The sequence below is a fragment of the Flavobacterium sp. ZE23DGlu08 genome, assembly GCF_030505335.1.
Lineage (GTDB): Bacteria > Bacteroidota > Bacteroidia > Flavobacteriales > Flavobacteriaceae > Flavobacterium > Flavobacterium algoritolerans.
Genome location: NZ_CP130045.1, coordinates 2883026 through 3113711 on the forward strand (window position 1 = coordinate 2883026; position 230686 = coordinate 3113711).

Below are 230686 nucleotides of genomic sequence, written 5' to 3' on the forward strand. Positions count from 1 at the left end.
CGAGTGCCTAGCCCAGATAGCAGTGAAAATCCTTTCTAGTCCTGAACTTGTTTCAGGATCCTGAAACAAGTTCAGGACTAGAAAGATTGCAACGAATAGCTGGAAAATGCTCCTTATAATTTGTTATATTTGAGTTTACAAAGATAAAATATTTCTTATGAAGTCTATAAATCCCGATGATTTTAAAGTGATTGGCAAAATTGATTTGTCAAAAATCCCTACGAACTTGTTTAATGGAGCCAGTGAGGATGATAAAGAGGAAAAACTGGATAAAGTTCAGACGAAATTGAGCGAGTTGCAGGATGTAATGTATGCGCATAATCGATACGGCGTTTTGATTTGTTTACAGGGCATGGATACATCTGGGAAGGATAGTCTGATTCGGGAAGTTTTTAAGGAATTTAATCCGCGTGGGGTTGTGGTGCATAGTTTTAAAACACCTAATTCAACAGAGTTAGAGCACGATTATTTGTGGCGCCATTATTTGGCTTTGCCAGAAAAAGGGAAGTTTGCGGTTTTTAATAGAACGCATTATGAGAATGTCTTGGTTACCCGTGTGCATCCGGAATATATTATGAATGAAAATTTGCCGGGAATTGAAAAAGTGGCTGATATAACACCACAGTTTTGGGAAAATAGGATGGAGCAAATCAATAATTTTGAAAAACACATTACGCAAAACGGTACGATAGTTTTGAAGTTTTACTTTCACATGAGTAAAGAAGAGCAACGCAAACGCTTGTTAAGAAGATTGGAAGAAGTGGAGCACCACTGGAAATTTTCGCCCGGAGATTTGAAAGAACGCGAGCATTGGGAGGAATACATGCAGTATTACGAAGAGGCAATTAATAAAACCGCTACAGAAAATGCACCTTGGTATATTATTCCTGCTGATGATAAAGAAATGGCACGTTATATTGTTGCCAAAATTATCTGGGAAGAAATGCAAAAACGTACTGATATTAAAGAACCGCAATTAGACGAAAAAGTTAAAGCTAATTTTGAAATGTATAAAGAGATGTTGAAGAAAGAGAATTAATGTAATAGATTTTCTTGCGAAAGTTACTTGAAGTTTATCATTGCATTACGGTACTGTTAGTATGTAAAATTATTGTTTTTCTCGCCTTTAAAATAAAGCCAACTCTTGGCTTTTTGTTAATATTCAATTCATTCAGAGTTTAAATTCACGGCATTACTTTGCTTGAAATTTAAACAATCAACCAAGATGAAAAGAATTATTTTACCAATGTTATTTTTAGTATCCTTAATCTCATGTGAGAATGATGCTAAATCTTCTAATGAAACAACGAGTGTTGTTTTAGTGAATCAATCAGCGACTCCAGTGTTATTGAAAAAGCAAGCTGGTTTTGAAAGCTTAGAGCTTTTTTCATTGATTGGTTCTGACGATGTTTTGGCAGGAAGCCCAAATTTTGTTTTTGGAGGATCTGCAGATGGATCAGGATTATTGAAAAATGCTGATGGTACTTTTACTTTTTTGGTGAATCACGAAGATAATTTTGCGGTATCAAGAGTAACTTTTGACAAAACATTCAAACCTACAAAAGGAGAATATTTATTGAATTCTAATGGTGGAACTTGGAGGTTATGTGGTGCTACAATGGCAACAGTTGCCGAAAATGGTTTTGGTCCATTGTATTTGACTTGTGGAGAATCTGGTGAAGAATCGCGTACTCATGCCATAAATCCTTTTGGAGATGTTGCTTCTGCTTCAGTTTCTAAAGAATTACCTGCTTTAGGAAGAATAAGTGCTGAAAATGCTTTACCGTTAAAAGCGTCTGCATTTGCAGGAAAAACGGTGGTTGTGATTGGAGATGATGATTCAGGAACGTATGGTGGCCAAGTGTTTATGTATGTTTCAAACACTGTTGGTGATTTAACGAACGGTTCTTTATACATGATGAAAAGAACGGATAACAATCAGAGAGAGAAAGATATGGTTGTCAATCAATCGTACGGTGTTTCTTTTGTGAAAATTGAGAACCATACTACAATGACAGGAGCCGCTATAAATGCATCTGTGAATACATTGAAAGGAATCAAATTTGGAAGAGTAGAGGATTTGGATTATAAAAAAGGTACAGATGCCGGAGCAAGAGAAATTTATTTTAATGTTACAGGACAAAATACTTCTGGTGCAAATGCAGATGCTTCAAGAACAAAATACGGTAGAGTTTACAAATTGAACTTAGATGCAAATAATCCTTTGGCTGGTACTCTTGAAGTAATTCTTGACGGAGATGACCGTACCGGAATTGCAGGGAAATTCCAAAATCCGGATAACATCTGTGTGACAAAAAACTACGTTTATGTTCAGGAAGATGCGAATGGATATGGTGATGAAACGCATGATGCTTACATCTACCAATATAATATAGCGACAAAACAATTGAAAGTGGTTGTTGAGTTAGACCATCGTCGTACGGCTACAGATGCTACTAAATATAATGTAGGAGGAACAAGTAAATTAGGGGATTGGGAATACGGAGCCATGATTGATGTTTCAGAGCAATTAGGGATTGATGATACCTTTTTACTAAGTGTTCAACCTCATACTTGGAGAGGAACAAAATACAAAGGAGTGGATGGAGGAACAAATTGTCCAAATGAAGACCAAGCAAGCCAAATTGTTTTAATCAAAGGATTAGCACGATAATAAACCCAATCAAATAGTTACAAATATCCACGGTTTCTTACTAGGAACCGTGGTTTTTGTTTTTTACAATTTTTTAAAGTTACTCGCATTTATCATGAAAAACAGTTTCATTTTATTGGTTCTAATTGTATTGTTCTCTTGCCAAAATGCTATTCCTAAGCATGAAACGGTAAATAATGTATTCAAATCAGATATTCTAAAAGTCATAGATGAGGTTTCTAAACTGGAGCATTTAATAAAGTTAAATTCCTCAACAGTTCAGCTCCAGAAACAATTTTTACTGGCGCATGGTAGTTACAAACAAGTGGAAACGATGAGTGAATATTATTTTCCGGCTGTTTCTAAAGCTATAAATGGTCCAGCCTTAGCAGAATTTGAAGAAAATGATGGAAAGACTTTGTCTCCCGAAGGATTTCAAGTGATTGAAGAATTTATTTTTCCGGCATATAATCCAAAATCAAAAGCGGAATTGCTGAAAGAAATGGGTATTCTATCGGCAAATTTAAAGCGTTTGGACAAAGTGTCACAGACAAATGAATTCACAGATTCCCATGTTTTTGATGCGATGCGTTTGGAAGTTTTTAGAATCATAACCTTGGGAATAACCGGATTTGATTCCCCGATTGCTCAAAAATCTATTCCGGAAGCAGCATCAGCATTAGAAAGTATCGAGAAATATTATAAAATCTATGCGGATAATTCAACCGATGAATCTTTTCAGAATGTTTTAAAAACGATTAAAAAAGGCAAGGAATATTTAAAAACAAATACCAACTTTAATGCATTTGATCGCGCTTTTTTTATTCGAGAAATCGCCAATCCGTTAAGTATCGGTTTGCATAAAACGCAAGTCAGCTTGAAAATTCCTTTTATAAAAGAAACAAGAGGACTGAAAACAACTGCACAGACACTTTTTGATGCAACTGCTTTTGATGCCGAAGCTTTCTCCGCATTTCCAGATTATGAAACAACGCCTGAAAAAATAGAATTGGGAAAGTTATTATTTAATGATCCTGTTTTATCGGGAAATAATGCTCGTTCTTGTGCTTCTTGTCACCATTCAGATAAAGCATTTACGGATGGTTTGGAGAAATCAGTTTCATTAGATGGTAAATCTTTGGTAAAAAGAAATACGCCTACGCTTACTCACATTGCATTTCAGCGTGCTTTCTTCTCAGATTCCAGAGTCAATTATCTAGAAGATCAGGCTGTAGCGGTAATTATCAATGAAAATGAAATGCACGGTTCTTTAGCAAAATCAGTTGCAGCTTTAAAAAAAGAAGCGAGTTATGTTGCCAAGTTCAAAAAGGCGTTTCCTAAAACAGCAATAGATGAATTTGGAATAAAAAATGCATTAGCATCCTATATAAGATCATTGAGTAATTATGATTCAAAGTTTGATGGATTTATGCAAGGTGAGGAAAAATTTGATTTAGATGAAATTGCAGGGTTTAATTTATTCACCGGAAAAGCAAAATGTGCTACCTGTCATTTTATTCCATTAACAAATGGAACTGTACCACCAAGTTTTATGAGATCAGAAAGTGAAGTGCTGGGCGTTCCTGATAAACATAAAAAATTAGATGCTGATTTGGGTAAATTTGAATTAACGAAAGCCGAAATTCATCGTAATTCTTTCAAAACACCAACCATAAGAAATGTAGAATTGACGGCGCCTTACATGCACAATGGTGTTTTTAAAACACTGGAAGAAGTGATTGATTTTTACAATGACGGCGGTGGAAACGGATTGGGGTTTAATTTACAAAATCAAACGTTACCCGAAGACAAACTGAACCTTACTGACTTGGAAAAAAAACAGCTTATCGCCTTTATGAAAACGTTGACAGATAAAAAGTACTCCCGATAGTAAACAAAAAATGCGCTGAATTTCAGCGCATTTTTATAACTAATTCAAAAAAGTTTTATAGTTCAAAACCGTAAGCCAAACGAACACCTACTTGTCCAACACCTTTTCCGAGAGAACCGTTGTTGTTTAAACGATCAAAATGATTGTAGTGTGTATAGTTCAAAGAAATATCTATGTATTTAGTAGCATAACCTATACTTGGAGATAACAATAAAGAAGTTTTATCTCTGGTATTGTCTACATTACTTACTGCAAATGCTGCACCAGCTTCTCCCATTACATAAAATTGGTCATTCCATACGAAAGCTTTAAAACCTGCTTTAGCTGGGATGATACCTAAATCTTTTCCTTCTGTTTGACCAGGAAACGTATCAGCTTTGCTTACAAATAAATTAGTGTAACCAGTTGTTAAAGTTAAAGAGTATCTTTTTGATAAATCATATTGTCCTCTTACATCAGCTCCTAGTGCTAATTTGTATGGGTCGCTAGTTGAATATCCTGCATTTGCACCAAATCCTAAACGGAATCCTTGATCGTAATTTGTAGCTGTAGTTGTTGTTTCTTGTGCTTGTACATTGTTAGCAAACATCATTGCTATTGCGAATACAAATAACATTTTGATTTTTCCTGTCGTTTTCATAATTGTAATATTTTTTATTAATAATTTTTTTTGGTGTTGTCTTGATTTTATTTAATTCTAAACAACGTTACAAATGTATAGCCCTCATAAGCCTGTTTTGTTATAGAATTACTTGGTTTTGTTATAGAATTCCTTGTTGGGTGAAATTATGCACTAAAAAAGAAGTGTTATATATGTAATAGTATTGATGCAATTGAAAGCTTCTAATTATCTTTGCCATCAAAAAAAAGCAAAAGTGAATTTATCTCAATACTTCAAAGAGTTTTCTTATAATATTAAATTAGCTTATCCTGTAGTTCTGGGAATGCTAGGACATACATTAATAGGAATCGTTGATAATTTCATGGTTGGAAAATTAGGTTCAACTGAATTGGCGGCAGTTTCATTGGGTAATAGCTTTATATTCATTGCTTTGTCTTTAGGGATAGGTTTTTCTACTGCAATAACTCCATTAGTGGCTGAGGCTGATGCCGAAAAAAATGATCAAAAAATCCGTACTACTTTTCATCACGGATTACTTTTATGTACGATTTTAGGAGTTGCATTATTTATTTTGACCGTATTGTCTAAACAAATTATGTATTTCATGCACCAACCCAAGGAAGTGGCTGAAATGGCTGCTCCTTATATTGATTGGGTTGCTTTTTCTTTAATTCCGGTGATTATGTATCAAGGGTACAAACAATTTGCCGATGGATTGTCTAAAACAAAATACTCCATGTACGCCATATTTATGGCTAACGTAGTGCATGTCTTTTTTAATTATGTACTGATTTACGGAATTTGGTTTTTTCCAAAATTAGGAATTCTGGGAGCTGCATTGGGAACGGTCTTATCAAGGATAATGATGGTGGTTTTCATGCATTACCTGATGAAAAAGAATTCTGCATTGAAAAAATATTTTAAGAATTTCAGTTTTAAAGAAATCAGAAAATCAATTTTGAAAAAGATTATCAATCTGGGTATGCCTTCAGCTATGCAAATGTTGTTTGAAGTAACTTTGTTTACCGCTGCAATTTGGCTTTCTGGTTCTTTGGGTAAAAATAGTCAGGCTGCCAATCAGATTGCACTTATTTTGGCATCCTCTACTTTTATGGTTGCAATGGGTTTAAGTGTTACGGCAATGATTCGAGTGAGTCATACTAAAGGAATGAATGATTTTAAAAAGTTGATTGTTGTTGCACGATCTATTTTTCTATTGGCGATTATACTTGAAACTTTTTTTGCGATAATCTTTGTGGTATTCCATAATTTTTTACCGCATTTATTCTTGAATATGACCGATTCAGCTCAGATGCTGGACAACGAAGAAATCATCATAATCACTTCAAAATTACTATTGATTGCAGCTATTTTCCAAATCTCGGATGGAATTCAAGTCGTTGTTTTGGGAGCATTACGTGGTTTGCAAGATGTAAAAATCCCTATGTACATTACCTTTGTGGCGTATTGGGTTATTGGTTTTCCTATTTCCTATTATTTAGGAAAATATACGGAACTTAAAGCCGTTGGAATCTGGATAGGACTTCTGGCGGGATTAACTGCTGCCGCTTTATTTTTGTATATTCGCTTTGCGAGATTAACAAGAAAGTTGGTGTTGCAAAATCATAACAAATAAAATAATAAATACTTAAATATTAAATTCATGGAATTACCAAAATTTTTACTAGGCGACAATACTGATTTCCCTGAGGATATTTTCATCATACACCTTGATTACCCTAGATTTATAATCAATCTGAAAGATGATGAGGTAGAGTTTATGGAAGAAGCAGAGGATCTTGACGAAGCAGAATTAAATGCAGAAATGGAAGGATTAATAGTTCTTGCCAATGAGTTTTATGATAGAGAAATTAAACTTTACGAGGAGTAGTTAACTTTTTGTCTTACCTAATCTATATCCAAATGAAAAATTTATTTATGTATTTCATGTTTATTTTTGGCACAATACTCATAATTAAAGGGGTTTTTAACTTTTTTCCGTTTGAAATTAAATCAAATATAAACGAAAGTGAAGCCTATAATTCTGGACATATTGTAGGATATGTTATTGGTAAATTTGGTAAGATTGCTCTTGGTGTTTTAATGTTAAAGTATGGATACCAAACTTATTTAGAAGGGAAAAGAAGAACAGAATAGATTAGTCTTTTTTAAAATACTTTTCCAATAATTTTTGAGCGGCTGCAAAGGGTGAAATTTCATCATTTTGCACCGCTTTTTTAGTTGAATCCAATGATTTTTGAATTTCAGCATTGCTGTAAAAATTGGTTTTCAATTGCTCGTTGATGGTCTCCAGCATCCAATATTGATTTTGTTCTTTTCGTTTTTCAAAAAAGTAATTATTGCCTTTAGTCAGTTCCATAAATTTTTGAATGGTTTCCCAAACATCAGGTATTCCTTCATGGGTAATAGCGCTGCAGGCAGCAGTTGTAGGAGTCCAACCTGATTTTTTGGCAGGGAAAAGATGCAATGCTCTATTGAATTCCAGTTTAGCAAGATGAGCTCTTTTGATATTGTCACCATCCGCTTTATTGATGACAATAGCATCGGCCATTTCCATAATGCCGCGTTTGATGCCTTGCAATTCATCGCCGGCACCAGAAATTTTTAATAGAAGAAAAAAATCAACCATGCTGTGAACAGCGGTTTCACTTTGGCCTACGCCAACCGTTTCTATAATGATAGTGTCAAAACCGGCAGCCTCACAAAGTGTAATGGTTTCACGGGTTTTTCGAGCGACACCACCTAATGTTTCACCTGAAGCTGAAGGTCGTATAAAAGCATTTTCATCTTTAACGAGTTCTTCCATTCGGGTTTTATCACCCAAAATACTTCCATGCGAAATCGTACTGCTGGGATCAACGGCAAGCACCGCTACTTTTTTTCCTAAACCAGTCAAATATTTTCCAAAAGCTTCAATGAAGGTACTTTTTCCAACGCCGGGAACTCCTGTAATGCCAATTCTAACTGATTTGTTGGCATATGGCAAACAGGCATTTATCACTTCATTGGCTTTCGCCAAATGACTTACATTCGTACTTTCCACTAAAGTAATCGCACGACTCAGCGCAGTTATATTTTCTTCTAAAATCCCTTTAACGAGTTCTTTTGCCGAAGGTTGTATCTTTCTAAATTGCTGAATATGTTCAACAGCAACAGTGCTGATAATTTCTGGAGCAGAAATTCCGGGTTTTTCGTTTAACGCGCTTGGATGGTGTTTTTTATTTGGCAAAACTATTTTTTAGAATAGTAAAAGTAGTGAAAACAAAAACAGTTTCAAAAAGCAACTGCCTTATGAAACTGTTTTATTTTAGAAAACATGCGGAATTAATAGGCTGCTGTAAAACGCACTTGATGGTGTTTTGGAGTTTCAATTTCATCAGCTATAACAACTGCTAAATCTTCAACGGATAAAATACTTCTTTGATTTTCATCAAAAACTGGGTTTTCTAACCCTAGACGGTATTTACCTGTTCTTCCTGTTGTGATGCCTTGATGCATTTCAAAAGCCGGACTGAAAAATGCCCAATCCAATTCTTTTTCTTCTCTAATAATATTCAAATAATCTCTTGCTGCAGTTGCTCCTGCGTAATATTCCTTTGGAAAATCCGGAGTGTCTACTGCTTGTAGATTTGGAGCTACAAACAAACTTCCTCCGCCACCAATGGTGATGAATCGTTTTACACCGGATTTTTTAACAGCTTCTTGAATCCCTTTTGAACCTTCAAGGAAATCGGTATATAAATTTGGATTAGTCCAACCTGCGCTGAAAGCATTTACAATCACATCATTTCCTGCAATAATTTTAGACAGTTCATCAACGTTATTAATATCTGCTTTTTCCCATTTGATATTCGAGTTTTCATCATTTTTTGGATTTCTGGCTATTGCTGTAATTTGGTGATTGCGATTTGCCAATTCATTTAAAATTGCTGAACCTACAAATCCTGTGGCTCCGATAATTGCGATTTTCATAATTATATGTATTTAAAAGTAATAAAAAATGTTACAGTTTAGTTTAAAAAAATAGTTTTAAAATTGATTAGAAAAATTTTCCAATGTAATACCGCTTAATTGTAAGCTGATTTTTTCATTGATATTTTCATATAAATTTTCTAAATTTTCATTTATTTTTTTTCCGACAGGGCAATTTGGATTGGGTGTGTTTTTTGAAAATCCCAAAGTAACAGTGTCAAAAGTCATTTTGAAAATGGTGTCTAACGAAATGTTTGATGCCGATTTTAATAATTTTGTACCGCCGTTTTTGCCTTCTTTACTTTCTACAATATTATTTTTCTTCAGGTTTGCAATTTCTTTTCTTACCAAAACGGGATGTAAGTTCATGCTTCCTGCTATAAATTCTGAAGATAAATATTCATCTGGGAATTTAGTGAGTAAGGTGAGGATATGTATTGTTATTGCAAATTTACCTGAAATCATACTGTAATAAAATATATTACAAATATACGTCTAAAATTGTAATTTCCAATTATTGTTGCTTTTTTAACATATTGTAGCATCTAAAGCAGTTTTTTCTACTTCTCAAAATAAATTTAAATGGTATTTTTGTAATCAAATTAAGCTATGACTAATTTCATCCTAATCTTTGTTTTTTTATTTCTAGGCATTGTATTCCAAAATATAAAAGGGTTTCCTGTAACTGTTTACAAGCTATTAAACAAGATTGTTATTTATATCTGTCTCCCAGCGCTGGCCTTGTATTATATTCCAAAAATAAAATGGAGTAATGAATTGTTATTCCCAATTGGAGTTGCTTGGATTGGATTTGTTGTATCCTATTTATTTTTTAGTTTTTTAGGCAGCAAATTTGGCTGGTCTAAAAAACTCATTGGATGTTTGATTTTAACGGCAGGTTTGGGCAATACTTCCTTTTTAGGTTACCCAATAATTGAAGCATTATATGGAGAAGAAGGTTTGAAAACGGCTATTTTAGTCGATCAACCCGGTTCTTTTGTGGTGCTTTCTACCTTAGGAATTCTGGTAGCAACTTTATATTCCAGTGGCAACCCTAGCGGTTTTCAAATCGCCAAAAAAATTCTTTTTTTTCCTCCATTTATAACTTTTTTAATTGCCTGTTTGATGAATGTTTTTAATTTCGATTTTCAGGATTACGTTCAGCTTTTATTGCTAAAACTGGGAAGTGGAGTGACACCTTTGGCTTTGCTTTCTGTTGGTTTGCAACTGCGTTTTGACCGGAAAAGCCAGCATTGGAAGTTTTTAGGACTGGGACTTTTGTATAAATTAATATTGACTCCGGCTCTCATTTACGTGTTGTATGTCGTAATTTTGCAACAGCATTCTAAAATTATTCAGGTTGCCATATTAGAGTCAGCGATGGCACCCATGATTACCGCTTGTATTTTAGCTTCTACTCACGGTTTAAAACCTCGTTTAAGCAGTATGATGATAGGTTTTGGAATCCCGTTGTCGTTTATCACCTTGTTATTTTGGTATTTTGTAGTTCAGTTTGTTTAATTTTTTTTAATCTAATATGGATCAATAATTAGTAATATAGTTTTTTTAAAAATATGAATTCATCTCTTGATACTGTATCAAAAATAGATACAACTCCTATTGCTCAGCAAACCGTTTATTCTATATTATTTTCTATTGCATTCGCCCATTTATTGAATGATTTATTACAAGCCGTAATTCCGGCAGCGTATCCTATTTTAAAAGAAAATTTCAATTTAACCTTCACACAAATCGGGTTAATCACCTTGGCCTATCAATTGGCGGCTTCTATATTACAGCCTTTGGTTGGTTTGTATACGGACAAACGACCAAAGCCTTTTTCTCAAATTTTCGGAATGCTGTTTACCTTATCCGGAATCGTATGTTTATCGTATGCTTCCAGTTTTTCAATGATTATAATTTCGGTTGTTTTGGTTGGTATTGGTTCTTCGATTTTTCATCCTGAAGCTTCCCGAATCTCCTTTTTGGCATCTGGAGGAAAGCGTGGTTTGGCACAATCCATTTTCCAGTTGGGAGGCAATGCTGGAACAGCTATCGGTCCTTTATTAGTAGCCTTAATTGTGGTTCCTAATTCACAATATTACATCATTTGGTTTGTGGTTGTTGCCATTATCGGATTGATAGTTTTGAGTAGAATTGCACTTTGGTACCAAAACCATTTAAGTTTAAGAAGTACCAAGAAAGCCGTAATCGATTTGCCTAATTTATCCCAAAAAAAGATTGTAATCTCAGTGGGAATTTTGTTGGTTCTGATATTTTCAAAATTCTTTTACATGGCCAGTATGTCCAGCTATTTTACGTTTTATTTAATCGAAAAATTTGGATTATCGGTTCAGGAAGCGCAATTTCATTTGGTTTTATTTTTGGCTTCTTGTGCCATTGGAACCTTAATCGGAGGGCCGTTAGGCGATAAATTCGGAAGAAAATATGTGATTTGGTTTTCAGTTTTGGGAGCCGCACCTTTTACTTTATTGTTGCCGTATGTCGATTTGTTTTGGACAGGCGTTTTATCAGTCTTAATAGGAATCATAATCTCCTCTGCATTTCCGGCAATCTTAGTTTATGCACAAGAATTATTGCCTAAAAAACTCGGAATGGTTTCCGGTCTTTTCTATGGTTTTGCTTTTGGAATGGGTGGTTTGGGTTCCGCTTTATTGGGGAATCTTGCAGATCACACCAGCATAACGTACGTGTATTATCTTTGTGCCTACTTGCCTTTGATAGGGATTATAGCGCTCTTTTTACCAAATTTAAAGAAAAAATAAGACGTCTTTTCAGGAGCTTTTTACTTGGTCAGTTCGCTTCGTTCGTGTCCTGCTTTACACTATATCTTTTGTTTTTAAAAAAAAACAAAAGGATTGCTCCCGAAACTTCGGGACGATCAGGGCTAAGGCATTTGGTTTCCTAATGATATTTTTTGTAAGTATTGCTTTCTGGGTTTTACAAAAATTAGTACAATTTTAAGATTAGTTTCATCCTTTGTTGCTTTTATTTCAATAACTTACAGTGTTACTAATTAATAAAATAAACTACTATGGCAACATTACGATTAGGCGATATTGCTCCTGATTTTGAAGCAGAAACGTCACAAGGAAAAATAAAATTTCATGATTGGTTAGGAGATTCTTGGGGTATTTTGTTCTCTCATCCAGCTGATTTCACACCTGTTTGTACCACGGAGTTAGGAACAGTTGCAAATTATTATCCTGAATTTGAAAAACGAAATGTAAAAGTAATCGCATTGAGTGTTGATGGAATAGATTCGCACATGGAGTGGATCAAAGACATCAACGAAACTCAAAATACAACTGTAAATTTCCCTATAATTGCCGATGAAGACAAGCGTATTGCTGAATTATACGATATGATTCATCCCAACGCAAGTGAGAGTTTTACGGTTCGTTCGGTTTTTATAATTGGACCAGACAAGAAAATAAAATTAATGATGACCTATCCTGCGTCAACCGGTAGAAATTTTGATGAACTTTTGCGTGTAGTTGATAGTTTGCAATTGACAGCTAATTATAGCGTTGCAACGCCGGCCAACTGGAAAGATGGTGATAAAGTAGTAATCTCGACTGCAGTTAAAGACGAAGATATTGCGGCTAAATTTCCAAAAGGCTACGAGAGGGTAAAACCGTATTTAAGAATGACCCCGCAGCCTAATAAATAGTAATTTTCACTATATCTTTTAAATAGAAAAGCAGAATAAATTTATTTTTATTCTGCTTTTCTATTTTGTCAAAAGTTTAATTTTTTACTTCTTATTGGTAATTAATAACCCGGAAATAATGATTCCCATACTTATGATTTGGGTTAGCAAAATAGCTTGATTTAGAAAAAAATACGCCAGAATCCCACTGAAAACGGGAATCAAATAATAAATCAATGCTGTTTTTGAGGTTCCAATTAATCGAATGGCTTCGTTCCATAAATAAAAAGAAATTAAGGAAGCGCAAACGCCAACGTATGTGGTTACCGAGACTGTTTTAGTGTCAAAAATCACTTTTTTATAATAGATATGTTCATACAGATAAAAAGGGAACAGTAAAATTGTACCAATTACGAAAACACTAAACAAAAATACTTTTGGGCTTAATTCGTCTGGTTTTTTACGTACTAAAATAGTGTAGTAAGCAAAAAAGAAGCAAGCCACTAGCATCAATACATCTCCAATGGTGAAGTTGATATGGAGTAATGCTTGTAAGGAACCTTTGGAAATAAGCACTAAAACTCCTGTGATTATGGTTGCAATTCCCACTATTTTTACATTGGAAACTTTCTCTTTAAAAATAATTCTGGAAAGGACAACAATAAACAAGGGAATCGAAATGGCGATTAATGATAAATTAACTGCACTTGTTGTTTTTCCTGCAAAATAAATCAGCGTGTTAAAAATAGTGATGCCTAATACTGCTGTAAGCGTAAGATACCGAATGTGTTTCTTTACAATTTTGAAATTTTCAAGAGTGCTTTTTATGGCAAACGGAGCCAAAACAATACAAGCAACTGTCCAGCGCCAAAAAGCCAATCCAACAGGAGGAATATGACCTTTTATCCCACTGGCGATTACCATATTTACGGACCAAAGAAAGGTAGCTAACAGTGCAAATAAAATCCCTTTAGTTGTGTTGTTCATTAAATAAGACTGTTTATTTTGGCATATTGTAACAACATAATGGTCTTTGCATCTTGCATTTGACCGGATTCAATCATAGCATAGGCTTCGTCAAAAGACATTTCCATTACATCTATATTTTCTTCTTCATGTGCTACTCCACCACCGTCACTCACTTTCATGGATTCATCGTATTCACCTATAAATAAATATAAAATTTCTGTTACTGCACCCGGAGACATATACGTTTCCATTACCTTTTTTACTTTAGAAATGCGGTATCCTGTTTCTTCTTCGGTTTCTCGAATGATGCATTGCTCAGGATTGTCTGCGTCCAAAAGTCCAGCACAAACCTCAATCATCATTCCGGTTTCATTTCCGTTAAGATAGGTTGGGAGGCGAAACTGTCGTGTTAGAATAACTGTTTTTTGTAGTGTGTTATAAAGCAAAATAGCGGCGCCATTTCCTCTATCATAAACTTCTCTTCTTTGGGTAATCCAGGACTCGTCTTTTTTTTGATAGTCAAAAGTTACTTTGTTTAAGATGTACCAATTGTCTGATAGCAATTCGGTTTTTTGGATTTTAATAGCTGGATTTTTCATTCGGTTGTATTGATTTTTAAACTAAAAAAAACGCTCTGAATTTCAGAGCGTTTAGTAATCTTATTTTAGAATAGTTTGCTTTCTGTCTGGACCTACAGAAACTATTTTGATAGGAACTTCCACTTCTTTTTCAATGAATTGAATGTATTCTTTCAACTCTGTCGGTAATTCATCATACGTAGTCATACCCGTTAAATCTTGTTTCCAACCTTTGAAATCTTGATAAACCGGAGTTACATTTTCTGGTTCGATGTTATAAGGGAAATGAGAAATTTTCTCTCCTTTATAATTGTATTCCGTACATACTTTCAACGTTTCAAATCCTGAAAGTACATCGCCTTTCATCATCATCAGTTGCGTTACACCATTAACCTGAACAGCATATTTAAGTGCTACTAAGTCTAACCAGCCACAACGTCTTTGTCTTCCGGTTACTGATCCAAATTCATTTCCTACACGTGCCATAGTTGCACCATCTTCGTCAAAAAGTTCAGTAGGGAAAGGACCACTTCCTACGCGTGTTACGTAAGCTTTGAAAATTCCGTATACTTCCTTGATTTTATTTGGAGCAATCCCTAAACCGGTACAAGCACCTGCAGCAGTTGTGTTAGATGAAGTTACAAATGGATACGTTCCAAAATCAACATCCAATAATGAACCTTGAGCACCTTCACATAGTATTGATTTACCTGCTTTTTGAGCTTGGTGTAAATATTCTTCACTATCGATGAAATCTAATTTTTTTAGTTCTTCGATGGCTTCAAAAAATTCTTTTTCTAATTCCTCTAAATTGTATTGGATAGCAACATCGTAGAATTTAATCATTGCTTCATGCTTGTCAGCCAAAGCTCTGTAACGATCTGCAAAATCTTCTAATTCGATATCACCTACACGAAGACCATTTCTTCCTGTTTTGTCCATATAAGTAGGGCCAATTCCTTTTAATGTAGAACCAATTTTTGCTTTTCCTTTAGAAGCCTCAGAAGCAGCGTCTAATAAACGGTGTGTTGGTAAAATTAAATGTGCTTTTCTTGAAATGATTAATTTGCTTTTGATGTCTAAATTAAATTTTTCAAGACCTTCAATTTCTTTTTGAAAAACAACAGGATCAATTACTACTCCATTTCCAATGATGTTTACAGCAGTTTTATGAAAAATACCAGAAGGAATAGTTCTAAGAACATGTTTTATTCCGTCAAATTCCAAAGTGTGTCCTGCATTTGGACCTCCTTGAAAACGAGCAATAATATCATAATTTGAAGTTAGAACATCAACAATTTTTCCTTTTCCTTCATCTCCCCATTGTAATCCTAGTAATAAATCTACGGTCATTCTATCTGTTATTTTGTAGTTAGTGATATATTGAAGGGACAACTAGTAAGTTATCCGTACTATTTTTGTTTTTTTATTCCATATAAATATAAGGAATGGTTGGTAATCTCTATGTCGAATATTTCTTCGATTGTTTTTTTGATACTTTGAATTCTTGGATCACAAAACTCAATTACTTCACCAGTATCCGTCATTATAATATGATCGTGCTGTTTGTCAAAATATGATTTTTCATAATGTGCTTGATTTTGTCCAAATTGGTGTTTACGCACTAAAGCACAATCCAATAGCAATTCAATCGTATTGTAAAGAGTTGCTCTACTCACACGATAGTTTTTATTTTTCATTTTGATATAAAGGTTCTCTACATCAAAATGTTCTTCGCTATCGTAAATTTCCTGAAGGATAGCATAACGTTCAGGAGTTTTGCGATGTCCTTTTTTTTCAAGATACATTGTAAAAACATTTTTTACAATTTCTTGGTTTTTGGTGTTATCTGTGGAAATGAGTGTCATATGCGGGCAAAGATAAATTTTTTAGTTTAAAGTATAAAGTTTAAGGTTTGTTTAGTTTCAAGTTTTTTAGTTTCACGTAGAACAAATTGAGATTTGAAACTAAAAACTGGATTTTTTTCTATGTTTTATAAACCCTTGTTACTTTATCGATTCCGTCAATTTTTTTGATGTTGTTGATCATTTTTTTCAAAATGGTGTTGTTTTGAACAATTACCGCAACTTGACCATGAAAAATCCCTGCATCGGTACTCAAAGAAATACTCTGAATATTAACATGCATATTGTTGGAAATTACCTTTGTTAGCTGGTTTGTGAGTCCTAAAACATCCATTCCGGTTATGTTTATGATGGCTTTGAATTCTTCTTGTGAAGAGTCAATCCATTTAGCTGTCATTATTCGGTAGGCATAGTTGGATTGCATCCCAATGGCGTTCGGGCAATCTTTTTTATGCACTTTTATTCCTTCGTTGATGGTTACAAATCCAAATACATCATCACCAGGTATTGGGTTGCAACAAGGTGATAATTTGTAATCCAGTTTGTCGTGTTCTTTACCAAAAACAAGCATGTCGTAACTGCTGCTAATGATTGGTTTATGGATGTCTTCGTCAGCGGTGCTTGGCGAACGTTTCATTTTATTTTTGAAAAAATTAATGAAAGTATTGCTTTTTTGTGCTGCGTAATCTTTGAGTTGTTGGTTTTCAATGGCACCAATTCCCACTCTATAAAATAAATCTAAACTGGTTTTTAGTTTGAAAAAGTTAACCAATTCGTTTACCACTGATTCGTTCAATGTTATTTTTAAATGCTTTAGTTTTCGAGTTAGGAGTTCTTTTCCTTCTTCGCCAATTTTCTTGGTGTTTTCGTTTAAAACATTTTTTATTTTCGTTTTGGCTCTGGATGTAGTTACGTAATCCAGCCAGTTGACAGTAGGTTTTTGATGTTGTGAGGTAATGACTTCAATTTGGTCACCACTTTTTAATTCGAAATTCAAAGGAACTAATTTCCCATTAACACGTGTTCCTCTGGTTCTAATTCCTATTTCGGAATGAATGCTGAAAGCAAAATCAAGTGAAGTAGCGCCTTTTGGCAATGATTTTATTTCTCCTTTTGGGGTAAATACAAAGATTTCTTTAGAATATAAATTCATTTTGAAATCTTCCACAAAATCTACTGCATTCGTTTCTGAATTTTCTAGAGCTTCTTTTAGTAAATTTAACCAAACATCCAAACCGCTTTCTTCAGTAGCGCCATTTTTATATTTGTAGTGAGCTGCATATCCTTTTTCTGCAATTTCGTCCATGCGTTCACTTCGAACCTGAACTTCAACCCAGCGTCCTTTTGGTCCCATTACTGTAATATGTAACGCTTCGTAGCCAGTAGATTTTGGTGACGAAATCCAGTCGCGTAAACGACTTGGGCTTGGTCTGTAATGATCCGTTACGATAGAATAAATCTTCCAGGCGAGAAATTTTTCGTCGTGGGGATTTGATTTGTAAACGATTCGCAAGGCAAACTTATCATACACTTCATCGAAGCTTACGTTTTGCGCTTTCATTTTTCGACGAATAGAATAGATAGATTTTGGACGACCTTTTATAATGTACTCAATTCCTTCCTCATCCAAAGCGGTTTTTAGAACAGCAGTAATATCAGCGATGTAAGCATCTTGCTCTTCTTTGGTTTCTTTTATTTTGCTTACAATGTCATTGTAAACGGCAGGTTCAGTGTACTTTAACCCTAAATCTTCTAGCTTCGTTTTTATGTTGTATAACCCCAGTCGATGCGCTAATGGTGCGTATATGTATAAAGTTTCCGATGCAATTTTAGTTTGTTTGTCTTCCTGCATCGATTCCATAGTCTGCATATTGTGCAAACGATCGGCTAGTTTAATCAAAATCACTCGAACATCATCATTCAGTGTAAGAATCATTTTCCTGAAATTCTCGGCTTGTAATGATGCATTCAAATCTTTTTGAACCATGGATATTTTGGTTAATCCCTCAACGATTTGAGCCACTTTAGGATTAAACAAACGTTCGATATCTTGAATAGTAGTTGGTGTGTCTTCAACCACATCATGCAATAATGCAGCAGCGATGGATGTGGCTCCCAAACCTATTTCGGAAGCAACAATTTTTGCCACAGCAATTGGGTGGAAGATATAGGCTTCACCTGATTTTCTGCGTTGCTCTTTATGAGCTTCTACGGAAACATCAAATGCTTTTCGGATTAATTTTTTGTCTTCAGGTGTTAAAGTTTGGTAACTTATGCGAAGCAATTCTTTATATTCTTGGGCAATTGCCTTGTTTTCTTTTTCTAAATCTATTTCTGTCATAACGGCATTGTTCATTTCCTAAAAATAAGAATAAGTTGGGAGATATGCAAATGTATATTTGAATTTTAAACTAAAAATACTTGGGTTTATCTTGAAATTTGCAATCAAAAAATCTAAAACCCTCTCTGTCTTTTTGCTTCAAAAATCAAGATGGCTGCTGCAACCGAAACATTCATGGAATCGATCTCGCCTTGCATTGGAATAATAATATTTTGGGTTGCTTCTTTTCGCCATTCCTCCGTCAATCCGGTGGCTTCTGTTCCTACAACCAGTGCTGTTGACGTAGTATAATCCTGTGTGTGATACGAAGTCGAGTTTTGTAATGTCGCACAATAAAAATTGATTTTCCGTTCTTTCAAAAACGCAATAATTTCGGATGTTGTTCCGGTTGCAATTTGGTTGGTAAACAAACAACCCACGCTGGAACGCACAATATTTGGATTGTATAAATCGCTTTTTGGATTGGCAATGATCACCGCATCAAGATTAGCAGCATCGGCAGTACGAAGCAAAGCTCCAATATTCCCTGGTTTTTCCGGCGCTTCGGCAATAAGAATCAATGGGTTTTCAGATAATTTCAAATCAGATAATTGCATCGATTTGGTTTTGGCTACAGCCAAAATGCCTTCAGTGGTATCTCTGTAAGCGAGTTTTTGATACACTTCTTTATTGATTTCTATCAATTCGGCATTTTTAGATAATTGACGGGCTTCGTTTTCTGAACAAATTTCAGGTAAAAATAACAGCGTTTCCATTTCGTAACCGCCCTTGATGGCAATAGAAATTTCGCGTTTTCCCTCAATTAAAAAGGTTCCAGATTGTTTACGTGCTTTTGCTTTTTCCTGCAATTGCACTAAAGATTTTATGTATGGATTTTGTATCGAAGTGATTTGTTTCAAGAGGTACAACTATTTAATTTATAGAAAACAAAGATACATAGAGAAAATTCAGTTTTCTATATTTGGATTCGAATATTTATCTGCTGTAATACACGTTGATTAAATGTAGCCAATAGGAGTTGGTTACACGAGTATTTTCTTTAATTTTGCCTGAATTAGATTCAATTAAAAGCATTCTTTTTATCCATTTTTAAATCCAAAAAAACAGTATGTTCCATTTATTAGACATCATCGGTACGATGGCTTTTGCCATGTCTGGCGCTTTGACGGCAATGAATAAAAAAATGGATCCTTTTGGGGTATTTATTATTGCTTTTGTAACTGCCGTGGGTGGCGGAACCTTGCGAGACATCATGATTGGCAGAACGCCGGTGGGATGGATGCTGGACTTAAAATACGTTTATGTTATAATCATCGGATTCATATTGGCCATTATTTTTAGAAAAAAATTCGACAGATTGCGAACTTCTTTGTTTTTATTTGATACTATTGGGTTGGGCGTTTTTACTTTGATAGGTCTCGAAAAAGGAATAAATATTGGACTTCATCCTGTTATTTGTGTAGCTTTAGGGACCATGACAGCTTGTTTTGGAGGCGTTATTCGGGATATTTTGTGTACTGAAATCCCCGTTATTTTCAGAAGGGAAATTTATGCTACGATTTGTATTTTGGGTGGAATTGTTTTCTTTATCCTTCGGGAATTTAATTTAGAAAATGATGTTTTATACCTAACAACTTCTTTAGTTATCATTTCGGTTCGTTTGATGGCGGTGAAATTTAAATGGTATTTGCCCACTTTAGAACATAAATAAAAAATGCTTAATTTCACGAAGTCTAAAATCAAATAGTGAAAAATTATTCCGTCAAACAATACCAGGAAAGCGATTATACAAATTGGAATGCCTTTATTGGTCAAGCCAAAAACGCTACCTTTTTATTTCACCGTGATTTTATGGAATACCACAAAGAGCGATTTGAGGATTTCTCCTTGATGGTTTTTGAGGATGAAAAACTGATAGCTGTTTTGCCGGCAAATAAAGCTGGAGCAAAAGTTTTTTCTCATCAAGGTTTGACGTACGGCGGATTGGTTTACTCCCCTAAAATAAATGGAGAAAAAGTAGAAATAATTTTAGATTCTCTTTTGTCTTTTTTTAAAGAAAATGGGATACATTTTTTTTATTGTAAACCAATTCCTTTTTTCTATTCTTCTGATGGGAATCATGAAACCGACTTCTTTTTACTTAAAAGAGGTGCTTTTTTAGATAAAAAAGAAATGAATCTCGCAATAAATTTGGCAATGCCTTTGACGATTTCAAAAAGTAAATTAAAGCATTTCAGAAAAACTGAAACGCTCGATTTAGAATTGGTGGAAGAACATCGATTTGAATCTTTTTGGGAATTGGTTTTAGTGCCAAGACTATTCGAGAAACATAATGCAAAACCTGTTCATACCCTAGAGGAAATCAAAAAGTTAAAGGAAATGTTCCCCAATAACATCAAACAGTTTTCAGTGTATTATGAGGGCGTTATTATTGCTGGTATTACGTTATTCGAAACAGAAACTGTTGTAAAATCGCAATATGGAGCTACCACCAAGAAAGGCGAGGAGCTGCGCGCATTGGATTTTTTATTCATTCGTTTGATACAAAAATACAAGAGCGAAGGGAAGCTTTTTTTTGATATGGGTGTCGTTACTGATGACAATGAAAAAGGGTATAATGCAGGACTTTTGAAACAAAAAGAAGAATTAGGATGCTCTGTTTACAGTCAGGATTTTTATAAAATGAATCTCATATGATACCATTTCTTGATTTGAAAAAAATTAACGAACCGTATGAAACTGCATTTCAGGAAAAAATGAAAGCGGTTTTAGACAATGGCTGGTATATTTTAGGGAATGAAGTCAAGGAATTTGAAACCAGTTTTGCCAATTATTGCGGTACAAAGCATTGCATCGGTACGGGAAATGGTTTTGACGCTTTAGTTTTAATTTTTAAAGGGTATATTCAATTAAGGAAATTACAAAAAGGAGACGAAGTTATTGTTCCTGCAAACACCTATATTGCGAGTATTCTGGCTATTTTGCAAGCAGATTTAATTCCTATTTTGGTTGAGCCAAAGTTGGAAACTTACAACATCAATCCCGATTTAATTTCAGATAAAATCACTTCAAAAACCAAAGCAATTTTAGTAGTTCATCTTTATGGACAATTGGCAGAAATGGATGCGATACATGAAATTGCTGTCGCAAACGATTTGCTAGTTATTGAAGATGCGGCTCAGGCTCATGGTGCAATCAGAAATCAGAAATCAAGAATCAGCAATCAAAAATCAAGCGTAGCGTATAGTTTTTATCCTGGGAAAAATCTGGGAACATTAGGAGATGCCGGTGCCGTTATCACAAATGATTCGGACTTAGCAGAAGTCATTCGATCACTTCGTAATTATGGTTCGGAAACAAAATATTATAATGATTATATTGGAGTAAATTCAAGATTAGATGAATTGCAAGCGGCTTTCCTTAACGTGAAATTACCCAATTTAGACACTGAAAATGAATGGCGAAGAACTATTGCCAGACGTTATTTGTCTGAAATTAAAAACGATAAAATAATAGTGCCAAATTGGGATTTGTCAAATAATCATGTTTTTCATTTGTTTGTCATTCGAACACAAAACAGAATCGATTTACAAGACTATTTGCATCAAAATGGTATTCAAACGGTCATACATTATCCAGTTCCGCCACACAAACAAAAAGCATTTTCTTCCGAAGCTTCGGGATGGAATCCTTTATCTTTTCCAATCACCGAAAAAATTCATAATGAAGTGTTGAGTTTGCCTATAAGCCCAGTTTTGACGATGGATGAAGTGAGTTATATTGTTTCAGTTTTAAATAAATATTAGATGGGATTATTTAGTAGAATTAAACAATTGTGTTTTGTTACTTTTCGAATCAAAAAGTATGAATTTCTTTCAGATTGTAAAAGAGTTTTTGGTAAACCAAATCTTTTCTATCCATTATTGTTGAAAGGAAATGGGAAGATTCATTTTGGGAACAATGTTCAAATTGGTGTAGTTTCCTCTCCTTACTTTTTTTCAGGCTATACCTATTTAGAAGCCAGAAATGAAAATAGCGAAATTAACATTGGAAACAATGTTGCTATCAATAATGCTTTTTCTATTGTTTGTTTTTCTAAAGTTACCATCAAAGACAATGTTTTAATAGGCGGTAATTGCACTATTATTGATAATGATGGACATGATTTGAATATTGATAAAAGGAATGAGGGAAATCCAGATTCCTTTCCAGTGTACATTGGTGAAAATGTTTTCATTGGTTCCAATGTGTCTATTTTAAAAGGTGTTGAAATAGGGGATAACTCGGTTATAGGAAATGGGTCTGTAGTGACTAAAAATATTCCCAAAAATGTTGTTGCAGCAGGGAATCCAGCTAAAGTAATAAGGAATTTATAATGTTGAAATTCATAAAACAAAATACACTTCTAAAAGTAGTATCACTTAATTCTATTTCCGTAGTGGTGAGTTTTGTTTTGGGAATTATTTCTACAAAGATTGTGTCCGTTTATTTAGGAACTTCAGGAATGGCATTATTGGGGAGTTTCAGGAATTTTACAGGAATGATGAAGTCTGTAACTACATTAGGTATAAACAATTCATTTATAAAGTTATTTGTTGAGAATAAAGAGGATAAGAAAGAAATAGGCATTATTTATTCTACTTTTTTTTGGTTTTTCCTCCTGGTTTCATCAGTCATGGGGTTGCTTATTTTACTCTTTGCCAATAATATTTCCGAATTTTTATTTTTCACCAATTCGTTTACCAATCCCATTCGTTTTTTTGGATTGCTGCTCCCTTTAATTGTTATCAATATATTTTGGATGGCAATCTACAACGCCTTAGAAAAGTATAAAAGGATTGTTATTCTACAGATTGTTTCCAATGTGCTGATTTTTGTTTTTACAGCTTTTTTAATTGTGAACCATGCTGTAAATGGTGGATTACTTGCTGTCGCTTTGGGCGAATTAATAATGGTATTAGTGACGTTTGGATTTGTTATAAAAGACAAAAGCTATTTTCAATTCAATCTCCAAAAAATTTTAGAAAAAAAATACCTGGATGTCATCAAGCGATTTTCTTCCATGGCATTATTGAGTGCTATAATTGCTCCCGCAACATTAATGCTGATACGGAATTTCATTATTGAAACACATTCCATTCAAGAAGCTGGAATCTGGGATGCAACGAATAAATTTTCCAGTTTTTATATGTTAGTTTTTAGTTCTGGATTATCATTGTACTACATGCCTAAATTAGCTTCTTTGACAACAGATGCAGCTTTTAAAACGGAATTGAAATCCTATTTTAAAGTTTTTGTTCCGTTATGTTTATTGGCATTAGTAGCTGTTTTTTTGTTGAAAGGAACTATATTGAATATAGCTTTTACTTCAGCGTTTTTAAAAGTGAATGATGTGTTGATTTGGCAGCTTTTAGGTGATTTTTTAAGGATAATGACATTAGCTTTTGGGTATCAAATCGTTGTTAAAGCAAGTATTAAAAAATATTTTATTCTTGAAATAGTGTTTAATGTAGCGTATCTTTTATTGTCTTTTTATTTAGTACCACTTTTTTCTTTTAAAGGAGCTTTACAAGCGTATTTTTTTGCTAATTTAATAGTGTTTGTCCTGATTCTATTTATGTTTAGGAAATTGTTTTTGAATTCCAAGACGCCAAGTACTGATTCGCTATACTAATGTAATCATGCTCTTTTTCGATAAATGCTCTGGCACGTTTTCCAATAGTAATAATGGCTTCGGGATTTTCAATCAAAAAGGAAAGTTCATTTATCAAATAATCTACATCAGGTAATGCATTTATATTGATTCGTTCCTTTAAATTATAATGATCCGTAAATTCTTTTCCACCGCCCGTAAAAACTACTTTTCCTTTTGCCATAGCTTCCAGGGCGTTGTACCCTTGGTCGTTAGCATAGATTTGATCTAAAACGATTTGTGCGCTATTGTATAAATGTATATAATCTTCATAAGGAAGGTTTTCGGTGATAATTACAGCTACTTTTTCAGCATATTTTTCCTGAATAATTTGCAACGCTTTTTCAAAATAAGCAACTCCTTTTTTGATGTAGCTGGAACGATTTATACCAAGAAAAACAACAATTGTATCATTAATTTCTTGTTCTTGAAACTCAATTTTTAGGGTGTTAACCGGATTCGGAATGAAATGAACGGAATATCCCATTTTCTCCATCGGAATCTTATAATCTAAATCGGAGGCAACTAGATTTTGGCAGTTTTCGACCAACCAATCAAAGGTTTTTCGATAGTTTTTTGTGGAGTACTTTAATGGATATTCAAAATGTTCTTTTAACGAATTATCCTCGAAATAAGGAGTCAGAATACTGTAAGCAGATTCTTTTTTGAGTAAATAATCAATAACCGGGGTTTCGTCACCACAGATTAATAAGCTTCTGTTTTTGATTTTTTTGAATATCTTTTTATAAAGTATTAGGGACAAAAAAGGGAACGTTTCAATTGCGTCCGAATTAATGAGCTGTACGTGATCAAAGTTTTTTAATTGTGGTAATAAAAGGAAAAATCGAAGACCTCTTTCAGCTTTCTCTAAATTGATACCCGTGAGTTTATAAAGGATATTTTTGATTTTTCGAGGCAGCCAACAACCCGATAAAAATGCTGGGTGGAACGAATAATCACTATCGAATTTTTTGAAATGATCTCCTGATGACAACAAAATAACTTCATGTCCCAGCATTATCAATCCTTCTTTTAAAGAATTATGCAATCGACTGTATTCGCCAATCAAAAGTATTTTCATTTACAAAGCTGAATTATTTATATTTGTGTAAATATAGTAACAAATTGATAAAAGAATTTAAAAAAGGAGATCTTGAAATAGTAATGGCTACGATGAATAGGGATTCTTTGGATTTTTTGATTCCTATGTTTCCTTTCTGTCATTTTTCAGAATTTTCAATTTTAATTATCAATCAAACCTCTGAAAATAAACTGTTGGTTTCAGATTTTCCTTCCGTTAGAGTTGTAAATTCATTTGAAAAAGGGTTGTCGAAAAGCAGGAATTTAGGCTTACAAAATACTCATGGAAAAATTGTTTTATTAGCCGATGACGATGAAGTTTTCAAGGAAGATTTTGAAATGAATATTCTTGAAGCCCACAACAATTATCCTGAGGCAGTCAGCATTTGTTTTGCAATTGAAGGTTCAAATGGTTTGTTATTTAAAAAATATCCTTCTCAAACAAAATTGCAACTAAATAATCTAGATATTTTTAATATTTTGTCCATTGAAATAAGTTTAAAAAAAGCGGTATTCGATCAACTAAAGATTAATTTTGATACTAATTTCGGACTTGGAAGTTCATTTATGATGGGAGAAGAAGCTATTTTTTTGTCGGATTTGAAAAATCAAAAACAAAACATAATCATTGTTCCTAAGGTTATAGCAGTTCATCCGGCGGTTTCAACAGATGATAAATTAAATTTGGAACAAAGGTATTATGTACTCGGTGCTTTCTTGACCAGAGTTTCAAATTATAATTATCTTAAAGGGGTTTTTTTGAAGTTGTTCTTTGATATTAAACAAAGCAAGATTAAAATAAACCAAGTTTTTGCAGCACTAAAAAGCGCAAACAAAGGAAAAGAAGATTTTTTACAAATTACTAAATGAAAACAACTCTTAACGCCATACAATTATTAAAAATCCCTGTTGTGGAAGATATACGTGGGAATCTGGCATTTATTCAAGAGGATGTTTTGCCATTTGAATTCAAACGTGTGTATTATCTTTTTGATGTACCGAGTAATGCATACAGAGGTGGGCATTCGCACATTGCGCAGCAAGAAACGCTGATTGCTTTGAGCGGAAGTTTTGAGGTTGTTCTTCAGGATGGATTAGAAAAAAAATCATTTATATTGAACAAACCAAATGTTGGATTGCTTATACCAACAGGCATTTGGAGAGAATTGCAAAATTTTTCTTCTGGAGCCGTTTGTTTGGTTTTGGCATCTGGTGTTTTCAAAGAAGAAGATTATATTAGGGATTTTGATGAATTTTTGGAATCAAAAAAATGAAGCTTCTTTATATAGTTCCCAACATAAATAACGAAGGCGGTGTAGCCAGAGTCCTTTCGATAAAAGCTAATTATTTGGTTGAAAAATTGGGATATGAAGTTCATATTCTGACTCAAAACGAGGGTTTCTATCCTTTGTTTTATTCTTTTAATTCCAATATTATTTTTCACGATTTACCATTGAAAGGCAATTTTTTTCAGTTTTTTAATTCTTTTGCGAAAGGGTTAAAAAGTAAAATTAAAGCAATTCAACCCGATATTGTTGTTGTTTGTGATAATGGTTTAAAGGCATATTCAATTCCTTTTATTTTAAAAAATAAAGTTCCTCTTATTCTAGAAATGCACAGTTCTAAGTTTGTTGAAGAAAGAGAATTAAAGGATGATTTCTTGACGAAAATGGTGTCTAATGGTATTCATGCTTTAAAAAAAATCGGGATAAAGAAATACGATCGATTTGTTGTTGTAACGAGCGAAAGCACTGCAGAATGGAATATAGATGATACAATTGTTATTCCAAATCCCTTGTGGTTTACTTCAGAAAAATCGAGTGCTTTAGAAAGTAAAAAAGTCATAGCTGTTGGCCGTCATACGTATGAAAAAGGATTTGACAGAATGTTGCAAATCTGGAAAAAAGTTGTTGTAAAACACCCGGATTGGACTTTGGAAATTTACGGAAAATCAGTTAAAAATATCGATTTAAAATTGTTGGCTGAAAACCTAAATGTTTCAGACAATGTTGTTTTTTATGAACCGGTTCAGGATATTGATAAGAAATATTTAGAAGCTTCATTTTATCTGATGTCGTCTCGATTTGAAGGTTTTGGGATGGTTTTAATTGAGGCTATGGCTTCCGGATTGCCTTGTGTTGCTTATGATTGTCCGTGTGGGCCAAGAGGAATTTTGTCTCATGGTGAAGACGGTTTTTTGATTGAAAACGGCAACGAATCAGATTATGTAAAGGGTGTTGAGACTTTAATCGAAAATGCGACATTAAGAAGAGAAATGGGGAAAAAGGCAAAAATATCCAGCGAAAAATACAATATAGATGCTATTATGCAAACTTGGAATCAATTATTCATTGGACTCAAAAAGCGTTAATTTTTATCATTTATCGAACATAAATAGCCAACTCGAAACCAATTAAAAAGGAATAAATTAGGATTCTTTCCAGTCAAATTTTGCAATAATAGATGTTTCTCAAAAATGGAATGTATTTTTGAAATGATAAAAGTGGATTTTGTTCTTTTTAAAAAATGATACAATTGAATCAGTCTTACAAATTCAATATCAATTTTTTCTTCTTCGTACAGCGAAATCAAATTTTCTAAAGACTCTTTGGTCTTGTTCAGATAAGCCAAATTGGTATCAATATCTCCATGTTCAACAGGATTTTCAATATGATTTACTTTAGATTTTAATAAACTCAATTGATATGAAAGTTGGGTGTCATCATGACCGTATTTCTTTCTGTTTTTGTCAAATTTCACTTTTTTGAAACAGTCTTTTTTGATTACGGTATTATTAAAAAGTAACGATTGATACGGTTTTTTCTTTCGGTTTATTGCAGATTTATCCTCAATAAACCTTCCGTATTTCCAACGTAGTTTTTGGTTGTCAGAAGGACATTTTTCAGGATGTAACCTACCGCCATATACAACATCAAAATCATGAAGGTTGTCAATGTGTTTTTTTATGTAATGGTCATGAATAATAATTGAATCTCCGTCAATGAAAAGCAAATAATCAAATTTTGCTTGTTCGGCAAGGGAATTTCTGTTTTCACGATGTGCCAGATTTTCTTTTAAGGAGACAAAACTGCAATTTGATAATGCATTCACATTTTCATTGAGTACATTCAAACCTGATTTTGAAGCATCGTCTTGACATAGAATTTCAAAATCTATTCCGCAATCCATACATTGTTTGTGCAACTCTAAAACAAGAGGATAAACATTGTAATTGTATATTGGAACAAGAATGGAAAGCATTATGCCGTTCTCTGAACCACTTCAAAGATTTTTGCATCTTCACATTTCAATGTTTTAGATGGGAATTTCATCAATAATGCATAATCGTGTGTGGCCATAATGATGGTTTTTCCGTTAGCATTGATGCTTTTTAATACTTCTAAAACTTCGGCACTGGTTTGTGGGTCAAGGTTTCCTGTTGGTTCGTCAGCAAGGATTAATTCAGGGTCGTTCAGTAAAGCTCTGGCAATGGCAACACGTTGTTGTTCTCCTCCAGAAAGTTGATGCGGCATTTTATTGCCAAATTCTCTCATCCCTACTTTATTTAAAACCTCGTCAATCTTGTTTTGCATTTCTACGTTGTCAATCCAGCCGGTAGCTTTTAGAACAAATAACATATTGTCTTTTACAGTTCTATCCGGTAATAATTTGAAATCTTGAAAAACGATTCCAATCTTTCTTCTCAAAAACGGAATGTCATCTTCTTTTAAAGTGGCTAAATCAAAATCTACAATATTTCCTTCTCCTTCTGTTAAAGGTAAATCAGCATATAAAGTTTTCATTAAACTACTTTTTCCAGAGCCTGTTTTTCCAATAATATAAAGGAATTCACCATGTTTTACCTCCAAGTTTACTTGGGATAAAATAGATTTACCTTCTTGATAAATATTTACATTTTTTAGAGACAGTACGGATTGTGACATAGTTTGCATTTGTTTATTGGGTAAAAGTAATAAGATAACGGTTCTATTCAAAATAAATTCTATTCAATTAGATAGAATTCTGATAATTATAAATAATAAGTGAAAGTAGCGGAGTTTAAAGGGATGAATAAAGTTAAATTCTTCAGTGTTAAAAAAAATGTTCATAATAAAAGCCGATAACGATTCGTTATAGACTTCAGAATATGATACATTTGAATTATTAAAATAAAATCACAATGCGTAAAATTTCTTGGCTCTTCTTTATTCCAATTTTCATTATAACTGCCTCTGTTTCGGCACAAAAATCAACAATTTACACTCACGATTCAAAAGATTTCAATAAAGCGGTTTCTTTATTTAAAGATGCGCAATATGCATCGGCGCAACTAATTTTTAATAAAGTAAAGGAAACAGCGACTACTGAAGAACTAAAATCAGATTGTGCCTATTATGCCGCTAATTGCGCCATTCGAACCAATCAATCCAATGCGGATGAATTGATGGAGCAATTTGTTTCGGATTATCCTACGAGTGTAAAACAAAATCAGGCGTACATTGAAGTGGCACATTATCATTTTAATCAAGGGAATTATCCGCAAGCATTGCAATGGTTTGATAAAGTAGACGAAAGCAGTTTAAGCAGAAACGACCAAGATAAATTCAATTTTCAGAAAGGGTATAGTTTTTTTAATGCCAAAAAGAAAAAAGAAGCTACAGTGTATTTGAATAAAGTCGTAAACTCTGCCGAATATGGTTCTCAAGCCAAATATTATTTGGGGTTTATGGCGTATGAAGGTGATGATTACAAGCAGGCAACAAAGTATTTTGACGAAGTTTCAGGCGAAGAAAAGTACAAAGAAAAGCTTTCGTATTATCAGGCTGACATGAATTTTAAGTTGGGGAATTTCCAAAAAGCAATTGATTTAGGACAGAAAGCAATGGCTAAATCAACTCCTTTGGAAAAATCTGAACTGAGTAAAATCATTGGCGAAAGCTACTTCAATTTGAAACAATATGATAAAGCAATTCCATATTTAGTAGATTATAAAGGAAAAAAAGGAAAATGGAATAATACGGATTTTTACCAATTAGGATATGCGTATTACAAACAAAAAGACTACGAAAACGCGATTTCTCAGTTCAATAAAATCATTGGAGGGAAAGATTTTGTAGCGCAAAATGCCTATTATCATTTGGGAGAAAGTTACCTGAATACCGATAAAAAACAGCAGGCTTTGAATGCTTTCAAAAACGCTTCTGAAATGGATTTTGATTTAGCAATTCAAGAAGATGCGAGCCTGAATTATGCAAAATTAAGTTATGAATTAGGAAATTCGTATCAAAGTGTACCTGCAGTTTTGCAAGCTTTTTTGAAAAAATATCCAGATAATGCAAGCCGTTCAGAGGTGGAGAAATTATTGATAGATTCTTATATTTCGTCTAAAAACTACAAAGAAGCCTTAGTTTTATTGGAGAAAAATAAATCGCCAGAAAACAAATTAGCGTACCAAAAAGTACTTTTTTACAGAGGTTTAGAATTATACACCGATGGGAATTATCCGGAAGCCTTGAAGATGTTCACAAAATCTGTGAGCGAACAAAAAGATGCCGTTTTTACGGCTCGTGCTACTTTCTGGCAAGGTGAAACGGAATATGTTTTGAATGATTTCAAAGACGCATTATTAAGTTTCAAGCAATTCATTGGTGCAAACCAAGCGGCTACAACACCAGAATTTAAAAACAGCAATTACAATATTGCTTACACGTATTTTAAATTGAAAGAATACGATCAAGCGGGTAATTATTTCCAAAATCAAATAGAAAAAGCACCTTCGGATAAAGTACGTTTGAATGATTCGTATTTGCGTTTGGCGGATTGCCGTTTTGTAACTTCAAAATACGGTCCGGCTATGGATGCGTACAGTAAAGTGATAGAATCTAAAAGTGTAGATGCAGATTATGCGTATTTTCAAAAAGCGATTTGCTATGGATTTATAGCAAAAAATGACAAGAAAATAGATGAGCTAAATGCTTTTTTACAATTATATCCAAAATCAGAATACAGAGACGATGCGCTTTTTGAACTTGCTAATACTTATGTTGCCGAGAATAAAAATGACCTTGCCGTTAAAACTTATGACCGTTTAAATACGGAATTTAAAAAAGGATCTTTCACTTCCAGATCTATTTTGCGTCAGGGATTAGTGTATTATAACACGGATAAAGATGAGCAGGCATTGTTGAAATTTAAGAAAGTAGCTGCTGATTTTCCTAGAACTCCTGAGGCTTTAGAAGCGGTAGCAACCGCTCGATTGATTTATGTGGACAATGGCAGAGTTGATGAATATGCAACTTGGGTTCGTACGTTGGATTTTGTTGCTGTAACAGATGCAGAGCTTGATAATGACACGTATGAAGCTGCTGAAAAACAATTTCAACAAAATAATGTTAAGCAAGCAATAGCAGGATTTAGTGGTTATATAAACCAATTTCCTCGTGGGATTCATGCTTTGCAGGCTAATTATTATTTGGCTCAATTGTATTATTCTGAAGGTTCGGAGAGTAAATCTATTGCTAATTATGAATATGTAATTGCGCAATCTAGAAGTGAATTTACAGAACAATCGTTATCAAGATTAGCTCAAATTTTCCTTAAAAATAAAGAGTATGAGAAAGCAATTCCGGTTTTATCCCGTTTAGAAAACGAAGCGGATATTTCTCAGAATAAAACTTTTGCACAATCTAATTTGATGAAATCGTATTATGACAAAAAGGATTATCCAAATTCAGTTATTTATGCAGAGAAAGTATTGATGAATCCTAAAACGGATGATAATGTAAAAAGTGATGCGCAAATTATTATAGCGCGTGCGGCAATTGAAACAGGTGATGAAGCGAAAGCGAAAGTTGCCTACGCAAAATTGATGACGATTGCTAAAGGAGAATTAGCTGCCGAAGCCTTGTATTATGATGCTTATTTTAAAAATAAAGACGAAAAGTTTGAAGCTTCTAATACTGCTGTTCAAAAATTAGCGAAGAATTATTCCAGCTATAAATATTTTGGTGCGAAAGGATTAGTATTAATGGCGAAAAACTTTTACGGACTAAAAGACAGTTATCAGGCAACATACATTTTAGAAAATGTAATCCAAAATTTTACTGATTTTACGGATGTAGTTTCAGATGCACAAAGAGAATTGGATACTATAAAAGCTGAGGAATCTAAAACAAATTCATCGATAACTAAATAAAGAAGGCTGTGATTGTATGTTGGAAAACAACAAAAATCGGCATGAAATTTTTAGAATAATGGAAAGTCAAAAAACAAATAGAATGAATTTACCTTTTTACATCGTTGATGTTTTTACAAAGCAAAAATATGCAGGCAATCAATTGGCTGTTTTTTTAGAGGCTGAAGCCTTAAGTGACGAACAGATGCAAAAAATTGCCCGTGAAATCAACTTTGCGGAAAGCACTTTTATAACAAAGCTTGACCCTGAAAATAAAGCAGCAACAATTAGAATTTTTACTCCAGAGCACGAAATGAAGTTTGCTGGACATCCAATAATAGGAACATCGTGGGTTTTGATGAATACCATATTTGAAGGCCAACCAGAAAAGATTACGTTATCGGTTCCAATTGGTGAAATTCCAGTGCGTCAATCGGGAGATTTGGTTTGGTTGCAGGCGGCTCAACCTCAGTTTTTGGATACTTTTTCAGCAGAAGGTTTTTTATCCTTCAGCAATTTAAGCAGTGCTGATTTTGATGATAAATTTTCCATTCAGGAAGTAAGCACAGGAAGCGCTTTTGTAATTGTTCCTCTGAAAAATAAAAAAGCATTGGAGAATTTAATTCTTGACAAGGATAAAATGAACGAATGGTTGCATGCACACTGTAAAACCAATCATAGAGCGTTATATTTTTATTGTTTAGAAGATGGAAAACTCATTAGCAGAATGCTATGTGTTGAAAACAATCAACTTATTGAAGATGCTGCAACGGGAAGTGCCAGCACTTGTTTACAGGCTTTTCTTTTGAAATATTATTCACCAGAAATTAAAATAGTCAATCATCAGGGAGATTTTATAAACAGGGCTTCCCAAATTTATTTTGATGGAAAATTAAGTGAAAATCATTTTGATATAAAAATAGGCGGAGAAACGCAATTCATTGCAAAAGGCGAATGGGAAGTTTAAAGATTAAGATTATTAGCGTTAGAAATAAGAAGTAAAAAAAATAAAACATGACATTTAAACAATTGAACATAAAATCATTCACAAATAAGGCAGCAACGTTTTCGGTTCCCTTTCCTTCAGTGAGAATTGGGTTGGGGATTTTATTCTTCTTCGTATTCCAATTTTCGTTTGCACAAAAGAAAGAGCAAATAGGAACAGAGACCGTAAATGTTGTAAAACCGTATACGCCAAAAATTTCGGACGCTTTCAAGGTAAAAGAAATTCCTGAACTGGATGAAGACGCAAATGCCAAAAAAGAAAAGATAAAGTACACGATTTTCTCTTTTCCGGTAGCTTCAACTTTTACACCATCCAAAGGGAAAGCAGAAGGGGTAGAAAAAGAAAAACAAGCCCATTTGTTTAAAAATTACGCCACTTTTGGAGTGGGTAATTACGGAACCTTTATTGGGGAATTATTCGTGAATCATGATCTTAATGACACGGATTATGTTGGTGGAATGTTTCGTCATCATTCGTCTGAGGGTGGAATCCAAAATATAGCATTAGAGGATGGTTTTTACGATACATCGCTGGACTTGATGTATGGTTCCAATCAAAAAGACGTGTCCTGGAATTTGGATTTGGGGTATCAAAACCAAATTTATAATTGGTACGGATTACCTGCAAATTTTGGCAGCACTTTGACTCCTCAAGACAGAATGGTTTTGATTAACGGAATTAATCCTCAGCAAACTTACGGTACGATATCGTTAGGCGGAAATGTAGCCTTTAACGAAAGTATTTTGAACAAAGCAAGTCTGAAATACAATCATTTTTCGGATGCTTCAGGATCTTCTGAAAATCGTTTTTATGCAAAACCAACAGTAGAATTTGATGTAATGGAAAGCGCGGTAAAAACAAATATAATTGTAGATTATGTTAGCGGTAGTTTCAAGAAAAATTATTTAAATACCAATACAGAGCGTGTAAAATATGGTTTTACAAATTTTGGAATTGTTCCCAGTTTTGTAATGCAGGAAGATGATTGGACGCTGAATATTGGAGCTGGTTTGTTTTATAGTATGGATAATGAAAACAGCAACAATACCTTTTTAGTGTATCCACAATTCAATGCTTCTTACAAAGTTGTTGGTGATTTGATGATTTTCTATGCAGGAGCCGAAGGGGATTTAGAGCAAAACTCCTATATGGATTTTGTCAACGAAAATCCGTTTTTATCACCAACATTGAATATTGCGCCAACAGATAAGCAGTATGATATTTTTGCCGGATTAAAAGGAAAATTAACCAATACAGTAAGTTATAATATAAAAGCTTCGTATGCAAACGAGAGAAATAAAGCTTTATTTAGAAGCAATGATTATACTGAAAATGCGGGTAACGAGGATTATGCTTTTGGAAATTCCTTTCAAGTGGTGTATGACGATATGAAAACATTGCGTTTTTACGGAGAACTAAAAGCTGATTTTTCTTCAGCTGTATCTTTTGGAATCAATGGAACTTTCAGTAGTTACACCAATGATTTTCAGCAAGAAGCTTGGAATATGCCAACAATTAAAATAAATTCAAATCTTGATTTCAATATAACTGAGAAATGGTTCGCTGGTGCAAATGTGTTTTATGTAGGCGAGCGTAAAGATATCCAGATAAATACTGATTTTTCAGCGAATGCTGCTCCTGTAACTTTAAAATCTTATTTTGATGTAAATGCAAATGTAGGATTCAAATACAGCGATCGATTGACTGCTTTTGCAAGAGCCAATAATATCACTAATAATGCCTACCAAAAATGGCAGAATTATCCAGTTCAAGGTTTTCAGGTAATTTTAGGAGTGAACTATAAATTTGATTTTTAATTTTTTACTTAACTACAAAGTTCACAAAGAAGATACAAAGACTACAGAAAGTTTAATCATAAAGAAGTCAGCCTTTTGTCTTCTTTATGATTAAACTTTTTTTAAATACAGAAACTATAATAAAAAAACTTCGTGAACATTGTGCTTTCTTTGTGAACTTTGTGGTTAAACTTTAAATTATGACTTTCAAGCAAAAAATACATACGCATTATTTACAATTAGTTCAGGATAGAATCGATGTTTTCAAAGACATGATTGTAGCGCTTACCGAAGATTCTAAGAACGATGCCAAAGGTTCTGCCGGAGACAAACACGAAACCGCTTTGTCAATGATGCATATTGAACAGGAAAAACTCAATCGTAAATTGAGAGAAGTACTGGATCAAAAAACAGTTTTAGATAAAATTGATGCCACTACAATTGCCGAAACCATCATTGTGGGCAGCTTGGTAAAAGCAAACGGAATCTATTTGTACCTGAGTGTGGCGCTTCCAAAAATTAATGTCGAAGGAATCAATATTATCGCATTATCACCGCAATCGCCTTTGGGAAATAAACTCATGGGAAATCAAGAAGGTTTTACTTTTGAGATTAACGGTACGAAGTATTTGGTGGAGAATATTGAATAAAATCTGTTATAATCCGTCCCGAAACTTCGGGAGTTGCATCTGCCTTATCCGCGTCCTATTTTACAATCCACAACTTCAATTCTGTTTTTATTCTTTTTTAATTACATTTTAAATACAAATAATTATTTTTAGTTGTTGTTTGTAATTAAAAAAGGCATTTGTGTTTTTCAATTAGAACTATAACTCCATCTTTGCCCTATCAAAATAAACAAAAACATTAAAAATATATAGTTATGTGCGGAATAGTATGTGCCTTTGATTTAAAACAAAAAGCGGAAGTTTTAAGACCACAAGTATTAGAAATGTCTAAAATTATCCGTCATCGTGGACCGGACTGGAGTGGAATTTTTAGTAATGAAAAAGCTATTTTGTCTCACGAGCGTTTGGCAATTGTTGATCCTGCGTCAGGGAAACAACCTTTATTTAGTGAAGACAAACAACTTGTTTTAGCTGCAAATGGTGAAATCTATAACCACCGAGAATTGCGTAAACAATTTGAGGGGAAATACAACTTTCAAACAGAAAGTGACTGTGAAGTTATTTTAGCACTTTACAAAGAAAAAGGACCTCATTTTATAGATGAAATGAACGGAATTTTTGGATTTGCCATTTATGATGTAGAAAAAGATGAGTATTTTGTTGCTCGTGATCACATGGGAATTATTCCATTATACATAGGTTGGGATGAGCACGGAACTTTTTATGTGGCTTCAGAATTGAAAGCATTAGAAGGATATTGTACTAAAATCCAATTGTTTCCTCCGGGACATTATATGTCAAGTAAAGATGGCGAATTTGTACAATGGTATAAAAGAGAATGGACAGATTACGATGCCGTAAAAGACAACGTAACCAGCATTGACGAAATTAAAGTCGCTTTAGAAGCAGCAGTTCACAGACAATTGATGAGTGATGTGCCTTATGGAGTATTACTTTCAGGAGGATTAGATTCTTCTATTACTTCGGCTGTAGCCAAAAAATATGCGCAAAAACGTATTGAATCTGGTGATGTTGCTGATGCTTGGTACCCACAATTACACTCTTTCTCAGTAGGATTAGAAGGTTCTCCAGATTTAGCGGCTGCACAAGTAGTGGCAGATCATATTGGAACTATTCACCACGAAATAAAATTCACTATTCAGGAAGGTTTAGATGCAGTTAAAGATGTGATTTACAACCTGGAAACGTATGATGTGACTACGATTAGAGCATCAACACCAATGTGGTTAATGGCGAGAGTCATCAAATCAATGGGAATTAAAATGGTATTATCGGGTGAAGGAGCAGATGAACTTTTTGGAGGATACTTGTATTTCCACAAAGCGCCAAACGCAAGAGAATTCCACGAAGAAAACGTACGTAAATTAGGTAAATTACACATGTATGACTGTTTGCGTGCCAACAAAAGTTTAGCAGCATGGGGAATTGAAGGACGTGTGCCGTTTTTAGATAAAGAATTTATGGATGTGGCGATGAGAGTTAATCCACAAGATAAAATGATCAACAAGGAACATCCTATGGAAAAATGGGTAGTTCGTAAAGCTTTTGAAGAAATGCTTCCGCCAAGTGTTGCTTGGAGACAAAAAGAACAATTTAGTGATGGTGTAGGATACGGTTGGATTGATACTTTGAAAGAGGTTGTAGCTGTTGAAATTTCGGATGAACAATTAGCAAATGCCAAATACAAGTTCCCTCTACAAACGCCAACTTCAAAAGAGGAATATTATTATCGTTCTATTTTCCATGAGCATTTTCCAAGTGATGCCGCAGCTTTGTGTGTTCCGCAAGAAGCAAGTGTGGCGTGTAGTACAAAAATTGCATTGGAATGGGATGAAGCATTCAAGAACATGAATGATCCTTCAGGAAGAGCAGTAGCTAGTGTGCATGATGATGCATATGCAAAAGCCTAAACAGTATTGAAATAAGATTTTATAAATAGATAAAAACGCTCTCCATTTCGAGAGCGTTTTTTTATGGGAACTATTTTTATGGAGAAGGTTACAATTTGAAAAAAATATAATTACGGCATTGTCTAAAATAATTAGGTGGAGTTTTTTTATATTAGCATAACTAAATTGTTTATTATGAGATTTATTACATCATTCCTTGCTTTATTTTTATTGATTTCCTGTGATCAAAAGGATAAGATTTCCGTTGATACCATTATTACAGATGCAACGATTTATTCCATCAATAATTCTTTTGAAAAGGCTTCGGCTATGGCAATTGATGAGGGAAAAATTGTAGCTATTGGTACAAATCGTGAAATTGCAAAACAATATGAATCTAAGAATACGATAGAAGCCGAAGGGAAATTTATTTATCCAGGCTTGATTGATGCGCATTGTCATTTTTACAGCTATGGATTAAGTTTACAGGAAGCTGATTTGCGCGGTACTAAAAGTATGGACGAAATAATTACTCGTTTAAAGGCTTTTCAAAAAGATAAAAATCCAACGTTTATTGTAGGTAACGGTTGGGATCAAAACGATTGGAAAGTAAAAAAATATCCTACAAAAGCAGAATTGGATACTGCCTTTCCTGATATTCCTGTAGTATTGAATAGAGTTGACGGGCATGCAATTATAGTGAATAGTAAGGCATTGAAATTGGCCGGAATTACAAAAAATACGAAAGCTGCTGGTGGTCAAATTGAAATTGTAAACGGGGAACCAACAGGAATTTTAGTTGATAATCCGATGGAATTGGTTTTTAAAATAATTCCGAAACCAACTCGTAAAATACAAATAGCCGCTTTATTGGATGCTGAAAAAGTGATGTTTGATTATGGATTGACAACTGTAAATGATGCAGGATTAGATCCGGATATTATTCATTTGATGGATAGTTTGCAAAAAGCAAAATTGATGAAGCTTAATGTTTATGCTATGATTACAGCAAATCAAAAAAATATCGACTTGTATCTAAAAAAAGGAATTTATAAAACCGATAATCTAAATGTCCGTTCTTTTAAAATGTATGGTGATGGCGCTTTGGGTTCTCGTGGCGCTTGCATGCACAAACCGTATTCTGACAAGCCAGACCAATATGGCGCTTTGTTGGCACCGGTTACAGAATTAAAAGAAGTGGCAAGGCAAATTGCGGTTTCGGATTTTCAACTCAACACACATGCCATTGGAGACTCTGCAAATACGGTGATTTTAAAAATATACAGACAAGTTTTAGAAGGTACTAAAGACCGAAGATGGAAAATTGAGCATGCCCAAGTTTTGCGTGAAGCTGATTTTGACTATTTTAAATTCGGGATTATCCCTTCGGTTCAACCTACGCATGCGACATCCGATATGTATTGGGCTGGTGATAGATTGGGGAAAGAAAGGCTGAAAAATGCGTATGCTTATAAAAAATTACTCCAAAAAGCTGGAATGGTAGCTTTAGGAACCGATTTTCCTGTAGAGGAAGTGAACCCGATGCTGACTTTTCATGCTGCAGTTGCAAGAAAAGACAGTAAGGAATACCCAAAAGGTGGTTTCCAGATGGAAAATGCTTTGACTAGAGCCGAAACTTTAAGAGGAATGACCATTTGGGCAGCTTATTCTAATTTCGAAGAAAAAGAAAAAGGAAGTCTGGAAGTGGGTAAATGGGCTGATTTTGTAATGTATGATCAGGATTTAATGAAAGTAGAAGAGCATAAAATAGTAAAAATGAAGCCAACAAGTACGTATTTAAAAGGCAAGAAAGTGAAATAAATAAGAGGATACTTTTTGAGGATTTACAATTGTAATGGAATAATTTTATTAATTGAGTATTTTAATTACACTTTAAATGTAAAATTATTTTTTTTGTTTCAAATTTAAACTAAATAGTGTGTTTGTGTTTTGTATTTGTAACTACTATCGCATATTTGTTGAGTTAGAATTGGTAAAAAATAAAAATATAATGTTATGTGCGGAATATTAGCCATTATTGGAAGAGCAAAAGATGAACAGCTAGTTGGGGAACTTTCGAAAAGAATGTCGCATCGTGGCCCGGATGAAAGTGATTTGCATGTTACCGAAAAAGGACATATTTTGAGTCATGAACGGTTGTCTATAATCGATTTGCATTCCGGAAAACAACCGATACAAGGCACAAAAACGGCCTATATGGTTCATAATGGCGAAATATACAATCATCAGGAATTAAGAGATGGTGTTTTGAAAGAACATACTTTTAGAACTAAATCAGATTCAGAGGTTATTGTGCATTTGTACGAAGAGTTTGGATACGATTTTTGCAATATGTTGGATGGAGATTGGGCTTTTGTAGTCGTTGATGGTGATGATTTTATTGCGGGTAGAGACCCAATGGGAGTAAAGCCGTTGTATTATGGTTTGGACGAAAGAGGAAGAATCTATTTTTCATCGGAAATGAAACCTATTGCAGATCAATGTAAAACATTTTCTACTTTTCCTCCAGGACATTTTTATACTCAAAAAACGGGTTTTGTAAAATATTACAAGCCGGAATATGAAGATTATTTAAAAGCAGACCAAGAATTAGATTTAGAATTAATCAGAGAAACTTTGACCGAAGCAACTCGTAAACGATTGATGAGTGATGTGCCAATTGGGGTGTTGCTTTCTGGAGGATTGGATTCTTCATTGACTTCGGCAATTGCTTCCAGACTCTTGGCGGAAAACGGTAAAAAATTACATTCATTCTCGATTGGTTTAGATGCTGATGCTCCGGATGCTGCTGCTGCCAGAAAAGTAGCGGAATATTTAGGAACGGAACACCACGAAATTCACTTCACTATCGAAGAAGGAATTAAAATATTGGACAAACTAATCTGGCATTTAGAAACCTATGATGTGACTTCGGTAAGAGCAAGTACGCCAATGTATTTCTTATCTAAAGCGATTACGGATATGGGAATAAAAGTGGTGCTTTCGGGCGAAGGAGCAGATGAGATTTTTGGAGGATATTTGTATTTTAGAAATGCGCCTTCAACAGAAGATTTTCAAAAGGAAACAATCGAAAGAGTGCAGAAATTATTTACTGCCGATTTATTAAGGGCAGATAAATCAACGATGGCTCACGGATTAGAGGCTAGAGTTCCGTTTTTAGACAAAGCTTTCTTGGAGATGGCAGTTCGTATCAAAGCAGAAGAAAAGATGCCTAAAACGTACGATGGAAAGGAAAAATACATTCTGAGAAAAGCATTTGACACACCGGATAATCCATATCTTCCAGAAGAGGTTTTATGGAGACAAAAAGAACAGTTTTCAGATGGAGTAGGATACGACTGGATTGATCAATTGATTGAATACTGTTCCTCTCAAGTTACTGATGAGCAATTAGCCGGAGCTGCAGCTGAATTTCCATACAATTCCCCTGCGACTAAAGAAGCGTATTTTTACAGATCTATATTTAACAAATATTATCCGCAAGTTAGTGCGGCACAAACGGTTAGAAAGTGGATTCCGAAATGGCAAGAAAATCAGGATCCAAGCGGAAGAGCCAATGCAGCGCACGTTCAGGCAGATACCGAAATTGCTAAAACAGGAGTTACGGTTTAAAATATTAAATTGATTTTGCAGGAATAGAAAACGCTCTCGATTTTGAGAGCGTTTTTTTTGTGGTTATATGAACAAATGTTAATAACTTAAGAGCTTAAAAAGGGATTTTAACGGTTATATAATTTGCGTTTTTATATATTTGCGTGTTAGACAAAAATTACATTTTTTTAGAATAAAATATATGAGCGAAGAAATCAAGAAGGACAATTATTCAGCGGATAGTATTCAGGCATTAGAGGGAATGGAGCACGTAAGAATGCGTCCATCAATGTATATTGGAGATGTAGGTGTTCGAGGACTACACCATTTAGTTTATGAGGTTGTAGATAACTCTATTGATGAGGCAATGGGAGGTCATTGTGATACCATCAGAGTCGATATAAATGAAGATGGGTCTATTTCTGTTGAAGATAATGGACGTGGTATCCCGGTTGGTATTCATAAAAAAGAAGGTGTTTCGGCATTGGAGGTTGTAATGACTAAAATTGGTGCCGGAGGTAAATTTGATAAAGATTCGTATAAAGTTTCCGGAGGACTTCACGGTGTTGGGGTTTCTGTTGTAAATGCTTTGTCCAATCATTTGAGAGCTACCGTTCACAGTAGTGATGGAAAAGTATACGAACAAGAATACGAAAAAGGAAAAGCGTTGTATCCGGTTAAACAAATTGGGGAAACGTCTAAAAGAGGTACAATCGTAACTTTTTATCCTGATCCAAGTATTTTTACCCAAACGATAGAGTATTCATATGATACTTTGTCAGCTCGTATGCGTGAATTGTCTTTTTTGAATAAAGGAATTACAATCACTTTTACAGATAAAAGAGAATTAGATAAAGACGGAAATTTTGTTTCTGAAATTTTTCATTCTGATGAAGGTTTAAAAGAATACATCCGTTATTTAGATGGAAATCGTGAGCCAATTATTGCACACGTTATTTCTATGGACCATGAAAAAGGAGAGATTCCGGTTGAAGTTGCGTTAATTTATAACACAAGTTATACCGAAAATATTTTCTCTTATGTGAATAATATCAATACACATGAAGGAGGAACGCACTTGCAAGGTTTCAGAACTGGTTTGACCAGATCATTAAAGAAATATGCAGATGCTTCTGGAATGTTAGATAAGTTGAAGTTTGATATTTCAGGTGATGACTTCCGTGAAGGATTGACAGCTATTATTTCGGTAAAAGTTGCTGAACCACAATTTGAAGGACAAACTAAAACAAAACTGGGGAACAGAGAAGTTGTTTCTCCGGTGAGTCAGGCAGTGAGTGAAATGATTGAGAATTATTTGGAAGAAAATCCAAATGATGCCCGTATCATCGTTCAAAAAGTAATTCTTGCAGCACAAGCACGTCACGCAGCCAAAAAAGCGCGTGAAATGGTACAACGCAAAACCGTAATGGGTGGCGGTGGATTGCCAGGAAAACTTTCTGATTGTTCGGAACAAGATCCTGCAAAATGTGAAGTATATCTTGTCGAGGGAGATTCGGCAGGTGGAACAGCAAAACAAGGTCGTGATCGTGCGTTTCAAGCAATTTTGCCATTACGTGGTAAGATTTTGAACGTAGAAAAAGCAATGCATCACAAAGTTTTTGAAAACGAAGAGATTCGAAATATATTTACTGCTCTTGGTGTTACAATTGGAACTGCCGAAGATAGTAAAGCGTTGAATATTGAAAAATTGCGTTACCATAAAGTAATTATTATGTGTGATGCCGATGTCGATGGTAGCCACATTTCTACTTTAATCTTGACATTCTTCTTTAGATTCATGAAAGAATTAATCGAAGAAGGTCACGTATATATTGCAGCACCACCTTTATATTTAGTTAAAAAAGGGAACAAGAAAGAATACGCTTGGAATGACGTACAACGTGATCAAGCGAATGAAAGAATGGGTGGAAGCGCAGGAATTCAACGCTATAAAGGTCTTGGGGAGATGAACGCGGAGCAATTGTGGGAAACTACCATGGATCCAAGTTTCAGAACTTTACGTCAGGTAACTATTGACAGTTTGGCGGAAGCCGATAGAGTTTTCTCTATGTTAATGGGTGATGAGGTACCACCAAGAAGAGAATTTATTGAGAAGAATGCAGTTTATGCTAATATTGATGCATAACGTAGTTTAATCGTTTGCTTTTTGTTAGAATAAATTACGATTGACACCATAGAGATTAACCAAATTAACTAATAACCGAATAAACTTTAAAATATGAAAGTTACCATTGTAGGAGCAGGAAATGTAGGTGCTACCTGTGCAGATGTAATTTCTTATAGAGGAATTGCCAGCGAAGTAGTGTTGTTAGATATCAGAGAAGGTTTTGCTGAAGGAAAAGCTTTAGATATTATGCAGTGTGCTACTAATACGGGTTTTAATACCAAAGTATCAGGTGTTACTAATGATTATTCTAAAACCGCTGGAAGTGATGTAGTTGTGATTACATCAGGAATTCCAAGAAAACCAGGGATGACTCGTGAAGAATTAATAGGTATTAATGCAGGAATCGTGAAAACGGTTGCTGAAAACGTATTGAAACATTCACCGGATACTATAATAGTTGTAGTTTCTAATCCTATGGATACCATGACTTATTTAGCATTGAAATCTACTGGATTGCCAAAAAATAGAATAATAGGCATGGGAGGAGCATTAGACAGCTCTCGTTTCAGAACGTATTTGTCTTTGGCTTTAGATAAACCTGCAAATGATATTTCAGCAATGGTTATTGGTGGACATGGTGATACTACTATGATTCCTTTGACAAGATTGGCTTCTTATAATGGAATTCCGGTTTCTCAATTTTTATCAGAAGAACAATTACAAAAAGTAGCTGCAGATACAATGGTAGGTGGAGCTACACTTACGGGGCTTTTAGGAACATCAGCTTGGTATGCTCCGGGTGCTTCAGTTGCTTTCTTAGTTGACAGTATTTTGAATGACCAAAAGAAAATGATAGCTTGTTCCGTTTTTGTTGAAGGAGAATACGGTCAAGATGATATCTGTATAGGTGTTCCTTGTATTATTGGTAAAAATGGAGTGGAAGAAATTCTTGATATTAAGCTCAATGAACAAGAAAAAGCCTTATTTGCTAAAAGTGCTGATGCCGTTAGACAAATGAATGATGCCTTAAAATCGATTTTAGCATAAAAAAATACATATATAATAAGGAAGACTGCTAATATGCAGTCTTTTTCTTGAGATTAATTAATAAATAAATTGGTTAATCTTAACGTTAATTATATATTTGCTCGGTTTAAAAAAATGATGTAGTTCGAGATATTCTTTTTTGAATTTAAAAAATCGATGTCAAGTCTTATTCTATAAGGTTTAAAGCAAAAATAAATAAATAAAAAATAATTAATTTTTAGTAATAATGCAGAATAAAGGACTTATTAAATTTTTCGCAATTCTATTTGCATTGGTAAGTATTTACCAACTTTCTTTCACTTTTGTCGCGAGCAAAGTAAAAAGTGATGCAAAATCTTTTGCAGGTGGAAATCCTGAAAAAGAAGTAAAATATTTAGATTCTATTGGTAAAGAAAAAGTATTTAATCTTGGTTTTACCGATTTTACGTTCAATGAAGTTAGTGACAAACAAATCAATAAAGGTCTTGACTTAGAAGGTGGTATCAATGTTATACTTCAAATATCAGTAAAAGATATTTTAAAAGGATTATCGAATAATTCTAAAAACCCAATTTTCAATAAGTCTTTGGCTGATGCTACTGCAAATCAAAAAGGAAATCAATCGTATCTAGATGCTTTTTATGATGCTTTTGATGAAAATTCAAAAGGAACTGTAAAATTAGCATCTCCTGATATTTTCGCAAACAGAAGTTTGCAAGGTGAAGGTGGAGTTGATTTTCAAATGACAGATGCACAAGTAAAAAAGGTTATCTCCAGAAAAGTAGATGAGTCTGTAGAAAGTGCTTTTGGTGTTTTAAGAAAACGTATCGATAAATTTGGTGTAACACAACCTAATATTCAAAAATTAGGAGAATCTGGAAGAATCCTTGTAGAACTTCCTGGTGCAAAAGATGTAGACAGAATTAAAAAATTATTACAAAGTACAGCTCAATTAGAGTTTTGGGAAACGTATAAAATTGAAGAAATTGGTAATTTCTTAATGGCTGCTAATGAGTCATTGAAAAAAACTGAAATTAAAACTACTGAAGTAAAACCAGTTGTAAAAGATTCTTTAAGTGCATTACTTACAGATGAAAAAGATTCAACTGCTACTAAAAAAGGAGAAAATCCTTTATTTGATAAAATAATTGGTCAAGGTGGAGGTCCAGTTTTAGGGCTTTTCTCTCCAAAAGATACTGCCGTAGTAAACGGATATTTGAAAAGAGCAGATATAAGAGTTTTATTAGCAGGTGACCAACGTTATGCAAAATTTGTTTGGGGTAAACCAATGACTATTAAAGATGCTAAAGCAAAAAGTGTTGATGCTGTAGAATTATACGCTTTAAAAGGGAACAGAGACAATGTTCCTTCTATGAGTGGTGGTGTTGTTACTGATGCAAAAGATACATTTGACCAAATGGGTAAACCAGCGGTTTCAATGCAAATGAATGGTCAAGGAGCAAAATCTTGGGAAGAATTAACAGGTAGAGCATATACTCAAAAAAGCAATATTGCTATTGTTTTGGATGATGTGGTTTATTCTGCACCGGGAGTATCTACAGGTCCAATTTCTGGTGGTAGATCTGAAATTTCAGGAGCTTTTGATGTTACAGAAACTAAAGATTTAGCGAATGTTTTAAGAGCAGGTAAACTTCCTGCTGCTGCAGATATTGTTCAATCAGAAGTGGTAGGACCATCCCTAGGGCAAGAAGCTATTGATAATGGTACTAATTCTGCTTTGATAGGATTGCTTTTAGTATCACTTTGGATGATGATATATTATGGTAAAGCAGGTTGGTATGCTAATGTAGCGTTAGCGGTTAACTTACTTTTCTTATTCGGAATTTTAGCAAGTATTGGGGCAGTTCTTACATTGCCAGGTATTGCAGGTATCGTTTTAACAATGGGAACAGCAGTTGATGCGAATATCATTATTTACGAAAGAGCAAAAGAAGAATTACGTTCAGGTAAAACATTAGAGGAAGCCATTAAAACTTCTTACAGTTGGAGAGGTGCAATGTCATCAATTACTGATGCTAACGTAACGCATATTTTAACAGGAGCGGTATTGTTTATTTTTGGTTCAGGACCAATTAAAGGTTTTGCTACTACATTATTGATTGGTATTGTAACTTCATTATTTACCTCTATTTTCATTGCAAGAATCTTCATTGATTGGAACATAAGTAGAAAGAATAATTTGACGTTTGTTACAAACTTCTCTAAGAATATGTTTAATAACTTTCACTTTGATTTCTTAGGAGTAAAAAAATGGACGTATTTGTTCTCTAGTGTTGTAGTTGTTATAAGTATTATTTCATTGGCAACAAATGGTTTAGATCAAGGGGTTGATTTTGTAGGAGGAAGAACATTCCAAGTGCGTTTTGAAAAACCAATTGAAACTGAAGCTGTAAAAGCGGAGTTAGCTAAAGTTTTTGATGGTAGCGCTGAAGTAAAAGTTTTTGGTAGTGATAATCAATTAAAAATCACAACAAAATATAAAGTTCAGGAGCCAGGAATTAAAGCTGATGAAGAAGTGAATAAATTGTTGTTTGCTACTTTAAAACAACATTTTTCAGCAGATATGACGTATGAGAAATTTGTAAATGCTTATGATGGTAAAAAATCAGGTATTTTACTAGCATCTAAAGTTGGTCCAACAGTAGCAGAAGACATTAAAACAAACGCATACTGGGCAGTACTTGGAGCAATGGCTATCGTATTTTTATACTTAATGATCAGTTACAGAAAATGGCAATATAGTTTAGGTGCAATTGCAGCTATTGCGCATGATGTTGTTTTTGTATTAGGGATTTACTCTTTGTGTTATAAATTTATGCCTTTTGGTATGGAAATCGATCAGCACTTTATCGCTGCGATTCTAACGGTTATTGGGTATTCTATGAATGATACTGTTATTGTATTTGATAGAGTTAGAGAGTATTTAGCAGGTAAAACTAAAGGTACTTTTGCTGAGATTGTAAATCAATCTATTAATACAACAATGTCTAGAACAATCAATACTTCATTAACAATGATTGTGGTTTTATTAATCATGTTTGTTTTTGGAGGGGAATCTATCAGAGGATTTATATTCGCTATGTTAGTGGGTATTATCGTAGGAACATATTCTTCATTGTTTATTGCTACTCCGGTACTTGTGGATACAATATCTAAAGAGGATAAAAGCAAGGTAGAAAAAGCACATCAAGAAAGCTAAATGAGCTTTTTATATAAATTTTTAAAAGAGATTCAGCGAAAGTTGAATCTCTTTTTTTTGATTCATAATGGCAATTTTAAGTTTTTATTTGTAATTTAATGGTAAAGAAATATATTGGCTATAAACTAAATTTCATGTGTAAAAAAATAATTTTTATTTTAATTATAGTCTTTAGTTATCAAACATTTTATGCTCAAGATACATTGAGTAAAGTAAAGTTAGGTTTTGGTTATGGTTTTGGAACTGAATTAAAAAATAGCGATTATACGTATACAAACAGTTACTATAAACTACAAGTATACTATACCGTAAAACAAACAAAACATTTTCAATATGAAATCTTGTTGCAACCAGAACTAAACTTTGCGAAACATCAACTATTGAATTTATATTTTGTTAAGCCTGATGACCCCAATTATATTGAAAAAAGAGAAAGATATACCAAGTTAAAAGATATAAAAGAATATGTTTTAAATATTGGTTTTTTGATGCGTAAACCAGTTTTTAAAACAGCTAGTATTTATATTCTTGGTAGTGTTGGACCTATGTTTACTGACACAGAGACAGAGCGATTGTCAAAAGGTTTTGCTTTTTCAGATGTACTAGCTTTAGGTTTTACTTTTAAAATAAATAAAATAACAGTTGACATAAGACCGAATTTTCGTCATGTGTCCAATGCTGGATTGCAAGGTTCAAATTCAGGTTATAATACTAAAAATATTGATTTTGCTTTTTCATTTCCTTTATAGAATTACTTCTGAATTTTCTATGTTATGTATAATCTATTAATATCTATGAACTTATAGATTATGAAAGTATAAAATTTATATATTTACTAAATATTTGTTAACCCAACTTGCAGACTTTAGCTTGTAAACCTTTGTTTAAAAAGGAAATCTTGTTTTAGGATTTCAGATTTGGGGACTACAAATTTTTTCCTGGTAAAGGGACATTTTTTATAGTTTAGGGCTAAGTAAATTTCCTTTAGTTTAGGGCTTGGCTCTGAACATTTCTTAATTTCGATTGTGTTTTCAAGTACATCTTTTATCTCTGTTGTAACTAACTTTTGAGTATTTGCAATTCTCATAATTTCTTGCCAATCGTGATTTATTTTTTTTACTTTTAGTTGATATCTAATCGTATTTACGATCCAATAGGCTAACAATCCAAGGTTTAAATGTGCCATAGTTGACTCATCGTTCTGATGATAAATAGGTCGTAAATCCAAGTCTGTTTTTAACGTTCTAAAAGTACTTTCAATTTCTCGTATGCAATTGTATATTCTCCAAATTGTTTGCTCATCCCTTTCTTTTAGAGACGTTTTTATAAAATAAACGCCATGTTCTTTTTTCTGATTTATTTGACTTTCTTTGACCTCCCATTTCATAGAAGTTACCTTGCTCGTTTTTTGGTCAACCAATAAATCAATTTGGTAATGCTTGGCTATTGAGGGATATTTTTGTTGCAATCGCCCTATTTTTTGATTTATAATTTCTTGCTTTTTTATCCCCGATTTTTTGGCTAATCCATTGGCAAGTTTGGTTAATGTGTCTTCATAAAGGGTTTTAAATTTGCGATTCATTGAACGTTCTTTCATTGCTTTCATGTCGCTTTTCACCTTGAAAACACACTGATTTTGTTCTTCACCTTCAATTTCATTCAGCTCTATTTTCTGATTTTTTTTGTCATAAACTATTGTAGGGATTTCATTTTTTAAGGCATATTTTTTGGGTTTAGTACGGCTTACACATAAATAATCATATCCTTTTTCTGTCACCAATTTCAAGTTTTCGTCAGTGGCAATACCAGCATCCATAATCACCAAAGCCTTTTTTGTGGACTCACTCGTAGCCTCACGAAGGCTATCAATCATATCGGACAAGGTCTTGCAATCGGCCATATTCCCTTGGTAGATATTGGAATATTTCAAAAAGCCTTCTACATTTACAACAGCTGCCAAAACAACTAGTTTGGCATCGGTTCGCTTTTCCTTGCTACGTCCGTACTGAGCTAAATCACTGTTCTTTTTCTGACCTTCAAAATAGGTATTGGTTAGGTCATACAAATAAAATTTATCTTCAATATCAAATAATTCATTGGTCTTTTGAGACAAATATTTTTCCATCTCATCTTTAACTTGATACAAATTTAAGGCAGATTGATATAATTTATCCTTTGTTATTTTTTTGATAGGATAAGCGGTTAATTCACAAATAGCCGAATTTTCTTTTATCCATTTACTGGTTCTGTTTTCGCTCGCGGGATAAACGGCTCTGCTTATAATTTGAGTGAGTGCCAATTGAACTTGTTCTTCCGGCCAATTTTTATCCAATAAAAACTGGTCTATTTTTAGTTGCTTCAATGTTTGCAAACTCATCCATTCACCTCCTAGTTCACGTGCTTCAGTGTGTTTTAGTGTGTTCAAATCTACACTGTGAATGTCTTTTTGGGAAGAATGAGAATTATCTATTTTGTTTGATTTTAGTATTTTGGAATACAATTCATCAATATACTCCCAAAGATGTTCTTGAAAATCATCTTCAAACAAGCTGTTTTTTCCATTGAGTTTTTCAGTCAATTTTTTCTGGATATAATTCAATTCCTCAGCCGTTAAATGGTCTATAAATCCAGCAGTTACAATAGTTCTGTTTCTAACAATATCGTTTTGATCACGAAAACTCTCTACCAATCGGTAGTAGGATTCCATTTTGCCTGTTTCAGGATTTCGACGAAAAGTAGATTTGAAATACATTTAGTAAAAATCGGAAATATCCCCATTAAAGACAAGATTTGCTGGGGACTACAAAACGGAATTTACCTAAAAAACACCTGTTTTGAATACAAAAAATACCAATTTTTAAATAAAAACTTACAGAAATGATTGTTAAAATGATGTAATTAACAATTAATTAACTTTTATCGTCATTCAACCCTGCAAGTTGGGTTAAAGCTCGCTGTTTTTTTGATGAAATTAAAATCTAACTAATAATGGAAAAATTTATTAAGTCTTTCGTTTTTATTTTTTTAATTACAATTTTGTCTAATTCAATTCTTCATGCTAAAAATAGCAGCATTGGTCTTGAAAACAAGAGCCTTGGATTAGTTAAGAGTGGCTCGATTTTTACTTTAAAAACAAGTTCTAATTCTAAGGATGCTTTACTATTTCTTATATCTAGAAATGAAAATTCAGATATTTTAGCTTCGCCACCAACAGTTACTACTCCTGTTTATTATTGTCAAAATGCTGTAGCAACTGCATTGACGGCCACAGCATCTTCCGGAGGAACATTAAATTGGTATGGTACAAACGCAACTGGGGGAACGGCATCAGCTACCGCGCCAATTCCTTCAACAGCTACCGTAGGAACTACTTCTTATTATGTTAGTGAAACTGTAGGAGGTGTTGAAAGTACTCGTTCAAAAATTGATGTTATAGTAGTTGCTAATAATGGCGCCACTATTCTTAATTTCAGATGTGACGCTTCGCAGATTTTACCAGCTGATAGAGCTTCTTCCGTATTTTTTGATTGGTCAAATAATCCTCTGATTTCTAATTCGTATAATTACACCTATACAATTCAAGGTGGTTCTCCTGTAAACGGAAGTACAGGTGTTTCTCATTTTCAAGTCTTTAATATGTTACCAGGGCAATCAGCAACATTAACATTGTCTTCAGCTACACATCCTTGTGTGCCTCCACAAACTATCACTTGTAGTGTACCTTGCGGAACTTCAACAGTAACTCCTAATTTTCCTGCTATTGCTCCTTTTTGCACTGGAACTCCAGCACCGTTACTAGGTCCTACATCTCCAAATGGAATCACAGGAACTTGGTTGCCAGCAATAATAAGTAATACGACTAGCGGAAGTTATGTATTTACTCCAAATTCAACTTTGTTTCCATGTGCTACCACACAAACTTTGAATGTAATCGTTACCCCATTGGTAACACCAACTTTTACGGGTATTCCAACTACAGTTTGCCAAAATGCGACTGCACCAATCTTGCCAACAACTTCAAATAATACACCGGCTATTTCAGGTTCTTGGAGTCCAGCTACAGTTAATACGGCAGTTTTAGGTCCAGTTACTTATACTTTTACACCTAATACAGGACAATGTACTTCAGTAACACCTACAAGAGTCACAATAGATATTGTACCGGTTGTTACGCCAAATTTTGCAAGTATTCCACCGTTTTGTTCTGGAACTACCGCACCACTTTTGGCAAATACATCTCCAAATGGTATTGTTGGTACATGGGCTCCATCAACGATTAGTAATACTGTTAGCAGGAACTATGTTTTTACACCAAATCCAAATCAATGTGCGACTACACAAACATTAAGTGTGACGATTATACCAAAAGGAACACCTAATTTTCCCGCAATAGCCCCATTTTGTTCAGGGTCTACTGCGCCAATATTAGCAACAACTTCTCCTAATGGAATCACAGGAACTTGGTCGCCATCAACAGTTAGTAATACAACTAGCGGAAGTTATGTTTTTACGCCAAATGCATCTGAATGTGCCAATAGCCAAACATTAGCAGTTACTGTTACTCCTCTTGTTCAGCCTAATTTTTCTAATTTGTCAATCTGTATGGGAGGTATACCGCCTATTTTGAATACTACTTCTCCAAATGGAATTTCAGGAACTTGGTCACCCGCAATTGTTAACAATATGGCAAGTGGTGCTTATGTTTTTTCTCCAAATTCAAATCAATGTGCCACTTCACAAACAATTAATGTTACTGTGACTCCCTCAAATACCCTTTTAGATGTAGATTGGACAGTTTCTGAGGCTTTTGCGAAAAATCAAATAGTGACAGTTATCGCTACAGGAACTGGCGATTATTTGTATCAATTAGATGATGGACCATTTCAGGAAAGCCCCGTTTTTGAATATGTTTCTTTAGGAACTCATTCCGTTACTGTTATAGACAAAAATGGCTGTAGTCCGCCAATAACTAGAACTAATGTTTTAGTAATCAATTATCCTAAGTTTTTCACACCAAATGCTGATGGGTATAATGATACTTGGAATGTTTTTGCTTTGCAAGACCAATTAAATTCAAAAATTCTAATATTTGATCGTCATGGTAAATTTTTAAAAGAAATTTTTCCAAATGGCACGGGATGGGATGGAACGTACATTGGACAGCCAATGCCAGCGAATGATTATTGGTTCAGTATTGAGTACACTGAACAAGATATTCCTAAGAAATTCAAATCCCATTTTTCATTAAAAAGATAATAAAACAAAAAAGCTCCCATTGCGACGGGAGCTTTTTCGTTTTGTTAAGTAAATATGATGTTATACTTTAAGAGGTTTTTCAGCAGTAAAAATAAAATACAGTCCTATAAGTATAAAAGGAATACTTAGCCATTGTCCTGTAGAGAATAATCCCAAAGCGCTTTCGAATCCACCTTGGCTTTCCTTAACGGATTCCACTACAAAACGAACAGAAAATAAAAGGACTAGAAACATACCAAATAGGTATCCTGTTTTATTTCTTTTTTCGGTTTTCCAATACAAGAAAAATAAAATAGCAAAAACAAAAACGTAACAAAATGCTTCGTACAATTGCGTAGGATGTCTTACTGGAACCTGCTCCAGTAATGATGCAAATTTTGGATCGGTTGCTATTGCTGTATAGGCATCTTTAGGATTGGCTATTTGAGTAGCATTGACCGCATCCATCGGACTGAAATGATCTTTGATGAATTTTATTCCAAATGGCGATGTGGTTTCATGACCTATAATTTCTGAATTGAAAAAATTTCCTAATCTCACAAAAATGGCTCCACTGGCAACCGGAATTACCACTCGGTCTAAAATCCACATTTGTGGTTTTTTAAGCACATTTTTGCTGTAAAAATACATCGCAATTATGATAGAAATGGCAGCGCCATGACTTGCTAAACCTTGGTAACCGGTAAATTCAAAATTTGGAGAAAAACGGAAAGGTAAAATGATTTCCAATAAATGATTGCGGTAATACTCCCAATCATAAAAGAAAACGTGTCCTAAACGTGCGCCAATCAAAGTGGCAAGTACAGTCCAGATAAACAATGAATCTAATTTTTCTATAGATTCTCCTTCACGTTCAAATATATGTTTCATTATGTACCAGCCTAAACCAAAAGCAATTACAAACATTAAGCTGTAATATCGAATGATAAAAAAGCCTAAATCGATCCCTTCTGATGGATTCCAAACGATGTTTAAAGCGTGTGTCATTTAGTGTTAAATTTGTTTATTAGTCGTAAAAATAAAGATTTAAAGTAAAATTTCGTATTTAAAAAAAGTTAATGTTTATGATGACATGCTTTTTTGGGAACAGGGTCATAACCTGTTTTGCCCCAAGGATGGCAACTCAAAATACGTTTCATTCCTAAAAATCCACCATAAAATAAGCCATGGGTTTGTAATGCTTCAATCATATAGGAAGAGCAGGTAGGCTCAAATCTACAAGCTGCTGGAGTAAAAGGGGAAATGGCAACTTGATAAAATCGAACCAATAGCAAAAATGGGTAAACAACTATTTTTGACAACATGACTTTAGTATTAGAATTTAAAACTTCACTTTTGTTAATCAAAATTATTTTACGGTATTAGTCTGCGACTTGATATAGAAAACTAAATGCTAAAAGTAGTTCCTTCTTTTCCGTCTTTCAACTGGATTCCCAATGCAATCAATTGATCTCTAATTTGGTCTGATAAAGCAAAATTCTTATTGTCACGAGCTTGTTTTCTCATTTCAATAAGCATGTTTACCGTTCCTTCTAATTTGTCATTACTGCTATCCGAAACTTTTTCATCTTCCAGTCCCAGGACTTCAAAAACAAAACTGTTCATTGCTTTTTCGAAAGATTTTAAATCCTCGTTATTCAACGTTTCTTTTCCATCTTTCAACAAATTGATAAAACGAACGCCTTCAAATAACTGCGCAATTAAAATTGGCGTATTAAAATCGTCATTCATGGCATCATAACACAATTGTTTCCAAGCTGGAATATCAATCGTACTTTTTGTGTCAGCAGTGATATCTTTTAACGAATTCATGGCTTCCATCAATCGTTTGTATCCTTTTTCGGCAGCGACAATGGCATCATCAGAAAAATCAAGAATACTTCTGTAATGCGCTTGTAACATAAAAAATCGTGCTACCGATGCTGAAAAGGCTTTGCTTAGAATAGTATTTTCTCCGGTTAATATTTCTCTTGGTAAAATATTATTACCAGTAGATTTGGCCATTTTTTTACCGTTTAACGTAAGCATATTGGCGTGCATCCAGTAATTGACTGGAGTTTGTCCAGTACATGCTTCATTTTGAGCAATTTCACATTCATGATGCGGGAATTTCAAATCCATTCCACCTCCGTGAATGTCAAAATGATTACCTAAATATTTTGTGCTCATTGCAGTACATTCAAGATGCCAACCCGGAAATCCATCGCTCCATGGCGAAGGCCATCTCATGATATGTTGTGGCTCGGCTTTTTTCCAAAGCGCAAAATCCTGTGAATTTCTTTTGTCACTTTGACCATCTAGATCACGGGTATTAGCCAGCATATCCTCAATATTTCTACCACTTAATCTTCCGTAATGATTGGTTTCATTGAATTTCACTACATCAAAATAAACCGACCCATTGGCTTCGTAACCAATTCCTTTGTCGATTATGGTTTTAATAATTTCAATTTGCTCAATAATATGACCTGTAGCTGTTGGCTCAATACTTGGCGGTAAAAAATTAAATTCATTCAAAATATCATGAAAATCTACCGTATAGCGTTGCACCACTTCCATAGGTTCCAGTTGCTCTAAACGGGCTTTTTTTGCAATTTTATCTTCACCTTCATCCACATCATCCACAATGTGACCCACATCCGTAATGTTTCGAACGTAGCGCACTTTGTAATCCAAATGCAAAAAATACCTGAAAATCACGTCAAAAGACATGAATGTTCGCACATTTCCAAGATGCACATTACTGTAAACCGTAGGTCCACAAACGTACATTCCTACATTTCCTTCATGTATTGGTGTGAAAATTTCTTTTTCTCCCGAAAGAGAATTGTATATTTTTAGAGTTTGGCTACTATATAATGGCATAAGAGGTTAATCGTTTAATCGGTTATTTGTTTATTTGGTTAACTGTTTATTTGTTGAACAGTTATCCGATTCAATCATTAGATAAGTAATATTTTTTTAAGCTATTAATTTGATTGCAAATTTTTTCTAACTTTTCCCTAGTCGATAAATATTCTTCGTTTGAAATGAAATTCAAATCATAGGATATAATTAAATGACTTAATGTTTCCATTGCAGATGAATAAGACATTGTTAAAAAATGAGCTTTGTCTTTATTAGTGTTTCTGGAAGTTCCTTCAGCAATGTTTGTCGCTATAGAGGAAGCACTTCTCTTTAATTGAGATGTCATTCCATATATTTCGTTTGTAGGATAGTTATTTGTTAATTTATAAATGTCCAAAATGAAAAGCCTTGAATTTTGCCAAACTTCCAGTTTCTCAAATGAAAAAATATACATAGCAAAGTGGTTTATTTAATAATTTATTGTTGTTTGAATGGTTTACATATTTTCGATTGAACGATTCATCGAATAAACGATTAACCAAATCAACGATTAACCAAATTTAGAACTTTGTTTCTAATTTAATATAATCCAAAAACTCTCTGCGAGTTACATTGTCTTTAAATTTTCCACCAAATTCTGATGTCACAGTGCTACTCTCGATATCACTGATTCCTCTTGAATTAACGCAAAGGTGTTTCGCATCAATCACACAAGCGACATCTTCAGTACCCAAAGCGATTTGTAATTCCTGAACAATTTGCATAGTCAAACGCTCTTGAACCTGAGGTCTTTTGGCATAATATTCTACAATACGATTCATTTTGGATAAACCAATTACGCTTCCATTAGAAATGTAAGCCACATGAGCTCTTCCTATGATTGGTAATAAATGATGCTCGCAAGTTGAGTAAACGATAATGTTTTTTTCAACCAACATTTCGCCATATTTGTAATTATTGTCAAATGTAGATGCTTTTGGTTTTTTTGCAGGATTTAAACCTCCAAAAATTTCTTTTACAAACATTTTTGCAACACGATTGGGCGTGCCTTTTAAACTATCGTCAGTCAAGTCCATTCCAAGTGTCAGTAGAATGCTCTCAACGTCTTTTTTTATTTTTTCAATTTTTTCATCATCAGTAATATCAAAAGCATCATCTCTTACTGGATTTTTTGCGGATAAACTAACATGATTATCTCCTATTTCGTCTTGAAATTCTTCGTTTTTTATCATTAAAAGCAACTATTATTGTGGGTGTAAATATTTAAGCCGTAAAGATAAATAATAAAAATTAAAGAATTTCTAAAGCTCATACTATTTAATGATGACTTTATAGGCTATAAAGTCAATGACTTCTTTCTATTGGTTATAAAAAGCAAAAGGCAATAACTCAATAGTTACTGCCTTTTGATGTAATAGGAATGTTTTATAGCGTGAGTTTAGCACTAAAAAAGCAAAGCTTATATTAGCTTTTTGATTGAGTTGCATTATAAACTGGAATCGCTGCTTTCAAAATTGATACAGCACTAATTAAATCTTCTTTCTTTAGCACATAAGCTATTCGAACCTGATTCAATCCCATTCCTGGAGTCGAATAAAACCCTGCAGCTGGAGCTACCATAACGGTTTCACCATTCAAATCATAGGTTTCTAAAAGCCATTGTGCAAAATCATCAGCATTATCAACTGGAAGTTGTGCAATGCAATAAAAAGCACCTTTTGGTTTAGACACTATAACACCTTCAATTTTATTCAACTCATTTATTAAAGTGTCTCTACGCTCTCTATATTCTGAAATTACTTCATCAAAATAACTTTTTGGAGTATCAAGGGCAGCTTCACTTGCAATTTGTTCAATAGTAGGAGGGCTTAATCTTGCTTGTGCAAATTTCATAGCGGTCGCCATGACTTCTTTATTTTTAGAAACAATACATCCTATTCTTGCACCGCACATACTATATCTCTTAGAAACCGAATCAATCATAATAGCGTGTTCCTCAAGTCCGGTAACATTCATTACTGAATAATGGATGTCACCATCATAGGTAAACTCACGATATACTTCGTCAGAAATCAAGAATAAATCATGTTTTTTGACCAAAGCTGCCAATTTCATAATTTCTTCTTTCGAATATAAATATCCCGTTGGGTTTCCTGGGTTACAAATCAGGATGGCTTTAGTTTTTGGAGTAATCAGTTTTTCAAAATCTTCTATAGCCGGTAAAGCAAAACCTGTTTCAATAGTCGAAATTACTGGAACAACAGTAACGCCTGAAGCTGTTGAAAATCCATTGTAATTAGCATAAAATGGTTCTGGGATAATGATTTCATCTCCTTGATCCATAGTGCTTCCCATAGCAAACATAAGTGCTTCTGATCCACCAGTAGTGATAATAATATCTTCAATATTTACCGAAATGCCTTGATTGATATAATAGGCAGATAATTTTTTTCTGTAGCTTTCATTTCCAGCAGAATGGCTGTATTCCAGAATAGTTAAATCAATATTTTTAACGGCGTTCATGGCAACTTCAGGAGTTTTGATATCTGGTTGGCCAATGTTTAAATGGTATACTTTATGTCCTTTTTTCTTCGCTATTTCTGAGTATGGAACTAATTTTCGTATTGGCGATTCAGGCATTTGTTTGCCTTTGTTTGATATTTTTGGCATAGTCTTGATTATTGAATTGCAAATTTGCAATTTTTTTTTCGAATTTATTATAATCAATATGCGTATATATTGTTAAATCTGCATTTTTGATATGATTTATTTAGTATTTTTATGTAAAAGATTAATAATGAAAAAAAGAATAGTAATAATTCTCATTTACCTGTTTGCTTGCCCTGTTTTTGCACAACAAGGATTTCAGTTTAAAAAAGACATGAATAAAATTAGTGTCCCTTTTAAATTGATTAATAATTTAGTCTTTGTACCTATAAAAGTAAATGGAGTAGAATTAAATTTTTTATTGGATACCGGTGTTTCCGAAACGATATTATTTAGTTTAGAAGATAAAAAAGAAGTTCGTTTTTTCAATGCCGAGAAAATATTGCTGAAAGGATTAGGAAGCCAAGAGGCTGTTGAAGGATTGAAATCCACTAATAATGTCTTAGAGTTTAATGATATGAAGTATAGTAATCATATGCTCTATATTATTTTGGACCCTGAATTTAATTTATCGTCACATGTAGGGATTCCGGTCAATGGAATTATTGGGTATCATTTTTTTCAAAATAATTTAATAGAAGTCAATTACAGGAAAAAGAGAGTTATAGTTTATAAGGACAATGATAAAAACAGAAAAAAAATTGAAAAAAGTTACAAAACAATTCCTATCACTGTTGAAAAATCCAAACCCTATTTAAAAAGCACAATAATTCAGGATAATAAAGAAATTCCTGTAAAGTTATTGATAGATATAGGGAACAGCGATGCAATATGGTTGTTTCAAGATCGTTCAGAATTGATTAAAGTTCCTGCAAAAAATTTCGAAGATTTCTTGGGTAGGGGTTTTAGTGGTGATGTAAAAGGTAAAAGAGCCATAATTAAAAAATTTGAGATGGGTGATTTTGAATTTAATAATCCTGTGGTTGCCTTTCCAGATTCGGTATCAATTAGGAATGTAAATATGGTGCCAGATCGAAAAGGCTCAGTAGGAGGAGAAATTATGAAGCGGTTTACAGTTGTTTTTGATTATAGAAATAACCAAATGTATTTAAAAAAGAATAGTGATTACAGTGCGCCTTTCAGCTACAATAAAAGTGGAGTTGAAATACAACAAAATGGATTACAGTGGGTTCAAGAGACCGTACGAATGGAAACGGTTCCGTTGTCTACAAAATATAATGAGTCCGGTGGTGTAAGAGTATTTATGGATGACTTTAAATACAAATTCCAATTAAAACCTATTTATGAGATTGCCTATGTAAGGCAAAATTCTCCGGCAGCTAACGCAGGATTACAAAAAGGAGATGTCATCATTTTGATTAATAATAATCCCATTCATAAACTTTCATTGCAAGAAATCAATGCTCTTTTTAAAGAGGAAGAAGAAAAATGGATTACTTTAGAAATAGAACGTAAAAGCGAAATCTTAAAATTCAGGTTTCAATTGTATAATATTTTATAGACAAAAAACGCTTTTGTAAATAATATCCAAAAGCGTTTTTAATTTATTTTTGATTCTGAAATTAATTAGAAATAACTTCACCTTTAATTTTTAGAGCAACTCTTCCACCTTCATAGTTTACTGCATTTGACTCAACAGTTATCGTTTTTCTGATTGGTCCTGGAGCCATATTGTATTTCACAGTTATTTTTCCTGTTTTCCCTGGCATGATTGGTTCATCTGGTTTTGTAGGAACCGTGCAGCCACAAGTAGACAGTACATTAGTGATAATTAATGGAGCATTACCTGTATTTGTAAAGATAAAATCACGAGAGCCATTTTCATTCTTAGTAACCTTTCCATAATCAATTGTATTGTCTTTGGCTGCAAATTCAATTTTTGGGCCATTCTGAGCAAAACCGATACTGCTGATTAATGCGAATGCGAATAAAGCTATTGTTTTTTTCATTTTCTTATATTTAAATTCATTTAGTAAATTTACTTTCTTTTAATTAACGTACAAATTTTTATTTCTCTTTTTATAGTGTACTTAATTATTTACTTTTGTTCCCAATTAGAATTACAAATATCAGACCAAAGTTTTAAAGTTTATTTGTTGATTTGGTTATTTGTTTAACTGAACTAACAAACAATCGAATTTAACGATTAAACGAATCCACAATAAAATGACAATTCCTGCACAATTTGACGCTAAAACCATTGAAAATAAGTGGTATGACTACTGGATGAAAAACAATTATTTTCACTCAGAACCAGACCATAGAACACCATATACCATAGTAATTCCTCCGCCTAATGTTACGGGAGTTTTGCATATGGGACACATGTTGAATAATACCATTCAAGATGTATTAATTAGAAGAGCGCGTCTTAAAGGATTCAACGCTTGCTGGGTTCCGGGAACGGATCATGCCTCGATAGCTACTGAAGCTAAGGTAGTTGCAAAATTAAAGGCCGAGGGAATCAATAAAAATGATTTAACACGCGAAGAATTTTTGGCTCATGCTTGGGAATGGACTGATAAATACGGAGGTGTAATTCTTGATCAATTGAAAAAATTAGGGGCTTCTTGCGATTGGGAACGAACCAAGTTTACGATGGACCCTGATATGTCAGCCTCAGTAATTCGTTCTTTTGTGGATTTATACAACAAAGGCTTGATTTATAGAGGATACCGAATGGTAAACTGGGATCCCGAAGCAAAAACCACTTTGTCTGACGAAGAAGTAATTTATGAAGAACAACAAGGAAAATTATATTTCTTAAAATATAAAATCGAAGGAAGTGAAGATTTCCTGACTATTGCAACCACACGTCCGGAAACTATTTTTGGAGATACCGCGATTTGTATCAATCCAAATGACGAACGTTTTGCTCATTTGAAAGGTAAAAAAGCGATTGTGCCTATTTGCGGAAGAGTAATTCCAATTATCGAAGATGAATATGTTGATATCGAGTTTGGAACTGGCTGTTTGAAAGTGACTCCGGCGCACGATATAAATGACAAAGCATTAGGGGAGAAGCACAATCTGGAGATTATTGATATTTTCAATGACGATGCTACTTTGAATAGTTTTGGATTACAGTATCAAGGACAAGATCGTTTTGTGGTTCGTGAGGCAATTGCCAAAGAATTAGAAACAATCGGCGCTTTGGCAAAAACAGAAACACACTTGAATAAAGTGGGAACTTCTGAAAGAACTAAAGCTGTTATTGAGCCTCGTTTATCAGACCAATGGTTCTTGAAAATGGAAGATTTGGTTAAACCTGCGATTAAATCTGTTTTAGAAGATGGCGAAATCAAATTGCATCCAGCTCGTTTTAATAATACGTATGCACATTGGTTAAATAATATTCGTGATTGGAATATCTCTCGTCAATTATGGTGGGGACAACAAATTCCAGCTTATTTCTACGGGGACGGAAAAGAAGATTTCGTGGTTGCTGAATCTATCGAAGAAGCTTTAGTTTTGGCTAAAGAAAGAACCAACAACTTACAACTTACAACTTCTGACTTGAAACAAGACGTTGATGCATTAGATACTTGGTTTTCTTCTTGGCTGTGGCCAATGTCCGTTTTTGGAGGAATTATGGATTCCGAAAGCGAAGATTTCAAATACTATTATCCTACGAATGATTTAGTTACCGGTCCGGATATTTTGTTTTTCTGGGTGGCGAGAATGATCATTGCAGGTTATGAATACACAGGAAAAAAACCATTTACAAATGTATATTTGACTGGTTTAGTTCGTGACAAACAAAGACGCAAAATGTCTAAATCATTAGGGAATTCACCTGATCCTTTAGATTTGATTGAAAAATTTGGAGCTGATGGAGTTCGTGTAGGATTGCTTTTGAGCGCTTCTGCAGGGAATGACATTATGTTTGATGAGGAATTGTGTAACCAAGGAAAAGCGTTTACCAACAAAATTTGGAATGCGTTCAAACTGATAAAAGGTTGGGAAGTTTCGGATACAATTCCGCAACCGGAATCATCCAAAGTGGCGATTGAATGGTATGAAGCCAAATTGCAACAAACACTTTTGGAAATCGAAGACAATTTTGAAAAATACAGAATTTCCGATGCTTTAATGGCCATTTACAAACTAGTTTGGGACGATTTCTGTTCTTGGTTCCTCGAAATGATAAAACCGGCGTACCAACAGCCAATTGACAGCGTAACTTTGGCGAAAGCCATCGAAATGCTTGAAAATAATTTGAAATTATTACATCCTTTTATGCCGTTCTTGACCGAGGAAATTTGGCAAATTCTTGCCGAAAGAACTACTGAAGAAGCGTTGATTGTTTCGACTTGGCCGGAAATGAAACCTTTTGATGCGGGTCTAATTACTGATTTCGAAAATACAATTGAAGTGATTTCTGGAATTAGAACGATTCGTAAAGACAAGAATATTCCGTTTAAAGATACAATCGAATTGAAAGCGGTAAACAATGATAAAGTGTCTACTTATTTTGATACTGTTATAACTAAATTAGGAAACATTACTTCATTAGAATATGTTTCGGATAAAGTAGAAGGAGCGTTATCTTTTCGTGTAAAATCGAATGAGTATTTCATTCCGATTACAGGAAATATAAACGTTGAAGAGGAAATTGCAAAACTGACTGCTGAGTTAGTTTATACGCAAGGTTTCTTGAAATCAGTTCAAAATAAACTGGCAAATGAGAAATTTGTGGCTGGTGCGCCAGAGAAAGTTTTGGCAAACGAAAGACAAAAAGAAGCGGATGCCTTATCTAAAATTGAGACTATCGAACATAGTTTGGCAGGATTGAAATAAGGGTTAGTTTATTTATAAAATTTAAAATCCCATTCGTCTCGGCGAATGGGATTTTTTTGTTGAAAATTAGATAAATAATTCCGATTTCGGAAAAAGCAGAATTCTTGTGATTTGTTGTGATTTGACAATATTTTGTCGATAAACGGCTATTCTATTGTGATTTAAAGAGTATTTTGTCCTTTAAACGATTTTTATGTACTAAGTAAAATATTGTTAATATGTTTGTAGTGAGATTTTCAATTAATACTTTAGTATAGAAATGAAAAAAATATATAGTCCAGCTTACAGACAACATTATTTTGAAGGATATTCAATTGGTTTGAATCCATTTTTGGAATTTAATTATGCAAAAAGGAATGAAGCTTTTATTGCTGGATTTGATTCTGGGAGATCAGATTATGAACGGATGAACGGATGCGTTAGTGATGGAATTCCGGAATGTATTGTAACTAATAAAATTTTGGAAGATTTTCTTCTGTCAGGTTTGCTTGGCTTAAGCATTGATACAGATGGTTATACTTCACATCAGATGAATTTAATTGCAAAATGGTATCAAAGTGGTGTAGAAAAATACGAGCCAAATCAAAGTATCGCTCTTTTTGAATTACTTGAAAAAAATGGAATTCAAATAAATTAAGCTTTTTATGAAATTGCTCGCCGCTTAAATTGGTTGCAATTCACAAAATTTCCCTTAGATATAAGTATTGAACTAATAATGATAGACTCAGAAGGTTTACATTAAAAAAATCCATCTCATTTATAACGAGATGGATTTTTTTTGAACATACTTAATTATTTCTATTTCTTAGATTTTAGGTATTTATCCAAGAAGAGTAATGTGGTTTTTGTTGTCGCAATTTGGTTTTCCTTTTTTTGAAATCCATGCCCTTCATCTGGATATACTACATATTGAACCGGCACTCCATTTTTCTTTACTCCTTCTACAATTTCATCACTTTCTACAGGCAATACTCTTACATCATTAGCCCCTTGGAAAACAAGTAATGGTTTGTTTATTTTATCGTAATTGTATAATGGTGATATTTTTTTCAATCGAATACTATCAGCAGTATACGGATCTCCCATTTCGTCATAGAGCGCTTTGCGGAATGATTCCCAATAAGGAGGAATACTTTTTAATGTTCTGGGCCAATTTGCAACGCCAAATAAATCGATACCTACTTTAAATTCTTCGGGATGAAATGCTAATGCGCCTAAAACCATGCATCCGCCATAACTTCCGCCGTAAATACCAATAGCATTCGGGTCAATATAATCCTGTTCTGTTAGCCATTTTTTGCCCCAAATACAGTCTTTTAAATCTCCGTTACTATGATCTTTATTATCCATTTTGTAAAATGTTTTTCCATAGCCACTGCTGCCGCGATTGTTTACGGCCAAAACCGCATATCCTTTATTAACCAGATATTGTATGGTGTTAGAATATCCAATGCGACTTTGCCCGCCGGGTCCGCCGTGTACCCAGATTAATGCTGGAACTTTATTGTTTTTAGAAGCTTGTAAAGGCTTATAATAAATAGCTGGTATTTCTTTGCCATCAAAAGATTTAAAACGAATCACTTCGGCTTTTGCAAGGTCGTCTTGATTGATTTTTTTACTTAGAGTGGAAGTCAGTTGTTTTAGTTTTTTGGAAGGAATATCATAAAGATATAAGTTTGGAGAGCTGGTACTGCTTCCTACAGTCAGCAATAATTTATTTTCACTATTGGAAATGATTACATTTATTACATCACCATCATCAAAGTCAGGTAGCTTTAGCGGTTTTCCGGTTGCATGTTCAAAAAGGAGTACTTTGTTTTTTCCGTCATTGTTGACAAAAACAATATGGTATTTTTCTTTTTCGCTTAAAGACATATACATTACATCCCATTTATCTTTGAAAATTTCTTCTGATTTTCCGGTATTGATATTGTATTTGAGTAACGAACTGAATTCTTTATCTTCATTACTGGTATAATAAAAAATGCTGTCATTTTTTTCAAAAGCCATCGGACTCCAATTTGCTTCTTTGTCGTTACTGAGACGTTTAGTTGTTTTGGTTTTACTATCGTATAAATACATTTCGTTTTTATCCGTAGTGATTTCTTTGGTAAGTGCTATATAACGTTCCGTTTTACTAATTACTGATGGGGTTAAACCGGATTCATTTTGGTATAAAATGGTTGGTTTCCAAGTTAGAGTGTCTAATTTTAAAATATCAAAATACTTTACATCTCGCTTGTTACTGTTTATGTACATACTTTTTTTGTCTTGGCTCCAGCCATTGAAACTATTGGCGCTATTTGCCCAAGGAGTGATGTCTTTTGGAGTACTACTTTTACGATCCATTAGGAATAAATGAGAATTTTCATTTCCTCCTTCATCAGCCGAGTAAATGAATTTAGAACTTCCCGGTAAATAATCTACAGTATAAATACTTTCTTTAGTAGATTTTGTCAATGCTATAGCGGTAGTATCTGCGAGGGATAACTCATACGCATTGTAGATTCCGGTTGTGTTATTGTTTATTAGAATTTTTGTTTCATCGTTATTGAACCCTGAAGCACTTATCGATTTGGTATTGTAAAAATCTTCCAAGTCATATTGTTCAGGCAAACGTGCTTCTTCCTTTTTTTTCTCATCCTTACATGATGAAAGTATCATGATTAATAAAGCCCCAAATAAAATAGATGTTTTTTTCATAATTTAAAATTTGTTAAGTCATTATATATCAATTGTTACCATCAAATATATGAAAAAAATAACGCTTTGGTGAAAAATAGAAAACCCCGTCTATTTCTAAACGAGGTTTTTGAATTTCTGGCCTTAAATTTGAATTTTACCCCAATAAAAACAGAAAAATCAATGGAAAAATAACTCCGGCTACTGCGAGTTTCCAACCTCTGTTTTTCCAACTGAATTTTCCGGCTTTGATCATTATTGTTCCTGTCATAGCGATGATGATTAAACTGATGGCAAAAATATCAGAATAGTAAATCCAAAAATTAGATGTGTTTTTATGCAATTTCATCGCCTGACTGATGATTGGTGTTTTTACAAAAGATATGATTTCTCCTTTTCCGGTTTTCATATCAATTTCGACATCGTGGTTTTCAAAAGAAATTTTAAATTCTCCTTTTTTCACTGTGTGACGTCTCATTTTGTCATCGATGCCCAGTTGTTTACCTAAATCTTCAGAAAATTTTTCGTTGATTTCACTTTCCTCCGGCAATTTCACTTCGATTGCTTTTGTTTCAGTAGTATATTTTTCTGGATGCCAAGCATCTCTGTGGTTCATCAAAAGTCCAGAGAAGGCAAATGATACAATAAGTCCAATATAAAAATAGCCTAAATCACGGTGCAAATTTCTGAATTTTATTTTTTTCATAATTTTTAATTTAATGAGGGAATCGTATTTTTATTCTTTTGCAAATACAATTTTTTAGTTCGTTAAAATAACAAAAACTTTTTCTGCTTTTCAAAAAAATGAAATTGGCAGAAAAAGTTTTGGATGAAATAAAACCAAAGTTTGGTTTTAGAATTTATATTTTAAACTTGTCAATATTTGACGCGGTGCAATTGGATTGATACTGTAGTTTTCGTGTACCGTATAATTCAACTCATTTGTAATGTTTGACAACCTACATAAGATTGAGATTTTTTTCCAAGTATAACCTGCAGAAACATCGATTGTAGTATAACCACTCATTGGAATTTCTCTGTCATTGATTGTTTGAGCTCCAGTATTAGGATTAATTACAACTAGATTATTCCAACCTCCAAGACGGTCACCAATGTAGTTCCCGATTGCTCCAAAAGAAACACCTTTTAATGCTCCGGCTGGCAAAGTATAGAAAAAGCTTAAATTAGCGGTATTAGTTGGAGTTCTTACCACACGATCTCCTTCAATAGTACTTCCGTTTAATCCGGATGTTTTGGTATAACGCATATCGTTGTAGCTGTAACCGGCAATAATGTTTAAGCCTTCAGTAGGTCTGGCTGTAATATCAATTTCAATTCCTTTGCTAGTAGTTTCTCCGTTCAAGACTTTTATAGTCGTATCAGTATTGTTTGATCCATCAGCTTTAAATTCTGCTGTTTGTGCCAAATTGCTGTTTGTGATTTGGTACGCAGTAATATTTGTACTCAAAATACCTCTCCAGAAATCTTTTTTAATACCTGCCTCATATTGGTCTATGATTGAAGGTTTTATTGGTTTTAAATCAACTGTAGTTCCAGTATTTGGTGTAAATGAGTTAGAGTAGCTGGCAAACAAAGACATCTCTTTTGTTGGTTGATACACTAATCCAAATTTTGGAGAGAATGCCTCATCTTTACGTATTGGAGCTTGAGTTGTCAAGCTGTTGTTGATTACTTCTGCTTCTTGCCAAGACCAACGAATACCTGCTAAAAGCTTAATTTTTTCTGTAAATGAAATCAAATCTTGTGCATAAACCCCAAAACGGTTTGTATCAGTGCTTACTATTCGGGTAAGCGTAGAGTTTGGTTCATCCATTCGCTGTGTTGCAGGGTCGAAAGTAAAGATATTTACAGTATCATAATTGGCAGTACTAAAAGCAAACGTATATGCTTGTGCAAAAGAGTTTTCAAAATCTACACCTGTAAACAATTGATGTTTTATTTTTCCGGTGTTGAAGTTTCCTTGTATGCTTAATTGATCTCCAAAAATTTGTTCAGTACCTTTATTCTGTCCTAATGGTCTATTGAAATTTCCATAAGGATTGGCTGTAGGAGATATTACAATACGTTCTGTAGCTTTTGATTCTCTGTCGAAATTTTGAAAAGAAGCATTGAAATTTAATTTCCAGTTGTCATTAAAACTGTGGTTAAGTAATGCGGAAGCACTTGCTGATTTTGTTTTTCCATTTGACCAAAGCGCACCATAATAGTTACTGCGTGGCACATCAACAATTTCTTTTCCTATTACTCCAGTTCCAAAATCTGGTGTCCAATTGCTTTTCAAGTAATCTCCTTGTACTGTAATTTGAGTTTTATCAGTTACATTAAACAGAAAAGACGGGTTGATGTATAGACGTTCGTTTTTCACAACATCTCTAAAGCTTTCTGAATTTTCGTAAGAACCAGTAAAACGATATGCAATATGTTTATTTAATGGTCCGTAAAAATCTACAGCTGGTTTATAGTAAGCAAAACTTCCTGCTTGCATAGAAATTTCTCCACCGCTTTTGAAAGATGGTGTTTTCGTAACTAAATTTAAGATTCCTCCCGGAGCAACGTTACCAAATAATAAAGCCGCACTACCTTTTAAAAATTCTACTTTTTCCAAAGAAGAAACCTCTGGAATGGACCCAGCATTATAGCGAAAACCATTTTTAAACATATTGTTGGCTGACATATCATAACCTCTAGAGTAAAATGATTCTTGAGCGCCACCACGTGCAGAACCTACATATACACCATTGGCATTTTTCAGTACCTCACTCAAACGAATGCTTTGTTGTTGTGCTATAATTTCAGATCCAATAACTTGTACACTTTGTGGAGTGTCCATTGGTTTTAAACCTGATCTCAATGCTGAAACTGGTTTTTTCTCCTTGTTGGCTGTGATAATAACTTCTTTTAGTATCCCTCCTTTTTTGTTTTTTATAGTGTCAAATTCTGAAGAAGTAGTTTCATCATAATTTTTATCACCAGAAGCATTTGCTGATTCTTGTGCTAGACAGGATAAACTGAATAAAAGTGTTAAAGTTGGAAGTAAAATATATTTCATGATTGTTTATTTGGAATAATTAAAAATAACGATGCAAATATAAAACCCAAGTATGGATTTGCAAAACTTATTTAGATTAAATATTAATAAAAATTAAAAATATATTTAATGTATTGTTTTTTAGTGTTTTATGTTTTTATTGAAACAACCATTTTTACCTGAAGCTTCCTTTTTGATGGTCTTTGTCTTGTTAATATTACTTTTTTGACCCTGTGAATTCTAAAATTCATCCCTTGAAAAGTGTTTGAAGATCTTTTATGTTAAATTTTGTTAAAGCAATTTGCAAATACCATCGTTGAGGAGGACATTTTCGGTGCTGCAAATTTTAAGGATTAGCACCTTTTTTTAAAGGGAATGCTTGATTTGTGGAATTGGTGTCAAAACAGAATATTGGAATTAACCATTCCAAACTACAAATACGAAGCCTGTCTTTGTAGCAATAGTATTTAATTTCGGTGTGTTTTAATTCTTAGAGTAAATTAAAGCTTTGCCTTAAATTTCTTGATTCGGAAGTTTTTTGATTTCACAACTTTTCCATCATCAGTAATTATGATGCAGCTGTAATCAGGATATTTGTTGAGTAAAAGCAGTCCTGCTGTTTTTCCTAAAACCATTAGCGAAGTACTCAAGCCGTTAGCCGTTTCAGCATTTGGTCCAAAAACAGTCACACTACACAAGCCCGTTGCTGGATAACCCGTTGCCGGATTGATGATATGCGAATAGCGTTTGCCGTCAAAAACAACAAATTTCTCATAGCTCCCTGAAGTGGTTACTGCATCTTGTTTTAATGGAACAACAGCCAGAAGTTTTTCGGGATGAAAGGGGTTGGTAATTCCTATATTCCAAGGTTTCCCGTTAGGTTGCTTTCCCCAAGTACTCATATCACCTGATCCGTTTATAATTCCGGCTTTGATGCCTTTTGCAAGCATCATATCTCGGCATTTATCGGTGGCATATCCTTCTCCTAATGCTCCAAATCCAATCTTCATTCCTTTTGTTTTTAGGAAAATAGTAGATTGAACACCATCCAAAACAATATTTTTATAGCCCACTTTTTCAACCGATTTTTTAATGGCTTCCGCCGAAGGCATCGCAGTCATGGAACCGTCAAATTTCCAGATTTTATCCATCGCTGCAAAACTGATGTCAAAACCGCCATGAGTTACTTCAGAAAATTGAATCGCTCTTTGTGTTAATTCAAAAACTTCTCTATCCACTTTTACTGGTCGAATACCCGCATTTTGGTTTACTTCCGATACTTGTGAGTCCGATTTCCAATCAGAAATTAAATTTTCGATTCGGGTAATTTCTGCAATAACGGAGTCTATGTTTTGTTCTGCCGATACTGAATCTTTGGCAACAATGCTAATATCAAAACGACCGCCCATAAGTAAAGTGGTTCTTTTGCGTAAGACCTGGCTGTGGCTTGTGAAAGCGCAAATTAGTAAAAGGAGAAAGAGGAATTGGAATTTCATAATAAAAGTATCAGTAGTTATTGCGAGGAACGAAGCAATCGCACTAGCATAAGCATATAAGTTGAGCAACTAATGTGATTGCTTCGTTCCTCGCAATGACAAAGTAACATAATTCCACTAATAACAATCCGTCAACACTTGTCCATTCGCTTTATAAGCTGCAATTTCCATACTTGTTCTGGAAAGACATAATTCATCAAGAACAGCTTCTACATCTTTTTGCATAGCAAGCGAACCGCAAATCATTACAACGCCTCCTTGTTCTAACAAATCCATGAAAAAATCAGCGTCACGTTTGATTAAATCCATCACATAATTATGGTCTGCTTCACGGGATAAAGCCAAATGAAAACTTTGGAGTTGTTGTTTCTCCATCATTTCATCGGCGAATTTTTTATATCCTAAAACAGTTTCGGTTTCCTTTCGAAAGCCGGAATACAAGTGAATTTCGGTTTTTTTCTTGTTTTGTTCTATCATTCCCAGAAAGGGAGCGATACCGGTTCCATTTGAAATTAGTGCCACTTTGGGTGCTTTTTTCGGAAAGTGAAAAGCAGCATTCTTGAGGATTCTGGCTTTTATAATCGAACCAGGTTCCACACCATATAAAAAACCGGATCCCAAACCAGAAGGATGTAGTTTTACCACTAATAATATGTTGCCGTTATGGTTTCCGATAGAGTATAGGCGTTCTCGGGTATCATTTTTGGGATAAATAGCCAAGAGGTCGCCCGACGTAAATTTAGCACTCCTACTCGTGCGTAATGTGAGTAAAAAAGTATGTTCCGTATTAGAAATGGCAGTCTTGTCCAGTACCACCAGTTTCTCCAAACCTTTTGGAACCTCATTGTATATTGATGGAGTGGAGGAAAGAGAAATTCCTGTTTTGGTACTCCATAATTTTACCCAACCTACAAATTCTTCAGCTGATTTGTCATTTACAGTTTGTAATTCTAAAAAGTGCTCCGCCCAATTTTGTTTCGCCAATAAAGTGTCAATGTCACGTGCATAACCACAAAAATCAGGATACGCTTTTGAACCAAATCCGACTACCGAAACATTGATTTTGTGTTGTTGTTCGGTTTTGTTAATGAGCGAAATAAATTTACTCGCATTAGATGGAGCATCTCCTAATCCATGGGTTGAAGTAAATACGATAAGATGTTCTGCTTTTGGGTAAACCGAATAATTATTCAATTCAGTAAGGAAAGCTTTTTCTCCGTGAGCAAGTAATTGTTTGTGAATAGCATTAGCAAATCGCAATGAACTTCCATTTTCAGAACCTACCAGAAAAATAAATCTACTGTCTTCGGGTTTGAATTTGTTTTTAATGCGACTCGATCTTCGTTTCAAAGTCATTGCAAATCCCGAGTAGATAAAAAAGAGAATATTTAAACTCGCTATTCCTAAAATTATCGCCCATAAAATACTGGTTCGACCGGTATGTAAGTTAAGACTCAAATCCGATATTAAAGTTCTCATCGGAAAAGGAGTTTCATTTACAATTGCCCCGGAAACCTGATTGACTTCTATTTCTCGGTCTTTTAATGTAATGATATAATATTCTTCGGGATCATCCGAAAAAGGGAATTCAATTTTTTGAACATCAGCCAGAAGTGTATTTTTAAAAACGGAAGTAGCTGCACTTTTTTCTGCAATAGGCGTAGTTACAGTCGTTTCAGTTTTTTCTTCTGAATCTGTTTTTTCAAGGAAAAAATTAAACTTTTCCAAGGTTAAATAGGTTCCTGAAAGTGCGATAATCAGAATCGGAATCAGCGATAATCGTCCTAGAAAAATATGGTAATATTGGGCAAAATTTTCTTTTACAATTTTAGAAAACAAACTGCGAAGACTTCTTTGTCGGTTGAGTATCAAAGCAAAACCCGAAATGGAAATCAATACTAACAAAAAGGAAATAAAACCAACAAAAAAACGCCCCGTTTCTTTAAGAAATAAAGAACGATGGAGCGCTGTTGTCCATTGGATAAACTCACTTTTTTTGATGGGATCTCCTAGTATTTTTCCAGTTCTTGGATCAACATAAGCATTGACATCATTATCTTCCTGGTCGATACCTTGCAGGGTTACAAATTGATTGTGGTTTACACTCAATTCGGTTATTTCAGGATAGGTTTTGCGCAATATTGGCAAAGTTTCTCCAAGTGTTATTTTGTCGAAATTTTCTACTTTGTATGGCGGTGTTTTCTCTTGTATGGCATCGACTGCGAGTATGACACCAGTTACAGATGCCAATATCAAAAATGCAGCAGAAAATACAGCCAAAGCCAAGTGTGAGTAACGCCAAAAAGAAAGAGTCATTGATAATAAATTTTAACATATAAGTCATATAAGTTTTACGTTTTGTAAAAGCTTATATGACTTAATATGGTTTAATGTAAAAGCTGTTTATTTTATATTTTGTTTAATCTTACGTAACGAATATAACCTTTACCTTCAGTTTTTGCAGCAATTCCTTCTGTTGTTAGCGGAATTTCTAAATCGGCGGTATAATATTTATGATCTTCTACAGCTGTTTCAAAGCGTAATTTAAATCCTTTGTTGATTTTAGCATCTTCAATTTCTAGTGTAGTGATGCTACGGTCTCCACCAGTTACTGAAGCTCCCGTTTTGGCGCTGATGTTTTCTGGTTTTTTAGAATAGAATTTATGCCACTCTTTTAGGGTTTTGTACCATTTTTTATCGTCACCCATTACATATAATGTTTTCACATATTCGCCTTTAGCGTTTACAAGTGAAACTACAATATAAGCGCCTTCTCCCATGTAGTTGGACATTTGGAGCATGCATTTGTATTTACTGGTTTGTGCGGCAGCTTGAAAGGACAAAAGGACTAGAAACGCTATAGATAAACTAATTTTTAGTATTGATTTCATATGTAGATAATATTTGTTTTAAAGGAATATGGTATCGCCATTCTTCATTATTGTTTGTGATTTTGTATCACGGCAATTTCATACTGTTATTTTAAAAATTCTAGAGATACGTTGTTTTTTGTTAAAGACTCATTTTCTTTTGCCAAGGCATAGGCGCTTTCGTCAAAATCAGTGGTGATTTCTTTTTTGGCACCAATAGAGATCAGGTATTTTAAGATAGTATCGTCTTTAGAGATCATAGCTGCTTTGTGCAATGCTGTTAAACCATCTTTGTTTTTTGCGTTTACATCGACGTTTAAATCAGTAATTTTCTTTAGCAAAGTTAAATCGTTTTTTGCGATAGCAAAGTGATAAAGCGTGCTTCCGTCTTTTTGAGGAGTGACTACGTTTAATCCTTTATCCTGAAGTAGTTTTATTTTAGCTTCAAAAGGATCTTGTTTTGGTCCATTAGCAGCTTCCGGTCCACGACCTATTGGTCTGTAGGATTGAATCAGGTAATATCCTAAATTGTTTCCGTCTTTGTCTTGAACGTTTGCAGCGGCACCTTTACTCAATAGTAGTGCAACTGCTTCTGACGTCCCAGATTTCACAGCCATCGTTAATGCCGACTCACCTTTACCATTTTGTATATTGATGTTTTTTACAATTGGCAATAACAGTTCTAGTGCGGCAATTTCTCTTGACCCGGCTGCTGCCATTAATGCAGTATTCCCTTCATTATCGGCTTTGTTGGCATCTACTCCTTTTGCTAAAAAGTAATTGATGATTTCAGTTTGGTTGGATTTACTTACCAGAAAGTGAAGTACAGTCTCTCCTGTTTTACTGGTTACTGTTGGTTTTAGTTTTAATTCCTCTACCAAGTATTTATAGGTTTCAATAGTGTTTGCGTCTCTACGAGAACCTTGTGCAGCAATAATTAGTGCATTATCAGTGTATTTCACTCCTTTTTCTAACAGTGTTTTTAAAAGGGTTACATTTCCAGTTCTGGCTGCATAATTAAAGGCAGTATTTCCATCATTATCAATGTCTTTAAGAGACAATCCTTTAGAAACAAAATAGGTAGTAAGTGTCAGGTTTTTGTCTGACGGTATTGCCATAAACAATAGGTTTAGACCGTCTTTATATTTTTTCTTTGGGTCTATTCCAGCTTTAAAAAGCGCATCATAAACAGCAGTATTATTTTGACCGTTATTGGCTGCAAATGTAATTGGAGTAAAGCCTTGGCTATCTTCTAGGTTAATGTCTGATCCTTTTGCTATAAGATATTCTACAATTGCTGTATTTCCTTTATTAGCTGCCCAATGTAAATAAATACGATTGTCATGAGTAGATTTAGTGACTTCATTTCCGGGTTGTTCCAATAAGAATTTTATTGTAGCCTCAGGTGCATCATTATTAATAGCCATAACGGTTACATCAAAAGCATTTGGTGTTGATGCTGATGGGCTGTTCCCTTTTGCTATTTCTGCTTTAACTGCGTTTACATCTGGTGTTGTTTTCCAGAAAGACTGCTCCAAAAGTGTATTTTTTTGCTGCGCACTCACAAATAAAGTAGCGACTAAGGCAAATGAAATAAAAAGATTCTTTTTCATAAATGTATTGTCAAGGTTCTTATTAATAGGGAAAGTTTGTTTATTTAATAGTTTAGTTATTTAGAATAAATAAAAATAACGCAAATGTAAAAATAAATAGTATAATAGCAATTATTATTTACCCTATAAAGAGAAATTTTTTATTGTTTTTTTTTATACTTGTTTGCACTATATCTAATTCAAAAAGCATAAGAATTTTTTCAATTATATATTTAGATATAAAATGAATTGAAAGGTTTAATGCAATTGCTTTAAATAGTTCAATTATGTTTTTTTATTTTGATTTACACTGAAACTGTTGTTGTGTTTTTATTTTTTTTATTTCGTCCCCACCAAATATAGCATCCGGATATTGGCAGACTTGCAATGAGTAAGCTAAATAAGAATGCGAATATTTTTCCCGGTAATCCTAATATTGCTCCAGTGTGAATATCATAATTCATTTTCATGAGGTTATCAGCAACTTTATCAGCTGTTTTTCTGCCCCAAAGATGGGAAACAGTCATTTCTTCCAAGTTGTATTGATCAAAATAGCGGTAGTCAATTTTCCAATACGTTCCTTTGTCACTATTCGCATTGGCGGCTATTGGTGAAAGATTCGTTTCCGGCGGATGAATTTCAATGGATTTAGCTTGCGGATATTCTTTCTGCATTTTAAGCCAAACGGCATCTAATGGTTTTACGATTGTAGTAGTTGCAGTTTTCTGATTTTTTTTCGAAAGCGGTTCTTCATATAACAATGATTTTTCACCGCCGGACACTTTATAATACGAGTACGCAAACCATTGAAATCCCCATACTAATCCCGTAATGGCGAAAATAATTCCGATTATCAAGATGTAAAAACCAGTGACATTATGTAAATCATAATTTTTTCTTTTCCATTTCGTACCTTTTTTCCATTTGAACCAAAAGCGTTGTTTTGCGGCACTTTTATTTTTTGGATACCAAAGAATTAAACCCGAAACGAGCAGTATCAGAAATAGTAATGTTGCCGATGCCACAATAGTTTGCCCAATTTCATGAGGCAGCCAAAGATAGAAATGTCCGTCTAGTATAAAAGGGAAAAAACCGTCCTCATTATTGATCGTTTTCAGCACTTTTCCTGTATAAGGATTCATGTAAGTTGTATAATGATAACTGGGTTCGTAATGAAAAAATATAGCTTCTACAGAATTATTTTTTTCATTGTATTTGATGGCGTGAAGCACTTTATTAGGAACTTCTTTTCGTGCGATGATTTCCAGCTGAGATGGAGGTAGAAAGGATTTATTTTGCGTTTCCACAAAACGATATTCTTCTGTGATGTCCTGTATTTCCTCTTGAAAGGCATACAAACATCCTGTTATGGCGATTATAAAAACAATTAAACCAGAGGACAAACCAAGCCAAAGATGGATTTTTCGAATTGCTTTTTTGAAGTTGTTATTTTTCATTTAAAAAGGATAAAACTCCCCACCGAAATGAGGAGTTTAGTGAAACAAAACCAATTATGAAACTTAAAATTTATAGGTTAAACCTGCTGTTACACTTCTCAAACGCTGAGGAGTTACGGTGGACCAACCGGAATAGTATTTTTCGTTTAATGCATTATTCAATTTTAATGCGATATTAAATTTATCACTCGTATAAGATAAAGCCGAATTTAAAACGGTATAACTTGGCAACTCAAATGTTCCAATATTAGCTCTGTTTAAGGTTTTGTACTCGCTGGCATAGTTTCCACCAAATCCAATTCCGAAACCTTTTAATTTTCCTGAAGTCAACGTGTAATTAGCCCAGAAATTAACTAGGGTTTCCGGTCCTGCTTCTTCGGGTCTTTGTCCTAAATAACCATCTCCGGGATTGTCTTTAGTAACTTCACTGTTATTATTACTGAATCCGGCAATAATGTTAAATCCTTTGACAGGATTTGCCGTAAAACTCACCTCAACACCTTTACTGTTTACTTCGCCGCCTTGAATGGAATTGTTGATATTATTGGGATCAGTCATTATTCTATTTTTCACATCAATGTTGTAATAACTAATCGATGCCGAAATAATATCCTTGTACAAGTTTGTTTTTAGTCCAAACTCATATTGATTGGCTTGTTCTGGGTCAAAAGATTCCATTCTCGGATTAGAACCATCCACTTCAGAAACTTCTCGTGGCGTTACATTTACAAAGCCATTCATATAATTGGAGAAAACAGAAACTTTATCTTTAATCAGCATGTAAACCAAACCGAATTTTGGAGAAACGGCTGCTTGACTATTTTCTTCGGTTGCTGTTTTAGATTTGAAGTTGTCAATTCTCAAACTCGCCATGGCAGATAATTTATCCGTAATATTCAACACATTCGAAGCATAAGCACTAATAACTTCCGTTTCTGCAGTTGAGTTTCCTTCAAATGAACCTACTAAAAGGTTGTCAACTCCTGCTTGGGTCAAATCTCCCGTATCTGATCCATCGATTAAGGAAACAGTTCCGTTTCCTAACCAACCGGTGCTTCCGTTTATAATATTTGATTTATAATAATCAATACCTGCGACCAATCTATTTCTTAAACTTCCAATTTTAAAGTCGCCAATGAAATTCTGCTGAATATCTGTTGCCAAAGTTTCTCCGTTTCTTTTAGAAATATATCTTGAAAAATCATTTCCGTTTGACGCATCAAATAAATACGAATAATACCCGCTTGTTTTACTGTTACTTCTGGATAATACCGTTTGGGAAGTCCATTGGTCAGACAACTTGTAAAACATTTGAGCTTGTAAACTATACGTTGGATTACTGATTGATAATTCGTTTGAAGTAAACGATTTTTTATAATTTCTTTCGAATAATTCGATTGAATTAAAAGATAAAGGAGAATATCTGCTCAAGAAAATCATGGGCGCATTAGCAGAATTTCTGTTGGTGAATTCTGTATTTATTAAGAATGAAAGTTTATCATTCACTTTATAACTTAGCGAAGGCGCAAAGAAAAATGATTTGCCAAAACCTGCATCTTGAAACGAATTTTCTTTTTGATACGCTGTATTTATTCGAACGGCAACATCTGAATTTAAAGGGACGTTTACATCGGCAGTGATTCGGTCCAATCCATACGATCCTGAAATATAACTTATTTCTCCACCAAAAGTTGAGTATGGCTTTTTAGTGACAGTGTTTATTAAACCTCCGTAAGAAATTAAGCTGCTTCCAAATAATGTTCCCGACGGTCCTTTTATAACTTCAATGTTATCCACATTTGCAGGATCGATACTTCCGTTATTGATTCCTGGAAGACCATTAATCATGGTAGGCTGAACAGCAAATCCTCTCATAGAAAAATATTCTGCTCCATCACCGCCACGTCCTGTTGATTCCCAAAGACGCGTTATACCAGTTGCATTTTTCAAAGCATCATTAAAATTAGTCACCACTTGCTCTTTCAATAATTCGCTGGTAACGGTATTGTACACTTGAGGATTTTCGATATTGTTCAAAGGCATTTTTGAAACCGTAGTGCTTTTTTCTCTTTTGTACTTGTATTTGTTGGTGTTTACAATAACTTCCTTTAAGGTTTTAAGAGAATCTTTTTCTTGCTCTTTTTTTTCTTGAGCACTAACTGTTATGCCAATTAATAAAACAGACAGGTAAAATGTATTTATCGTTTTCATTTATTTAGATTAATTAAAAATAATACCGCAAATATAATAGTGCTTTTTGTTTTAGCAAAACTTATTTAGACTAAATATAAATAATATTGAAAAATAATTTTCAGTGATTTGAAAGTCAGTATTTTACGGCATAAAAAAACCTTGCTTATTTAGAGCAAGGTTTTGATTGAAACTTAAATGTTAAAGTTTTATTTGATTTTTTTCATCGAAAACTGTTCAGAACTTGGTTTTCCTTGTTGGATTCCCGAAATTTTAGCGACTAAACTGTCTGGAGTAATTTGGCTGTAACTGATTTTTTGAGGATAATCGTGTTTCAAATTTTCAAATGATACTTGTTTGTCGGTTGCAGTTGTCAATTTGAAAACAACGGGTTTGTCGTTATTCTGTCCCTTTACTGTTGCAGTATACGTTAAGTTTTCTCCTTTTTGTTGTAAGATGATAGATTCAAAATGCACTGTATCTTTCTCTTTTATGTAATAGGATTGTGCTTGAAAGGTGCTATCGTTCAATTTCTCCCAATTTTCCGTTAGATTACCATCGGCTGATTTGTTTTCCCAATTCCCCAAAAGCCAACTTGCCGCTTTGATTTTTTCGTTTTTATTGGAATCAGAATTTTTGCAGGAAACAATAACTAGCAAAAGCAGTATAAGAGTTGTTTTTTGAAACATATGTGTAAGTATTTGGTGTTATTTTGAAACGCTAAAATATAAAAAAATAGAATAGTGTGCTTTTTTAGTTTAGGAATATCCGAAGGAATAAACTTTTGGATATTTTGAAAATCTTACGGTTTAGTTCTGTAAAGCATAGTAATTCTAACTTATATTATTTTTTTAAACAAATAATTAAATACCATATTTGTCAAAAGGTTTACCATATAAGAAATGTAAGGACATTTAAGTTCTTGATTTTTATAGCTTTCTTAAATGATCTTACATTTCTTATATGGTTAGAATTTAATGCTATTTATTTTTATTTAATAGTCTTATATATTTTCTTTCAAAATAGTATAAACCAATTCTTTGGTCGGTTTTTGATCTTTTAAATTCGTTCTGACTACATCGAAAGTCACTTTGAAATCACAGCCCAATTTATAATCACTGCAACCATAAGCGGTTTTCCCTTTAAGAACTGTTCCTTTTTCACATTTCGGACAGGCTAATTCGTCCGGTATGGTTTTCATCAAAGTTTTCTTCGGTTCTAATTTGAGTTGGAAATTTTCGTCAAAGCGAAGCAAACCTTCCACAGCGCCGGCATCGGTTTTGAAATCTTTCAAGTTTACGGTAGATCCTTTTTGAAGCAAGCGCAAATATTGGTTCTCGGATATTTTTTTCTCCGCAAAGGTATAGGGTAATAGGAACGTGCAACCTGCTTTGTATTCGCCACAGCCATAAGCTGATTTTCCTTTGATGAGCGTTGCTTTTTTACATTTCGGACAGGCTTCCGCCAAAATTCCTGCGGCTTTCTTTTTCTCCACTTTAGCCTCTTCCTTTTGGACATTTCCTGCATGCGAAATATTAGCGCGTCTGGTTTCGCTGCGTACTTCATACACCAAAACCTCAACCATGCGCTTCATATTTTTGATAAAGGAACCGGCGGTAAAGGTTCCTTTTTCAATATCTTTCAACTGTTTTTCCCAAGAACCAGTCAGTTCTGCCGACTTGACCAACTCATTTTGAATAGTGTCAATCAGTTGAATTCCTGTTGGCGTTGGCAATACTTGTTTTTTGTTTCTAACGATGTATTGGCGTCTGAAAAGCGTTTCAATAATATTGGCTCGTGTTGACGGACGACCGATACCATTTTCTTTCATCAATTCGCGTAAATCTTCATCGTCAACTTGTTTGCCGGCGGTTTCCATGGCGCGCAATAAGGTAGCTTCGGTAAACTGATTGGGTGGTTTGGTTTCCTTTTCTAAAAAGGAAGGTTCGTGTGGGCCTTTTTCACCTACAACAAAACTCGGCAGGATATCGGCTTCTTTTTCTTTGGCGTTCGGATCTTCAAAAACAATGCGAAAGCCCTTTTTCAAGATTTCTTTTCCGGTGGTTTTGAAAGCTACATCGGCGGCTTTCCCTATTACTGTCGTATTAGCAACCAAACAATCGTCATAAAACACCGCAATAAAACGCTTAGTAATTATGTCATACACTTGTTGCTGATTGTATTCCAAGTTGCTTTGAATCCCCGTTGGAATAATCGCGTGGTGATCGGTAACTTTTTTATCGTTGAAAACTTTAGGCGATTTTTTTATCTTTTTTTCCAAAAGCGGTTGCGTCAACGCCGCATAATTCGTCAAGTTTTTCAGAATTCCGGGTACTTTTGGATAAATATCGCTTGGTAAAAACGTGGTGTCAACTCTGGGGTAGGTGACTACTTTTTGTTCATACAAAGTTTGGACAATTTTAAGCGTTTCATCTGCCGAGAATCCAAACTTTGTATTGCAATACACTTGCAAACCTGTTAAATCAAAGAGTTTTGGTGCAAACTCATTGCCATTCTTTTTTTCGACAGAAACAATTTCGAACTCACTTTCTTTGACTTTATTGGCCAAAAGTTCTCCATCTTCTTTTTTTAAAAAGCGTCCATCTTCATAGCTGAAAAGCGTTTCTCGATATAAAGTTTGCAACTCCCAATACGGTTGCGGTTTGAAATTCTCGATTTCTTTGAATCGGTCTACAACCATGGCTAGAGTAGGGGTTTGTACCCTTCCAATAGACAATACTTGCTTGTACCCGCCATGTTTTACAGTGTACAAACGCGTGGCATTCATGCCAAGTAACCAGTCGCCAATGGCTCTGGAAAATCCGGCGTAGTATAAATTATCGTAGTTGGCAGATGGTTTTAGGTTTTCAAAACCTTCTTTGATGGCTTCGGTGGTCAGGGACGAAATCCACAAGCGTTTTACCTCGCCTTTATAATTGGCTTCATTCATGACCCAGCGCTGAATGAGTTCTCCTTCTTGCCCTGCATCCCCGCAGTTGATGACCAACTCGGCTTTGTCAAACAAACTTTTTATAATTTTGAATTGCTTTTGGATTCCCGAATTTTCGACCACTTTGGTTTCAAATTTGTCGGGAAGCATGGGCAGGTTGTTCAAATCCCAACTTTTCCAATGGGGTTTGTAATCGTTTGGTTCTTTTAAGGTACATAAATGCCCAAAAGTGTACGTTACGGCATAACCGTTGCCTTCGTAATACCCGTCGCGTTTGGTATTGGCTCCTAAAACGGATGCGATTTCGCGTGCTACACTAGGTTTCTCGGCAATACAGACCTTCATTTTCTCTTTCTGATTTAAGGGCGCAAATTAGGAATTTAGAAATTGGTATTAAAAAGAAATCGGTAGGAGTTATGAACGGGTATTTCCAAAAAATGAATTGGAGAATCTTAAAAAGAGCGTGTCTTGTTATTATGGAATTGAAGATTAATTATCCCTATTGGGAACCGGATTACGCTGATTTGAGAGAGGGTTTAATAGTGTAAATTTATCTCGTTGTTTTTGGGTCGCTTTATGCGTCTCGCAAAATTTTCTCCATTTTGCGTCCTTTAGCCAATTCATCGACCAGTTTGTCTAAATATCGTACTTGTTGCGTTAACGGATTTTCGATTTCTTCTATCCGATACCCACAAATTACACCCGTAATCAAGTGCGCATTAGGGTTTAATATAGCATTCTGAAAGAATTTCTCGAAAGTTACTTTTTCTTTCACCAGTTCTTGCAGTTTTTTTTCATCATAACCCGTTAGCCATTCAATTACTTGAAATAATTCTTCTTTTGTTCTGTTTTTCTTCTCGACTTTTGCGATATAATGTGGATATACCGATGCGAATGTCATTTTTGCAATACGCTCATCGTGATTGTTTGTCTTGTTCATGCTTTAGATTTTAAGGTTAATCTCCATTTATTTCAACCTCTCTAATTGTCCTTTTCTTTTTACTATGTTTTTGTAATCCCACTGAATATCTCTTGATTTGTTCAGCCAACGTTTAAGGTCTTTTGTATTGATTTGTTCAACTGTAGTGAAGAAAATAGAAGCATCTTTAAATTTATTTCCTTTTATGTTTAAATCGTCTTCTTCAAAGTCAGCACCACTCCAAAACATCAAACGCCATCCTGCTTTTTGTTTGCTGTAACCAACAATTGGATTACCGTCTAAAAACCAAACAGGGTGGGCGTGCCAAATTTTGCTCTCAGCTTCGGTCAATTCGTTGTCAATAGTCTGGGCAAGCACGTTGCAAATTGCTTTGTCGTCTGAGGTCTGTATGTCGTTATATGTTTGAATTTCCTCTTTCATTGTGGTCAAATGGTGTAATCGTTAATTCAATTGATATTCGATTGGTAAATTAAAAGTTACTCTTATTGCTTCTTCGTCAGTCTGTTAATGTAAAATTGTATACAGGCGTTGTAATGTGGATTTATATCTTAAAAACATCTAGTTTTTGCATCCAGGAGATTTCTGATTCAACAAACGTAAGTCTGGTTTTGATTATTCGGTCCGATTTATCTCTAGGATTCTTAGTTACAAATCTCGCCTTGGAATTATTAAAATCCAACGTGTATTTTTCATCAAAGTCTTCTTGTTTGTTGGAAGAAAAAGTAATCACATTGTCTTTTGCACTCCATTTCCCTTTTCCGTATTTATTTACTTCAGGAGGAATTCCCTGTTTAATTTTCGAATAATAATGAAATAGGAATGTTCCATCTTGATGTAAGGTCAATTTATAATCAAATAAATGACTTTCATCTTTACCATTTAAAATACGATTATAATCACCGGCGAAGTCATTCGATTGTGCGAATGCCGTCAAGTTGAAAACTAAAAGGAATGTGGCAAGTAGTAATTTCATAGGTATGTTTTTTAAATGTGTTAGTGTTTTTTTACTGTTTGTTTAGCTGTTCTGGTTTGTGGGCATAGCCTGTAATGCTGCGCTAATGGTTGGATCGGGTAATGAACTAATAAAGATACCATTCAATTATTTAATTGTGTGTGCTTTTACTCCTTCGTTTGTAATCGTAATGGGTTTGATAAAACCTTGTTCGTCAAAAAACATTTCTTCTATGCACGTTTCTCTTGAATTGGCATGTGTTTCTGTAAGCGGTCTTCTGTGGTAAACAATGTAATATTGGTTGGAATCAGGTGCTTTCATAACCGAATGATGCCCTGCTCCGGTAGCGATTTTAGGATCTTGTTGCAAGACTTTACCAATGCGCTTGAATGGTCCCATTGGAGAATCGGCAATCGCATACGCTACGCAATAATTGGGTCCGCCCCAGCCGCCTTCGGACCACATAAAATAATATTTGTTATTTCGGATAAACATAAAAGGTCCTTCAACATAATTTTCCGGAGTAACCTCTTTAAATACTGTTTTGTCTTTGAAAGGGATGAAACCCGTAAAATCTGGTTTCAATTTAGCAATATTGCAATGTTTCCATCCTCCATAAATTAAATAATGTTGACCATCTTTATCTCTAAAAACAAATTGGTCAATAGGTTGTGCGCCATTATAAAATTTTTCAACTAATGGCTTTCCTAAATAATCTTTATAAGGACCTTCAGGTTTAGATGCAACCGCTACACCTATTCCTCCTGATTCAGTATCACTTTGAATATCGTTAGCTCCAAAAAACAGAAAATATTTATTCTTGTTTTTAATGATTGACGGTGCCCACATCGCTTTTTTTGCCCATTTTACGGCAGTTGTATCTAAAATTTTAGCATGTTTTGTCCAATTGGTTAAATCAGAAGACGAAAAAGCATCCAAAAAAACTTGCTTTTCATAAGGAGCTGAAAAAGTGGGATATATCCAGTATGTTTTATCAAAAATGATTCCTTCAGGATCAGCATACCAACCTTTGAAAATAGGATTGTTATTCTTTATTTTATCTGAAACGGCATTTTGTGCACTGGCTTTTGAGAATGAAATAATAAATAGTAAGAATAAAACTCTATTCATGTTTTTTATTTTAAAAGTAAAAAAAAATTGCTGTGAAAAATATTTTTACGGTAAATAATTTCACCCATGCTTCACGAAGTCAGGAGACTTTGCACAGCAATCCAGACTTTAAGAAAATGTTTTTATAAAGAACACTTTGCATTGCTGGAGCAGAACGAATGGTGTTTTCAATTAAGAACCGTCCTGCTGTCCGCTGTATTCCCGATAAATAAAAACTACGGCCGAAAAGCCTTGTTTTTCTAAATCGGGAGATGCCGCTTCCATCAGGGCTATCGATTCCGTTTCGTTTTCATAATAACCAAAGCAAAAGATGCTGTGAATTGTCATTTATTTTCTGCTCGAATGTACTTGTGTGAGCCGTCACAGTTGGGCATTTTTTTAGACAATCCACAAGTACAATCGTTGATTCCTTTTCCGTCAAGAATACGCTGCGTGTATTTTTCAATTCGGGTTTCGCGGGTTTTGGATTGCTTGGAACCAGAAAAGTATAGGTTGTAAGCGCGCTGTCGCCCGGGAGTTAAGGCCTGAAAAGCAACTTTTAAGTCTGGATTTTTGTCTAAGGTATTTTGTAATTCTACTACTAATTCAAGTTCGGTATTGCTTTTGAAATTTACTTTCAAGCCTGCTTTTTCAATTTCAATAGCTTCATAAATATAGGCTTTGATTATCGATTGCTGTTCTATGATTTCTTCCAGATTGGTAAACTTAAAAAAACGTACAGCCTGACTGTTTTCTCCGGGTTTGCATAGAATTCCATCGGTGTCTTGAAGTAAAGTTCCTTTAAAAAAACTAAGCGCACAGTATTCTTTAAAACTGCCTATAAGTACCACATTGTTTCCCTGAAAACTGTAACAAGGCGTACGCCACTTGAACTCTTCGCTTAGTCCGCAATCGAGCAGCAATAGTCGCAATTGCTCCATTTCGGGCTGCCATTTTTTGGCATTGCTTATAAAGTCATCAACTTTGGGATTCATTTTATTAAAATAAGGTTTTAGTTCAATAAAAGTATAAAAAACCGCGTTGCAAACGCTACGATTGTGCTACAAATTAAAATTGGTATTCGTTGCAAACAAGCATCAGTGGGATATGCTGTCTTCTCAAAAATGAAAATAGTATTAATAGCATGCTGTGCGAAGTCTCCTGAGTTCTTACCCATTGCGATATACCGTTCTAACTTTAGCAACCTTTATTTTTCTGTGTTTGTTGATTATTGGAATTGCTACGAAGTCGCGAGACTTCGTAGAGTAATCACGAATATATTCTTCTATTACGATTTATTCATATTTTGCAGAGCGGGTGAATTTGTAATCCATGTTATATTTCAAACCATTTTGAGTAATGTTTCTTTCCATGTGTATCTCTAATTATGGCTTTAATTTTTGAAACACCTTTTTCTTTTAAATCTTCTAATGCGTTATAAGGAACTTCATGTTCAAATTTTTCACCAGAGTCCAGAGTAATTGGATATTTAATAATATTCTTGAAATCTAAAAAATTGAAATGTTCTTTATTATTAATTTTTGTATTACCAACAAATGTAGGTTGCTCTATTAAACGTTTAGTCTTTCCAATATTTATTATCGTAGTAGTTAAATACATTTGAGAATCACCGAATTTATAATTTGCATTAATTTCGTATTTTGTGTTGCATTTAATATTGATAGCAAATTTTCCTCTTCGATCATAATAAAATTCATATAATCGCCATATAAAAACAATAGTTGAAATTATTGCAGCATAAATCGAAACCAATAGTTTAAAGTCCATTATAAAATTTTAAAGATTAATAGTCTTTTTGTTATAATCAAATATATAAAATTAACAGCTCAAAACTGATTAAAAATAGTATTCAAAACTACTTCCTTTTAATTCAGCAATGTTACGGGAAACCTAAAAGCTATTTATTTAACACAAATGCTCTAGCCTCAGTAGTAATGGAAAGGCTTTGAAAGCGAAAACCCGCTTTTTTATATTGGTTGCAAAGCTACCAAAAGTAACCGTGTTATTAGTTATAGTTCTTTAAATCATCCAATGTAGAATCAATTAATATAGAGATTTTACCATTTTGAATTTCCGTGTAATTTACTTCTTGCCCATTATATAGGTCAACTGCAATACAATATTCTGGATTGACGTAAAAATCTTTTGAGTGATGTTTATCTAAGTATCTGTAAAGTATATCGGTAAACATTCCCAATTCACTTTTTGGGAAACCTTTTAATTGTGCTACAAACCAAATCCCTCCTATTTCCTCACTATTATTGCTTGAAAATGTAAAAATATGACATGGTTTTGCTTCAATGGGAAGGCCTTTAATGTCAAGTATCGCTTGATGCTTTTGTTGTGTTATAAAAGTCAAATTAGCATTTGGTTTTAAATGCTGAAAATCGTAATCCTTAAAATTACTTATAATGTCAATGTTTCTTTGAAATTGATCTTTTATTCTGTTAATTTCTGAAAATTTAATTTTATCTCGTAAAAAAGTAATTTTTTCATCCAATAAATCTGCATTGCCAAATTTGAAAGTATTTCTAACTGCACTTAAACAACTAATCCAATAATCACCACCGCCAGAATTATCATCTGACTTAATTTTCTCTTTTTTAAGATTATTCACGAATGTGATTTTCGTTCGGTTATTTTTTCCTCGAAATTCAATCAGATTTTTTACAGTTAGTTTTTTCATAGTTTTGTGAAATTTGGTGATTTTATAGTTATTTCTGTTTAAGAATAAAGTAAGTTCTTTATTCTGATTTTAGATATTTTCAAAACTAACTCCTTTTATTTCAAGAACTTTACGGGAAACCGTAATCGCTATCTTTTTTAGCACAATGCCCTAGCCCTGATAGAAGCGGCATCCTTTTTCTGGTCTCGTTTTTTCTAAGGAGACCAGAAAAAGATACAGCGAATAGCGGGAAATAGCTCCTGATTGTCACACAATTCGTTCCTTATTGTTCGCAATTACAATCTCAATTGGGAGCCTTGCAAACTGAATAGTTTTTTCGTATTTTTGCACTCCAATAAAAGGAATAAGAAAATGTTAGATAGACTTCAAATAGTAAAACAACGTTTCGATGAGATATCGGATTTAATCATTCAGCCGGATGTTATCTCTGATCAGAAGCGTTATGTGCAATTGAATCAAGAGTACAAAAGTTTAAAAGCTTTGGCTGAAAAGCGCGATGAATACGTGCTGATTATGGCAAATATTGAAGAAGCAAACGAAATTATAGCCGATAACAGTGATGCAGATATGACCGAAATGGCCAAAATGCAACTGGAAGAAGCAAAGGAAAGATTACCGGAACTGGAGGATGAAATCAAATTTATGTTGATTCCTAAAGATCCCGAAGATGCCAAAAATGTTATGGTAGAGATTCGTGCCGGAACGGGTGGGGATGAAGCGAGTATTTTTGCAGGGGATTTATTCCGTATGTACACAAAATATTGTGAAAACAGAGGTTGGAGAACATCTGTGGTGGATATGAATGAAGGAACTTCAGGTGGTTTTAAAGAGGTGATTTTTGAAGTTACCGGTGAAGATGTTTACGGAACCTTGAAGTTTGAAGCGGGTGTTCACCGTGTGCAACGTGTACCGCAAACGGAAACGCAAGGACGTGTTCACACATCAGCAGCGACTGTTATGGTATTGCCGGAAGCAGAGGAATTTGATGTGCAAATTGATATGAATGATGTTCGTGTGGATTTCTTCTGTTCGTCAGGACCTGGTGGACAATCCGTAAATACAACCAAATCAGCGGTTCGTTTGACGCACATTCCAACAGGATTAGTGGCGCAATGTCAGGATCAAAAATCACAACATAAAAATAAAGATAAGGCTTTTGGTGTATTGCGTTCCCGTTTATACGAACAGGAATTAGCCAAAAAACAAGCGGAAGATGCTACCAAACGTACGTCTCAAGTAAGTTCTGGTGACCGTTCTGCCAAAATTCGTACCTACAATTATGCACAAGGTCGTGTAACGGATCACCGTGTAGGATTGACTTTGTACGATTTAGGAAATATCATGAATGGTGACATTCAGAAAATTGTTGACGAGCTAGCGTTAGTCAACAACATGGAAAAATTGAAAGAAGCCAGCGAGGTATTCTAAATAAAAAAAAGTGAAATTCGTTTCACTTTTTTTTGTGTTCTTCGGGACCTTAAAAGGGAAATAATTTTTATAAAAATAAGCTATTGAAGCCTATATTTAGTTTTAAAAACTATTTATAGGCTTCAACGATTCTATACGTTACGATGTCGTTTGTAGCCATCAATTTTATTGTTTTTAATGCTTTGGCTTCCGAAAGCGTATAACCACTTGCATAACCTGTTGGCGTGTTTACTTCCCAGAAATAGACCGTTTTATCTGTTGTTTTGCTAATTGCAACTTTTTGTTTTTTTGAAATTGTAGTTTGATCAATTTTTTCTGTAGTGTTTGCAAACAATATTGTTGTTGCAAGTAAAGATGCTGATAAGATAAAGTTTTTCATGTTTTTTGTTTTTACAATGTTAGATTAACACTGCAAAGATGAGGTTGCTATGGATTTCATTTGTTATACAAATTTTTATTTTTCTTATATAATTAACTCTTATTGGTTTGAAAATCAATTTCTTTTAAAATAAAAATATAGTTTTAGTGCAGTCCTGACAATCTATTATACTGACAATTTTAAAAAAAAGATCAGCATTAAAATAGACCGTATTCATTGAATTTTTAAGTTATAAAACGGCCAATCCTTTTGCGGTTTTTTTCATAAATTTGCAGCACACAATTTAAACAATGACTACACAACAACTTATTGACCAAATCAGAATCAAGAAATCATTCCTAGCTGTAGGATTAGATGTTGATTTAAATAAAATTCCACAACATTTATTAGCACTAGAAGATCCTATTTTCGAATTCAATAAAGCCATAATCGATGCGACGCATGATTTAGCGGTGGCGTATAAACCCAATACCGCTTTTTATGAAGCTTACGGAATAAAAGGTTGGATGTCGTTACAAAAAACAATTCATTACATCAACTCAACTTATCCGGATATCTTCACGATTGCAGATGCAAAACGTGGTGATATTGGAAATACGTCTTCGATGTATGCCAAAGCTTTTTTTGAGGATTTGAATTTTGACAGCGTTACCGTTGCTCCTTATATGGGGAAAGATTCGGTGGAGCCTTTTCTTGCTTTCGAAAATAAACATACGATTATGCTGGCTTTGACTTCCAATGAAGGTGCGTTCGATTTTCAGACTTTAAATGTGGAAGGAACCCGAGGCGGAGCCGAACGGAGCGGAGCTAAAGAACTGTATAAGCAAGTATTAGAAACGTCTAAAACGTGGAAAAACAGTGAAAACCTGATGTATGTTGTAGGTGCTACCAAAGCCGAATATTTTACTGAAATTCGTAAAATTGTCCCTGACAGTTTCTTGCTGGTTCCTGGAGTGGGAGCACAAGGAGGAAGCCTATCCGAAGTTTGTAAATACGGTATGAATGCGAATGTTGGGTTGCTTATTAATTCTTCCAGAGCGATTATTTATGCGTCAAACGGAACTGATTTTGTTGACAAAGCAAGAGAAGAAGCGTTGAAAATGCAACAGGAAATGGAAGGAATTATGAGTTTGAAGTTTGAAAAGGTTTAAGGTTTAAAGTGGAATAATTTTAAACAGGGACTTTTTTTAAACCATTAAGAAATACTTTAAAGCTTGTTTGTCACAACTATTAAGAAATACTTTTAAAGCTTAATTTTCTTAATTTCTTAATGGTTAAAAAGCTGCCAATTTATGTTTTAATACTATGAACTTTAAACTTTAAACTTGAAACAAAAAAATATAATCGATCAAATAGGAACTTCCCATTCTTTTGAAACGTCACCCAAGCGCATTATTTCACTGGTTCCTTCTCAAACGGAATTACTGTATGATTTGGGCTTGGAAGACCGAATTGTTGGGATTACCAAATTCTGTGTGCATCCGTATCATTTTAAGTCTGTTAAGAAAATAGTTGGTGGAACCAAGAAAGTACATTATGAGAAAATCAGGTTGTTGCAACCGGATATCATCATTTGTAATAAAGAAGAAAATACGGAAGAAATCGTAACAGAATTGCGTAAAATTTGTCCGGTTTGGGTGACGAATATCATCACGATTGATGACAATTTTCAAATGATTACCGACTTTGGTCAGCTCTTCAATTGCAGAACCGAAGCCCAGAAATGGAACGACAAATTGGCTTTTGCCTTGAGCGATTTTAAAAACTTCATCAAAGATAAACCGGTTAAAAAAGCAGCGTATTTCATTTGGAAAAATCCGTTTATGGTCGCTGGTTCGGATAATTTTATAAATGAATTACTGAAACTGAACCACTTTCAGAATATTTATGATAACAAATCACGTTATCCGGAAATCGAACTCAAAAAAATGCGATTGGAAGGAGATCCGGATTTGGTTTTTCTATCTTCAGAGCCGTATCCTTTTAAGGAGGAAGATGCATTCGAAATAGGAAGGCACACGCATCATGCAAAAACGGTGTTTGTTGATGGCGAAATGTTTTCTTGGTATGGAAGCAGGCTGCTAAAAGCGTTTGACTATTTTAAAAAAATGCATCAAAAATTATAATTCGCATTCCTCTAAAATTAATTCTTCTGTTGTTACGGTAGACTTAACAGTGGTCTTGTCGAAGTTGAAATTTAGTTCTGAGAGCATTTGGTATTCTCTTTTAAGCTTTTCTATTTCACTTTTCTCTTTCAATAATCCTTTCATGGGTGTAAATTTTTTGCAAATTTACGGTATACAATTATAAAACCAGCATTATTTTTTGTTAAGATTGGGATTTAAAATTAAAGTCCTATTTTTACAAAAAAAACCAAGTGATTAATTATACCATTTACGAAAATAAAAACACCGATCAGTGGGTAACTTTTGTTCATGGCGCCGGTGGGAGTTCTTCTATCTGGTTTAAGCAAATACGTGATTTTAAAAAACAGTATAATGTATTGTTATTGGATTTGCGGGGTCATGGGGAATCAAAACCTACTTTAAAGACGGCTTTCAAACAGAAATATACCTTTTCGGCTTTGGCTAATGATATTCTGGAAGTCTTAGATTTTCTTAAAATTAAAAAATCACATTTCGTTGGCATTTCTTTGGGTACCATACTCATCAGACAATTGGCTGAAATGTATCCGGAACGCGTGCAAAGCATGATTCTTGGCGGCGCAATCCTGAAAATGAATTTCCGTTCTCAAGTATTAATGCGATTGGGAAATATGTTTAAATATGTATTGCCGTATTTGGTTTTATACAAGTTTTTTGCCTTTGTCATTATGCCTAAAAAAAGTCACAAGCAATCTCGTGTTCTTTTTATCAATGAAGCTAAAAAATTATATCAAAAAGAATTCATCAAATGGTTTAAACTCACTGCCGAAATAAATCCGGTGCTGAAATGGTTCCGCCAGGTCGAATTGAATATTCCTACGCTTTATGTTATGGGCGAAGAGGATTATATGTTTTTGCCATCGGTTAGGAAAGTGGTCGAAAATCATTATAAATCGTCAAAACTTTTTGTAATAGAAAAATGTGGACATGTAGTAAATGTGGAGCAACCTAATGCTTTCAATGATGCAGTTCTTTCTTTTATAAATACCGCTAAATAAAAAAATGCCTGCATTATAAATGCAGGCAATTCTTTAACTAACCAAAACCAAAATAATAAATAACCAGTTTATTACTCTGCAAAGATCACACATAAGCAGGCGTTTTGCTGTTAAGATTTTGTTATTACTTTGTTGTACATAAGTTAAGTTTTTTAACTTTATTTCCAGAGCACTTCTTTAAGGATTTTGACATCATCTGAGGCTATATAATTTCAGTAGGTTTAGACTATCATTAGCAATTCATAGTGGTTTAGTTGCTGGGCGTTTAGGTGTATTTGTTAAAAAGATAAATTACTTTATTTAAACACGATGAATATTCTCGAACTCGAATTATTGACGGATAGCATTACTGAAACGGAGTTGTTTTATACTGGCGTTATCGGGTTGAAAACTATTTCGAAAACCAATTCGAGTGTTTCATTTGCCGCTGGTTCCACAAAACTAACTTTCCGTTCATCTGAGAATTTAAAACCGGTATATCATTTTGCTTTTGATATACCCAATAATAAATTGTTGGAAGCCTTTGCTTGGATAGAAAAGAAAACTGAAATTATGGAGGTTGTTCCACCGGAAAAAATTGCCGATTTCTATAACTGGAATGCAAAGTCTTTTTATTTCTATGACAATAATGGAAATATTTTAGAATTTATTGCCCGTTTCAGCCTTGATAATACTTCAGAAAAACCATTTGATGGATTGTCAATTCTTTCTGTGAGCGAAATAGGTTTTGTGACCAAAAATGTTTCAAAGCTCAGTGATGAAATGTTTAATAAATACGGTCTTTCGGTATTTTCAAAACAACCAAAACTAGAAAAATTTATCGTTTTGGGAACCGATACTGGACTTTTTATCCTTGTGGAAGAAAACCGGGATTGGTATCCAACGCATCAAAAAGCAAAATCGGTTTGGACCAAAGTAGTATTTGACAATAATGGAAAAACGAGGGAAATTGAAATTTCAGGTTAAAAAAAATGCTCACCAATAAGTGAGCATTTATATATAATAGACAATATTCTTTAATTCTATGGATTTCGGTTTCCTTTCCTTTGGAGAGTTCCGTCCCGACCCTGAAGGGTCGGGACGGGTGAGGATTTATAAAAACACCACCGTTTTATTGTCATAAACCATTGTTTTTCTTTCGGCATGCAGTTTTATGGCTCTGGCCAAAACCATGCGTTCCAGATCGCGCCCTTTCATAATAAAATCTTCTATAGAATGACTGTGTGAAACTCGGGCAATATCCTGCTCGATAATCGGACCTTCATCTAATCCTTCGGTAACATAATGACTGGTGGCACCAATGATTTTTACACCGCGTTTAAAAGCAGAATGATACGGTTTTGCTCCGGGAAATGCCGGAAGAAAGGAATGATGAATATTGATAATTTGATTTTTGTATTGCGCAATCAAATTAGGTGTGATAATTTGCATATAGCGTGCCAAAACAATGAAGTCAATATTGTATTCTTTTAGTAAATCCAACTGTTTTTGTTCGCCTTCGCTTTTAATGTCTTTTGTGAAAGGAACATAATGAAACGGAATAGCAAAACGTTCTGCCACAGCTTTCAAATCCTCATGATTGCTTATAATCAAAGGGATTTCAAGAGGCAATTCGCCAGCGCTGTAGCGTCCTAAAATATCATACAAACAATGGTCGTATTTAGAAACAAACAAAGCCATTTTTGGTTTTTCATTTTGGGTATACATTTCCCACGACATATTGAAAGGAGAAGCTAACTTAGCTTGGAAATCAGTTTTAATAGCTTCAATATTCCAATTTTTGGCACTGAATTCACATTCTAAACGCATGAAAAATACATTTTCATCAGCATCGACATGTTGATCTAAATAAATAATATTACCATCAATAGAGGAAATATAATTCGTAACGGAAGCAATAATTGCTTTTTGATCTTCGCAATGGATTAGGATTGTAATTTTCTGCATTAGGGTTCTGTTTTCAGCTTTGTTCTTAGTAATGAATAGTATTTTTCAAAACTAAACGTATTTGTTTTTATAAAAAAGTTGGATTTGGCTGTTTTATGTTTGAAAAAAAACAGCCAAATTTCAATCTATTTGTTATCCTGCAAGGCAAAAACCTTTTGCAATAAAACAGAAGTTCTGGAACTCAAATTCGTTCTGATGTTTTTTTCTTCAACAGCAACCATTTTGAAAACGCCATTCAACGCTTGGTTCGTAACATAATCAGTCAAATCAGGATTCACTTTATTTACAAGAGGAATGCTGTTGTATTTAGTAATAATGTTGGCCCATACTTTATCGGCACCAACTTTTGTAAACGAACTTTTAATCACCGGATTAAATTTTCCGTACAAAGCTGTCGAAGTACTGTTTTGCAAATAAGTGGTAGCCGAACTTTCATTTCCCATCAAAATCGTTTTGGCATCCATAAAAGTCATGTTTCTTACGGCATCAACAAATATTGGAGTCGCTTCTTTCACCGCGTCTTCGGCAGCACGATTCAATACTTTCAAACCTTCGTCAGCCAAAGAACTCAATCCAATTCTTCTCAAACCAGTATCTACTTTTCTCAATTCTTCCGGCAATAAAATTTTCACGGCTTCATTTCTGTAAAAACCATCGGTAGCAGTCAGTTTTGTTACCTGTTTCGAAATCCCATTGTTCAATGCTTCCTTCAATCCACCGGCAATATCTACGCCGCCAATTCCTTGCGTTTGTGGAAATTGATTCATCACCTGTTGCATTTCGGCACAACTCGAAAGCGAAACCGCCATCATAACCATTAAAATTTTCTTCATCGTAATTAGAGTATTAGTTTACTTCGTCTGTTTGCCATTTGGCTTTTGTAAAAATACTACTTATTCAAAAACAAAGCCAACTATTCTTTAGGAGCACAAATTTTAGTTTTATTAATCAGGATTTGTCCCGCTTTCCGCTGTATTCCCGATAAATAAAAACTACGGCTGATAAAAGCCTTGTTTTTCTAAATCGGGAGATGCCGCTTCAATCGGGGCTAAATAACAAAATTCTGTGTTATTTATTAACAACGAGCCACAACATCAAATAATTTTTAAAATAAAATCGTAAATTGCAGGCTTAAATTATCATATTCATAAAATGGAACAACAAAAACCATATATCCCTAACAATAAAGTAAGAATTGTTACCGCAGCAGCTCTTTTTGACGGTCACGATGCCGCAATCAACATCATGCGTAGGATTATTCAGTCTACAGGTGTTGAGGTAATCCATTTGGGCCATGACCGTAGTGTGGAAGAAGTTGTCAATACAGCGATTCAAGAAGATGCCAATGCGATTGCAATAACTTCCTACCAAGGAGGGCATAACGAATATTTCAAATACATGTATGACTTGCTTCAAGAAAAAGGAGCAGGGCAAATCAAGATATTTGGCGGTGGCGGAGGTGTAATTCTGCCTTCTGAAATTGCCGAGTTACAAGCGTACGGAATTACGAGAATTTATTCTCCTGATGACGGACGTGCTTTGGGTTTACAAGGAATGATAAATGATTTAGTACAACGTGCAGATTATGCTATTGGAGATCAACTAAGTGATGAAATAAATCATTTAGAGGAAAAAAATCCAAAAGCAATTGCCAGAATTATTTCATCAGCAGAGAATTTTCCTGATGTTGCGGCCAAAACTTTGGAAGCCATCCAAAAAAAGAATGAGAATTGCACGATTCCGGTTCTTGGGATTACAGGAACGGGTGGAGCAGGAAAATCATCGTTGGTAGATGAGCTGGTGCGTCGTTTTCTAATCGATTTCCCGGAAAAAACAATCGGATTAATATCTGTAGATCCATCAAAACGTAAAACAGGCGGTGCATTACTTGGAGATAGAATTCGAATGAATGCTATCAATAGTCCTAGAGTTTACATGCGTTCATTGGCTACACGCCAATCGAATTTGGCTTTGTCAAAATATGTTGCCGATGCGATTCAAGTGATTAAAGCGGCAAATTATGATATCATCATTTTGGAGACTTCTGGAATCGGGCAATCTGATACGGAAATCATGGACCATTCGGATGTATCTTTATATGTAATGACACCTGAATTTGGTGCTGCAACCCAATTGGAAAAAATCGACATGCTTGATTTTGCTGATTTGGTAGCAATAAACAAATTCGACAAACGCGGTTCTCTGGATGCGTTAAGAGACGTGAAAAAACAATACCAACGCAACCATAATCTTTGGGATGCGGATTTAGATACACTTCCAGTTTTCGGGACAATTGCTTCGCAGTTTAACGACCCGGGAATGAATACGCTGTACAAAGCGATTATGGATAAAATCCATGAGAAAACGAATTCTGATTTGAAATCAACGTTCCAAATCACTCGTGAAATGAGCGAGAAGATTTTCGTTATTCCACCACACAGAACGCGTTATTTATCTGAAATTGCCGAAAGTAACAGAAAATATGATGTTACTGCGGTTAGTCAGGAGCAAGTTGCCCAGAAATTATACGGAATTTTTAAAACGATTGAAACGGTTGCCAAGAAAATACCTGAAATAAACAAAGCAGGAATTAATGACGATTCGGTTTTGCCAACTGCTTTGGAATCTGAAAAACCAGGCGCCGCTGAGGACAAAATCTTTTTAAACCTTTTACTGAATCAATTTGATAAAGTAAAAATGGATTTGGATCCGTACAATTGGGAAATCATTTTGACTTGGAGCGAAAAAGTAAATAAGTACAAGAATCCAGTTTATACGTTCAAAGTTCGTGACAGGGAAATAAAAATGGCTACGCATACGGAGTCACTTTCACATTCTCAAATTCCGAAAATAGCTTTGCCAAAGTATCAAGCTTGGGGCGATATTTTACGTTGGTGTTTGCAGGAAAATGTTCCTGGAGAATTCCCTTTTACTGCTGGATTGTATCCTTTCAAACGCGAAGGAGAAGATCCTTCCCGAATGTTTGCAGGAGAAGGCGGACCGGAAAGAACCAACAAACGTTTTCATTATGTGAGTGCAGGATTACCGGCAAAACGATTATCAACTGCTTTTGACAGTGTGACTTTATACGGAAACGATCCACATGTACGTCCTGATATTTATGGAAAAATCGGGAATGCCGGAGTTTCTATTTGTTGTTTGGACGATGCTAAAAAGCTATATTCTGGTTTCGATTTGGTTCACGCGATGACTTCGGTGAGTATGACGATTAATGGGCCGGCACCTATGTTATTAGGCTTTTTCATGAATGCGGCTATTGACCAACAATGTGAGTTTTACATCAAAGAAAATAATCTTGAAAAAGAAGTTGAAGCAAAAATTAAACAAATTTATACCAAAAAAGGTGTCGAAAGACCACATTATCAAGGTGATTTACCTGAAGGAAATAACGGTTTAGGGTTGATGCTTTTGGGCGTAACCGGAGATGAGGTTTTACCTTTGGAAGTGTATAACGACATAAAAGCAAGAACGTTGTCACAAGTTCGTGGAACGGTTCAGGCAGATATTCTTAAAGAAGATCAAGCACAAAATACGTGTATTTTCTCTACTGAATTTGCCCTCCGATTGATGGGTGACGTACAGGAATATTTCATTACCAAGAATGTTAGAAACTTCTATTCGGTTTCTATTTCAGGGTATCACATTGCTGAGGCTGGAGCAAATCCTATCACGCAATTGGCTTTCACACTTTCTAATGGCTTCACTTATGTGGAATATTATTTGAGTCGTGGCATGAACATCAATGATTTTGGACCGAATTTATCATTCTTCTTTTCGAATGGAGTAGATCCTGAATATGCAGTTATCGGTCGTGTGGCACGTAAAATTTGGGCGAAAGCCATGAAAAATAAATACGGTGCTAACGAGCGAGCGCAAATGTTGAAATACCATATTCAAACTTCGGGTCGTTCTTTACACGCTCAGGAAATAGATTTCAATGATATTCGTACCACTTTGCAAGCGTTGTATGCCATTTACGACAACTGTAATTCATTGCATACCAATGCCTATGATGAAGCAATTACAACGCCTACGGAAGAATCAGTGCGTCGTGCGATGGCAATTCAGTTGATTATCAACAAAGAATTAGGTTTGGCTAAAAATGAAAATCCAATTCAAGGTGCTTTTATTATCGAAGAATTGACAGATCTAGTAGAAGCTGCGGTTTTACAGGAATTCGACCGAATTACAGAACGTGGTGGTGTTCTTGGTGCTATGGAAACGATGTACCAACGAAGTAAAATTCAGGAAGAAAGTTTGTATTATGAGACCTTGAAACATACCGGTGAATTTCCAATTATTGGTGTTAATACGTTCTTGAGTTCTAAAGGTTCTCCAACAGTGATTCCAGCTGAAGTAATTCGTGCCACCGAAGAAGAAAAACAATACCAAATAGATATGTTGAACCATTTACACCAATCCAATCAGGATTTAGTAAATACACATTTGAATACGCTTCAGGAAGCTGCCATTAAAAACGAAAACTTATTCGAACATTTAATGGAAGCAACGAAGGTTTGTTCTTTGGGACAAATTACTTCAGCTTTGTTTGAAGTAGGCGGGCAATATAGAAGAAATATGTAACATGTAATTCATATTTATGATAAAAGAAAAAGGCTGTCCCAAAAGACAGCCTTTATTAATACTATTCGGCAGGACACTAATTGATAGTTGCCAAATTTCTATTTTTCATCGTTGGTTTGTAAACTTCCGAGATTGCTTTTGTTGTTAAAAATGTTTTTTGTTCCGAGATAATAATTTCGTGTTTTACTTTTTTCAGGTTGTTTTCGACAACCAAATAATACGTTCCCACGGGAAATTCGTCTAAATTATAGGTCTTTGAAATTCCTTTTTCACCTTTTGCTTTTTCGGTGTAGATTAAATTATTCTGATCATCATAAATAGATACATTAGCTTGTTTAATTTGGTTTAGAGTAAAGCTAATTTCATTTCCTTTTCCTTTTTTTACGTTAAGTAAAAAATTGTCGTCAATTGCATACATACTCATACTAGTCATTGTTACTATCAACAATAAACTCAATTTTAAAATGTTTTTCATAATTCTAGTTTTTAAATTAATAGTTAAAATTTCTATTGTAAAATTAGGATAAGAATCGTTTACGGAATAGAACTATATTTTCTAATTTAGGTGCTATTTTATCATCATAATGCCGATTATGGTTAAAATTCAATAATTTATAAATTCATTTGTGTTAAAAAAGTATATATTGTTTAATTTCGAAATAAAAAAAGTAAGAGGTTTTTGTTTAATGTGGAGTTAATTATTTATTGAATTGTTTTTACAAAAACACATCAATATTGAATTAAGCTGTTCTAAATGAATCAATTGTTTTTGTAAAGTGTATTCGATTTTTAAACGATAAAGCAAGTTTTTCTGGAAAAGTGTATATTTACTTTTCAATCACCAAAAAAACTATCAAATGAAGAAACTTCAGATTCTATTTTTATTTTTCCTTCTTGGACACACTGCATCATCTTATGGTGCAAAAGCCGATACGTTGCAAATCCCGAGTTTAGCTATGAATAAAACCTATAAAGCTGCGGTAGTATTGCCCAGTTCTTATGCTAAAAGCAAGGTTAACTATCCTGTTCTTTATCTGCTGCACGGTGCTTATGGTCATTTTAATGATTGGTTGTCTAAAACCCCGGATAAGAATTTATTGCACAATTTAGCGGATCAGTATAATATTATAATTGTAATGCCGGAAGGAGAAACTTTCAGTTTTTATCTTGATAGTCCTGTTAATAAAGGAAGTCAGTTTGAAACATACATCACAAAAGAAGTAATTCAGAAAGTAGATAATACCTATCGAACAATAAATGACAGAAAAGGACGTGTAATTACAGGACTTTCTATGGGAGGTCATGGGGCATTGTATCTTTCGACAAAACACCCGGAACTATTTTGTGCCGCAGGAAGTATGAGTGGAGCTGTTGATATGGGGAGCATGATTAATCCAGAATCTAAGGAAAGAGTGACTAAATTAATGGAACCTGTTTTTGGAATTGAAGGAGTACCACAAGAAGTATATGCCTCAAATGCTGTTTTAAATATGGTTGATAAAATAAAAAGTAACAAACTGGAATTGATTATAGATTGCGGAGTAGATGATTTTTTGATAGAATCTAACAGGGAATTACACCGAAGACTCGTTTATAATAAAGTTTCTCATGATTATACGGAACGTCCAGGAGCTCACACTTGGGAATATTGGGAAAATGCATTGCCTTCTCATGTATTATTTTTTAGCAAAATTTTAAGAAACAACACTGTTGCCGTGAAATAGAAATTAGAATTGGATTATAATTTTTAACACAAAAGACCTTTCAGCAATGAAGGGTCTTTTTTTTGACGTTTTTTAGAAGGCTATATTGTTTTCATGAATAAAAAGCAATGTTTTTATAGCCTCCTGAGGTTTTTTTAACCTTAAAAAAGGATTCATTTTCAGTATTTTAAGAGAAATAATTTTTTAAATAAATGATGGATAAAGAATCGATACTACTAATTCATATGTTAAAGGATATTACTGTTTTTTAACATTGTTTTTTTATTAACAAAATTTAAATAATACAATACTTAATTAATTGATTATCAATAAGTTAACAAGTTTTTAAGTATTAATATTTTGCAGCTGTAAACCTTTTCTTAGCGAATAGTGTCTCTTGTCGGGAATAACAGAATTTTATCTTGTTTAGCGCTCTTTCTTTTTCTTTTTTTGATGTTATAGCTAACTTTGATTCAACAAAAGTTAATTATTTAAGTTTTTTTTATAACGTAACTATTTGGTTATCAGATGTATTTTTACTCTTTACAATAAAGTGGACTTTTTTAGATGGAGTGCTTCATAAAATTATTTTTGAAGATATTTCGTTTGTTGCAAGTTTTTCCTTTGAGTTGAAAATCTTTTGTTTGAACCAGTTATTAATTTCAATACTGATTGTTTTAGATTAAAGTTTAAAGATTGCTTTGTAAAGCAATTGTCTGGTAGATAAAAGAATTTAGTTATTGTTCCCCACAATAAAAATCTTTTGAATGATGGATTACTTCATAAATGTGTTTATGAAGGTTGATTTGTAGCTCAGTAATTTTTAGCCTCAGTCTGTAACTTCCTTTTTTTTCTAATTTATGGTATTAAACTACACTCTATCTATGGAACAGGACCTTTTCAACTCTTCGAAAACCCCACTTCTACATGTGCTTTCTTATTAATAATATGGTCTTAAAACCAAATTATTATGAAAAAATTTATATTTTATACGATAAAAAGTGTACAAGATTATTGTTGCACTTTTTCCTGGCGCTTCAACGCAGGTTTTTCGAGCTTTTTTTGGACGAGTGCGTTTGCTAAAAAGCTCTTTTTTTATGCCACTTTACTGCTTTTAGTGTTTGGCCAAGCTCCTATTTATGGTCAACTTGTTGGAGGTGCTGCTGTCAAAGCCAATTTTGGTATTGAAGCTGATGCTTATGCCAACCTGTTGCAGTTTGGGAGTCTTCCCAATCAGGCTGGTACAGATGACTGGTTTAATACTACCTACCCAGGCAGTGGCAAAGGAGTCATAGATGTAACTGGTGCTGCTGCATTGAAGACTTCTATTCTGGCTAACAATAATTATTCCTTTACAAAAGGGCAGTCAGTAACGACTCCTGCTCCAGGTTTTCCATATCCTATTGTTGATGGGTTTTTATGGATAGATTCTGTATATGGCAGGGATACTAATTCTGCTCAAGGGAATAGTGATTCGAGTATTTTTGCCGGTACAGCAGATAAAAATGCTGATAATCCAATTACTTGGAGTCTAGGCGCTGGAAGTATTCCTCAAAAAGATGATATCATCGATGTAATGGCACATTTACGAGGAACAAATCCGCATGATCCCTCTACAAATCCAGGTTTTCCTGTAGACGACAGACCTTTTGATGTACTTTGGGCTTATGCTGCTGCAACATTGCGATCTACTGATGGTAGCAAGCATATTGATTTTGAATTCTTCCGTACCTTAGTTAGCTACTCTCCAGGAGATTTAGTTTTTGGGAATACAGGCAGCGATGGAGGTCGTACCGCATTTACTTTTAATGCTGACGGAAGTGTTAATGTTCCTGGAACTATAATCGTTTCGATTGATTATGAAGGAGGAGGATCTAAACCTGAAGTTAGAATCAGAGTATGGATGGATGAAACTGTTTTTAATACATATAATAATTCAGCGGCCTTAAGACCATTTAGCGTAGTTCCCGGAACTTTTGAAAAAGGGGAGCAAAGCGGTAATTTTGGTTATGGGCGTATTGTTTCCAATGACCCAGCCGATGTTGAAAATATTTTTGGAAGGGTAAATGCTGAAGATACTACTTTAGGTCCGCCTTGGGGAACTATTGAAGGTCCAAACGCAGCATTTTTTGATCACTACCAAATCCTTCAACATGTAGAAATTGGTATTAATCTTACTGCTTTTGGTTTGGACAGAAAAGGACAAGGTTCTGGGCCATGTGCCAATGTATTGGGGAGTTTATTGGTTAAGACCCGTAGTTCCGCAGGTGGACAGTCTGATTCTTTTACCAGTGAGCAAAAAGATTTTGCAGGACCATTCCCATTTGGTGATACAGTAACTCCAACGGTAGCTGCTAATGTTAATCAAGTGATTACTTGTATTAATACCAATGCCACTATTACTGCTACAGGCATAGCCCCAACGGGAGCAACTATAGAATGGTATAATCCTTCTAATGTACTTATTCCAGGCGATAATCCACTGGATCCTGACAGAGTGGTAACAGACTCTGGTACCTATACTGTCAAAGTCTATGCGCCAGGTTTTACAGGGTGCTTTGCTCAAGCGACAGTAGTTGTAGAAAAAAATAATACACCGCCAATAGCGGTAGCAGGACCTGATTTTACTAAAAACTGTATATCAAATCCTGATGGCGGTTCTATTGGAGAAGCAGCTGAAGCCGGATTTACTTATTCTTGGACTTCATCTCCAGCCGGATTTACTTCGACTGCCGCAAATCCAACAGTTAATCCAATTGTAACTACTACGTATACCGTTACTAAAACGAATACGGCTAATGGTTGTAGCGATACTGATGAAGTGACTGTAACGGTGAATAAACCAACGGTAGTTGCGAATGCAGGATCTGATTTTACTAAAAATTGCTTGATTAACATATCAGGTGGCTCTATTGGAGAAGTTGCAGAAGCCGGATTTACTTATTCTTGGACTTCATCTCCAGCCGGATTTACTTCGACTGCTGCAAATCCAACAGTTAATCCAAGTGTGACTACTACGTATACCGTTACCAAAACGCACACCGCTTCTGGTTGTAGCGATACTGATGAGGTTACTGTAACGGTGAATAAACCAACAGTAGTTGCGGTAGCAGGACCTGATTTTACTAAAACCTGTATATCGAATCCTGATGGCGGTTCTATTGGAGAAGTGGCAGAAGCTGGATTTACTTATTCTTGGACTTCATCTCCAGCCGGATTTACTTCGACTGCCGCAAATCCAACAGTTAATCCAAGTGTGACTACTACGTATACCGTTACCAAAACGCATACCGCTTCTGGTTGTAGCGATACTGATGAGGTGACTGTAACTGTGAATAAACCAACAGTAGTTGCTAATGCAGGATCTGATTTTACTAAAAATTGCTTGATTAATATATCAGGTGGTTCTATTGGAGAAGTGGCAGAAGCTGGATTTACTTATTCTTGGACTTCATCTCCAGCCGGATTTACTTCGACTGCCGCAAATCCATTCGTTAATCCAAGTGTGACTACTACGTATACCGTTACCAAAACGCATACCGCTTCAGGTTGTAGCGATACTGATGAGGTTACTGTAACAGTTAATCAACCAACAGTAGTTGCGGTAGCAGGATCTGATTTCACTAAAACCTGTACATTAAACCCTGATGGCGGTTCTATTGGAGAAGTGGCTCAAGCCGGATTTACTTATTCTTGGATTTCATCTCCAGCCGGATTTACTTCGACTGCCGCAAATCCAACAGTTAATCCAAGTGTAACTACTACGTATACCGTAACTAAAACGCATACCGCTTCTGGTTGTAGCGATACCGATGAGGTTACTGTAACGGTGAATAAACCAACGATAGTGGTAAATGCAGGATCTGATTTCACTAAAAATTGCTTGATTAATATATCAGGTGGTTCTATTGGAGAAGTTGCAGAAGCCGGATTTACTTATTCTTGGACATCATCTCCAGCCGGATTTACTTCGACTGCTGCAAATCCATTTGTTAATCCAAGTGTGACTACTACGTATACCGTTACTAAAACACAGACAGCTTCTGGTTGCAGCGATACCGATGAGGTTACTGTAACGGTTAATCAACCAACAGTAGTTGCGGTAGCAGGATCTGATTTCACTAAAACCTGTATATCAAATCCTGATGGCGGTTCTATTGGAGAAGCGGCTCAAGCTGGATTTACTTATTCTTGGACATCATCTCCAGCCGGATTTACTTCGACTGCTGCAAATCCAACAGTTAATCCAAGTGTGACTACTACTTATACTGTTACTAAAACGCATACCGCTTCTGGTTGTAGCGATACTGATGATGTGACTGTAACGGTGAATAAACCAACAGTAGTTGCGGTAGCAGGACCTGATTTCACTAAAACCTGTATATCAAATCCTGATGGCGGTTCTATTGGAGAAGCGGCTCAAGCTGGATTTACTTATTCTTGGACATCATCTCCAGCCGGATTTACTTCGACTGCTGCAAATCCATTTGTTAATCCAAGTGTGACTACTACGTATACTGTTACCAAAACGCATACCGCTTCTGGCTGTAGCGATACCGATGAGGTTACTGTAACAGTTAATAAACCAACAGTAGTTGCTAATGCAGGATCTGATTTCACTAAAAATTGCTTGATTAATATATCAGGTGGTTCTATTGGAGAAGTTGCAGAAGCCGGATTTACTTATTCTTGGACTTCATCTCCAGCCGGATTTACTTCGACTGCTGCAAATCCAACAGTTAATCCAAGTGTGACTACTACGTATACCGTTACCAAAACGCATACCGCTTCAGGTTGTAGCGATACCGATGAGGTTACCGTTACGGTTAATAAACCAACAGTAGTTGCGGTAGCAGGACCTGATTTTACTAAAACCTGTATATCAAATCCTGATGGCGGTTCTATTGGAGAAGTGGCTCAAGCCGGATTTACTTATTCTTGGATTTCATCTCCAGCCGGATTTACTTCGACTGCAGCAAATCCAACAGTTAATCCAAGTGTAACTACTACGTATACCGTAACTAAAACGCATACCGCTTCTGGTTGTAGCGATACCGATGAGGTTACTGTAACGGTGAATAAACCAACGATAGTGGTAAATGCAGGATCTGATTTCACTAAAAATTGCTTGATTAATATATCAGGTGGTTCTATTGGAGAAGTTGCAGAAGCCGGATTTACTTATTCTTGGACATCATCTCCAGCCGGATTTACTTCGACTGCTGCAAATCCAACAGTTAATCCAAGTGTGACTACTACGTATACCGTTACTAAAACACAGACAGCTTCTGGTTGCAGCGATACCGATGAGGTTACTGTAACGGTTAATCAACCAACAGTAGTTGCGGTAGCAGGATCTGATTTCACTAAAACCTGTATATCAAATCCTGATGGCGGTTCTATTGGAGAAGCGGCTCAAGCTGGATTTACTTATTCTTGGACATCATCTCCAGCCGGATTTACTTCGACTGCTGCAAATCCAACAGTTAATCCAAGTGTGACTACTACTTATACTGTTACTAAAACTCATACCGCTTCTGGTTGTAGCGATACTGATGAAGTGACTGTAACGGTGAATAAACCAACAGTAGTTGCGAATGCAGGATCTGATTTTACTAAAAATTGCTTGATTAACATATCAGGTGGTTCTATTGGAGAAGTGGCAGAAGCCGGATTTACTTATTCCTGGACTTCATCTCCAGCCGGATTTACTTCGACTGCTGCAAATCCAACAGCTAATCCAAGTGTGACTACTACGTATACCGTTACCAAAACGCACACAGCTTCTGGTTGTAGCGATACTGATGAGGTTACTGTAACGGTGAATAAACCAACAGTAGTTGCGGTAGCAGGACCTGATTTTACTAAAACCTGTATATCAAATCCTGATGGCGGTTCTATTGGAGAAGCAGCTGAAGCCGGATTTACTTATTCTTGGACTTCATCTCCAGCCGGATTTACTTCGACTGCCGCAAATCCAACAGTTAATCCAAGTGTGACTACTACTTATACTGTTACTAAAACGCATACCGCTTCTGGTTGTAGCGATACTGATGAAGTGACTGTAACGGTGAATAAACCAACAGTAGTTGCTAATGCAGGATCTGATTTCACTAAAAATTGCTTGATTAATATATCAGGTGGTTCTATTGGAGAAGTTGCAGAAGCCGGATTTACTTATTCTTGGACTTCATCTCCAGCCGGATTTACTTCGACTGCTGCAAATCCATTCGTTAATCCAAGTGTGACTACTACTTATACCGTAACTAAAACGCATACCGCTTCTGGTTGTAGCGATACTGATGAGGTTATTGTAACAGTTAATCAACCAACAGTAGTTGCGGTAGCAGGACCTGATTTCACTAAAACCTGTATATCAAATCCTGATGGCGGTTCTATTGGAGAAGTAGCAGAAGCTGGATTTACTTATTCTTGGATTTCATCTCCAGCCGGATTTACTTCGACTGCTGCAAATCCATTCGTTAATCCAAGTGTGACTACTACGTATACCGTTACTAAAACACATACCGCTTCTGGTTGTAGTGATAGTGATGAGGTGACTGTAACGGTTAATATAGCACTACCAAATGCAGTTGCAGGTGACGATGTTCTGATATTATGTGGTGAAACTACTGTACTATTATCAGGAACTTCAACTACTCAAAATGCAATCTACTCTTGGGTTGCCAGTAATGGTGGTAACATTGTCTCTGGGGCAGATACAGCTACACCAACTGTGAATGCAGCTGGAACGTACACATTAACTGTTACAGATCCAATAAATGGATGTACTGCTTCTGATTTAGTTCTCGTTACTAATCAAATTTGTATCGTTGAAGGTTGTACATTAGGATACTGGAAAAACCATACTGATAGATGGTGTTCAAGCTATACTCCTACAATGTTGTTCGGCGATGTGTTTGTAAATGCACCGTCCAATCTTGCTAATTTAACTTTATTGCAAGCGCTTAATTTAGGTGGTGGAGGTATTTTTAATTTAGCTCGTCAAGGAGTAGCCGCTTTATTGAATGCTTGCAGCGATGAAGTTGATTATCCTGCACCATATTCTGATAGTCCACAATCGGTAATAGATGCCGTTAATGCAGCCTATTCATCAGGAGGAAATGCACCTGGAAAATTAGCCACTCAATTGGATATTCTTAATAATTCAGGATGTCCATTAGGAGGAACTCCTGCTACAAAAGAAGGAGATGGTTTGGGCGATAAAGCAGGTTTTGAAGCCTATCCAGTTCCTTTCAAAGATCAACTTACCATTAGATATAATTTTGATTATGTATCTGATGTGAAAATCGATGTACTTAATTCACAAGGAGTTTCAATACTTTCAAAAATGGATAATAATAGTTACATGAACAAAGAAGTTACACTAAATCTTAATTCTTATGTAGATAGATCAGAAGTGTATGTTGTAAAAGTAACAACCAATAGAGGAAGTAGTGTGAAAAAAATAATTTCTTCAAAATAGGTTATGAATAATCATCTGATCCTATAAAATATTGAGAAGGATTAGAGTATGAAATTAAACCTCGAAAGTTTTGCTTTCGAGGTTTTTTTATTTATAACTAATTGATTAATAGTGTTTTGAATAAAAAATAATTTGTTTTAAAACATACTATTTTTCTGAATCAATAGGTTTTTTATCGAATATATTTGCTCTTTATCAGATTTGCTTTTCGCTTTTTAATAGGGCTTTAATGCATTGATTAACTTTGATATAGCAAAAAAATAATTCATTTTTTCGAGCTGTTTTCCAAAATAGTTTACTGGTAAAAAAGGATTTTTAGGATTGTTCCCCGCAATAAAATATCCTTTTGATGAAGGAGTTCTTCAATTTTTTTGAAGGTGTTTTTTTATTCAGAAAGTTGTATCGCTTAGATAGAAAGCTTTCTATTTTTTCTTTTTTTGAACTTATTTATTAATTTGAAATTAAGGTTTTTAAGTTTCTTTTAAAGCCCCAATTTGGTTAATAAAAGGTAGTTTATTACCCCAAAATAAAGTATTCTTTTGATGATGGCGTACTTCATAAATGAGTTTGTGAGGGTGATTTGTTTTTATATGATTGTTTCTATCCCGAGTCTACTGTTTTCCTATTTTTTAACAACTATGGAGTAAAATTACAATATCATGAAAAATAATACACTTCAGCAGTTTTTCGGAGCTTTATCTAGCAAAAACATATTTTGCTTTTTATCGGAAAACAAAATATCATCATTAGGCTTTTTAATTCCTAATGCATCGGATTTTTATCCAAAATCACTAAATAGCAATCATGTCCGTGGTTTTGTTCATGACAGCTTATTAAAATTATTTGGTGAGCGCACTTTATTTTCTTTCAGGAATGTATTTGTATTTTTAATAGTTAGTTACTTGAGTTCTTCTGCTGCATTTGCGCAAGTTAATCTTCCCGATGCAAAGAGATGTACATCCAAAGATTTGCAATTAGTTGAAGCAAGACTGACAGGTGGAGACCCATGTAATTCATGCGAAGCCAATACTACAGTAACCAGAACTTTGACATTGTCGATTAACAATACCACAGGGTCAAACAGAACATCCTTTGCTTTCTGGGGAACTTTAGAGCGATATAATGGCACTACTCTTGCTTCTTCAGAGCCAATCAGTGGATGTAATAGTACTCCTGTTCCGCCAAATACATCCGCAGTTCCTCCTAATACCATAACATCTTTAAATTTTGGAAATGTCACCTATACATGTGGACAAAGATTGATTATTACTAATTTATTTTTGGCATGGACTTCAGCTGCAGATAATGCATCATGTCCCTTGGAATCTAGTAAAATTGCTCCAAAATGCGGGACCTTACCTTTCATAGAAATTAATGCCGGAGTTAATGGGACTGTAACTGCAATCAGTGCAACTTGTACTGCAGGAGGTTCTATTACTGTAGCACCATTTGGTGGTTTACCACCTTATAGTGTCAAATTAGGAAATGGTACCCCAGTTCCCGTTGTTGCTGGTGCTACAACAACTTTTAGCAATCTTACTGCAGGTAATTACAATGTTACTATAACAGATTCTACTCTTCCTAATAATTGTAGTATTGTTATTCCTAAAACTGTTGGAGGACCAACTCCAATAGGTGCGCCAGCAGCTACAGTAATTGACCCTACCTGCAGTACTGCTACTGGAACTGTTACCGTAACATCGCCAACAGCTGGCATCACTTATACACTTAAGCAGGGCGGGGTTATAATATATACAGCTAATTCCAGTGGTGTGTTCAGTCCAGTAGCCTCAGGAACATATCAATTTTTTGCTTCTCTTGGCTCCTGTAGTACACAAGGTGACAATGTAATTGTAAATCCACAACCAGGAACACCAAGTACCCCACAATTAAAAATAACCCAGCCAACAGCATCACTTTGTGCAGCAACAACAACTGGAAGCATCGAGGTGTGTAATCCTATTATTGGATACACTTATAAATTAAATGGCGCTAATCCGGGTATTACGGCTGTGGCAAATGTACCAGTTGTATTTGGCAATCTTGCAGCAGGTTCTAGTCCAAGTGTTACAGCTACTAGTCCAGCTAATTGTACTTCTGATCCAGCTAATTGCAGCAGTGCAACTGCTACTTGTTCAGCTCCAGCACAACAAGCTGCTAAAACTGCCGATGTGGTTGCGCCTATAGAAGCAAAAACTGAAGCCGCAGGGTTTACTACTTATCCTGTTCCTTTCAAAGACCAACTCACTGTAAGATACAATTTTGATTACGTTTCTGATGTGAAAATAGAGGTGTTTGATTCACAAGGTATTTCAGTGCTTTCTAAAGCCGATGCTAATGGTTATTTGAATAAAGAAGTAACGCTTGATCTTAAATTGAATAGAGGAAGAGACCAAGTGTATGTTGTAAAAGTAACTACTAATCGTGGAAGCAGTATTAAAAAAGTAATTTCTGCCAGATAGTTTTAAAACTAATTTTAACTAAAAAGCATCTGTTTTTGCAGATGCTTTTTTTATTTAATTACTCAACAGCTTGCCCTGTTATTTGAACATCTTGCTGAACATGTATAAATTGATTATAGAAGCGTGACTGGTTTTTTAATTCCTTAGATCCTAATTCCTTAGATCCTATCTGATTATACAGCGTAAAATATGTTCAATCTGAAGGCCAGAATAACTACAAAATTCCTCTATAGAAATTAATTGATGTGATTCTTTATTCAAGTTGTCTTTAATCGTATTTAAATATAACCTTGCCTGTCTGTTTTACCGGTAATACGCTGTACATCTTTTGGATAAATACATACCCTTATGTTTCCTGATATCACACTTTTGTTTTTAATACATTATCCAGTCAGACAAAGCCACCCAAATAAGGGTAGATTGTTATGATTTTGTCAGACCTTATACAAGTTAGCGAAACCCCTACCAAACAGGCCGCAAAACCATCAATCAAACCCTACTTCACAAGATTTCTATACTCACTTGGACTTACACCCAAGACTTTTTTTACATACCTCGTAAAAAACGAATGACTGGAAAAGCCCATTTCATCTGATATTTCTGAAATATTTAGTTTTTTGTTTTCTAGCAGCAAAACAATTCGGTCTTTGGCATATCGTTGTATCCATTGTGATGCTGTGATTCCTGTATTGGCTTTGCAAATTTGATTGAGATATTTTGCTGTGATGTGTAGTTGATCACTGTAAAATTGCACTTCTCGATTTTTCATACAATGGAGTTCCAATAGATGAACAAAGCGTTCGTACAAGGTACCACTTTGCAAAGTTCGGTTGCGTCTTTCCAATTGATCCATGAAAATATCCCACATTTCTAAAATAAAAAGTTGCATTTGCAATTTCAAAATTTCATTATAAAAACGATTATTTGCTTCCAATGATTTTGAGTAAAGCGATTGAAAATTCTTTAAAATCCGCTCCTTATTAATTTTATCAGGATGCAAAATCGGATTTACTCTATGATGAAGAATGGCATCTGTAGCCGTATTCAGGTTAGGATAATTATCCGAAAGCAATTGTTTATCGACAAATAAAATGGTTGCCTTAAAATTTTTGGAAAAGTTAAGTTCAGAAATAGCATTATCTGCAAGCCAGAAAATAAATTCGCCTTGTTTGCAATCAAATGTGCGGTTGTTAAAAATAAATCGGGTGCTTCCTCGCTGACAAAAAATATGTGTATGGTATTTTTTTTGAAAATCTTTTGGAAATTCTTCACTTCCCGAAGCTTTTAATAATATGATTTTTGGCTTTTCCATCGCTTCCATTTTAGGACAAATTAATTCATCGGCTAAAATAGGTACTATTTGACATTATTGCTGTACTATTTGTAACAAAAGTAAGGTGGCTTATTTTTAATTTTGTATCGTAAAAAATGCAAAAAATGGAAACACAAGATATTTTTGAAAGATTACGAAACGGAGAAACCATAATTCCAGACGATGCTCAAGCATACAAAATGCGTGAAGCTTCTTTTGCTACAAAAGCATTGTTGCTAAAGATGAACAACACAGCAAACCCAAGTGAAATTAGAGAATTATTGAGTGAGATTACATCTTCAGAAATTCACGAAAGTGTAACAGTATTTACTCCTTTGCACATCAATTATGGTAAGCATACCAAAATAGGTAAAAATGTGTTCATCAATTTTGATTGTGTGTTTTTGGATTTAGGCGGAATTATCATCGAAGACAACGTGCTGCTTGCTCCAAAAGTAAGTTTGCTCACCGAAAGTCATCCTCTTAATCCTAAAGAAAGACAATCGTTAATTCCGAAACCTATTCACATCAAAAAAAATGCGTGGATTGGTGCCAATGCAACCATTTTACAAGGTGTCACCATTGGCGAAAACGCTGTTGTGGCGGCTGGCTCAGTGGTTTCTAAAGATGTTCCAGACAATGTCGTTGTTGGTGGAATTCCTGCAAAAATTATTAAAGAAATTAAAATATAAAATGAAAATAGTTCAAATCACACTTGCAATCATCCTATCAACAATGATACTGTCTTGCAATCAAAACAAATCAACAATGGAAAATACAACACAAGAATTGACCTCCATTTTTCCAAAAGGCGAAAAGGGTTCAAACGATTTATTCACTGGAAACGCTTATCCAACGGCTTTGGTAGATGCCGATAGTATTTACAACACTTTAGTTGGCAACGTTTATTTCGAACCTGGAGCAAGAAGCAATTGGCACAGTCATCCTGCTGGTCAAATTTTAATTATTATCGATGGAATTGGCTATCACCAAATTGAAGGAAAACCAATTGAAATTATTAAAAAAGGTGATGTCGTCAAATGTCCGCCAAATGTAAAACATTGGCACGGAGCAAGTGCAGATGTGGGTTTGCAACAATTGTATATAATTCCAAATACCGATAAAGGCATTGTGGAATGGAACGAAGCGGTAACGGACGAACAATATTTAATTAAAAATTCAAATCAATAACAAGATGAAAAATATAGCAATCATTGTAATCGCATTTCTGATGACTTTCGGACAAGCATTTGCACAAAACAAAAAAGAAAATTCAAAAAAAATGGAAACAACAGAACAATATACATTTCAGTTGAGCGAAAAGGTTACAAGACAAAAAGTATCTTTCAAAAACCGTTATGGTATCAGGCTTTCAGGCGATTTGTATCTTCCAAAAAATGTAGGAAACGAAAAATTATCGGCTTTGGCAATCAGCGGACCTTTTGGTGCTGTGAAAGAACAATCGTCTGGTTTGTATGCCAATCAAATGGCAGAAAGAGGTTTTGCTGTTGTGGCATTCGACCCATCGTACACTGGAGAAAGTGGTGGCGAACCGAGAAATTTGGCTTCACCAGAAATTAACACAGAAGATTTTAGTGCGGCAGTAGATTTTTTAGGAATTCAAAAAAATGTGGATAGAGAAAAAATTGGGATTATCGGGATCTGTGGTTTTGGAGGTTTTGCCCTAAACGCTACCGCTATCGACAAACGTATAAAAGCTGTTGCTACTTCAACAATGTACGATATGACGAGAGTGATGTCAAAAGGATATAATGATGCCGTAACTTTAGAACAACGCACAAAAATGCTGGAACAATTAGGGCAACAACGTTGGAAAGATGCAGAAAATGGCACATTTACTTATGGACCAGAAGGCAATAAAGCGTTGAAAGGAGATGAGCCACAATTTTTAAAAGAATATTACGATTATTACCGAACTAAAAGAGGATTTCATAAGCGCTCCGTAAATTCGGGAAATTCTTGGACTGCAACTACGCCTTTATCGTTTATGAATATGCCCATCTTAACGTACATCAAAGAAATATCGCCAAGACCAGTTTTAATTATTGCAGGCGAAAAAGCACATTCAAAATATTTCAGTGAAACTGCATTTCAAAACGCCAATGAACCGAAGGAATTAGTAATCGTTCCTAATGCTGTTCACGTAGATTTGTATGACAAAGTAGATGTTATTCCGTTTGATAAATTGGAAACTTTTTTCAAAGGGTATTTAAAATAAATGCAATATTATGAATCATTCATTTTTAATTCTCATAACCTTTATGTCTGTTCTAATCAGTAGTGCGTCTTCTTGTAATAAAGTAGACGACAATATCAATTCAGAAAACAGCCATACGATGATAAATGGTAAAATCAAAATAACGGTTAATTCACAAACCTTTACAGCTACACTTTTTAACAATAATTCAGCAAAGGCCTTTAAGGAAATGTTACCTCTAACTATTAATATGATTGAACTGAACAGCAACGAGAAATATTATGATTTGCCAGACGATCTTCCAACAAATTCGTCCAACCCTGAAACTATAAAAAATGGCGACTTAATGTTGTATACTTCAAAAACTTTGGTGTTGTTTTACAAAACTTTTTCAACATCATACAGTTACACAAAATTGGGAACAATAGATGATGTTGCAGGTTTTGCATCTGCATTAGGTTCGGGAAACATAATCGTTACTTTTGAATTGCTGTGACGAGAAAAACTAAATCTACAAGAACTACAGCCTCCTATAACAGCTGTTTTTGCAATAGTGGGGTTTAAGTGCTTAATTGAGTATTTGTACTTCTAATTTCTCACCATCGCAGAGTAGTAAACGTTACCCCATTTTGCCAAACCGACCGTAACGACAAGAAAGATACCACTGAGATGAAACATTTAACAGATTTTGTAATTTTTAACGAATATCCTTCTTTAAACGGGTTGTTCAGCATTTAAGAACATAGATGTGAAATTTTCCTTTGGCTTCTCGCCAAAAATCTTTCCTATGTGGAATCAAATCTTTCGAAAAATTACTATTCTGAAAAAAAATCGTATTGTTTTTTAAACCATTATTTTGTTGTGGAGCCTAGTATTATCAGGTATAATTTAAGTTTTTTTTTTCGTTTTTAAAAAGCGCATTATTTTTTAAAATAAACTTTGGCACAATTAATGGATACAGTTTTTCAATATAAATTATAAAGCTATAACTAATGAAAAAAATTACCTTATTTTTAGTTTTCATCGGGATGATGACACTACAAAGTTGCGAAGTAACAGAAATAACCGATACTGTGGATAATGATACCATTAGTGAAGTGTTTGAAGTTACAACTTCATTTAATTCCAATAATAACTACAGTAGATTGGTTACTTTTAATCCGCCAATTTATTCATCGGATGTAGTTTTAGTGTACCACCTGTATGATACGGTAAATGGTGAAGACATTTGGAAACTAATGCCTCAAACGTATTATTTTAGTGATGGTGGAGAATTAGATTTCAATTTTGATTACACCAGATATAATGTTAATATTTTTCTTTCGGCTAATTTTAGTCTTACTACTTTACCTTCAAGTTGGACACAAGACCAAACTTTTAGAATTGTAATTATACCGGCTAGTTTTGCTACTTCAGTAAATAAAAACAGTATAGACGCAGTAATGTCAGCATTAAAAGTGGAGAAGACTGAGATTCAAAAAATCAATTTGTAGTTTACAATATTCAATAAAATAAAAAAAGGAAATCGTGAGATTTCCTTTTTTTTATGCGTTTATTTTTTTGAATTAATTAGACGAATTCTTTATTGCTTTTTCTTAAAGATGCAATAATTCCAGCTATAAGTGAAACTGCTATAAAAGCCAGCGACACCCATTCCGGTAATTTAATATAATCATGAAGCAACATTTTGATACCTACAAAAGTCAAGATTGCAATAAGACTGTATTCTAAATGAGCAAATTTATCAAGCATATGGGCAAGAAAGAAATACATAGAACGTAATCCTAAAATGGCAAAGATATTCGAACTAAAAACCAAAAAAGGATCACTTGTTATGGCTAAAATTGCAGGAACACTGTCTATAGCAAATACGACATCCATTACTTCAATTACTATAAGCGCTACAAAAAGAGGTGTTGCAGCTGTAATATGTCTTCTTTTTACAAAGAAATGCTCTCCGTCGATGTGATTCGAGATAGGTATAACTTTTTTAAGAGTCTTATAGATGAATGATTTTTTGGGTTCAAATTTTTCATCTTCACCACTAAACAACATTTTCATAGCAGTGTATATTAGAAAACCTCCAAAAATATAGGTCATCCATGAAAATTTGTTAATAAGCAAAACACCAAAATAGATCATTAAACCTCTAAAAACGATGGCGCCTAGTATTCCCCAAAATAAAACTCGATGTTGGTATTTTTGTGGAATTTTAAAGGCAGAGAAAATAATAGCGATAACAAAAATATTATCTATACTCAGGGATAATTCTATTAAATAGCCTGTTATGAATTTTATTGATGCATCTGCAGGTTTCAAAATATCTGGATTTGCAATATAATCCGTGGTGTAAAGCCAATAGACCACTCCTGAAAACATAAATGATAATGTAACCCATATTGCTGTCCATTTACCAGCCTCTTTTGAACTTATAATGTGTGGTGTTTTATTGAAGACTCCTAAATCGAGTGCAAGAAAAATTAAAACAGCTGTTAAAAAAGAAATCCAGACAATCATATCAGTTTATTTTTTTGAGATTAGCAAAGATACTTTTTGATTTTTTAAGATTAAAATTTATTCTGAACAAAAGTTAATGTTTAAAAATGTCTAACAATAAAAAAGGTGTCATCAGAATTGATGACACCTTTTTTTATAAACAAAATCAAATTTTATATAAACTTATTTTTATACTAAAGCTGGTTCTTCTATTAAAGCAGATTTTACAGTTTTAACAATTCTTGCAGCGATTTTGTATGGATCTCCGTTTGAAGCTGGTCTTCTGTCTTCCAACCATCCTTTCCATCCTTTTTGAACAGTGATTAATGGGATTCTTATAGAAGCTCCTCTGTCAGAAACACCATAAGAGAAATCATTGATAGAAGCAGTTTCATGTTTACCAGTTAAACGTTGGTCATTGTATGCTCCATAAACAGCAATGTGCTCTTTAGTTACAGGTCTGAAAGCTTCACATATTTTTTCGTATACTTCTTGAGAACCACATGTTCTTAAAACTTCATTAGAGAAGTTAGCATGCATACCTGAACCATTCCAGTCTGTATCTCCAAGAGGTTTTGGGTGATATTCAATAAAACAATTAAATTTTTCAGACAAACGATCTAGTAAGTATCTTGCAATCCAGATTTCGTCACCTGCTTTTTTAGCTCCTTTTGCAAATAATTGGAATTCCCATTGTCCGCAAGCAACCTCTTGGTTAATACCTTCAAAGTTGATACCTGCAGCAATACATAAATCTGCATGCTCTTCAACGATATCTCTACCGTGAGTATTTTTTCCACCTACTGAACAGTAATACATACCTTGTGGGGCTGGGTAACCACCAATTGGGAAACCTAAAGGTAATAAAGTATGATTATCCATGATGAAATATTCTTGTTCGAATCCAAACCAGAAGTCTCCATCATCATCAATTGTAGCTCTACCGTTTGAAGGGTGAGGGGTACCGTCTGCATGCATAACTTCGGTCATTACTAAGTATCCGTTTTTACGTGTTGGATCTGGATAAATAGCAACTGGTACTAATAAACAATCTGATGAACCACCTTCTGCTTGTCTAGTTGATGAACCATCAAATGACCAGTTTCCGATTTCTTCCAAAGTTCCTTGGAAATTTTCATGCTCTTCAACTTTAGTTTTACTTCTAAGATTTTGTGTTGGTTCATAACCATCTAACCAAATGTACTCTAATTTTATTTTCGCCATAACAATATAAATTTATTCGTAACTTTTATTTAACGCAAAATTAAATTAAATTTTAACTCCAATAAAAATAAGGGGGTATTTTTATTTGTAAGCCTGTTATTTTTCCCATAACTGCATTTTGAGTGGGGTATATTTTAAAAATGATAATTTAAAAGGGAAATATAAATTAATTTCATAATCTACGATTCTGTTTTTTCTACGTTTTATTCCTTATATTTGCTATTTCCTAATAAAAATATTAATAATTTAATTTTTTTCACATGTCTACATTACGTTTTCAAGCTTTGAGAGAAGCTTCCACTAGAAAGCCGGTTCATTTTGAAGAATCCGATAGAAAATCAGTTATTTTTGGTTCGAATGTATTTAATGATAAAGCGATGAAGCAGTATTTGACTTCAGATGCTTATAAGGGAGTCCAGGGTGCTGTTCAGCATGGAACTAAAATAGATAGAAAATTAGCTGATTATATTGCCATGGGTATGAAAGAATGGGCTCTGTCAAAAGGAGTTACCCATTACACGCACTGGTTTCAACCGTTAACAGGAACAACTGCTGAAAAACATGATGCTTTTTTCGAAACTTCATATGATGGAAGCGATCCAGTAGAGAAGTTTGGTGGTGCTCAATTAGTACAACAAGAACCAGATGCATCCAGTTTCCCAAATGGTGGAATCAGAAACACATTTGAAGCAAGAGGATATACTGCTTGGGATCCAACTTCTCCAGCATTTATTTTTGGAACTACATTATGTATTCCAACAGTTTTTATTTCGTACACAGGAGAAGCTTTAGATAATAAAATTCCTTTATTAAGAGCATTATCTGCAATGGATGACGCTGCAACTGAAGTATGTAAATATTTTGATAAAAATGTAAAGAAAGTTACTGCAACCTTAGGATGGGAGCAAGAATATTTCTTAATTGATAAATCATTGGCTGATTCTCGTCCGGATCTTGTGATGACTGGAAGAACTTTGCTAGGACATACTTCTGCAAAAGGACAACAATTAGACGACCATTATTTTGGTTCTATTCCAACTCGTGCTTTGACGTACATGAGAGATTTAGAGCAAGAATGTATGTTGTTAGGAATTCCGGTTAAAACACGTCACAATGAAGTAGCTCCAAATCAATTTGAATTGGCACCTATTTTTGAAGAGACAAACTTAGCGGTTGACCACAACTGTTTGTTAATGGATGTAATGCAAAAAGTGGCAGAACGTCATGATTTGAAAGTATTATTCCATGAAAAACCGTTCAAAGGAGTTAATGGTTCAGGAAAACACAATAACTGGTCATTAGCAACAGATACTGGAGTAAACTTGTTGAGTCCAAGTAAAACGCCTATGAGTAATTTACAGTTCTTGACATTCTTTATCAATACAATCAAAGCGGTAAATGATTATGAAGCATTATTAAGAGGAGCTATCGCTTCTGCAAGTAATGACCATAGATTGGGTGCAAATGAGGCGCCACCGGCAATTATCTCGGTATTTATTGGTGAGCAATTAACTAAAGTTTTAGCTGAATTAGAAGGCGTAACTGCAGGGAAATTATCTCCGGAAGAAAAAACAGATTTAAAATTAAATGTAGTAGGTAAAATTCCAGATGTCCTTTTGGATAATACAGACAGAAACAGAACTTCACCATTTGCTTTTACAGGAAATAAATTTGAGTTCAGAGCTGTAGGTTCTACCGCAAACTGTTCTAATGCAATGACTACTTTGAATGCCATTGTTGCTAAACAATTGAAAGATTTCAAAAAAGAAGTGGATAGCTTGATTGAATCTAAAGACATGAAGAAAGATGATGCTATCTTCAATGTATTGAGAGAATATATCAAAGTTTCTAAAAATATCCTTTTCGAAGGAGACGGTTACAGCGATGCTTGGGAAATCGAAGCAGCGAAAAGAGGTTTAAGCAACTTCAAAACAACTCCTGAAGCATTAAAAGCAAGAGCTTCAAAACAAGCTTTGGATTTGTTTTCTGAGTTGAATATCATGAATCACATCGAGGTTGAAGCGCGTTACGAAATTGAATTGGAAGAGTACACTAAGAAAATTCAAATTGAAGGTAGAGTTTTAGGTGATATTTCTAAAAATCACGTAATTCCTACTGCTATTCGTTACCAAAATACTTTAATTGAGAATGTTAAAGGATTGAAAGATATTTTTGGAGCTGAATTTGAATCGATTGCTAAAGAACAAATCATCTTAATCAGAGAAATTTCCAGTCATATCGAAGGAATCAACTCTAAAGTGGAAGCGATGACAAACGAAAGAAAGAAAGCTAACAATTTGACTGATGCGCAAGCAATGGCTGAGGCATATTGCAATAATGTAAAACCATATTTTGAAATCATCAGAAACCACTGTGATAAACTGGAGTTACTGGTAGATAATGAACTTTGGACATTGACTAAATACAGAGAATTGTTGTTTACAAAATAAACTAAAAGCTCTAAAATAGTAGACCCGATAGGTTTCAAAACCTATCGGGTTTTTTTATACTATTTTTTTTATTTATGCGTTATTTTAAAATAATAGTCAATTGTTTTACATGAAAATAAGACTTTTTTTTATTTTGTTTTTTTATATAATTACTTTGTCTGCACAAGATAAATTGGTATTGTTTTTTGATTTTAATCAAGATATAATTAATGAAAAATCACAACAAGATTTTTGCAAATGGTTAGAGCATTCAAAAGGTAAAGAGATTTTAAAAATTCAAGGATATTGTGATAGTATAGATTCCAATTCTTACAACAAGGAACTGTCTTTTCGAAGAGCTAATAATGTACTCGCACTTTTAGAATTTAATAAAGTTCATCTGAGCGAAAAACTTGAATTATACGGTTTAGGAGAAGACTTTGAGCAATTAAAAAATCAAAGCGATAACCGAAAAGTTTTAGTTTATTATCAAGATAAGATTTCCATTAACAAAAAAACAGATAATGAGAATTTGGTTTTTGAAAATACCCCAGAGAAAGAAGTTCCTGTTAATGAAACAAAAAATAATATTTCTCTGATTGAAAAAGTAAATAATGCTAAAATAGGAGATTTGATAAAACTCGAAAATCTAAATTTCTATTTTAATTCAGAAAGAATAATTACAGAATCGGAACCAATTCTTTCTGATCTTCTTCAGGTTTTAAAAATGAATCCTCAATTGAAAATTTATGTTTATGGGCATATTTGTTGTAACAACAATCCAAATGACGTAAAACTTTCCTATCGAAGATCAAAGTTTGTATTTGATTATTTAATAAGAAACGGAATCGCCACTTCAAGATTAGGGCACAGAGGATTCGGAAGCAGCAGACCTATATATGCGTTGCCGGAGAAAAATGAAGCAGAACGAATTGCCAATAGGAGAGTCGAAATATTGGTTGTGAAAAAATAGTGTAATACTGTAAAATAATAACAAACGTGTTATTATAAAAAATGCCTTTCCGTTTCGGAAAGGCATTTTTAAGTTTAATACATTTAATTTCATCTTGCTAAACGGTTTCTTCTGCGGTTGTCGGGTCAATGGTTGTCGATATTCGACTTATGGAATTTGCAGGAAACCCGCCTTGTTTCGCATGTTCGCGAATCATTTCTTCGTTGGGAGCAATATAAGTACAATAAATTTTGTCAGCGGTTACCTGACTGTTAACCCATTGGATTTGCGGTCCCATTTTACCCAATACTCCGCAAGATGTTTGCGAAATAGCTTTCAGTTGATCGGCATTTAATTTACCGGCACCAGGAATTTCTCTTTCAATTACATATTTAGGCATGATATTGTTGTTTTAATTTCCTACTCGTATGGCTTTTCGGCATGGCCCCGTTTTTTATAGTGGTTGCTGGTTTCCACTTCTCTAAGTTTCATTCAGTGTTTAAATTTTGTTGAACTTTTAAAGGTAGTTTATTGGATAAACTCAATTAAAATCAATATTAATTTAGGATAATCGCGATTAATATAAACGGCATTTTAGTATTGATTTTTAAATGTAATAATCTAACAGTTAAAATGTTATGACAAATTTAATGAAATAAAACTACACTTTATGGAAGGAATGTAGATTTAACGAAACACTTGAAAACCCCATAGGCAAAACCCAAAAAAATAATTATCTTTGCCGCACAACTACCTGCCATAATGCAGGCTTCACAACTATACTACATGAGTTCAGATACTTCAAAAAGATATGCGCTTCGCGGTGTTTCGGCATCCAAAGAAGATGTTCATAATGCCATAAAAAACATTGATAAAGGATTATTTCCACAAGCTTTCTGTAAAATAGTCCCTGATTATTTAACTCAAGACGAAGACTATTGTCTTATCATGCATGCGGATGGAGCAGGAACTAAATCTTCTTTGGCATACATGTATTGGAGAGAAACAGGAGATATTTCCGTTTGGAAAGGCATTTCGCAAGATGCTTTAATCATGAATATTGATGATTTATTGTGCGTAGGAGCAACTGATAATATTTTGCTTTCTTCAACTATTGGAAGAAACAAAAACCTAATCCCAGCCGAAGTTATTTCAGCAATTATCAATGGAACTGAGGAGTTAATTAAAGAACTGGATTCTTTTGGCGTGACCATCCATTCAACAGGCGGTGAAACGGCAGATGTAGGCGATATTGTTCGAACTATAATTGTAGATTCAACTGTAACAGCTCGCATGAAACGTTCTAAAGTAATTGACAATGCTAATATTAAAGCGGGTGACGTAATTGTAGGATTGGCTTCTTTTGGTCAGGCTACTTACGAGAAAAGCTATAATGGCGGAATGGGAAGCAACGGATTGACATCGGCGCGTCATGATGTTTTCGGGAAATATTTGGCAACTAAATATCCAGAGAGTTTTGATGCTGCAGTTCCTGAAGAATTAATCTATTCCGGGCAAGTAAAATTGACGGATGCAGTTGAAAATTCACCAATTGATGCTGGACAATTAGTGCTTTCGCCAACCAGAACCTATGCGCCAATTATCAAGAAAATTTTAGATAAATATTCTTCTGATAAAATTCATGGAATGGTACATTGTAGTGGTGGAGCACAAACTAAAATTTTACATTTCGTAGAAAAGCTACACATTATAAAAGACAATTTATTTCCGGTTCCGCCATTGTTCCAGTTAATTCAAGAACAATCTAAAACGGATTGGAAAGAAATGTACCAAGTTTTCAATTGCGGTCACCGTATGGAAATTTACGTTCCGGAAGCTGTTGCACAAGACATTATCGCGATTTCAAAATCATTCAATGTTGATGCTCAAATCGTGGGTAGAGTAGAAGCTGCCGATACAAAAAAACTTACTATTACCAGCGAATACGGTACTTTTGAATATTAAGATTGTTTAACCGTTGAATTGATTAATCGTTGATTGATTTAAACAATTAAACTTTGGTTTTTTGCCTAAACTTTTAAACGATTAAACCTTTAAACTTTTTTCCAATGTACGAATTACTTTTTTGGAGATATCAGGACGGAATTTATCTCAACCATCACTTGGTGTATGAAGCTCTTGTTGAGCAAGAAATCGTCGAAGGATTAGAGGAACTGCCTGTGACGGTTATCATCAATAGAATCAATTCGGTATTTTCAAACTGGGAAAAAGTAGACGAATTTAGTTGGAAAAACACGACTGGAAAAGGTGCTTTTCACATCAAAACGACACCGCAAAGCATACAAATCGATTGCTACGGAACCGAAGGTAAAACCATGAACCTTCTAGCGGATACTATGGAAGAATTCAAATGTCCGTTGTACGATCCGCAAATTCCGGTGCGTTACGACGAAATGAACGAGTAGTTTTTTTGGAGCTATCCCCAAAAATCGCTACAGCACTTCGTTACATCCCGATATTTCGGGACTCCCTTAAAAAAAAATATTTTTCTAAATCCTGAAAGGAGCTTCCGTTGGTCGCTCTTTCAGGACAAGAAAAATTATTTTTTTTGCAGTTCGGGATTTTACTTCAATCCGGACTAATACAATCAGTTATTTTATCGCCGTTTTATTTAAAAGAATTGGCGCTCCAAAACCAATTTGCTCCAGCTTTTTCAATTGCGTTTCAGCATCGCCTACCACTAAATAAATCATTTTATCAGCATTCAAATACGTATCCGAGAGCTTTTTTAGTTCTCCAATAGTAATCTTCTTTACAATGTTTTCCTGTTGTTTTGCATAGTCATCAGAGTATTTGTAATTGCTGATGTCGTAAAGCATTTCCAGTTTGGATGACAGTGTTTCAAATGCTCTGGCATTACTTTTTATTAAATATCCTTTTGTAACCTCAAGATCATTCTCGTTGAAATTTTTTCCATATTGCGCTACAATTTCTTTGATTAAACTAACGGATTCAAATGTTACATTAGAGCGAACGCCACTGGAAATAGTAAACGGACCTTTATTGACAGAACCATTAAAGGAAGAATTGATACCATACGTATATCCTTTTCCTTCACGTAATTCTTGCGTTAATTGGGAGGCAAAGCCACCACCACCCAAACGGTAATTCAGGATTTGAGCGGGATAAAAATCAGCATCCGTTGCGGCAAGTGCAGGATATCCTATTCGGATAACCGATTGTTTTGCACCGGGAACATCATAAAAATAAATTTTGGATGATGCTACGGTATTCTTAGTTGTTATTTTAGGAACCGTAACTTTTTTAGCTTCCCAGTTTTTATTTAAAGTCGCTAATGAATTAGTCACATCCGTTTTTGAAATGGAACCCACAATTTGAAAATCAGCAACAGACGGAGCCATGTTTTTAGTGTAATAATTTTTCAAATCATCAATCGTAATGCTGTTTACAGAATTTTCGTTACCGATGCGGTTGTTGGATAAAATAGATTCTGTTCCATAAATTAACTTCTTAAATTCATTTCTGGCAATACTATTTGGATCCGCTTTTTGTTGTATAATTTGGCTTAAAGTACTTTGTTTAATCAAATCAAATTCTTTGGCATCCCAGCGAGGTTGCAGGATTATTTCTTGAACTAACGCCATAGTTTCATTGTAATTCTTTGCTAAGGTATTTCCTGAGATAAAAATAGATTCGTCAGTTGCGTATGCTCTAATGGTTGCTCCCAGACTCTCAATAGCATTTTCCAATTGTTCTGGAGTTTTGTTTTTGGTACCTTTTGTCATCAGTTCGGCCAGCATGGTTGAAACACCTATTTTATCGGTATTTTCAAGTAACATTCCGCCTTTAATCTGCAACTGAAATTGAACAAGAGGCACTTCGTGGTTTTCAATACCTAAAACGTTTAGACCGGATGACAATTTGCTTTTCCACACCGATGGTAATTTTATATCAGGGCTTTCTCCATACGCTGGCTCTACGCTTCGGTCAAATTTAGAAGGCGTTTTTTCATACGTTGCAGCAATGCTGGCATCAAATGAATCTTCTTTTCCTTCGATGATTTTTTCCTCAACTACGGCTGCTAATTCTGAACCGTCCAAGATTAAATTGGCTTCACCTTTTGGGACAAAACTTGTGGCCACAAAATGTTTTCCTTTAATGTATTTTTGATACACGCGCATCACATCTTCAGTAGTTACGGCTAGAATATTTTTCACATCTTGATTAATATAATCTGGAGTTCCTGCAAAAATTTCATATTGCGCCAGTTGAAATCCTTTTCCTAATACGCTGGATAGATTTGTGTAAAAAGCGGTTTCCTGTCCGGCTTTAATCCGATTTAAATCCTGTTGAGAAATTCCTTCGGCTTCAAAGTTTTTAAAAGCTTCGTTTACGCCACTCATTACTTCATTCAAATTTGTTTTTTCAAAAGCAGTAACACTCAACATGTACTGACCCGCTATTTCTGAATTGTATTGGAAAACGTCAGTGGCATCGGTTAATTTTTTGTCTTCGACAAGGGTTTTGTACAAAGGTGCCTTTTTACCTTTTGAAAGATAACTGGCCAAAACTTCCAAAGCATAACTGTCAGGATGGTATTCGTAAACCGAAGGCCAAGTCAGTGTGAGTTGCGGTAATTTGGCAAAATTATCTTCATAATACAGTTTTTTTGTTGCTGTCAATGTTACAGATTGTTTCTCCATTTTAGGAATTGCTTCCCCACGTTTTATTTCTCCAAAGTATTTTTCGACCCAAGCTTTGGTTTGTTTGACATCGAAATCTCCGGCAATAGTCAGGGTGACATTATTAGGTACATACCAGCGGTTGTAGAAACTTTTTACATCTTCCAGTGTGGCATTCTGTAAATCTTCCAAGGAACCAATCACATCCCAGCTGTACGGATGCGTTGCCGGGTATAAACTTTTAGATATTACAGAAAAATTGTGTCCATAAGGTCTGTTGTCATAACTCTGTCTTTTTTCATTTTTAACGACCTGTTTTTCTTTGGCTAAAACGGGTTCTGTTACAGTATTGATGAAATAACCTAATTTATCGGCTTCGGCCCAAATCATTTTTTCTAATGCGTCTTTAGGAACAGTCTGAAAATAATTAGTACGATCTCTGCTGGTAGAACCATTGGCACCAGCCCCACCAATACGGGCACTCATTTTATCAAGACCTCCTTTACCCAAGTTTTCAGATTCCAAGAAAAGTAAATGTTCAAATAAATGCGCAAATCCGGTACGACCTGCTTTTTCTCTCGCAGATCCCACGTGGCTTGTCAAAGCAACAGCGACTACTGGGTCAGATCGATCAATATGCAGGATTACATGCAGTCCGTTTTCTAGTGTGAACTGTTCGAATGCTACTTTAAATTCTTTTGATTTATCCGTTTTACTTTGATTTTGGGAATAAGAACTGAATGCAGTAAAAAAAACGAAAGGAAGGATTAAAAACTGGATTGATTTCATGGATTAATTTTTAAAATTGGATTTCGTAGTTATTTATTTAGTGAAACTAATTTTTTGCTACCGATAACGAAATTAAGAAAATAAAAATAATAAATCTCTAAATCGTAAGAAGTTAAATTTCAATTTTTATATTAAATTTACGACTTGATTTAATGTAGTCCATCTTCATAAAATTCGATTTTAATACTTGAATTAAGTGATTCAAAATAGATTGTTTTTTATACCCATAACTGAATATAAATATGAGCTTAGTTTTATTCCAAAATACTATCCTAGAAGACGAAACTGTTTTATTGCGCCCATTATTGGAGTCGGATGTTGAGAATCTAATGGAAATTTCTATTAATGAACCTGAAACTTGGAAGTATTCCCTTGTTCAGGCAAATGGGAAGGAAAATCTAGAAAAATACATTCAAATTGCTCTAAAAGCCAAAGAAAACGGAGTAGAATTTCCCTTTATAGTTTTTGATAAAAAATCAGGAAAATATGCTGGAAGTACTCGTTTTTACGATATCAATTTAGAATTCAAAACACTTCAACTGGGATATACTTGGTATGGAGGAGCTTTTCGTGGAACTGGGTTAAACAAGCATTGTAAATTTTTACTGTTGCAATTCGCATTCGAAACATTAGGAGTCGAACGTGTTGAGTTTCGCGCTGATAATAACAATGAACGAAGCATTGCTGCCATGAAAAGTATCGGTTGTAAAGTTGAAGGAGTGTTGCGCAATCACATGCCAACTCTGGGGAGTGATGTTCGACGTGACAGTATTATATTAAGTATTTTAAGAAATGAATGGTTTGATGACGTTAAAGAGAATCTAAAAAGGAAATTATAGCGCATAGTTTCAGGCTTATATCAGCGTATCAGTATTGCCTTTTCGGAATCCGATTAATTGTCTGTATTTAGATTCTGATTCTTTCAAATCTTCCTCCATTTGTTTGTATTTACTGATGTCTTTTATCGTTACAACAGCTGCAACCACATTGTTGTTTTGATCGACTAATGGCCTGCCGCTAATCAGCACTCTTTTCTTTTCCTGTGCCATTGGATTCCAAAGAACTATTTCAACATCAGTAGTCACTTCGCCACTCAGCGCGCGTTCCATAGGTAAGTTTTGCGAAGGAAAAATGGTTTTTTCATCAGGGAAATAGAGTTCGAAATGATTGCTTAAATTAGTGGAAATTTTATCGTCTTCTTCGATTCCAAAAATCTCATTGGCCATATTATTAGCCATAATTATTTTTTTATCAGCGTTTGCAACAATAATTCCCTCACTTATATTTTCGACTATTAATCGTAATTTTTCTTCATTTTCATAAAGATTGTCTATGGCTTGTTGCTGTTCATTTTCGAGTTCTACAAGTTCTGTAACGTTTCGTCCAACTGAATAAAAAATGCCGTTCTGAAGATCCATATTGCTATTCCAATCGAGCCATTTATAAGAACCGTCTTTACACAAAAACCGTGTTCTAAAATTAACAACAGATTCTCCTTTTAGATGTTTTTCCAATACTTCTCCAGCAGTTTCCTTGTCGTCAGGGTGTATTAAATCCATGAATTTAATTCGATCCATGTCTTCCTGATTATACCCGAGAGTTTTTGTGAACGCATGATTGATTTTGATAAAATGATTGTCTTTGGCAACGGTTAAAATATCAAATGCCATATCAAAAAACATATTTGCTATCTTCAAGGATTCTTCATTTTTAATCAATTCAGAAACATCTCTTGCCACGGCATAAATTATTCCTGTTTGAATGTCAATTGTGCTTGTCCAGTCAAACCATTTATAGGAGCCGTCTTTTAGTCTTTCTCGAACTCTGTGACTGATAACGGAGTCGCTGATTTGTAGTTTTTTAATTCCATCCATAAAGACTTTAGCATCTTCAGGATGAATAAAATCTAAAAATGGCTTGTTGATTATTTCTCTTTGATCGTATCCAAGTATTCTTGTGAAAGCAGGATTTACTTTTACAAATTTTTCGTTTTTAATGACAACAAACATATCAAAGGACATGTAGAAAAATGTATTAGCGACATTTAATGCGGTTTCAATTTCTTTTTGAGCGGTAATATCACTGGCTACAGCATACAATAATCCAGTTGTGACATCAGGAAATACGGACCAAATGAGCCATTTTATTGAACCATCTTTACAAATGTATCTGTTTTCGAATTTTATTGAGGGAGCTCCCGTTTGAAGTTTAGAAACTTCTTTTTGTGTGATTTCAATATCCTCCGGATGAGTAAATTCCAAAAAGCTTTTGCTTAGCAGTTCTTCCTCAGAATATCCTAAAATTTTACTGACTGCCGGATTCACTTTTACGAATTTATTCATTGAGGAAATAATCATCATATCTACTGACATGTTGAAGAATGTATCGGCGGCTTTGGAAGATTCTTCCAGTTTTTTTCTTTCGGAGATATCTGTGAAAATGCCACCAATAGCATAAATCCTTTTTGTGGCGTCATAGATTGGAAATTTCACAGCGATATACGTGTGCATTCCGTCAGATTGTTGAATTGTTTCTTCGGTTTTTAATTCTTTTAATGCTTTTACAACCTCAAAATCGGAGTTTCGGTAGACATCAGCTATTGATGCGGGTAAAAAATCATGATCGGTTTTGCCTATTATGTCTTCATTTGTGATTTTATATAAAGATTCAAATTGTTTATTAATCAACAGATATTCGCCATTTATTTTTTTTATAAACATGGGGCTCAAAGTATTGTCGATAATCGATTGTAGTAATTGTTTGTTTTCTAAAAGTAAATCTTGGGAAACGTTTTTAGCCCGAAGTTGGGACCGAATGATAAAATAAACAACGGTCAGTAATATAACAGAAAGAATGATTAATGCAATTTCTATCCAATTCAAAGACTTGTCTAAAGTTTGGTCTCTTTGTTTGTCAATCCTTAGAATAAAAATCCAAGCAATAGCAAAAACAACGAATAAATTGAGGATGAATCCAATGATTATTTTTTTTTCTAAAGAAATTTTCATAGTCGTACGGTATAAAAATTAAATAGTAGTAAGCTCATTATCTAGAATTGATAATTTAAGTATAAGTATATGAAAGTTAGTTAATTAAATTGAATTAACAAGTGGTTTTTTCATATTTGTTGCCAAGTATGGAGCTAATCTATTTTAGGATTAAGAGTAAATAGGTACGCTTTTTTTGAATGAAATAGAGGATTTAAAACAGCAAAAAGCCATGAATTAATCATGGCTTTTTGTATTATGGGTTCGCTATTGTGGACACAGTTTGCAAAACTACACGAACAATTGTGCGATATCAATGCGTTCTGGTTAACGTTTTTAATGCTTTCATATTGAAACATCTACTCGCAGGAAAGTTGCAGTTATATCAGTAGTATTTTTATCGAGACTTTTATTTTGGCTGATAAACAATGTTTCCAGTTCATTCTGAAGATCTAGAGCTTTACCATTCTTTTCAGCCGCTTCAAAAGCATTCATAGTTGGTCCATAATAGTTCTTGAAATTGTTCAAGAATTCGGTTGGAGAATATGGAGCCTTAAATGTAAAAGTATCTCTGGCAAATGCTATATTTTCTTTTGGTACTCCTGCATCTACAAAACGCTCTGTAACGTTTTCTTCAATACCCCAAAGCATTGGGCTGATAAAACCTTCTGGCGGTGGCGGTGTATAGGAAGAACTGATTTTTAATATTTGTGCCACTAATGTTGGGTCTCCTGGTATCCAGTTACCCATTACGATTCTTCCTCCAGGTTTGGTAACACGAACCATTTCCTTAGCCACATCAAAAGGTTTTGGTGCGAACATAGCTCCAAAGATGCTCACCACAAGATCAAAACTCTCGTCTTTTTGTCCATTCAAATCCGTTGCATCGCCTTCCTGAAAGGTACAATTGGTAAGTCCTTCCGCATTTGCCCTGATGTTTCCTGCTGCAACAAGATTACTCGCAATATCAACACCTAAAACATTGGCGCCAAGTTTAGCTTCAGGTATTGCCGTAGTACCATCACCACAACCTAAATCAAGAACGTTAAGATTTTTAGTAATATCCAGTTTGGCAACCAAAGTTGCTCCGCTTTCACGCATACTTTCTGCTATTCGCGTGAAATCGCCTTTTTCCCAAAGTAATTTGTTTGCATTCATGGCTTTTAATTTTTAGTTAATCAAAACTAAAAAACCTTTCGATAAACTGCTTTACTGCAAAGTTCATTTACTTGACTGTTCAGCTCAAAATATTTATAGCTCTCTTTATAGTTGAGGGAGATGTTCCGAACTTTTTGCTGAAAACCCTGCTAAAATGGGAGATGCTTTCAAAGCCACTTTCAAAAGCCGCATCACTGACTGATTGGACTCCACTGGTAAGCAGGTGTTTGGCATGTTGCAATCTTTTCTCCATTAACCATTTGCCGGGAGAAGTATTATAAACCTTTACAAAATCTCTTTTAAAAGCAGATAAACTGCGATAACTTAATTTGGCAAAATCTTCCATTTTTAAATTAAAGCAAAAATTATCTTCCATAACCGATTGTAATGCTACTGTTTGTGGTGCATGGAGTAAGGAGCAGAAATAACATAATAAAGCTTCGTTTGTTTTGTTGTCTGCTAGTGTAAGAATTAGTTCTTTGAATTTAAGCTGCAATAGCGACTGGTCTGGAGGAACAACTGCATTGAAATAAGGAAGCATCGATTTAAAAAAAGAATGCACTGCTTCTGAGCTTTCAATGGGTATGATGGGATCATATTTTTTGTCAGATTGATGAAGTGCTGTTGATTTTGTTTTCAATACGTCACAAATGAATGTATCGGAAACGAAAAAAAGATAAAAGCAAAATTCTGTATCCAGAAACTGTTCTACAATTGCGGCTCCGCGTCTTATGAATACACAACTTCCGGCTTGCAAATCATAGGAACCATGGGGAGTGTGCCAAATCTTTTTCCCCTCTGCAACATATACAATGTAATTATTATGACTCCACAGGTCCGCAAATTTATCATCAAGCCTACAGTTATAAACCGTAAAAAGAGAATCACCACAACTGAGTCTGTGGCAACGGCTGGGAGTATCTACGATATATTGGTTTAAATTATACATCTGTATAAAATTAAAAAAAAATAATGACATTTTTAATATCAAATGCAGTTCTCACAAAAAAATGTTGCGTGCCAAGTATGAACCACCGCTAAGGGTTTTTTGCTTATACTTTCCCGTTAAATTTTGGATCAAAATCCACCATCCATTCAATACCGAATTTGTCTCTAAACATCCCAAAATAGGAACCCCAAGGACTGTCGCTAATAGGCACTTCAATATTTCCACCTACTGAAAGTCCGTTAAATAATTTATCAGCTTCTTCACGACTTTCTGCACTAATAGATATTTTTGATCTGTTTTCATTTTCATTTACTCGACCCATGCTTTCTGGAACGTCATTGGCCATTAAAATGTTTTTGCCAATGGGCAAGGCAATGAGCATGATTTTATTTGCATCATTTTCTGCTACTGGATATTCAGGACTCGATATGTCTTTTAAACGAATAATTTTGGCGAATTCTCCACCAAATACTGATTTGTAAAAAAGGAATGCTTCCTCGGCATTGCCATTGTAGTTTACATAAGGATTAATAAGTGCCATAATTTTTATTTTTAATTGGTTCTCTTATCTAAAATCTTTTACTCGAAATCTCTAAGGCTAGGGTGTTACGATGTAATGATGCCTAGCGTTGTATTACTACAGCGGGCTTGACAAATCATCCCAAATACAAAACCAACTTTCTATTAAGCCAAATACCCAAATCCGTTGTAGTGGCTGTTAGTGGTAGTGCTTTAATTTAGTATTTTGTCTAAGTTATGCCATTCGTGATTACATCCATCTTTACACCAAGTATTTCTTCGTACTATATCGGCAACTTTAAAAACTGAAATTAAAGTTATAAATACTTTCTTATTCTCATTTTCTGGAAGCAAAACAATTTTTTGTAAAGCAATTTTAAACCCTTTAGTTTTTAATAATACAATTGGAGTTGCAGTTGGTTTTAGTGGAATCAATTCAACGGCTTTTTCAATTGTTTCTGTATTCGGATGCGATTGATCTAAACACAATCTCGCTCTAGAAATTGTTTCGCTTTGTTCTTCTAGATTTAGATTTTCAAACCAAACTAAAATCTGTTCGAGACTAATTCTCTCTTGAGCAAAACTGTTTATCATTATTTCATCTTGATATAGCAAATCGTATGTTTTTAAGTTCTTTTTCTCCGGAGTTTTGTCGCATTACCACTAACGTCTTGGCACTACAGCGGGTTTGGGACTAAATTAAGCCCATTCTTCGGATTTGGCAAATCTTCCAAATACAAAACCAATTTCAAATTAAGCCTAATACCCAAATTGCTTGTAGTGTGTGTTAGGCGTTTGTGCTTTTATCAGTACCGTTAATAATCGTTTCTATTCTGTCAAATATTTTCATTTCGTAATTGTCGAAATTTGATTTAATATCTTTTGATTTATTCGTGTTCTCGTAATATTCTACAACACTTGAGGGTACACCATAATCACTAGCAATTTGTCCGTTTTCTGTTAATGCATTATATTCAAGTTTTACTAAAAGTCTGTCAATACCCGCAATATCGTCAAATGCTTTGGCATTTTCTTGAGCTTGTATGAACCGATACATAATATTGAAAACTCCAAGATATTTTACAACCTGATATTTCAAAGTGTTATAAACAAATTCGGCTGTGTCGGAAATTGCTTTATCAATTTTTACATTTTGAGAAATTTTATACTTAATAGAGCCAATAAAACCTCCAGTCAAATAGAAATGTAATAAATGAGTGATTGTCGAAAACTCTCCATTCAAGCCTTTATAGTCGATTAAAAATATTAGTTTTGGATTTTTTACTATTGGACGAATTACTTTTAATATAACTTGAAAGCCATCGTAGTCAATGTCCATTTTGTAATTAACAACTCTGATAAGAGTTTTTATTGATTCTATTTCTGAAGCCGATAATTTTTTAATTTCATCGTAAAGTATAATCTTATCAAGCCTACTTACAACTTTGTATAAGTTGAATATTTCGTCAGGAATACCTCTTTTTTCTTGTTCTTCTTTGATATCAGTTTTTCTGTCTTGGTCAGCTTGTGAAAGAAATTCGTCTTTGGAATAGAACAGATCAATTTCATCTTTTGGTGCTTGTAAATCATAGTTTTTATGCTTGATTCCTTCGGGTTCGGATTCAATTGCCTTCATAAAATCGTTTTTAAGTACTATAACTCTTCCAGAATAATGATACAAAAACCTTCCAGCTCTTCCTGCAATATTTTTGGCATCAAATTTCTTTAATTCTTTATCTCCTTTTTTACTATGTAATACAATTAAATTTTTAGCAGAAGTATTTACGCCTTCTGTAATAGTTGTTGTAGATATTAATACTTTTAATTTACCTGAATTAAATAACGAGATAATTTCTTTTTGAATATACTTTGGTATTAAACCGTGGTGAACACCAATTCCCTTTTGCAATGCTTTTACTATTGTCCAATCTCGGCTGAAATTTTTAGATATATGTTTAATGAAATCTGAATAATCATTATCTGAATGATTGTTGAAAACATCTGATTCTAAAAGTGTCGTTGCATAGGACTCTGTGTAATTTCTTGTTGAACAATAAACGATTGTATTTTCATTTATTTCATTTATTTTTTTGACAATTTCAATTAGTCTGTCTGTCTTGTTATTTGTTTCAAAATCAAATTCTAAATATTTATCGACATCAATATGCTTTTTAGACTTGATGTCTTCATATGTTTTACTAACAATTTCATACTGATTGTAGTTGATTAGTTCAATTTCGTTATGGATAAGGAATTTATCAAATGAACCATTATATCCTGTTTTATGAGAATCATAAAAGTCTATATATGGACCCGCTAATAATACATCAACATTATTTTCCAAAGCATAAAATACGGATAAACGATATGCGACATCTCTTTCATTTTCTTTTACTTCTTCATCAAGTAAATATTCGTTATCAATTTTATAAATCTCATCAATAAAAGCGAAATTAAAGATTATGCTTGTTGGATTTTTTTCTTTAAAAGACAAGAACCGCTCGGGGGTGTAAATAAATAAATTATTTTCTTCAAATTCAGTCACTTCACTTAAAGTATGTATTTTGTATTTGCCTGTAAAATATTCATAGTTATTATCGGATATTAATTTTTCCAAATTTTCAGAAAGCAAGGCAATAGTAGGAAAAATTAAAACTACGTTTCCATAGTTCATCTTTTTAATTATTTCAAAAACAATATGTGTTTTCCCAAATGAAGTGCTTGCTGATAAAAAATACCTATTCAATTTTCCAGTTTGAAACAAATCCATAATCTTCATTTGATATTTATGGACTTTTAAATTCTCATTAGTGTGTAAAGTACTTTCGTAAAGTAATGAGGAAAAGGTATTTAAATTATATTCTTCTATTCCTATCTCTTGATTGAATTGAGTTTTAAGAGTGTCGAAGTAATGTGGTATTCCTGCAATATTTGAAATATATTTTAGAAATTTTAAATCAGATTGATTTAATGAATCATTTTTTATTTCGTTGAAATAATCGCACACTGATTTAATAAGAATATCATCAGATATTTCTTTTGAATTGAATCTGTTAATTTGTTTTAGGACATTAATGGTTTCCTTAATTCTATCCATTTGATTACTTCTTCTTTAATTGTTTTAACATCTTTCATTGGAACCAAAATAAAAAAGATTGAGTAATCAACAGAAATATTAAAAGTACTTGTTGCGAATTCTTCTTGGATATATTTTGGAATATTTTTTATGCTCTCATCAAAACCGAGATCATCTTCTTCATATAATAGCATTACAGGATAAACTAATTTCATATTATGCTGTTTCATCTCATCAATTATTGATAAGTATGGATTTTCTTCCCAGTCTTTTATGACTTTTTCAATTTTAGAACCTTTGCAGTGAAGATTATTGATTTGGTTTGAAATGGCAAATACATTTGTTTGTAAATAGTTGTCTGATATAGCTTTATCAATATTTTTGAATATACTTTTTATTCCCGTTTTATAGTTTTTATGGAATTTCACTTCTCCAAACCAAAGTTCAGTTTGATTTTTGTTTTCAATTAAGTGATAAGAATCATATCCTTTTGTTTCTGAATTTTCTAAAGGATTATAAAAGTATCCTCTTGCAATTAATGGTTGCGATTTAAATAAAACATATAAAACACTAAACAAAATAACTTCTCCTAAAAAGCCATATTTTATTTTTTGGTCAAGGTCTAAATCTGGATTGAATTTTAATCTGTTTTGTAAAGCTATGTAATGTAATTTATCATAGTCTTTATTTTCAATATCAAATTCATTAAACGAGTATTCTAATATGGAATTGTAAATAATTTCGGTGAAGTCATTTTTATCAATTGATTTAAAACATTGGTCATTATCGACTGAAACAATTGTTTTTGCAATACCAATACTTGAATTTGGCAAGTCATATTGGTAAACGATTGTCTTCTCTATAAGGTCAAGTAATGATTGTCTCATTCGTTTGTTTGTTGTTGGTTTTCGGTGTCGCGAGGTAGCATAACGCCTAACTAGTATATAGGTCTGATAAAATCAGACCTATCACCCCAAATTTAGAGAGATAGGTCTGACGAACATAATACATTATTTCTTATCAAATATATTAAAATTTTCTTACAAATCATCAAATGAGCTTTTCATTTGATGGGTACTTTTTGAATTTAAATGAGACTAATTTAGTTGTTGTTGTCACTTATTTGCGTGAGGGATAAAAGTGGAAATCCTCTCGATTTTTCTTCGGGAGATTGCAGCGGATAGCCCGACTCGATTTTTTAGCGGGTCACGCCCAAATTGTGAATTTCAGAATCAATAGCAGTATTTGTTTGTCACTAATTTTAAATAAAAAAGGTAGTGGACTTTGCGAAAAACTTTGCGAACTTTGCGGTCAAATAAAACAATATGAAAGTAGCATAACGCAAACTCGAAATAAACACCGAAAGCGTTGTCCGAATTGCATATTGCTTTAAAAAATAAATATAAACTACGTATGAAAATAAATCCAAAAAACGGAATTGATAAGCTCATTTTCGGAATGAAACAAAATGATGTTACCGCTATTTACGGGAAACCAGACAGGAATTACAAGGACGAGGATGATAATGTGATTTTTGCTTACAACAAACTAAAAATGCGTTTGACTTTCTATGTCGAGGAAGAATTCAAATTGGGTTATATCGTAGCATCTAGCCCGGAACTGGATTTGTTTGGGAATAAAATAATCAATAGAAAAATTAGCGAAGTCAAAAAAGATTTGGCTGCCAAAGGAATCACTAAATTTACTCAGGAAGAGTTTGATACGTTTGAAAACTATTTCAATGAGGAAAACTGGATCATTTTTCAAACGGAATTTGATGAGGTCGTAAAATTTGAGATTGGTGCAATTATCAATCAAAAAGATGAATTTGATTGGAAATTTGGAAAAAAATAACAGAAAAATGGAATGCTGATGATGAGGTTAATCACCGATTCCCATTGGTCTAATCTGTACTTTTTAGCAAATAAATTATAAAAAGAAACCCGATAGATTTTGAAGTCTGTCGGGTTTTTTATTTGTGTTTTTGAAATTTATTGTTTTGGAGTTACTTGTTTTTCCAGCATTTCCAATTCAAAAACAAGTGTTGTATTAGGCGGAATAACGCTGCCGGCGCCTCTTTCTCCATACGCCAGATTTGACGGGATGAAAACGACTGCTTTGTCTCCAAAGGACATGTTCTCTAAACCTTCAATAAATCCCGGAATCATACCGTCTTTTTTTCCGGCTTCAAAAGGGAATGCTTGGTATCCGTTTTGTGCGGCACGGTTTGCATCATATTTTCCGTAGTTTTTACAAACGTCTTCATAACTGCTGTCAAAAAGGGTTCCATCCTCAAAATAACCGGCATAATGAAAATAAAATGTAGTTCCGTTAGCAGGTTTTACACCTGTTCCTTTTTGTGTTATCTTGTATGCTAGTCCTGATGGAGTAGTGGTTGCTGTTGCTTTTGTAGCGGCTAAATACGCTTTTTTTGCAGCTACTACTGGACCGTATTTTTCAGTATATGCTTTTTTGGCTTCGGCTTCAATTGCAGCTTGTTTTGCTTTGTTTTCAGCGTTGATTATATCTTGTTTCTTTTGATCTTCAGATTTATTGTTGAAATAATCCGAGAACACTTTTGGGGCATCAAATTTTTTGGCTAAAACTCCTTTTCTAACGATAGTAACTTTAGTAATCACATCATTTGCTGTAATGGAGTTCACCACATTCATTCCCTCAGTAACATGACCAAAAACAGTATGTTTGCCGTCTAACCAAGGCGTTTCTTTATGGGTAATGAAAAACTGGCTTCCATTGGTAGTAGGTCCAGAATTAGCCATAGAAAGTATACCTGGTTTGTTGTGTTTTAAGTCGGTAATTTCATCCTTGAACGCGTAACCCGGTCCACCAGACCCATTTCCAGAAGGATCTCCTCCTTGAATCATGAAGTCTTTAATCACACGGTGAAATTTTAAACCATCAAAGAAAGGTTTTCCTTTTAGTTTTTCATTGGTTACAAAAGTATTTTTACCTTCAGCAAGCGCAATAAAGTTAGCTACGGTAACCGGAGTTTTTTTGTATTCTAATTCAAGCACAATATCTCCTTTGTTAGTGGAAATTGTTGCAAAAATTCCTTCGATTACTGCTGGTGCTTTTACTACTGGTTTCACTGCTGGTTTTACAGCAGCTTTTACTGTTGTCACAGGTTTTTTTACCGGAACAGTTTTCTTTGTAGTTTGAGAATGCAGGTTTAACATTCCCACAAATAATAAAAACAGAATTTTAAATTTCATTTTTTAAGTATTTTAAGGTCTAACTTTTTTAATCGGTTATTGTTGAGGCATTGTTTCCAATAATTCAATTTCGAAAATGATATTAGCACCTGGAGGAATTACTCCACCAGCTCCCGCTTCACCATATCCTAATCGAGATGGGATAAAAAGTATCGCTTTATCTCCAAAAGATAATTGCTCCAATCCTTCAATGAAACCAGGAATCATGCCATCTTTTCTTCCGAATTGAAAAGGGATAGGTTGGTACCCATTTTGAGCCGCTCTGTTTTCGTCGTATTTACCAAAAGTTTTAGAAACACTTTCTACACTGGCATCAAATAATTCTCCGTCTTCCAGAAAACCAGCATAGTGTATGAAAACATTAGTGCCATTAGTAGGTTTTTTGCCGCCGCCTTTCTTAGTGATTACGTATTGCAATCCAGTAGGTGTTTTTGTTGCTTTTGCTTTTAAAGTAGCAAAATAAGCAATTTTTTGCTCACGAACTTCTTTGTATTTAGCGTCGTAGATTTTTTTGTTTTCAGCATCAATCGCTGCTTTTTTCTTTTGATTTTCAGATTCTACTGAAAAATAATCATTGAATGTTTTTACGGCATTAAACTTTTTAGCCGCTTCACCGTTTCTGATGATGGTAACTTTAGTAATGTAATCATTTTGTACAATCTTGTTCACAACATCCATTCCTTTGTCTACCACATGACCAAAAATAGTATGCTTTCCGTCTAACCAAGGTGTTGCAAGATGCGTGATGAAAAACTGACTGCTATTAGTTGTAGGTCCGTTATTGGCCATAGCCAAAACACCGCCTTTGTCAAATCTTAAATCTGAAAACTCGTCTTTAAATTTATAACCGGTATCTCCTGATCCTGTTCCTAAAGGATCTCCCGTTTGAATCATGAATTCCGGAATTACTCGGTGAAATTTTAATCCGTCAAAAAATGGTTTGCCTTTAAGTTTTTCATTGGTGACAAATTCATTTTTTCCTTCGGCTAAAGCCACATAGTTGGCAACGGTTATAGGTGCTTTTTCGAAATCTAATTGTACAATTATTTCCCCTTTATTGGTTTCTATTTTTGCATATAAACCATCAGGAAGATTGTTGTGCTCTTCTTTACAAGAGTAAATTGAAGCAATAACTAGGAATGCGAATAGGATCTTTTTTTTCATTTCTAAATTTAATTTTTATTGGGTTATAGTGTCTTTGGGTTTTATTACGGGTTTGGTTTCCTGCTTGGCAGGAGCAGGGATTGCTTTTAGTTGGACTTCACTTTCTTTCTTATACACTGCTTCCGATTTGAAATCTCGTAAAGTTACCGTGCAAATCAAAGGTTGATTGGTGCCAATTTTTTTGTCGTCACCATGATAGCCATATCCCATATTTGACGGAAAAAGGAAACTCACTTTTTCGTTTTTTCGCATTAATTTGATACCGTCACGCAATCCCATCATGATGTTTTGTTTGTCTACATAATAGATTTGAGGCCTTAATTCCAATTCAGAATAGATAACGGCACCTTTTAAATCTTTTATTTCGTAGTCAAAAAAAGCGACATCACCTTTTTTGGGAGTAAGGGAATCAATCTCATTTTTCGTCACATAAGTATACCAATATCCTTTTTTGGAAGCGATGTATTTTACTTTGGGATTGCTTTTGATCAAAGCTTCAATTTGAGTTTCTTCGTTGGCAACCAGTTTTTTATTGCGCGCGATTGATTTCTTCATAAAGCTTCCCGAAGTCTGTGAAATAGGCTTTCTGGCATCCTGATGCTGCTTACAGCTTGAAGCAATTATGGATAAAAAGAATCCAAATACGATTAACGTACTAAATTTTGACATCTATTATATTTTTAGCTTTGTTACTAAATCTTCAAATTTTCGAATCGTTTCTTCCATCGATACTTCTGATTTTCCACCGGCAGCATTACGATGTCCACCACCATTGAAGTGATCTCTGGCAAATTGATTGACATCAAAATCACCTTGTGAGCGGAAAGAAATCTTGATGATTTTTTCTTCTTTATTTTCGATAAATATAGCAGTAAAAACGATTCCTTTTATACTTAATCCGTAGTTTACAATTCCTTCTGTATCGCCTTTTACATAATCAAAGGCATTTAACTCGTCTTGAGTAAGCGTAGTGTATGCGGTTTGATGTTCTGTTAAGACTTTCATGTTTTGAAGCGCTCTGCCCAATAACTGTAATCTTCCAAAAGAACTGTTGTCAAATAATAAGGTTGGAATCTCCGTATTTTGAACACCTAAATCAATTAATTCAGCGATAATTCTATGGGTTGTTCCAGTTGTTTTTGGAAAACGAAAAGAACCTGAATCAGTAAGAATTCCGGTATAAATACAAGTTCCTATAGTTTTATCGATATCCTCTTTTTTTCCAAGAAATAAAATGAAGTTATAAATCATTTCACAAGTAGATCCAAACGAGGTGTCAGAATAGGTAAATGTGGCATAATCATCTGGTTTTTGATGATGATCAATCATGATAAATGGCGCTTTTAGCTTGGCTAAAACATGCTCCATTTCACCGGTTCGGTGCAAAGCATTGAAATCTAAAGTGAAAATAAGTTCCGCTTCTTCCAGTATTTTAGTACAGTTTTCTTTGTCTTTTTCGTATATTTTTACGGTTTCTGAGCCGGGCATCCACGCCAGAAAATCAGGAAATTCATTGGGAGAAACCACCACAGGATGGTGATTGTTTTTTAATAAAAAATGATATAATCCTAAGGTAGAGCCCATAGCATCTCCATCAGGACCTCGGTGCGGGATTATTGCAATTTTTTTTGGAGTTGATAATAACAACTGAATCGCTTGAATGTCTTGTATTTTCATAGATTGCGAAATTACATTTTTTTAATGTAATGTTGAAATCATTTCTGTAATTAACAAACTTTTACAATGTTACAAAAGTTCCATATTTTTTCTTCTTACTTTTTGATACAGATTGTATTTTGCTCCTTTTACTATTTGAGCATTATAAATCCCCACTGACCCCGAAGAAAAATATGCGATAATACAAGCAATCCCAATAAAAACACCACTTTCTATCCCAAAAAGTTCTATTCCCATGACCGTACAAGCAATAGGAGTGTGGGTTGCTCCCGAAAAAACGGCTACAAATCCCATTCCTGCTAAAAGTGCAATAGGTAAAGGGACTACAACCGATAAAGCGCTTCCCAGTGTAGCACCAACGAAAAATAGCGGAGTCACTTCGCCACCTTTGAATCCTGCTCCGAGTGTAAAACCTGTGAATAATATTTTTAAAATAAAATCATACGAAGCATTTGGATTAGTAAACGAATCAATAATCTCCGGAATTCCTAAGCCGATGTATTTTGTGGTTCCAATGCAGTAAATGGTAACCGCAAGAATTATTCCTCCAATGAAAGGTCGAAGCGGAGGAAAGGATATGTTTTTTGAAAATAAATGACCCCAAAAATGGGTGCTTCGAGAAAATAACATGGCTGCTAAACCAAAAAGAATACTGACTGGAATTATCCAAAATAAGGTGGTAAAACTCATTTCGGGAATAATTGGAATACTATAATGGGTATGTTTTATGTGCCAAAACTCAACAGTGAAATAAGCGATGTATGCTGTCAAAAAGGACAATGGAATGCTTTTGTAACTGATTTTACTAAAATAAAGGACCTCCAACGCAAACAAGGCTCCAGCCAAAGGTGTTCCAAAAACGGAAGCAAAACCTGCACTTATTCCCAGAATGATTAATGTCTTTCTGTCTGCAGTATCAAGTTTGAAGATGCTTGTAAATTGATCGGCGATGGCGCCACCCATTTGTACTGCGGTTCCTTCACGACCCGCTGAGCCTCCAAAAAGATGCGTGATTAAGGTCCCAAAAAGTACTAAGGGAGCCATTTTTAAAGGAATTATTTTTTGAGGATTCTCGTATTCTTCCAGCAATAAATTATTGCCTTTAACTACAGATTTACCCCAATAATAATAGAGCAATCCTATTATGAGTCCGCCTATTGGCAAAAGCCAAATCAGCCAGTTGTTGTGTTCCCTATATTGTGTAACCCAATCCAGTGCCACTAAAAAAAATGCTGATGCCGATCCAGAAAAAATGCCTGTCAATACACAAATGAGAATCCATTTGAGTGTGACAAGCATTATTTTTTTAGTATTTTCTAAATTCATTACCTTAATTAAAGAAGTATTTTTTACAAAAGTATTATAATCCTTCCTGAATTAATGGTTTTTCAGAAGCTATAGCTGTAAATTCGATTTCAACTAAATATTCAGGTGCTACGAGTTGATTAATTCCGTAGAAACCAGTGGTAGGTTTTATGTCTTTAAAAAACTTGGCATGAGCAGTTGCAACAGCTTCAAATGTAGAAACGTCAGTAGTAAATATGCGGGTACGAATGACATCTTTCATGCTTACATTCAGGTCTTCCAAAACTTTTTCTACGCGCTCTAAAATGTTTAGTGTTTGGGCATGAGCATCGTCAGCTTTTACTTTTTCACCATCAACAATCGCTACCGTTCCTGATACTTCAATGATGTTTCCAATGCGTACAGCACGGCAATATCCCATTTTGTCTTCCCAAGGTGAACCTGTCAATATGTTTTCTCTTTTCATTTTAATTGTGTTTAGGTATTATTTGCATTGTTTAAATGCAATTTTTGGTGTGGCATAATATTTGCAATTTATAAAAAATACTGAAATGAAAAACAGTAATTTTTAATTAAAAACTTCAATTTTTGTTGAGAATTGTTAGAATATTTTAGGTTCTAAAAGGCAATAAATTTAAAAATTGAATGTTATAAATGAAAGTTAAATTATGCCATAATTAGTCATTTTATATGATTAGTTTTTTATTTTTAAAATTTTACAAGCACTGATAAATTAATTTAAAAAAGTTATGAAAAGGATTTTATTTTTAATGATTGCAATAAGTATGTCTTTAAGTGGATATGCTCAGAATGAATTTAGTTCAAAATTTACGCCTATTCCACTCAAAAATAATGCCCCTAAAATTAAAAAAGTAACTCCGCCAAAAGCAGAGATTCCTCCTATAAAGACTCCGAATGTATTTAAAAACCCAGAACTTTTAAACCCGAATCCGAGTCCTTCACTTTCAATTACTCCGACCACTAATTTTTCAATGACTCCGAAAAATGAATTTATTAATCCGGGAGATGTTTACAGAGATAAATTAAACAAAAAGGAAGACAATTCTGAAGGTATCGTTTACAGAAAAAATCAAAATTTAGGAAATTTTACAACAAGTTCGCTTACCGCCAAAGTAAGATACAGAGATGCAGCTTATGTCGATGGGGATAAGATTCGTGTGTACTTGAATGATAAAGTCGTTGAATATCAAGTGAATTTAGATAGTAATTTCCAGGGTTTTGAAATAGTTCTGGAAAAAGGATTCAACAAGATAGACTTTGAAGCCTTAAATCAAGGAAGTTCAGGTCCAAATACTGCTGAATTTCAGATTTATGATGACAATGGCGGTTTGATTTCGGCCAGTCAATGGAATCTTGGAACTGGTTTTAAAGCAACTATTATTGTTACAAAAGAATAATTTAGCACCGCTGATTTCTTAAAATGGATCAGCGGTAACTCTGAATTTCATATCAGATTTTACACTGATGTCTTGTGTTAAACTTTCTTTGATAACAGCTTTAGTTCTTATTTTGTAAGAAGATGCTTTGATGTATTTGTCTAATTTTTGAGAAGTACACGTTAGATTTATAGTATTTGAAGTCGAATTGATTTCATCTAAATAAGCCAATTCTATTTCGTCATTTGCATCTGTTGAAATGTATAAATGAATCGATTTTAGAAAACTGAATGACTTATTGCTTGGATCTGTGATGGTCAATTTTAACTCACTCAATTTTACATCTTTTACTAATTCAGCTTTGGTATTATTGTTTTCAAAAGTGGAACTTGAGTTTGTCGTGACATCTGGAGTAACCACATTAAAAGCAGTACCAAGAGGGAATCCACTTTCAATTTTAAAAGTTGTTTGATTGTCTATTGAAAAAGTCAATAAATCATCAATCACATTACATGAAGTTATTAAAAGCAGTACAGTTACTATTGATACATAAATTTTTGTTCTCATTGAAATGTTGTTTTGTCTTAAATTATTTTTTTAGAATGTATAAGTTCACTTACGAAAATTATAGGATTCGGGTTTTTTTAGGATTATTTTAATTTGATTTTAGCGGAATAATCCAAGTGAGACAAATAAAAAGAATATTTTTCAAAAATCAATTTTTCAATTCAAAATATAAAAAGTATTTTTGCGCATGCAACACAACGTACTTATTTTAGATTTCGGATCGCAATATACACAGCTTATTGCGCGTAGAGTTCGCGAATTAAATATATTCTGCGAAATTTTCCCTTACAATCATTTTCCGAGTGATTTATCATCTTATAAAGCAGTAATTCTTGGAGGAAGCCCTTTTTCTGTTAGAGGAGAAGATGCACCACATCCTGATTTATCTCAAATTAGAGGAAAACTACCTTTGTTAGCCGTTTGTTACGGAGCACAATATTTATCTCATTTTAGTGGAGGTGAAGTAGCAGCTTCAAACACTAGGGAATATGGTAGAGCTAATTTGTCTTTCATAAAAGAGAATGAAGTTTTCTTTGAAGGTGTTTCTGAGAACAGCCAAGTTTGGATGAGCCATAGTGATAGTATTAAGGCTTTGCCAACTGATGGTGTGAAAATTGCAAGCACACATGATGTGGAATTTGCAGCGTATAGAATTGAAGGAGAAACCACTTATGCAATTCAATACCACCCTGAAGTTTTCCATTCTACAGATGGATCAAAAATGCTGGAGAACTTTTTAGTGAAAATTGCAGAAGTTCCTCAAAATTTTACACCAAATGCTTTTGTTGAAGAAATGGTAGCGGAATTAAAAGAAAAATTACAAGACGATAAAGTAGTTCTTGGTCTTTCTGGAGGAGTAGATTCTACTGTAGCGGCAGTTTTATTAAATCAAGCTATTGGGAAAAACTTATACTGCATTTTTGTAAATAATGGTTTGCTTCGTAAAAACGAATTCCAAAACGTATTAGATCAATACAAAGGAATGGGTTTAAACGTAAAAGGAGTAGATGCCGGAGATCGTTTCTTATCTGAATTAGCAGGTGTAAGTGACCCGGAAACCAAACGTAAAATTATTGGACGTGTATTTATCGAGGTTTTCGATGATGAATCACACCTTATAGAAGATGTAAAATGGTTAGCACAAGGAACAATTTATCCTGACGTTATTGAATCAGTTTCGGTAAAAGGACCTTCGGCGACTATAAAATCGCACCATAATGTAGGAGGTTTACCTGATTACATGAAATTAAAAATTGTGGAGCCTTTGCGTATGCTTTTCAAAGATGAAGTGCGTAGAGTAGGAGCTTCATTAGGAATTGACCCAGAATTATTAGGAAGACACCCTTTCCCAGGACCAGGATTGTCCATTAGAATTTTAGGAGATATCACGCCGGAGAAAGTTAGAATTTTACAAGAAGTAGATTCTGTTTTTATCGAAGGATTGAAATCTTGGGGATTATACGACAAAGTTTGGCAGGCAGGAGCAATTTTGCTTCCGGTTAATAGTGTAGGTGTAATGGGCGATGAGCGTACGTATGAAAAAGTGATTGCGCTTCGTGCAGTAGAATCTACGGATGGTATGACTGCTGACTGGGTACATTTACCGTATGATTTCTTGATGAAAGTTTCTAATGATATCATCAATAAAGTAAAAGGAGTCAATAGAGTGGTCTATGACATTAGTTCAAAACCGCCAGCAACTATTGAGTGGGAATAATAATTTAGATTGTAATCTAATCTTTTGAACATCATTGTTTTTAATGTTCTCTATAAAACGGTATCAGATTTTTGGAATAAAATTTGATACCGTTCCGTTATTAATAATTGAATAATTTTATAAATAAAAATGATGAAATATTTTTTTGCTATTTGTATAACGGCTTTGTTTTTTAATTACAGTGTTTTTTCACAAGAAAAAACGACTACACATAAAGTAGAGAAAGGAGAGACAATCAGTCAGATTGCAATAAAGTACAACGTTACTCCGTATGATATTTACCAATTAAATCCAGATGCACAAAGTGGATTGAAACCCAATAGTGTTTTGCTGATTCCAAAAAACAACGGAAAACAAAAAGTAGCGGTTCAAACTAAGTCAGTTGCGAAAACGGTAACTCATGAAGTAGCACCAAAAGAAACTTTGTATGGAATCGAAAAAAAATATGGTGTTTCTGACGAAGCGTTAAAACAAGCAAATCCCTTTTTGGAAAAAGATGGATTACAAATTGGTCAAACCCTTACTATTCCCTCTGGCATTGGACAAAAAAATACTACTCCAGTGCAAACAAAAGTAGTGTATCATGATGTTCTTCCAAAAGAAACCAAATATTCTATTGCCAAGAAATATGGCATTACCATTGAAGAACTAGAGAAAAAAAATCCTGAAATAGTTTCGAATTTGCCTGTTGGGTATAAATTAATTATCAAAGGAAATGCTCCAAAAGTGGATAAAACTGCACCGGCGGTTGAAGCTAAAAAAGAAATTGTAAAAACAAGTCCTGAAAAAGTTTCTACTGCAGTCAATTATTTGAATTATACGGTAAAACCAAAAGAAACCTTGTATAGTTTATCAAAAATGGCAGGAATGAGTCAGGAAGGATTAATAGCTCTTAATCCTGCTTTATCTCAAGGTGTTGTGGAAGGTATGATTTTGAAATTTCCGGCAACGATTAGTATCCCACAAGAAACTAAAAAAGAATACGCTGTAATCTCAAAGAAAAGTAACGGTAGAAAGAAATTAGTGTTGCTTCTGCCTTTCAATATTTCAAAAATTGAAGGAGATACGGTCAATTCGACTGCAATGCGCTTGAAAAAAGACAAGTTCTTGAACATGACTTTGGATTTTTATGCAGGAGCTTTGGTGGCGATTGATTCTGCTAAACAACTAGGACTTGCTATAGATGTGAGTGTTTTTGATTCTCAAGAAACTAAAAATACCTCTAATGTTGCTGGAATAATCAAAGAAAATAATCTCGAAAATTCAGATGCTATCATTGGACCTTTCTATCAAAATAATGTGGAGAGAACAGCTGAACTATTAAATGCAAATCAAGTGCCGGTGATTTCTCCTTTATCAAAAGATACAGGTAATTCGTTTAGCAATATGCTTCAAACCATTCCTACTGCCACAGCAGTTAAAAATGCGATGTTCGATTTCATGAGAGCAAAAAACGGGAATATTATAGCGGTAGTGGATAAGAAAAAAGAATCGGTTATACAGTATATTAAAGAGAATCATAAAGATGTAAAATTTTCAACGCTTACTGCAAATGGTGGTGTATCTGCTGAAAATTTGAAAAGTTTATTTGTAAAAGACAGAATAAACTATGTGGTGATGGAAACTGGAAACACCGGAATGATTAAATCAACAATGGCGACTATGTTAGGTGCTATGGCTGCTTATAAAGTGCAATTGGTTATTTTGGAACCAAATGAAACATTAGATACTGATGAGATTAGTTTTGTGAATTTAACAAAATTGAAATTAATGTATCCTTCTGTTACTCGTGAAAACGAATCTCCTGAAGCTTTAGTTTTCGAAAAAGAATTTAAAAAGAAAAACAAAATTTATCCTAGTGCATTTGCAACTCGAGGTTTTGATATTACTTTTGATACCATGATGCGATTGTCACAAGACAAGAAATATCAAGAAACGATTGAAACTACAGCTACGGAGCAAGTAGATAATAAGTTCGAATTTTACAAAAAAGAAGACGGTGGCTACATTAATAAAGGAGTGTATATCTTATATTATGACACTGATTTAACTATAAAACAAGCAAACTAATGACATCAAAAGTGACATATTTAGGGGATTTAAGAACCTCCTCCATTCATTTACAATCAGGAAATGAAATTATTTCAGATGCTCCAGTAGACAATAATGGAAAAGGCGAGGCTTTTTCTCCAACGGATACCGTAGCCAATGCTTTGGCAAGTTGTATGATGACAGTTATGGGAATAAAAGCACGTGATTTAGAAGTTGATTTGAAAGGCTCCACCGCTGAAGTTACTAAAATCATGAATGCCGAACCAAGACGCATTGGTGCAATCGAAATTACATTTGAAATGTATGGAGAAGCGGATCAAAAGAATAAAACTATTCTGGAAAGAGTTGCCATGACTTGTCCTGTTTTTATGAGTTTAAATAGTGAAATCGAAAAGCGTATTATTTTTAACTGGAAATAAAGAGATTTGAGAAGCAAGAGATAAGAAACAAGAAGTATTAATAGTTCTTGTTTCTTATCTCTTGCTTCTTTTTTATTAAAAAAATGGATCAAAATCAAAAACAACTCATCAAACTTGCTCATACTAAAATGCCTTTTGGTAAATACGAAGGAAAGTATCTTATTGACTTGCCTGAATATTATGTGGTTTGGTACAGCAATAAAGGATTTCCGAAAGGCGAGTTAGGGCAGCAGCTTCAACTGATTTATGAACTAAAATTGAACGGATTAGAGGAATTGATACGAAATATTAAAAAAAGATACCCGAAACCACTTTAATTTATGAATTCAATAATGTTCTGAATTTTAAATTAGAACGTTTACCAATTCTTAAATTTCCAAATTATCTCATTTTCAAATTAGCTTTTTCTCAATTTATAATTGTATTTTTGCCAAGTTTTTTACACAACTACAACACAAACAACAACAGAATGAATCAAACGAAATATATTTTTGTCACTGGCGGTGTGACTTCTTCTCTGGGGAAAGGAATCATAGCAGCATCTTTGGCAAAATTGTTACAAGCCAGAGGGTATCGTACAACTATCCAAAAGTTTGACCCTTATATTAATGTAGATCCAGGAACATTAAATCCTTATGAACATGGGGAATGTTATGTTACTGATGATGGAGCAGAAACAGATTTAGATTTAGGACATTACGAGCGTTTCTTGAATGTTCCTACTTCTCAGGCGAATAATGTTACTACTGGAAGAATTTATCTTTCGGTTATTGAAAAAGAAAGAAGAGGAGAATTTCTTGGTAAAACGGTACAAGTAGTACCTCATATTACCAATGAAATTAAAGATAGAATGCAATTGCTTGGTAAATCAGGTGATTATGATATTGTAATTACGGAGATTGGTGGAACGGTAGGAGATATTGAATCTTTGCCTTACATAGAATCCGTTCGTCAATTGGTTTGGGAATTAGGGGAACACAACGGAATTGTGATTCATCTTACTTTGGTACCTTATTTGGCTGCTGCAGGAGAATTAAAGACAAAACCAACACAGCATTCCGTTAAAACTTTGATGGAAAGCGGTATTAAAGCGGACATTTTAGTTTGTAGAACAGAGCATGAAATTTCTGAAGAATTAAGAAATAAATTGGCCTTATTCTGTAATGTAAAAAGAGAAGCTGTTATTCAGTCTATTGATGCTTCGACTATTTATGAAGTACCAAATTTAATGTTGGAAGAAGGACTTGATGTAGTTGCATTAAAGAAATTAGATTTACCTAAAAAAGCGGCTCCAGATTTGAAGAACTGGAATACTTTTTTACGCAGATTGAAACATCCAAAGCATGTTGTAAACATCGGTTTGATTGGTAAATATGTAGAAATGCAAGATTGTTACAAATCTATTTTGGAAGCATTCATTCACTCAGGTGCAGCAAATGAAACCAAAGTTAATGTGATTTCTATTCATTCAGAACATATTGACGCAACAAACATAAACGAGAAATTAGCCGGTTTAGACGGAATTCTTGTTGCTCCTGGTTTTGGAGAAAGAGGAATTGAAGGGAAAATCGAAGCTGTTCGTTATGCCCGTGAAAATAAAGTGCCGTTTTTCGGAATTTGTTTGGGTATGCAAATGGCAATTATCGAATATTCAAGAAATATTGTAGGCTATGCTGATGCAAATTCTACTGAAATGAACGAGCATACTTCCCATCCGGTTGTAAACCTTATGGAAGAGCAAAAAACGATTACAGATAAAGGCGGAACAATGCGTCTTGGTGCATGGAAATGTGATATCAAACAAGATTCATTGGCATATAAAATTTACGGAAAAGAGACTATTTCGGAACGTCACCGTCACCGTTATGAGTACAACAGTAATTATGTAGCGCAATTGCAAAATGCAGGATTAATAGCTTCGGGTGTGAATCCAGATACAGGATTGGTTGAGATTATAGAAATAGAAAATCATCCATTTTTCATTGGGGTACAATACCATCCGGAATACAAAAGTACGGTAGCGAATCCGCATCCTATTTTTGTGAATTTTGTAGCAGCAGCGGTTCAGGCAAAGAAAAAATAACTGGAAATGATTTGGTTCCAATAAACGGTACACTTTAAACTTTTAAACTTTTTTTAATTATAATGGAACAAAAAAAATTTGATCTCAATTCGATTATAGGTTTTGCATTAATTTTTGGTATTTTGGTTTGGATTATGTATCAAAATCAACCAGATCCTAAAGTGGTTGCCGCTGAGAAAGCCCAAAAAGAGCTTGCAATTAAACAGGCTAAAGCCAAAGAATTAGAGGCGAAAACTGTTGCAAAAGCTACTATTGCCGTTGCAGCAACCGGAGATTCTACACAATTGGCCCAATTGCAAAAGACATTAGGAAATTTTGCTTATTCTGCAACACTTCCTTCCGCTACAGCTGGTTTTACAACTATTGAAAACGAATTGGTTAAATTAAAAATTGCCAATAAAGGGGGGTATATTGTTGAAGCCACTTTGAAAAAGTTTGAAAAATTCAAAAAAGGTTCCGGGCAATTAGTTGAATTGATAAAAGACAATAATGCTAATTTAAATGTACAATTGCTAACCAGCGATAACCGTACTTTAAATTCTAAAGACTTGTATTTTGAGCCTACTTTGACAAAAGTTGGAGCAGATCAAGTGTTGTCCATGAAATTAAAAGCGGGAGCTAATGAATTCTTGGAATACAAATACATATTAAAACCAAACGATTACATGATTGGTTTTGATATTCGTTCTCAAGGATTGAACAAAGTTTTAAACACAGCTAAACCATTGGATTTAGAATGGAACTTGAAAACCTTTAGAAATGAGAAAAGTGTATCTTACGAAAACCGTTATACTGAAATTTATTTTGAGCATAAAGAAGGAAAAGTTGATTACGCTGGTTTAGGTCAATCAGAAGAATCAGATCTTGAAAAAGCAACTTTTGTAGCTTTCAAACAGCACTTTTTCTCAACGATACTATTGTCAAAAACTCCTTTCGAAACAGCTAAAGTGAAGTCTGATAATTTGGTAAAAGATGATAAAATCGATACCACTTTTACGAAACAATTTAAAGCAAATATCCCATTAGCTTTTGAAAATGGAGAATTAGATCATAAAATGAGTTGGTACTTTGGTCCAACAGATTACAAGACTTTAAGTCATTATGATAAAAATTTAGAAAAAATCATCTCATTAGGTTGGGGAATTTTCGGATGGATCAATAAAATTATTTTTATTCCATTATTCGGATTTTTAAGTACTTATATAGCTTACGGAATTGCTATTATTATTTTTACAATAATTATAAAATTAGCAATGTCGCCTATTACATTCAAATCATTCTTGTCACAAGCCAAGATGAAAGTATTGCGACCTGAGATTACAGAATTGGGAGAAAAATTCAAAAAAGACCCAATGAAGAAACAACAGGAAACTATGAAATTGTACAATAAAGCAGGAGTAAATCCTATGGCAGGATGTATTCCAGCCTTGATTCAGCTTCCTTTTATGTATGCTTCGTTTCAGTTTTTTCCATCAGCTTTTGAGTTAAGACAAAAAAGCTTCCTTTGGGCAGATGATTTATCTTCTTTTGATGAAATAATACGTTTGCCTTTCTATATTCCTTTTTACGGAAATCACATCAGTTTGTTTCCAGTGCTTGCCTCGATTGCTATTTTCTTCTATATGAAAATGACTTCTGGTGACCAACAAATGGCGGCTCCACAACAAGAAGGAATGCCGGATATGGCGAAGATGATGAAAATCATGATTTATGTATCGCCAATCATGATGTTGTTTTTTTTCAACAGTTATGGTGCGGGATTGAGTTTATATAACTTTATTTCGAATCTAATTACTATTGGGATTATGATTGTCATTAAAAGATACTTTATCGATAGTGATAAGATTCATGCTCAAATTCAAGAAAACAAATTGAAAGAGCCGAAAAAACAAGGTAAATTCCAGAAAAAACTGCAAGAAGTTATGGAACAAGCCGAAGCTCAAAAAGCACAACAAAAGAAAAAGTAATAAATAAAAAAATCTCGATATATTTCGGGATTTTTTTTATTTACATATAATTTAAGCGATCCAAATTCGTTATTATAAAAAAGTAATTATGAAGACATTTTGTAAAAAAGGACTGTTAGTTTTAATGTTTTTGAATGTGTTCTCTTTTTATGCACAAACAGATTTCAATAAGCTAGATGATAAAGGGAAAAAGCACGGAGTATGGAAAGGGTTTTATGAGGAATCGAAAAGACCCAGATATGAAGGGACTTTTGATCACGGAAAAGAAATTGGAGTTTTTAATTTTTACGATGATACCAAAGCTAAATCCATAATTGCCACAAGGGAATTTAATGCAAAAGACAATTCAGCATATACCATTTTCTATGACCAGAATAAGAATAAAGTAAGTGAGGGTAAAGTGGTCAATAAATTATTTGAAGGACAATGGAAGTACTACCATCAAGCTTCAAAAAATATTATGACTACAGAAAATTACGTAAATGGTAAGCTGGAAGGTTTGCGTACGGTTTTTTATCTTAGTGGTAAAATTGCAGAAGAAATCAGTTATAAAAACAATTTGAAAAACGGTTTTTATAAAAAATATACTGAAAAAGGAATTGTATTGGAAGAGTCAATTTTTAAGAATAACATCTATAGCGGTTTAGCAATTTTTAGTGATACAAATGGCAATGTAGTTTCTAAAGGGCAGTTTGTAAATGGTAAAAAATCCGGAATTTGGCAGTTTTTTGAAAAAGGGAAATTGGTAAAAGAAACGAATATGAGTTTTCCGGAGAATGCAACAAAATCCAAAAATAATTAACTTTATAGTTAACAAATACTGTTGTAAATCTTTTGTAACTTTGCATCCTTGTAAAATTATAATTTTTTGAAGATGAAGCGTGTTGTTGTAGGACTTTCTGGAGGTGTAGATTCAAGTGTTGCTGCTTATTTATTGCAACAACAAGGGTATGAAGTCATAGGTCTTTTTATGAAAAATTGGCATGATGATTCGGTTACTATTTCTAATGAATGTCCGTGGCTTGAAGACAGTAATGATGCTTTATTAGTTGCTGAAAAGTTAGGAATTCCTTTCCAAACAGTTGATTTGAGTGAAGAATACAAAGAGAAAATCGTGGACTATATGTTCAACGAATATGAAAAAGGACGCACTCCAAATCCTGATGTGCTTTGTAACCGCGAAATAAAATTTGATGTTTTCATGAAAATCGCTTTAAGTCTTGGTGCCGATTATGTGGCTACCGGACATTATTGCCAAAAAAGTGAAATCGAAGTAAACGGAAAAACGGTTTATCAACTGAAAGCCGGTGCTGATACTAATAAAGATCAATCGTATTTTTTGTGTCAATTATCTCAAGAGCAATTGGCAAAATCATTATTTCCTATTGGCGAATTGACAAAACCGGAAGTTCGTGAAATAGCGGCTCAAATGGATTTGATTACTGCCGAAAAGAAAGATTCGCAAGGATTATGCTTTATTGGAAAAGTACGTTTGCCAGAGTTTTTACAGCAAAAATTGCAACCAAAAGACGGAATTATAATTCAAATTGATAAAAACGATCCTGTTTACAATTTTGAAAAAGACACTGAATTAGCCTTGGAAGATAGTTTGATGTCTGATGCACGAAAGATTCCGTACACTCCAGACATGGGTAAAGTAGTGGGAAAACATCAAGGTGCTCATTATTTCACTATTGGACAACGTAAAGGACTAAATGTTGGAGGAACAACTGATCCGTTGTTTATTATTGCCACTAATGTGGAAACCAATACTATTTATACTGGATTGACCAGCCAACATCCTGGATTATTCATGAGCGCCTTATTTATAGAAAAAAATGAAGTGCATTGGATTCGTGAAGATTTGTCTTTGGCCAATGGAGCAACTATGCAAGTAATGGCTAGAATCCGATACAGACAACCTTTGCAGAGTGCTACCTTGCATCAATTTGAAAACGGAATGTACGTTGCCTTTGACGAACCACAATCTGCAATAACAGAAGGGCAATTTGTGGCCTGGTATTTAGGGGAAGAATTAGTTGGTTCGGGAGTAATTTCTTAGTTTAGTACTTTATTTATAAAAAGCTCTAAAAACAAATGTTTTTCTGGGATTAAAACATCCTGAAAATCAATAATAATGATTCAATCCTAGCGATAGTTGAAGTTTTTAGGACTAAAAAAAATAAAGTTACTATGAAAAAAACCTACATATTTCTTTTTTTACTGATTACTTCAGCTGCTTTTTCCCAACAAGATGCTTGGGTATATTTTAATGCAAAACCCAATTCCCAATTTTATTTAGATACACCTTTGGAAATGCTAACCCAAAGAGCATTAGATAGAAGAACCAATCAAAATATTGCTTTAGACTTTAAAGATGTTCCAGTAGAGGAATCCTTTATTGATCAAGTAAAATCAGCAACGGGAATTACTGTCATGGCAAAGTCCAAATGGATGAACGCGGTCCATGTACGTGGATCACAATCAAATATAAATGGATTGGCAATGCTTTCTTTTGTCAGTAAAGTTGATTTTGCAAATAAAACACTGAATCAAACTGCAAAAATAGCGAAGCTGTCAAAAATAAAGAGGGTAAATAAAACCAAGAAAACCAAAATTGACTATGCTTATGGTTCTTCATCGAATCAAATCCAAATGCTTAACGGGCATCAGTTGCACCAACAAAATTATACGGGTTCCGGTAAAATAATAGCGGTTTTGGATGCTGGATTTCCGGGAGTGAATACCGTTCAGCCTTTTCAAAGATTAAGAACAAATAACCAGATTTTAGGAGGTTATAATTTTGTATTAAGAAATCCTGATTTTTATACTGGAGTTTCACACGGGACTTCGGTACTTTCTTCAATGGGTGGTTACAAAGAAAATTCGTTAGTGGGAACAGCACCAGATGCATCTTATTATTTATTCATCACCGAAGATGATACCTCAGAAAATCCTGTTGAAGAATCGCTTTGGGTCGAAGCAGCAGAAACAGCCGATAGTTTAGGAGTGGATATTATCAATACTTCTTTGGGGTATTTTGATTACGATAATGATGCGTATAGTCATACATATAGTGAAATAAATGGTACAACTGCATTCATATCCCGTGGGGCTGAAATTGCATTTAGCAGAGGTATGATTATAGTGACATCGGCCGGTAATTCAGGTGGTACATCAGATCCATATATTGCTGTTCCTGCAGATGCTGCTTCAGTAATTGCTGTAGGTGCAGTAAATTCTTCAGAAGTATTAACTTCGTTCAGTTCAGTAGGTCCTTCATTTGACGGAAGAATAAAACCAGAAGTCATGGCACAAGGTCAAGCGGCAATAGTGTCAGATGCTGCGGGAAATATCGTGACTGCTAATGGAACATCTTTTTCAAGTCCTATAATGGCAGGAATGATTGCTTGTTTATGGCAGGCATTTCCCCAAAAAACAAATCGGGAAATTAGAGAATTAGTATTAAAATCAGCAGATAAATTTTCCACTCCCAATAATCAATATGGATTTGGAATTCCTGATTTTGCATTGGCCTTAAATAACCAGTTGGCTTTAGAATCCTTTTCTAAAGATGATTTTATACTTTATCCCAATCCAGCAAGTGATACCGTTTCAGTTTCTTTACCTGCAAAATTTGATATGGGTACAGTATTTATTTATTCCATTTTAGGGCAAAAAGTTTTAGAACAAGAAATAACGCCACAGGCATCTATTATTTCATTGAAATCTCTGAATGAAGGAGTGTATCTTTATAAAATGGAATCAGATGGTTTTTCTAAAACGGGAAAAATAATTAAAAAATTATAGCAGCAATAGTACATGAATAAAATCACAGAACTTTTTAAAATTAAATATCCAATTATTCAAGGAGGAATGATTTGGAATAGTGGTTATAAATTAGCAAGTGCAGTGAGTAATGCCGGAGGTTTAGGATTGATTGGAGCAGGCTCGATGTACCCTGAAGTTTTACGGGAACACATTCAAAAATGTAAAAAGTCTACTTCAAAACCTTTTGGAGTAAACGTCCCGATGTTGTATCCCAATATCGAAGAAATCATGAAAATTATCGTTGATGAAGGTGTGAAAATCGTTTTCACTTCGGCTGGGAATCCAAAAACATGGACTTCTTATTTGAAAGAAAATGGCATAACTGTTGTTCATGTAGTCAGCAGTTCTGTTTTTGCATTAAAAGCACAAGACGCAGGTGTTGATGCAGTTGTTGCCGAAGGTTTCGAAGCCGGCGGACATAATGGTAGAGAAGAAACTACTACGCTTACGCTGATTCCGATGGTAAAAGAAAAAATTACCATTCCGTTGATTGCTGCTGGAGGTATTGCAACCGGTCGTGGTATGCTAGCAACGATGGTACTGGGAGCAGATGGAGTTCAGGTAGGAAGTAGATTTGCAGCATCATTAGAATCATCGGCACATGATAATTTTAAAGAAACGATTATAAATCTTAAAGAGGGCGATACACAACTGACTTTGAAAGAACTCGCTCCTGTTCGGTTGATTAAAAATAAATTTTATCAGGATGTTCAGGAATTGTATGAAAAATGTCCAACCAAAGAAGAATTAATAGATTTGCTGGGAAGAGCAAGGGCAAAACGTGGTATGTTTGAAGGCGATTTAATCGAAGGAGAATTAGAGATTGGACAAATAGCAGGATTGATCCACGATATAAAACCAGCCGCAACAATCATTCAGGAAATGATAGCCGATTTTGAAACAGCCAGAAAAGAAATAGTTAATTTTGATTTTTAATTTATTAGGAATGACAAAGACAAAAATATATATAGTATTGCTTTTTTTAGTAATGGGATTACAGCATTCTTTTGGTCAAAATTATAAGTTTAAAACTTCGGGTTTTAGCGTTTTAGAAAAAACAGAAAAAGGAAAATGGGGGAAGTGGTCTGATCTAGATTTAGTCAATATTTTAGTCACATTGGATACCGATAAAAATAGAATAGTAGTCTATTCTCAAATCATTCAACTGTTTGAAATCATAGATTATCAACCTATTGAAGAGAATGATACTGATATTGTTTACTCTTTTACCTGTAAGGATAATGAAGGATTAGATTGTACCGTTTCTATCATCACCAGAAAAAAACAGGATAATAGGAAGCAATTGTATATCAATTATGAAGATCGGATTATTGTGTATAATATTTTCAATATGTGATGAATTGGATAAAAAAATGCTTGAATTTGAACAGATAATCCGTTCGAATTGAAGCATTTTTTTTAAATAGAAAATTCTATTTGAGTTTCTAATTTAAAGTTTCTCAATATCCTTTATAAAATCATCATACTCTGAATAAAATAATTCCAGAGCATTCATTTTTTCATTGTAAAAGTCAAATATTTCATCCCAATAGTTGCGATTACTCACACCGACTCCTAGTTTTTCAACCCAAATTCTACTGATGGTTTTGCCACTTTCCAGTGTGTATTCTTTTTCGAAAACCAAGTCTTTGATGAAGTCCTCGTCAAGAATAGTTCTTAGCGCTTCCAGTTTTTCAAAATAAGCAATTCTTTTTTCATCACTTCGATGTTCAATATCTATTAAAACTTGAGCTTTTTTATTGTCTACATAAAATTTAAAAGAAAAATCCTTGATTTTAGTATCGTATAATACCCATTTTCTAGGATATTTCTCTGCGAATGCAACCCAGAATTCTCGTTTTAACCTTTGTGTTTCTTCTTTGCTGTACATTTGTAATGACTTTTTGGTTATAGAAAAACTTGTGCAATTGTATTTTCTAAACTATATTTATATGCTGTTTTATATGCAAAAATAGACTTTGATTATGGATTTTCAAGAATTTTTACAGTATGTTCCTAAATTAATTGAAGCAAGGCTTCCAGCTTTTGATGCACATGTAAAAATGGCGCCTTTAGAACGATTGGAAAGCTTAAAGAATATCAATATTGAAGATAAAAAGCCAAGAATTGCAGCAGTAATGATGCTTTTTTATCCTAAAAATGATACGACACATTTAGTGTTAATCGTACGAAATTCCTATAAAGGAGTTCATTCTGCTCAAATTGCATTTCCGGGAGGTAAGTACGAATTCGAAGATGAGAATTTTGCTCAAACGGCACTTCGGGAAACGCATGAAGAGGTAGGAATTCATCCGGATAAAATTGAAATTCTTAAACCGTTTACAGAATTATATATTCCGCCAAGTAACTTTATGGTACATCCTTTTTTGGGTATCAGTAAAGAAGAATTGGTGTTTATACCGCAACCTTCGGAAGTGGCAAATATTATCGAATTGCCCTTGTCAGTTTTTTTAGACGATGCACTTGTAGTAGATACAAATTTGACAACTTCCTACGCTGACAACATCAGTATTCCGGCTTTTAAAATTGAGGAGCATATTGTTTGGGGTGCTACAGCAATGATGTTGAGTGAGTTAAAAGAGGTTTTGAAAGAGGTTCTTGGAGAGTAAATTTTAATATTCTGCGTTAGAAAATAGCGAATTAATTGGTTGGGTTTTTCAAATTGTTCTGTTGAATTCAAAGACCAACTTCAAATATAAATTTCGTAAGTTTGTAATCCAAATTCACAAAAAAATACACAATTTTATGGGATTGTTGAAGAGAAATCCTTTCGGACACATATTATTTATAAAAAAATGGCTAATCCGAATCTTTGGAGCCATGACGCATAGACGGTATAGAGGATTTAATGAATTACAAATTGAAGGTTCGGAAATTATCAGGAATTTACCGGACAATAACGTACTTTTTATTTCCAATCACCAAACCTATTTTGCTGATGTTGTTGCTATGTTTCATGTTTTTAATGCAAGTTTGAGTGGACGCGATGATACGATTAAGAATGTTTGCTATTTGTGGCAACCTAAAATGAATATCTATTATGTTGCTGCCAAAGAAACTATGCAGGCGGGATTATTGCCAAGAATCATGGCGTATGCCGGAGCAATTTCTGTAGAGCGTACTTGGCGTGCTAAAGGAGTTGATGTCCAGGAGAAAAAAGATATTAACCCTAACGATACTGAGAATATTAAAATTGCTCTAGCTGATGGTTGGGTAATCACTTTCCCGCAAGGGACAACAAAATCCTTTAAACCGGTTCGTAAAGGAACTGCTCATATTATCAAACAACACAGGCCTATTGTGGTGCCTATCGTTATTGACGGTTTCCGTCGTTCGTTTGACAAAAAAGGAATTCGAATGAAGAAAAAAGGAATCCTGCAGTCCTTTATCATCAAAGAACCTCTGGATATTGATTATGATAATGATACAATCGAGGAAATTGTAGAAAAAGTAGAATATGCAATTGAGCAACATCCTTCATTCCTAAAAGTTATTCCTGCTGAAGAAATTAAAGAACAGGAAGAGTTGAATCGATTACGAAAATGGGAGTATTAAAATAAAAAAAAGAGTTCGCTACGGCGAACTCTTTTTTTTATAAATCTATCTTTTTTAATTCTTTATAATTAGCATACAATCTTCGAAGCAGTATGCCATATACAACTCTGTAAAACAGCCAGAATGCTCCAAAGAATACTAAAGTAGTCAGTGTTATGACTCCTATTGTTATTGCCATCACTTTTCCGTTAGTGGCAATTTGATCTTTCAAAGCACTCATTTCCGGATTATATGCAAAAGTTATATAGAAGGCGATGATTGAACTCAGAACAATCATTCCCAGATTATACCAAACATAGTATTGAACCGTTTTTCGGGTTTTTAAAATGTCAGACATTAATTGTTTTGTAGAAGCGGTGGTCGAGATAATTTTGTAATTTTTATAAAATAAATAGATAAAAAACAGTATCACACCATAATTAAAATAAGTAAACACTTCAAAGTATTGAATTAACTCAGGATGTTTCATTTTAATTAAATAATCATCACTGTTAAAACAGAGACTTAAACACGTCCACAATAAAACTTCCAAAATACTAATAATCAAAATCCACTTCACAATCGAAGATGATTTTTTATGTATCATTTTGTAAATCTCGATTTCCGATACTTGCTCAAAAGAATTAGTATTCTTCTGCCAGTCTTTTTTTAATAAATCCAACTCTTTCATACGCCTAATGGATTTAATATTTTTTTTAATTTCCCTTTAATTCTATTCATTTTCACCCTTGCATTTACTTCACTAATTCCCAATGTTTCTGATATTTCCTGATAATCTTTATCTTCCAGATACATAAATATCAACGCCTTTTCAATATCATTCAGCTGGTAAACTGCTTTATACATTAATTTTAATTGTTCTTCCTCCTCATAATCGTATTCCACATCATTCAGGAAATGTTGTCGCCCTTCAAATTCAATAGTATTTATGGATCGTTTTGTTTTTCGGTACAAAGTAATCGCTGTATTCAGCGCGACTCGATAGGCCCAAGTAGAAAATTTACTGTCGCCCCTGAATTTTGGAAAAGCCTTCCATAACTGAATCGTAATTTCCTGAAACAAATCCTTATGAGCATCATCGCCATTAGTATACAACCTACAAATCTTGTGGATTATATTCTGATTTTCCTGCAACTGCTTTACAAAAGAATGTTCTAGATTATCACTCATATATACGTTAGTAAGCCAATACTGGTTTTTGTTACAAAGTTGCACTTTTTTTTGAGGAGCACACCACTATTCATTTCATAATTAATACTCGTCCCGCTGTACCTTGCAATCTTTATTTTCTGAAAAAACCAGAAAAATAAAGGATTTCCATTACCATCGGGGCTAATTTACATGTTTATTTTTTCTAAGGAACTTTTGCAAAAACAAAAATTTCGATACTATTTGATGAAATTCAAAAGTAGAAAACATTGTATCTTTGAGTATCAACAATTCAGAACTTTTTTAAATATGAACATCCCAAATTCAACTTTACCCAGAATAGTAATCATTGGCGGAGGTTTCGCAGGAATCGCATTAGCGAAAAAGCTAAAAAATAAAAAAGTACAGGTTGTTCTTTTAGACAAACACAATTACCATACTTTTCAGCCTCTATTATATCAAGTTGCCACAGGCGGGCTCGAAGCAGGTTCTATAGCGTACCCAATCCGAAAAGTATTTCAAGAATACGATGACGTTTATTTTAGACTCACCAATGTCCAAGAAATCGATACTAAAAATCAAAAAATAATCACCGAAATTGGCGAATTAAAGTATGATTATTTAGTCATTGCCACTGGTTCTAAAACTAATTATTTTGGCAACAAAGAAATTGAGCGCAACAGTATGGCCATGAAAACCATACCGCAATCGCTCAATATTCGAAGTCTGATTCTTGAAAATTTTGAACAAGCTGTTTTAACCACCGATGTAGCCGAACAAAATAGCCTGATTAATTTTGTACTTGTAGGTGGCGGACCAACAGGAGTAGAGCTTTCCGGCGCTTTGGCCGAAATGAAAAAAGCCATTCTGCAAAAAGATTATCCAGATCTTGATATTACCAAAATGGAAATCAATCTGATTCAAAGTGGTGACAGAATTCTAAATACGATGAGTGAAGAATCCTCTCAAGCTGCCGAAAAATTTCTAATCAGTTTAGGTGTGAAAATTTGGAAAAACGTTCGCGTCACTAATTATGATGGACGTACCATAACCACAAATTCCGATTTATCTTTTGAAACCGCCACAGTAATCTGGACTGCGGGTGTTCAAGGAGCTCTTGTAGCTGGTTTAGATGCAGAATCTTTGGTTGAAAAAGTAGAGCGCATTCGGGTAAATGAATACAATCAGGTCGCAGGATATAGTAATATTTTTGCCGTAGGTGATATTGCTTCTATGGAATCTGAAATGTATCCACAAGGGCATCCCATGATGGCGCAACCAGCAATGCAACAAGGGGAATTATTAGGAGAGAATTTAATAAAATTAATTGAAAACAAACCCATGGAAGCTTTTGAATACAATGACAAAGGTTCTATGGCAACCATAGGAAGGAATAAAGCGGTAGTCGATTTGCCTAAATACCATTTCAACGGCGTTTTCGCATGGTTTGTGTGGATGTTTGTACACTTGTTTTCACTTATTGGATTCAAAAATAAAGCTGTAGTTTTCTTAAATTGGGTCTATAATTACATTCGTTTTGATCGTGAAGGGCGTTTGATTATCAGGCCTTATAAAAAGAAAAGTTTCACCACATTTACAAGTGATGAAGTTTAATTAATTTTTTAAAATCAGGAAAATTTTTACTTTAAAAACAACAGCTTTAGCGTTGTATTTTTATTCTTACATACTTGATAATCAGTGATTAATGATTGTGTAGAGTAATTCTTATAACTATCTGGTATTCAGTTTTTTAACAAAATTATAATATTCATAAGCAATTGAAAATCAATTACTTATGTATTTTAAAAATTACGTTTTTATTAATTTGATTTTTTTGAATGATTTTTGATTTAATTTTATATTTCAATTAAAATTCAAAAGTTAATGAAAAGCGTTATACTTTCCAATTTTCATCCAATTTTAGTGGGTAAATTGATTGATCAAAAAAAGCTAAATCAGTACACAAAATTTCTGTATTATCATTTTCAAAATCTTCCAAAATCAGGTGTAACTGGAAATGGAGCTTTTGATAATGAACCTATTACTTTTGAGCTTATTTCTGACCAAGTAGATAAGTATGCTGTTTCTTCTGAAAACATTAATAGCAGACAAAGTATTATTTTTGAAGAAGTAGAGGATTTTATTGAACATATTATGGAAATTACTTCGCCTTCAGGATATCATTTTCCTTCAGGTTTCGAAGTCAAATCCGGAAATCTTTATGGGCCAAAAATTGAGGTTCGAATGGAATGGTTCAAAAGGAAAATGGGATACGTTTTTGATCAATTTTATTTAAAAACAAATACTAGTCCGGAAAATCTCATACATGTCACTTGTTCAGGATATTCTTCGCCAAGTGTAGCTCAAGAAGCCGTTATAGAAAGAGATTGGGAAACAGTACAAGTCACACATTCCTATCACATGGGGTGCTATGGAGCTTTTCCAGCAATTCGTACAGGAAGAAGTTTACTATGCGCCAGTACAACTAAAGGCAGAGTAGATGTAGTTCATACAGAATTATTATCAGCACACTTAAATCTGACCGAATTTTCGAATTCAAATATTATGATTTGCTCTCTTTTTGCAGATGGATTTATTGGTTATTCCCTATTTGATGAAGAATCTTTCCTGAATGATGATTCGTTTCCTGAGAAAAAAGGACTGCGAATTATTGCCTCTCATGAAGTTATTATACCGGATTCATTAGAGGATATGTCTTGGGATTTAGGAGAATATAATTTTTTGATGACCTTGTCTAAGCGAGTACCTGTTTTTATACGTAAAAATATCAAACCTTTTTTGACTACACTTTGTAAAAAAGGGAATGTTGATCTTGAACAGCAAAAAGGGAATATGCATTTTGCGATACATCCGGGCGGACCAAAAATCATTGATTATGTTATAGATGCAATTGGATTGGCTAAAGAACAAGCGAATTGGTCTTATGAGATTTTACGCCGTCAAGGGAACATGTCTTCGGCCACGATTCCTCATATTTTTAACGAAATTGTAAACGATCCAAACATTGAATCAGGTAAGAAAATTGTAGCGATGGCATTTGGACCTGGACTTACAGCTACGGGATTGTTGCTGGAAAAAATATAATTTTTAAGTACCAAGTTAGACGTTAAGAGCTATAGGTCATTAAAATTCTTAACTTAAAACTTTCTTTCCTTGTAATAATTCACCATCAAATTTACAAATTTACTATAGCCTTCTAAACCGTCTTTTTGCTGGTTTATTTTAAGAAATCTATCGTAAAAAGCATGAAAACCTTTATCAATTATAGTGTCATACTGTTTCCAAAAATACTCACTTTCTTTATAGTTTTTCAAAATTCCAGGATGAATTGTTTTTAGTAGTTCTTTGAAAATTTTTTCATCTCGAACTTGCCAATTACCCAAACAATAACGCAAAGCCATGCTGTAGCCTGAATATTGAATGTAAGCATTTTCATTTTTTATGGAAGCTAAAAAACCAATAAAGTTGCATTCACTTTCGCTGGCAAAACCCATTTGATGCGCCATTTCATGATTGGTAGTCATGGGGAAACTGTACATTGGACCCAGATAATTAACTTGTGCTTCATTGGTAAACGGATTCAGATAACCACCAAAACCCATGTAGGTCAAAGGTAAACTGATAAGTGATTTCTTGGTGCTTAAATGATTATAAGTGAAATACGAATATTCTTCAGCTAGTTTTTTGTAACCATTCAAATTCATCTTAAAAACCTGATCTTGTGTGTACGGGAATACTACTTTTAAACTATCATTTTTTGTAATCTGTTTTTGAATAGCGTTTGTTTTAGCGATTAACTTTTTGGTGAAAACCAATAAATCAGCATCTGAATAGTCTTTTTTAATCTCCATTTTTTCAAAAAGCGGTTGGCGGTAATAATTAAACGCCCAAAGAGAATGAAACAAGAAATAGAACACTGAAACAAAACTTAATATGGATAATATATTGCTTTTCCATTTTAACTTCCAAGATTTTCGTTGGTTCCAAAACCATTTTAAGACAAAAGCAATAACAATAATATACATTACATCTCCCAAAGAAAATGGAATGCTTCCCAATGCTAATCTTGAGAATTTTGAAAGTATCGGATAAAAACCATTGCTGTAAAACTGTTCCACTTGTAGCGGAAAATAAGGGAGTACCTGCAAAATTAATATTTGGACAAAAAGAAAGAAAGAAAGGAAATATTTTGTTCGCACAGGATGAATTTTAATGCTGTAAATATAATTACAATATCAATTAGTATCGATAAAGAATTTAAACTTTGTAACTTTGGGCTTTGTAAATGTTAAACCTCAAACAAAAATAAATGAGTCAAGAAATAAGAAATCTGGAACCAAAAGTACTTTGGAATAAGTTTGCCGATTTAAACGCTGTACCGCGTCCTTCTAAAAAAGAAGAGCGTGTGATTGAGTTTATGAAAAACTTCGGAAATAACCTTGGATTAGAGACTTTTGAAGATGAAATTCGCAACGTAATTATCCGTAAACCGGCAACTGCAGGAATGGAAAACCGAAAAGCAATTGTACTTCAAGGACATTTGGATATGGTGCATCAAAAAAATTCGGATACCGTTTTTGATTTTGATACACAAGGAATCGATATGTATGTAGATGGAGATTGGGTTCGTGCTCGCGGAACAACTCTTGGTGCAGATAACGGTCTTGGAGTTGCAGCTATCATGGCAATCTTAGAAAGTACGGATATTCCACATCCTGCGATAGAAGCTTTGTTTACAATCGATGAGGAAACAGGAATGACAGGAGCATTGAACTTAAAAGGAGGTATTTTACAAGGTCAAATTCTTTTGAATTTAGATACCGAAGAAGATGATGAAATAGATATTGGTTGTGCAGGAGGAATTGATGTGACGGCTACAGCTGAGTATGATGAAGAGGAAACTCCGGAAGGTTCTGTAGGATATACGATTACTGTAAAAGGCTTGAAAGGTGGGCATTCCGGAATGGATATTCACAAAGGGTTGGGTAATGCCAATAAAATCATGAACCGATTGTTATTTGATGGTTTTGATAATTTTGGGTTACAAATTTCTGAAATAAAAGGTGGAAGTTTACGTAATGCGATTCCGCGTGAAAGTCAAGCGAAAGTAATTATTGCTGAAGTGTATGATGAGGCTTTTGTTTTTGACATGCAGCAAATTGTAAACGAAATCAAAACGGAGTTAAAAACGACGGAGCCTAATTTAGAAGTTGTTTTTGAAAAAATGGATGCAACTCCTGCTAAAGTAATGCCCTCAATTGCTCAGTTTTACTTTGTAAGAGCAATGTATACAGCTCATAATGGCGTTTATAGAATGAGTGCTGATTTTGATAACTTGGTGGAAACATCGAATAATATTGCTAAAGTAATTGTTGGCGAAGGGCAACTTTCGGTACAATGTTTAACACGTTCTTCGGTAGAAACCTCCAAATTTGATTTGGCTAATGCTTTGCGTTCCGCTTTTGAATTAATGGGTTGTGAAGTTGAGTTTTCGGGAGCATATCCGGGTTGGACACCAAATTCTGAATCAGAGATTTTGGATGTTTTAGTTCCGATTTACGAAAAACAAAACGGTGAAAAGCCAAAAGTAGTGGCATGTCACGCAGGATTAGAATGTGGAATTCTGGGAACGAATTATCCTGATATGGATATGATTTCTTTTGGACCAACGATTCACGGAGCACATTCCCCTGACGAAAGAGCGAGTATTTCTTCTTCTCAGAAATTTTGGAAATTTGTATTGGAAATTTTAGCTAATATTCCTGTGAAATAGTATTCAGTGTTCAGTGTAAAAAAAAGTGTTCAGTTATAAACGAAACTGGACACTTTTTTTTTGGATACTGAGCACTAAATTTTAGTCTCTTTTAGGACTGTTTTTCTTATCTCTTTTTTCTTCTTTCTTTTCTTTAGCCGTTTTTAAAGGTTCTTTTTTTACGGTTTTCTTAGCGTCTTGACTTTTTGCCATGATATAGGTATTTAATTTTGTTTTTAATTTTGATGTAAGTAAATGTATATAATATTTTGATTGATTTTAAAGATTATTTCAAAAAATCCCCATCTATGATTAATAATTCAACTCCATTAGTGGATATAGAGCGATGGGAACTTGCGTCATCTGAAACTACATAAGTCATTCCTTTTGAAAGCTGGACTTGTTCTCCGGATTCTAATTCACTAATAAAATCACCTTCAAGGCAATGCACAATATGTCCTTTTTGGCACCAATGGTCTGCCAGATAATCTTTGGAATAGGTTACTTTACGAATTCTAAGTCCACCTAATTGAGTTGTTTGCCAATGCGCTATTCCTGTTGTTCCGATATGTTCAGTTTTTTCTATTGAATCCCAATTAATAGTTTGAAAAGGTATAGTAGACATAGTTTTTACTTTTAGAGTATTAAAACTCAAATTTAACTGCTTTAAAATAAAAATCCCCAATTACTTTCGGAATTGGGGATTAAATTATTCTTTTATTCCAAAATAACTAGTTGTCTGAGTAATGGAATACTGGGTTTATTTTTTCTTCAAGACTTTGTATTCCTCATAACAGCCACTTATAGCATCCATAATTTGTAAATCATTAGCCGTTTTTATAAACGATTCAGAGTAGTTACAGCGTTGCAGAATTTCGGCAATTTCATTTTTATCAACACCTAAAAGAACTGATATTGTTTCTCTGTCAAATTTAGATTCCAAAAGGTTTCGTACCGTATCATCTTTCTTCATTTCTTTCAGTTTCTTGAGCTCTTTTGGATTCTTTCCAAAGAAATTATAGAGCATGTCCGCTGGATTGAATATAGAACCTAGCACTCTTCCAAAAGCATTTGGAGAATATTCCCCTGCTTCATAACCTTGCGTTAAACCGGAAATACTATACCTGTAGTTTTCTCTAACGGGGATAATTTTAGTGTCTACTTCAAGATATCCTGTTAGATTAAAGGGTCTGATTACCACTTCTTCAAGTGCAATTGCTTTTTCAGTAAGTTGAATTTTGGTGCTTTTGTTTTTTATCCAGTCATTGGTTACGCGAACGCGAAGCGATTGAAATCCTAAACTTGTAATGTGAAGCGTATCGTTCAGTTGTACATCTATTTCAAAATATCCTCCTGAATCGGTAGTTGCGCCTCTAACTTTATTGATATTAATGATATTTACACTAGATAATGCTTGTCTAGTTGTATTGCTGATAATGATACCATTAACTTTTTGGGAGGGTTCTTTAACTTGCGCAAAAGCAGTTGCGGATAGTACTAAAAAAAGAAAACTACAAAATATTTCATAAACTGGTTTAAGACTTTAAAAGTAATAAAACAGGATTAAATATTTTGTAGTTCCAGTATATAATTATAAGAAAATTAACAATGAATGTTAGTCTCTTCTTGGTCTTCTTGGTCTTGGTGAGTCACCAAAGCTTTCAGAACGTCTTGGTGCTCTGTCAGACGAACCTTCAGTTCTAGGTCTGTCAGATGAAAAACCACCTTCTCTTCTTGGAGCTGGTCCTCTGTCGCTTCTGAAACCACCTTCTCTTGGAGCTGAGTTTCTGTCGCTTCTAAATCCACCACCTGAACCTTCTCTTCTTGGAGCAAAGCTTCCTTCTCTTCTTGGAGCAGAACTTCTTCCACCACCAAAACTTCCACCAGAACTTCTTCCATTATGGTCACGTCTTCCGCCACCGTCATTTTTAGAAATTTCAACATTGATTCTACGTCCTTCTAATTGTACGTTGTTCAATACTTCCATTACTTTATCAGTATGTTCCGGATCAGTGTTAAAGAAAGAGAAACCTTCTTTTACGTCTACTTTGAAAACATCATCACGACCTAAGTCTAATGTTTCTTTCAAGTAATCCTTCAATGACATCCAATCAAAGTTATCTCTAGAACCTATGTTCACAAAATATCTTGTTGCACCACCATTGTTGTTTTCTCTTGGAGCACCATCTCTATCGTCACGATCACGTCTTTCAGAACCTGAAGATTGATTAGAAATATCTCTTGTTTTTTTGTAGTAATTGATAAAACGATTAAATTCAACCGATACCATTTTCTTGATTAATTCCTCTTTCGATAAACCTTCAAGAACGCTGTTAATTGCAGGAAGATAGTTGTCAATTTCGTGATCAACTTCTGTATCTTTAATTTTATTAGCTAAGTGTAACAATTGGATTTCGCAGATTTCAATTCCAGAAGGGATTGTTTTTTCTTCGAATTTTTGTTTGATGATTCTTTCGATTGAAGAAATCTTACGCAATTCACTTTTAGTAACAATTACGATAGAAGTTCCTAATTTTCCAGCACGACCTGTACGACCAGAACGGTGGTTGTACGTTTCGATTTCGTCAGGTAATTGATAATTCACTACGTGAGTAATGTTATCAACGTCAATTCCACGAGCAGCAACGTCAGTAGCTACAAGCATTTGGATTTGTCTTCCTCTAAAAGATTTCATTACACCATCACGTTGCGCTTGAGATAAATCTCCGTGCAATGCAGCAGCGCTGTATCCATCTTCGATCAATTTTTCAGCAACAGCTTGCGTATCTCTTTTGGTACGACAGAAAACTACTGAGAAAATGTCTGGATTAGCATCCGCTAAACGCTTCAAAGCTTCGTAACGGTCACGTGCATTTACAAGGTAAAATTCGTGAGAAACTGTAGCAGAACCTGAGTTTTTAGCGCCAACTGTAATTTCAATTGGGTCTTTCATGAATTGTTTTCCAATACGTGCTACTTCAGCAGGCATTGTTGCAGAGAATAACCATGTGTTTTTTTCGTCTGGCGTAGTAGAAAGGATGTTTACGATATCTTCGTAGAAACCCATATTCAACATTTCGTCAGCTTCGTCAAGAATACAAAAACTAATTTGAGAGATGTTTACCAATCCTCTATTAATCATGTCTTGCATTCTTCCTGGAGTTGCCACAATAATTTGTGCGCCTCTCTTTATGTCTCTCGCTTGTTCTGTAATGCTAGCTCCACCGTAAACTGCTACCACATTAATACCTTTTTCGTATTTAGAGTAGTTTTTAATTTCGTTGGTAATCTGCAAACAAAGTTCGCGTGTTGGAGATAAAATTAATGCTTGTGTATTTCTGTTGTTGGCATCAATTTTCTGAATAACTGGAAAACCAAAAGCTGCCGTTTTCCCTGTCCCTGTCTGAGCCAACGCAACCATATCTGTGTCTTTTTCCAATAATAGGGGAATCGCTTTCTCCTGTACTTCGGTCGGATTTTCAAATCCTAGATCTAAAATCGCCTTCAGTAACGATTCACTCAATCCTAATTGTTCAAATTTATTCATATGTATTTTTAAAATAGGGTGCAAAATTACTGTTAATAATCGATATAAACTAATGCTATTTTAAGATTTAATGTTTTATTATAATTTGATTATCAGAAAGTTATATTTTTTATTTGCGAATTGTGCGTTTTGATTTAGGATTTTAGTGTGAAATTACGCCTTGAAATTTGTTTTTTTGTTATAAAAATGTTCTATTTTGAGGCGTTTATTTATTCAGTTTTAAAAAATCAATTAATTGCTGTGTAGCTTTTCCTCTGTGGCTGATTTTATTTTTAATAGCCAATGATAATTGTGCAAAAGTTTCTTGATATTCTTCAGGTTTGAAAATAGGGTCGTAACCAAATCCTTGATCTCCTGATTTTTCTAACGTAATTTCGCCTCGTGCAATTCCTGTAAAAAGATGCTGTTTTCCGTTTAAATTCAATGCAATCACTGTTTTGAATTGTGCTTTTCGATTACTTTTATCAGATAAGCATTCTAATAATTTATTCATATTATCATCAGCATTACGTTGCTCTCCGGCATATCTTGCAGAGTAAACACCAGGTTCACCATTCAGGGAATCTACTTCCAGTCCGGTATCATCAGCAAAACAATTGTAACCGTATTTTTGTGTAACGTAATTGGCTTTTAGAACTGCATTGCCTTCAATTGTTGCGGCAGTTTCCGGAATATCTTCATAACAGCCGATACTTTCTAAACTAAGAATTTCAATCGTGTCAGGAAGTATACTTTGTATTTCCAGTATTTTATTTTTGTTGTTGGAAGCGAAAACAAGTTGCATTTTATTGGGTTTAATTTTACAGTTCAAAGATACATTTTTTTAGACAGTGTGTTATAATGTGCAAATAACTGTATGAAGAGTCTATTGATAACAAGAATAGCTGTGTATTTGGATTTTAAAAGTATATTCGGTTGTAATTAATTGAAATTCAGCACGTTAATTAATAGTTAAAGTATTGAATTTTAATTGTTTAACGAACATAAGTTGTATCTTTGAGTGTGGTTTTGATTAATCACTTGAATAAAAACTATCTGCAAGGAGAAGAGTATTCAAATTGTCATTTCATACTGAACGGTATGTTTGATAAATGGTAAATCAAAATTTACAATCGGAGGTCCTTTAAAAAGACCTCCTTTTTTTATGGTTTAATTCTAAGGATTTTACTTTTTTAAATAAGAATTAGAGAAATAATTTTTAAAGGTATGGAATGATTATTTTATTGTGATTTCTAACGCAATGAGCTTGTGCGTTAATTATTAGTTAAACGTATGTTTTTCAATGTTTTGAATGAAATAAGATTGTATCTTTGAGTGTGGTTTTGATTAATTACTTGAGTATATCAATCTTGCAATAAGATATGATAATTCAATAGTCAGCTATACTAATATAATTGTATGAGTTGATAATGGTAAATCAGAACCGACAACTGGAGGACTCTAAAGGTCCTCCTTTTTTGTTTTAATGTTTTTGAACACTTTTTAAATTATCAGGGAAATACAAATCAGATAAATGGGCAAATTCATCACCACGCATGAAAATGTTAATGTCAACATCGGCAAAACTTTTTTTGCCTGCAGCAGCAAGAAGTTCGTTAGCTGCGTGTAAAGTGTTTTTATGAAAATGATATACACGCTCTGATTTGTCCGTTACGACTAGTCCTTTCATCAGCATTTTATCTTGTGTCGCAACTCCGGTTGGACATTGGTTATTATTGCATCGCAAGGCTTGAATACATCCTAATGAAAACATGAATCCACGCGCGCTGTTGCACATATCAGCTCCAAGGGCTATCGCCCTAAGGATTGAATATCCAGATATGATTTTGCCGCTGCAAATGACACGTATCTTGTCTCTGATTTCATAACGGACTAAAGTTTTATTTACAAAAATAAGCGCTGGTTCAAATGGCATTCCCACACCATCAGCAAATTCTAGTGGAGCAGCACCGGTTCCACCTTCGGCGCCATCAACGGTGATGAAATCAGGAAAGCAATTTTGAGAAATCATTTCTTGGCAAATCATTTCAAATTCACGGGTTTCTCCAATACATAATTTAAAACCAATAGGTTTTCCATTAGACAGCAATCGTAATTTTGCAATAAATTCTACTAAACCTTTAGTGTCAGAAAACGCAGAATGGCTGGGAGGAGAAAGGATAGTGGTGTGTGGTTGCACGCCTCTTATTTTGGCTATTTGTTCGGTATTTTTTGCAGCAGGTAAAACACCTCCATGTCCTGGTTTTGCGCCTTGTGATAATTTGATTTCAATCATTTTTACTTCCGGTAAGTTCGCTTTTTTAGCAAATTTACTTCCGTCAAAACCACCTCTGTCATCACGGCAACCAAAATATCCGGTTCCTATTTGCCAAGTTACATCGGCTCCTTGCAAATGAAATTCAGTTAATCCGCCTTCGCCTGTATTGTGATAAAACTTGCCTTTTTGCGCTCCTTTGTTTAATGAAACTATGGCATTTTCGCTTAAAGAACCAAAACTCATTGCAGATATGTTTAATAGCGACGCAAGATAAGGTTGTGTGCAGTCTTGGCCTCCAACCAGCACCCTTGGTAATTCTTCGTTGACAGCTGTAGGGAAAATAGAATGTTTGATTCCTTCGTAGCTTGATTGATTCAAGTTTAATTGTGTTCCAAAAGGCGTTGTCGAATCAATATTTTTGGCTCTTTGATATACAAGAGAACGTTGGTTTCTAGAGAATGGTTTTCCATCAGTGGATCGTTCTATGAAATATTGCTGAATTTCCGGAGCAATCATTTCAAATAAATATCTAAAATAACCCAAAACAGGAAAGTTTCTTAAAATGGCATGTTTGGTTTGAATGCTGTTTGCAAATCCAATGACAATTATAACTAAAATTGTTAAAGGAAAAAAGATGCTATATTTATAATAGTAAGCAATAATTGAACTTAAAAATAAAATTATAATCCCAAAAATAAAAAATTGCTTCCTCATGTTATTTGTAGTTTAAAAGTTTCTAAATTACTCAGAATTTTCTAATTTTTTGATAGTTTTGTGAACAACTTATGCAATTGATTTTAAAAAGCTTTAGGTTTCAAAATAATTTCGAAAATCTTTAAAGTAAGTTATTAAATGTTAAATATTTAATTTGTCTAATTTTTTTAATCAATGTAAAACCAATTGTTTTAATTAAACGTAGATGAAGAAATAAATTATATTATAAATGAATTTTAAAAATCATAAAATACAATTAAGCACGTTTTCCTTCGTACTAATTTTCTTGTTTTTAAGTATTTCTGTAAAAGCCCAATACGTTATAGCAAATGACTCTCAATTTAAAGATGGAGTTTCTTTACATAAATACGCCAAAATTGTAAATGTAGGCCAGCGTAATTATACGATACAAGAAATTATAAATGATAAATCTCTAAAATTTCAACCATTACTCGTAGAAAATAAAGATTTAGGATTTACGGATGACAACTATTGGCTTGTATTTGAAATTGTTAACAATACAAAAAGTGATATACGTCCATTTATAGAAACGTCCAGGGCAATAGTTGATGTTGCAGAATTGTATATTATTGATCCAAACGGGAAAATTGAATTGTTAAAAAGTGGGGATTTGATGCCTTTTAAGGAGCGATCATTAAACTCTACAAAAACTTTATTTAGACCAGTTTTAGAACCGAATCAGGTAACTCGTTTTTATCTTCATTTGAAAAGTGATGGAGAAGTAATAAATGCTCCAATTTACATGAAGTCTGCTGAGAAAGAATTAGAGGTAGTTTCATTTGAACAATTTATTTTTGGCATTTTTTATGGTCTATTGTTCATAACAGCAATAATTTACATGTTCTTTTATTTTGCAATGAAAGAAAGAAGTTTTCTATTCTATAGTTTATATGTTACTTTCATAGGATTACTTCAATTCTCTGTTGATGGTTATTTTTACCAATATTTTGCGCCAAATAATGGTTGGTTATCCTCACATTCGGTAATAATATTTGCTACGTTAGCCAACTTTTTTTTAGGGAAATATTCGCAAGTATTTTTGAATATCAAAAAGTATAGTTCTAAGATTTATAAAATGTTTTATGTTTTATACGCCTTAAATTTAATCTCTATTACATCGTTGTTCGTATATCCGAAATCTTTGCAATACCTATATCCAATTGCTAATGTGTTAGGATTGTTCTTATTATTGCTCATTATTGTGTCAATTGCAGTTGTTTATTACAAGACAAAAAAGATTGACAAGTTTTTTTCAATTGGTGTTTTTTTCTTAATTAGTGGATTCGTTATTTTCATATTAAAAAACTTTAGTGTTTTGCCATCTGTTTTTTGGACAGAGAATAGTTCAAAATTAGGCACCGGTTTAGAGGTTATTTTCCTTTCGCTTTCAATGGCAAATTTGATCAGAAATCTTAAAAATGAAAAAAACGAGCTCAATCGACTTGCTTTGGTTCGTTCTGAAGAAATGAATGATTTGAAGTCGTATTTTTTATCGAACATCAGTCATGAATTAAGAACGCCTTTGAATGCTATTATGAATATGATTGATTCAATTTCTGTTGAGGTTCAGGATGATAAGATTAGAAAAAATTGTCAAATTATAAAGTATTCGTCACACAGTTTATTAAGTTCTGTCAATGATATTTTAGATTTTTCTAAAATAGAGAAAAAGGAATTAAAATTGGAATCCGTTAAGTTTGATCCCTCGAGAGTTCTGGAAAATTTAAAAAATAATGCAGTTAATAGAGCTAATGACCAAGGATTAGATTTTCAATTTTCGAAATCAGATACAATTCCTGATTTTGTAATTGGGGATGTCACCCGATTGGTTCAAGTTGTAAATAACGTATTAAATAATGCTATTAAATTCACTTCTAAAGGGTTTGTGAAATTTGATATAGACTGCAAGATCAAGGAAAATAATCGTGCAAGTTTGAGATTTACAGTTTCGGATTCTGGAGTAGGAATTCCTAAAGATAAAATGAATAGTATTTTTGATTCATTTTCTCAAAATAGTATTGATAATAAGAGAAAGTTTGGAGGGCTAGGATTAGGGCTGTATATTGTAAAGACTTTAGTGGATATGCAGAACGGTACCATTGAAATGGAAAGTAAAGTCAATCAAGGCACAACTTGTATAATTACTCTTGATTTTGATATAGTTCCGCAAGAAAACAAGACAGAAGTTATAGCTACGCCTATGGTTTACGATTTAGAAGGTAAATCAGTTTTAGTGGTAGAAGATAATCCTATTAATCAGATGGTTGTTAAAATGATCACTAAAAAATGGTTGAACACGACTGTAGTTTATGCTAATAACGGTAAGGAATGCTTAGATGCGTTTAAAACAAACCATTTTGACATTGTATTAATGGATCTTCAAATGCCGGTAATGGACGGTTACGAAGCAACAATAGCGATTAGAAATGGGGAAGCAGGAGCAGCGAATGCTTCTGTCCCCATTATTGCAGTAACGGCTGATGTGATGGAAAGCACTAAATTACGTGTGGCAGAAATTGGGATGAATCATTATTTATCTAAACCAATTAAGAATGACACTTTATATCGTGCGGTAAAAAACTTAGTTTAACTAAAACGCAACCGTACATAAACGTGTTTGATGCCTTTTTTATCTGAATCTCTCTCGTCGATTTCTAGAATATCTGTAAGGGATTTTAGCATTGGAGTAAGTTTAGAAAAACCATAATTTCTTGGATCGAATTCTGGTTTTTTCTTTACAATAAGGTTTCCTACATCTCCAAGAAATGCCCAGCCACTATCATCACCAATATCTTCAATGGTAGATTCTATTAATTCTATAGTTTGTAAATCAATTTTATTCAGGCTTTTTGGAGTTGCTTTTTTAGCATCGGAGGCAGTTCGTTTTGGTAATTTCTTTTTGATAGCTCCGTCCAAAACTTCAATATAAATAAATCTGTCGCAGGCAACAATGAATGAATTTGGCGTTTTTTGTTCTCCAATTCCAATGACTTTCATACCGGATTCGCGGAGTCGTATTGCGAGTCTTGTAAAATCAGAATCACTGGAAACAATACAAAAACCATCCACTTTATCCGAATATAATAAATCCATAGCGTCAATAATCATGGCAGAATCCGATGAATTTTTACCCACGGTATAACTGTATTGCTGTATTGGTGTAATGGCATGTTCCAATAAAACACTTTTCCATCCACCGGCATTGGGTTTGGTCCAATCGGCATAAATACGTTTGGTGGTTGGTGTTCCAAATTTGGCAATTTCCTCCATCATTCCTTTTACATTGCTGTAAGGAACGTTGTCAGCATCAATGAGAACGGCCAGTTTTAATTCTTTTGTATCTTGTGACATAAATTTCTAATGTTGAAATATTTATTCAAATATACAAAGTTTATTACGGAATACGACTCGAAGTTTGCGGATTAGCCCTGATCGAAACGGCATCCTTTTGTGCCGTCATTGCTAGGGACGAAGCAATCTTCTTTGACGGCACAAAAGATATAGTGGAGAGCAGGAATTAGCTCCTGAAAAATAAATTTACTTTCAATACCATTATAAAATTTAAATAATTATTTTTGCAACTTCTTAAAATTAAAATTATTACTTAATATATCATGGTAAAAGATTTATTCGAAAGGATTCAAAACAATAAAGGACCGTTAGGGAAATGGGCTTCACAAGCAGAAGGATATTTTGTATTTCCAAAATTAGAAGGAGATTTAGGCCCAAGAATGAAATTTCAAGGAAAAGAGGTTTTGAATTGGAGTTTGAATGATTATTTAGGTCTTGCAAACCATCCCGAAGTGCGTAAAGCAGATGCGGATGCAGCGTTAGAGTTTGGTGCAGCGGCTCCTATGGGCGCTCGTATGATGAGTGGTCATACTAAATATCACGAACAATTAGAGAATGAATTAGCTGCTTTTGTAATGAAAGAATCGGCTTATTTATTGAATTTTGGTTACCAAGGAATGGTTTCTATAATTGATGCTTTGGTGACTAGAAATGATGTGATTGTGTATGATGTTGATGGGCACGCTTGTATTATTGACGGAGTTCGTTTGCATAGTGGAAAACGTTTTACTTACAAACACAACGATATCGAAAGTATGGAGAAAAACCTGCAACGTGCTACCAAAATAGCTACGGAAACAGGCGGAGGAATCCTTTTTATTACTGAAGGTGTTTTTGGAATGCGTGGACAACAAGGAAAGTTGAAAGAGATTGTAGAAATGAAGAAGAAATACAATTTCCGTCTTTTGGTTGATGATGCTCACGGTTTTGGTACTCTTGGTAAAACAGGAGCTGGAGCAGGTGAGGAGCAAGATTGTCAAGATGGAATTGATGTTTATTTCTCGACTTTCGCAAAATCGATGGCTAATATTGGTGCTTTTGTAGCAGCTGATAAAGATATTATCGATTACTTAAAATACAACTTACGTTCGCAAATGTTTGCTAAAGCATTACCAATGATTCAAACAGTTGGTTCGTTGAAACGTTTGCAATTGTTACGTGATAACCCAGGATTGAAAGACAAACTTTGGGAGAATGTAAATGCTTTGCAAAATGGTTTGAGAAGCAAAGGATTTAATATTGGTGATACCAATACTTGTGTTACACCAGTTTATTTGGAAGGAAGTGTACCAGAAGCGATGGTAATGGTAAATGACTTAAGAGAGAATTATGGTATTTTCTTGTCAATCGTAATTTATCCAGTTATTCCAAAAGGAATGATTTTATTGCGTGTTATTCCTACTGCTCCTCATACATTAGATGATATTGACGAAACACTAACGGCTTTTGAAGCTATTCGTGAGAAATTAGTAAACGGAACATACAAAGAAATTGCAGCTAAAACTACAGTAGATTTAGATGCTTAGTTTCTAAAATTAGTACAATTTTAAATTTATAAAAATCCATCAGCTTTTGTTGATGGATTTTTTTTGAAATAAACTTAGCCAATAAAGAGTATATTTATGCAATCTAAAATTTGAATTTTATGAAAAAAGTAATTTTATTGAGTGTCGTTTTTATGAGTGTTTTTGTCTCTTGTAAGAAAGAAAAAGAAATGGAAGAAATGCCGGCTCCATCTGAAGAAATAGTTGTAGAAGAACCAGTTTCAGAAGAATGCTATAGTGCAATTATTAAAAAAGACACTATTTCTATGTCTTTGAATATTAAAGGAAATCAAATTGCTTCTGGAAAACTGAGTTATAAATTTTTTGAAAAAGATAAAAATGAAGGTACTTTAGTGGGGGAAATAAAAGGCGATACGCTTTTTGCAGACTATACTTTTATGTCTGAGGGAGTTTCGTCAATACGTCAAGTTGCTTTTTTGAAAAAGGGAAATACGTATGTTGAAGGTTATGGAGATGTTATAGATGACAACAAAGGAAAAGTGACGTTTAAAGATACCAAACAGCTAAAATTTGAAGGAAATATCGTTTTGTCAAAAGTAGATTGCAAAATGTAGTTTTCGGGATAAAACAAGATTATTTAAAACACAAAATCCATTTGCCGCGGCAAATGGATTTTGTGTTTTAAATAGTACAATCTAAGTTGTTATAAATTCTTTAGGAAAGTACATCTTCGTTTGTGAACAACAGGATTAAAATGTTTCCATAAGTTATGAATGGCAAGGTTATCCGCTAATTCTGGAGTTCTGAAACAGTTGATAACTCCTTTTTCTTTGAAAGTATGGTAATATTCATTGAAAATTATCGCTGTAACCGCTTTGTTTTGATAATCAGGATGAACGCCTATCAAATAGAAAATCATATCCTTACTTTGATTTTTTGCTTTAAGCAAATGAAGGAATCCAAATGGGAATAATTTTCCTTTTGATTTTTGTAGCGCTTCAGAAAAGGAAGGCATTACAATACTAAAAGCAACAATATTATGGTCTTTATCTTCCACAAATTTGATAAATTCGGGATTGATAAAACTGATGTATTTTTTCTTGAAATATTCTTTTTGAACATCAGAAATAGCTACAAAAGAGGATAAGGAAGCATACGATTCATTGAATAAATCAAACATTTTATCTACATGCGGCATCACTTCTTTGGTGGTTTTGAAATTAAGCGGACTTAATTGGTATCTTCTTTTTACCAAATCATTTGCCTTTTCAAAAAATTCCGGTTTTACGTTTTCGAAAGGGAATTTACTTTCTAAGTATTCTTTTTCTACGCTATATCCCAATTGCTCAAAATGACTGGCATAATAAGGATGATTGTACCAGGTAATCATAGTTCCAATCTCGTCAAAACCTTCTGTTAAGACACCAACTTTATCTAAATTTGAAAATCCCATTGGACCTTCAACATGGTCTAAATTGTTTTTTCGACCTAACTCATATACTTTTTCCAAAAGTGCTTTTGTCACTTCGATATCGTCAATCACATCAAACCAACCAAAACGAACTTTCTTTTTTTGTTGGTCATTTACCTCGCTCCAATTAATGATTGCTGCAATTCTACCTACTATTTCATTGTTTTTGTAGGCAATATAAAAATAGGCTTCAGCATTTTCAAAAGCCGGATTTTTTGTTTTGTCGAAGGTTTCCAATTCATCGGCAATGATTGGCGGAACCCAATATTTATTATTTTTGTATAGGGAAAAAGGGAATTTAATATAATCCGTTAATTCACTTTTTGTTTTAGCTTCTTTAATTGTAATCATTATCCTTTTTTTGTCTTTTTTGCTCTTTTTAATGCTTTCTTATCAGAATCCTTATTGTCAATGTTTATTCTTACTTCTTGGTAATTGGCATCATAACGCCAAGAAAAACCAATTCCGCCATAAAGTGCAGAAGGAGTGTCTTTAAGGCTTGTACTTATAGATGCGTCAATTTGCATGTCTTTATTCAATAAATAAGCTGCGCCACCACGAACAATGGCATCACTGTAAAAATCACTTTTAAATCCTTGATTTTCTATAAATCCCGACCATTTGTCATTAAATCCTCTTGTTAAAGTCAAGACATAACCATAGCTTGGATAGTCTGTTGTTACATAATCGGCTATAATATTAGTTACAAAAACCCATTTTCCATCACCCAAGTGGTTTTGGGTAATTAATATGATTTTTGGTGATATGCTGGATTCTGGTGAAAAAGAATAGGGGTTGTCTGCCATAGTAAAATTAGCTCCAGCAAATACGGAAATGGCAGGGATTAATTGGCGCCAATTGAATGCACGATTGGCTTTCCAACTGTATATGTTTACCTTTTTTTCGTAATTTTTGAAAGGATCGTAAATCAAATATTTGGCTCCTAAAACAGTTTGTTTGAAATCTGCTCGATTGGAACTGTTGAATAGGGTGGTGTATTTTTCATTTTGGTACTGTATATCGGCTATCAATTCCAGTTTTTCCATGAATAATCCCCATCGTAATGTGGCATCAATCCCAAAACCATTGGCATCATAATTCAATAAGCTGTGATTTTGTTTTATTCCGTAAACACCTGTTTCTATTTGGATTACTGATTTTCCAACTGCGTAAGCCGACATGGTTTCGCCCGGTCTGTTAGAATTTATTTGATCGGTATGTTGGCCATAATGAATACTTGGAATCATTGAAATAGCAGCGATAAGTAAGATTTTGATTTTGGACATATTATTTTTTTTGGGTTAAAAAGTAATAACGCTTTTCAAATGTACTATATTTTATTATTTATTTAAGAGAGATATTTTAATTTTGAACGGTTGATTTATTAATTTTGGAAAAAATTACACTTATATGCAAACAGCTTCTTTCACTGGTTTTATAAAAGCGCTTTTTTATATGATCGCTTTCTATTATATTTTTAGATTTCTAGCAAAACTATTTTTGCCATTATTGGTTAAAAAAGTAGTCGAAAAAGCGGGCGAAAATATGCAGAAGCAGCAACAGTACGCGCAAGATAATACTTGGAAAAAAACTCAAAGTAAGGATGAAGTAATATACAATACGGCAAATGCTAAAAATCCACGCGAAACCAAAAAAGTGGGAGATTATGTTGATTACGAAGAAATAGATTAAATTTGTCGTTATTAGCACCGTTTTTACTCTAATCCAAACCATTTTACATTGAAAATAATAAATAAGTTCTATCCACACGCTTTAGCCATATTTGGTTTTGTTGTAATTTCTCTCCTATATTTTTATCCTGTATTGCAAGGAAAACAAATTTTCCAATCCGATATTGTGCAGTATACAGGAATGGCCAAAGAACAAAATGACTTTAGAGCCACTGATGATGTTGAACCGTATTGGACTAATTCTGCTTTTGGTGGAATGCCAACGTATCAATTGGGAGCCAAATATCCACACGATTATATTGGCGCAATAGACGATGTATTGCGATTCTTACCGCGTCCTGCGGATTATTTATTTTTATATTTCCTTGGATTTTATGGTTTGATGTTGGTATTGAAAGCTGATCCTTTGAAAGCCTTTTTTGGTGCATTAGCCTTTGGTTTATCTACTTATTTGATTATTATTCTGGGAGTTGGTCATAATGCCAAAGCGCATGCGATTGCTTATATGCCGCTGGTTATTGCCGGATTTATTCTGGTATTTCAAAAAAAATACATTCTGGGAGGTTTGATTACGCTTTTTGCGACAGCATTAGAAATCAATGCGAATCACTTCCAAATGACATACTACTTATTGATTTTCCTATTGATACTTTCTGCTTATTTTATTTATCAGCAAGTAAAAGAGAAGGAATATAAATCCTTGTTGTATTCCTTTGGGATATTAGCTGTGGCAGGAATTTTAGCTATTGGTGCCAATGCTACAAATCTATTAGCAACTTCTGAATATGCTGATTTTAGTATTCGTGGGAAAAGCGAACTGACATTCAATCCAAACGGTTCAAAAAACGAAACTACTTCTTCAATGTCTAAGGACTATATTACGGAGTACAGTTATGGGGTAATGGAAAGTTTTAATCTTATTGCACCCCGACTTTTTGGTGGTTCTAATAATGAGGCTGTTGGTAAAGACAGTAACATGTATGAATTCATGATAGGTCAGGGAGTTCCGGAGGATCAGGCAACTGATTTTGTTTCGGGAATGCCAACGTATTGGGGAGATCAGCCTATTGTGGCAGCTCCTGCATATATTGGAATTGTAGTGTTCTTTTTGGCGATTTTGGCTTTATTTATCGATAAAAGAAAGATTAAATATGTTTTTCTCTCCGGTTCAATAGTTGCGTTAGTTCTTTCTTGGGGTAAAAACTTCCCTGTTTTGACTGACTTTTTTATTGATTATGTTCCAATGTACGATAAATTCAGAGCGGTATCTTCTATACAAGTTGTTTTGGAATTGTGTTTCCCAGTTTTGGCTATTATGGGATTACAGTCTTTCTTCAAATTAGACAAAAAATTGCAATGGAAAGCATTGTATGAAACGACAATATTAGGTTTAGGAATTATTTTGATTTTATTTTTAAGTAAAAGTATGTTCAGCTTTTCAGGAGGAAACGATGCTTATTTTCAAGAAAGTTACGGTCCTGAGTTTGTCAATGCGCTTAAACTGGATCGAATGAGTTTATACAGCGCTGATTTATTGCGTTCAGGCTTTTTTATTGTATTGACAGCCGGTGTTTTATGGTTATTCATTAAAGACAGATTTGCTCAAAACACAGCCATTATAATCGTAGGTTTATTGATGGTTTCCGATTTGTTTTTTGTAGATAAAAAATATGTTTCCGGGAAAGATTTTGTAAGCGGAAGTCAAGTTGAAGTGCCTTTTCAGGAGTCGCCTTCTGATGCTGAGATTCTAAAAGACACGGCTAATTACCGCGTTTTTGAAGTGGGTGATATCATGGGTGCAAGAGCTTCTTATTTCCATAAATCTATTGGTGGTTACAGTGCCGTAAGACCAAGAAGAATGCAGCAATTAATTGACTATCAAATTTCAAAAAATAACATTGAAGTCCTTAACATGCTTAATGTAAAGTATGTTATCCAAAAAGATAAAGAAGGAAAAGAATTCCCAGTATCAAATCCAGCTGTTAATGGAAATGCATGGTTTGTGAGCCAAGTAAAATTGGTGAATTCTGCTGATGAAGAGATGAAAGCGTTGGATAGTTTGGATTCTAAAAATGTCGCAGTTGTAAATAGTAAAGATTTTGAAATCAAAAATACGGCTTTCGCCAAAGACAGTTCAGCCACTATAATTTTAGAAAATTACAAACCTAATTACTTGAAATATGTGTCTAATAATTCAAACGAAGGTTTAGCCGTTTTCTCCGAAATGTATTATGGAAAAGGTTGGAATGCCTATATTGATGGAAAAAGTGCAGATCATATTAGAGTGGATTATGTTTTAAGAGCTTTAAATGTTCCAGCAGGAAAACACACTATTGAATTCAAATTTGAGCCTCAAGTGATAAAAACCGGAAGTACAATTACGTTGATAAGTTCAATAGGAATGCTGTTACTTTTAGCAGGTGGGATTTATTTCGAAAGGAAGAAAAAGATTTAAGATTGTTGATTAACGAATTTTGATTTTAGATTTTAAATTATCGTATTAAAACAAATCCTTAAACTTGGAACCAAAGAAAATTTTAATCATAACCTATTATTGGCCACCGGCTGGCGGACCTGGAGTACAGCGTTGGCTTAAGTTTGTTAAGTACTTGCCTGATTTTGGTATTCAACCAATTGTATACATTCCGGAGAATCCAACGTATCCTATTGTTGATGAGAACTTGCTTAAAGAGGTTTCTGATAGAACAATTATTCTGAAACAGAAGATTTTCGAACCCTATCAATTAGCATCTTTTCTTTCGAAAAACAAAACTAAAAAAATCAGTTCAGGAATTATTCCAAATCAGAAAAAGCAATCTTTTCTGGATAAAACTTTTCTTTGGATTCGTGGAAATCTTTTTATTCCGGATGCACGTGTTTTTTGGGTAAAACCATCGGTTGCTTATTTGGAAAAATACATTGTTGAAAATAATATTGACACCATTGTTACTTCTGGACCGCCACACAGTCTGCATCTTATTGGATTGGAATTAAAACAAAAATTAGATTTAAAATGGTTTGCCGATTTTCGGGATCCTTGGACTACTATTGGCTATCATAAATCCTTGCGATTGTCTCGTTTTGCTGCCAAGAAACACAAAGTATTAGAGCATCAGGTTTTGAATACAGCCGACACAATTATTGTAACTAGTAAAACTACCAAAACTGAATTTCAAGCGATTACCACTAAGCCTATTGCGGTAATAACGAATGGTTATGATACGGAAAATGTAGAAAAACAAACTTTGGATTCAAAGTTTAGCTTAGCGCATATTGGTTCTTTTCTTTCTGAGAGAAATCCTCTGATTTTATGGGAAAGTTTGGTTGAATTGCTACATGAGATTCCTGATTTCAAATCGTATTTGGAAGTGAAATTGATAGGAGCTGTGAGTCAGGAAGTTTTGGAAACGATTACTCAATTTGGGTTAAATTCCTATTTGAATAATTTGGGTTATGTTTCGCATGCAGAAGCGATTGCGCACCAAAGAAAATCACAGGTTTTGTTGCTTATAGAAATTGATTCCGAGGATACGAAAAGTATTATTCCAGGAAAATTATTTGAATATATGGTTTCAAACAGACCTATTGTTGCGATTGGTCCTAACGGTTCTGATTTTGCCGAAATCATAACAGAAACCAATACAGGCGTATTTTTTGATTATTCGGAGAAAATGAAACTTAAAAGTGTAATTTTGGACTTTTATAATCAGTTTTTGGAGGGTAAATTACAAGCAAACGGAGTTGGATTACAACGCTATTCCAGAAAAAATCTTACCAAAGAATTGGTACAATTAATCCAATAAAATTAGAAGTTCGATCTACTTTTAACCTTAAACTTTAAACGCCTAAAATGGGAATAGTATTAAATCAATCTTTAAAGAATACGATAATTACCTATTTGGGTTTTGGAATTGGGGCAATAAACACACTTTATTTATATCCATTTTTTTTAGGAACAGTATTTTATGCTTTAACTAATTATATACTTTCTTGGGCAAATATTATTATGCCTTTATTGGCTTTTGGGATGCAAAATACTTTGGTGAAGTTTTATACTCAGTATAAAACAGAAGAAGAACGCTCTCGGTTTCTATCATTTACAGTGCTAATCCCTCTATTATTATGTATTCCTTTAGTATTGATTGGCTTATTCTTTTTTGAACCTATTTCATTGTACTTGAGCAAGGAAAATCCTGTAGTTAAGGATTATTTGTGGCTTATCCCATTTATAGGGCTGAGTATGGCATATTTCGAAATTTTTTATGCTTGGGCAAGGGTTCACATGCACTCAGTTTTTGGAAATTTTGTTAAAGAGGTTGGACTTAGATTATTTTCGTTATTTGCTTTGATTGGAGTCTATTACAAATGGATTACTGTTGTAGAATTTATTTATGTTACTGCTATTATTTATTTTCTGGCTTTTATTATTACGATGTTTTATGCTTTTAGAATAAAAAAACCTGCTTTTCAGTTCTCCATTCCTCAAAATGTGAAAGATGTTTTAGTATATACTTTTTTCATTATTTTATCAGGTAGTGTTGCGGTTATGTTGCTGGATATTGATAAGATTATGCTGAATCAATATATTAAGATTGAGAATATAGCCTATTATTCAGTTGCGACTTATATTGCTTCTGTTATTGCTGTTCCCAGTCGTGCAATGCATCAGATTACCTATCCAATAACGGCTAAATTGATGCATGAGAATAAACACGATGAATTAAATGATTTATACAAAAAAACTTCAATAAATCTGCAAGTTGTTGGAGGTTTTGTGATGTTGTGTATTTTTGTTAATATCAATCAGTTGTATGTAATGGTTCCAAAAGAATATAGTGGAGGAATTCTTGTGGTATTCTTGATTGGTATATCTAAATATTTTGATTTGATTTTAGGAAATAACAATGCTATAATTTTCAATTCAAAATATTATAGAATGGTTTTGTTTTTAGGATTATTGCTTGTTTTTTTGACAGTAGGATTAAACATGTTTTTTATCCCTAGATATGCCATAACAGGAACTGCAGTCGCTACTTTATTATCTATAACTTTATACAGTTTGGCTAAATTACTTTTTGTTGTCAAACGAATGCATTTGTATCCATTTACAAATCAGACATTGTATTCTCTTGGAATTACTTTTGGAATATTTTTGGCATTTTATTTTTGGGAGTTTCCTTTTAGCCCAATAATTAGCATTGGATTAAAATCAATTTTAGTTACCCTTTTGTATGTTTATATCAACTACAAATTTGTTATTTCCATTGAAATTAATCAAGCGTTAGATGTTGTTTTGAAAAAGTTAAGAATCAAGTTGTAATTTTTTTTCAGTTCAAAAAACACAACTAATCTTAATTTTTAAAATAATTTTTCAACTAAAATATCACCTCAAATTTGGGTTTTCTCTCTTGTAAAATAATGATACAAGTCTTTATTGTATTGGTGATTAAGGGAGTTGGTATGTGAATATTATAACTTTAAATAATTATTGTGTAACTTTTGAGGAATCTAAAAAAAATATATTTGTAGAGAAATTTAATTGTAAAAGTTAATAGTCGTTTAATTGTTTTGCAGTGATCAAAAATCACTAAAAGTGGGTATTGTACAAATAAGCGACTATCCTTATTTTTGCAATTGTTATCTTTAGAAAAGACAATAATTAAATAGCTAAAGTAATTTACCCCAATAATTATGAAAAGCAATCCATACATTAACGAAGAAAGCTTACAAAAATTCTCTAGTATCATAGCTAATAGAATCCACCATGGATTTACTATTATAGAAAAAAATGATACTTTACCTTTTGCTGTTTTATCAAAAGGCAGGAAAGAGGTCGATCACGGGTTTAATTTTTTAATTTGTTGTATGACATTAGGAGTTTGGTCTGTTGGCTGGATTTATTTAACTTATGTTTCTTCAAAAGAAAAAAATATTGTGATAGCTATCGATGAAGATGGAAATACATTTGAAGAAAAATGCTATTCAGAATAGCATTTTTATAGTTTTTCCTTTAAGTATTTTCCCGTAACGGAACCTTTTATTTTTACTATTTGTTCAGGCGTTCCAACGGCTAATAATTTTCCACCATTTTCTCCTCCTTCCGGACCTAAATCAATAATCCAGTCGGCACATTTGATGAGATCAAGGTTGTGTTCAATTACTAGAATCGAATGACCTTTGTCTATCAATGCATCAAAAGAAGCCAATAATTTTTTGATATCATGAAAATGCAATCCTGTTGTAGGTTCGTCAAAAACAAATAAAGCTTTGTCTTTTGTGGCTCCTTTTACTAAGAATGAAGCGAGTTTTATACGCTGTGCTTCTCCACCGGAAAGTGTAGAAGACGATTGTCCCAATTGTACATAACCCAAGCCCACATCTTGTAAAGGCTGTAATTTTTGAGTGATTTTAGTTTGTTTATTAGCTATAAAAAAAGCAATTGCATCATCTATCGTTAGGGTTAGAATATCATGAATATTTTTACCTTCAAAAGCGACTTCCAGAACTTCTTTCTTAAATCGTTTTCCGTTACAGGTTTCACATGGTAATTGCACATCGGCCATGAAAACCATTTCTACATTTATGGAACCTTCTCCTTTGCAGGTTTCACATCTTCCTCCATCAACATTAAAAGAAAAATGTTTGGCTTGATAGCCTCTTATTTTTGATAGTTTTTCTTTGGCATACAATTCCCGAATATCATCATACGCTTTAATATATGTCACAGGATTAGAACGGGAACTTCTTCCTATTGGGTTTTGGTCTACGTACTCAATATGTTTAATTTGCGAAAAAGAACCGGATATTTCGCTGAATTGCCCTGCTTTTTCACCAACATTCTCAAGCTTTTTTTGCATCGCCGGAAAAAGTATTTTTTTAACAAGCGTACTTTTTCCGCTTCCTGAAACTCCGGTAATAACAGTTAATACATCTAGAGGAAAGGTTACATCTATATTTTGAAGATTATTTTCTCGAGCTCCTTTTATTTCGATAAAATTCTTGAAAAGCCTGCGTTTTTTGGGAACAGTAATTTCTAAGTCTCCATTCAAATATTTAGCGGTCAGTGAAGTTGATTTTAGAATTTCATCATACGTGCCTTGCGCTACCAAATTACCACCAAAAGTGCCTGCTTCCGGTCCAATATCAATAATCATATCTGCGGCTTTCATGATATCTTCATCATGTTCTACCACAATAACCGTGTTTCCTAAATCTCTTAAAGATAGCAGTACTTTTATCAGGCGTTCCGTATCTTTTGGGTGCAAACCAATGCTCGGCTCATCCAGAATATACATCGATCCAACCAAACTGCTTCCTAGAGAAGTTGCTAAATTGATACGCTGCGATTCTCCTCCGGAAAGTGTTGCAGAATTTCTGTTTAATGTTAGATAATCCAGTCCTACTTCGGTTAAAAAAGATAAACGATTATTAATTTCTACCAGCAATCGTTTGGCTATTTGTTTTTCATAAACATCTAAGTCAATATTTTTGAAAAAAGTAACCAAATGTTTGATAGGCAAATCAACTAAATCAGAAACTGTTTTTGAGTTAATTTTTACATACGAAGCTTCAATTCTCAAGCGTTTTCCTTTGCAGGAATGACATTTGGTTTTACCTCTGTAACGCGAAAGCATAACCCTGTTTTGGATTTTATAATTCTTTTCTTCCAGTTCTTTGAAAAAATCATTTAAACCTTGAAAATAGCTATTTCCATTCCAGATTAATTCTTTTTGATCTTCAGATAATTGGTAATAAGGTTTGTGAATAGGGAAATCAAATTTGTAAGCGTTATTTACTAATTCGTCGCGAAACCAACTCATACTTTCACCTCTCCATGGGAAAATAGCATTTTCGAAAATAGATAAAGTAGTATTTGGCACCACTAATTCGGCGTCAATTCCTATAATATTTCCATAGCCTTCGCAAACGGGGCATGCTCCGTATGGATTGTTGAAACTAAATAAATGAACGTTTGGTTCCAAAAATGTAATCCCGTCCAATTCAAAATTATTGGAATAGGAATACTTTTTATCGGAGTTTAATTCTTGTAAATGACAGATTCCTTTTCCTTCAAAGAAAGCCGTTTGCACCGCATCACCCAGTCGATTGTAGAATTCTTCTTCGTCTTTGACCACAATCCTATCAATAATGAGCTTTATGTCTTTATTGTCTAAAGAATGTTGATCAATTTCGTCTAAACGAATCATTTCATTGTTTACCAATATTCGGGCAAAACCTTGTTGTAAAAGTACTTTTAGTTTGTCTTCCAGTTTTCGTCCTTCTTCTAAATGAATAGGAGCAATAAGCAGCCATTTGCTGTCTAGTTCAAAAGTTTTTACATCGGTTACCACATCAGTAACCGTATTTTTTTTGACCTCACGACCAGAAATAGGCGAATACGTTCTTCCGATTCGGGCAAACAGTAATTTTATATAATCGTATATTTCGGTTGAAGTTCCTACTGTAGAACGTGCGTTTGTCGTATTTACTTTTTGTTCGATAGCAATCGCAGGAGCAATTCCTTTGATGTATTCCACTTTTGGTTTATCTAATCTGCCAAGAAATTGTCTCGCATAAGATGATAAACTTTCTACATAACGACGTTGTCCTTCGGCATATAAAGTATCGAAAGCCAAGCTTGATTTTCCAGAACCCGAAAGCCCTGTGATAACCACTAATTTATTTCGGGGAATCGCAACATCTACATTTTTTAGGTTATGTACTTGTGCGCCTTTTATGATGATATTTTTCTTTGGATCTAATTTCGAAAGGTCAACTTGCATAAAAATGATAATTTTTACAAAAGTAATCAATTTTCAACTGACTAAATGGATTGAACAAGTCACAAATAATCATTAAAAGTGTGGTTGAAAAGTGATTTTTATTCTTGTATAGTTTTTATGTTTTCTATCACCTAAAAAAATAGTATTTTTAAGATTATTTTTGAAAAAATTAACTTCACTATACCATTGAAAACAAAACTATACATTTTTCTTTTTTTAATGTCCTTTTGTGCTTTTTCTCAGGAATTACCGCCAATTGTAAAATATGCCTCAACAACTTATGGTGCGGGAAATCAGAATTGGATGATTTCGCAGGATCAAAATCATTATGTTTTCTTTGCTAACAATGAGGGATTATTGGAATTTAACGGATCAAATTGGGAGTTATATCCATCACCAAACGAAACTATCGTTCGTTCTGTAAAAGTGATTGGAAATAAAATTTATACGGGTTGCTACATGGAATTTGGTTTCTGGACGCGACACACAAATGGAAAACTAAAATACACTTCGCTTAGCAAAACAATAAAAACTCAAATTCTTAATGACGAACAGTTTTGGAATATATTGAATTATGAACAATGGGTGATTTTTCAATCTTTGGACAGAATTTATATTTACGATACCAAAACGGGAGGTTTCAAAATCATTGCTCCCAAAAACAATATTACTAAATCGTTCCGTACAAAAAACGCAATTTATTTTCAGAGTATAAATGAAGGACTTTTTGAAATTGAAAGCGGAAAAGGACGCTTGGTATCTAATAATCCAATTTTACAAAACAATAGGATAGTCAACATTTTTACTATTGAGGAAGGACTTTTAATCCAGACACAGCTGAATGGATTTTACAAACTTATAGGAACTGTTTTGACTAAATTTTCTACCGAAGTTGATTCGGAGTTAGCATCCAGTAGCGTGTATAGCAGTCAGTTGCTATCGGATGGAAGTTTTGCTTTGGGAACAGTGTCTAATGGGATTTTTATCTTAAACAATAACGGGGGAATTAAGTATCACATCAATCAAAACAAAGGATTGAGTAATAATACTGCGTTGTCTTTATATGAAGATGCCGATAAAAATCTTTGGGTAGGATTGGACAACGGAATCAATTGCATTAATCTGCAATCTCCGATACAAAACTTTGTTGATGACACCGGAATTTTAGGAACCGTTTATACTTCAAAACTTTATAAAGGTAATTTGTATGTAGGAACCAATCAAGGTTTGTTTTATAAAAACTATCTGACTAATGATGAATTTAAATTTGTAAACGGAACTAAAGGGCAGGTTTGGTCTTTGTTTGAGTACGATGGAACGCTTTTTTGCGGTCATGATTCGGGAACATTTGTGATTGATAATGCTGTTGCAAAAAATATATTTTCTGCATCTGGTACTTGGAAATTTGAAACTGTCCCCAATCAAAAAGGGCTCTTACTCCAAGGGAATTACTACGGAATTTCTGTTTTGGCAAAAACGAATAATCAATGGAGTTTTAGAAATAAAATTACAGGATTTGATTATTCCTCAAAATATTTTGAAATCACGAATGCGCTGAATGTATATGTAAGTCACGAATATAAAGGAGTTTATAGGCTGGAACTAGACGGAAAACTGTCAAAAACGAAACCTTTTGTGACCTATAAAACACCCGAAAAAGGTAAAAATGCCAGTCTAACTAAGTTCAACAACATAATTTACTATGCTAATAAAGAAGGTATTTTTAAATTAAATGAGAAGACAAAACAATTCAGTAAGGATAATTTATTAAGTTCTGTTTTCGAAAAAGATGAATATACTTCGGGAAAATTGATTGTTGATAATTCCAATAAAATATGGCTGTTTTCTAAAAATTACATCCATTATTTTTCATTGAGTAAACTAAGTAATCAACTGAAGCAAAATGTAATTCCGATTCCCGCTTCATTAACAAATTCGATGTTAGGCTACGAAAATATTACTCAAATTTCCAATTCTAATTATTTGATAGGAACTACTGACGGGTATTATATTTTGAATCTTAATGAATTGAGTTTTAAAAATCATAACGTCTCTATTTCCGCAATTACAACAAATAAGTTAAATGAAACTTCCGAAAACCGTTCCATTCAGCAAGAGGGCAGTTTTAAATACGATGAAAATAACATAACCATTAATTATACGGTTCCTGAATTTAATAAATACATCAATGCTGAATTTCAATATTTATTAGAAGGATTTCAAGAGGAGTGGAGCGAATGGAGTGCAAAATCAACAGTGAATTTTAAAAATTTGCCTCCTGGAGAATATACTTTTAAGGTAAGAGCTAAATTTGCGAATTCTACTTTAGAAGATACCGCTATATATACTTTTACTGTTGAAAAGCCTTGGTATTTAACCAATATTGCTCTTTTTTTCTATTTTATTTTTGTGATTGTGATGGCTCGATTTATTCATAAAACCTATAAAAACTACTATCAAAAACAAAAAGAGAAATTGATAGAAGAGAATAATTTGTTATTAGAGATTAAAGAGCTTGAAAACGAGCAGGAATTAATGCGCATTAGAAACGAACAGCTTTCTCAAGATGTAGATACTAAAAATAGAGAGTTGGCTGTTTCTACGATGAGTTTGAATAGTAAAAATGAGTTGCTGGCTTTTATCAAAGATGATTTAAAGAAAACGCCTGATGATGGTAACAGAAGTATAAAATCAGTAATTTCTACAATTAATAAGAACATAACTGAAGGCGATAGCTGGAGTGTATTCAAAGAAGCTTTTGATAATGCCGATAAAGACTTTTTGAAAAAAATGAAACTGGCTCATCCGTCCTTAACTCCAAACGATTTGAGATTATGTGCCTACTTGAGATTAAATCTTTCCTCGAAAGAAGTAGCGCCTTTACTAAATATATCTGTACGAAGCGTTGAGATAAAAAGATATCGTTTGCGTAAGAAAATGGAATTGTCGCACGAACAAGGACTTGTAGAGTACATTTTAGCTGTATAGTTTCTTCTAAATTTTACAAATAAAACTATACATTACCACAACAATACCGTTATTGTTGTGGTTTTTTTGTTTTTATAGAAAATCTGAATTTCTTAATTTCTTCTTAATTTCCAGCCTCTTTTTAAATATTATGAATTAAACAAGTGATTTTTTGCATTGTATGTTTTTTGTAGAGGTTCTTTTTGATTTATTATTAGTTGTTCCGATTAATTTTATAATTCACAAAAAATATAAATTATGAAGTCAAACTATCTACTAATCCTTTTTCTATTTCTATCCTCTTTTGGTTTTGCCCAAGGATATGATCTAGGAGGAGTTGTTAAAGAAACCGGTTCTGGTTTACCTATACCTGGAGTAAATGTTCAAGTTAAAAATTCAACTATTGGGACGGCGACAGACATGGATGGTCGTTTTTCTCTAAAAGGAGTTTCGTCTGGCGCAACTTTAATATTTTCATATTTAGGATTTAAAAATTTTGAATATAAAGTAGTATCTAATAGTAGTACTCTTTCTATTTCGTTACAGGAAGATTCTAAAGTATTGGATGAAGTTGTAGTAATTGGATATGGAAGTCAAAAAAAGCGAGAAGTAACAGGAGCAGTTTCTGTGGTAGACAGCAAAACTTTAGAAGCTTTAAAACCCGTTAAAATTGAGCAAGCTTTACAAGGAACTGTTTCCGGAGTGAATGTTACAACTACTTCGGGTGCTCCGGGTGCCGCTTTGGATATTCGCATCAGAGGTATTGCAACCAATGGTGAAAATAGGCCAACAACCATCATCGATGGATATGTTGGAGAGCTTGGATTATTAAATCCAAATGATGTCGAGTCCATCACCGTTTTAAAAGATGCCCAAGCAGCTATTTATGGTACTATTGGTGCTAATGGGGTTATTCTTATCACGACAAAATCAGGGAAAAAGAATTCGAAATCAAAAATTAGTTACAATACCTATACAGGTTTTCAGGAAACGTCAAGAACATTACCAATGCTTAACGCTACTGAATACGCTTTATTATTGAATGAAAGTTATGCTAATGGTGGTAACGCAATTCCTTTTCCTAATGTTTCTGGTTTAGGCAAAGGAACAAACTGGCAAAATGAAGTTTTCAGCACCAGTGTTCCTATTATCAATCATGATATTTCCTTTTCTGGTGGATCAGATAAAATTACCTATGCGGTAAGTGGTTCTCATTTAGATCAGGAAGGAATTATTGGAGAAAGTAAATCTGGGTTTTTAAGAAATACAGCAAGAGTTTCTCTAGGTGCTGATGTTACTGAGAAATTGAAATTGAAAACAAACGTAATCTATACTTATTTTAATAGAAAATCATTAAACGAAAGTGGTTTAGGTTCTGTTTTGTTCAATGCTTTGAATACACCATCAACACTAACACCGTATGATGCAAATGGGGATTTTACAAAAGTGCCTACAAATACTGGGTTAGGAATTGAAATTATAAATCCATTGGCTCAAATTGCAAATACTTATAATGACTACAACTTCAAAAAAGTCAATGGTAATTTCGGATTAGATTACAAGGTTTTCAAGGATTTTACCATTTCGAGTTCAATTGGTTTTAATACATCAAACAGCGAGTCTAAATCGTTTGCCAAGCAAATTCTATATTGGATAAATCCTTCGGATAAAGTATTTGATGTTTTGAGAAGTTCGGTTTCCCAAAGTGCCATTAATGATAATGACTATTCATTTGATTTATTTGGAACCTATACTAAGAAAATTGGAAATCACAATGTAGTTGCAACTGTAGGAAATACTATTTTCAAACAATACGGAAACGGGTTATTTGCAACTGGATTTGATGTTCCTTACAATTCATGGGAATTTGCAGATATAGCATTGACAAAAGGGATTTCTGAAACTGTACCAAACGGTTCCTATAATTACGACGAACGAAGACTTTCTTATTTTGCAAGAGCACAATATGATTACAAAGGGAAGTACCTTTTTTCTGCGATGATACGACGTGATGCTTCGACAAAATTTGGACCAGGAAATAAAGTGGGTTATTTTCCATCTTTTACAGCAGGTTGGGTAATTTCTGATGAAGGTTTCTTTGGAGAAGACAAACTAATAAACTTCATGAAATTGAGAGGAAGCTACGGTACTTTAGGAAATGACCAGATTCCAAACAATGGTTATGTTTCGCAATTAAGCGGAGAAGCGACCTATGTTTTTGATGATGTTTTAGTGAATGGTTTAGCTACAGGACAAATTCCAAATCCAAATTTGAAATGGGAAGAAGCCAGAAAATTTGACGTTGGTTTAGACCTTAAGTTGATACAAAATAAAGTTTCTATTGTTGCGGATTATTTTATTGATACCAGAGCCGATTTGTTAATTCCATTTATACCTGTCTCAGGAATCAACGGAACAGCAGCTCCTGGTGCAGGTTCGCCAACAATCAATGCAGGAACGGTAAGAAACTCAGGATTAGAGTTTGCTATAGATTACAAGAACAAATTCTCGGAGAATTTTTCGATGAGTGTTGGGTACAATGTTACGTTCCTTAAAAACGAAGTATTAGCCGTAAACAACGGGATAGGATATATTGAAGGAGGTTCATTTGGCGTAGGCCAACAAGCACCTTCAAGAATGGAAGTAGGTCAGCCAATAGGTTATTTTTATGGCTACAAAACAGACGGAATTTTTCAAAACCAGTCAGAAGTTGATGCACATCCGTCTCAATTATCTTTGGGTGCTGACGCCAGTCCTGGAGACCTTCGTTTTGTAGATGTAAATGGAGACGGAATTCTTAATTCAAGCGACAGAACGAATATTGGAGATCCAATTCCTGAAGCTACAATGGGTTTCAATTTACAAATGAATTACAAAAACTTTGATTTTGCAGTCTATACTTTTGCTTCCGTAGGAAATGATATGGTGAGAAATTACGAAAGAAACCTTACAGATGTCAATCGACTTAATTATGTTTTAGACCGTTGGACTGGCGAGGGAAGTACTAATACTACTCCAAGAGTGACTACAAGTGCTACAGGAAATTCTACTTTCTCCAGTTATTTTGTTGAAGATGCTTCTTATTTAAGAATCCAAAACATGCAGTTGGGATATTCAATAAATTCTAAATTTTCTGAAAAAGCAGGAATCACAAAACTGCGTTTGTATGCGGGTGTAAATAATTTATACACGTTTACAAAATACAAAGGTTTTGATCCGGGTGCTTCTAATGGAGCTCCAATTGGCGGAGGAATTGACTATGGTTTTTATCCAATCCCAAGAACCTATTTGTTAGGTTTAAACATTAATTTTTAATTCGTATTAAAATGAAAAAGTATCTATTTATTACCCTTATATCGATAACAATCTTCTCAACTGTAACCATTTCCTGTAGTGATGATTTTGTGGATCGACCTATAGAATATTCGATTGATTCTGAGAATTATTTTAATTCAAAATCAGATTATGACAATGCTTTAATTGCAGCGTATGATTTGTTGCAAACTACATATCTAAATGCATTGTTAGGCGAAATAGCTTCCGATAATACTTTGGCCGGAGGCGAAAGTCAATCGGATACTCCGGGTTTTCAGCAAATTGATGATATGATTCACACACCCGTGAACAGCAATCTAAAAAACTTATGGGACTGGATGTTCGCAGGAGTTCAAAGAGCCAATTACATTTTGGAATTCAAAGACAAAACAGATTTTGAAGGAAAAAATCAAGTGATTGGTGAAGCTCGTTTTCTTAGAGCCTATTATCATTTTGAATTAGTAAAATGGTTTGGTGGAATCCCATTGAAAGGGGATGCAAGGTTCAGCTCTGGTGACGAGAAAATAATTCCGCGTTCATCCGTTTCAGAAGTGTATGCTTCAATTGAAGCCGATTTAATTTTTGCTTCTGAAAACTTATCTGCAACAGCAGCACAAAAAGGAAGAGCAACAAAAGGCGCGGCATTAGCATTATTAGGAAAAGCATATTTGTACCAAAATAAATATCCACAAGCGGTAGCAACTTTCGAAAGTTTAATAGGAACTTCTTCGTATTCATTGGTTTCAGATTACAATACTATTTTTGAAAATGCTGGAGAGAATGGATTAGAATCGGTTTTCGAAGTACAATACACGGATGTTGAAGGTGCTGGTTTTGGATGTCTCCAATGTAGCGAAGGAAATGTAGCCGTGGGTTTTAGTGGACCAAGAAATTATTCAGGTGATTTATTTACTTCGGGTTTCAGTTTTAATGTTCCAACTCAGAAAGTCGTAAACGCATTTGAAGCCGGAGACAGAAGAGAAGCGGTAGCAATATTAGATATTGAAGCTTGGGCGACAGCAACAGGAGCCACTTTTGGAAAAGGATATGAACATACTGGTTTTTTCAACAGAAAATACATTCCAAGAAAAAGAAGTGCCAACGCACAAGGAGATTTAAACCTAACTAATCCTAATAATTACAGAGCCATTCGCTATGCAGATGTTCTTTTGATGGCGGCCGAAGCTTACAATCGCGGAGGAATCGATGATACTAAAGCAAGAGGATATTTGAACCAAGTTCGAAGACGTGCTTTTGGCGATTTGAATCATGATATTTCTTCTTCTGGAGCAGCTTTGACTGACTTTATTTTGGCAGAAAGAAGAGTGGAATTAGTTGGTGAAGGACACCGTTTCTTCGATTTAGTACGAACTGGTAAAGCAGCTCAGGAAATTACTGGATTTACAGCCAACAAAAATGAATTGTTTCCAATTCCTATCGAGGAAATTCAATTTGCAAATGGAAATTGGCAACAAAATCCTGGATATTAAAAACTAATATTATTTAAATATGAAAAACTTAAAATTAATACTAAGTCTTTTTGCTCTAATCCTCTTTTTAGGATGTTCAGACGAAAATAATGACGTAGATCTGGATGAAGTAAATGCTCCTTCAAATATATCTGCTCTGACGACCATTACTCAGGATAACTCAGGAAATGTTACTTTTTTGCCTCGTGGCGAAGGAGTTACTCAATTCGAAATTTATTTTGGTGACACAACTACAGCTCCTGTATATGTAAATCCAGGCGGTACCATTACTCATAAATATAAAGAAGGTAAATTTCAGGCAAAAATTGTAGGGGTAACTATAAATGGTAAAAAAACTGAAACGATTCAAGAAGTAACAGTTTCTTTTTTGGCACCAACCAATTTTGAACCTACTATAACTATTGGAAGTAATCTTTCAATTAATGTAACCGCCAAAGCGGAATTAGAGACTTTCTTCCAGGTTTATTTTGGAGATGTAGCAAATGAAGTTCCGGTAGATTTCATGCAAGATGAGGTGATTACGCACACGTATTTAAATCCGGGAACGTATCAAGTAAAAGTGGTTGCACTAAGCGGAGGAGTTGCTACGACACAAAAAACACAAAGTGTAACAGTAACTAATTTATTCGCTGCGCCAGTTCCTACAATTCCGGCAGCAAATGTCATTTCAATGTTTAGCGACAGTTATACAAATGTTGCGGTTGATACTTGGAGAACTTCTTGGTCACAGGCAAATTTAGAAGATATTGATATTAGTGGCAACAAAACTAAAAAATACAGTGCTTTGAATTTTGTTGGTATTGAAGCGACTACAACTCCAATCAATGCTTCGGCTATGACTTTCTTTCACGTTGATATTTGGTCTTCTGATTTTACAGAGTTTAAAGTTAAACTAGTCGATTTTGGAGCTAATGGAGCTTTTGGTGGAGGAGATGATAAAGAACATGAAATCACGATTTCTAATCCTGAAAAGGAGAAATGGGTGAGTTTAGATATTCCGTTAAGTGACTTCACCGGATTGACTACTCGTTCTCATATTGCTCAATTAATCTTTGTTGGTGCGCCTTCTGGAAATACTACGGTTTATGTGGATAATGTTTTCTTTTACAATCAAGCAGGTTCAATCACAGCTGCTCCAACTCCAAGTGTAGCGGCATCCAAAGTAATTTCTATGTTCAGCGACGCCTATACAAATGTAACTGTTGACACCTGGAGAACTTCTTGGTCAAGTGCCACGCTGACGGATTTGAGTATTAATGGAAATGCAACAAAAAAATACAGTGCATTGGATTTTGTTGGAATAGAAGCGACTACAACGCCTATAAATGCTACTGCAATGACGCATTTTCACACTGACGTTTGGTCCTCAGATTTTACACAGTTCAAAATAAAATTAGTCGATTTTGGTGCGAATGGAGCTTTTGGAGGAGGAGATGATGTAGAACATGAAATTACAATTTCGTCACCAGCTAAAGGATCTTGGGTAAGTTTAGATATTCCGTTAAGTTCCTTTACAGGATTAACTACGCGAGCACATATTGCACAGTTAATTTATGTGGGAGCGCCTTCTGGAAATAACACTGTTTATATAGATAATGTTTATTTTCATAATTAATAAAAACACAAAAAATCAACTAATTATGGATTTAAAATGAGTTTGTATAAAACGAGTATCCTAACTACATTTTTTTAAAAAAAATATTTAAAATGAAAAAAATAATCATAAATATAGTATCCGTTTTTGTCCTTCTTTTGATGGTCAATTGTCAGGAAGATAATTTAGGTTTTGGAGCATTAGACACGCCAACAAATCTTCAAGTTACAGCGGAAATAATAGGGAAATCAGCTGCATTTCCAAACGGAGATGGTTCCGGAAAAGTAAAATTTACCAGTACTGCAGAAAATGCTATTTCGTACAAGTACATTTTTAGTGATGGGACTTCAAAAAATTCACCAAGCGGTATATTCGAAAATGCTTTTGCAAAACCAGGTACAAATACGTATACAGTGACTGTAATTGCTTCTGGAGCAGGAGGAGTAGCTACTAATGTTACTTTGGAAGTAACAGTTTTTAGTAATTTTAAAGATGAGCAAGCAGTACAATTTCTAACAGGTGGTGCTTCCAGAAAATGGTATTGGGCACAAACAGAACTAGGGCATTTGGGCGTTGGTCCAAACGTAGCGTGGTCTGATCCTACTTTTGGAACAAAAAATTATTACCCGGATTTTTACTCCGCTAAAGCCAATGAGAAATCAGCTACCTGTTTGTACAATAGTATAATGACTTTTTCTTTAGTTGGTGATCAAATGAAATTTGAGTTGGATAACAAAGGTCAAACGTATTATAATGGTGCTTTTAAAGGCGGTGGAGAGGATGCCTGTTATGATTTAAATACCAGTGGAGCAAAAACTGTGACTTTGAGTAAGTCAGACTCTTTTGTGACAATGAATCCGGATAGTGCCACGCAGACCAGAGGGACTACAATAAATATTGCTGACGGAGGTTTTATGGGCTATTATGTTGGGTCTAGTTCTTACGAAATTCTATCAATTACAGATAATCGTATGGTTGTACGAGTGATTCAGTCAGGAAATCCATTTTTGGCGTGGTATCATATTTTTACAACAACGATTCCTGGTACAGTTGTAACTCCAACTCCGACTGCAAATTATACCGTTTTGAAATTTTCTGACGAATTTAATATTGACGGTGCTCCGGATCCTACAAAATGGGGATATGACCTTGGTGCTGGCGGTTGGGGTAATGGCGAAGCCCAAACCTATACAAGCGCTTCTGATAATGTAATTGTTCAAGGTGGAAATCTAAAAATTACGGCTAAAAAATCAGGAACAGGTTATACTTCCTCAAGATTAAAAACAGAAGATAAATATGAATTTACCTATGGTAAAATTGAAGTAAAAGCAAAATTACCTGTTGGTGGTGGAACTTGGCCAGCGATTTGGTCTTTAGGACAAGATTATAAAACTAATGCTTGGCCAAAATGTGGTGAAATTGATTTCATGGAGCACAAAGGAAATGATCCGAATGTAATTCACGGGACATTACATTATCCGGGTAATTTTGGTGCAAACCCAAACACAGCTACAACAACAATAACAAATGCATCTACTGAATTCCATATTTACAAAACAATCTGGAGTCCTACTTCAGTTCAGTTTTATGTAGATGATAAGCTCTTTCATTCTTTTGTCAATAGCGCTTCAGTGCCTTTTAATAGTGATTTTTTCTTAATATTGAATGTGGCAATGGGAGGGAGTTTTGGAGGAGCAATTGACCCTGCTTTTTCGCAGTCTTCAATGGAAATTGATTATGTAAGGATTTATCAATAAAATATGTAATGAATTTATAAAGGTCGGTTCTTTTACCGACCTTTTAATTATAACAAAAAGGATAAAGATGAGAAATAAATCCCTGTTAGCATTATTTGCTATTACAGCTTTAATAGTTGCAGGCTGCAGCAATAAAATTTTAAAATCACCTGTTTCTTATTCCAAAGAAAATGTTTTAGAGACTAAAGTAGATTCTGTACTCCAATTGATGACTCTGGAAGAAAAAGTGGGACAACTCAACCAGTATAATGGATTTTGGGATATTACAGGTCCAACTCCAAAAGAAGGTCAGGCAGCTAAAAAATACGAAGACCTGAAAAAAGGTTTAGTGGGATCGATGCTGAATGTAAAAGGAGTTAAAGATGTAAAAGCGTTGCAAAAAATTGCGGTAGAACAAACACGATTGGGAATTCCGTTACTTTTTGGATTTGATGTCATTCACGGCTATAAAACCATCAGCCCAATTCCACTGGCCGAAGCAGCAAGTTGGGATTTAGAAGCAATAAAAAAGTCGGCGGCAATAGCGGCAGAAGAAGCAGCTTCCGTAGGACTGAACTGGACTTTTGCACCCATGATTGATATTTCCAGAGATGCCCGCTGGGGTCGTGTAATGGAAGGAGCAGGTGAGGACACTTTTTTAGGAAGTAAAATTGCCGTAGCTCGTATACAAGGTTTTCAAGGCGAAGATTTGGCTGCTACGAATACTATTTTGGCTTGCGCCAAACATTTTGCAGGATATGCGTTTGCAGAATCAGGAAGAGATTATAATACGGTAGATATAAGTGAAACCGTGTTGCAGAATACAATTTTTCCTCCTTTTAAAGCGGCGGTTGATGCAGGTGTTCGAACGTTTATGAACTCTTTCAATGAATTGAATGGAATTCCCGCAACAGGAAATGCCTATTTACAAAGAGAAGTTTTAAAAAGAGATTGGAAATTTGAAGGTTTCGTAGTTTCTGATTGGGGTTCTATCAACGAAATGATACCACATGGTTATGCAAAAGACAGTAAACATGCTGCTGAAATAGCAATTAATGCCGGTTCAGACATGGATATGGAATCTAGTGCGTATGTGGAACATTTGGTAGCATTAGTGAAGGAAGGTAAAGTCAAAGAAAGTGATATTGATGATGCTGCAAGACGCATTTTGAAAGTAAAGTTCGAATTGGGTTTGTTTGACGATCCATACAAATATTGTGATGAAAATCGAGAATTGGCAACCGTTGGGAAACAAGATTTTCAAGATGGAGTTTTGGATGTAGCCAAAAAATCGATTGTGCTTTTGAAAAATGAAAAGGAAGTATTGCCTTTAAAAAAATCAGGTCAAAAAATTGCATTAATCGGTGCTTTGGCAAATGATAAAACGAGTCCTTTGGGGAGTTGGAGAATCGCTGCTGACGATAATTCGGCAGTTTCAGTTCTGGAAGGATTACAAAAGTATTCAGGGAACCAACTTACTTATGCTAAAGGAGCTGATGTAGCCGAGGGAAGAACACAATTCATTTGGGAAACTAAAATCAATAGAACTGATAAGAGCGGATTTGCAGAAGCCATTGCGGTTGCAAAACAAGCCGATGTGGTAGTTATGGTTTTGGGAGAACACGGGTTGCAATCAGGCGAGGGAAGAAGTAGAGCAGATTTAGGTTTGCCGGGTGTTCAACAAGAATTATTGGAAGCAATTTATAAAGTCAATCCTAATGTTGTTTTGGTTTTAAATAACGGCCGCCCATTAGCGATTCCTTGGGCTGATGAAAATATTCCTGCAATTGTTGAAGGATGGCATTTAGGAACGCAAAGTGGTAACGCAATAGCACAAGTTTTATACGGTGATTATAACCCAAGCGGAAAATTGCCAATGACTTTTCCTAGAAATGTAGGTCAGGTTCCTATTTATTACAATTATAAAAATACAGGAAGACCGGTTATGAACGAACCCGAAAGTGTATTTTGGTCGCATTATATTGATGAAAAGAACACGCCTTTGTATCCTTTTGGTCACGGATTAAGTTATTCTAAATTTGAATACTCTAATTTGCAATTATCATCTAATGCATTTGCTAAAAATGGTAAACTAGAAGTTTCAGTAACTATAAAAAATATTGGAAAAGTTACCGGAAAAGAGGTTGTTCAATTGTATATTAGAGATTTGATAGGAAGTATTACCCGTCCGGTAAAAGAGTTGAAAGCATTCGAAATGATCGAATTGCAGCCTAACGAAGCAAAAAAAGTAGTATTTTCAATCGATGAAAAAACAATTGAATACTTCACAGCCAATAAAAAATGGGAAGCAGAAGCAGGTGACTTTAAAGTATTCATCGGAGGAAGTTCAGTAACAAAGTTGGAAGGCGATTTTCAATATTCTAATTAAAATAAAATGAAAAAAATACTAATATTATTGCTTGTGGTTAATTTTTCTTTTGCACAACAGAACAAACGAAAACTAGTCTGGGAAGAAAATTTTGACGGCACCACATTAAACGAAAATAATTGGAATTTTGAGCTTGGAGATGGCTGTCCTAATTGTGGTTGGGGAAACAATGAACGACAACTGTACACGAAACAAAACCACACGGCAGCTAAAAATCAGTTAGTTATCACGGCCAAAAAGGTAGGTGATAAATACACTTCGACACGGATTACCACCAAAGGCAAAAAAGAGTTTCAATATGGACGCTTCGAAGCTAGAGCAAAGTTGCCTGTTGGGCAAGGAGTTTGGCCGGCTTGGTGGATGTTGGGTTCAAATATCAGTGAAGTCGGTTGGCCAAAATCTGGAGAAATCGATATTTTGGAATATGTAGGGAAAGAACCCAATATGGTTTTTACTTCTTTGCATACACAAGACAGTCATGGAAACACTATAAATACCAAGAAAACAAGATTTGATGCTATCGAGGAAGGTTTTCACATTTACGCTGTAGAATGGACGAAAGATAAAATTGATTTTTTTGTAGATGATACTTTAGTGTATACTTTTCAACCTGAAAATAAAACAGAAGCGATTTGGCCATTCAACCAACCCTTTTATTTTATTGTCAATATGGCTATAGGAGGAAATTTTGGAGGCCCCGAAGTGGATGACACTATACTTCCGCAGGATTTTATAGTTGATTACATTCGAGTCTATCAATAATCAGAAATGATAAGTAAAATAATTAAAAATAAAACAAGGTTAGGTTGTAATTAATTGATAATCAGACTTTGTTTTGTTTTTTCTAGTTTCAGATTTCATTTTTAGTAAAAGACTCTTAATTATTATTCGTCAGCATCCTATTTTTATAGGAATGTAAAAAAAGAAGAAAAATTTTAACAATTTTCAGTCTTGTTCTGTTAATTTTTATTAATTTTACTTGCATGTTAAAACAATAATTAGTTAAATTTGAAAACTTAACAAACCTAAATAAACACTAGCCTATAATAGAAAACTACTTTTTAGAGACATCTCTTATTTTATTTTAAAACTAAAAAGTATTATTATGGTTAATATACAACTCCCTGATGCGTCATTGGTAAAGGATTATGTCGCAGGTAATGAGGATGCCTTAGCTAAATTAATAAAAAGGCACGAATCAAAAATTTATGGTTTTATTTATTCGAAAATTCCGGATAAAGATATTACCAACGATATTTTTCAAGATACTTTTATCAAAGTAATTAAGACTTTGAAATCAAATTCATACAACGAAGAAGGTAAATTCTTACCTTGGGTTATGCGTATATCCCATAATCTCGTTGTAGATCATTTCAGGAAGACAAAAAAAATGCCCATGTTTAGAGAAACCGAAGAGTTCTCTATTTTTTCCATAATGTCTGATGATTGTCAAACGATAGAGAATAAAATAATTTCGGAACAAGTCGAAATGGATTTAAAAAAACTAATCGAAGGACTTCCGGCTGATCAAAAAGAGGTGTTGGTGATGCGAATGTATCAGGACATGAGTTTTAAGGAAATTTCGGAATCGACTGGAGTTAGCATCAATACCGCTTTAGGAAGAATGCGTTATGCTTTGATGAATTTGAGAAAAGTGATAGACAAACACCAAATTGTTTTGACCAATTAACAATATGTTTAAACTTGCTGCGTTGTAATGTAAAGAAAAATATATATTACTCTATGGCAAAAATTTACTCAAAAAAAGAATCAGTTTCAAAAAACAGGAAACCAAGTAAAGAAACAATTTCTTTCTTATTAAGCTATTCCAAAGCGTTAAGCATAATAAAAATAGACAATAAAAGTTTCGAAATCATATCGAATTAAAAACACCTGATTCCAATTATAGTTGGTCTTAAGCGTATTTAATTTGGTTTTTAAATTATTAAAAAATCCCATTATTTTTAAAAAAAATAATGGGATTTTTTGTTCAATGAGGTTTTATTTTTTGTTGTAGGAATCAAGGACTGTTTTTCTGCCAATTGTTTTAGTGATAATATCTTTGTCTAAATCCCAGCCACGAGCCGGAGAATATTGCCTTCCGTACCAAATAATCTGAAGGTGTAAATCATTCCAAAGTTCTTCAGGAAAAATACGTTTCGCATCTTTCTCTGTTTGGACAACATTTTTTCCATTTGTCAAATTCCATCGATACATCAATCGATGAATGTGAGTATCAACAGGAAAAGCAGGAACCCCAAAGGCTTGCGACATTACAACACTTGCTGTTTTATGTCCTACCGCAGGTAATTCTTCTAAAAACTCAAAACTTTGAGGTACTTTTCCATCATGTTTGTCAATTAAAATATGGGATAAACCATGAATTCCTTTTGATTTCATTGGCGATAAGCCACAAGGACGAATGATTTCCTTAATTTCCTCCACGGACATTTTTATCATATCGTATGGATTGTCAGCCTTAGCAAAAAGTAAAGGTGTAATTTGGTTCACGCGAACATCCGTACATTGTGCCGAAAGTAAAACAGCAATCAATAACGTATAAGGATCCTTATGGTCTAAAGGAACTGGAATCGTTGGGTATAACTCTTTTAACGTATTTATAACAAACGTTACACGTTCTTGTTTATTCATTATTCATTAAATTTGATTTGTAAAGAAAAACAATTTCATTGGCAATAGCAAAATTCAAATTCAATTCAAATAAATAAAAAACATAAATAATGACAACATTAAAAAAAGGAGATAAAGCACCTAATTTTTCTGGTCTGGACCAAGACGGGAAATCACATCAATTAGCGGATTATGCAGGTAAAAAATTAGTCGTTTTCTTTTATCCAAAAGCAAATACGCCAGGTTGCACTGCAGAAGCGTGTGATTTAAGAGATAATTTCGAACGATTCCAAGCTAATAATTATGAGCTGTTAGGGGTTAGTGCCGATGCTCAAAAAGCTCAAGCTAAATTCAAAGAAAAATTTGATTTTCCGTTTCCGTTATTGGCTGATGAAGATAAATCGGTAATTCAGGCTTTTGGAGTTTGGGGACCAAAGAAGTTTATGGGAAAAGAATATGACGGTATTCACAGAACAACATTTGTAATTGATGAAAAAGGAATTATCGAAGATGTGATTTCAGATGTGAAAACTAAGGCTCATGCCGCTCAGATATTGAAGTAAGTGTTCAGTAATCCGTTTTTAGTGTTCAGTTACTGCAATTACAAATAAGTATACAAAAACTGAAATTAAATTTTTACAAACAAAATAAAGTCCAGAGTTGAGATGTTAAATGACCTCAATTCTGGACTTTGTTTTGTAATTTAAATCGAAATTTCATGACTGATTCCGATAGTTATTAGGACTAGCAACTGAACACTAATAACTGATTACTGACCACTATTCGCTAATTGCTTTCCTTCAAAACTTTGTTTGGGTCATACCCAAAAAGGCGGTGTTCTTTGATTATTTCTGCAATACCAGTAGGAAGCATTATTTCCCAACCCGGTTTTCCATTATTAATCATATTTAAAACTTCACGAGAGAAAACTTCTAAAATCGAAGGGTCATAATCATCTATATCAACTACTTTTCCGTTGAATTTAAAGAATTTGTATAATTCTTTCATTCTAGGATGTACTTTTAAGTTTTCTGATGTGATGATTTCTCCGTCTTCTCCAATCATTGGATACAAGAAAACTTTCATATCGCGATAGAATAATTTTCCAAATGCTTCCAAAATTCCACCACTTAAATGACGGTAATATTTCTCATCAAAAATGTCTACTAAATTATTCACGCCCATGGCTAATCCCATTCTGGCTTTGGTATAATTAGCAAAATACTCCACCACTTTATAGTATTCCTGGAAGTTTGAAATCATTACTGTTTGTCCAAGTGAACACAGTAACTCCGCTCTATCCATAAAATCTCTTTCATCAATTTCACCATCAGAACGTAAGTTTGATAATGTAATTTCAAAAACTACTAGTGTGTTTTCGGCATTTACCTTATTCTCATTCAGGAACATTTTCAATGATTTCTCATACATGTCCATGTTCACTTTAGTAACGGGACGAAAACTACCTCTAAAAGCAAGAATGTTTTTCTTGTATAAAATTGCTGCAGGAAGAATGTTTTTACCTTCAGGATTAAACATTACCGCATCAGTCATTCCGTTTTTTACTAATTGTAAACTCATCAAACGATTGTCAACATCTGCAAAACGAGGTCCTGAGAAATTTATAGTGTCTATTTCTAATTGATCTTTATCTAGGTGATCGTATAAATAACGCAACAATCGTTTAGGATCATTGTATTTATAATATGCTCCATAAATTAAGTTTACACCAAGAATACCAAGCGTCTCTTGTTGCAAGCGGACATCAGTTTCTTTAAATCGAATGTGAATGATAATTTCATTATAATCCTCATCTGGTTCAATTTGATAACTAATTCCAACCCAACCATGTCCTTTGAATTGTTTTGCAAAATCTATTGTAGCTACAGTATTGGCATAACTAAAAAACATTTTATTAGGATGTTTTTCTCTGCTCAATCTTTTTTCTATCAGATTTACTTCATGAGAAAGCATTTTTTTAAGTCGGCTTTCGGTTACATAACGGCCGTCTTCTTCAACGCCATATACAGCATCACTAAAGTCTTTGTCATAGGCTGACATTGCTTTTGCAATTGTACCCGAAGAACCACCAGATCTAAAAAAATGTCTTACAGTTTCTTGACCAGCTCCAATTTCTGCAAAAGTTCCGTAAATATTTTCATTTAAATTGATACGTAGTGCTTTGTCTTTAATCGAAGGGATTTGTTCGATGATTTTGTCACCTTTTAATTTTATTTCTGTATCCATTTTCTTTTAATATGGCTAATATGTTGCAAAGTTAATGAAATAGGTTTCTAATGAAAGATAATTAACCCTATTTTTGTAAATAAAAGCAATAAAATTGAAGGTATATTTTTTAGGAACTGGCACATCACAAGGGATTCCTGTTATTGGGAGTAACCATCCGGTATGTAAAAGCACTGATTTTAAAGACAAAAGACTGAGAGTTTCCGTTTGGATTTCTTGGGGAAACCATTCTTTTGTTATTGACTGCGGACCTGATTTCAGGCAGCAAATGCTTTCTTCAAATTGTCAAAAAGTAGATGGAATCCTCTTTACCCACGAACATGCTGACCACACAGCAGGAATAGATGATATTCGCCCGTTTAATTTTAAACAGGGAGAAATACCAATTTATGCACATCAAAGGGTTATCGATAATCTGAGAAGACGGTTTGATTACGTTTTTGAAACGGTAAATAAATACCCGGGCGCACCTTCTGTTGCAACTATTGAAGTTGTCAATAATGAACCATTTCCCCTTGGAAATAAGACGGTGATTCCTATTGATGTAATGCATGGAAATCTCCAGGTTTTTGGGTATCGAATAGATGATTTTGCCTATTTAACGGATGTGAAAACTATTGAAAAAAGCGAAATCGAAAAATTAAAAAACTTAAAAGTATTGGTTATAAATGCTTTACGGGAAGAGCCTCATGATACGCATTTCAATTTGAAAGAAGCATTAGATTTTATAACTTTGGTCCAGCCAAAAACCACTTATCTTACACACATTAGTCATATTATGGGATATCATGAAGAGGTTCAAAAAAACCTTCCTCCAAATGTTTTCCTAGCATACGACAATTTAGAAATTACACTATAATTCAATTTACAATGAAACAGTCATTATTCCTTTATCTCACTATTTTAGCGGTACTTTCTTCGATTTTCACTTATATGTTTTTAAGTAAACAGGTCGAATTTGAACAAAAAAGATATCAGAAAACTACCAAAAAGTTAAGAGACAGTCTACGTTTAGTTTCGAATCAGCTGACTGATGCTAACTATTTTTCTTTGGCAAAAAATGAAAATGCGCAAAATTATTTTGATTCAGGAAGTTCAGAAAAAATAATTCAATACGAGAAATTAATTCCTGTTGTTACTGAAAAATTATTAGATTATAACTCTAACCCAAAAGGAAATCCTTACACTGGGCAAGATCAAATTGGGGCAAATAAATTTATTGTCAATAAAGTAAGAATCCTAAACCACAGATGGATTATTGCAGACTTTAGTGACGGTGAAATTTGGGGTGAGGTTTTATTGAAATATTTTGTGAATGCTGATGACAGTATTTCTTTTGAAGTAAATCAATCATTATTATATCAAAAATAAGCATGAAAAAAGGATTATTGTTCTCGGTAATGATCATTTTTGCTTTTTCTTGTGCAAAACAGATGGATCAAAAAAAGGAATCCAAGACGACAATTCTAAAAGAAGAAAAACCACAATTAGTAGGTGGAGATTTGGATGAACACGGGTGTAAAGCTTCTGCCGGTTATACCTGGTCTATGTTGAGAAAGGAGTGTATCCGAGTTTTCGAAATCGGAACTCGATTAAATCATTATGAACAAGAAAGTGCAACTACATCAGCTTTTGTAATTTTTGAAGCTAATAATGGAAATAAAGCAGAATTGTTTCTGGATACCCAAAAGGAATCTATTATCTTAGAACGAAAATCCGAAGGCCAACCATGGGTTAAGGATGATTGGCAATTGATTCCTTGGAAAGGTTATGTTTTGAAAAAAGCCGAAGAAATTAAATATACAGGACAATAAAATCAGTTAGTTATTTTCTAACCAATTTTTAAAGTCATAAAAATTCTGTGGCGCCACTCCATGACCCACAGGATATTCTTTGTAGGTTATATTTATTCCTAAATTTTCTAGTATTGCAGGTGTTTTTCTAGCCCATTCTACTGGAATTACTTGATCTACAGTTCCGTGTGAAGCAAATATTTTCAAGTTAGCAAAGTTGTTTTTAAGATAATCCTCAGCTACAATTTCTAAATTTAAATAGCCACTCATAGCTACTACTTTTTGAACTTTTTCTGGGTAAGAAAGTGCCACAGCATAACTCAAGATTGATCCTTGGCTGAAACCAACTAGAGCAATTTGTGTTTCATCGATTGGATAATTAGCGACTAACTCATCAATAAAGCCAGCGATTATATCCCTTGAAACTTTAGCTTGCTCATGGTCTGAAAATTTATTTTGATCCGCATCAAAGTTTATCGCGTACCAAGCATAACTGCCGTATTGCAAGTCATAAGGCGCACGTGCTGAGATGATATAATATTCCTCTGGAAGTTCTGTTGCAAATGAAAACAAATCTTCTTCATTGCTGCCATATCCATGTAATAAAAGGATAAGAGGATTTTTGTCTAATTTTATTTTAGGTTCTCGTATTTTATATTCTAAAGATAAATTCATCGGATTATGATATGTTTTTAAGCCATTTTTGAAAATAAGTTCCCAATAAAGGAACTGGTTTTATTTCTCCTTTTATAGCACTCGTAATGCCGTAAGACCATAAAACAAATACAAAAATCCACATAGGAGCCGAAATCATTAAGCTGTCAAAATTGCTGATGATTAATCCCAGTGATATAAAAGTTAATGTGAGACCCAGTCCTTGGCGAATGTGAAAAGAAGCAAATGCATTTTTATCTTCGGAGTTCATGGACATCGCTATAAATACGCCAATTCCTAAAATATAGCTTGTAATGGCGGCAGTTTTTCCCGACTCAGAATTATTATTATTATTATTATTATTATTATTATTATTATTCATTTTCTATGCTAAAATTAATTTTCCTTGATTCACAATTCCGATAACTTTTCCTTTGATTTCTGTTTCCAGAAACGCTGAGTTTTTCGATTTGGATAAAATGGATGATTTAGTGAAAGTGCTTTTTGGTTCAGGGTTAAATAAGGTAATATTTGCTTTTGAACCTTCATTTATGACTTGAATATCGATACCGAATGTAGATTTTCCAGCGGTCAATTTATCTATTACAGTTTCTAATGGCAAGACGGTCATCAAAGCACCAAAAGCACTTTCCATTCCAATTGTCCCATTTTTGGCGCCATCAAATTCCATTTTCTTGTGTTCAATATCTATCGGATTATGGTCGGATGTAATCATATCAATCGTTCCGTCTTTTATCCCTTTCAACAATGCTTTTCTATCGGTTTCAGTTCTAAGTGGTGGTGAAACTTTATAACGGGTATCAAAACCTTCCAGTTTTTCATCTGTTAAAACTAAATTATGTACAGCAACGCTACACGTTACATTTAGTCCATTCGCTTTAGCCTCTTTGATTAATTGAACTGATTTTTTAGTCGAAATCGTCGGAATGTGAAGTTTTCCTCCGGTATATTCTAGCAGAAATAAATTTCTAGCGATTTGTAATTCTTCGGCAAGATTTGGAATTCCTTTCAAACCTAATCGGGTAGAAACTATGCCTTCATTTGCCACTCCGTTTCCTTTTATATTTTCGTCTTGGGAAAAAGCAAGAATCAATCCATCAAAATCCTGAACGTATTGTAAGACTATTTTCAGCAAATTAGCATTATCCAAGCTTTTATTATAATCTCCAAAAGCAACTGCTCCTGCTTTTTTCATATCATACAATTCAGCCATGTCTTTTCCTGCGCTTTCTTTGCTTAAAGCGCCAATAGGATAGAGTTGCGTTGCAAATCCGAGTGCTTTGTTCAATACAAAATTCACTTGGGATTGATTGTCAATAATAGGGAAGGAGTTGGGTTGTAAAGCGATTGCGGTAAAACCACTTTTGGCAGCTACAGTAAGTCCGTTTGATATCGTTTCTCGGTCTTCAAAACCAGGCTCTCCTAAAGAAACGCTGCTGTCAAACCAGCCTTGTGAAACATGTAAATTATCGAGTTTTATTTCGTCTGCTTTATCTGGATTTGGAAGTGATGTTCCAATTTTTTTTATAAAACCATCAACAATTAAAATATCTGCAGTCTTATTATGAAAGGGACTTTTTGAATCGATAATTTTGGCGCCTCTGATGATTAATTTCATATGTAGATAATATTTGTTTTTAATGGAATATGGAATTCGCATAGTTGTGATAACTTTTACGACCAAATTACGGTCATGCTCATTTCATATTAATTTTTAAGTATTGGACTTTCGTTAATTACTTTACGAGTCGTATAATTGCCATTTCGGTTATCAGAAATAACAGTGCAAAGATAACAAACCATTTCCAAATTTGATTATCAGTTCTGTCAGTTTGTAAAGTGTTAAATAGCGATGGGATTGATTCGATTGTTTTATAGTCAGAAAGAATATTGTCATTGGCTGAAGCCAAATCACTTTCGGTTCTATTGTAATTGAAACTGATGTTTTCAATCCATTCTTTTTTATTGTAAATTCTAAAATTTCCCGCTTGTTCCGGATAATCATTGAAAGTCATTTTTACTTTATTATTCAGGATTTGTTGGATAGGAATGAATTGTTCATCTAAGCCTTTTACCGTTAAAATAGCGTCTTTGTTTAAGGAGGCTTCGGTCAAATGCGGGTTGTTATCCCCAATTATCAAAGCATTTACGCCATTGTTTTGATTGTTCATCGCCATCTTGTAAAATGTAGGCACAATTAATGGAGATTGCTGGAAATTTGAATTTTCGATATTGATAGGAGCTGCAAAAATTGCAACTGCTGAAACCGAATTTGCTATCGAAGTCAAGAAAACACTTTGGTCCTCATAAGACAAAGCAGCAGGACTGGAGCTGGATATTACAAATGAATTTTTTGTTTTTGGATACTGAAAATTAGTCACTTTATTTTCAAAAACACTATTGAATATAGGATGATTGAAGTTAATTTTAGTAATCAATTTTTCTCTGTTTTCTAAAGAATTAAATTTGAGGTTTCCAAAATTTGATACAAAAGAATTCATATTTGGAATTGAACTTATTGCCGAAGGAATCACAATTAAATTACCGCCTTTTTCTACAAAAGATTTCAAAGTGGTTGCCAAAGCTTGCGGGATTTCATCCAATTCATTTAAAACAATCGCATCTTGTTCCTCCAATTTATTGTAATCCAATGCGCTTAAAGTATAATTGCTAAAATTGAATTCTTCACTGGTGTAAATTCGGGAAAGGAAATTACTTTTCGATGGTTCTCCAATGCTGATTATGTTGGTTTTCTTAGCTTTTGAAATACTAAAATACAATGTATTATCGTAAGTCAATCCATTGTCAGCTATAGAGAAATAGCCATGAAAAGCTTGTTTTGGAATCGTGAAGTTGAGATTTTTTTTCTTTGTGTCTAATGTTACTATCGTCTTTGCAATGAGCTTGTTTTCATTGTATAACGAAATAGGAATCGGGTTAAAATCATCTCCATAACCAGATATTTGGACGCTAATTTCATAAAAATTTTCTAATGTTTTATTGATGAAGACGCTGTCAATAGAAACATTGTTTTTTTGTTCTGCTTTTGGGACCATAAATAAAGGCGAATCAGTTGCATCAGTATTTTTTAGTTGTTTTTCATCAAGACCAACTGCGTCGGTAATGATAACGATATCCTTTTTAAAAGCCGATTTATGTGCTTTTATTTTTGCCATTATATTATCTAATTGGAACGGAGTTGCGCTGTATTTTAAGTTTTGCAAAGCACCACGAACCGATTTTATATCCGTGTTCCAATAATTTTCGGAATTGGTAAGCAAAGAAAAATTTACATTTTCAGGAGTTTCTTCAAGCAGTTCTTGAACAGAACGTTTTAACAATTCACCTTTTTTGCCTTTGGCTTGCATGCTAAAAGAATTGTCTAAAATAATATACAATTCGTTGTTTGCATTTTTACTGTCTTTTGACTCAAAAAAAGGTTGTGCAAATGCGATAATAATAAAAGCTAGTAGCAATAAACGAGAGGCTAGAAGCAACCATTTCTTGATTTTAGAGCTTTTTCGGGTTTGTATGGAAAGTGCTTTTAAGAAACGAACATTGGTAAAATATTCTTTTTTGAAACGGCGTAATTGAAATAAATGAACCAAAATTGGAACAATCAACAAGAACAGAAAGTATAAAATTTCGGGATGTTTAAAATGCATTCTGAGGTTGAGTTTACTTCACTGGATTTTATTTTCAATGGAGTTCATTGAATTTCGTGAGTCAAAAATACAAATTTGTTGACAGTTTTAGATGAAGTTGTTATAATTTTTCAAAGGAATAAACAATTGACATTCATTATGAATATAATGTGTATTTTAGCTTTTCAATAAAATTTAAAAACATGAAAAAACCGTTTGCTGTTATTCTATTCATTTTCATTTTTACAAGTGTGCAGGCACAAAAAAATAAATTCAATTTACTGATTGGAACCTACACTCAAAGCTGTGATAGCAAAGGAATTTATGTATATGATTTTGATTCAAAGACAGGTGATTTCAGTTTTAAAAATGCAACTGAAAAAGTTATAAATCCGAGTTATTTGACGGTTTCAAAGGAGAATAACTTCATTTATGCCGTAAATGAGTTTGGTGCTGAAAGTACGGTAAGTTCTTTTAGTTACAATCCGTCAAGCGGAAAATTAGACTTAATCAACAAGCAAAGTTCAAAAGGTGCTGATCCTTGTTACATCATTAATGACGATAAAAATGTGATAATTGCCAATTATTCTGGTGGGAATATCTCCGTTTTTGGAAAAAATAATGACGGAAGTCTTGTAGAAGCAAAACAAGTTGTGCAACATTATGGTAAAGGAATCAACGCGCAAAGACAAGAAGGTCCGCATGTGCATATGGTTCATTTTTCTCCGGATAAAAAGTTTGTTTTGTCTAACGATTTAGGGAATGACAAAGTATATTCGTATGCCTATAATCCTAATGCTGCAAATAATTTATTAGAATTAAAAGATAGTGTTTCAGTGAAATCCGGAAGTGGACCAAGACATTTAACCTTTAGCAAAGACGGTAAATTTGTTTACTTATTACAGGAACTTGACGGAGCATTAACGGTATTTAGTTATTCAAACGGAATATTGAAAAAGATTGATGAAACCTCCATTTTAGCAAAAGACTTCAAAGGAACATTTAGCTCTGCAGATATTCATATTTCGCCTGACGGGAAGTTTTTATATGCTTCTAATCGCGGTGAAGCAAATAATATTACAATTTTTAAAATTCTAAAAAATGGAAAATTGCAATTGAAAGGGCAAACCAGTACTTTAGGAAAAGGACCAAGAAATTTTGCCATTGATCCAAGCGGGAATTTTCTTTTGGTAGCACATCAATATACCAATGATGTAGTGATTTTTAAAAGGAATAAAACTACGGGAGCACTTACAGATACTGGAAAAAAAATTGCTTTATGTTCTCCAGTTTGCTTGGTTTTTACAAAGAATTAAAATGAAATTATGATTACAAAAAAAAGGCTAAAAATGAGTATCATTTTTAGCCTTTTTTTTGTACTATTTATTCTTGTCTTTTCTCTTTTTATCTCTGGTTTTTAGCATATTCCTATTGACAGAACCATGTGTTTTTTTCTTGGTTACACCAGGTCCACCCAGGTTGACTTTCTTGTTCTTTTTACTTTTTTCTTGAAAAGCGCCATCTCCTGCCAGTTTTTGTTTTTTCATCAAAAACTTAATCGGTTGTCTGTCTTTTTCAGGTTCGATTAATTTTGCAGAAACTTCAACTGTTTCTGGGAAAGGCTCGATTGCTAATTCCATATTCATAAGTACTTCGACTTCCACTTTGAATTCTTCTTCACGAGGAGCGATAAGGCTTATAGCTGTTCCTGTTGCATCTGCACGACCGGTTCTACCAATTCTGTGCATGTACAATTCCGGCATTTCTGGCATTTCAAAATTGACAACGTGGGTAATATTTGAAATATCTAAACCTCTTGCCATAATATCAGTAGTAATCAAACCACGAAGATTTCCTTCTTGAAAGGAAGCCATTGTACTCAAACGATAATTTTGTGATTTATTGGAGTGAATTACACCAAACTGACCATCAAAATCTTCTTCGATTCGTTCGTGTAACATATCCGAAATCTTCTTATTATTGACAAAAACCAAAACACGGCTCATGTCTTCGTTAGATTCTAATAAGTGTTTTAATAGATTTACTTTGGTATTGAAATTGGGAACATTATAAGTAATTTGTTTGATGTTTTCCAATGGAGTTCCTGATGCCGAAAGCGTAACTTCTTCCGGATAATCAAAATAGTCATTCAAAATAGCATCTACATCATCTGTCATAGTTGCCGAAAATAGGATGTTTTGACGTTTTTTAGGCATCATGGCCAAAATAGCGGTCAATTGAGTTCGGAAACCTAAATTAAGCATTTCATCAAACTCATCGATTACTAATTTTTGCATTTCTTCAAAACGAATCACATTGTCCAGCGTTAAATCCATGATTCTTCCTGGAGTTCCCACTAGTATGTCGCAACCTTGATAAACGGTTGTTTTTTGGGTATTAATATTTACACCACCAAAAATTCCAATAGTTCGAACGGACATGTATTTTGTCAATTTTTCTACTTCTTCCACTACTTGTACTACAAGTTCACGTGTAGGAACCAGAATTACTATTTTAGGAGTATGTCCCGGAGTAAATTTATATAATTTTAATAAAGGCAATAGATAAGCAAATGTTTTACCGGTACCGGTTTGTGCAATTCCCATCATATCTCTTCCAGACATAATCACAGAAAAAGTTTTTTCCTGGATGGGAGTTGGAGAAGTAAATCCTAAATCATCTATTGCTTTTTGTACAGATTTAGGGAGATTGAATTGTTCGAAAGTACTCATTTGCTTAAATTTTGTGCAAAGATACGTTTTTTATGAGGATACTGACATTAGGTAATGGTATTGTTATTTTTAGATTGGTTTACACACAACCTTTTAAACAAAACGTTTTACTCTTAAAACTAATTCGATAGGATTAAATGGTTTGGCTATGAAATCATCCACACCCAATTTAAAACCTTCAATAACTGTTAAATCTTCCTTACCTAAAGCCGAAACTATTATCACTGGAATGCTTGGATAGTTTTTTTTAGAATAGGCGGTAATTTCCAGTCCGGATTTATAAGGCATCATAATATCGGTGATAATTAAATCGGGCTGTAGGATCCCTATTTGATCAATTCCATCATTACCATCTCTGGAGATGTACGTTTCATAACCTTCTTTCTTTAAAATAAAATCTAGAATTTTAATGATTAAGTTATCGTCTTCTATTATTAATATTTTTTTTGGCTCATTTTAAGTGTTTTTTATTTATTGTAGAGTTCAATCTCATCAATCATTATCATTGGTTTTTTTTGTTTTCGCTTTCGCCAAATTGGTAAATCATCTTGATTATCAATTAGTAGCTTTATTTTATCAAACTTACTAAAGTTTTTACTGTCCATCTCTATCTGCTCTGTTTTAATAACAAAATTTTCTGTTAAATTCCCGATAAATTTCTCCGTAATGAGCAACCATTCTTCATTATTAAAACCGTAAATAGAAATTTTCTTTGGTTTAAAAATCCAATGTCTTTGATTGTCAAGAAAGGTTATTTTGATTTGGTTAAAATTCATTTTGTTGGTAATTATTTCTATCTCTGGATTAGTTCCATACCACCCAATCCAATTGATGTTATAATCTTTATAACCTTTAATTCCATCAATTAAGCCGTAGCTTCCTTTTCCTGTAAATTCTTCTGCGGGTAATGTCAGGAAATTAACCTTTAGTTTTTCTCCAAGATGATTTGTGGAGTCTTTGGCTATTTCGAGCCATTCTTCGTAATACTGTTCTGGAGATAAACCACCTTCACTTAATTCATAAATTCCTAATTCAGTGCAGTTTTTTGTGAAATTCAGGACTCTTTCGGTTATTCCTTTTCTTATTTCTTTTTGGCCTTTTTCATTAACTATAAACATACCATGTTGATCCTTGCCATAAAATTTTGATTGCTCAAAAAACACATATTCCAAAGCCAACCGTAATTTTTTGACTCTTGATTTTAATATTGGTTCTTGATTAACTGCATGTGCAGCTTCATCAATCAAATTATCATATTGATCCATTGCTTCTGGTGATAAAAATGTATTTCTGCTTTGAACCGGACCTGAATAGATGTCTAGATATGAATTAGATTTTTGTTGATTTTCTGATAAAAGATTTAAATACTTTCTAATATGAGGTGCTGCTTTACCGTAAAAACCTCTTAGGAAATCATCTGTAGTAGCTTCAATATCAATATCAGTATTCCATAATAATTTGGCCAAAAGATATTGTCTTAATTCTGTGAAATCACCTGGAACATCTGCATATCCTTGTACAAATAATCCTTTTACATTATTTTTTTTAAAGAATTTATAATTGTCTGAAAAAGTATGAATGTTAGGAAATGGAGACAAATAGTTTGAAAACTGCACTGTATAATCCCATAAATATAAATGAGATGTAGTTTTGTTCCAATCTTGTAATGTTTTTCTAAAAGATTTACTGTAAGTATCTTCCAGAATAGCCTTTCCACGATTCAATTCAATTGGGCAAAATAGGGTATAAATATTTGGCTGTAATTTTAAATTTGTTGCTGGCTTAAATGTATGGAGATATGCTAACGTTACTATTTTTGTTTTTGGAAAATGTACTGCAATTTTGTTTAAAAAATGATAAAGAGAGCCTTGAGGGCCTCCATATTTATTGTTTATAGATTTGCATTCATGGCATTCACAATAGATTACATCGTCATTTTGACTTACAGAATAGAATGAAGCATTTGGGTTTTGCACAATCACTTTCTGCATTTTTTGTATTACTAAATCTACTACGGTGTCATTAGTCATACAAAGAGATTCGCCGTTTCGGTTTCCTTCATACAATGCAAAAAAAGTTGGATTCTTTTTGAAATATTCTTTAGGCGGTAAAAGTTTACTAAACGAATGTCCCCATACACTAAAGTCCTCTAAATGCCAATCCAGTTTATGCCAATCTCTGAAATTTTCATCGTAAGCATCTGGATATAATAACATCCGATACTCAAAAGAAGGTTTGTGATATTGCTCCGTGTTTTTTGTAAATGCAACAGCATCTAATTTTGGAATGTAAGTTTCTTTAGCAGTGAATTTTCTAAATCCCCAACTTTCTAATAAAGTATAAACGGCGTAGCGTAACAATTTTTCACTTGGAGCAATCAAAAAAATATCAGTTGCATTGCTTTTAATTATAAAACTATTATCAATATTTAATTTCTTTAAGTTTGATATGCTGAGATGAATTTTTGAGTTTTTTTCAATTGAATTATTTTCGTTTTGAATCAAAAATGAATTAGAAAAAGATTTATCTAAATACGATTTTAGCACTATTGCAGCAGGTCTTGCTTTCTCTGATGCAATAGTGATTGAGTATTCTTTAGTTGTTTGATTCTTAATAACAATATCAGATTGAGCCATCATTTTGAAGCTTAAAAGAAAAAGGATAAATACTATTCTGTTTAAATTCAATTTTTTATGAAACATTTTAGAATTTATATTGGAACATTAAAGATATTTCTAATTCGTTTTGTTTTAAGTTTGGAGCGTATTCCTGATTATTAAATGTTGTTTGAATTCCTGTCAGATAGTGATTGTTGAATAATTTGTAATATCCAGCGCCAATTCTATAGGAATTAAGACTTACCCTTTGATCGAACTGACCTATGGTAGTTCTCTCATCTGGGGACGTTCCATATCCAGCTAATAATGAAATATAATCATATTTTGTATCAAAATAATATCTGGTTGTCAGTGAGAATGAAGGATGGTAGTCCTTGTCATTATTTTGTAGGTAGGATCTAAAATTTATCCAATAGGCACCTATATATTTACCAACCCCCAAAACAATTGTTCTAGTTTCTGTATTTTCTGATTCAATGTATCGAAACCCTAAATCAGCTTCCCAACCCTTTTTAAAATTTTGATAAAAAGAATATCCTACTCTTAATTTTGGAAAAACTACATCTTGACTGTATGCTATACTTACGTATGAATAATTATTTTTCCCTGTAAAAAAATAGGATTCTGCTTCAAATTGCTTGCCTTCAGCAATACTTTCTCCAGAAGATAATCTATTTGCATAATTAATTCGTCCTATTAAAGAACCCCAGCCACGTTCTCTAATATATTGTATACTTCCCAAATGCCATGGGCCATAACCTTTTCTGTTGAATGTTGTATAACTATAATTAACGCCCAGCCTGTCAGAGTTTATTTTTGATTCTATAAGAAAAAGACTTTGTTTAATTTCAGGGTCGTTTGGATATTTTACTTGTAACGATTGTACATAATTATATTCTTTTTTAGTTTCATTTTGTAATTGATAAAGCACTATTTTCTTTTTTTGAAAATCTCTGTTTTCAGGGTGCATTAAAATGGCTTCATCTATTGTTTTTTCGGCCTCTAAGTAGTCTTCTTTTTCTAATTCTATATTGATTAGATAGTTGAAAGCATCATCGTTAGAGTTCGTTTTTTTGATGAAATAGTTGTAGTAGTAGGTCGCACTATCTTTATTTTTCAATAAATCGTGGTTACGTCCTAATATTAGATAATAATCAAGATAATTTGGTGCTATTTTTTTAGCTATCAATGCTCTTTGAATATTTTTCGCATAATTTTTTTCATTCTGCATGTCTTTTATGATTACTGTTAAAAGACTGTCGGTATCAATTTTTTGTGCGTTTATTTTTTGACTTGAAAAAATAAATATTAAAATGAAAAAACCGACTATATTTAAAATTTTACTATTCCTCATGATATTTGTTTTTGTTCCATAGTGAATCCTTTACGCACCATAACTCCCCATTTTTGTTCTTTTTGTCTTAGAAAGTGCCAATAGCCCTTTAAGGAAGCATAAACATTGAGTGGATGGAAGACAAAAGGCTCAATAAAAATCATTACTATTAAAATTAACACCTCTTTAATACCAGTATAATGCTTATAGATTAATTGATCTAAAAACACAGAAATTAGAGTTATACTGATGTAAAATAAATATACAAAAGCACTACCAATCAATAAAAAATCGTAGTTAATATTAAAAAATAGCAGATCAATTGTCAAGACAATTAAACCTAAAATTTCTAAAATAGGAACTGCAAATTCATAAAGCAAATAATAAGGAAAAATGAGGAGACCAGTTTTACCGTATTTTGGATTTAAAAAGACATCTTTATGTAAAAATAATGTTTGAACTAATCCTCTGGCCCAACGTACTCTTTGTCTTAGGAATATAGTCATGCTGGCAGGCACTTCAGTCCAACAAAGGGATTCTGGGATGTATATTATTAAGAATTTTTCTTTTTTCTTGTGCATCAGTTTTCTCATTCGAGTGATGAGTTCCATATCTTCACCAAGTGATTTGTGCCAATATCCGCCAGCTTCAATAACTGTTTCTTTGTCGAACATACCTAAGCCGCCAGAAACCAATAGTAAACCATTAATTTTACTCCAAGCCATTCTTCCAAATAGAAAGGAACGAATATATTCCAGTTCCTGAAAACGGGCAAAAAAATTATCAGGGAAATGGGATTTAAAAAGCATTCCATCTTTAAACTCACATGAATTTGAAATTCGAATGGCAGCCCCAGTCGCAATTACTTTTTCAGTATTTTCGATAAAAGGTTTAGCAAGCATTGAAATCGTATCTTTTCTTAAAATGCAATCTACATCGGTACAAATGAATAAGGAATATTTAGCAGAATTGATACCAGCATTTGATCCGTCTGCTTTACTCTTTCCGTTTTCTTTATCTACAACTAAAAGTTTCGAATATATAGGATTCGTAGACTTATAATGTCCTCTTACGGGTTGTGTCGGTATTTTATCTTGATAGAAAAAGTCTACTTTAACTAAATTAAACTCTCTGATTAGTATTTCAAGAGTTGCATCGGTACTTCCGTCATTAACAATAACTACTTCAAATTTTGGATATTCTTGAAAAAGTAATGATTTAACGTTGTAAACAATTGTAGTCGCTTCGTTGAATGCTGGAGCTACTATGGAAACACCAACAGTATGATTCGATTTCACCAGTATTTCTTTAAGTAAGAAATACTTAGATTTATAATACTTCTTTATTGCAGTCCAAGATAATATAGCGAGTAATAAATAAAATACGATATAACTAATGGAATAATAAGCAATGTAGGTTTCGTAGGTTTTAATAATGTTTTCTAGGGTACTCAATTTAGATATGGGTTATTTACATGTAAAACAATTCTTTTTATGATTTCATTTTCTGATGTATCTTCTGTTTTATAGGTATTAAAAAAAGTGGCATCAATTTTATTAATACAATTAACAATTTCGAATTTTATTTCTAAATCTGCTTCTGCTAAAAGAATGCTTAAAGCAAAATCTTTGGTATCATTATCACCAATAGCACCCATTGTTTTTAAAGCAGAAATTTTATTTCGCTTATCTGTTTCTTTTGGATAATGGTTTATTAAAAGTTCATTGGCTTCTATGATGTATAAATTTCGAATGACTAAGTAAGTTTCTCTTCGTACCTTACTATTAGTATTATTTAAGAGATGGCTTATTTGATCAATTGTTAAAGTTTCTCTATATCGAATCATTAATTTAATGGCTAGTATTACTACGGAACTATTTTTATTATAGAGCCATTCATTAATTTTTTTAGGTAAAGCAGACTTTTTTTGATGAATTATATCAAGGATTTTTAGCTCATCTGCATATGATATTTGTTTTTCATAATTGCTTAAAAAATCAAACTTTTGATCAGAAAGCGAAATTACCGCAATCAATGCATTCGATTTTAGAAATTTATTTTTAACATATATATTAGGTCTTATATATCCTGTTTTAATTTTATATTCTAATATTTGATAATGGTAAATTCCTAACAATTTATTTTCCCAGCTCCTGCTTCTAATCAATTTTTTACTGTAATCGTGAAACCCAAAATATTTGTAAATTAACAGCATTTGATGTGGATTAACTCCATTAATATTTCTTTTGATGGTAATGATTTTATTTAGAATAATACCTTTACACCATTTTTTTTTAAAAGGCACTTCTTCTTTAAATAGTTTTATCTGTTCTTTTATGTGTTTAGAATCATAATTAGAAAATATAATCTCAGTAAGAAAATCGTTTATTTTAATATCCACTTCATTTTTTATAATTATTTTTTTTTCAAAGCCATAGCGATTTACAATCAATAATATAACAAAAGAAATAATAACAATCAAGAGAAATGGGATGATGATGTATTTAAACAGATCAAAAGAAAATTCAGCTTTGAATAATGAATAATTAAAAGTCAATAATTCATTTTTAATAGTTTTGTAGCTTATTTCAGCATCTAATTTTTTAAATAAAAGCGTGGTAATATTAGTAATGTGTTTTAATAAATTATACAAGTAATTGGTCATGCTTTATCTAATTAGGCCTTAAATTAACCCAACTTGCAGGGTTGAATGACGATAAAAGTTAATTAATTGTTAATTACATCATTTTAACAATCATTTCTGTAAGTTTTTATTTAAAAATTGGTATTTTTTGTATTCAAAACAGGTGTTTTTTAGGTAAATTCCGTTTTGTAGTCCCCAGCAAATCTTGTCTTTAATGGGGATATTTCCGATTTTTACTAAATGTATTTCAAATCTACTTTTCGTCGAAATCCTGAAACAGGCAAAATGGAATCCTACTACCGATTGGTAGAGAGTTTTCGTGATCAAAACGATATTGTTAGAAACAGAACTATTGTAACTGCTGGATTTATAGACCATTTAACGGCTGAGGAATTGAATTATATCCAGAAAAAATTGACTGAAAAACTCAATGGAAAAAACAGCTTGTTTGAAGATGATTTTCAAGAACATCTTTGGGAGTATATTGATGAATTGTATTCCAAAATACTAAAATCAAACAAAATAGATAATTCTCATTCTTCCCAAAAAGACATTCACAGTGTAGATTTGAACACACTAAAACACACTGAAGCACGTGAACTAGGAGGTGAATGGATGAGTTTGCAAACATTGAAGCAACTAAAAATAGACCAGTTTTTATTGGATAAAAATTGGCCGGAAGAACAAGTTCAATTGGCACTCACTCAAATTATAAGCAGAGCCGTTTATCCCGCGAGCGAAAACAGAACCAGTAAATGGATAAAAGAAAATTCGGCTATTTGTGAATTAACCGCTTATCCTATCAAAAAAATAACAAAGGATAAATTATATCAATCTGCCTTAAATTTGTATCAAGTTAAAGATGAGATGGAAAAATATTTGTCTCAAAAGACCAATGAATTATTTGATATTGAAGATAAATTTTATTTGTATGACCTAACCAATACCTATTTTGAAGGTCAGAAAAAGAACAGTGATTTAGCTCAGTACGGACGTAGCAAGGAAAAGCGAACCGATGCCAAACTAGTTGTTTTGGCAGCTGTTGTAAATGTAGAAGGCTTTTTGAAATATTCCAATATCTACCAAGGGAATATGGCCGATTGCAAGACCTTGTCCGATATGATTGATAGCCTTCGTGAGGCTACGAGTGAGTCCACAAAAAAGGCTTTGGTGATTATGGATGCTGGTATTGCCACTGACGAAAACTTGAAATTGGTGACAGAAAAAGGATATGATTATTTATGTGTAAGCCGTACTAAACCCAAAAAATATGCCTTAAAAAATGAAATCCCTACAATAGTTTATGACAAAAAAAATCAGAAAATAGAGCTGAATGAAATTGAAGGTGAAGAACAAAATCAGTGTGTTTTCAAGGTGAAAAGCGACATGAAAGCAATGAAAGAACGTTCAATGAATCGCAAATTTAAAACCCTTTATGAAGACACATTAACCAAACTTGCCAATGGATTAGCCAAAAAATCGGGGATAAAAAAGCAAGAAATTATAAATCAAAAAATAGGGCGATTGCAACAAAAATATCCCTCAATAGCCAAGCATTACCAAATTGATTTATTGGTTGACCAAAAAACGAGCAAGGTAACTTCTATGAAATGGGAGGTCAAAGAAAGTCAAATAAATCAGAAAAAAGAACATGGCGTTTATTTTATAAAAACGTCTCTAAAAGAAAGGGATGAGCAAACAATTTGGAGAATATACAATTGCATACGAGAAATTGAAAGTACTTTTAGAACGTTAAAAACAGACTTGGATTTACGACCTATTTATCATCAGAACGATGAGTCAACTATGGCACATTTAAACCTTGGATTGTTAGCCTATTGGATCGTAAATACGATTAGATATCAACTAAAAGTAAAAAAAATAAATCACGATTGGCAAGAAATTATGAGAATTGCAAATACTCAAAAGTTAGTTACAACAGAGATAAAAGATGTACTTGAAAACACAATCGAAATTAAGAAATGTTCAGAGCCAAGCCCTAAACTAAAGGAAATTTACTTAGCCCTAAACTATAAAAAATGTCCCTTTACCAGGAAAAAATTTGTAGTCCCCAAATCTGAAATCCTAAAACAAGATTTCCTTTTTAAACAAAGGTTTACAAGCTAAAGTCTGCAAGTTGGGTTAAGTGATTCGGGTGTCGTGAATGAATATTATATTATGTAATAAATCGAGTGTGTGTGCCATAAGTCGATAAATATATATAAAATACACATTAACTATGTGTTAAATTTAAAATTTTTCAAAAACACCTAATCCAAATAAAGCGAAATCATATTTCACTGGATCATTTGCGTCAAATTCACGAAGTTTTAAATCTAATTCTGCTAAAGCTTTTCCATCATTTTGTTTTCTGGTAAGTAATCCTAGTTTTCGAGCTACATTACCGGAATGTACATCTAATGGGCAGGATAAAGAAGCAGGAGAGATGCTTTTCCATATTCCTAAATCGACACCTTTAGTGTCCTGGCGTACCATCCAGCGTAAATACATGTTTATTCGCTTGGCTGCAGAATTGTTCAGAGGGTCTGAAATGTGTTTTTGGGTTCTAGATTGATGGGGAATTTCGAAGAATGTCTTTTTGAATTCCGAGATACTATTTTGCATGGTTTTTAATTCTTGGTTTTTAGCATATACGGATTCTAATCCATCATGGTTTTCATAGATGTTTTTTAGACTTCTGATAAAACTTGCAAAATCCTGACCGTTAAAAGTGCGATGCACAAAATTTTCTAGTCGTTCCAAATCATTTTCGGAATGTGACATAACAAAATCATAAGGTGCATTTCCCATTAAATCCATCATTTTATGGGAATTTTTTATAATCATTTTGCGATTTCCCCAAGCTATTGTAGCACTTAGAAAACCGGCAATTTCGATATCTTCTTTTTGTGAAAACAAATGTGGAATTTGAACAGGATCACTTTCGATAAAGTCGAGCGTGTTGTACTGTACCACTTTTTCGTCAAGAAACGATTTGAGTTCTGAAGAATTCATTTTCTATATTAAAGTTTAATGCGGCTCTTAGTGTCGAATGAACTTTAAACCTGAAATTTTTTAGTTACTAATCAATCCATCTATCATTACTAATTTTCTATCGGCCATATTCGCTAAATCTTCATTATGGGTCACAATGACAAAGGTTTGCCCAAACTCATCACGCAATTTAAAGAATAATTGATGCAGGTTTTCAGCCGAAGCAGTGTCAAGATTTCCCGAAGGTTCATCTGCAAAAATGATTGCAGGCTTGTTGATTAAGGCTCTTGCAACCGCTACACGTTGTTGTTCTCCGCCAGAAAGTTCATTGGGTTTGTGATTCATTCGATGGGAGAGTCCAAGATAAGCCAGCAGTTTTTTTGCTTCAATCTCCGTTTCCGATTTTGATTTATTAGCAATGAAAGCGGGAATGCAAACATTTTCTAATGCCGTAAATTCAGGTAATAATTGATGAAATTGAAAAATAAAACCTAAATTTAAATTTCTGAATTTAGATAAGGTTTTGTCATTCATAGTCAGAATGTCTTCATTGTTGATGCGTAATTCAATTCCATTTTCGACTGTAGGCTTGTCTAAAGTTCCAAGGATTTGCAAAAGAGTTGTTTTTCCGGCTCCCGAAGCCCCTACGATAGAGACAATTTCTCCTTTTTGAATATGTAAATCGACTCCTTTCAACACATGTAGTTGATCGTAATATTTATGTAGATTTTTGGCTTGTATCATTTTGAAACTATTTTCACAAAGAAACAAAGATTTTAATGATTATTAAATGCATCCCAATATATTTTGCTATGACAAAATATAAACTTTAGTTAATATCGAATAATCAGTTCGTTTTAATGAATAAATTTGATTCTAAATTGGTAATGATGAAAAAAATAATTGGTATTTTTCTGGCGCTATTGCCTTTTTCATTTTGTGCAAAAGAAAATAGAATTAATGTGCCAAAAAGTAAAGAAATAAAAAATATGGAAATACAAAACGGATTGGAAGTTGCAACCTTCGCAGGAGGTTGTTTTTGGTGTACAGAAGCAGTTTTTTTAGAATTAAATGGAGTAAAAAAAGTTGTTTCAGGATATATTGGCGGCAATACGGTGAATCCAACCTACAAGGATATTTGTAATGGAGATACTGGCCATGCGGAAGCTATTGAAATTACTTTTGACCCCAGCCAAATAAGTTTTGGAGAATTATTGGAAATATTTTTTGCTACACACGACCCAACCACGTTAAATCGTCAAGGAAATGATGTTGGAACGCAATATCGCAGTGAGATTTTTTACCATAATCCTATTCAAAAACAAGTTTCGGATGATTATATTGCTTTGATGACCAGTGAGAATACGTTTGGCAAACCAATTGTAACTAAGATTTCTGCAGCTTCTAAATTTTATGAGGCCGAAGATTATCATCAAAACTATTACAATCAAAACAAGACTCAAGGATATTGCAGTTATGTGATAACTCCAAAAATTGAGAAGCTGAAAAAAATGTATCAAGACAAGCTCAAAAAATAATTGGCATTGGATTTGTACAACTTTCTCATAAATTGAAATAGTATGACAGAACAAGTGCCCGTTAGCGCAGAAAACAATAAAACAAGGAATCTTATATTAGGAATTCTGTTTGATGCAATAGGATTAATATCGTTTACGGTTCCGTTAGTTGGAGAGTTTTCCGATGTGATTTGGGCGCCATTAGCTGGGTTTTTAATGACTTGGATGTATAAAGGAACCATAGGACGAGTAGGAGGAGTAGTTACTTTTCTGGAAGAAATTTTACCGTTTTCAGATTTTATACCAACGTTTACATTGACTTGGATTTATAAGTATTGGATTAAAAACAAAAACGCCTCATAACAGAGGCGTTTTTTATTCTTTAAAAAGAAATCCCAATCCCATGCGTTTCAGCATCTTTTTTTCGAAAGCCCAAAAGAAATTGAACTGCCCAAAAATAAATCCAATTAGGACTAAAAGCACTTGGTATATAGGGAAGATTAAAATTAATCGCACTGGTGTAAACCAATATCCTAAGTCTTCTTTTGTAATTCCCAACCAAAAACAAAATGGTTTTGACAACCATGCAGAAGCCGAGCCGGTAATTGCAAAAACGATAAATATGATTATGAGTTGGAAATTAGTTTCAATTCCCCAACGTTGTTTTAGTTTATTCATTTTTATTTATAATGATTACAAATATAGTAACATTATCTGATGGGGACTAAACCAAAAAGTTTTTGTTTGTAGGTATTTTGAAAATAAATCATGTAATTGTAAATCAGATAATTTACTTCGTAGCCATAATCAATATTTGGATCATAATTGATTGACATTTCATATAAATTCGGATTGTATCGCATAGGTTGCATAACACGACTATTCCACTCGCTGACATAAAATTGATTTTTATTTTCTAAATAGCTTTGCGAATGATATCCTCTTGGAAACGCTCTGGAGTTAAGCCATGTACTAAAACCGGGATCAATGATAATTACTTCATATTCGAGCTCGTCATTGGCAATTCGCACAGTATCACCTTGAGTTGCAATAGGCTTTTCAGTACTTGGAAAATTAGACTTTGAAGTGTTACAACTAAAAATAGAAACTAGAATAATTGCTAATAGATAAACACTATTTTTCATAATCAGAAAATTGAATATTAAATTTACAAAATTAAATGATTTGTTAGTATCGTTTTAACATAAAAAAATCACCTACAACGAGTAGATGATTTTTTATAAATATTTTTATTTTTATTGTTTTCCAAAAAGTTTGCCGAGTATACTTCCTATTCCGCCACCTTTTTTTGTTACGGCTGACATGGCATCACTTATATCTACTTTTCCATCTGCATTTTGGTCTAAACCAAATTGACCTCCATATTTAGATATAGCATCCATTATGCCTGAATTCTGGGCACTATTACCAGAAATCGCCGCTATCACATCCGAAATTTGAAAACTACTGTCATTAGGGTCTTTTGCTTTATTGACTAACGAACCTAAAATTTGAGGAATTAAACTTCCTGCAACACCAGAGGCAGTTTCACTGTTGATACCAAATTTTTCACCTAAGCTTCCTGTAAGTTGTTCGGTGAGTTTTTGTACGACAGGATTTGAACTGTCTTGAGCATTGTTTCCTTGAAATAAACCTGCAAGTTGATCTGCTCCACCTTCTGAAACTATTTTTTGTAACCCAGAAAAAATAGAACTACTCGCTTCGGTCATAACTGCTTCATTTTGCTCGTTTGGAATCGCTTGGTTTTTAACAACTGATTCTACTCC

187 protein-coding genes and 1 pseudogene (1 of these 188 only partly in view) are annotated in these 230686 nt (G+C 33.9%); 93 read left to right on the forward strand and 95 right to left on the reverse strand.

Going from position 1 to position 230686, the window contains the following annotated elements:
• Positions 1-157: 157 nt before the first annotated feature.
• From Q1W72_RS12710 to Q1W72_RS12720, 3 genes are all read left to right on the forward strand, one after another.
• Positions 158-1039 carry a PPK2 family polyphosphate kinase gene (locus tag Q1W72_RS12710; RefSeq protein ID WP_099714611.1) on the forward strand — a complete coding sequence of 294 codons (882 nt, stop codon included), beginning with the start codon at positions 158-160 and terminating at the stop codon, positions 1037-1039.
• Positions 1040-1225: 186 nt separating this feature from the next.
• The gene (locus tag Q1W72_RS12715) at positions 1226-2674 is read left to right on the forward strand and encodes a hypothetical protein (RefSeq protein WP_302135669.1); all 1449 of its coding nucleotides are present in this window, start codon (positions 1226-1228) and stop codon (positions 2672-2674) included.
• A gap of 94 nt (positions 2675-2768) precedes the next feature.
• Positions 2769-4544, forward strand: a complete 1776-nt coding sequence (locus Q1W72_RS12720) for a cytochrome c peroxidase (protein WP_302135670.1) — start codon at positions 2769-2771, stop codon at positions 4542-4544.
• Positions 4545-4599: 55 nt separating this feature from the next.
• Here the strand turns inward: Q1W72_RS12720 and Q1W72_RS12725 are convergent, their stop codons facing one another.
• Positions 4600-5184 (reverse strand): hypothetical protein, encoded by a 585-nt coding sequence (locus tag Q1W72_RS12725; protein WP_099714614.1) that lies wholly within the window; start codon positions 5182-5184, stop codon positions 4600-4602.
• Positions 5185-5419: 235 nt separating this feature from the next.
• Here Q1W72_RS12725 and Q1W72_RS12730 point away from each other — a divergent pair, with 235 nt between their 5' ends.
• From Q1W72_RS12730 to Q1W72_RS12740, 3 genes are read left to right on the forward strand one after another with little or no spacing between them, the layout of a single operon-like run.
• Entirely contained in the window at positions 5420-6802 is a 1383-nt protein-coding gene (locus Q1W72_RS12730; RefSeq protein ID WP_099716281.1) for an MATE family efflux transporter, read from the forward strand.
• A 27-nt stretch (positions 6803-6829) separates the two neighbouring features.
• Positions 6830-7057 (forward strand): hypothetical protein, encoded by a 228-nt coding sequence (locus Q1W72_RS12735; RefSeq protein WP_091204000.1) that lies wholly within the window; start codon positions 6830-6832, stop codon positions 7055-7057.
• Between the two features lie 32 nt (positions 7058-7089).
• Positions 7090-7323 (forward strand): hypothetical protein, encoded by a 234-nt coding sequence (locus Q1W72_RS12740; RefSeq protein WP_099714615.1) that lies wholly within the window; start codon positions 7090-7092, stop codon positions 7321-7323.
• A 1-nt stretch (position 7324) separates the two neighbouring features.
• Here Q1W72_RS12740 and meaB read toward each other — a convergent pair whose 3' ends face one another.
• The 3 genes from meaB to Q1W72_RS12755 all read right to left on the reverse strand — a co-directional run bounded on the left by meaB (position 7325) and on the right by Q1W72_RS12755 (position 9624).
• On the reverse strand, positions 7325-8416 hold the full coding sequence (gene meaB, locus Q1W72_RS12745; RefSeq protein ID WP_233206870.1) for a methylmalonyl Co-A mutase-associated GTPase MeaB: 1092 nt from the start codon (positions 8414-8416) through the stop codon (positions 7325-7327).
• Between the two features lie 95 nt (positions 8417-8511).
• Positions 8512-9159 (reverse strand): NAD(P)-dependent oxidoreductase, encoded by a 648-nt coding sequence (locus Q1W72_RS12750; protein WP_099714617.1) that lies wholly within the window; start codon positions 9157-9159, stop codon positions 8512-8514.
• A 57-nt stretch (positions 9160-9216) separates the two neighbouring features.
• On the reverse strand, positions 9217-9624 hold the full coding sequence (locus Q1W72_RS12755; protein ID WP_099714618.1) for an Rrf2 family transcriptional regulator: 408 nt from the start codon (positions 9622-9624) through the stop codon (positions 9217-9219).
• Positions 9625-9768: 144 nt separating this feature from the next.
• Here Q1W72_RS12755 and Q1W72_RS12760 point away from each other — a divergent pair, with 144 nt between their 5' ends.
• From Q1W72_RS12760 to Q1W72_RS12770, 3 genes are all read left to right on the forward strand, one after another.
• Entirely contained in the window at positions 9769-10680 is a 912-nt protein-coding gene (locus tag Q1W72_RS12760) for an AEC family transporter (RefSeq protein ID WP_302135671.1), read from the forward strand.
• Between the two features lie 53 nt (positions 10681-10733).
• Positions 10734-11945 (forward strand): MFS transporter, encoded by a 1212-nt coding sequence (locus Q1W72_RS12765; protein WP_099714620.1) that lies wholly within the window; start codon positions 10734-10736, stop codon positions 11943-11945.
• Positions 11946-12214: 269 nt separating this feature from the next.
• On the forward strand, positions 12215-12853 hold the full coding sequence (locus Q1W72_RS12770) for a peroxiredoxin (protein WP_302135672.1): 639 nt from the start codon (positions 12215-12217) through the stop codon (positions 12851-12853).
• A gap of 84 nt (positions 12854-12937) precedes the next feature.
• On the opposite strand, the gene Q1W72_RS12775 is transcribed toward Q1W72_RS12770, so the two are convergent.
• The 6 genes from Q1W72_RS12775 to Q1W72_RS12800 all read right to left on the reverse strand — a co-directional run bounded on the left by Q1W72_RS12775 (position 12938) and on the right by Q1W72_RS12800 (position 19484).
• The gene (locus Q1W72_RS12775) at positions 12938-13819 is read right to left on the reverse strand and encodes a DMT family transporter (RefSeq protein ID WP_099714622.1); all 882 of its coding nucleotides are present in this window, start codon (positions 13817-13819) and stop codon (positions 12938-12940) included.
• Entirely contained in the window at positions 13819-14400 is a 582-nt protein-coding gene (nudK, locus tag Q1W72_RS12780; RefSeq protein ID WP_099714623.1) for a GDP-mannose pyrophosphatase NudK, read from the reverse strand. Before nudK ends, Q1W72_RS12775 begins: the two co-directional genes overlap by 1 nt.
• A gap of 60 nt (positions 14401-14460) precedes the next feature.
• Positions 14461-15732, reverse strand: a complete 1272-nt coding sequence (locus Q1W72_RS12785) for an adenylosuccinate synthase (RefSeq protein ID WP_099714624.1) — start codon at positions 15730-15732, stop codon at positions 14461-14463.
• Positions 15733-15791: 59 nt separating this feature from the next.
• Positions 15792-16247 carry a Fur family transcriptional regulator gene (locus Q1W72_RS12790; protein ID WP_035670620.1) on the reverse strand — a complete coding sequence of 152 codons (456 nt, stop codon included), beginning with the start codon at positions 16245-16247 and terminating at the stop codon, positions 15792-15794.
• Positions 16248-16365: 118 nt separating this feature from the next.
• Entirely contained in the window at positions 16366-18585 is a 2220-nt protein-coding gene (locus tag Q1W72_RS12795) for a bifunctional (p)ppGpp synthetase/guanosine-3',5'-bis(diphosphate) 3'-pyrophosphohydrolase (RefSeq protein ID WP_099716282.1), read from the reverse strand.
• A gap of 113 nt (positions 18586-18698) precedes the next feature.
• Entirely contained in the window at positions 18699-19484 is a 786-nt protein-coding gene (locus Q1W72_RS12800; protein ID WP_099714625.1) for an RNA methyltransferase, read from the reverse strand.
• A gap of 209 nt (positions 19485-19693) precedes the next feature.
• On the opposite strand from Q1W72_RS12800, the gene Q1W72_RS12805 reads away from it, so the two are divergent.
• Genes Q1W72_RS12805 through Q1W72_RS12825 form a run of 5 tightly spaced genes read left to right on the forward strand, consistent with a single transcriptional unit; the run spans position 19694 to position 24259 of the window.
• Positions 19694-20296 (forward strand): trimeric intracellular cation channel family protein, encoded by a 603-nt coding sequence (locus Q1W72_RS12805; protein WP_099714626.1) that lies wholly within the window; start codon positions 19694-19696, stop codon positions 20294-20296.
• Positions 20297-20331: 35 nt separating this feature from the next.
• Positions 20332-21282 (forward strand): FemAB family protein, encoded by a 951-nt coding sequence (locus Q1W72_RS12810; protein WP_099714627.1) that lies wholly within the window; start codon positions 20332-20334, stop codon positions 21280-21282.
• Entirely contained in the window at positions 21279-22391 is a 1113-nt protein-coding gene (locus Q1W72_RS12815) for a DegT/DnrJ/EryC1/StrS aminotransferase family protein (protein ID WP_099714628.1), read from the forward strand. Before Q1W72_RS12810 ends, Q1W72_RS12815 begins: the two co-directional genes overlap by 4 nt.
• Positions 22392-22961 (forward strand): acyltransferase, encoded by a 570-nt coding sequence (locus tag Q1W72_RS12820; protein WP_099714629.1) that lies wholly within the window; start codon positions 22392-22394, stop codon positions 22959-22961.
• Positions 22961-24259, forward strand: a complete 1299-nt coding sequence (locus Q1W72_RS12825) for an O-antigen translocase (protein WP_302135673.1) — start codon at positions 22961-22963, stop codon at positions 24257-24259. Before Q1W72_RS12820 ends, Q1W72_RS12825 begins: the two co-directional genes overlap by 1 nt.
• Here Q1W72_RS12825 and Q1W72_RS12830 read toward each other — a convergent pair.
• Positions 24207-25358, reverse strand: coding sequence for a glycosyltransferase (locus tag Q1W72_RS12830; RefSeq protein WP_302135675.1), 1152 nt, complete (start codon positions 25356-25358; stop codon positions 24207-24209). The genes Q1W72_RS12825 and Q1W72_RS12830 overlap by 53 nt on opposite strands.
• A gap of 44 nt (positions 25359-25402) precedes the next feature.
• Here Q1W72_RS12830 and Q1W72_RS12835 point away from each other — a divergent pair, with 44 nt between their 5' ends.
• Genes Q1W72_RS12835 through Q1W72_RS12845 form a run of 3 tightly spaced genes read left to right on the forward strand, consistent with a single transcriptional unit; the run spans position 25403 to position 27728 of the window.
• The gene (locus Q1W72_RS12835) at positions 25403-26227 is read left to right on the forward strand and encodes a glycosyltransferase family 2 protein (RefSeq protein WP_302135676.1); all 825 of its coding nucleotides are present in this window, start codon (positions 25403-25405) and stop codon (positions 26225-26227) included.
• Entirely contained in the window at positions 26224-26631 is a 408-nt protein-coding gene (locus tag Q1W72_RS12840) for an FdtA/QdtA family cupin domain-containing protein (protein ID WP_302135678.1), read from the forward strand. Before Q1W72_RS12835 ends, Q1W72_RS12840 begins: the two co-directional genes overlap by 4 nt.
• Positions 26628-27728 (forward strand): glycosyltransferase family 4 protein, encoded by a 1101-nt coding sequence (locus Q1W72_RS12845; RefSeq protein WP_302135679.1) that lies wholly within the window; start codon positions 26628-26630, stop codon positions 27726-27728. The genes Q1W72_RS12840 and Q1W72_RS12845 overlap by 4 nt, the downstream gene beginning before the upstream one ends.
• On the opposite strand, the gene Q1W72_RS12850 is transcribed toward Q1W72_RS12845, so the two are convergent.
• On the reverse strand, positions 27725-28618 hold the full coding sequence (locus tag Q1W72_RS12850) for a glycosyltransferase (RefSeq protein ID WP_099714635.1): 894 nt from the start codon (positions 28616-28618) through the stop codon (positions 27725-27727). The two genes, Q1W72_RS12845 and Q1W72_RS12850, sit on opposite strands and share 4 nt — an antisense overlap.
• Positions 28618-29301 (reverse strand): cell division ATP-binding protein FtsE, encoded by a 684-nt coding sequence (locus Q1W72_RS12855; protein ID WP_099714636.1) that lies wholly within the window; start codon positions 29299-29301, stop codon positions 28618-28620. Before Q1W72_RS12855 ends, Q1W72_RS12850 begins: the two co-directional genes overlap by 1 nt.
• Before the next feature lie 236 nt (positions 29302-29537).
• On the opposite strand from Q1W72_RS12855, the gene Q1W72_RS12860 reads away from it, so the two are divergent.
• The 11 genes from Q1W72_RS12860 to Q1W72_RS12910 all read left to right on the forward strand — a co-directional run bounded on the left by Q1W72_RS12860 (position 29538) and on the right by Q1W72_RS12910 (position 48607).
• On the forward strand, positions 29538-32552 hold the full coding sequence (locus Q1W72_RS12860; RefSeq protein WP_099714637.1) for a tetratricopeptide repeat protein: 3015 nt from the start codon (positions 29538-29540) through the stop codon (positions 32550-32552).
• Positions 32553-32634: 82 nt separating this feature from the next.
• Positions 32635-33498 carry a PhzF family phenazine biosynthesis protein gene (locus tag Q1W72_RS12865; RefSeq protein WP_099716283.1) on the forward strand — a complete coding sequence of 288 codons (864 nt, stop codon included), beginning with the start codon at positions 32635-32637 and terminating at the stop codon, positions 33496-33498.
• Between the two features lie 47 nt (positions 33499-33545).
• Complete coding sequence (locus tag Q1W72_RS12870) at positions 33546-35354, forward strand: TonB-dependent receptor (protein WP_158234589.1); 1809 nt, start codon at positions 33546-33548, stop codon at positions 35352-35354.
• Positions 35355-35533: 179 nt separating this feature from the next.
• The gene (locus tag Q1W72_RS12875) at positions 35534-35983 is read left to right on the forward strand and encodes a hypothetical protein (protein WP_099714638.1); all 450 of its coding nucleotides are present in this window, start codon (positions 35534-35536) and stop codon (positions 35981-35983) included.
• 233 nt (positions 35984-36216) lie between these two features.
• Complete coding sequence (asnB, locus tag Q1W72_RS12880; protein WP_099714639.1) at positions 36217-37893, forward strand: asparagine synthase B; 1677 nt, start codon at positions 36217-36219, stop codon at positions 37891-37893.
• A gap of 174 nt (positions 37894-38067) precedes the next feature.
• Positions 38068-39693 (forward strand): amidohydrolase, encoded by a 1626-nt coding sequence (locus tag Q1W72_RS12885; RefSeq protein WP_099714640.1) that lies wholly within the window; start codon positions 38068-38070, stop codon positions 39691-39693.
• Positions 39694-39888: 195 nt separating this feature from the next.
• Positions 39889-41505 (forward strand): asparagine synthase B, encoded by a 1617-nt coding sequence (asnB, locus tag Q1W72_RS12890; RefSeq protein WP_302135682.1) that lies wholly within the window; start codon positions 39889-39891, stop codon positions 41503-41505.
• Positions 41506-41686: 181 nt separating this feature from the next.
• Positions 41687-43630 carry a DNA topoisomerase (ATP-hydrolyzing) subunit B gene (gyrB, locus tag Q1W72_RS12895; protein WP_099714642.1) on the forward strand — a complete coding sequence of 648 codons (1944 nt, stop codon included), beginning with the start codon at positions 41687-41689 and terminating at the stop codon, positions 43628-43630.
• Positions 43631-43723: 93 nt separating this feature from the next.
• A complete protein-coding gene (gene mdh, locus Q1W72_RS12900) occupies positions 43724-44659 on the forward strand; it encodes a malate dehydrogenase (RefSeq protein WP_099714643.1) in 936 nt (311 codons plus the stop codon).
• Between the two features lie 226 nt (positions 44660-44885).
• Entirely contained in the window at positions 44886-47858 is a 2973-nt protein-coding gene (secDF, locus tag Q1W72_RS12905; RefSeq protein ID WP_099714644.1) for a protein translocase subunit SecDF, read from the forward strand.
• A gap of 134 nt (positions 47859-47992) precedes the next feature.
• Positions 47993-48607 (forward strand): acyloxyacyl hydrolase, encoded by a 615-nt coding sequence (locus Q1W72_RS12910; RefSeq protein WP_099716285.1) that lies wholly within the window; start codon positions 47993-47995, stop codon positions 48605-48607.
• Positions 48608-48723: 116 nt separating this feature from the next.
• Here Q1W72_RS12910 and Q1W72_RS12915 read toward each other — a convergent pair whose 3' ends face one another.
• Positions 48724-50610, reverse strand: a complete 1887-nt coding sequence (locus Q1W72_RS12915; RefSeq protein ID WP_302134830.1) for an IS1634 family transposase — start codon at positions 50608-50610, stop codon at positions 48724-48726.
• 236 nt (positions 50611-50846) lie between these two features.
• On the opposite strand from Q1W72_RS12915, the gene Q1W72_RS12920 reads away from it, so the two are divergent.
• Positions 50847-53114 carry a T9SS type B sorting domain-containing protein gene (locus Q1W72_RS12920; protein WP_099714645.1) on the forward strand — a complete coding sequence of 756 codons (2268 nt, stop codon included), beginning with the start codon at positions 50847-50849 and terminating at the stop codon, positions 53112-53114.
• Positions 53115-53174: 60 nt separating this feature from the next.
• On the opposite strand, the gene lgt is transcribed toward Q1W72_RS12920, so the two are convergent.
• The 6 genes from lgt to Q1W72_RS12950 all read right to left on the reverse strand — a co-directional run bounded on the left by lgt (position 53175) and on the right by Q1W72_RS12950 (position 58631).
• Positions 53175-54101: a prolipoprotein diacylglyceryl transferase gene (gene lgt / locus Q1W72_RS12925; RefSeq protein ID WP_099714646.1), complete on the reverse strand. Its 927-nt coding sequence runs from the start codon at positions 54099-54101 to the stop codon at positions 53175-53177.
• A gap of 68 nt (positions 54102-54169) precedes the next feature.
• The gene (gene yidD / locus Q1W72_RS12930; protein WP_099714647.1) at positions 54170-54418 is read right to left on the reverse strand and encodes a membrane protein insertion efficiency factor YidD; all 249 of its coding nucleotides are present in this window, start codon (positions 54416-54418) and stop codon (positions 54170-54172) included.
• A gap of 82 nt (positions 54419-54500) precedes the next feature.
• Positions 54501-55979 carry a cysteine--tRNA ligase gene (cysS, locus tag Q1W72_RS12935; RefSeq protein ID WP_282743227.1) on the reverse strand — a complete coding sequence of 493 codons (1479 nt, stop codon included), beginning with the start codon at positions 55977-55979 and terminating at the stop codon, positions 54501-54503.
• A 70-nt stretch (positions 55980-56049) separates the two neighbouring features.
• The gene (locus tag Q1W72_RS12940; RefSeq protein WP_099714649.1) at positions 56050-56415 is read right to left on the reverse strand and encodes a four helix bundle protein; all 366 of its coding nucleotides are present in this window, start codon (positions 56413-56415) and stop codon (positions 56050-56052) included.
• A 106-nt stretch (positions 56416-56521) separates the two neighbouring features.
• Positions 56522-57193, reverse strand: coding sequence for a GTP cyclohydrolase I FolE (gene folE, locus Q1W72_RS12945; RefSeq protein WP_099714650.1), 672 nt, complete (start codon positions 57191-57193; stop codon positions 56522-56524).
• 232 nt (positions 57194-57425) lie between these two features.
• The gene (locus Q1W72_RS12950) at positions 57426-58631 is read right to left on the reverse strand and encodes a pyridoxal phosphate-dependent aminotransferase (RefSeq protein ID WP_099714651.1); all 1206 of its coding nucleotides are present in this window, start codon (positions 58629-58631) and stop codon (positions 57426-57428) included.
• 127 nt (positions 58632-58758) lie between these two features.
• Here Q1W72_RS12950 and Q1W72_RS12955 point away from each other — a divergent pair, with 127 nt between their 5' ends.
• Entirely contained in the window at positions 58759-60090 is a 1332-nt protein-coding gene (locus Q1W72_RS12955; protein ID WP_302135689.1) for a retropepsin-like aspartic protease, read from the forward strand.
• 61 nt (positions 60091-60151) lie between these two features.
• On the opposite strand, the gene Q1W72_RS12960 is transcribed toward Q1W72_RS12955, so the two are convergent.
• The gene (locus Q1W72_RS12960; protein ID WP_099714653.1) at positions 60152-60538 is read right to left on the reverse strand and encodes a DUF1573 domain-containing protein; all 387 of its coding nucleotides are present in this window, start codon (positions 60536-60538) and stop codon (positions 60152-60154) included.
• A 217-nt stretch (positions 60539-60755) separates the two neighbouring features.
• On the opposite strand from Q1W72_RS12960, the gene Q1W72_RS12965 reads away from it, so the two are divergent.
• Both Q1W72_RS12965 and Q1W72_RS12970 read left to right on the forward strand, forming a co-directional pair.
• Complete coding sequence (locus Q1W72_RS12965) at positions 60756-63389, forward strand: valine--tRNA ligase (protein ID WP_302135691.1); 2634 nt, start codon at positions 60756-60758, stop codon at positions 63387-63389.
• Between the two features lie 259 nt (positions 63390-63648).
• Positions 63649-64026: a hypothetical protein gene (locus Q1W72_RS12970; RefSeq protein WP_099714655.1), complete on the forward strand. Its 378-nt coding sequence runs from the start codon at positions 63649-63651 to the stop codon at positions 64024-64026.
• 161 nt (positions 64027-64187) lie between these two features.
• Here the strand turns inward: Q1W72_RS12970 and Q1W72_RS12975 are convergent, their stop codons facing one another.
• The 19 genes from Q1W72_RS12975 to Q1W72_RS13065 all read right to left on the reverse strand — a co-directional run bounded on the left by Q1W72_RS12975 (position 64188) and on the right by Q1W72_RS13065 (position 87384).
• Positions 64188-66092 (reverse strand): alpha/beta fold hydrolase, encoded by a 1905-nt coding sequence (locus Q1W72_RS12975; protein WP_302135692.1) that lies wholly within the window; start codon positions 66090-66092, stop codon positions 64188-64190.
• A 136-nt stretch (positions 66093-66228) separates the two neighbouring features.
• On the reverse strand, positions 66229-66777 hold the full coding sequence (locus Q1W72_RS12980) for a PepSY-associated TM helix domain-containing protein (protein WP_302135694.1): 549 nt from the start codon (positions 66775-66777) through the stop codon (positions 66229-66231).
• A gap of 147 nt (positions 66778-66924) precedes the next feature.
• Positions 66925-69141, reverse strand: coding sequence for a TonB-dependent siderophore receptor (locus Q1W72_RS12985; protein WP_302135696.1), 2217 nt, complete (start codon positions 69139-69141; stop codon positions 66925-66927).
• 479 nt (positions 69142-69620) lie between these two features.
• Complete coding sequence (locus Q1W72_RS12990) at positions 69621-70616, reverse strand: FAD:protein FMN transferase (RefSeq protein ID WP_302135698.1); 996 nt, start codon at positions 70614-70616, stop codon at positions 69621-69623.
• 117 nt (positions 70617-70733) lie between these two features.
• On the reverse strand, positions 70734-72932 hold the full coding sequence (locus Q1W72_RS12995; RefSeq protein ID WP_302135700.1) for a PepSY domain-containing protein: 2199 nt from the start codon (positions 72930-72932) through the stop codon (positions 70734-70736).
• Between the two features lie 92 nt (positions 72933-73024).
• Positions 73025-73507, reverse strand: a complete 483-nt coding sequence (locus tag Q1W72_RS13000; RefSeq protein WP_302135702.1) for a DUF2271 domain-containing protein — start codon at positions 73505-73507, stop codon at positions 73025-73027.
• Positions 73508-73593: 86 nt separating this feature from the next.
• The gene (locus Q1W72_RS13005; RefSeq protein ID WP_302135704.1) at positions 73594-75099 is read right to left on the reverse strand and encodes an ankyrin repeat domain-containing protein; all 1506 of its coding nucleotides are present in this window, start codon (positions 75097-75099) and stop codon (positions 73594-73596) included.
• 284 nt (positions 75100-75383) lie between these two features.
• Positions 75384-76535 carry a PepSY domain-containing protein gene (locus Q1W72_RS13010; protein WP_302135705.1) on the reverse strand — a complete coding sequence of 384 codons (1152 nt, stop codon included), beginning with the start codon at positions 76533-76535 and terminating at the stop codon, positions 75384-75386.
• Positions 76536-76598: 63 nt separating this feature from the next.
• Entirely contained in the window at positions 76599-78746 is a 2148-nt protein-coding gene (locus Q1W72_RS13015; protein WP_302135707.1) for a TonB-dependent siderophore receptor, read from the reverse strand.
• Between the two features lie 188 nt (positions 78747-78934).
• Positions 78935-79414 carry a DUF6265 family protein gene (locus Q1W72_RS13020; RefSeq protein ID WP_121342623.1) on the reverse strand — a complete coding sequence of 160 codons (480 nt, stop codon included), beginning with the start codon at positions 79412-79414 and terminating at the stop codon, positions 78935-78937.
• A 314-nt stretch (positions 79415-79728) separates the two neighbouring features.
• Positions 79729-82020, reverse strand: coding sequence for a DNA topoisomerase 3 (locus Q1W72_RS13025; protein WP_302135709.1), 2292 nt, complete (start codon positions 82018-82020; stop codon positions 79729-79731).
• Positions 82021-82249: 229 nt separating this feature from the next.
• A complete protein-coding gene (locus Q1W72_RS13030) occupies positions 82250-82615 on the reverse strand; it encodes a DUF2200 domain-containing protein (protein WP_302135710.1) in 366 nt (121 codons plus the stop codon).
• A 27-nt stretch (positions 82616-82642) separates the two neighbouring features.
• Entirely contained in the window at positions 82643-83035 is a 393-nt protein-coding gene (locus Q1W72_RS13035) for a DUF1801 domain-containing protein (RefSeq protein WP_302135711.1), read from the reverse strand.
• Between the two features lie 121 nt (positions 83036-83156).
• The gene (locus Q1W72_RS13040) at positions 83157-83588 is read right to left on the reverse strand and encodes a hypothetical protein (RefSeq protein WP_099714668.1); all 432 of its coding nucleotides are present in this window, start codon (positions 83586-83588) and stop codon (positions 83157-83159) included.
• Between the two features lie 126 nt (positions 83589-83714).
• Positions 83715-84698 carry a glycoside hydrolase family 43 protein gene (locus Q1W72_RS13045; RefSeq protein WP_302135712.1) on the reverse strand — a complete coding sequence of 328 codons (984 nt, stop codon included), beginning with the start codon at positions 84696-84698 and terminating at the stop codon, positions 83715-83717.
• A gap of 171 nt (positions 84699-84869) precedes the next feature.
• Positions 84870-85025, reverse strand: a complete 156-nt coding sequence (locus Q1W72_RS13050; protein ID WP_302135714.1) for a hypothetical protein — start codon at positions 85023-85025, stop codon at positions 84870-84872.
• The gene (locus Q1W72_RS13055; RefSeq protein ID WP_302135716.1) at positions 85022-85672 is read right to left on the reverse strand and encodes a DUF1801 domain-containing protein; all 651 of its coding nucleotides are present in this window, start codon (positions 85670-85672) and stop codon (positions 85022-85024) included. Before Q1W72_RS13055 ends, Q1W72_RS13050 begins: the two co-directional genes overlap by 4 nt.
• 340 nt (positions 85673-86012) lie before the next feature.
• Positions 86013-86465, reverse strand: coding sequence for a hypothetical protein (locus Q1W72_RS13060; protein WP_302135718.1), 453 nt, complete (start codon positions 86463-86465; stop codon positions 86013-86015).
• Between the two features lie 238 nt (positions 86466-86703).
• A complete protein-coding gene (locus Q1W72_RS13065) occupies positions 86704-87384 on the reverse strand; it encodes a hypothetical protein (protein ID WP_302135720.1) in 681 nt (226 codons plus the stop codon).
• A gap of 351 nt (positions 87385-87735) precedes the next feature.
• On the opposite strand from Q1W72_RS13065, the gene prfA reads away from it, so the two are divergent.
• A complete protein-coding gene (gene prfA, locus Q1W72_RS13070; RefSeq protein WP_099714674.1) occupies positions 87736-88812 on the forward strand; it encodes a peptide chain release factor 1 in 1077 nt (358 codons plus the stop codon).
• A 109-nt stretch (positions 88813-88921) separates the two neighbouring features.
• On the opposite strand, the gene Q1W72_RS13075 is transcribed toward prfA, so the two are convergent.
• The gene (locus Q1W72_RS13075; RefSeq protein ID WP_302135721.1) at positions 88922-89191 is read right to left on the reverse strand and encodes a hypothetical protein; all 270 of its coding nucleotides are present in this window, start codon (positions 89189-89191) and stop codon (positions 88922-88924) included.
• Positions 89192-89481: 290 nt separating this feature from the next.
• On the opposite strand from Q1W72_RS13075, the gene pyrF reads away from it, so the two are divergent.
• On the forward strand, positions 89482-90342 hold the full coding sequence (gene pyrF / locus Q1W72_RS13080) for an orotidine-5'-phosphate decarboxylase (protein ID WP_302135723.1): 861 nt from the start codon (positions 89482-89484) through the stop codon (positions 90340-90342).
• A 174-nt stretch (positions 90343-90516) separates the two neighbouring features.
• The gene (locus Q1W72_RS13085; RefSeq protein ID WP_302135725.1) at positions 90517-91317 is read left to right on the forward strand and encodes an ABC transporter substrate-binding protein; all 801 of its coding nucleotides are present in this window, start codon (positions 90517-90519) and stop codon (positions 91315-91317) included.
• Here the strand turns inward: Q1W72_RS13085 and Q1W72_RS13090 are convergent.
• Positions 91312-91461: a hypothetical protein gene (locus Q1W72_RS13090; protein WP_282710294.1), complete on the reverse strand. Its 150-nt coding sequence runs from the start codon at positions 91459-91461 to the stop codon at positions 91312-91314. The two genes, Q1W72_RS13085 and Q1W72_RS13090, sit on opposite strands and share 6 nt — an antisense overlap.
• 107 nt (positions 91462-91568) lie before the next feature.
• Between Q1W72_RS13090 and Q1W72_RS13095 the strand changes: the two genes are divergently transcribed.
• Both Q1W72_RS13095 and Q1W72_RS13100 read left to right on the forward strand, forming a co-directional pair.
• Entirely contained in the window at positions 91569-92354 is a 786-nt protein-coding gene (locus tag Q1W72_RS13095; RefSeq protein ID WP_099714677.1) for an alpha/beta fold hydrolase, read from the forward strand.
• A 309-nt stretch (positions 92355-92663) separates the two neighbouring features.
• Positions 92664-93320 carry a VOC family protein gene (locus Q1W72_RS13100; RefSeq protein ID WP_302135727.1) on the forward strand — a complete coding sequence of 219 codons (657 nt, stop codon included), beginning with the start codon at positions 92664-92666 and terminating at the stop codon, positions 93318-93320.
• A gap of 126 nt (positions 93321-93446) precedes the next feature.
• Here Q1W72_RS13100 and purU read toward each other — a convergent pair whose 3' ends face one another.
• Together purU and Q1W72_RS13110 are read right to left on the reverse strand one after the other, a co-directional pair.
• Positions 93447-94301: a formyltetrahydrofolate deformylase gene (gene purU / locus Q1W72_RS13105; protein ID WP_302135729.1), complete on the reverse strand. Its 855-nt coding sequence runs from the start codon at positions 94299-94301 to the stop codon at positions 93447-93449.
• A gap of 125 nt (positions 94302-94426) precedes the next feature.
• Positions 94427-95134: a DUF4197 domain-containing protein gene (locus tag Q1W72_RS13110; RefSeq protein ID WP_121342607.1), complete on the reverse strand. Its 708-nt coding sequence runs from the start codon at positions 95132-95134 to the stop codon at positions 94427-94429.
• Positions 95135-95453: 319 nt separating this feature from the next.
• On the opposite strand from Q1W72_RS13110, the gene Q1W72_RS13115 reads away from it, so the two are divergent.
• The gene (locus tag Q1W72_RS13115; protein ID WP_302135733.1) at positions 95454-98906 is read left to right on the forward strand and encodes a methylmalonyl-CoA mutase family protein; all 3453 of its coding nucleotides are present in this window, start codon (positions 95454-95456) and stop codon (positions 98904-98906) included.
• Between the two features lie 76 nt (positions 98907-98982).
• Here Q1W72_RS13115 and Q1W72_RS13120 read toward each other — a convergent pair whose 3' ends face one another.
• Positions 98983-99381: a FimB/Mfa2 family fimbrial subunit gene (locus tag Q1W72_RS13120; protein ID WP_302135735.1), complete on the reverse strand. Its 399-nt coding sequence runs from the start codon at positions 99379-99381 to the stop codon at positions 98983-98985.
• 382 nt (positions 99382-99763) lie between these two features.
• On the opposite strand from Q1W72_RS13120, the gene Q1W72_RS13125 reads away from it, so the two are divergent.
• From Q1W72_RS13125 to Q1W72_RS13135, 3 genes are all read left to right on the forward strand, one after another.
• A complete protein-coding gene (locus tag Q1W72_RS13125; protein ID WP_302135736.1) occupies positions 99764-100630 on the forward strand; it encodes an alpha/beta hydrolase family protein in 867 nt (288 codons plus the stop codon).
• A gap of 949 nt (positions 100631-101579) precedes the next feature.
• Positions 101580-108095: a T9SS type A sorting domain-containing protein gene (locus Q1W72_RS13130; protein ID WP_302135738.1), complete on the forward strand. Its 6516-nt coding sequence runs from the start codon at positions 101580-101582 to the stop codon at positions 108093-108095.
• A 659-nt stretch (positions 108096-108754) separates the two neighbouring features.
• On the forward strand, positions 108755-110557 hold the full coding sequence (locus Q1W72_RS13135) for a T9SS type A sorting domain-containing protein (RefSeq protein ID WP_302135740.1): 1803 nt from the start codon (positions 108755-108757) through the stop codon (positions 110555-110557).
• Positions 110558-111053: 496 nt separating this feature from the next.
• On the opposite strand, the gene Q1W72_RS13145 is transcribed toward Q1W72_RS13135, so the two are convergent.
• Positions 111054-111869 carry an AraC family transcriptional regulator gene (locus tag Q1W72_RS13145; RefSeq protein WP_302135742.1) on the reverse strand — a complete coding sequence of 272 codons (816 nt, stop codon included), beginning with the start codon at positions 111867-111869 and terminating at the stop codon, positions 111054-111056.
• Positions 111870-111994: 125 nt separating this feature from the next.
• Between Q1W72_RS13145 and Q1W72_RS13150 the strand changes: the two genes are divergently transcribed.
• The 5 genes from Q1W72_RS13150 (at position 111995) to Q1W72_RS13170 (ending at position 115580) form a co-directional block, all read left to right on the forward strand.
• On the forward strand, positions 111995-112561 hold the full coding sequence (locus Q1W72_RS13150) for a sugar O-acetyltransferase (RefSeq protein ID WP_302135743.1): 567 nt from the start codon (positions 111995-111997) through the stop codon (positions 112559-112561).
• 76 nt (positions 112562-112637) lie between these two features.
• The gene (locus tag Q1W72_RS13155) at positions 112638-113060 is read left to right on the forward strand and encodes a cupin domain-containing protein (RefSeq protein WP_302135745.1); all 423 of its coding nucleotides are present in this window, start codon (positions 112638-112640) and stop codon (positions 113058-113060) included.
• A 4-nt stretch (positions 113061-113064) separates the two neighbouring features.
• Positions 113065-114108: an alpha/beta hydrolase gene (locus Q1W72_RS13160; protein WP_302135747.1), complete on the forward strand. Its 1044-nt coding sequence runs from the start codon at positions 113065-113067 to the stop codon at positions 114106-114108.
• 10 nt (positions 114109-114118) lie between these two features.
• Positions 114119-114583 (forward strand): cyclophilin-like fold protein, encoded by a 465-nt coding sequence (locus tag Q1W72_RS13165; protein WP_302135749.1) that lies wholly within the window; start codon positions 114119-114121, stop codon positions 114581-114583.
• A 496-nt stretch (positions 114584-115079) separates the two neighbouring features.
• Positions 115080-115580: a hypothetical protein gene (locus Q1W72_RS13170; RefSeq protein ID WP_099714686.1), complete on the forward strand. Its 501-nt coding sequence runs from the start codon at positions 115080-115082 to the stop codon at positions 115578-115580.
• 76 nt (positions 115581-115656) lie between these two features.
• On the opposite strand, the gene Q1W72_RS13175 is transcribed toward Q1W72_RS13170, so the two are convergent.
• Positions 115657-116604 carry a TerC family protein gene (locus tag Q1W72_RS13175; RefSeq protein WP_121342598.1) on the reverse strand — a complete coding sequence of 316 codons (948 nt, stop codon included), beginning with the start codon at positions 116602-116604 and terminating at the stop codon, positions 115657-115659.
• A gap of 168 nt (positions 116605-116772) precedes the next feature.
• Positions 116773-117807: a glutamine synthetase beta-grasp domain-containing protein gene (locus Q1W72_RS13180; protein ID WP_099714688.1), complete on the reverse strand. Its 1035-nt coding sequence runs from the start codon at positions 117805-117807 to the stop codon at positions 116773-116775.
• 260 nt (positions 117808-118067) lie between these two features.
• On the opposite strand from Q1W72_RS13180, the gene Q1W72_RS13185 reads away from it, so the two are divergent.
• A complete protein-coding gene (locus tag Q1W72_RS13185) occupies positions 118068-120257 on the forward strand; it encodes a glutamine synthetase III (protein WP_099714689.1) in 2190 nt (729 codons plus the stop codon).
• Positions 120258-120366: 109 nt separating this feature from the next.
• Positions 120367-121209 carry an OmpA family protein gene (locus Q1W72_RS13190; RefSeq protein WP_302135754.1) on the forward strand — a complete coding sequence of 281 codons (843 nt, stop codon included), beginning with the start codon at positions 120367-120369 and terminating at the stop codon, positions 121207-121209.
• Positions 121210-121306: 97 nt separating this feature from the next.
• On the opposite strand, the gene Q1W72_RS13195 is transcribed toward Q1W72_RS13190, so the two are convergent.
• Positions 121307-121588, reverse strand: a complete 282-nt coding sequence (locus Q1W72_RS13195; protein WP_099714691.1) for a DUF4242 domain-containing protein — start codon at positions 121586-121588, stop codon at positions 121307-121309.
• 386 nt (positions 121589-121974) lie between these two features.
• Here Q1W72_RS13195 and Q1W72_RS13200 point away from each other — a divergent pair, with 386 nt between their 5' ends.
• Together Q1W72_RS13200 and Q1W72_RS13205 are read left to right on the forward strand one after the other, a co-directional pair.
• Positions 121975-123153 carry an AIR synthase related protein gene (locus Q1W72_RS13200; protein WP_302135756.1) on the forward strand — a complete coding sequence of 393 codons (1179 nt, stop codon included), beginning with the start codon at positions 121975-121977 and terminating at the stop codon, positions 123151-123153.
• 104 nt (positions 123154-123257) lie between these two features.
• Positions 123258-123614, forward strand: coding sequence for a hypothetical protein (locus Q1W72_RS13205; RefSeq protein WP_121342596.1), 357 nt, complete (start codon positions 123258-123260; stop codon positions 123612-123614).
• A gap of 186 nt (positions 123615-123800) precedes the next feature.
• On the opposite strand, the gene Q1W72_RS13210 is transcribed toward Q1W72_RS13205, so the two are convergent.
• Positions 123801-126641: a pitrilysin family protein gene (locus Q1W72_RS13210; RefSeq protein WP_302135757.1), complete on the reverse strand. Its 2841-nt coding sequence runs from the start codon at positions 126639-126641 to the stop codon at positions 123801-123803.
• 242 nt (positions 126642-126883) lie between these two features.
• On the opposite strand from Q1W72_RS13210, the gene Q1W72_RS13215 reads away from it, so the two are divergent.
• Positions 126884-127480: a GNAT family N-acetyltransferase gene (locus Q1W72_RS13215; protein ID WP_121342594.1), complete on the forward strand. Its 597-nt coding sequence runs from the start codon at positions 126884-126886 to the stop codon at positions 127478-127480.
• A 15-nt stretch (positions 127481-127495) separates the two neighbouring features.
• Here Q1W72_RS13215 and Q1W72_RS13220 read toward each other — a convergent pair whose 3' ends face one another.
• The 7 genes from Q1W72_RS13220 to Q1W72_RS13250 all read right to left on the reverse strand — a co-directional run bounded on the left by Q1W72_RS13220 (position 127496) and on the right by Q1W72_RS13250 (position 136217).
• Positions 127496-129649: a PAS domain S-box protein gene (locus Q1W72_RS13220; RefSeq protein WP_302135759.1), complete on the reverse strand. Its 2154-nt coding sequence runs from the start codon at positions 129647-129649 to the stop codon at positions 127496-127498.
• Positions 129650-129973: 324 nt separating this feature from the next.
• Positions 129974-130786 carry a class I SAM-dependent methyltransferase gene (locus tag Q1W72_RS13225; RefSeq protein WP_302135761.1) on the reverse strand — a complete coding sequence of 271 codons (813 nt, stop codon included), beginning with the start codon at positions 130784-130786 and terminating at the stop codon, positions 129974-129976.
• Positions 130787-130865: 79 nt separating this feature from the next.
• Positions 130866-131735, reverse strand: coding sequence for an AraC family transcriptional regulator (locus tag Q1W72_RS13230; protein WP_158234592.1), 870 nt, complete (start codon positions 131733-131735; stop codon positions 130866-130868).
• A 103-nt stretch (positions 131736-131838) separates the two neighbouring features.
• Positions 131839-132276, reverse strand: coding sequence for a VOC family protein (locus Q1W72_RS13235; RefSeq protein WP_121342591.1), 438 nt, complete (start codon positions 132274-132276; stop codon positions 131839-131841).
• 191 nt (positions 132277-132467) lie between these two features.
• Positions 132468-132869 (reverse strand): DUF5958 family protein, encoded by a 402-nt coding sequence (locus tag Q1W72_RS13240; RefSeq protein ID WP_302135762.1) that lies wholly within the window; start codon positions 132867-132869, stop codon positions 132468-132470.
• Between the two features lie 172 nt (positions 132870-133041).
• Positions 133042-135351, reverse strand: coding sequence for a helicase-related protein (locus tag Q1W72_RS13245; RefSeq protein WP_302135763.1), 2310 nt, complete (start codon positions 135349-135351; stop codon positions 133042-133044).
• Positions 135318-136217, reverse strand: coding sequence for a Hachiman antiphage defense system protein HamA (locus Q1W72_RS13250; RefSeq protein ID WP_302135765.1), 900 nt, complete (start codon positions 136215-136217; stop codon positions 135318-135320). The genes Q1W72_RS13245 and Q1W72_RS13250 overlap by 34 nt, the downstream gene beginning before the upstream one ends.
• A gap of 526 nt (positions 136218-136743) precedes the next feature.
• On the opposite strand from Q1W72_RS13250, the gene Q1W72_RS13255 reads away from it, so the two are divergent.
• Positions 136744-137184, forward strand: a complete 441-nt coding sequence (locus tag Q1W72_RS13255; protein WP_099714704.1) for a hypothetical protein — start codon at positions 136744-136746, stop codon at positions 137182-137184.
• 137 nt (positions 137185-137321) lie between these two features.
• On the opposite strand, the gene Q1W72_RS13260 is transcribed toward Q1W72_RS13255, so the two are convergent.
• The 6 genes from Q1W72_RS13260 to Q1W72_RS13285 all read right to left on the reverse strand — a co-directional run bounded on the left by Q1W72_RS13260 (position 137322) and on the right by Q1W72_RS13285 (position 143175).
• Positions 137322-138563 carry a peptidylprolyl isomerase gene (locus Q1W72_RS13260; RefSeq protein ID WP_302135766.1) on the reverse strand — a complete coding sequence of 414 codons (1242 nt, stop codon included), beginning with the start codon at positions 138561-138563 and terminating at the stop codon, positions 137322-137324.
• Between the two features lie 36 nt (positions 138564-138599).
• The gene (locus tag Q1W72_RS13265) at positions 138600-139727 is read right to left on the reverse strand and encodes a peptidylprolyl isomerase (RefSeq protein ID WP_302135767.1); all 1128 of its coding nucleotides are present in this window, start codon (positions 139725-139727) and stop codon (positions 138600-138602) included.
• A gap of 15 nt (positions 139728-139742) precedes the next feature.
• The gene (gene gldI, locus Q1W72_RS13270) at positions 139743-140396 is read right to left on the reverse strand and encodes a gliding motility-associated peptidyl-prolyl isomerase GldI (protein ID WP_302135769.1); all 654 of its coding nucleotides are present in this window, start codon (positions 140394-140396) and stop codon (positions 139743-139745) included.
• A gap of 3 nt (positions 140397-140399) precedes the next feature.
• On the reverse strand, positions 140400-141404 hold the full coding sequence (locus Q1W72_RS13275) for a bifunctional oligoribonuclease/PAP phosphatase NrnA (protein WP_302135770.1): 1005 nt from the start codon (positions 141402-141404) through the stop codon (positions 140400-140402).
• 69 nt (positions 141405-141473) lie between these two features.
• On the reverse strand, positions 141474-142730 hold the full coding sequence (locus Q1W72_RS13280) for a voltage-gated chloride channel family protein (protein WP_302135771.1): 1257 nt from the start codon (positions 142728-142730) through the stop codon (positions 141474-141476).
• Between the two features lie 34 nt (positions 142731-142764).
• On the reverse strand, positions 142765-143175 hold the full coding sequence (locus tag Q1W72_RS13285) for a RidA family protein (protein WP_099714710.1): 411 nt from the start codon (positions 143173-143175) through the stop codon (positions 142765-142767).
• Positions 143176-143458: 283 nt separating this feature from the next.
• On the opposite strand from Q1W72_RS13285, the gene Q1W72_RS13290 reads away from it, so the two are divergent.
• Positions 143459-144127: a hypothetical protein gene (locus Q1W72_RS13290; RefSeq protein WP_099714711.1), complete on the forward strand. Its 669-nt coding sequence runs from the start codon at positions 143459-143461 to the stop codon at positions 144125-144127.
• A gap of 18 nt (positions 144128-144145) precedes the next feature.
• Here the strand turns inward: Q1W72_RS13290 and Q1W72_RS13295 are convergent, their stop codons facing one another.
• Positions 144146-144673 carry a hypothetical protein gene (locus tag Q1W72_RS13295; RefSeq protein WP_099714712.1) on the reverse strand — a complete coding sequence of 176 codons (528 nt, stop codon included), beginning with the start codon at positions 144671-144673 and terminating at the stop codon, positions 144146-144148.
• Positions 144674-144860: 187 nt separating this feature from the next.
• Here Q1W72_RS13295 and guaA point away from each other — a divergent pair, with 187 nt between their 5' ends.
• From guaA to Q1W72_RS13350, 11 genes are all read left to right on the forward strand, one after another.
• Entirely contained in the window at positions 144861-146390 is a 1530-nt protein-coding gene (gene guaA / locus Q1W72_RS13300; protein WP_099714713.1) for a glutamine-hydrolyzing GMP synthase, read from the forward strand.
• A 129-nt stretch (positions 146391-146519) separates the two neighbouring features.
• Positions 146520-148460: a LysM peptidoglycan-binding domain-containing protein gene (locus Q1W72_RS13305; protein ID WP_367881662.1), complete on the forward strand. Its 1941-nt coding sequence runs from the start codon at positions 146520-146522 to the stop codon at positions 148458-148460.
• Positions 148460-148861 carry an OsmC family protein gene (locus Q1W72_RS13310; RefSeq protein WP_302135776.1) on the forward strand — a complete coding sequence of 134 codons (402 nt, stop codon included), beginning with the start codon at positions 148460-148462 and terminating at the stop codon, positions 148859-148861. The genes Q1W72_RS13305 and Q1W72_RS13310 overlap by 1 nt, the downstream gene beginning before the upstream one ends.
• An 83-nt stretch (positions 148862-148944) precedes the next feature.
• On the forward strand, positions 148945-149178 hold the full coding sequence (locus tag Q1W72_RS13315) for a DUF3820 family protein (protein WP_099714715.1): 234 nt from the start codon (positions 148945-148947) through the stop codon (positions 149176-149178).
• A gap of 152 nt (positions 149179-149330) precedes the next feature.
• Complete coding sequence (locus tag Q1W72_RS13320) at positions 149331-150944, forward strand: CTP synthase (RefSeq protein ID WP_121342579.1); 1614 nt, start codon at positions 149331-149333, stop codon at positions 150942-150944.
• 62 nt (positions 150945-151006) lie between these two features.
• On the forward strand, positions 151007-152911 hold the full coding sequence (yidC, locus tag Q1W72_RS13325) for a membrane protein insertase YidC (RefSeq protein WP_099714717.1): 1905 nt from the start codon (positions 151007-151009) through the stop codon (positions 152909-152911).
• 88 nt (positions 152912-152999) lie between these two features.
• Positions 153000-153713: a toxin-antitoxin system YwqK family antitoxin gene (locus Q1W72_RS13330; protein WP_302135779.1), complete on the forward strand. Its 714-nt coding sequence runs from the start codon at positions 153000-153002 to the stop codon at positions 153711-153713.
• Positions 153714-153785: 72 nt separating this feature from the next.
• On the forward strand, positions 153786-154973 hold the full coding sequence (mnmA, locus tag Q1W72_RS13335; RefSeq protein ID WP_302135781.1) for a tRNA 2-thiouridine(34) synthase MnmA: 1188 nt from the start codon (positions 153786-153788) through the stop codon (positions 154971-154973).
• Positions 154974-155104: 131 nt separating this feature from the next.
• Positions 155105-156721: a S8 family serine peptidase gene (locus Q1W72_RS13340; RefSeq protein WP_099714721.1), complete on the forward strand. Its 1617-nt coding sequence runs from the start codon at positions 155105-155107 to the stop codon at positions 156719-156721.
• 12 nt (positions 156722-156733) lie between these two features.
• Positions 156734-157678, forward strand: coding sequence for a nitronate monooxygenase family protein (locus Q1W72_RS13345; RefSeq protein ID WP_099714722.1), 945 nt, complete (start codon positions 156734-156736; stop codon positions 157676-157678).
• 10 nt (positions 157679-157688) lie between these two features.
• On the forward strand, positions 157689-158099 hold the full coding sequence (locus Q1W72_RS13350; protein WP_099716289.1) for a hypothetical protein: 411 nt from the start codon (positions 157689-157691) through the stop codon (positions 158097-158099).
• A 93-nt stretch (positions 158100-158192) separates the two neighbouring features.
• Here Q1W72_RS13350 and Q1W72_RS13355 read toward each other — a convergent pair whose 3' ends face one another.
• Entirely contained in the window at positions 158193-158633 is a 441-nt protein-coding gene (locus tag Q1W72_RS13355; protein WP_099714723.1) for a DUF4268 domain-containing protein, read from the reverse strand.
• A 94-nt stretch (positions 158634-158727) separates the two neighbouring features.
• Here Q1W72_RS13355 and Q1W72_RS13360 point away from each other — a divergent pair, with 94 nt between their 5' ends.
• The gene (locus Q1W72_RS13360; protein ID WP_099714724.1) at positions 158728-159372 is read left to right on the forward strand and encodes a CoA pyrophosphatase; all 645 of its coding nucleotides are present in this window, start codon (positions 158728-158730) and stop codon (positions 159370-159372) included.
• A gap of 136 nt (positions 159373-159508) precedes the next feature.
• A complete protein-coding gene (locus Q1W72_RS13365) occupies positions 159509-160318 on the forward strand; it encodes a 1-acyl-sn-glycerol-3-phosphate acyltransferase (RefSeq protein ID WP_099714725.1) in 810 nt (269 codons plus the stop codon).
• 37 nt (positions 160319-160355) lie between these two features.
• Here the strand turns inward: Q1W72_RS13365 and Q1W72_RS13370 are convergent, their stop codons facing one another.
• Positions 160356-160988, reverse strand: coding sequence for a hypothetical protein (locus tag Q1W72_RS13370; protein WP_099714726.1), 633 nt, complete (start codon positions 160986-160988; stop codon positions 160356-160358).
• Positions 160985-161488, reverse strand: coding sequence for an RNA polymerase sigma factor (locus Q1W72_RS13375; protein ID WP_099714727.1), 504 nt, complete (start codon positions 161486-161488; stop codon positions 160985-160987). Before Q1W72_RS13375 ends, Q1W72_RS13370 begins: the two co-directional genes overlap by 4 nt.
• Before the next feature lie 288 nt (positions 161489-161776).
• Between Q1W72_RS13375 and Q1W72_RS13380 the strand changes: the two genes are divergently transcribed.
• Together Q1W72_RS13380 and Q1W72_RS13385 are read left to right on the forward strand one after the other, a co-directional pair.
• Complete coding sequence (locus Q1W72_RS13380) at positions 161777-163081, forward strand: NAD(P)/FAD-dependent oxidoreductase (RefSeq protein WP_099716290.1); 1305 nt, start codon at positions 161777-161779, stop codon at positions 163079-163081.
• A gap of 270 nt (positions 163082-163351) precedes the next feature.
• Complete coding sequence (locus Q1W72_RS13385; protein ID WP_099714728.1) at positions 163352-164572, forward strand: 3-oxoacyl-[acyl-carrier-protein] synthase III C-terminal domain-containing protein; 1221 nt, start codon at positions 163352-163354, stop codon at positions 164570-164572.
• Between the two features lie 53 nt (positions 164573-164625).
• Here Q1W72_RS13385 and Q1W72_RS13390 read toward each other — a convergent pair whose 3' ends face one another.
• The gene (locus Q1W72_RS13390) at positions 164626-165687 is read right to left on the reverse strand and encodes a DUF3810 domain-containing protein (RefSeq protein ID WP_302135792.1); all 1062 of its coding nucleotides are present in this window, start codon (positions 165685-165687) and stop codon (positions 164626-164628) included.
• A 110-nt stretch (positions 165688-165797) separates the two neighbouring features.
• On the opposite strand from Q1W72_RS13390, the gene Q1W72_RS13395 reads away from it, so the two are divergent.
• Positions 165798-167261 carry an aminoacyl-histidine dipeptidase gene (locus Q1W72_RS13395; protein WP_302135794.1) on the forward strand — a complete coding sequence of 488 codons (1464 nt, stop codon included), beginning with the start codon at positions 165798-165800 and terminating at the stop codon, positions 167259-167261.
• Between the two features lie 265 nt (positions 167262-167526).
• Here Q1W72_RS13395 and Q1W72_RS13400 read toward each other — a convergent pair whose 3' ends face one another.
• The 6 genes and pseudogenes from Q1W72_RS13400 to Q1W72_RS13420 all read right to left on the reverse strand — a co-directional run bounded on the left by Q1W72_RS13400 (position 167527) and on the right by Q1W72_RS13420 (position 173758).
• Positions 167527-167865 (reverse strand): DHCW motif cupin fold protein, encoded by a 339-nt coding sequence (locus tag Q1W72_RS13400; protein ID WP_099714732.1) that lies wholly within the window; start codon positions 167863-167865, stop codon positions 167527-167529.
• Positions 167866-168000: 135 nt separating this feature from the next.
• On the reverse strand, positions 168001-168441 hold the full coding sequence (locus Q1W72_RS17040; RefSeq protein ID WP_367881663.1) for a hypothetical protein: 441 nt from the start codon (positions 168439-168441) through the stop codon (positions 168001-168003).
• Between the two features lie 51 nt (positions 168442-168492).
• Positions 168493-168762, reverse strand: a pseudogene (locus Q1W72_RS17045) (carboxypeptidase-like regulatory domain-containing protein); the annotation flags it as partial.
• 93 nt (positions 168763-168855) lie between these two features.
• Complete coding sequence (locus Q1W72_RS13410; protein ID WP_099714734.1) at positions 168856-170787, reverse strand: DEAD/DEAH box helicase; 1932 nt, start codon at positions 170785-170787, stop codon at positions 168856-168858.
• A 205-nt stretch (positions 170788-170992) separates the two neighbouring features.
• Positions 170993-171571 carry a non-canonical purine NTP diphosphatase gene (locus Q1W72_RS13415; RefSeq protein WP_099714735.1) on the reverse strand — a complete coding sequence of 193 codons (579 nt, stop codon included), beginning with the start codon at positions 171569-171571 and terminating at the stop codon, positions 170993-170995.
• Positions 171572-172249: 678 nt separating this feature from the next.
• The gene (locus Q1W72_RS13420; protein ID WP_099714736.1) at positions 172250-173758 is read right to left on the reverse strand and encodes an FMN-binding glutamate synthase family protein; all 1509 of its coding nucleotides are present in this window, start codon (positions 173756-173758) and stop codon (positions 172250-172252) included.
• A gap of 229 nt (positions 173759-173987) precedes the next feature.
• On the opposite strand from Q1W72_RS13420, the gene Q1W72_RS13425 reads away from it, so the two are divergent.
• Complete coding sequence (locus Q1W72_RS13425) at positions 173988-176369, forward strand: hybrid sensor histidine kinase/response regulator (RefSeq protein WP_302135799.1); 2382 nt, start codon at positions 173988-173990, stop codon at positions 176367-176369.
• Here Q1W72_RS13425 and Q1W72_RS13430 read toward each other — a convergent pair.
• Complete coding sequence (locus Q1W72_RS13430; protein ID WP_099714738.1) at positions 176366-177130, reverse strand: NYN domain-containing protein; 765 nt, start codon at positions 177128-177130, stop codon at positions 176366-176368. The two genes, Q1W72_RS13425 and Q1W72_RS13430, sit on opposite strands and share 4 nt — an antisense overlap.
• Positions 177131-177393: 263 nt before the next feature.
• Between Q1W72_RS13430 and Q1W72_RS13435 the strand changes: the two genes are divergently transcribed.
• On the forward strand, positions 177394-178656 hold the full coding sequence (locus Q1W72_RS13435; RefSeq protein ID WP_099714739.1) for a pyridoxal phosphate-dependent aminotransferase family protein: 1263 nt from the start codon (positions 177394-177396) through the stop codon (positions 178654-178656).
• 119 nt (positions 178657-178775) lie between these two features.
• Positions 178776-179249, forward strand: coding sequence for a hypothetical protein (locus Q1W72_RS13440; protein ID WP_302135802.1), 474 nt, complete (start codon positions 178776-178778; stop codon positions 179247-179249).
• 89 nt (positions 179250-179338) lie between these two features.
• Here Q1W72_RS13440 and Q1W72_RS13445 read toward each other — a convergent pair whose 3' ends face one another.
• A complete protein-coding gene (locus Q1W72_RS13445; protein WP_302135803.1) occupies positions 179339-180457 on the reverse strand; it encodes a GTP cyclohydrolase in 1119 nt (372 codons plus the stop codon).
• Positions 180457-181392, reverse strand: a complete 936-nt coding sequence (locus tag Q1W72_RS13450; RefSeq protein WP_302135806.1) for a transporter — start codon at positions 181390-181392, stop codon at positions 180457-180459. The genes Q1W72_RS13445 and Q1W72_RS13450 overlap by 1 nt, the downstream gene beginning before the upstream one ends.
• A gap of 124 nt (positions 181393-181516) precedes the next feature.
• On the opposite strand from Q1W72_RS13450, the gene Q1W72_RS13455 reads away from it, so the two are divergent.
• From Q1W72_RS13455 to Q1W72_RS13475, 5 genes are all read left to right on the forward strand, one after another.
• Positions 181517-181798 (forward strand): DUF4834 family protein, encoded by a 282-nt coding sequence (locus tag Q1W72_RS13455; protein WP_121342559.1) that lies wholly within the window; start codon positions 181517-181519, stop codon positions 181796-181798.
• 48 nt (positions 181799-181846) lie between these two features.
• A complete protein-coding gene (locus Q1W72_RS13460; RefSeq protein WP_302135809.1) occupies positions 181847-184252 on the forward strand; it encodes a YfhO family protein in 2406 nt (801 codons plus the stop codon).
• Positions 184253-184316: 64 nt separating this feature from the next.
• A complete protein-coding gene (locus tag Q1W72_RS13465) occupies positions 184317-185600 on the forward strand; it encodes a glycosyltransferase family 4 protein (protein ID WP_302135811.1) in 1284 nt (427 codons plus the stop codon).
• A gap of 47 nt (positions 185601-185647) precedes the next feature.
• Complete coding sequence (locus Q1W72_RS13470; RefSeq protein WP_302135813.1) at positions 185648-187117, forward strand: lipopolysaccharide biosynthesis protein; 1470 nt, start codon at positions 185648-185650, stop codon at positions 187115-187117.
• Between the two features lie 371 nt (positions 187118-187488).
• The gene (locus tag Q1W72_RS13475; protein ID WP_099714746.1) at positions 187489-187788 is read left to right on the forward strand and encodes a hypothetical protein; all 300 of its coding nucleotides are present in this window, start codon (positions 187489-187491) and stop codon (positions 187786-187788) included.
• A 5-nt stretch (positions 187789-187793) separates the two neighbouring features.
• Here the strand turns inward: Q1W72_RS13475 and uvrA are convergent, their stop codons facing one another.
• Complete coding sequence (gene uvrA / locus Q1W72_RS13480; RefSeq protein WP_302135815.1) at positions 187794-190580, reverse strand: excinuclease ABC subunit UvrA; 2787 nt, start codon at positions 190578-190580, stop codon at positions 187794-187796.
• Positions 190581-190799: 219 nt separating this feature from the next.
• Between uvrA and Q1W72_RS13485 the strand changes: the two genes are divergently transcribed.
• The 8 genes from Q1W72_RS13485 to Q1W72_RS13520 all read left to right on the forward strand — a co-directional run bounded on the left by Q1W72_RS13485 (position 190800) and on the right by Q1W72_RS13520 (position 205761).
• The gene (locus tag Q1W72_RS13485; RefSeq protein ID WP_302135817.1) at positions 190800-193568 is read left to right on the forward strand and encodes a triple tyrosine motif-containing protein; all 2769 of its coding nucleotides are present in this window, start codon (positions 190800-190802) and stop codon (positions 193566-193568) included.
• Between the two features lie 237 nt (positions 193569-193805).
• On the forward strand, positions 193806-196862 hold the full coding sequence (locus Q1W72_RS13490; RefSeq protein WP_302135818.1) for a TonB-dependent receptor: 3057 nt from the start codon (positions 193806-193808) through the stop codon (positions 196860-196862).
• A gap of 11 nt (positions 196863-196873) precedes the next feature.
• Positions 196874-198352, forward strand: a complete 1479-nt coding sequence (locus Q1W72_RS13495; protein WP_302135819.1) for a RagB/SusD family nutrient uptake outer membrane protein — start codon at positions 196874-196876, stop codon at positions 198350-198352.
• Between the two features lie 19 nt (positions 198353-198371).
• Positions 198372-199967, forward strand: a complete 1596-nt coding sequence (locus Q1W72_RS13500; RefSeq protein ID WP_302135820.1) for a PKD domain-containing protein — start codon at positions 198372-198374, stop codon at positions 199965-199967.
• A gap of 92 nt (positions 199968-200059) precedes the next feature.
• A complete protein-coding gene (locus tag Q1W72_RS13505; protein WP_302135822.1) occupies positions 200060-201703 on the forward strand; it encodes a family 16 glycosylhydrolase in 1644 nt (547 codons plus the stop codon).
• Between the two features lie 67 nt (positions 201704-201770).
• The gene (gene bglX / locus Q1W72_RS13510) at positions 201771-204071 is read left to right on the forward strand and encodes a beta-glucosidase BglX (RefSeq protein ID WP_302135823.1); all 2301 of its coding nucleotides are present in this window, start codon (positions 201771-201773) and stop codon (positions 204069-204071) included.
• A gap of 6 nt (positions 204072-204077) precedes the next feature.
• Positions 204078-204833: a glycoside hydrolase family 16 protein gene (locus Q1W72_RS13515; RefSeq protein ID WP_302135824.1), complete on the forward strand. Its 756-nt coding sequence runs from the start codon at positions 204078-204080 to the stop codon at positions 204831-204833.
• 343 nt (positions 204834-205176) lie between these two features.
• Entirely contained in the window at positions 205177-205761 is a 585-nt protein-coding gene (locus Q1W72_RS13520; RefSeq protein ID WP_099714755.1) for an RNA polymerase sigma factor, read from the forward strand.
• Between the two features lie 311 nt (positions 205762-206072).
• Here Q1W72_RS13520 and nth read toward each other — a convergent pair whose 3' ends face one another.
• Complete coding sequence (gene nth, locus Q1W72_RS13525; protein WP_282715984.1) at positions 206073-206723, reverse strand: endonuclease III; 651 nt, start codon at positions 206721-206723, stop codon at positions 206073-206075.
• Between the two features lie 89 nt (positions 206724-206812).
• Here nth and bcp point away from each other — a divergent pair, with 89 nt between their 5' ends.
• Positions 206813-207265 (forward strand): thioredoxin-dependent thiol peroxidase, encoded by a 453-nt coding sequence (gene bcp, locus Q1W72_RS13530; RefSeq protein ID WP_099714757.1) that lies wholly within the window; start codon positions 206813-206815, stop codon positions 207263-207265.
• A 223-nt stretch (positions 207266-207488) separates the two neighbouring features.
• On the opposite strand, the gene Q1W72_RS13535 is transcribed toward bcp, so the two are convergent.
• Positions 207489-208949 (reverse strand): TonB-dependent receptor, encoded by a 1461-nt coding sequence (locus Q1W72_RS13535; protein WP_099714758.1) that lies wholly within the window; start codon positions 208947-208949, stop codon positions 207489-207491.
• Between the two features lie 94 nt (positions 208950-209043).
• On the opposite strand from Q1W72_RS13535, the gene Q1W72_RS13540 reads away from it, so the two are divergent.
• The 3 genes from Q1W72_RS13540 to Q1W72_RS13550 are packed head-to-tail and all read left to right on the forward strand — an operon-like array spanning position 209044 to position 210763.
• Positions 209044-209808 (forward strand): MBL fold metallo-hydrolase, encoded by a 765-nt coding sequence (locus tag Q1W72_RS13540; protein ID WP_302135827.1) that lies wholly within the window; start codon positions 209044-209046, stop codon positions 209806-209808.
• Positions 209809-209819: 11 nt separating this feature from the next.
• Positions 209820-210320, forward strand: a complete 501-nt coding sequence (locus tag Q1W72_RS13545; protein WP_302135829.1) for a hypothetical protein — start codon at positions 209820-209822, stop codon at positions 210318-210320.
• 2 nt (positions 210321-210322) lie between these two features.
• Entirely contained in the window at positions 210323-210763 is a 441-nt protein-coding gene (locus Q1W72_RS13550; protein ID WP_302135830.1) for a hypothetical protein, read from the forward strand.
• 6 nt (positions 210764-210769) lie between these two features.
• Here Q1W72_RS13550 and Q1W72_RS13555 read toward each other — a convergent pair whose 3' ends face one another.
• The 4 genes from Q1W72_RS13555 to Q1W72_RS13570 form a co-directional block, all read right to left on the reverse strand.
• The gene (locus Q1W72_RS13555; protein ID WP_302135832.1) at positions 210770-211417 is read right to left on the reverse strand and encodes an alpha/beta hydrolase; all 648 of its coding nucleotides are present in this window, start codon (positions 211415-211417) and stop codon (positions 210770-210772) included.
• Between the two features lie 4 nt (positions 211418-211421).
• Positions 211422-211778, reverse strand: a complete 357-nt coding sequence (locus Q1W72_RS13560) for a hypothetical protein (protein WP_302135834.1) — start codon at positions 211776-211778, stop codon at positions 211422-211424.
• Between the two features lie 3 nt (positions 211779-211781).
• Positions 211782-213035: a dihydroorotase family protein gene (locus tag Q1W72_RS13565; RefSeq protein ID WP_302135836.1), complete on the reverse strand. Its 1254-nt coding sequence runs from the start codon at positions 213033-213035 to the stop codon at positions 211782-211784.
• A gap of 118 nt (positions 213036-213153) precedes the next feature.
• Complete coding sequence (locus tag Q1W72_RS13570) at positions 213154-215082, reverse strand: BatA domain-containing protein (protein WP_302135838.1); 1929 nt, start codon at positions 215080-215082, stop codon at positions 213154-213156.
• Positions 215083-215264: 182 nt separating this feature from the next.
• On the opposite strand from Q1W72_RS13570, the gene Q1W72_RS13575 reads away from it, so the two are divergent.
• Positions 215265-216377, forward strand: coding sequence for a lactonase family protein (locus Q1W72_RS13575; protein WP_302135840.1), 1113 nt, complete (start codon positions 215265-215267; stop codon positions 216375-216377).
• Between the two features lie 63 nt (positions 216378-216440).
• On the opposite strand, the gene Q1W72_RS13580 is transcribed toward Q1W72_RS13575, so the two are convergent.
• The 6 genes from Q1W72_RS13580 to Q1W72_RS13605 form a co-directional block, all read right to left on the reverse strand.
• A complete protein-coding gene (locus Q1W72_RS13580; protein ID WP_099714766.1) occupies positions 216441-217793 on the reverse strand; it encodes a DEAD/DEAH box helicase in 1353 nt (450 codons plus the stop codon).
• A 93-nt stretch (positions 217794-217886) separates the two neighbouring features.
• Positions 217887-218234 carry a response regulator transcription factor gene (locus Q1W72_RS13585; RefSeq protein WP_367881684.1) on the reverse strand — a complete coding sequence of 116 codons (348 nt, stop codon included), beginning with the start codon at positions 218232-218234 and terminating at the stop codon, positions 217887-217889.
• A 26-nt stretch (positions 218235-218260) separates the two neighbouring features.
• Positions 218261-220495 carry a DUF4838 domain-containing protein gene (locus Q1W72_RS13590; protein ID WP_302135842.1) on the reverse strand — a complete coding sequence of 745 codons (2235 nt, stop codon included), beginning with the start codon at positions 220493-220495 and terminating at the stop codon, positions 218261-218263.
• A gap of 1 nt (position 220496) precedes the next feature.
• Entirely contained in the window at positions 220497-221765 is a 1269-nt protein-coding gene (locus tag Q1W72_RS13595; RefSeq protein WP_302135843.1) for a YaiO family outer membrane beta-barrel protein, read from the reverse strand.
• Complete coding sequence (locus Q1W72_RS13600; RefSeq protein ID WP_302135844.1) at positions 221762-223198, reverse strand: glycosyltransferase; 1437 nt, start codon at positions 223196-223198, stop codon at positions 221762-221764. The genes Q1W72_RS13595 and Q1W72_RS13600 overlap by 4 nt, the downstream gene beginning before the upstream one ends.
• Positions 223195-224409, reverse strand: a complete 1215-nt coding sequence (locus Q1W72_RS13605; RefSeq protein ID WP_302135845.1) for a HEAT repeat domain-containing protein — start codon at positions 224407-224409, stop codon at positions 223195-223197. Before Q1W72_RS13605 ends, Q1W72_RS13600 begins: the two co-directional genes overlap by 4 nt.
• Positions 224410-224628: 219 nt before the next feature.
• Between Q1W72_RS13605 and Q1W72_RS13610 the strand changes: the two genes are divergently transcribed.
• A complete protein-coding gene (locus Q1W72_RS13610) occupies positions 224629-226515 on the forward strand; it encodes an IS1634 family transposase (protein WP_302134830.1) in 1887 nt (628 codons plus the stop codon).
• A gap of 123 nt (positions 226516-226638) precedes the next feature.
• Here the strand turns inward: Q1W72_RS13610 and Q1W72_RS13615 are convergent, their stop codons facing one another.
• A complete protein-coding gene (locus Q1W72_RS13615) occupies positions 226639-227403 on the reverse strand; it encodes a TIGR02757 family protein (protein ID WP_121342533.1) in 765 nt (254 codons plus the stop codon).
• A 60-nt stretch (positions 227404-227463) separates the two neighbouring features.
• A complete protein-coding gene (locus tag Q1W72_RS13620; protein ID WP_302135847.1) occupies positions 227464-228126 on the reverse strand; it encodes an ABC transporter ATP-binding protein in 663 nt (220 codons plus the stop codon).
• A gap of 245 nt (positions 228127-228371) precedes the next feature.
• Here Q1W72_RS13620 and msrA point away from each other — a divergent pair, with 245 nt between their 5' ends.
• Together msrA and Q1W72_RS13630 are read left to right on the forward strand one after the other, a co-directional pair.
• Complete coding sequence (msrA, locus tag Q1W72_RS13625; protein ID WP_302137951.1) at positions 228372-228920, forward strand: peptide-methionine (S)-S-oxide reductase MsrA; 549 nt, start codon at positions 228372-228374, stop codon at positions 228918-228920.
• Positions 228921-228962: 42 nt separating this feature from the next.
• Positions 228963-229262: a hypothetical protein gene (locus Q1W72_RS13630; protein ID WP_282712398.1), complete on the forward strand. Its 300-nt coding sequence runs from the start codon at positions 228963-228965 to the stop codon at positions 229260-229262.
• A gap of 12 nt (positions 229263-229274) precedes the next feature.
• On the opposite strand, the gene Q1W72_RS13635 is transcribed toward Q1W72_RS13630, so the two are convergent.
• From Q1W72_RS13635 to Q1W72_RS13645, 3 genes are all read right to left on the reverse strand, one after another.
• Positions 229275-229577 (reverse strand): DUF6787 family protein, encoded by a 303-nt coding sequence (locus Q1W72_RS13635; protein ID WP_282712399.1) that lies wholly within the window; start codon positions 229575-229577, stop codon positions 229275-229277.
• A gap of 32 nt (positions 229578-229609) precedes the next feature.
• A complete protein-coding gene (locus tag Q1W72_RS13640) occupies positions 229610-230044 on the reverse strand; it encodes a DUF6146 family protein (protein ID WP_099714775.1) in 435 nt (144 codons plus the stop codon).
• 111 nt (positions 230045-230155) lie between these two features.
• On the reverse strand, positions 230156-230686 hold the 3' portion of the coding sequence (locus Q1W72_RS13645; RefSeq protein ID WP_302135852.1) for a DUF937 domain-containing protein. The gene runs 36 nt beyond the window's last position; only the last 531 of its 567 coding nucleotides appear in the window; its start codon lies beyond the right edge, outside the window; its stop codon occupies positions 230156-230158.

Excerpts from the sequence above, each read along its gene's own strand:
- Q1W72_RS13380 (WP_099716290.1), top strand. The coding sequence starts at position 161,777 with ATGAACATCCCAAATTCAACTTTACCCAGAATAGTAATCATTGGCGGA.
- Q1W72_RS13375 (WP_099714727.1), bottom strand. The coding sequence starts at position 161,488 with ATGAGTGATAATCTAGAACATTCTTTTGTAAAGCAGTTGCAGGAAAAT.
- Q1W72_RS13295 (WP_099714712.1), bottom strand. The coding sequence starts at position 144,673 with ATGAGAACAAAAATTTATGTATCAATAGTAACTGTACTGCTTTTAATA.
- Q1W72_RS13440 (WP_302135802.1), top strand. The coding sequence starts at position 178,776 with ATGAAAAAAGTAATTTTATTGAGTGTCGTTTTTATGAGTGTTTTTGTC.
- nth (WP_282715984.1), bottom strand. The coding sequence starts at position 206,723 with ATGAATAAACAAGAACGTGTAACGTTTGTTATAAATACGTTAAAAGAG.
- Q1W72_RS13200 (WP_302135756.1), top strand. The coding sequence starts at position 121,975 with ATGAGTTCAGATACTTCAAAAAGATATGCGCTTCGCGGTGTTTCGGCA.
- Q1W72_RS13145 (WP_302135742.1), bottom strand. The coding sequence starts at position 111,869 with ATGGAAAAGCCAAAAATCATATTATTAAAAGCTTCGGGAAGTGAAGAA.
- Q1W72_RS13370 (WP_099714726.1), bottom strand. The coding sequence starts at position 160,988 with ATGAAAGAGTTGGATTTATTAAAAAAAGACTGGCAGAAGAATACTAAT.
- Q1W72_RS13160 (WP_302135747.1), top strand. The coding sequence starts at position 113,065 with ATGAAAAATATAGCAATCATTGTAATCGCATTTCTGATGACTTTCGGA.
- gldI (WP_302135769.1), bottom strand. The coding sequence starts at position 140,396 with ATGTCAAAATTTAGTACGTTAATCGTATTTGGATTCTTTTTATCCATA.
- Q1W72_RS13250 (WP_302135765.1), bottom strand. The coding sequence starts at position 136,217 with ATGAGACAATCATTACTTGACCTTATAGAGAAGACAATCGTTTACCAA.
- Q1W72_RS12725 (WP_099714614.1), bottom strand. The coding sequence starts at position 5,184 with ATGAAAACGACAGGAAAAATCAAAATGTTATTTGTATTCGCAATAGCA.
- Q1W72_RS13275 (WP_302135770.1), bottom strand. The coding sequence starts at position 141,404 with ATGAAAATACAAGACATTCAAGCGATTCAGTTGTTATTATCAACTCCA.
- Q1W72_RS12985 (WP_302135696.1), bottom strand. The coding sequence starts at position 69,141 with ATGAAATATATTTTACTTCCAACTTTAACACTTTTATTCAGTTTATCC.
- Q1W72_RS13560 (WP_302135834.1), bottom strand. The coding sequence starts at position 211,778 with ATGAATAATAATAATAATAATAATAATAATAATAATAATAATTCTGAG.
- Q1W72_RS13230 (WP_158234592.1), bottom strand. The coding sequence starts at position 131,735 with ATGTATAATTTAAACCAATATATCGTAGATACTCCCAGCCGTTGCCAC.
- Q1W72_RS13005 (WP_302135704.1), bottom strand. The coding sequence starts at position 75,099 with ATGAAAAAGAATCTTTTTATTTCATTTGCCTTAGTCGCTACTTTATTT.
- Q1W72_RS12855 (WP_099714636.1), bottom strand. The coding sequence starts at position 29,301 with ATGTCACAATCCGTACTGTCTCTAAAAAATGTAAATATTTATCAAGAA.
- Q1W72_RS13590 (WP_302135842.1), bottom strand. The coding sequence starts at position 220,495 with ATGTTTCATAAAAAATTGAATTTAAACAGAATAGTATTTATCCTTTTT.
- Q1W72_RS13000 (WP_302135702.1), bottom strand. The coding sequence starts at position 73,507 with ATGAAATCAATACTAAAAATTAGTTTATCTATAGCGTTTCTAGTCCTT.
- Q1W72_RS12885 (WP_099714640.1), top strand. The coding sequence starts at position 38,068 with ATGAGATTTATTACATCATTCCTTGCTTTATTTTTATTGATTTCCTGT.
- Q1W72_RS13265 (WP_302135767.1), bottom strand. The coding sequence starts at position 139,727 with ATGAAAAAAAAGATCCTATTCGCATTCCTAGTTATTGCTTCAATTTAC.
- Q1W72_RS13165 (WP_302135749.1), top strand. The coding sequence starts at position 114,119 with ATGAATCATTCATTTTTAATTCTCATAACCTTTATGTCTGTTCTAATC.
- mnmA (WP_302135781.1), top strand. The coding sequence starts at position 153,786 with ATGAAGCGTGTTGTTGTAGGACTTTCTGGAGGTGTAGATTCAAGTGTT.
- Q1W72_RS13135 (WP_302135740.1), top strand. The coding sequence starts at position 108,755 with ATGAAAAATAATACACTTCAGCAGTTTTTCGGAGCTTTATCTAGCAAA.
- Q1W72_RS12940 (WP_099714649.1), bottom strand. The coding sequence starts at position 56,415 with ATGTATATTTTTTCATTTGAGAAACTGGAAGTTTGGCAAAATTCAAGG.
- Q1W72_RS13050 (WP_302135714.1), bottom strand. The coding sequence starts at position 85,025 with ATGACAATTCACAGCATCTTTTGCTTTGGTTATTATGAAAACGAAACG.
- Q1W72_RS12865 (WP_099716283.1), top strand. The coding sequence starts at position 32,635 with ATGAATTTACCTTTTTACATCGTTGATGTTTTTACAAAGCAAAAATAT.
- Q1W72_RS13605 (WP_302135845.1), bottom strand. The coding sequence starts at position 224,409 with ATGACCAATTACTTGTATAATTTATTAAAACACATTACTAATATTACC.
- Q1W72_RS12765 (WP_099714620.1), top strand. The coding sequence starts at position 10,734 with ATGAATTCATCTCTTGATACTGTATCAAAAATAGATACAACTCCTATT.
- Q1W72_RS13175 (WP_121342598.1), bottom strand. The coding sequence starts at position 116,604 with ATGATTGTCTGGATTTCTTTTTTAACAGCTGTTTTAATTTTTCTTGCA.
- Q1W72_RS13115 (WP_302135733.1), top strand. The coding sequence starts at position 95,454 with ATGGAACAACAAAAACCATATATCCCTAACAATAAAGTAAGAATTGTT.
- Q1W72_RS12775 (WP_099714622.1), bottom strand. The coding sequence starts at position 13,819 with ATGAACAACACAACTAAAGGGATTTTATTTGCACTGTTAGCTACCTTT.
- Q1W72_RS12950 (WP_099714651.1), bottom strand. The coding sequence starts at position 58,631 with ATGCCAAAAATATCAAACAAAGGCAAACAAATGCCTGAATCGCCAATA.
- yidC (WP_099714717.1), top strand. The coding sequence starts at position 151,007 with ATGGAACAAAAAAAATTTGATCTCAATTCGATTATAGGTTTTGCATTA.
- purU (WP_302135729.1), bottom strand. The coding sequence starts at position 94,301 with ATGCAGAAAATTACAATCCTAATCCATTGCGAAGATCAAAAAGCAATT.
- Q1W72_RS12710 (WP_099714611.1), top strand. The coding sequence starts at position 158 with ATGAAGTCTATAAATCCCGATGATTTTAAAGTGATTGGCAAAATTGAT.
- Q1W72_RS12815 (WP_099714628.1), top strand. The coding sequence starts at position 21,279 with ATGATACCATTTCTTGATTTGAAAAAAATTAACGAACCGTATGAAACT.
- Q1W72_RS12715 (WP_302135669.1), top strand. The coding sequence starts at position 1,226 with ATGAAAAGAATTATTTTACCAATGTTATTTTTAGTATCCTTAATCTCA.
- Q1W72_RS13190 (WP_302135754.1), top strand. The coding sequence starts at position 120,367 with ATGAAAATAAGACTTTTTTTTATTTTGTTTTTTTATATAATTACTTTG.
- Q1W72_RS13425 (WP_302135799.1), top strand. The coding sequence starts at position 173,988 with ATGAATTTTAAAAATCATAAAATACAATTAAGCACGTTTTCCTTCGTA.
- Q1W72_RS13110 (WP_121342607.1), bottom strand. The coding sequence starts at position 95,134 with ATGAAGAAAATTTTAATGGTTATGATGGCGGTTTCGCTTTCGAGTTGT.
- Q1W72_RS12740 (WP_099714615.1), top strand. The coding sequence starts at position 7,090 with ATGAAAAATTTATTTATGTATTTCATGTTTATTTTTGGCACAATACTC.
- Q1W72_RS13350 (WP_099716289.1), top strand. The coding sequence starts at position 157,689 with ATGACAAAGACAAAAATATATATAGTATTGCTTTTTTTAGTAATGGGA.
- Q1W72_RS13360 (WP_099714724.1), top strand. The coding sequence starts at position 158,728 with ATGGATTTTCAAGAATTTTTACAGTATGTTCCTAAATTAATTGAAGCA.
- gyrB (WP_099714642.1), top strand. The coding sequence starts at position 41,687 with ATGAGCGAAGAAATCAAGAAGGACAATTATTCAGCGGATAGTATTCAG.
- Q1W72_RS13430 (WP_099714738.1), bottom strand. The coding sequence starts at position 177,130 with ATGTCACAAGATACAAAAGAATTAAAACTGGCCGTTCTCATTGATGCT.
- Q1W72_RS13195 (WP_099714691.1), bottom strand. The coding sequence starts at position 121,588 with ATGCCTAAATATGTAATTGAAAGAGAAATTCCTGGTGCCGGTAAATTA.
- Q1W72_RS13170 (WP_099714686.1), top strand. The coding sequence starts at position 115,080 with ATGAAAAAAATTACCTTATTTTTAGTTTTCATCGGGATGATGACACTA.
- lgt (WP_099714646.1), bottom strand. The coding sequence starts at position 54,101 with ATGACACACGCTTTAAACATCGTTTGGAATCCATCAGAAGGGATCGAT.
- Q1W72_RS13340 (WP_099714721.1), top strand. The coding sequence starts at position 155,105 with ATGAAAAAAACCTACATATTTCTTTTTTTACTGATTACTTCAGCTGCT.
- Q1W72_RS13615 (WP_121342533.1), bottom strand. The coding sequence starts at position 227,403 with ATGAATTCTTCAGAACTCAAATCGTTTCTTGACGAAAAAGTGGTACAG.
- Q1W72_RS12875 (WP_099714638.1), top strand. The coding sequence starts at position 35,534 with ATGACTTTCAAGCAAAAAATACATACGCATTATTTACAATTAGTTCAG.
- Q1W72_RS13355 (WP_099714723.1), bottom strand. The coding sequence starts at position 158,633 with ATGTACAGCAAAGAAGAAACACAAAGGTTAAAACGAGAATTCTGGGTT.
- Q1W72_RS13025 (WP_302135709.1), bottom strand. The coding sequence starts at position 82,020 with ATGAAGGTCTGTATTGCCGAGAAACCTAGTGTAGCACGCGAAATCGCA.
- mdh (WP_099714643.1), top strand. The coding sequence starts at position 43,724 with ATGAAAGTTACCATTGTAGGAGCAGGAAATGTAGGTGCTACCTGTGCA.
- Q1W72_RS13245 (WP_302135763.1), bottom strand. The coding sequence starts at position 135,351 with ATGGATAGAATTAAGGAAACCATTAATGTCCTAAAACAAATTAACAGA.
- Q1W72_RS13420 (WP_099714736.1), bottom strand. The coding sequence starts at position 173,758 with ATGAGGAAGCAATTTTTTATTTTTGGGATTATAATTTTATTTTTAAGT.
- Q1W72_RS12990 (WP_302135698.1), bottom strand. The coding sequence starts at position 70,616 with ATGAAATTCCAATTCCTCTTTCTCCTTTTACTAATTTGCGCTTTCACA.
- Q1W72_RS13010 (WP_302135705.1), bottom strand. The coding sequence starts at position 76,535 with ATGAAAAATAACAACTTCAAAAAAGCAATTCGAAAAATCCATCTTTGG.
- Q1W72_RS12975 (WP_302135692.1), bottom strand. The coding sequence starts at position 66,092 with ATGAAAAAAACATCTATTTTATTTGGGGCTTTATTAATCATGATACTT.
- Q1W72_RS13035 (WP_302135711.1), bottom strand. The coding sequence starts at position 83,035 with ATGAAAGAGGAAATTCAAACATATAACGACATACAGACCTCAGACGAC.
- Q1W72_RS13635 (WP_282712399.1), bottom strand. The coding sequence starts at position 229,577 with ATGAATAAACTAAAACAACGTTGGGGAATTGAAACTAATTTCCAACTC.
- Q1W72_RS13220 (WP_302135759.1), bottom strand. The coding sequence starts at position 129,649 with ATGAAAATTTCTTTAGAAAAAAAAATAATCATTGGATTCATCCTCAAT.
- asnB (WP_302135682.1), top strand. The coding sequence starts at position 39,889 with ATGTGCGGAATATTAGCCATTATTGGAAGAGCAAAAGATGAACAGCTA.
- Q1W72_RS13515 (WP_302135824.1), top strand. The coding sequence starts at position 204,078 with ATGAAAAAAATACTAATATTATTGCTTGTGGTTAATTTTTCTTTTGCA.
- cysS (WP_282743227.1), bottom strand. The coding sequence starts at position 55,979 with ATGCCATTATATAGTAGCCAAACTCTAAAAATATACAATTCTCTTTCG.
- Q1W72_RS12915 (WP_302134830.1), bottom strand. The coding sequence starts at position 50,610 with ATGTATTTCAAATCTACTTTTCGTCGAAATCCTGAAACAGGCAAAATG.
- uvrA (WP_302135815.1), bottom strand. The coding sequence starts at position 190,580 with ATGCAAGTTGACCTTTCGAAATTAGATCCAAAGAAAAATATCATCATA.
- Q1W72_RS13400 (WP_099714732.1), bottom strand. The coding sequence starts at position 167,865 with ATGTCTACTATACCTTTTCAAACTATTAATTGGGATTCAATAGAAAAA.
- guaA (WP_099714713.1), top strand. The coding sequence starts at position 144,861 with ATGCAACACAACGTACTTATTTTAGATTTCGGATCGCAATATACACAG.
- Q1W72_RS13445 (WP_302135803.1), bottom strand. The coding sequence starts at position 180,457 with ATGATTACAATTAAAGAAGCTAAAACAAAAAGTGAATTAACGGATTAT.
- Q1W72_RS13185 (WP_099714689.1), top strand. The coding sequence starts at position 118,068 with ATGTCTACATTACGTTTTCAAGCTTTGAGAGAAGCTTCCACTAGAAAG.
- Q1W72_RS13120 (WP_302135735.1), bottom strand. The coding sequence starts at position 99,381 with ATGAAAAACATTTTAAAATTGAGTTTATTGTTGATAGTAACAATGACT.
- Q1W72_RS13555 (WP_302135832.1), bottom strand. The coding sequence starts at position 211,417 with ATGAATTTATCTTTAGAATATAAAATACGAGAACCTAAAATAAAATTA.
- Q1W72_RS13455 (WP_121342559.1), top strand. The coding sequence starts at position 181,517 with ATGCAAACAGCTTCTTTCACTGGTTTTATAAAAGCGCTTTTTTATATG.
- Q1W72_RS12955 (WP_302135689.1), top strand. The coding sequence starts at position 58,759 with ATGAAAAAAAGAATAGTAATAATTCTCATTTACCTGTTTGCTTGCCCT.
- Q1W72_RS13260 (WP_302135766.1), bottom strand. The coding sequence starts at position 138,563 with ATGAAATTTAAAATTCTGTTTTTATTATTTGTGGGAATGTTAAACCTG.
- Q1W72_RS12795 (WP_099716282.1), bottom strand. The coding sequence starts at position 18,585 with ATGACAGAAATAGATTTAGAAAAAGAAAACAAGGCAATTGCCCAAGAA.
- Q1W72_RS13030 (WP_302135710.1), bottom strand. The coding sequence starts at position 82,615 with ATGAACAAGACAAACAATCACGATGAGCGTATTGCAAAAATGACATTC.
- Q1W72_RS13550 (WP_302135830.1), top strand. The coding sequence starts at position 210,323 with ATGAAAAAAGGATTATTGTTCTCGGTAATGATCATTTTTGCTTTTTCT.
- Q1W72_RS13570 (WP_302135838.1), bottom strand. The coding sequence starts at position 215,082 with ATGCATTTTAAACATCCCGAAATTTTATACTTTCTGTTCTTGTTGATT.
- nudK (WP_099714623.1), bottom strand. The coding sequence starts at position 14,400 with ATGAAAAATCCAGCTATTAAAATCCAAAAAACCGAATTGCTATCAGAC.
- Q1W72_RS12760 (WP_302135671.1), top strand. The coding sequence starts at position 9,769 with ATGACTAATTTCATCCTAATCTTTGTTTTTTTATTTCTAGGCATTGTA.
- yidD (WP_099714647.1), bottom strand. The coding sequence starts at position 54,418 with ATGTTGTCAAAAATAGTTGTTTACCCATTTTTGCTATTGGTTCGATTT.
- Q1W72_RS13435 (WP_099714739.1), top strand. The coding sequence starts at position 177,394 with ATGGTAAAAGATTTATTCGAAAGGATTCAAAACAATAAAGGACCGTTA.
- Q1W72_RS12770 (WP_302135672.1), top strand. The coding sequence starts at position 12,215 with ATGGCAACATTACGATTAGGCGATATTGCTCCTGATTTTGAAGCAGAA.
- Q1W72_RS12755 (WP_099714618.1), bottom strand. The coding sequence starts at position 9,624 with ATGATTTCAGGTAAATTTGCAATAACAATACATATCCTCACCTTACTC.
- bcp (WP_099714757.1), top strand. The coding sequence starts at position 206,813 with ATGACAACATTAAAAAAAGGAGATAAAGCACCTAATTTTTCTGGTCTG.
- Q1W72_RS13415 (WP_099714735.1), bottom strand. The coding sequence starts at position 171,571 with ATGCAACTTGTTTTCGCTTCCAACAACAAAAATAAAATACTGGAAATA.
- Q1W72_RS12960 (WP_099714653.1), bottom strand. The coding sequence starts at position 60,538 with ATGAAAAAAACAATAGCTTTATTCGCATTCGCATTAATCAGCAGTATC.
- Q1W72_RS13125 (WP_302135736.1), top strand. The coding sequence starts at position 99,764 with ATGAAGAAACTTCAGATTCTATTTTTATTTTTCCTTCTTGGACACACT.
- folE (WP_099714650.1), bottom strand. The coding sequence starts at position 57,193 with ATGATAAAAAACGAAGAATTTCAAGACGAAATAGGAGATAATCATGTT.
- Q1W72_RS13015 (WP_302135707.1), bottom strand. The coding sequence starts at position 78,746 with ATGAAAACGATAAATACATTTTACCTGTCTGTTTTATTAATTGGCATA.
- Q1W72_RS12840 (WP_302135678.1), top strand. The coding sequence starts at position 26,224 with ATGAAAACAACTCTTAACGCCATACAATTATTAAAAATCCCTGTTGTG.
- msrA (WP_302137951.1), top strand. The coding sequence starts at position 228,372 with ATGGAAATACAAAACGGATTGGAAGTTGCAACCTTCGCAGGAGGTTGT.
- Q1W72_RS13580 (WP_099714766.1), bottom strand. The coding sequence starts at position 217,793 with ATGAGTACTTTCGAACAATTCAATCTCCCTAAATCTGTACAAAAAGCA.
- Q1W72_RS12790 (WP_035670620.1), bottom strand. The coding sequence starts at position 16,247 with ATGACACTCATTTCCACAGATAACACCAAAAACCAAGAAATTGTAAAA.
- Q1W72_RS13535 (WP_099714758.1), bottom strand. The coding sequence starts at position 208,949 with ATGGATACAGAAATAAAATTAAAAGGTGACAAAATCATCGAACAAATC.
- Q1W72_RS13475 (WP_099714746.1), top strand. The coding sequence starts at position 187,489 with ATGAAAAGCAATCCATACATTAACGAAGAAAGCTTACAAAAATTCTCT.
- Q1W72_RS13545 (WP_302135829.1), top strand. The coding sequence starts at position 209,820 with ATGAAACAGTCATTATTCCTTTATCTCACTATTTTAGCGGTACTTTCT.
- Q1W72_RS13345 (WP_099714722.1), top strand. The coding sequence starts at position 156,734 with ATGAATAAAATCACAGAACTTTTTAAAATTAAATATCCAATTATTCAA.
- bglX (WP_302135823.1), top strand. The coding sequence starts at position 201,771 with ATGAGAAATAAATCCCTGTTAGCATTATTTGCTATTACAGCTTTAATA.
- Q1W72_RS13595 (WP_302135843.1), bottom strand. The coding sequence starts at position 221,765 with ATGAGGAATAGTAAAATTTTAAATATAGTCGGTTTTTTCATTTTAATA.
- Q1W72_RS13630 (WP_282712398.1), top strand. The coding sequence starts at position 228,963 with ATGACAGAACAAGTGCCCGTTAGCGCAGAAAACAATAAAACAAGGAAT.
- Q1W72_RS13290 (WP_099714711.1), top strand. The coding sequence starts at position 143,459 with ATGAAAAGGATTTTATTTTTAATGATTGCAATAAGTATGTCTTTAAGT.
- Q1W72_RS12870 (WP_158234589.1), top strand. The coding sequence starts at position 33,546 with ATGACATTTAAACAATTGAACATAAAATCATTCACAAATAAGGCAGCA.
- Q1W72_RS13320 (WP_121342579.1), top strand. The coding sequence starts at position 149,331 with ATGAATCAAACGAAATATATTTTTGTCACTGGCGGTGTGACTTCTTCT.
- Q1W72_RS13310 (WP_302135776.1), top strand. The coding sequence starts at position 148,460 with ATGACATCAAAAGTGACATATTTAGGGGATTTAAGAACCTCCTCCATT.
- Q1W72_RS13640 (WP_099714775.1), bottom strand. The coding sequence starts at position 230,044 with ATGAAAAATAGTGTTTATCTATTAGCAATTATTCTAGTTTCTATTTTT.
- Q1W72_RS13065 (WP_302135720.1), bottom strand. The coding sequence starts at position 87,384 with ATGAAAAAACTAACTGTAAAAAATCTGATTGAATTTCGAGGAAAAAAT.
- Q1W72_RS13210 (WP_302135757.1), bottom strand. The coding sequence starts at position 126,641 with ATGAAATCAATCCAGTTTTTAATCCTTCCTTTCGTTTTTTTTACTGCA.
- Q1W72_RS13330 (WP_302135779.1), top strand. The coding sequence starts at position 153,000 with ATGAAGACATTTTGTAAAAAAGGACTGTTAGTTTTAATGTTTTTGAAT.
- Q1W72_RS13365 (WP_099714725.1), top strand. The coding sequence starts at position 159,509 with ATGGGATTGTTGAAGAGAAATCCTTTCGGACACATATTATTTATAAAA.
- asnB (WP_099714639.1), top strand. The coding sequence starts at position 36,217 with ATGTGCGGAATAGTATGTGCCTTTGATTTAAAACAAAAAGCGGAAGTT.
- Q1W72_RS13235 (WP_121342591.1), bottom strand. The coding sequence starts at position 132,276 with ATGGCACTTATTAATCCTTATGTAAACTACAATGGCAATGCCGAGGAA.
- Q1W72_RS13255 (WP_099714704.1), top strand. The coding sequence starts at position 136,744 with ATGAAAATAAATCCAAAAAACGGAATTGATAAGCTCATTTTCGGAATG.
- Q1W72_RS13500 (WP_302135820.1), top strand. The coding sequence starts at position 198,372 with ATGAAAAACTTAAAATTAATACTAAGTCTTTTTGCTCTAATCCTCTTT.
- Q1W72_RS13490 (WP_302135818.1), top strand. The coding sequence starts at position 193,806 with ATGAAGTCAAACTATCTACTAATCCTTTTTCTATTTCTATCCTCTTTT.
- Q1W72_RS13610 (WP_302134830.1), top strand. The coding sequence starts at position 224,629 with ATGTATTTCAAATCTACTTTTCGTCGAAATCCTGAAACAGGCAAAATG.
- Q1W72_RS12830 (WP_302135675.1), bottom strand. The coding sequence starts at position 25,358 with ATGAAAATACTTTTGATTGGCGAATACAGTCGATTGCATAATTCTTTA.
- Q1W72_RS13450 (WP_302135806.1), bottom strand. The coding sequence starts at position 181,392 with ATGTCCAAAATCAAAATCTTACTTATCGCTGCTATTTCAATGATTCCA.
- Q1W72_RS12735 (WP_091204000.1), top strand. The coding sequence starts at position 6,830 with ATGGAATTACCAAAATTTTTACTAGGCGACAATACTGATTTCCCTGAG.
- Q1W72_RS13305 (WP_367881662.1), top strand. The coding sequence starts at position 146,520 with ATGATGAAATATTTTTTTGCTATTTGTATAACGGCTTTGTTTTTTAAT.
- Q1W72_RS13410 (WP_099714734.1), bottom strand. The coding sequence starts at position 170,787 with ATGAATAAATTTGAACAATTAGGATTGAGTGAATCGTTACTGAAGGCG.
- Q1W72_RS13575 (WP_302135840.1), top strand. The coding sequence starts at position 215,265 with ATGAAAAAACCGTTTGCTGTTATTCTATTCATTTTCATTTTTACAAGT.
- Q1W72_RS13620 (WP_302135847.1), bottom strand. The coding sequence starts at position 228,126 with ATGATACAAGCCAAAAATCTACATAAATATTACGATCAACTACATGTG.
- Q1W72_RS13315 (WP_099714715.1), top strand. The coding sequence starts at position 148,945 with ATGGATCAAAATCAAAAACAACTCATCAAACTTGCTCATACTAAAATG.
- pyrF (WP_302135723.1), top strand. The coding sequence starts at position 89,482 with ATGACTACACAACAACTTATTGACCAAATCAGAATCAAGAAATCATTC.
- Q1W72_RS13055 (WP_302135716.1), bottom strand. The coding sequence starts at position 85,672 with ATGAATCCCAAAGTTGATGACTTTATAAGCAATGCCAAAAAATGGCAG.
- Q1W72_RS12965 (WP_302135691.1), top strand. The coding sequence starts at position 60,756 with ATGACAATTCCTGCACAATTTGACGCTAAAACCATTGAAAATAAGTGG.
- Q1W72_RS13100 (WP_302135727.1), top strand. The coding sequence starts at position 92,664 with ATGAATATTCTCGAACTCGAATTATTGACGGATAGCATTACTGAAACG.
- Q1W72_RS13215 (WP_121342594.1), top strand. The coding sequence starts at position 126,884 with ATGAGCTTAGTTTTATTCCAAAATACTATCCTAGAAGACGAAACTGTT.
- Q1W72_RS13505 (WP_302135822.1), top strand. The coding sequence starts at position 200,060 with ATGAAAAAAATAATCATAAATATAGTATCCGTTTTTGTCCTTCTTTTG.
- Q1W72_RS13060 (WP_302135718.1), bottom strand. The coding sequence starts at position 86,465 with ATGGACTTTAAACTATTGGTTTCGATTTATGCTGCAATAATTTCAACT.
- Q1W72_RS12920 (WP_099714645.1), top strand. The coding sequence starts at position 50,847 with ATGGAAAAATTTATTAAGTCTTTCGTTTTTATTTTTTTAATTACAATT.
- Q1W72_RS12785 (WP_099714624.1), bottom strand. The coding sequence starts at position 15,732 with ATGACCGTAGATTTATTACTAGGATTACAATGGGGAGATGAAGGAAAA.
- Q1W72_RS13045 (WP_302135712.1), bottom strand. The coding sequence starts at position 84,698 with ATGAATAGAGTTTTATTCTTACTATTTATTATTTCATTCTCAAAAGCC.
- Q1W72_RS12720 (WP_302135670.1), top strand. The coding sequence starts at position 2,769 with ATGAAAAACAGTTTCATTTTATTGGTTCTAATTGTATTGTTCTCTTGC.
- Q1W72_RS13180 (WP_099714688.1), bottom strand. The coding sequence starts at position 117,807 with ATGGCGAAAATAAAATTAGAGTACATTTGGTTAGATGGTTATGAACCA.
- Q1W72_RS12825 (WP_302135673.1), top strand. The coding sequence starts at position 22,961 with ATGTTGAAATTCATAAAACAAAATACACTTCTAAAAGTAGTATCACTT.
- Q1W72_RS12750 (WP_099714617.1), bottom strand. The coding sequence starts at position 9,159 with ATGAAAATCGCAATTATCGGAGCCACAGGATTTGTAGGTTCAGCAATT.
- Q1W72_RS13565 (WP_302135836.1), bottom strand. The coding sequence starts at position 213,035 with ATGAAATTAATCATCAGAGGCGCCAAAATTATCGATTCAAAAAGTCCC.
- Q1W72_RS13155 (WP_302135745.1), top strand. The coding sequence starts at position 112,638 with ATGGAAAATACAACACAAGAATTGACCTCCATTTTTCCAAAAGGCGAA.
- Q1W72_RS12970 (WP_099714655.1), top strand. The coding sequence starts at position 63,649 with ATGAAAAAAATATATAGTCCAGCTTACAGACAACATTATTTTGAAGGA.
- Q1W72_RS12820 (WP_099714629.1), top strand. The coding sequence starts at position 22,392 with ATGGGATTATTTAGTAGAATTAAACAATTGTGTTTTGTTACTTTTCGA.
- Q1W72_RS12850 (WP_099714635.1), bottom strand. The coding sequence starts at position 28,618 with ATGCTTTCCATTCTTGTTCCAATATACAATTACAATGTTTATCCTCTT.
- Q1W72_RS12845 (WP_302135679.1), top strand. The coding sequence starts at position 26,628 with ATGAAGCTTCTTTATATAGTTCCCAACATAAATAACGAAGGCGGTGTA.
- Q1W72_RS13485 (WP_302135817.1), top strand. The coding sequence starts at position 190,800 with ATGTCCTTTTGTGCTTTTTCTCAGGAATTACCGCCAATTGTAAAATAT.
- Q1W72_RS12980 (WP_302135694.1), bottom strand. The coding sequence starts at position 66,777 with ATGAAAAAAATAAAATTCAGAAATTTGCACCGTGATTTAGGCTATTTT.
- Q1W72_RS13395 (WP_302135794.1), top strand. The coding sequence starts at position 165,798 with ATGAGTCAAGAAATAAGAAATCTGGAACCAAAAGTACTTTGGAATAAG.
- Q1W72_RS13285 (WP_099714710.1), bottom strand. The coding sequence starts at position 143,175 with ATGAAAAGAGAAAACATATTGACAGGTTCACCTTGGGAAGACAAAATG.
- secDF (WP_099714644.1), top strand. The coding sequence starts at position 44,886 with ATGCAGAATAAAGGACTTATTAAATTTTTCGCAATTCTATTTGCATTG.
- Q1W72_RS13470 (WP_302135813.1), top strand. The coding sequence starts at position 185,648 with ATGGGAATAGTATTAAATCAATCTTTAAAGAATACGATAATTACCTAT.
- Q1W72_RS13150 (WP_302135743.1), top strand. The coding sequence starts at position 111,995 with ATGGAAACACAAGATATTTTTGAAAGATTACGAAACGGAGAAACCATA.
- Q1W72_RS13205 (WP_121342596.1), top strand. The coding sequence starts at position 123,258 with ATGTACGAATTACTTTTTTGGAGATATCAGGACGGAATTTATCTCAAC.
- Q1W72_RS13075 (WP_302135721.1), bottom strand. The coding sequence starts at position 89,191 with ATGAAAAACTTTATCTTATCAGCATCTTTACTTGCAACAACAATATTG.
- Q1W72_RS13225 (WP_302135761.1), bottom strand. The coding sequence starts at position 130,786 with ATGAATGCAAACAAATTACTTTGGGAAAAAGGCGATTTCACGCGAATA.
- Q1W72_RS13040 (WP_099714668.1), bottom strand. The coding sequence starts at position 83,588 with ATGAAATTACTACTTGCCACATTCCTTTTAGTTTTCAACTTGACGGCA.
- Q1W72_RS12910 (WP_099716285.1), top strand. The coding sequence starts at position 47,993 with ATGTGTAAAAAAATAATTTTTATTTTAATTATAGTCTTTAGTTATCAA.
- Q1W72_RS13520 (WP_099714755.1), top strand. The coding sequence starts at position 205,177 with ATGGTTAATATACAACTCCCTGATGCGTCATTGGTAAAGGATTATGTC.
- Q1W72_RS12995 (WP_302135700.1), bottom strand. The coding sequence starts at position 72,932 with ATGACTCTTTCTTTTTGGCGTTACTCACACTTGGCTTTGGCTGTATTT.
- Q1W72_RS13385 (WP_099714728.1), top strand. The coding sequence starts at position 163,352 with ATGAAAAGCGTTATACTTTCCAATTTTCATCCAATTTTAGTGGGTAAA.
- Q1W72_RS13280 (WP_302135771.1), bottom strand. The coding sequence starts at position 142,730 with ATGAATTTAGAAAATACTAAAAAAATAATGCTTGTCACACTCAAATGG.
- prfA (WP_099714674.1), top strand. The coding sequence starts at position 87,736 with ATGTTAGATAGACTTCAAATAGTAAAACAACGTTTCGATGAGATATCG.
- Q1W72_RS13020 (WP_121342623.1), bottom strand. The coding sequence starts at position 79,414 with ATGTTTCAAAAAACAACTCTTATACTGCTTTTGCTAGTTATTGTTTCC.
- Q1W72_RS12805 (WP_099714626.1), top strand. The coding sequence starts at position 19,694 with ATGTTCCATTTATTAGACATCATCGGTACGATGGCTTTTGCCATGTCT.
- Q1W72_RS13495 (WP_302135819.1), top strand. The coding sequence starts at position 196,874 with ATGAAAAAGTATCTATTTATTACCCTTATATCGATAACAATCTTCTCA.
- Q1W72_RS13130 (WP_302135738.1), top strand. The coding sequence starts at position 101,580 with ATGAAAAAATTTATATTTTATACGATAAAAAGTGTACAAGATTATTGT.
- Q1W72_RS13090 (WP_282710294.1), bottom strand. The coding sequence starts at position 91,461 with ATGAAAGGATTATTGAAAGAGAAAAGTGAAATAGAAAAGCTTAAAAGA.
- Q1W72_RS12860 (WP_099714637.1), top strand. The coding sequence starts at position 29,538 with ATGCGTAAAATTTCTTGGCTCTTCTTTATTCCAATTTTCATTATAACT.